The organism is Roseovarius sp. MBR-51 (genome assembly GCF_053628575.1).
Genome location: NZ_JBRJGQ010000008.1, coordinates 56322 through 284435 on the forward strand (window position 1 = coordinate 56322; position 228114 = coordinate 284435).

General features: G+C 61.3%; 218 protein-coding genes, 1 tRNA gene, 1 pseudogene and 1 riboswitch (2 of these 221 running past the window's edge). Of the genes and pseudogenes, 135 read left to right on the plus strand and 85 right to left on the minus strand.

Annotation, left to right across the window (positions count from 1 at the left end):
* The 5 genes in view from ACSSVY_RS13000 to ACSSVY_RS13020 are tightly spaced (at most 10 nt apart) and all read left to right on the plus strand, a layout consistent with a single transcriptional unit that may run on beyond the window.
* Nucleotides 1-121 carry the 3' portion of a TRAP transporter small permease gene (locus ACSSVY_RS13000; protein ID WP_454270011.1) on the plus strand. Its footprint begins 434 nt before the window's first position, so the window shows 121 of its 555 coding nt (coding positions 435-555); its start codon lies off the left edge, out of view; the stop codon is at nt 119-121.
* Entirely contained in the window at nt 121-1401 is a 1281-nt protein-coding gene (locus ACSSVY_RS13005; RefSeq protein ID WP_009816675.1) for a TRAP transporter large permease, read from the plus strand. The genes ACSSVY_RS13000 and ACSSVY_RS13005 overlap by 1 nt, the downstream gene beginning before the upstream one ends.
* 10 nt (nt 1402-1411) lie before the next feature.
* Nucleotides 1412-2185 carry an enoyl-CoA hydratase gene (locus ACSSVY_RS13010; RefSeq protein ID WP_454270012.1) on the plus strand — a complete coding sequence of 258 codons (774 nt, stop codon included), beginning with the start codon at nt 1412-1414 and terminating at the stop codon, nt 2183-2185.
* Complete coding sequence (locus tag ACSSVY_RS13015) at nt 2182-3384, plus strand: CaiB/BaiF CoA transferase family protein (RefSeq protein ID WP_454270013.1); 1203 nt, start codon at nt 2182-2184, stop codon at nt 3382-3384. Before ACSSVY_RS13010 ends, ACSSVY_RS13015 begins: the two co-directional genes overlap by 4 nt.
* The gene (locus ACSSVY_RS13020; RefSeq protein WP_454270014.1) at nt 3381-4121 is read left to right on the plus strand and encodes a 2-keto-4-pentenoate hydratase; all 741 of its coding nucleotides are present in this window, start codon (nt 3381-3383) and stop codon (nt 4119-4121) included. Before ACSSVY_RS13015 ends, ACSSVY_RS13020 begins: the two co-directional genes overlap by 4 nt.
* A 7-nt stretch (nt 4122-4128) precedes the next feature.
* Here ACSSVY_RS13020 and ACSSVY_RS13025 read toward each other — a convergent pair whose 3' ends face one another.
* On the minus strand, nt 4129-4797 hold the full coding sequence (locus ACSSVY_RS13025; RefSeq protein WP_454270015.1) for a glutathione S-transferase family protein: 669 nt from the start codon (nt 4795-4797) through the stop codon (nt 4129-4131).
* Nucleotides 4794-5519, minus strand: a complete 726-nt coding sequence (locus ACSSVY_RS13030) for a DUF1428 domain-containing protein (protein ID WP_454270016.1) — start codon at nt 5517-5519, stop codon at nt 4794-4796. The genes ACSSVY_RS13025 and ACSSVY_RS13030 overlap by 4 nt, the downstream gene beginning before the upstream one ends.
* Nucleotides 5520-5616: 97 nt before the next feature.
* On the opposite strand from ACSSVY_RS13030, the gene ACSSVY_RS13035 reads away from it, so the two are divergent.
* The 3 genes from ACSSVY_RS13035 (at nt 5617) to ACSSVY_RS13045 (ending at nt 8349) form a co-directional block, all read left to right on the plus strand.
* Nucleotides 5617-6276 (plus strand): winged helix-turn-helix transcriptional regulator, encoded by a 660-nt coding sequence (locus ACSSVY_RS13035; RefSeq protein ID WP_454270017.1) that lies wholly within the window; start codon nt 5617-5619, stop codon nt 6274-6276.
* 232 nt (nt 6277-6508) lie between these two features.
* On the plus strand, nt 6509-7765 hold the full coding sequence (locus ACSSVY_RS13040) for a PQQ-dependent sugar dehydrogenase (protein WP_454270018.1): 1257 nt from the start codon (nt 6509-6511) through the stop codon (nt 7763-7765).
* Complete coding sequence (locus tag ACSSVY_RS13045; RefSeq protein ID WP_454270019.1) at nt 7765-8349, plus strand: c-type cytochrome; 585 nt, start codon at nt 7765-7767, stop codon at nt 8347-8349. The genes ACSSVY_RS13040 and ACSSVY_RS13045 overlap by 1 nt, the downstream gene beginning before the upstream one ends.
* A 77-nt stretch (nt 8350-8426) precedes the next feature.
* On the opposite strand, the gene ACSSVY_RS13050 is transcribed toward ACSSVY_RS13045, so the two are convergent.
* The 3 genes from ACSSVY_RS13050 to ACSSVY_RS13060 all read right to left on the minus strand — a co-directional run bounded on the left by ACSSVY_RS13050 (nt 8427) and on the right by ACSSVY_RS13060 (nt 11644).
* Nucleotides 8427-9449: an aspartate-semialdehyde dehydrogenase gene (locus tag ACSSVY_RS13050; RefSeq protein WP_454270020.1), complete on the minus strand. Its 1023-nt coding sequence runs from the start codon at nt 9447-9449 to the stop codon at nt 8427-8429.
* Between the two features lie 74 nt (nt 9450-9523).
* On the minus strand, nt 9524-10690 hold the full coding sequence (locus ACSSVY_RS13055) for an MFS transporter (protein WP_454270021.1): 1167 nt from the start codon (nt 10688-10690) through the stop codon (nt 9524-9526).
* Between the two features lie 24 nt (nt 10691-10714).
* A complete protein-coding gene (locus tag ACSSVY_RS13060; protein ID WP_454270022.1) occupies nt 10715-11644 on the minus strand; it encodes a histone deacetylase family protein in 930 nt (309 codons plus the stop codon).
* A gap of 96 nt (nt 11645-11740) precedes the next feature.
* On the opposite strand from ACSSVY_RS13060, the gene ACSSVY_RS13065 reads away from it, so the two are divergent.
* The 3 genes from ACSSVY_RS13065 to rlmH all read left to right on the plus strand — a co-directional run bounded on the left by ACSSVY_RS13065 (nt 11741) and on the right by rlmH (nt 14084).
* On the plus strand, nt 11741-13066 hold the full coding sequence (locus ACSSVY_RS13065) for a mechanosensitive ion channel family protein (RefSeq protein ID WP_454270023.1): 1326 nt from the start codon (nt 11741-11743) through the stop codon (nt 13064-13066).
* 181 nt (nt 13067-13247) lie between these two features.
* On the plus strand, nt 13248-13613 hold the full coding sequence (gene rsfS, locus ACSSVY_RS13070) for a ribosome silencing factor (RefSeq protein WP_454270024.1): 366 nt from the start codon (nt 13248-13250) through the stop codon (nt 13611-13613).
* A complete protein-coding gene (gene rlmH / locus ACSSVY_RS13075) occupies nt 13614-14084 on the plus strand; it encodes a 23S rRNA (pseudouridine(1915)-N(3))-methyltransferase RlmH (RefSeq protein ID WP_454270025.1) in 471 nt (156 codons plus the stop codon).
* A gap of 37 nt (nt 14085-14121) precedes the next feature.
* On the opposite strand, the gene mscL is transcribed toward rlmH, so the two are convergent.
* The 9 genes from mscL to ACSSVY_RS13120 all read right to left on the minus strand — a co-directional run bounded on the left by mscL (nt 14122) and on the right by ACSSVY_RS13120 (nt 23460).
* Complete coding sequence (gene mscL / locus ACSSVY_RS13080; protein ID WP_454270026.1) at nt 14122-14544, minus strand: large conductance mechanosensitive channel protein MscL; 423 nt, start codon at nt 14542-14544, stop codon at nt 14122-14124.
* Between the two features lie 139 nt (nt 14545-14683).
* Nucleotides 14684-15379, minus strand: a complete 696-nt coding sequence (locus ACSSVY_RS13085) for an ABC transporter ATP-binding protein (protein WP_454270027.1) — start codon at nt 15377-15379, stop codon at nt 14684-14686.
* The gene (locus ACSSVY_RS13090; RefSeq protein WP_454270028.1) at nt 15363-16085 is read right to left on the minus strand and encodes an ABC transporter ATP-binding protein; all 723 of its coding nucleotides are present in this window, start codon (nt 16083-16085) and stop codon (nt 15363-15365) included. The genes ACSSVY_RS13085 and ACSSVY_RS13090 overlap by 17 nt, the downstream gene beginning before the upstream one ends.
* Nucleotides 16085-17017, minus strand: coding sequence for a branched-chain amino acid ABC transporter permease (locus ACSSVY_RS13095; RefSeq protein WP_454270029.1), 933 nt, complete (start codon nt 17015-17017; stop codon nt 16085-16087). The genes ACSSVY_RS13090 and ACSSVY_RS13095 overlap by 1 nt, the downstream gene beginning before the upstream one ends.
* Nucleotides 17014-17940 carry a branched-chain amino acid ABC transporter permease gene (locus ACSSVY_RS13100; protein WP_454270030.1) on the minus strand — a complete coding sequence of 309 codons (927 nt, stop codon included), beginning with the start codon at nt 17938-17940 and terminating at the stop codon, nt 17014-17016. Before ACSSVY_RS13100 ends, ACSSVY_RS13095 begins: the two co-directional genes overlap by 4 nt.
* A gap of 13 nt (nt 17941-17953) precedes the next feature.
* Complete coding sequence (locus tag ACSSVY_RS13105; protein WP_454270031.1) at nt 17954-18565, minus strand: hypothetical protein; 612 nt, start codon at nt 18563-18565, stop codon at nt 17954-17956.
* Between the two features lie 27 nt (nt 18566-18592).
* Nucleotides 18593-19888, minus strand: coding sequence for an ABC transporter substrate-binding protein (locus tag ACSSVY_RS13110; RefSeq protein WP_454270032.1), 1296 nt, complete (start codon nt 19886-19888; stop codon nt 18593-18595).
* Between the two features lie 93 nt (nt 19889-19981).
* A complete protein-coding gene (locus tag ACSSVY_RS13115; protein ID WP_454270033.1) occupies nt 19982-21349 on the minus strand; it encodes a hypothetical protein in 1368 nt (455 codons plus the stop codon).
* 146 nt (nt 21350-21495) lie between these two features.
* Nucleotides 21496-23460 carry a hypothetical protein gene (locus tag ACSSVY_RS13120; RefSeq protein ID WP_454270034.1) on the minus strand — a complete coding sequence of 655 codons (1965 nt, stop codon included), beginning with the start codon at nt 23458-23460 and terminating at the stop codon, nt 21496-21498.
* Nucleotides 23461-23692: 232 nt separating this feature from the next.
* On the opposite strand from ACSSVY_RS13120, the gene ACSSVY_RS13125 reads away from it, so the two are divergent.
* Together ACSSVY_RS13125 and ACSSVY_RS13130 are read left to right on the plus strand one after the other, a co-directional pair.
* Nucleotides 23693-24388: a thiamine diphosphokinase gene (locus ACSSVY_RS13125; protein ID WP_454270035.1), complete on the plus strand. Its 696-nt coding sequence runs from the start codon at nt 23693-23695 to the stop codon at nt 24386-24388.
* Nucleotides 24385-26019 (plus strand): hypothetical protein, encoded by a 1635-nt coding sequence (locus ACSSVY_RS13130; protein WP_454270036.1) that lies wholly within the window; start codon nt 24385-24387, stop codon nt 26017-26019. The genes ACSSVY_RS13125 and ACSSVY_RS13130 overlap by 4 nt, the downstream gene beginning before the upstream one ends.
* Nucleotides 26020-26033: 14 nt before the next feature.
* On the opposite strand, the gene ACSSVY_RS13135 is transcribed toward ACSSVY_RS13130, so the two are convergent.
* Complete coding sequence (locus ACSSVY_RS13135) at nt 26034-26615, minus strand: DUF1285 domain-containing protein (protein ID WP_454270037.1); 582 nt, start codon at nt 26613-26615, stop codon at nt 26034-26036.
* A gap of 69 nt (nt 26616-26684) precedes the next feature.
* Here ACSSVY_RS13135 and ACSSVY_RS13140 point away from each other — a divergent pair, with 69 nt between their 5' ends.
* From ACSSVY_RS13140 to ACSSVY_RS13155, 4 genes are read left to right on the plus strand one after another with little or no spacing between them, the layout of a single operon-like run.
* Nucleotides 26685-27692, plus strand: a complete 1008-nt coding sequence (locus ACSSVY_RS13140; RefSeq protein ID WP_454270038.1) for an AAA family ATPase — start codon at nt 26685-26687, stop codon at nt 27690-27692.
* Nucleotide 27693: 1 nt separating this feature from the next.
* On the plus strand, nt 27694-28578 hold the full coding sequence (locus tag ACSSVY_RS13145; RefSeq protein ID WP_454270039.1) for a DUF58 domain-containing protein: 885 nt from the start codon (nt 27694-27696) through the stop codon (nt 28576-28578).
* Complete coding sequence (locus ACSSVY_RS13150; RefSeq protein ID WP_454270040.1) at nt 28575-31331, plus strand: DUF4159 domain-containing protein; 2757 nt, start codon at nt 28575-28577, stop codon at nt 31329-31331. The genes ACSSVY_RS13145 and ACSSVY_RS13150 overlap by 4 nt, the downstream gene beginning before the upstream one ends.
* Nucleotides 31328-33376, plus strand: a complete 2049-nt coding sequence (locus ACSSVY_RS13155; RefSeq protein ID WP_454270041.1) for a hypothetical protein — start codon at nt 31328-31330, stop codon at nt 33374-33376. Before ACSSVY_RS13150 ends, ACSSVY_RS13155 begins: the two co-directional genes overlap by 4 nt.
* A gap of 21 nt (nt 33377-33397) precedes the next feature.
* On the opposite strand, the gene ACSSVY_RS13160 is transcribed toward ACSSVY_RS13155, so the two are convergent.
* Nucleotides 33398-33757 carry a hypothetical protein gene (locus ACSSVY_RS13160; RefSeq protein WP_454270042.1) on the minus strand — a complete coding sequence of 120 codons (360 nt, stop codon included), beginning with the start codon at nt 33755-33757 and terminating at the stop codon, nt 33398-33400.
* 36 nt (nt 33758-33793) lie between these two features.
* A complete protein-coding gene (locus ACSSVY_RS13165; protein WP_454270043.1) occupies nt 33794-34513 on the minus strand; it encodes a DUF599 domain-containing protein in 720 nt (239 codons plus the stop codon).
* Nucleotides 34514-34596: 83 nt separating this feature from the next.
* Between ACSSVY_RS13165 and ACSSVY_RS13170 the strand changes: the two genes are divergently transcribed.
* From ACSSVY_RS13170 to ACSSVY_RS13195, 6 genes are all read left to right on the plus strand, one after another.
* Nucleotides 34597-36030, plus strand: coding sequence for an FAD-linked oxidase C-terminal domain-containing protein (locus tag ACSSVY_RS13170; RefSeq protein WP_454270044.1), 1434 nt, complete (start codon nt 34597-34599; stop codon nt 36028-36030).
* Nucleotides 36031-36093: 63 nt separating this feature from the next.
* A complete protein-coding gene (gene glcE, locus ACSSVY_RS13175) occupies nt 36094-37239 on the plus strand; it encodes a glycolate oxidase subunit GlcE (protein ID WP_454270045.1) in 1146 nt (381 codons plus the stop codon).
* 21 nt (nt 37240-37260) lie between these two features.
* Entirely contained in the window at nt 37261-38583 is a 1323-nt protein-coding gene (glcF, locus tag ACSSVY_RS13180) for a glycolate oxidase subunit GlcF (RefSeq protein WP_454270046.1), read from the plus strand.
* A gap of 65 nt (nt 38584-38648) precedes the next feature.
* Complete coding sequence (locus tag ACSSVY_RS13185) at nt 38649-39452, plus strand: trypsin-like serine peptidase (protein ID WP_454270047.1); 804 nt, start codon at nt 38649-38651, stop codon at nt 39450-39452.
* The gene (locus ACSSVY_RS13190) at nt 39449-40270 is read left to right on the plus strand and encodes a trypsin-like serine peptidase (RefSeq protein WP_454270048.1); all 822 of its coding nucleotides are present in this window, start codon (nt 39449-39451) and stop codon (nt 40268-40270) included. The genes ACSSVY_RS13185 and ACSSVY_RS13190 overlap by 4 nt, the downstream gene beginning before the upstream one ends.
* A gap of 139 nt (nt 40271-40409) precedes the next feature.
* Nucleotides 40410-40877 carry an Hsp20 family protein gene (locus tag ACSSVY_RS13195; protein WP_009816637.1) on the plus strand — a complete coding sequence of 156 codons (468 nt, stop codon included), beginning with the start codon at nt 40410-40412 and terminating at the stop codon, nt 40875-40877.
* Between the two features lie 49 nt (nt 40878-40926).
* Here ACSSVY_RS13195 and ACSSVY_RS13200 read toward each other — a convergent pair whose 3' ends face one another.
* Entirely contained in the window at nt 40927-42162 is a 1236-nt protein-coding gene (locus tag ACSSVY_RS13200; protein WP_454270049.1) for an META domain-containing protein, read from the minus strand.
* A 73-nt stretch (nt 42163-42235) separates the two neighbouring features.
* Nucleotides 42236-43708: an NAD-dependent succinate-semialdehyde dehydrogenase gene (locus ACSSVY_RS13205; RefSeq protein ID WP_454270050.1), complete on the minus strand. Its 1473-nt coding sequence runs from the start codon at nt 43706-43708 to the stop codon at nt 42236-42238.
* A 90-nt stretch (nt 43709-43798) separates the two neighbouring features.
* On the opposite strand from ACSSVY_RS13205, the gene ACSSVY_RS13210 reads away from it, so the two are divergent.
* Nucleotides 43799-44587, plus strand: coding sequence for an alpha/beta hydrolase (locus ACSSVY_RS13210; protein ID WP_454270051.1), 789 nt, complete (start codon nt 43799-43801; stop codon nt 44585-44587).
* 87 nt (nt 44588-44674) lie between these two features.
* Complete coding sequence (locus tag ACSSVY_RS13215; RefSeq protein ID WP_454270052.1) at nt 44675-45907, plus strand: MFS transporter; 1233 nt, start codon at nt 44675-44677, stop codon at nt 45905-45907.
* Here ACSSVY_RS13215 and ACSSVY_RS13220 read toward each other — a convergent pair.
* The 5 genes from ACSSVY_RS13220 to ACSSVY_RS13240 are packed head-to-tail and all read right to left on the minus strand — an operon-like array spanning nt 45904 to nt 50298.
* On the minus strand, nt 45904-46827 hold the full coding sequence (locus tag ACSSVY_RS13220; RefSeq protein ID WP_454270053.1) for an alpha/beta fold hydrolase: 924 nt from the start codon (nt 46825-46827) through the stop codon (nt 45904-45906). The genes ACSSVY_RS13215 and ACSSVY_RS13220 overlap by 4 nt on opposite strands.
* Complete coding sequence (locus tag ACSSVY_RS13225) at nt 46824-47741, minus strand: ornithine cyclodeaminase family protein (protein WP_454270054.1); 918 nt, start codon at nt 47739-47741, stop codon at nt 46824-46826. The genes ACSSVY_RS13220 and ACSSVY_RS13225 overlap by 4 nt, the downstream gene beginning before the upstream one ends.
* 15 nt (nt 47742-47756) lie before the next feature.
* Nucleotides 47757-48728: a DMT family transporter gene (locus ACSSVY_RS13230; protein WP_454270055.1), complete on the minus strand. Its 972-nt coding sequence runs from the start codon at nt 48726-48728 to the stop codon at nt 47757-47759.
* 9 nt (nt 48729-48737) lie between these two features.
* Nucleotides 48738-49190 carry a YaiI/YqxD family protein gene (locus tag ACSSVY_RS13235; protein ID WP_454270056.1) on the minus strand — a complete coding sequence of 151 codons (453 nt, stop codon included), beginning with the start codon at nt 49188-49190 and terminating at the stop codon, nt 48738-48740.
* Between the two features lie 22 nt (nt 49191-49212).
* Nucleotides 49213-50298, minus strand: a complete 1086-nt coding sequence (locus ACSSVY_RS13240) for a CaiB/BaiF CoA transferase family protein (RefSeq protein ID WP_454270057.1) — start codon at nt 50296-50298, stop codon at nt 49213-49215.
* A 146-nt stretch (nt 50299-50444) separates the two neighbouring features.
* Here ACSSVY_RS13240 and ACSSVY_RS13245 point away from each other — a divergent pair, with 146 nt between their 5' ends.
* Nucleotides 50445-50948, plus strand: a complete 504-nt coding sequence (locus ACSSVY_RS13245) for a CoxG family protein (RefSeq protein WP_037276670.1) — start codon at nt 50445-50447, stop codon at nt 50946-50948.
* Between the two features lie 132 nt (nt 50949-51080).
* Here ACSSVY_RS13245 and ACSSVY_RS13250 read toward each other — a convergent pair whose 3' ends face one another.
* Nucleotides 51081-51797, minus strand: a complete 717-nt coding sequence (locus ACSSVY_RS13250) for an SGNH/GDSL hydrolase family protein (RefSeq protein ID WP_454270058.1) — start codon at nt 51795-51797, stop codon at nt 51081-51083.
* A 205-nt stretch (nt 51798-52002) separates the two neighbouring features.
* Here ACSSVY_RS13250 and ACSSVY_RS13255 point away from each other — a divergent pair, with 205 nt between their 5' ends.
* The 14 genes from ACSSVY_RS13255 (at nt 52003) to ACSSVY_RS13320 (ending at nt 63314) form a co-directional block, all read left to right on the plus strand.
* Nucleotides 52003-52932 (plus strand): ABC transporter ATP-binding protein, encoded by a 930-nt coding sequence (locus ACSSVY_RS13255; RefSeq protein ID WP_454270059.1) that lies wholly within the window; start codon nt 52003-52005, stop codon nt 52930-52932.
* The gene (locus tag ACSSVY_RS13260; RefSeq protein ID WP_454270060.1) at nt 52929-53690 is read left to right on the plus strand and encodes an ABC transporter permease; all 762 of its coding nucleotides are present in this window, start codon (nt 52929-52931) and stop codon (nt 53688-53690) included. Before ACSSVY_RS13255 ends, ACSSVY_RS13260 begins: the two co-directional genes overlap by 4 nt.
* Nucleotides 53691-53802: 112 nt before the next feature.
* Entirely contained in the window at nt 53803-54600 is a 798-nt protein-coding gene (locus ACSSVY_RS13265) for a S49 family peptidase (RefSeq protein ID WP_454270061.1), read from the plus strand.
* Nucleotides 54581-54772, plus strand: a complete 192-nt coding sequence (locus ACSSVY_RS13270; RefSeq protein ID WP_454270062.1) for a hypothetical protein — start codon at nt 54581-54583, stop codon at nt 54770-54772. The genes ACSSVY_RS13265 and ACSSVY_RS13270 overlap by 20 nt, the downstream gene beginning before the upstream one ends.
* On the plus strand, nt 54769-55734 hold the full coding sequence (locus tag ACSSVY_RS13275) for a calcium/sodium antiporter (RefSeq protein WP_454270063.1): 966 nt from the start codon (nt 54769-54771) through the stop codon (nt 55732-55734). Before ACSSVY_RS13270 ends, ACSSVY_RS13275 begins: the two co-directional genes overlap by 4 nt.
* A 13-nt stretch (nt 55735-55747) precedes the next feature.
* Nucleotides 55748-56527 (plus strand): SDR family oxidoreductase, encoded by a 780-nt coding sequence (locus ACSSVY_RS13280; RefSeq protein WP_454270064.1) that lies wholly within the window; start codon nt 55748-55750, stop codon nt 56525-56527.
* A 296-nt stretch (nt 56528-56823) separates the two neighbouring features.
* Nucleotides 56824-58692, plus strand: coding sequence for an excinuclease ABC subunit UvrC (uvrC, locus tag ACSSVY_RS13285; protein WP_454270065.1), 1869 nt, complete (start codon nt 56824-56826; stop codon nt 58690-58692).
* A 75-nt stretch (nt 58693-58767) separates the two neighbouring features.
* Nucleotides 58768-59424, plus strand: coding sequence for a TetR/AcrR family transcriptional regulator (locus ACSSVY_RS13290; RefSeq protein WP_454270066.1), 657 nt, complete (start codon nt 58768-58770; stop codon nt 59422-59424).
* On the plus strand, nt 59421-60725 hold the full coding sequence (locus ACSSVY_RS13295) for a phenylacetate--CoA ligase family protein (RefSeq protein ID WP_454270067.1): 1305 nt from the start codon (nt 59421-59423) through the stop codon (nt 60723-60725). The genes ACSSVY_RS13290 and ACSSVY_RS13295 overlap by 4 nt, the downstream gene beginning before the upstream one ends.
* Nucleotides 60722-61483 (plus strand): enoyl-CoA hydratase/isomerase family protein, encoded by a 762-nt coding sequence (locus ACSSVY_RS13300; RefSeq protein WP_454270068.1) that lies wholly within the window; start codon nt 60722-60724, stop codon nt 61481-61483. Before ACSSVY_RS13295 ends, ACSSVY_RS13300 begins: the two co-directional genes overlap by 4 nt.
* Nucleotides 61484-61532: 49 nt before the next feature.
* On the plus strand, nt 61533-62198 hold the full coding sequence (gene pgsA, locus ACSSVY_RS13305) for a CDP-diacylglycerol--glycerol-3-phosphate 3-phosphatidyltransferase (protein WP_454270069.1): 666 nt from the start codon (nt 61533-61535) through the stop codon (nt 62196-62198).
* Nucleotides 62198-62443: a molybdopterin converting factor subunit 1 gene (gene moaD, locus ACSSVY_RS13310; protein WP_009816614.1), complete on the plus strand. Its 246-nt coding sequence runs from the start codon at nt 62198-62200 to the stop codon at nt 62441-62443. The genes pgsA and moaD overlap by 1 nt, the downstream gene beginning before the upstream one ends.
* A gap of 3 nt (nt 62444-62446) precedes the next feature.
* A complete protein-coding gene (locus ACSSVY_RS13315) occupies nt 62447-62890 on the plus strand; it encodes a molybdenum cofactor biosynthesis protein MoaE (protein WP_454270070.1) in 444 nt (147 codons plus the stop codon).
* A gap of 127 nt (nt 62891-63017) precedes the next feature.
* Entirely contained in the window at nt 63018-63314 is a 297-nt protein-coding gene (locus tag ACSSVY_RS13320) for an SCP2 sterol-binding domain-containing protein (protein ID WP_454270071.1), read from the plus strand.
* A 78-nt stretch (nt 63315-63392) separates the two neighbouring features.
* On the opposite strand, the gene ACSSVY_RS13325 is transcribed toward ACSSVY_RS13320, so the two are convergent.
* Nucleotides 63393-63896, minus strand: coding sequence for a hypothetical protein (locus ACSSVY_RS13325; protein ID WP_454270219.1), 504 nt, complete (start codon nt 63894-63896; stop codon nt 63393-63395).
* A gap of 215 nt (nt 63897-64111) precedes the next feature.
* Between ACSSVY_RS13325 and ACSSVY_RS13330 the strand changes: the two genes are divergently transcribed.
* The gene (locus tag ACSSVY_RS13330) at nt 64112-65107 is read left to right on the plus strand and encodes an asparaginase (RefSeq protein ID WP_454270072.1); all 996 of its coding nucleotides are present in this window, start codon (nt 64112-64114) and stop codon (nt 65105-65107) included.
* Nucleotides 65108-65380: 273 nt separating this feature from the next.
* A complete protein-coding gene (locus ACSSVY_RS13335; RefSeq protein ID WP_454270073.1) occupies nt 65381-65632 on the plus strand; it encodes an EF-hand domain-containing protein in 252 nt (83 codons plus the stop codon).
* A 79-nt stretch (nt 65633-65711) separates the two neighbouring features.
* Here the strand turns inward: ACSSVY_RS13335 and serB are convergent, their stop codons facing one another.
* Entirely contained in the window at nt 65712-66578 is an 867-nt protein-coding gene (serB, locus tag ACSSVY_RS13340) for a phosphoserine phosphatase SerB (RefSeq protein ID WP_454270074.1), read from the minus strand.
* 158 nt (nt 66579-66736) lie between these two features.
* Here serB and ACSSVY_RS13345 point away from each other — a divergent pair, with 158 nt between their 5' ends.
* The 5 genes from ACSSVY_RS13345 (at nt 66737) to ACSSVY_RS13365 (ending at nt 73889) form a co-directional block, all read left to right on the plus strand.
* The gene (locus tag ACSSVY_RS13345; RefSeq protein WP_454270075.1) at nt 66737-67891 is read left to right on the plus strand and encodes a phosphoserine transaminase; all 1155 of its coding nucleotides are present in this window, start codon (nt 66737-66739) and stop codon (nt 67889-67891) included.
* Between the two features lie 87 nt (nt 67892-67978).
* Nucleotides 67979-69574 (plus strand): phosphoglycerate dehydrogenase, encoded by a 1596-nt coding sequence (serA, locus tag ACSSVY_RS13350; protein ID WP_454270076.1) that lies wholly within the window; start codon nt 67979-67981, stop codon nt 69572-69574.
* Nucleotides 69575-69654: 80 nt separating this feature from the next.
* Nucleotides 69655-70374 carry a metallophosphoesterase family protein gene (locus ACSSVY_RS13355; RefSeq protein ID WP_454270077.1) on the plus strand — a complete coding sequence of 240 codons (720 nt, stop codon included), beginning with the start codon at nt 69655-69657 and terminating at the stop codon, nt 70372-70374.
* 90 nt (nt 70375-70464) lie between these two features.
* Nucleotides 70465-71640: an acetyl-CoA C-acyltransferase family protein gene (locus ACSSVY_RS13360; protein ID WP_454270078.1), complete on the plus strand. Its 1176-nt coding sequence runs from the start codon at nt 70465-70467 to the stop codon at nt 71638-71640.
* 86 nt (nt 71641-71726) lie between these two features.
* Nucleotides 71727-73889, plus strand: coding sequence for a response regulator (locus ACSSVY_RS13365; RefSeq protein ID WP_454270079.1), 2163 nt, complete (start codon nt 71727-71729; stop codon nt 73887-73889).
* Here ACSSVY_RS13365 and yaaA read toward each other — a convergent pair.
* From yaaA to ACSSVY_RS13380, 3 genes are all read right to left on the minus strand, one after another.
* Entirely contained in the window at nt 73874-74638 is a 765-nt protein-coding gene (gene yaaA / locus ACSSVY_RS13370) for a peroxide stress protein YaaA (protein WP_454270080.1), read from the minus strand. The two genes, ACSSVY_RS13365 and yaaA, sit on opposite strands and share 16 nt — an antisense overlap.
* 32 nt (nt 74639-74670) lie before the next feature.
* Nucleotides 74671-76707 carry a DNA helicase RecQ gene (recQ, locus tag ACSSVY_RS13375; RefSeq protein ID WP_454270081.1) on the minus strand — a complete coding sequence of 679 codons (2037 nt, stop codon included), beginning with the start codon at nt 76705-76707 and terminating at the stop codon, nt 74671-74673.
* Between the two features lie 79 nt (nt 76708-76786).
* Nucleotides 76787-77074 (minus strand): YggT family protein, encoded by a 288-nt coding sequence (locus tag ACSSVY_RS13380; protein ID WP_454270082.1) that lies wholly within the window; start codon nt 77072-77074, stop codon nt 76787-76789.
* 130 nt (nt 77075-77204) lie between these two features.
* On the opposite strand from ACSSVY_RS13380, the gene ACSSVY_RS13385 reads away from it, so the two are divergent.
* Genes ACSSVY_RS13385 through mepA form a run of 3 tightly spaced genes read left to right on the plus strand, consistent with a single transcriptional unit; the run spans nt 77205 to nt 80094 of the window.
* Nucleotides 77205-77750, plus strand: coding sequence for an acyl-CoA thioesterase (locus ACSSVY_RS13385; RefSeq protein ID WP_454270083.1), 546 nt, complete (start codon nt 77205-77207; stop codon nt 77748-77750).
* A gap of 56 nt (nt 77751-77806) precedes the next feature.
* Nucleotides 77807-79186, plus strand: a complete 1380-nt coding sequence (locus ACSSVY_RS13390) for an MFS transporter (RefSeq protein ID WP_454270084.1) — start codon at nt 77807-77809, stop codon at nt 79184-79186.
* The gene (gene mepA / locus ACSSVY_RS13395; RefSeq protein WP_454270085.1) at nt 79171-80094 is read left to right on the plus strand and encodes a penicillin-insensitive murein endopeptidase; all 924 of its coding nucleotides are present in this window, start codon (nt 79171-79173) and stop codon (nt 80092-80094) included. Before ACSSVY_RS13390 ends, mepA begins: the two co-directional genes overlap by 16 nt.
* Nucleotides 80095-80424: 330 nt before the next feature.
* On the opposite strand, the gene ACSSVY_RS13400 is transcribed toward mepA, so the two are convergent.
* Together ACSSVY_RS13400 and ACSSVY_RS13405 are read right to left on the minus strand one after the other, a co-directional pair.
* A complete protein-coding gene (locus tag ACSSVY_RS13400) occupies nt 80425-80871 on the minus strand; it encodes an N-acetyltransferase family protein (protein ID WP_454270086.1) in 447 nt (148 codons plus the stop codon).
* A gap of 50 nt (nt 80872-80921) precedes the next feature.
* Nucleotides 80922-82892 (minus strand): annotated as a pseudogene (locus tag ACSSVY_RS13405) (methylmalonyl-CoA mutase family protein); the annotation flags it as partial.
* A gap of 134 nt (nt 82893-83026) precedes the next feature.
* Between ACSSVY_RS13405 and ACSSVY_RS13410 the strand changes: the two are divergent.
* Together ACSSVY_RS13410 and ccrA are read left to right on the plus strand one after the other, a co-directional pair.
* Entirely contained in the window at nt 83027-84400 is a 1374-nt protein-coding gene (locus ACSSVY_RS13410; protein WP_454270087.1) for a 1-acyl-sn-glycerol-3-phosphate acyltransferase, read from the plus strand.
* 138 nt (nt 84401-84538) lie between these two features.
* Nucleotides 84539-85825: a crotonyl-CoA carboxylase/reductase gene (gene ccrA / locus ACSSVY_RS13415; RefSeq protein ID WP_454270088.1), complete on the plus strand. Its 1287-nt coding sequence runs from the start codon at nt 84539-84541 to the stop codon at nt 85823-85825.
* Nucleotides 85826-85959: 134 nt separating this feature from the next.
* Here ccrA and yihA read toward each other — a convergent pair whose 3' ends face one another.
* The 6 genes from yihA to ACSSVY_RS13445 form a co-directional block, all read right to left on the minus strand.
* Nucleotides 85960-86610 carry a ribosome biogenesis GTP-binding protein YihA/YsxC gene (yihA, locus tag ACSSVY_RS13420; RefSeq protein WP_454270089.1) on the minus strand — a complete coding sequence of 217 codons (651 nt, stop codon included), beginning with the start codon at nt 86608-86610 and terminating at the stop codon, nt 85960-85962.
* Complete coding sequence (locus tag ACSSVY_RS13425; protein ID WP_454270090.1) at nt 86610-87353, minus strand: MOSC domain-containing protein; 744 nt, start codon at nt 87351-87353, stop codon at nt 86610-86612. The genes yihA and ACSSVY_RS13425 overlap by 1 nt, the downstream gene beginning before the upstream one ends.
* Nucleotides 87350-89185: a membrane protein insertase YidC gene (yidC, locus tag ACSSVY_RS13430; RefSeq protein WP_454270091.1), complete on the minus strand. Its 1836-nt coding sequence runs from the start codon at nt 89183-89185 to the stop codon at nt 87350-87352. Before yidC ends, ACSSVY_RS13425 begins: the two co-directional genes overlap by 4 nt.
* 118 nt (nt 89186-89303) lie before the next feature.
* On the minus strand, nt 89304-90821 hold the full coding sequence (locus ACSSVY_RS13435) for a putative bifunctional diguanylate cyclase/phosphodiesterase (protein ID WP_454270092.1): 1518 nt from the start codon (nt 90819-90821) through the stop codon (nt 89304-89306).
* 29 nt (nt 90822-90850) lie between these two features.
* A complete protein-coding gene (gene ttcA, locus ACSSVY_RS13440; protein ID WP_454270093.1) occupies nt 90851-91720 on the minus strand; it encodes a tRNA 2-thiocytidine(32) synthetase TtcA in 870 nt (289 codons plus the stop codon).
* Nucleotides 91721-92264: 544 nt separating this feature from the next.
* Nucleotides 92265-92831 (minus strand): TlpA family protein disulfide reductase, encoded by a 567-nt coding sequence (locus tag ACSSVY_RS13445; RefSeq protein WP_454270094.1) that lies wholly within the window; start codon nt 92829-92831, stop codon nt 92265-92267.
* 24 nt (nt 92832-92855) lie between these two features.
* On the opposite strand from ACSSVY_RS13445, the gene argH reads away from it, so the two are divergent.
* The 5 genes from argH to ACSSVY_RS13470 are packed head-to-tail and all read left to right on the plus strand — an operon-like array spanning nt 92856 to nt 98686.
* Entirely contained in the window at nt 92856-94247 is a 1392-nt protein-coding gene (gene argH / locus ACSSVY_RS13450; RefSeq protein ID WP_454270095.1) for an argininosuccinate lyase, read from the plus strand.
* The gene (locus ACSSVY_RS13455; protein WP_296629017.1) at nt 94244-94426 is read left to right on the plus strand and encodes an argininosuccinate lyase; all 183 of its coding nucleotides are present in this window, start codon (nt 94244-94246) and stop codon (nt 94424-94426) included. Before argH ends, ACSSVY_RS13455 begins: the two co-directional genes overlap by 4 nt.
* Nucleotides 94423-94737: a DUF2834 domain-containing protein gene (locus tag ACSSVY_RS13460; protein ID WP_454270096.1), complete on the plus strand. Its 315-nt coding sequence runs from the start codon at nt 94423-94425 to the stop codon at nt 94735-94737. Before ACSSVY_RS13455 ends, ACSSVY_RS13460 begins: the two co-directional genes overlap by 4 nt.
* A 42-nt stretch (nt 94738-94779) precedes the next feature.
* The gene (gene lysA, locus ACSSVY_RS13465) at nt 94780-96045 is read left to right on the plus strand and encodes a diaminopimelate decarboxylase (protein WP_454270097.1); all 1266 of its coding nucleotides are present in this window, start codon (nt 94780-94782) and stop codon (nt 96043-96045) included.
* A gap of 37 nt (nt 96046-96082) precedes the next feature.
* Nucleotides 96083-98686 carry a TIGR02302 family protein gene (locus ACSSVY_RS13470; RefSeq protein ID WP_454270098.1) on the plus strand — a complete coding sequence of 868 codons (2604 nt, stop codon included), beginning with the start codon at nt 96083-96085 and terminating at the stop codon, nt 98684-98686.
* Nucleotides 98687-98770: 84 nt separating this feature from the next.
* Here the strand turns inward: ACSSVY_RS13470 and ACSSVY_RS13475 are convergent, their stop codons facing one another.
* The gene (locus tag ACSSVY_RS13475; RefSeq protein ID WP_454270099.1) at nt 98771-99715 is read right to left on the minus strand and encodes an ABC transporter substrate-binding protein; all 945 of its coding nucleotides are present in this window, start codon (nt 99713-99715) and stop codon (nt 98771-98773) included.
* Between the two features lie 332 nt (nt 99716-100047).
* On the opposite strand from ACSSVY_RS13475, the gene ACSSVY_RS13480 reads away from it, so the two are divergent.
* The 7 genes from ACSSVY_RS13480 to ACSSVY_RS13510 all read left to right on the plus strand — a co-directional run bounded on the left by ACSSVY_RS13480 (nt 100048) and on the right by ACSSVY_RS13510 (nt 112539).
* Nucleotides 100048-101349, plus strand: coding sequence for a DUF2793 domain-containing protein (locus tag ACSSVY_RS13480; protein ID WP_454270100.1), 1302 nt, complete (start codon nt 100048-100050; stop codon nt 101347-101349).
* Nucleotides 101350-101359: 10 nt separating this feature from the next.
* Nucleotides 101360-101677 (plus strand): hypothetical protein, encoded by a 318-nt coding sequence (locus ACSSVY_RS13485; RefSeq protein ID WP_454270101.1) that lies wholly within the window; start codon nt 101360-101362, stop codon nt 101675-101677.
* On the plus strand, nt 101667-102029 hold the full coding sequence (locus ACSSVY_RS13490; protein WP_454270102.1) for a hypothetical protein: 363 nt from the start codon (nt 101667-101669) through the stop codon (nt 102027-102029). The genes ACSSVY_RS13485 and ACSSVY_RS13490 overlap by 11 nt, the downstream gene beginning before the upstream one ends.
* Nucleotides 102030-102291: 262 nt before the next feature.
* Nucleotides 102292-105243, plus strand: a complete 2952-nt coding sequence (locus ACSSVY_RS13495; RefSeq protein WP_454270103.1) for a choice-of-anchor L domain-containing protein — start codon at nt 102292-102294, stop codon at nt 105241-105243.
* A 161-nt stretch (nt 105244-105404) separates the two neighbouring features.
* Nucleotides 105405-107939 (plus strand): calcium-binding protein, encoded by a 2535-nt coding sequence (locus ACSSVY_RS13500; RefSeq protein ID WP_454270104.1) that lies wholly within the window; start codon nt 105405-105407, stop codon nt 107937-107939.
* Between the two features lie 222 nt (nt 107940-108161).
* Entirely contained in the window at nt 108162-109997 is a 1836-nt protein-coding gene (locus ACSSVY_RS13505; protein WP_454270105.1) for a matrixin family metalloprotease, read from the plus strand.
* A gap of 130 nt (nt 109998-110127) precedes the next feature.
* Nucleotides 110128-112539 (plus strand): calcium-binding protein, encoded by a 2412-nt coding sequence (locus ACSSVY_RS13510; protein ID WP_454270106.1) that lies wholly within the window; start codon nt 110128-110130, stop codon nt 112537-112539.
* Here ACSSVY_RS13510 and ACSSVY_RS13515 read toward each other — a convergent pair.
* Nucleotides 112526-113380: a sulfotransferase family 2 domain-containing protein gene (locus ACSSVY_RS13515; protein WP_454270107.1), complete on the minus strand. Its 855-nt coding sequence runs from the start codon at nt 113378-113380 to the stop codon at nt 112526-112528. The two genes, ACSSVY_RS13510 and ACSSVY_RS13515, sit on opposite strands and share 14 nt — an antisense overlap.
* Before the next feature lie 128 nt (nt 113381-113508).
* On the opposite strand from ACSSVY_RS13515, the gene ACSSVY_RS13520 reads away from it, so the two are divergent.
* The gene (locus ACSSVY_RS13520; RefSeq protein ID WP_454270108.1) at nt 113509-114561 is read left to right on the plus strand and encodes a hypothetical protein; all 1053 of its coding nucleotides are present in this window, start codon (nt 113509-113511) and stop codon (nt 114559-114561) included.
* Here the strand turns inward: ACSSVY_RS13520 and ACSSVY_RS13525 are convergent.
* Nucleotides 114551-115351 carry an ABC transporter permease gene (locus tag ACSSVY_RS13525; protein ID WP_454270109.1) on the minus strand — a complete coding sequence of 267 codons (801 nt, stop codon included), beginning with the start codon at nt 115349-115351 and terminating at the stop codon, nt 114551-114553. The two genes, ACSSVY_RS13520 and ACSSVY_RS13525, sit on opposite strands and share 11 nt — an antisense overlap.
* Before the next feature lie 243 nt (nt 115352-115594).
* On the opposite strand from ACSSVY_RS13525, the gene ACSSVY_RS13530 reads away from it, so the two are divergent.
* Nucleotides 115595-116677, plus strand: a complete 1083-nt coding sequence (locus ACSSVY_RS13530) for a sugar transporter (RefSeq protein ID WP_454270110.1) — start codon at nt 115595-115597, stop codon at nt 116675-116677.
* A gap of 13 nt (nt 116678-116690) precedes the next feature.
* Nucleotides 116691-117365 carry an ABC transporter ATP-binding protein gene (locus tag ACSSVY_RS13535; RefSeq protein ID WP_454270111.1) on the plus strand — a complete coding sequence of 225 codons (675 nt, stop codon included), beginning with the start codon at nt 116691-116693 and terminating at the stop codon, nt 117363-117365.
* A 63-nt stretch (nt 117366-117428) separates the two neighbouring features.
* On the opposite strand, the gene ACSSVY_RS13540 is transcribed toward ACSSVY_RS13535, so the two are convergent.
* The 4 genes from ACSSVY_RS13540 to glmU all read right to left on the minus strand — a co-directional run bounded on the left by ACSSVY_RS13540 (nt 117429) and on the right by glmU (nt 123868).
* Complete coding sequence (locus ACSSVY_RS13540) at nt 117429-118268, minus strand: hypothetical protein (protein ID WP_454270112.1); 840 nt, start codon at nt 118266-118268, stop codon at nt 117429-117431.
* 11 nt (nt 118269-118279) lie between these two features.
* Nucleotides 118280-120562, minus strand: coding sequence for a rhamnosyltransferase WsaF family glycosyltransferase (locus ACSSVY_RS13545; protein WP_454270113.1), 2283 nt, complete (start codon nt 120560-120562; stop codon nt 118280-118282).
* Between the two features lie 127 nt (nt 120563-120689).
* The gene (gene glmS, locus ACSSVY_RS13550; RefSeq protein ID WP_454270114.1) at nt 120690-122513 is read right to left on the minus strand and encodes a glutamine--fructose-6-phosphate transaminase (isomerizing); all 1824 of its coding nucleotides are present in this window, start codon (nt 122511-122513) and stop codon (nt 120690-120692) included.
* Nucleotides 122513-123868 carry a bifunctional UDP-N-acetylglucosamine diphosphorylase/glucosamine-1-phosphate N-acetyltransferase GlmU gene (gene glmU / locus ACSSVY_RS13555; protein WP_454270115.1) on the minus strand — a complete coding sequence of 452 codons (1356 nt, stop codon included), beginning with the start codon at nt 123866-123868 and terminating at the stop codon, nt 122513-122515. The genes glmS and glmU overlap by 1 nt, the downstream gene beginning before the upstream one ends.
* A gap of 21 nt (nt 123869-123889) precedes the next feature.
* Here glmU and ACSSVY_RS13560 point away from each other — a divergent pair, with 21 nt between their 5' ends.
* Nucleotides 123890-124180 carry a hypothetical protein gene (locus ACSSVY_RS13560; protein ID WP_454270116.1) on the plus strand — a complete coding sequence of 97 codons (291 nt, stop codon included), beginning with the start codon at nt 123890-123892 and terminating at the stop codon, nt 124178-124180.
* A 201-nt stretch (nt 124181-124381) separates the two neighbouring features.
* Here the strand turns inward: ACSSVY_RS13560 and rpmE are convergent, their stop codons facing one another.
* The 10 genes from rpmE to ACSSVY_RS13610 form a co-directional block, all read right to left on the minus strand.
* Nucleotides 124382-124603 (minus strand): 50S ribosomal protein L31, encoded by a 222-nt coding sequence (rpmE, locus tag ACSSVY_RS13565; RefSeq protein WP_009816550.1) that lies wholly within the window; start codon nt 124601-124603, stop codon nt 124382-124384.
* An 11-nt stretch (nt 124604-124614) separates the two neighbouring features.
* Nucleotides 124615-124998, minus strand: a complete 384-nt coding sequence (gene rplS, locus ACSSVY_RS13570) for a 50S ribosomal protein L19 (protein WP_009816549.1) — start codon at nt 124996-124998, stop codon at nt 124615-124617.
* A gap of 247 nt (nt 124999-125245) precedes the next feature.
* Complete coding sequence (gene trmD / locus ACSSVY_RS13575) at nt 125246-126049, minus strand: tRNA (guanosine(37)-N1)-methyltransferase TrmD (RefSeq protein ID WP_454270117.1); 804 nt, start codon at nt 126047-126049, stop codon at nt 125246-125248.
* Complete coding sequence (rimM, locus tag ACSSVY_RS13580) at nt 126046-126555, minus strand: ribosome maturation factor RimM (RefSeq protein ID WP_454270118.1); 510 nt, start codon at nt 126553-126555, stop codon at nt 126046-126048. Before rimM ends, trmD begins: the two co-directional genes overlap by 4 nt.
* A gap of 76 nt (nt 126556-126631) precedes the next feature.
* Nucleotides 126632-127261 carry a 5,6-dimethylbenzimidazole synthase gene (bluB, locus tag ACSSVY_RS13585; protein ID WP_454270119.1) on the minus strand — a complete coding sequence of 210 codons (630 nt, stop codon included), beginning with the start codon at nt 127259-127261 and terminating at the stop codon, nt 126632-126634.
* Nucleotides 127262-127279: 18 nt separating this feature from the next.
* Nucleotides 127280-127684, minus strand: a complete 405-nt coding sequence (rpsP, locus tag ACSSVY_RS13590; RefSeq protein ID WP_454270120.1) for a 30S ribosomal protein S16 — start codon at nt 127682-127684, stop codon at nt 127280-127282.
* Nucleotides 127685-127731: 47 nt separating this feature from the next.
* On the minus strand, nt 127732-128028 hold the full coding sequence (locus ACSSVY_RS13595; RefSeq protein ID WP_454270121.1) for a chorismate mutase: 297 nt from the start codon (nt 128026-128028) through the stop codon (nt 127732-127734).
* Nucleotides 128029-128064: 36 nt separating this feature from the next.
* Nucleotides 128065-128628, minus strand: a complete 564-nt coding sequence (locus tag ACSSVY_RS13600; protein ID WP_454270122.1) for a GNAT family N-acetyltransferase — start codon at nt 128626-128628, stop codon at nt 128065-128067.
* A 75-nt stretch (nt 128629-128703) separates the two neighbouring features.
* On the minus strand, nt 128704-130209 hold the full coding sequence (ffh, locus tag ACSSVY_RS13605; RefSeq protein WP_454270123.1) for a signal recognition particle protein: 1506 nt from the start codon (nt 130207-130209) through the stop codon (nt 128704-128706).
* Nucleotides 130210-130364: 155 nt separating this feature from the next.
* Nucleotides 130365-130913: a hypothetical protein gene (locus ACSSVY_RS13610; RefSeq protein ID WP_454270124.1), complete on the minus strand. Its 549-nt coding sequence runs from the start codon at nt 130911-130913 to the stop codon at nt 130365-130367.
* 119 nt (nt 130914-131032) lie between these two features.
* On the opposite strand from ACSSVY_RS13610, the gene ACSSVY_RS13615 reads away from it, so the two are divergent.
* The 3 genes from ACSSVY_RS13615 (at nt 131033) to ACSSVY_RS13625 (ending at nt 133547) form a co-directional block, all read left to right on the plus strand.
* Nucleotides 131033-131914 (plus strand): LysR family transcriptional regulator, encoded by an 882-nt coding sequence (locus tag ACSSVY_RS13615; RefSeq protein ID WP_454270220.1) that lies wholly within the window; start codon nt 131033-131035, stop codon nt 131912-131914.
* Nucleotides 131911-132801 (plus strand): DMT family transporter, encoded by an 891-nt coding sequence (locus tag ACSSVY_RS13620; RefSeq protein WP_454270125.1) that lies wholly within the window; start codon nt 131911-131913, stop codon nt 132799-132801. Before ACSSVY_RS13615 ends, ACSSVY_RS13620 begins: the two co-directional genes overlap by 4 nt.
* A gap of 107 nt (nt 132802-132908) precedes the next feature.
* Nucleotides 132909-133547 (plus strand): hypothetical protein, encoded by a 639-nt coding sequence (locus ACSSVY_RS13625; RefSeq protein ID WP_454270126.1) that lies wholly within the window; start codon nt 132909-132911, stop codon nt 133545-133547.
* Nucleotides 133548-133586: 39 nt separating this feature from the next.
* Here ACSSVY_RS13625 and ACSSVY_RS13630 read toward each other — a convergent pair whose 3' ends face one another.
* Nucleotides 133587-134558 carry a glycosyltransferase family 61 protein gene (locus tag ACSSVY_RS13630; protein ID WP_454270127.1) on the minus strand — a complete coding sequence of 324 codons (972 nt, stop codon included), beginning with the start codon at nt 134556-134558 and terminating at the stop codon, nt 133587-133589.
* Nucleotides 134548-134883 (minus strand): ArsR/SmtB family transcription factor, encoded by a 336-nt coding sequence (locus tag ACSSVY_RS13635; RefSeq protein WP_454270128.1) that lies wholly within the window; start codon nt 134881-134883, stop codon nt 134548-134550. Before ACSSVY_RS13635 ends, ACSSVY_RS13630 begins: the two co-directional genes overlap by 11 nt.
* 147 nt (nt 134884-135030) lie before the next feature.
* Between ACSSVY_RS13635 and ACSSVY_RS13640 the strand changes: the two genes are divergently transcribed.
* The 16 genes from ACSSVY_RS13640 (at nt 135031) to ACSSVY_RS13715 (ending at nt 145480) form a co-directional block, all read left to right on the plus strand.
* The gene (locus ACSSVY_RS13640; protein ID WP_454270129.1) at nt 135031-135444 is read left to right on the plus strand and encodes a universal stress protein; all 414 of its coding nucleotides are present in this window, start codon (nt 135031-135033) and stop codon (nt 135442-135444) included.
* A 200-nt stretch (nt 135445-135644) separates the two neighbouring features.
* A complete protein-coding gene (locus ACSSVY_RS13645; protein WP_454270130.1) occupies nt 135645-135986 on the plus strand; it encodes an AtpZ/AtpI family protein in 342 nt (113 codons plus the stop codon).
* On the plus strand, nt 135976-136734 hold the full coding sequence (locus tag ACSSVY_RS13650) for a F0F1 ATP synthase subunit A (RefSeq protein WP_045683866.1): 759 nt from the start codon (nt 135976-135978) through the stop codon (nt 136732-136734). Before ACSSVY_RS13645 ends, ACSSVY_RS13650 begins: the two co-directional genes overlap by 11 nt.
* Before the next feature lie 106 nt (nt 136735-136840).
* Nucleotides 136841-137077: a F0F1 ATP synthase subunit C gene (locus tag ACSSVY_RS13655; RefSeq protein ID WP_009816528.1), complete on the plus strand. Its 237-nt coding sequence runs from the start codon at nt 136841-136843 to the stop codon at nt 137075-137077.
* Between the two features lie 85 nt (nt 137078-137162).
* The gene (locus tag ACSSVY_RS13660; RefSeq protein ID WP_454270131.1) at nt 137163-137696 is read left to right on the plus strand and encodes a F0F1 ATP synthase subunit B'; all 534 of its coding nucleotides are present in this window, start codon (nt 137163-137165) and stop codon (nt 137694-137696) included.
* A gap of 5 nt (nt 137697-137701) precedes the next feature.
* The gene (locus tag ACSSVY_RS13665) at nt 137702-138262 is read left to right on the plus strand and encodes a F0F1 ATP synthase subunit B (protein ID WP_009816526.1); all 561 of its coding nucleotides are present in this window, start codon (nt 137702-137704) and stop codon (nt 138260-138262) included.
* Nucleotides 138263-138611: 349 nt separating this feature from the next.
* Nucleotides 138612-138995 carry a succinate dehydrogenase, cytochrome b556 subunit gene (gene sdhC / locus ACSSVY_RS13670; protein ID WP_454270132.1) on the plus strand — a complete coding sequence of 128 codons (384 nt, stop codon included), beginning with the start codon at nt 138612-138614 and terminating at the stop codon, nt 138993-138995.
* 10 nt (nt 138996-139005) lie between these two features.
* Nucleotides 139006-139377: a succinate dehydrogenase, hydrophobic membrane anchor protein gene (gene sdhD, locus ACSSVY_RS13675; protein WP_009816524.1), complete on the plus strand. Its 372-nt coding sequence runs from the start codon at nt 139006-139008 to the stop codon at nt 139375-139377.
* A gap of 11 nt (nt 139378-139388) precedes the next feature.
* Nucleotides 139389-141191 carry a succinate dehydrogenase flavoprotein subunit gene (gene sdhA / locus ACSSVY_RS13680; protein ID WP_454270133.1) on the plus strand — a complete coding sequence of 601 codons (1803 nt, stop codon included), beginning with the start codon at nt 139389-139391 and terminating at the stop codon, nt 141189-141191.
* A gap of 429 nt (nt 141192-141620) precedes the next feature.
* Complete coding sequence (locus ACSSVY_RS13685) at nt 141621-141944, plus strand: succinate dehydrogenase (RefSeq protein WP_454270134.1); 324 nt, start codon at nt 141621-141623, stop codon at nt 141942-141944.
* Between the two features lie 14 nt (nt 141945-141958).
* Complete coding sequence (locus ACSSVY_RS13690) at nt 141959-142738, plus strand: succinate dehydrogenase iron-sulfur subunit (RefSeq protein WP_454270135.1); 780 nt, start codon at nt 141959-141961, stop codon at nt 142736-142738.
* A gap of 5 nt (nt 142739-142743) precedes the next feature.
* Entirely contained in the window at nt 142744-143457 is a 714-nt protein-coding gene (locus ACSSVY_RS13695) for a ZIP family metal transporter (RefSeq protein WP_454270136.1), read from the plus strand.
* A gap of 119 nt (nt 143458-143576) precedes the next feature.
* Nucleotides 143577-143738: a hypothetical protein gene (locus tag ACSSVY_RS13700; RefSeq protein ID WP_454270137.1), complete on the plus strand. Its 162-nt coding sequence runs from the start codon at nt 143577-143579 to the stop codon at nt 143736-143738.
* A 99-nt stretch (nt 143739-143837) separates the two neighbouring features.
* Nucleotides 143838-144413, plus strand: a complete 576-nt coding sequence (locus tag ACSSVY_RS13705) for a carboxymuconolactone decarboxylase family protein (protein WP_454270138.1) — start codon at nt 143838-143840, stop codon at nt 144411-144413.
* Nucleotides 144414-144417: 4 nt separating this feature from the next.
* On the plus strand, nt 144418-144624 hold the full coding sequence (locus ACSSVY_RS13710) for a hypothetical protein (RefSeq protein ID WP_454270139.1): 207 nt from the start codon (nt 144418-144420) through the stop codon (nt 144622-144624).
* 10 nt (nt 144625-144634) lie between these two features.
* Entirely contained in the window at nt 144635-145480 is an 846-nt protein-coding gene (locus ACSSVY_RS13715) for an urea carboxylase-associated family protein (RefSeq protein ID WP_454270140.1), read from the plus strand.
* Between the two features lie 120 nt (nt 145481-145600).
* Here the strand turns inward: ACSSVY_RS13715 and clpB are convergent, their stop codons facing one another.
* A complete protein-coding gene (gene clpB, locus ACSSVY_RS13720) occupies nt 145601-148219 on the minus strand; it encodes an ATP-dependent chaperone ClpB (protein WP_454270141.1) in 2619 nt (872 codons plus the stop codon).
* Nucleotides 148220-148453: 234 nt separating this feature from the next.
* Between clpB and ACSSVY_RS13725 the strand changes: the two genes are divergently transcribed.
* The 3 genes from ACSSVY_RS13725 (at nt 148454) to pyrF (ending at nt 149876) form a co-directional block, all read left to right on the plus strand.
* On the plus strand, nt 148454-148708 hold the full coding sequence (locus tag ACSSVY_RS13725; protein WP_454270142.1) for a hypothetical protein: 255 nt from the start codon (nt 148454-148456) through the stop codon (nt 148706-148708).
* A 139-nt stretch (nt 148709-148847) separates the two neighbouring features.
* Nucleotides 148848-149102 (plus strand): hypothetical protein, encoded by a 255-nt coding sequence (locus ACSSVY_RS13730; protein WP_454270143.1) that lies wholly within the window; start codon nt 148848-148850, stop codon nt 149100-149102.
* Between the two features lie 69 nt (nt 149103-149171).
* Nucleotides 149172-149876 carry an orotidine-5'-phosphate decarboxylase gene (gene pyrF, locus ACSSVY_RS13735; RefSeq protein WP_454270144.1) on the plus strand — a complete coding sequence of 235 codons (705 nt, stop codon included), beginning with the start codon at nt 149172-149174 and terminating at the stop codon, nt 149874-149876.
* 15 nt (nt 149877-149891) lie between these two features.
* On the opposite strand, the gene ACSSVY_RS13740 is transcribed toward pyrF, so the two are convergent.
* From ACSSVY_RS13740 to ACSSVY_RS13750, 3 genes are all read right to left on the minus strand, one after another.
* A tRNA-Gly gene (locus tag ACSSVY_RS13740) sits at nt 149892-149965 on the minus strand.
* A gap of 88 nt (nt 149966-150053) precedes the next feature.
* Nucleotides 150054-150977 (minus strand): orotidine 5-phosphate decarboxylase, encoded by a 924-nt coding sequence (locus ACSSVY_RS13745; protein ID WP_454270145.1) that lies wholly within the window; start codon nt 150975-150977, stop codon nt 150054-150056.
* 74 nt (nt 150978-151051) lie between these two features.
* Nucleotides 151052-152098 carry a Glu/Leu/Phe/Val family dehydrogenase gene (locus tag ACSSVY_RS13750; RefSeq protein ID WP_454270146.1) on the minus strand — a complete coding sequence of 349 codons (1047 nt, stop codon included), beginning with the start codon at nt 152096-152098 and terminating at the stop codon, nt 151052-151054.
* Nucleotides 152099-152218: 120 nt separating this feature from the next.
* Here ACSSVY_RS13750 and ACSSVY_RS13755 point away from each other — a divergent pair, with 120 nt between their 5' ends.
* Nucleotides 152219-152674, plus strand: coding sequence for an Lrp/AsnC family transcriptional regulator (locus tag ACSSVY_RS13755; RefSeq protein ID WP_454270147.1), 456 nt, complete (start codon nt 152219-152221; stop codon nt 152672-152674).
* 3 nt (nt 152675-152677) lie between these two features.
* The gene (locus ACSSVY_RS13760; protein WP_454270148.1) at nt 152678-153838 is read left to right on the plus strand and encodes a geranylgeranyl reductase family protein; all 1161 of its coding nucleotides are present in this window, start codon (nt 152678-152680) and stop codon (nt 153836-153838) included.
* Between the two features lie 37 nt (nt 153839-153875).
* On the opposite strand, the gene ACSSVY_RS13765 is transcribed toward ACSSVY_RS13760, so the two are convergent.
* From ACSSVY_RS13765 to ACSSVY_RS13795, 7 genes are all read right to left on the minus strand, one after another.
* Nucleotides 153876-155021 carry an iron-containing alcohol dehydrogenase gene (locus ACSSVY_RS13765; protein ID WP_454270149.1) on the minus strand — a complete coding sequence of 382 codons (1146 nt, stop codon included), beginning with the start codon at nt 155019-155021 and terminating at the stop codon, nt 153876-153878.
* Nucleotides 155018-156421: an aldehyde dehydrogenase family protein gene (locus ACSSVY_RS13770; protein ID WP_454270150.1), complete on the minus strand. Its 1404-nt coding sequence runs from the start codon at nt 156419-156421 to the stop codon at nt 155018-155020. Before ACSSVY_RS13770 ends, ACSSVY_RS13765 begins: the two co-directional genes overlap by 4 nt.
* A 52-nt stretch (nt 156422-156473) precedes the next feature.
* The gene (locus tag ACSSVY_RS13775) at nt 156474-157829 is read right to left on the minus strand and encodes a glutamine synthetase family protein (protein ID WP_454270151.1); all 1356 of its coding nucleotides are present in this window, start codon (nt 157827-157829) and stop codon (nt 156474-156476) included.
* Nucleotides 157830-157948: 119 nt separating this feature from the next.
* Nucleotides 157949-158986 (minus strand): TRAP transporter substrate-binding protein, encoded by a 1038-nt coding sequence (locus ACSSVY_RS13780; RefSeq protein ID WP_454270152.1) that lies wholly within the window; start codon nt 158984-158986, stop codon nt 157949-157951.
* Between the two features lie 66 nt (nt 158987-159052).
* Nucleotides 159053-160375, minus strand: coding sequence for a TRAP transporter large permease (locus tag ACSSVY_RS13785; protein WP_454270153.1), 1323 nt, complete (start codon nt 160373-160375; stop codon nt 159053-159055).
* Nucleotides 160365-160973, minus strand: coding sequence for a TRAP transporter small permease subunit (locus ACSSVY_RS13790; protein WP_454270154.1), 609 nt, complete (start codon nt 160971-160973; stop codon nt 160365-160367). Before ACSSVY_RS13790 ends, ACSSVY_RS13785 begins: the two co-directional genes overlap by 11 nt.
* Entirely contained in the window at nt 160966-161757 is a 792-nt protein-coding gene (locus ACSSVY_RS13795; RefSeq protein ID WP_454270155.1) for an N-formylglutamate amidohydrolase, read from the minus strand. The genes ACSSVY_RS13790 and ACSSVY_RS13795 overlap by 8 nt, the downstream gene beginning before the upstream one ends.
* 128 nt (nt 161758-161885) lie before the next feature.
* Here ACSSVY_RS13795 and ACSSVY_RS13800 point away from each other — a divergent pair, with 128 nt between their 5' ends.
* On the plus strand, nt 161886-162752 hold the full coding sequence (locus ACSSVY_RS13800; RefSeq protein ID WP_454270156.1) for a MurR/RpiR family transcriptional regulator: 867 nt from the start codon (nt 161886-161888) through the stop codon (nt 162750-162752).
* Here the strand turns inward: ACSSVY_RS13800 and bhcR are convergent.
* Nucleotides 162724-163566: an HTH-type transcriptional regulator BhcR gene (bhcR, locus tag ACSSVY_RS13805; protein ID WP_454270157.1), complete on the minus strand. Its 843-nt coding sequence runs from the start codon at nt 163564-163566 to the stop codon at nt 162724-162726. The two genes, ACSSVY_RS13800 and bhcR, sit on opposite strands and share 29 nt — an antisense overlap.
* 214 nt (nt 163567-163780) lie before the next feature.
* Between bhcR and bhcA the strand changes: the two genes are divergently transcribed.
* From bhcA to ACSSVY_RS13845, 8 genes are all read left to right on the plus strand, one after another.
* On the plus strand, nt 163781-164974 hold the full coding sequence (gene bhcA / locus ACSSVY_RS13810; protein ID WP_454270158.1) for an L-aspartate--glyoxylate aminotransferase BhcA: 1194 nt from the start codon (nt 163781-163783) through the stop codon (nt 164972-164974).
* Between the two features lie 11 nt (nt 164975-164985).
* The gene (bhcB, locus tag ACSSVY_RS13815; protein WP_454270159.1) at nt 164986-165954 is read left to right on the plus strand and encodes a beta-hydroxyaspartate dehydratase BhcB; all 969 of its coding nucleotides are present in this window, start codon (nt 164986-164988) and stop codon (nt 165952-165954) included.
* 68 nt (nt 165955-166022) lie between these two features.
* Nucleotides 166023-167186 (plus strand): 3-hydroxy-D-aspartate aldolase BhcC, encoded by a 1164-nt coding sequence (bhcC, locus tag ACSSVY_RS13820; protein ID WP_454270160.1) that lies wholly within the window; start codon nt 166023-166025, stop codon nt 167184-167186.
* Between the two features lie 11 nt (nt 167187-167197).
* Complete coding sequence (bhcD, locus tag ACSSVY_RS13825; RefSeq protein WP_454270161.1) at nt 167198-168199, plus strand: iminosuccinate reductase BhcD; 1002 nt, start codon at nt 167198-167200, stop codon at nt 168197-168199.
* Between the two features lie 138 nt (nt 168200-168337).
* Nucleotides 168338-169651 (plus strand): sn-glycerol-3-phosphate ABC transporter substrate-binding protein UgpB, encoded by a 1314-nt coding sequence (gene ugpB, locus ACSSVY_RS13830; RefSeq protein ID WP_454270162.1) that lies wholly within the window; start codon nt 168338-168340, stop codon nt 169649-169651.
* Between the two features lie 38 nt (nt 169652-169689).
* Entirely contained in the window at nt 169690-170571 is an 882-nt protein-coding gene (gene ugpA, locus ACSSVY_RS13835; RefSeq protein WP_454270163.1) for a sn-glycerol-3-phosphate ABC transporter permease UgpA, read from the plus strand.
* Nucleotides 170572-170591: 20 nt separating this feature from the next.
* Entirely contained in the window at nt 170592-171428 is an 837-nt protein-coding gene (ugpE, locus tag ACSSVY_RS13840; RefSeq protein ID WP_454270221.1) for a sn-glycerol-3-phosphate ABC transporter permease UgpE, read from the plus strand.
* Nucleotides 171429-171433: 5 nt separating this feature from the next.
* Nucleotides 171434-172492, plus strand: coding sequence for an ABC transporter ATP-binding protein (locus ACSSVY_RS13845; RefSeq protein WP_454270164.1), 1059 nt, complete (start codon nt 171434-171436; stop codon nt 172490-172492).
* 39 nt (nt 172493-172531) lie between these two features.
* Here ACSSVY_RS13845 and ACSSVY_RS13850 read toward each other — a convergent pair whose 3' ends face one another.
* From ACSSVY_RS13850 to ACSSVY_RS13875, 6 genes are read right to left on the minus strand one after another with little or no spacing between them, the layout of a single operon-like run.
* On the minus strand, nt 172532-172936 hold the full coding sequence (locus ACSSVY_RS13850; protein ID WP_454270165.1) for a Na+/H+ antiporter subunit G: 405 nt from the start codon (nt 172934-172936) through the stop codon (nt 172532-172534).
* A 10-nt stretch (nt 172937-172946) separates the two neighbouring features.
* Nucleotides 172947-173216 carry a K+/H+ antiporter subunit F gene (locus ACSSVY_RS13855; RefSeq protein ID WP_045683819.1) on the minus strand — a complete coding sequence of 90 codons (270 nt, stop codon included), beginning with the start codon at nt 173214-173216 and terminating at the stop codon, nt 172947-172949.
* Nucleotides 173213-173704, minus strand: coding sequence for a Na+/H+ antiporter subunit E (locus ACSSVY_RS13860; protein ID WP_454270166.1), 492 nt, complete (start codon nt 173702-173704; stop codon nt 173213-173215). Before ACSSVY_RS13860 ends, ACSSVY_RS13855 begins: the two co-directional genes overlap by 4 nt.
* A gap of 13 nt (nt 173705-173717) precedes the next feature.
* Complete coding sequence (locus ACSSVY_RS13865; protein ID WP_454270167.1) at nt 173718-175229, minus strand: monovalent cation/H+ antiporter subunit D; 1512 nt, start codon at nt 175227-175229, stop codon at nt 173718-173720.
* A complete protein-coding gene (locus tag ACSSVY_RS13870; protein ID WP_454270168.1) occupies nt 175226-175579 on the minus strand; it encodes a Na+/H+ antiporter subunit C in 354 nt (117 codons plus the stop codon). Before ACSSVY_RS13870 ends, ACSSVY_RS13865 begins: the two co-directional genes overlap by 4 nt.
* 1 nt (nt 175580) lies before the next feature.
* Complete coding sequence (locus tag ACSSVY_RS13875) at nt 175581-178454, minus strand: monovalent cation/H+ antiporter subunit A (RefSeq protein ID WP_454270169.1); 2874 nt, start codon at nt 178452-178454, stop codon at nt 175581-175583.
* A gap of 218 nt (nt 178455-178672) precedes the next feature.
* On the opposite strand from ACSSVY_RS13875, the gene ybgC reads away from it, so the two are divergent.
* Nucleotides 178673-179059, plus strand: coding sequence for a tol-pal system-associated acyl-CoA thioesterase (gene ybgC / locus ACSSVY_RS13880; protein WP_454270170.1), 387 nt, complete (start codon nt 178673-178675; stop codon nt 179057-179059).
* On the opposite strand, the gene ACSSVY_RS13885 is transcribed toward ybgC, so the two are convergent.
* Nucleotides 179036-179785 (minus strand): redoxin domain-containing protein, encoded by a 750-nt coding sequence (locus ACSSVY_RS13885; protein ID WP_454270171.1) that lies wholly within the window; start codon nt 179783-179785, stop codon nt 179036-179038. The genes ybgC and ACSSVY_RS13885 overlap by 24 nt on opposite strands.
* 322 nt (nt 179786-180107) lie before the next feature.
* Between ACSSVY_RS13885 and ACSSVY_RS13890 the strand changes: the two genes are divergently transcribed.
* From ACSSVY_RS13890 to folD, 13 genes are all read left to right on the plus strand, one after another.
* Complete coding sequence (locus ACSSVY_RS13890; RefSeq protein ID WP_454270172.1) at nt 180108-180836, plus strand: response regulator transcription factor; 729 nt, start codon at nt 180108-180110, stop codon at nt 180834-180836.
* Nucleotides 180837-180995: 159 nt separating this feature from the next.
* The gene (tolQ, locus tag ACSSVY_RS13895; RefSeq protein ID WP_009816481.1) at nt 180996-181691 is read left to right on the plus strand and encodes a protein TolQ; all 696 of its coding nucleotides are present in this window, start codon (nt 180996-180998) and stop codon (nt 181689-181691) included.
* A 3-nt stretch (nt 181692-181694) separates the two neighbouring features.
* Nucleotides 181695-182168 carry a protein TolR gene (gene tolR / locus ACSSVY_RS13900; RefSeq protein WP_454270173.1) on the plus strand — a complete coding sequence of 158 codons (474 nt, stop codon included), beginning with the start codon at nt 181695-181697 and terminating at the stop codon, nt 182166-182168.
* An 11-nt stretch (nt 182169-182179) separates the two neighbouring features.
* On the plus strand, nt 182180-183325 hold the full coding sequence (locus ACSSVY_RS13905) for an energy transducer TonB (RefSeq protein WP_454270174.1): 1146 nt from the start codon (nt 182180-182182) through the stop codon (nt 183323-183325).
* Nucleotides 183322-184647, plus strand: a complete 1326-nt coding sequence (gene tolB, locus ACSSVY_RS13910; protein ID WP_454270175.1) for a Tol-Pal system beta propeller repeat protein TolB — start codon at nt 183322-183324, stop codon at nt 184645-184647. The genes ACSSVY_RS13905 and tolB overlap by 4 nt, the downstream gene beginning before the upstream one ends.
* Nucleotides 184648-184722: 75 nt before the next feature.
* Nucleotides 184723-185241, plus strand: coding sequence for a peptidoglycan-associated lipoprotein Pal (pal, locus tag ACSSVY_RS13915; protein WP_454270176.1), 519 nt, complete (start codon nt 184723-184725; stop codon nt 185239-185241).
* A gap of 23 nt (nt 185242-185264) precedes the next feature.
* Nucleotides 185265-186110, plus strand: a complete 846-nt coding sequence (gene ybgF, locus ACSSVY_RS13920) for a tol-pal system protein YbgF (protein ID WP_454270177.1) — start codon at nt 185265-185267, stop codon at nt 186108-186110.
* A complete protein-coding gene (gene tilS / locus ACSSVY_RS13925) occupies nt 186107-187366 on the plus strand; it encodes a tRNA lysidine(34) synthetase TilS (protein WP_454270178.1) in 1260 nt (419 codons plus the stop codon). The genes ybgF and tilS overlap by 4 nt, the downstream gene beginning before the upstream one ends.
* A gap of 79 nt (nt 187367-187445) precedes the next feature.
* Complete coding sequence (gene ftsH, locus ACSSVY_RS13930) at nt 187446-189368, plus strand: ATP-dependent zinc metalloprotease FtsH (RefSeq protein ID WP_454270179.1); 1923 nt, start codon at nt 187446-187448, stop codon at nt 189366-189368.
* A 62-nt stretch (nt 189369-189430) separates the two neighbouring features.
* A complete protein-coding gene (locus ACSSVY_RS13935) occupies nt 189431-190150 on the plus strand; it encodes a methyltransferase domain-containing protein (protein WP_454270222.1) in 720 nt (239 codons plus the stop codon).
* Nucleotides 190151-190213: 63 nt separating this feature from the next.
* Nucleotides 190214-190819, plus strand: coding sequence for an MOSC domain-containing protein (locus ACSSVY_RS13940; protein ID WP_454270180.1), 606 nt, complete (start codon nt 190214-190216; stop codon nt 190817-190819).
* A gap of 150 nt (nt 190820-190969) precedes the next feature.
* The gene (locus ACSSVY_RS13945) at nt 190970-192646 is read left to right on the plus strand and encodes a formate--tetrahydrofolate ligase (protein ID WP_454270181.1); all 1677 of its coding nucleotides are present in this window, start codon (nt 190970-190972) and stop codon (nt 192644-192646) included.
* Between the two features lie 91 nt (nt 192647-192737).
* Complete coding sequence (folD, locus tag ACSSVY_RS13950) at nt 192738-193628, plus strand: bifunctional methylenetetrahydrofolate dehydrogenase/methenyltetrahydrofolate cyclohydrolase FolD (RefSeq protein ID WP_454270182.1); 891 nt, start codon at nt 192738-192740, stop codon at nt 193626-193628.
* A 4-nt stretch (nt 193629-193632) separates the two neighbouring features.
* Here folD and ACSSVY_RS13955 read toward each other — a convergent pair whose 3' ends face one another.
* Both ACSSVY_RS13955 and ACSSVY_RS13960 read right to left on the minus strand, forming a co-directional pair.
* Nucleotides 193633-194355, minus strand: coding sequence for a vWA domain-containing protein (locus ACSSVY_RS13955; protein WP_454270183.1), 723 nt, complete (start codon nt 194353-194355; stop codon nt 193633-193635).
* A gap of 103 nt (nt 194356-194458) precedes the next feature.
* Entirely contained in the window at nt 194459-195307 is an 849-nt protein-coding gene (locus ACSSVY_RS13960; RefSeq protein ID WP_454270184.1) for a hypothetical protein, read from the minus strand.
* Between the two features lie 305 nt (nt 195308-195612).
* Between ACSSVY_RS13960 and rplO the strand changes: the two genes are divergently transcribed.
* The 14 genes from rplO (at nt 195613) to ACSSVY_RS14030 (ending at nt 210540) form a co-directional block, all read left to right on the plus strand.
* The gene (rplO, locus tag ACSSVY_RS13965) at nt 195613-196086 is read left to right on the plus strand and encodes a 50S ribosomal protein L15 (protein WP_454270185.1); all 474 of its coding nucleotides are present in this window, start codon (nt 195613-195615) and stop codon (nt 196084-196086) included.
* 111 nt (nt 196087-196197) lie between these two features.
* Nucleotides 196198-197562 carry a preprotein translocase subunit SecY gene (gene secY / locus ACSSVY_RS13970; protein WP_297776483.1) on the plus strand — a complete coding sequence of 455 codons (1365 nt, stop codon included), beginning with the start codon at nt 196198-196200 and terminating at the stop codon, nt 197560-197562.
* Nucleotides 197559-198203 (plus strand): adenylate kinase, encoded by a 645-nt coding sequence (locus tag ACSSVY_RS13975; protein ID WP_454270186.1) that lies wholly within the window; start codon nt 197559-197561, stop codon nt 198201-198203. The genes secY and ACSSVY_RS13975 overlap by 4 nt, the downstream gene beginning before the upstream one ends.
* Nucleotides 198204-198414: 211 nt before the next feature.
* A complete protein-coding gene (rpsM, locus tag ACSSVY_RS13980; protein WP_045683785.1) occupies nt 198415-198783 on the plus strand; it encodes a 30S ribosomal protein S13 in 369 nt (122 codons plus the stop codon).
* A gap of 15 nt (nt 198784-198798) precedes the next feature.
* A complete protein-coding gene (rpsK, locus tag ACSSVY_RS13985) occupies nt 198799-199188 on the plus strand; it encodes a 30S ribosomal protein S11 (RefSeq protein WP_454270187.1) in 390 nt (129 codons plus the stop codon).
* A gap of 114 nt (nt 199189-199302) precedes the next feature.
* Nucleotides 199303-200319: a DNA-directed RNA polymerase subunit alpha gene (locus tag ACSSVY_RS13990; protein ID WP_454270188.1), complete on the plus strand. Its 1017-nt coding sequence runs from the start codon at nt 199303-199305 to the stop codon at nt 200317-200319.
* A gap of 167 nt (nt 200320-200486) precedes the next feature.
* On the plus strand, nt 200487-200909 hold the full coding sequence (gene rplQ / locus ACSSVY_RS13995; protein ID WP_454270189.1) for a 50S ribosomal protein L17: 423 nt from the start codon (nt 200487-200489) through the stop codon (nt 200907-200909).
* Nucleotides 200910-201075: 166 nt separating this feature from the next.
* Nucleotides 201076-202452: a trypsin-like peptidase domain-containing protein gene (locus tag ACSSVY_RS14000; protein ID WP_454270190.1), complete on the plus strand. Its 1377-nt coding sequence runs from the start codon at nt 201076-201078 to the stop codon at nt 202450-202452.
* Nucleotides 202453-202455: 3 nt separating this feature from the next.
* Nucleotides 202456-203763, plus strand: a complete 1308-nt coding sequence (locus tag ACSSVY_RS14005; protein WP_454270191.1) for a replication-associated recombination protein A — start codon at nt 202456-202458, stop codon at nt 203761-203763.
* Between the two features lie 215 nt (nt 203764-203978).
* Nucleotides 203979-205589, plus strand: coding sequence for an ABC transporter substrate-binding protein (locus tag ACSSVY_RS14010; RefSeq protein WP_454270192.1), 1611 nt, complete (start codon nt 203979-203981; stop codon nt 205587-205589).
* Between the two features lie 203 nt (nt 205590-205792).
* Nucleotides 205793-206749, plus strand: coding sequence for an ABC transporter permease (locus ACSSVY_RS14015; RefSeq protein WP_040650354.1), 957 nt, complete (start codon nt 205793-205795; stop codon nt 206747-206749).
* Nucleotides 206750-206761: 12 nt separating this feature from the next.
* Nucleotides 206762-208000 (plus strand): ABC transporter permease, encoded by a 1239-nt coding sequence (locus ACSSVY_RS14020; protein ID WP_454270193.1) that lies wholly within the window; start codon nt 206762-206764, stop codon nt 207998-208000.
* 4 nt (nt 208001-208004) lie between these two features.
* Nucleotides 208005-209696, plus strand: a complete 1692-nt coding sequence (locus tag ACSSVY_RS14025; protein ID WP_454270194.1) for an ABC transporter ATP-binding protein — start codon at nt 208005-208007, stop codon at nt 209694-209696.
* A 532-nt stretch (nt 209697-210228) separates the two neighbouring features.
* On the plus strand, nt 210229-210540 hold the full coding sequence (locus tag ACSSVY_RS14030) for a hypothetical protein (RefSeq protein WP_454270195.1): 312 nt from the start codon (nt 210229-210231) through the stop codon (nt 210538-210540).
* Nucleotides 210541-210543: 3 nt separating this feature from the next.
* Here ACSSVY_RS14030 and ACSSVY_RS14035 read toward each other — a convergent pair whose 3' ends face one another.
* Together ACSSVY_RS14035 and cobN are read right to left on the minus strand one after the other, a co-directional pair.
* Nucleotides 210544-211026 (minus strand): GNAT family N-acetyltransferase, encoded by a 483-nt coding sequence (locus ACSSVY_RS14035; RefSeq protein WP_454270196.1) that lies wholly within the window; start codon nt 211024-211026, stop codon nt 210544-210546.
* Between the two features lie 95 nt (nt 211027-211121).
* Nucleotides 211122-214850: a cobaltochelatase subunit CobN gene (cobN, locus tag ACSSVY_RS14040; protein ID WP_454270197.1), complete on the minus strand. Its 3729-nt coding sequence runs from the start codon at nt 214848-214850 to the stop codon at nt 211122-211124.
* Nucleotides 214851-214942: 92 nt separating this feature from the next.
* Here cobN and ACSSVY_RS14045 point away from each other — a divergent pair, with 92 nt between their 5' ends.
* A complete protein-coding gene (locus ACSSVY_RS14045; RefSeq protein ID WP_009816449.1) occupies nt 214943-215104 on the plus strand; it encodes a hypothetical protein in 162 nt (53 codons plus the stop codon).
* Between the two features lie 2 nt (nt 215105-215106).
* On the opposite strand, the gene ACSSVY_RS14050 is transcribed toward ACSSVY_RS14045, so the two are convergent.
* Nucleotides 215107-215556, minus strand: coding sequence for a GNAT family N-acetyltransferase (locus tag ACSSVY_RS14050; protein WP_454270198.1), 450 nt, complete (start codon nt 215554-215556; stop codon nt 215107-215109).
* Complete coding sequence (cobW, locus tag ACSSVY_RS14055; protein ID WP_454270199.1) at nt 215553-216635, minus strand: cobalamin biosynthesis protein CobW; 1083 nt, start codon at nt 216633-216635, stop codon at nt 215553-215555. The genes ACSSVY_RS14050 and cobW overlap by 4 nt, the downstream gene beginning before the upstream one ends.
* Before the next feature lie 73 nt (nt 216636-216708).
* Between cobW and ACSSVY_RS14060 the strand changes: the two genes are divergently transcribed.
* The gene (locus ACSSVY_RS14060) at nt 216709-217038 is read left to right on the plus strand and encodes a DUF1636 family protein (RefSeq protein ID WP_454270200.1); all 330 of its coding nucleotides are present in this window, start codon (nt 216709-216711) and stop codon (nt 217036-217038) included.
* A 4-nt stretch (nt 217039-217042) separates the two neighbouring features.
* Here ACSSVY_RS14060 and ACSSVY_RS14065 read toward each other — a convergent pair whose 3' ends face one another.
* From ACSSVY_RS14065 to ACSSVY_RS14075, 3 genes are read right to left on the minus strand one after another with little or no spacing between them, the layout of a single operon-like run.
* Nucleotides 217043-217528, minus strand: coding sequence for a hypothetical protein (locus ACSSVY_RS14065; RefSeq protein ID WP_454270201.1), 486 nt, complete (start codon nt 217526-217528; stop codon nt 217043-217045).
* A 54-nt stretch (nt 217529-217582) separates the two neighbouring features.
* Nucleotides 217583-218263 carry a CbtA family protein gene (locus tag ACSSVY_RS14070; RefSeq protein ID WP_454270202.1) on the minus strand — a complete coding sequence of 227 codons (681 nt, stop codon included), beginning with the start codon at nt 218261-218263 and terminating at the stop codon, nt 217583-217585.
* Between the two features lie 3 nt (nt 218264-218266).
* A complete protein-coding gene (locus ACSSVY_RS14075) occupies nt 218267-218431 on the minus strand; it encodes a CbtB domain-containing protein (RefSeq protein ID WP_454270203.1) in 165 nt (54 codons plus the stop codon).
* Between the two features lie 33 nt (nt 218432-218464).
* Nucleotides 218465-218688: riboswitch (cobalamin riboswitch) on the minus strand.
* Between the two features lie 209 nt (nt 218689-218897).
* On the opposite strand from ACSSVY_RS14075, the gene smc reads away from it, so the two are divergent.
* From smc to ACSSVY_RS14095, 4 genes are all read left to right on the plus strand, one after another.
* Nucleotides 218898-222353, plus strand: coding sequence for a chromosome segregation protein SMC (smc, locus tag ACSSVY_RS14080; protein WP_454270204.1), 3456 nt, complete (start codon nt 218898-218900; stop codon nt 222351-222353).
* A gap of 155 nt (nt 222354-222508) precedes the next feature.
* On the plus strand, nt 222509-224266 hold the full coding sequence (locus tag ACSSVY_RS14085) for a sigma-54-dependent Fis family transcriptional regulator (protein WP_454270205.1): 1758 nt from the start codon (nt 222509-222511) through the stop codon (nt 224264-224266).
* A gap of 152 nt (nt 224267-224418) precedes the next feature.
* Nucleotides 224419-226218 (plus strand): NAD(P)-binding domain-containing protein, encoded by a 1800-nt coding sequence (locus ACSSVY_RS14090; RefSeq protein ID WP_454270206.1) that lies wholly within the window; start codon nt 224419-224421, stop codon nt 226216-226218.
* Nucleotides 226219-226506: 288 nt separating this feature from the next.
* On the plus strand, nt 226507-228114 hold the 5' portion of the coding sequence (locus ACSSVY_RS14095; RefSeq protein ID WP_454270207.1) for a mechanosensitive ion channel domain-containing protein. 744 nt of this gene lie beyond the right edge of the window; only the first 1608 of its 2352 coding nucleotides appear in the window; its start codon is at nt 226507-226509; the stop codon falls past the right edge of the window.

A 228114-nucleotide genomic window follows, 5' to 3' on the forward strand; every position in this document is an offset into this window, starting at 1 on the left:
CTGCCAATTGCTGAGCCTGCCAAATTATTGGACCCAGACCGCACGCGGCATCTCTCTGGAACATGCCGAGATCGAGGAAGAGGTCGAAACCGAACTCGACAAGAACAAGGAGCGCGTGTGATGCTGATGCTGGGAATTTTCGCGGCCCTCGTGGCGATGATCTGCATCAACGTGCCGATCGCCATTGGGCTGGCATTGGCAGGCGTTTTGGGTCTCTTTGTGACCGAAGGTGCCAACAGCCTCGTGACCATCGCGCTCGACATGTACGATGGCTCCACCAAGTTTTCCCTGATTGCCATTCCAATGTTCGTTCTTGCGGGTGCGATCATGAATGCGGGGGGAATCACTGACAGGCTGATCAATTTTGTCTCGTCGCTGATTGGCTTCATTCGCGGTGGTCTCGCGATGGTGAATATCGGGGTTTCCCTCTTCTTTGCCGAGATCTCAGGGTCTGCTGTGGCCGACGTCGCAGCCATGGGTTCCATCCTTATTCCGCAAATGAAAAAGCGCGGCTATTCCAAGGAACTTTCCGCCGCAGTCACCTCTTCGTCCGCATCGCTGGCGATCATCATTCCACCATCGATTCCCATGATCCTCTATGCGGCCTCTGCCAATACATCAGTTGAGCAACTCTTCGTTGCAGGCGTGGTCCCCGGTCTCTTGGGGGCGGCTGGCTTGATGCTTGTGGCCTATATTTTTGCCCGCCGCTACAATCTGCCAACCGAAGAAGCGTTCAATATACCGCGCGTGCGGGAAACGTTCATGGATGCCCTGCCAGCCTTTTTTCTGCCGGTCATCATTCTGGGAGGCATCTTTGGCGGCTATGTCACAGCGACCGAAGCAGCAGGGCTGGCCGTGATCGCGGCTATCGTGGTCTCGGCCTGGTATCGGCAGATTGATCTCAAGCACCTTCGCCGCGCCATGCTGGATGGTGGTATGCAGACGGCAGTCGTCATGCTTCTGGTGGCGGCTTCAGTTCTGATGGGCGGGTTTCTCACCCGCGCGCAGATCCCACAGCAACTGGCACAGGGCATTCTCAATATAACCGATCAACAATGGGCGATCCTGCTCATTCTCAACTTCTTCTTTCTGATCATCGGCTTCTTTCTGCACTCTGCTGCGGCGATCATTCTGGTGATTCCGATCGTAATGCCGCTGATTGCCGCTGCCGGCATTGACCCGGTGCACTTCGGGCTGGTCGTCACGCTCAACCTCGCCATTGGCCAACAGACGCCGCCGGTCGCCTCGGTCCTGATTACGGCCTGTGCGGTGGCGCGGGCGAATATCTGGGAAGTGTCCAAGGTCAACATCTGGTTTATTCTGGTCCTCTTGGCAGTGCTGTTGCTCTGCACCTATGTGCCGTCGGTGCCGCTCTTCCTTGTTGAATACTTTTACCGCTAAGGGGATGCAGATGACCGAGATCCTGTCCGAGGTCCGGGGCAATACCCTCTGGATTACTTTTAACCGTCCACACGCCCGCAATGCGCTGACCTTTGCGATGTATGAGGGGCTCGCAAAACTCTGCCGCGAGGTGCCGACCGATGGCAGCATCCGTGCCGTGGTTATCCACGGCGCGGGCGGCAAGGCCTTTGCCGCAGGCACTGATATGACACAGTTCCGCGCCTTTGAAAGCGCGCAGGATGCGCTGGTTTACGAGGCGAGGATCGAGACTGTGCTGGAGGCGGTCGAGCGCTGCCCACTGCCCACGGTCGCGGTGATCAACGGTGCCTGCACCGGCGGTGGGGCGGCAATTGCGGGGGCCTGCGACATTCGCATCGCCGCCGAAAACCTCAAGTTCGGTTTTCCTATCGCGCGCACGCTTGGCAATTGTCTTGCCGCCGCGAACTTGGCGCGGCTGTCCTCGTTGATGGGGGCGGGGCGGGTGCGCGAGATGATCTTTACCGCGCGGCTGATAAGTGCCCCGGAAGCCTTGAGCTATGGCCTCATCTCCGAGGTGTTAGAGGACGAGGCCGCTCTGATGGCCCGCGCCGAAGATCTTGCCGGCACCTTGGCGCAGATGGCTCCCTTGACCCTGCGCGCCACCAAAGAGGCCATGCGACGTGTGAGCGCCGCCACCCGCGTCGAAGACGCCGACCTGATCGAAATGTGCTACATGAGCAATGATTTTCACCACGGGATGGAAGCATTTCTCGCCAAGGAGAAACCCGAATGGAGCGGCACATGAGTGCGACCGGCCCGCTTGCGGGTATGAAGGTGATCGAGCTTGCGCATATCATGGCCGGGCCTGTCTGTGGCCTGATGCTGGCCGATATGGGCGCAGATGTGATCAAGGTGGAAAAGCCCGATGGCGACGATAGCCGCCGCTTTGTTCCTCCGGCGATCGAGGGCGAATCCGCCGCCTATATGATGATGAATCGCAACAAGCGCGGCGTGGCGTTGAACCTCAAGGAACCGGAGGCCGTCGAGGCATTGCACCGCCTGCTGGAAGAGGCGGATGTGGTGATCGAGAATTACCGCATGGGTACGATGGAGCGACTGGGGCTGAGCTACGAAGCCCTGCGCGCCATCAATCCCCGTCTGATCTATTGCGAAATATCGGGCTTTGGCCGTACGGGTCCGTATGCTGATCGCGGTGGTTTTGATCTGATCGCTCAGGGCATGTCGGGCCTGATGTCGATCACAGGTGAGGGTCCGGGACGACCCCCGGTCAAGACCGGCGCGCCGGTGTCGGACATCACGGCCGGAATCGTGGCAGCGATGGGGGTATCCGCCGCCTATGCGCGCATGCTGCAAACCGGGCAGGGGCAAAAGGTCGATACCTCGCTCTTTGAGGCTGCGATCACCCAGACCTATTGGCAATCGGCGATCGCCTTTGCCACGGGCGTCGCCCCCGGTCCGATGGGGTCGGCGCATCCCCTCAACGGTCCCTATCAGGCATTCCAGACCGCAGATGGCTGGATCAACGTCGGTGCCGCCAACCAGCGCAACTGGCTCCGCTTTCTCGATGTCATCGGTGCGCCCGAGTTGAACGACGACTCTCGCTTTGCCTCCAACCATGACCGCATGCAGCATCTCAAACAGCTGGAACACATCCTCAATGATCACCTGCGTCACGAAACCTCTGAGGTTTGGCTGGATCGGATGGAGCGCGCGGGGCTGCCCGCTGGCCCGGTGCTCGACATAATGCAAATGCAGGCCGATCCACAGGCGCACGCGCGCGACATGATCGTTGAGGTGGATCATCCGGTTGCGGGTCAGGTCAAGACGCTTGGCCATCCGGTCAAGTTCAGCGAGACCCCTGCCAGCATCCGCCGTGCCGCACCCACGCTTGGGCAACACAGCCGCGAGGTTTTGCATGAGGCCGGGTATGCGGCGGACCAGATCACGGCGATGATCGCCTCAGGTGCGGTGATCGCAGCATGAGTGACCCCTTGGTGACAGCGCTGATAGCAGCGCGAAACGGGGGTCCAAAACTGCCTGCATCGGCAGGCGACGGGCTGACGCGGGATCGGATCTTTAACGTACAGGCGGCGGTCGCCGCCCAACTTGGACCTGTCGGCGGCTTCAAGGTCGCGTGTCCACCCGGCGCCCCAATCATCATCGCGCCAATCTTTGCCAGTGACATTCACGCCAGCCCGGCCATAATTCAGTGTTCCGAGGGCGAAGAGGTGGGCGTCGAACTGGAATACGCCTTTCGCCTGATTGCCCCCTTGCCGGACATCGACGCTTCGGATTTCATGACACAGTTGCGCGATGCGGTCGAACTCCTACCGGTCTTTGAATTGGTCCAGACGCGTCTTGCCGATCCCAAGGGCGCTACGCCTGCGCTCAAGATGCTGGACAATCAACTCAACGGTGCGGTGGTGTTGGGTGAACCCCGTCGAGACTGGCACACCATCGACGTGACCCGCGCCGAGGCGCATCTGACTCTTGGCCAAGACTCCCTGCTTGACGGTCCCGCATCGGTCCCCGGTGGCGATGCCTTTGCCACGCTCTGCGCCCTCGTACACGCCCTGGGGGACCATTGCGGCGGCTTGCAGCCGGGGCATGTAGTGATCACCGGATCACTCAACGGGTTGCCTTGGGTGACGCCGCCGATCACAACTTCGGGCCGGATCGACGGGCTGGGCACCGTCACCATGACCTTGACGTCGTTATAAAGCCCTGTCAGGCCGTGCGGGTCATGGTGGCGTCAGCCGCCTGCCAATGTGCCATGTGATCCGCCATCGCCCTGACAAACGCCGGACGCGCCTCTGCGCGTGCAACATAGGCGCTCAAAACGGGCATATCGTTCAGCACGCCCTCGCCCGCCAGCACGCGCAGAGTGTCGACCATCGCAATATCGGCCAGACTGAAATCGCCCGCGATCCAGTCATGTCCCTGCATCACAGCTTGCAGCTCGGAAAGTTTGGTCTTCAACGCCTGCCACGCGAACGTCTTGCTCTCCTCTCCTGTCGGTGGGCCAAAGAACTCCGGCCAGCGTTCTGCAAGCACCTTGTAGAGCCAGATCGCACTTGCGATCTCGACCGTGTTCAACGCGGCAAAGAGCCACTGTATCACCTCGGCACGCCGTGCCTCGGGCAAGAGCGCAGAGCCTTCGCCGACATAGAGCAGGATCGCACCGCTTTCGAACAGTGACAGATCCCCGTCACGGAGTATGGGGACCTGCCCAAAGGGTTGTAGCGCACGGTGCGCACCGCTCTTGGGCTCCATTGCGACTGTTTCAACCTGATAGGCGCGGCCAATCTCTTCGAGCGCCCACCTCACACGCAGGTCACGCACAAAGCCACGCGGAAACTCGGGCACCCAATCCAGCGTGATCAACGTCAGTGTCATGCCGCCTCTCCTGAATCAAAGAGCGGTTCGAACCCTGCCCACATCATGCGCTTGCCATCAAAGGGCATTGCAGACATGTCCATTCCGCTCATTTCCGCTTCCATGGCCTTGGCGGCTGCATCACAGGTCGCACGGTCCGGCCAAGCGATCCAGCTAAAGACCGGAACTTCGCCAACCTCCGCCTTGGTTGCCCTGTAAAAGTCGGTTTTCTTGCCTTCGGGCACATCAACACCCCAGGTTTCGGCCATGCCGAGCGCGCCCCCTTTGCGAAACATCTCCCACCCCTCGCCTGCCATATCGACATAGGCCTGTTTTTTGTCCTCGGGGACAGCAAGAAGAAAGCCCTGATAATACCCCGCGCCGCTATGCGCGCCGGATTCAAAGACCGGATCAAACCCGCCAAAAATCATCCGACTCCCGTCGAATGGCATCGCGGGCATCTCTTTCATCGCGGGATCGCTCTGCATTCTTTTCCAAGAGGCGTCCGCCGTTGCCTTGTCCGGCCATTCGATCCAAGAGAAAACGATGGTTTCATCGGGTTCCGCCGAAACCGATCCGTAAAAGTCGGTCAGCTTGCCATAGGGTACATCGGCCCCCCAAGTTTCTATCATTCGTGTGGCACCATAAGAGTTGAACATCGTCCAAGCTGCATCGACATGGGCACGATAAGCATCCTTATTGGATGAGGGAACCGCGGCAACGGCGCCTGTGAAGTAAGACATTCTGGTCTCCTTTCCTATGAGTTCGCGCGCAGAGAATCTCTCTTGCGTTGACACTGTGCCGCGCGTAGTAGTAAAAAACAACTATAAGTATGAAAAAATGACCAAACAGGCAAAAAACCCCCTGCTTCGCTATGACGAAGGCTGTCTTGCGGCGCATGCGCTCAATCTGATCGGGGATCGTTGGGCCTTGCTTGTCGTGCGAGAATTGATGTTTGCACCAAAACGGTTTCAGATGATCCGAGCGGGCCTGCCGGGTATCACAGCAAGCGTGCTGACCGGACGTCTGTCCCAGATGGAACAGGCCGGGGTATTGGTGCACGACCAGCGACTTGGCACCTATACGCTGACCGATGCTGGCAGAGCGCTCTTGCCCGTTCTCGAAACCCTTTGCCAATGGGCGCTGACGATACCAGGCCATGATCCGTCGCGCTTTATTAGCCCCTCGGCCCTGATGATCTCGATGGGTGTGATGCTCCGGCGCGACCGGGCTTCGGGTCTTGATGCGGTAGCCGGGTTTGATTTCGGAAGTGAAGTCTTCGAGATGCACTTGACGGATGGCGCGCGCCACACCCGTTTGGTGGCCAAGCCCACCGCGCCCTTTGTGCTCGTCGGTAATGGCAACACTCTGGCGGCCGCCGTTTACGGAAAAAAATCTCTGCGCGAAATGACAGATTTGGGTGTGATCACTCTGCGGGGCGATTACGTTGCCGCGCAGGCCTTTGTCGACCTCTTCCGACTTTCAGCGCAGGCGCAGTGATCGGCCGATATTACTCCTACTTTGGTCGTAGGCAATGAGCACAGCAAGTTCTTGTTCGTTCGCAAAACTGCGATAGGGTCAGACCTGTGCGATTACAACGTAAACGGTACTCGCATGAGCCGCGCGAAGGGGAGAGCGCGTTGGGTCTGCTTTTAGAGGTCTAAGATCAGGATCCTGTTCCGACGCAAAGCGGCGGACAGGTCTGGTTGGATTTTAAAACGGGAGGAACCAAATGAAGTATCTGCTGTCATCCATCGCAACCATAGCTCTCAGCGCTGGGCTCGCCCATGCGCAAGCGGCTAATGTGCCGGACAATCTGGAAAAACTGTCGAATTTCCAGTCCACCGGCGTTACCGATTTCACCTTTATCGAACAGGGCGGCGACTATGCCGACGGGATCAAGAAAACACTGGAAGGGATCAGCCTGCCCGCCGGGTTCAAGATCGGCCTCTACGCGGTCGTCCCCGATGCGCGCCACATGGCTGTCGGCCCGCAGGGCATCGTGACCTTTGTCGGCACGCGCAAGGACAAGGTGTGGTCCGTCACCGACCGCAACAAGGACCGCGTCGCCGACGAGGTCAAGGATTTCGCGCCATCACTGCAATTCTCGATCCCGAATGGCCCGTGCTTTTCCAAGGACGGGTTCCTCTATATCGCCGAGCAGAACCGCGTCCTGCTCTTTCCCGCCGCCGAGTTCTTCTACGAAAGCCCCGACGTGGCGGCCTTCAACCTCGTGGCCAAGGGCGATCTGATCCCTGAGGAGCAAGAAAGTTTCAACCACACCGCGCGGGTCTGTGACATTGGCCCGGATGGCAAGATCTATATCTCGCTCGGCCAGCCCTTTAACGTCGCGCCAAAAGAGAACCTCGAGACCAACACCAAATGGGGTATCGGCGGCATCATTCGCATGAACACCGACGGCACCGGCCGCGAGGTCTATACCTACGGCGTCCGCAATTCAGTTGGTCAGGATTTCCACCCTGAAACCGGTGAACTGTGGTGGACCGACAATCAGGTTGACGGCATGGGCGATGATATCCCACCGGGAGAATTGAACCGCCAAACCGAGGCTGGCCAGCATTTCGGCCATCCGTGGTATGGCGGCGGCTCGGTCAGGACCAACGAGTACAAGGGTGAAGAAGTCCCGGTTGAAGTGGTGATGCCTGCGGTCGAAACCGTGGCCCATGCTGCGGACCTCGGCATGACCTTTTACACCGGCAAGATGTTCCCGGCCAAATACAAGAACGCCATCTTTTCGGCGCAGCACGGGTCGTGGAACCGCACAGAGCCGGTGGGCGCCCGCGTGATGGTCACCTTCATCGACGGAGAAGGCAACGCCACAATGGAACCCTTTGCCGAAGGCTGGATTGACGAGAACGGCGAGTATCTTGGCCGTCCTGCCGATGTGGCACAATTGCGCGACGGCTCGATCCTCGTGTCCGACGATCTGGCCGGGGCGATCTATCGCATCTGGTACGAGGGCAATTGATGCTCAAGGCATGTATTCTGGGTCTGGGCGGGGTTTTCCTCGCCCAGATTGCTGTTGCAGAGGATCTGACCGGCGACCCCGAGGCGGGACGCAAACTGGCGGGCCAGTGCCGCACCTGTCACGGGATCGAAGGCATGGCGAAAATGCCCATCGTTCCCCATATCGGCGGCGAGAACCCGGCCTATATCGAGCATCAACTGACCGCCTTTCGCGAGGGGCGGCGTGTGCACGAAATGATGAGCGTGGTGGCCGCGAACCTAACCGATCAGGCCATTGCCGATCTGGCGGCGTGGTACAGCAGCCAGACGCCTATCGCGACCCTCGCCCCAACCCAGACCGCCGAGAGCGCGCCTGAGGCCTGCACCGCCTGTCACGGCGCGGATGGGATCGCACTGATCGACGACGCGCCCAATCTTGCGGGCGAGACGGTGATGTATATCGACACGCAGCTCAAGGCATTCCGCACCGGCAAGCGTCAGCATGACATCATGAGCGGCATCGCCGCCGAAATGTCGAATGATGACATTCGCGCGGTGGCGGAATGGTATTCCTCTGTCCAGTTCAAGGTCGCGCCGGTCCAGTAGCCGGTCCAGTAACCGTCCAGAAAAATGCAAACGGGCGCGCCTCAGGGCACGCCCGTCTCAATTCTGTCTGAGGTGCCTCAGCCCTTTTTCAGCACCCGCTGTCCCAACACTTCGGCGATCTGCACGGCGTTGAGCGCAGCGCCCTTGCGCAAGTTATCCGAGACACACCAAAGGTTGATACCATTATCAATCGTCGGGTCCTGCCGGATGCGGCTGATAAAGGTGGCGTAATCGCCCACGCATTCAATCGGCGTCACATAGCCGCCGTCCTCGCGCTTGTCGATCACCATGATGCCGGGGGATTCGCGCAGGATATCGCGGGCCTCGGCCTCATCCAGATGATCCTCGAACTCGATGTTGATCGCTTCGGCATGGCCAACAAAGACCGGCACCCGCACGCAGGTGGCCGTGACCTTGATCTTAGTATCAAGGATCTTCTTTGTCTCGGCGACCATTTTCCACTCTTCCTTGGTCTGCCCATCCTCAAGGAAAACGTCGATATGCGGGATCACGTTGAACGCGATCTGTTTGGTGAATTTCCGCGGTGGCTTGCTGTCGGTCGGATTATAGATCGACTTGGTCTGATCCCAGAGTTCGTCCATGCCTTCCTTGCCCGCGCCCGACACCGACTGATAGGTCGACACGACGACCCGCTTGATGCGCGCGCGGTCATGCAGCGGCTTCAGGGCCACGACCATCTGCGCGGTCGAGCAGTTGGGGTTTGCGATGATGTTCTTCTTGGCATAGCCCAGAACCGCCTCGGCATTGACCTCAGGAACCACCAACGGCACATCAGGGTCATAGCGGTAGAGCGAGGAATTATCGATCACGACACAGCCCGCCTTGGCGGCCTTGGGGGCATAGATCTTGGTCGCGTCCGACCCGATGGCAAACAGCGCCATGTCCCAGCCGGTGAAATCGAACGTGTCTAGATCCTGGGTCTTGAGAGTGCGGTCGCCAAAGCTGACCTCGGTGCCCAGAGACCGGCGCGAAGCGAGCACCGCGATCTCATCGACCGGAAACTCGCGCTCGGCGAGAATGTTCAGCATTTCGCGGCCCACGTTGCCCGTGGCACCTGCGACGACGATTTTGTAACCCATGTGTGTCTGCCTCCATAGCGGGGGTTGCGGAGCGGGTCATACAAGGATTGCACAAGATGTGAAAGGGGCCGCGCTCAGTCCATGCTGTCGCGGCTAAAGAGGTATGTCACCAGACCCGCCAGCAGGGCAAAGCCGAACAGGGCAAAAATGGCGGTGTATCCGGCCAATGCGCTTGGGGCTGAGGCATGCAATGGCCCCGAGGCAAACTGCGCCACCCCGGCCCCGCCAATCCCAAAGAGGTTGAGCAGCGTCACGCCCCGCCCCGCCAGATGCGCCGGAAAGAACGCCCGCCCATGCGCGATGAGTACGGGAAAGGTGGACCCGGCAAGCCCGATCACCGCGAGGAGGGTAATGGACAGCATGAGGCCCCGATCCGGCCAGAGCATCAGCGCAAAGATGGCCAGGGCACAAATCACATTGCCGGTAAAGATCACCCATTTGCGTGAGTTGAAAATCCGATCAAGCGGACCATAGGCAAAGGTGCCCGCGATCATCGCCACGCCCATGACCAGCGTCGCCTGCCCCACCTGCCCGGTATCAAGACCAAAGACATCGCGCAGGTACGGGCCTGCCCAGAGCCCGCGCAACGCCGCCGCCGGCGCGTAGGCCACAAACATCAATGGCAGAATGGCCCAAACGGCAGGCATGCGCAGCAGATCAAGGAGCGAGCCGCGCGTGTCGCCGATCACCGCCTCGGGGTCACGAACCACCGCAAGGATACCTAGCGCTGCCGCAACCGAGACGGCAGCCAATCCCCAGAGCGCCGCGCGCCAGCCAATCGTTTCCGCCGCCCAGGCCATTGGATAAGAGGCCACGAGATTGCCAAACGATCCAACCCCCAGCATGACCGCCGCCAGCGTTGCAAATCGCGCAGGCGAGAATTGCCGCGCGAAAATGTAATAAGACGCCATCAGCACCGGCGAACAGCCGACACCCAGCAGTACCATCGCGAGATTGATATGCAGCGGGCTGGTGGCCATCGCAAAGAGCGCCGCTCCCCCGCCGCCGCCCAGCAACAGCAGAACCGCCGCCGTGCGCCGTGGCCCTATCCGGTCGAGCGCCCACCCCACCGGCAATTGCATCACTGCGAATGTCACGAACATGAGGCCCGAGGCGGTGGCCAGATCATCCGGTGTTGCACGTACATCCTGTGCCAACGGGCCGCTCAGAACCGCCAGAAAAGCGCGGAAAAACTGGCTGAGCACATAGGCAAGGCTCAGCAGGACAAGGCCAGCACGCATGCGGTTTCCCTTTTGAAGCTAAGATCAAGCCGCTCCGCGGGCGATCAGGACATCGACATGCACCGCCACGCTCTCGGCCAAGGCATAGAGGTTATAGCCACCTTCAAGACAGCTCACCAATTTGCCACCGCAGAGTTCATCCGCCAGATCACACAGCCGTTCCGTGACCCACCGGAAATCCTCCGTTTCCAGCATGAGATCGGCCAACGGGTCTTCGCGATGCGCGTCAAACCCGGCAGAGACAAGGATCAGCTCGGGCTTGAATGCCCGCACGCGCGGAAAGACCTTGGCCTCATACTCGCGTCGAAACACCGCGCCGCCCGAACGCGGGGCCAGCGGCACATTTAGAATGGTGTCGTGGGGCCCGGTTTCATGCGCAGCCCCCGTGCCGGGCCAGAGCGGGTATTGATGCGACGAGGCGAAAAAGGTGCGCGGCTCGTCTTCCAGCAGGTCCTGCGTGCCATTGCCATGATGCACGTCGAAATCCACCACCGCCACCCGTTTCAGCCCGTGATGATCCAGCGCATATTTCGCGGCCACCGCCACATTGCCAAAGAGACAGAACCCCATCGTCGTCTCACGCTCGGCATGATGCCCGGGCGGCCGGGTGGCCACAAAGGCGTTGCGCGCCTCTCCCGACAGCACCAGATCAACGGCACGCACGGCACCGCCCACCGCTCTATGCGCCGCCGCCAAGGTGCCCGGCGACATCCATGTATCGGCATCCAGCGGCACCACACCCTTGGCAGGGGATGCGGCACGGATGGCCTCCAAATGGGATTTCGGATGCACGCGCAACAGATCGTCTTCGGCAGCAAGCGGGGCGGTCACGCGGGTCACATCCTTGCCCACGAGCGCCTCGAGGATACGCTCCAGCCGGGCCACCTGTTCGGGATGCCCGTCGGGTGTTTCATGCCCCAGACAATCGGGATGTGTGATCAGGGCTGTGGTCATGGCGCTCCTCCATCTTTGGCGCAAAAAGAGCCTGAATTACAGGACTTGTCCAGTGCAGCCTTGTGGGCGGCTGGACCACGTGCAAGGCTGGTAGCCATGGAAGGAGATGCCGCCTCAGTGACCCAGGACATCGTGCTTGCCGTTTGGGGTCAGGCCGAATTGTTCCTGTGGAGCATGCTGCGGCCTTGGAATGCCTATCAGGTGGGCATCCTGCTTGGCGTATTCTTGGCTGCATATCTGCTCGAACGCCTCTTGGGACCGGCTTGCCGCGAATGGATGCGGCAACGCGAAGGCTGGCCGAAGTGGCGCATGCGGCTGCTTGTCATGCTGCATCGGCGCTTGCGCCTTATCTTTTTCGTGATGCTGATCTGGCCAGTGTGCTGGATCATGCGTGAAGTGACATGGCCTAGCCGCTCTTATCTGCTGGCGATCGCCGGAGAATTGGCACTTGCCTGGCTGGTGATCGCCATTGTCACCCGGTTGATTGGCAATAGCCTGCTGCGCAGCCTTGTGCGCTACGCAGGCTGGACTTGGGTCACGCTCAGTATTCTCAATCTCACCCACGAGGCACAAGCGCTGCTGGACAGCGCCGCAATAGACGTGGGCGAGACTCGTTTCTCACTCTGGCTGGTTGTGCAGGCGGTGATCGTGATCGGCGCGCTCATCGTTGTGGCACGCTTTACCGCAAGGGTGACAAGCGCACGGGTTCGCAGCAACGAAGATCTCTCCCCCTCGATGCAGGTGCTGGTGGTCAAATTCATGCAGGTGCTGCTGTATGGTGCCGCGTTCTTCATTGGCTTACGCACCGTCGGGGTGGACCTCACCGGGCTAGCCGTGCTGTCCGGCGCGATTGGCGTGGGCCTTGGATTTGGTCTGCAAAAGGTGGTTTCGAACCTGGTCTCAGGGATCATTATCCTCCTGGACAAGTCGATCAAACCCGGCGACGTCATCAGCTTGGGCGAAACCTTCGGCTGGATCAACAGCTTGGGTGCCCGCTATGTCTCCATCACAACGCGAGATGGGCGCGAATACCTCATCCCGAACGAGGATCTGATCACAGGGCAAGTGGTCAACTGGTCCCATTCCAACGATTTCGTGCGCCTCGACATCTACTTTGGCACAGCCTATGGCGATGATCCGCATAAAGTGCGCAAGATCGCAGTCGAAGCCGCCCTGAGCGTTGGCCGCGTCCTGAACGAGCGACCCCCGGTCTGTCACATCGTTGGATTTGGTGACAACAGCGTGGATTACATCCTGAGATTCTGGATCAGGGACCCCACTCAAGGCCTGACAAACATTCGCGGCAATGTCTATCTGGCGCTCTGGGATGCGTTTCAAGGGCATAGCATTTCCATCCCCTTCCCGCAACGCGAGGTGAGGATGCTGGGGGATGAACCCGGTACCGAACCGCAGATCGGGTAAATTTGCAGCACATTCCCGCGTCATGGTGCAATAGGATGCGGCGGTTTATTGAAAAGTCATGCATCTCTTGCTACTTTGATATCATACCTAGCACCGGGGCCTGCGGTGTGCAGCAAAGGAGGACGATGTCCTGTCTTTTACGACATATGCGGCAAACGCCGCTGACCAGGGGGCCATCTCGATGATGCCCACCATAACCGCAGATAGCGAAGCGCAGCTTGCGGCGATCCTGACCTCTCTTGACGATGACAAGGCGGAAGACATCGTGCAGATCGACCTGCGCGGCAAAACTGCCATGTGCGACTACATGGTGATCTGCTCGGGGCGCTCCTCGCGGCAGGTTTCTGCCATCGCTGAGAAACTGATGGATCGGCTTAAGCAGGATATGGGGATCGTTGCCCGCAGTGAGGGCAAGGAAACCGGCGACTGGGTGTTGATCGACACGGGCGATGTGGTCGTCCATGTGTTCCGCCCTGAGGTTCGCGATTTCTATCAGCTTGAGAAGATGTGGCTGCCTTCCGGGCAGACGGCGGCGTCTCAGGTCTGAATGCGGGTTCACATCTGCGCGGTTGGCCGGTTGCGGACCGGCCCGGAACGCGCATTGTTCGACGATTACCTGACCCGGTTCGACCGAACGGGGCGGGCGCACGGCCTTGGCCCCGCCACCCTGCACGAGGTCGAGGATAAGAAGGGCGGTGGCATGGCCGCCGAGGCCAGTTTGCTTGACCGGGTGATCCCCCAAGGGTCCGTGCTTGTGGTCCTCGATGAACGAGGCAAGCTGCAGTCCTCTCCAGACTTTGCAGATACGATGGCGGGCTGGCGCGATGCCGGGCGCAGCGATCTGGCTCTGGTGATTGGCGGTGCGGATGGTATCGCGCCAGAACTGCGGTCGCGGGCGGATTTCGCACTATCCTTTGGCCGGATGGTCTGGCCACATATGTTGGTGCGGGTGATGCTGTCTGAACAGCTCTATCGCGCCGCCTCGATATTGGCCGGAAGCCCCTATCACCGTGTTTGAAGGGGCGAGGGACCATGTGCCCCTCGCCATGATTTGATCACTTCTTCAGGGCGTCGCGGATTTCCATCAGGATATCCAATTCCGAGGGGCCGGGATCGGCAGCAGGGGCCTCTGCCTTGGGCTTGGATGTGGCATCTTTGGCGCGGTTGACCAGCTTGACCAAAATAAACACGACCCAGGCAATGATCAGGAAATTGATCACGGCCATGATGAAGCGACCATAGGCAAAAACGGCTGCCCCGGCTTCTTCCGCCGCTGCGATCGAGGAATATTCGCCTGATCCAAGCACGACATAGAGGCCCGAAAAATCAATGCCGCCCAGAAACAGACTGATGATCGGGTTAATGAGATCGGCCACCATCGAGCCAACAATCGCAGTAAAGGCCGCACCGATGATAATGCCAACGGCCATGTCCATGACATTGCCCTTGGCGATGAAATCCTTGAACTCTTGAATCATTTTCGTCCCTTCTCCACTGTCACACACGGGTCTTTTTGGTGCCCGCGTCGGGCCTCTAGCATATTTTTACGCAGATTTGACATAAATCTGACGGGCGGCGCGGGGAATTGACCTACAAACCTCCCCTCAGAGCATCGCACTAAACCCCGACATAGCGGTCCACCAATCCGCGATCCGCACGCAACGCCTCGGCGCTCATCACAGCACCCCCTTGGCCATTTTCCAGAAAAGCAACACGGTCCGCCACCTCCAGAACCGCATCGACCCGCTGTTCCACCAAGAGCACAGCGACGCCTTCTGCCCGCAACGCCGTGATCACCTCGCGAATGGCCGCGATCATCGAGGGTTGTAACCCTTCGGTCGGCTCATCAAGCAACAGCACCTCTGGCCGCAGACAGAGCGCCCGCGCCATCGCCAGCATCTGCTGTTCGCCCCCCGAAAGGGTCTGCGCCTTCTGTCCCAGCCGATCTCGCAGGCGTGGAAAGAGTGTCAGCACTTGCTCGCGCACCTCTGGCCCGCTCTGCCGCGCCATCAGACCAATTTCCAGATTTTGCGCCACTGTCAGGTCAGTAAACAACCTGCGCCCCTGCGGCACATAGCCGACGCCCGCGCGTGGAACCTCATGCGCGGGCAGCGCGCTCAGGCTCCGCTCACCCAGCCAGATTGTGCCCGACATGAGCGGCAAAAGCCCCATGATCGCGCGCATCGTCGTGCTCTTGCCCGCCCCGTTGCGCCCCAAGAGGCACAGGATCTCGCCCGCCTTCACCTCAAGGCTCAGATCGCGCAGCACCTGTGCGCGGCCATATCCCGCGCTGACCCTATCCAGCCGCAGCATTGGGCAGCCCCCCCAGATACGCCGCCTGTACCGCGCGGTTGGCATGGATTTCCGCAGGCGTGCCCTCGGCCAGCACCCGGCCGCCATCCAGCACGGTAATCCGGTCCGCCAGATCCATCACCACGCGCATGTTATGCTCGATGAGCAGGATCGTCGCCTCCTGAGCCACCTCGCGGATCAGGCTCAGAAAACTGTCGATCTCGCCCTCGGCCAGACCCTGCGTCGGCTCGTCCAGAATCAAAAGGCGCGGGGATTGGGCAAGGCCCATCGCAATCTCCAAGAGCCGCTGATGCCCATAGGCCAGATCGCCCGCGTCTTGGCTCGCGCGGTCGCTCAGCCCGACCCGCCCCAGCGCGCTCTCGACCGCCGCCTCGACTGCCGTGCCGCGCAGATGACGCCGTGCGGCCAGCGCCACGTTCTCCCGCACACTCAACCGGCCAAAGACCGAGGTGATCTGAAACGTATAGGCCATGCCCAGCCGCATTCGGCGGTGCGCGGGCAGGGCGGTGATGTCCTGCCCATCAAAGCTCACCCGCCCTGCACTTGGGGCGATGCGCCCCGAAATCATGCCCACCAGCGTCGTCTTGCCCGCACCATTGGGGCCGATCAGGGCGCGTATCTCGCCTTTGGGCAGGTCGAAATCCACGTCTTCGACCGCGCGCAATCCGGCGAAATTCTTGGAGAGGCCCCGCGTTGACAGCAGCATCACGGCAGCCCTCGCCAGAACCGACGCCGCAATTCCCCCATCAACCCTTGCGGCGCAAAGAGCGTCAGCACCACCAGCGCCACGCCGGCAATCAGCATATAGGCGGTGGTCACGCCGGAACTGAGGTCAATCAGGTAGAACATGAAGAGCGTGCCGATGAACGGCCCCAGCACCGTGCCCGCCCCGCCCAAGAGCACCCAGAGCAGCGGAAAGATCGAGTATTGCACCGAAGCAAAGGTGGCCCCCACATAGCCAAACAAGAGGCCATATGCCGCCCCCGCCGCCGCCGCCATCGTGCCCGAAATCACCATGACCGCGAATTTATGCGCGAAAACGTCATAGCCCAGCATGCGCACCCGCTCTTCATTTTCGCGGATAGCCACCAGCACTCGGCCAAAGGGCGACCGCACCAGCCAGAGACAGAGCATCAGGCAAACGCCAAACAGGATCAGAGCCGCCAGATAACGGTTGCCCTCAAGGCTCAGGTCGATGCCCCAGAGCATCCGATCCGCCTGCTGGATCACAAAGCCTTCGTCGCCCCGCGTCAGCGCCCCGAAATAGAGCACGCTGAGGTATCCCGCCTGCGCGAACATCAGCGTCACGATCATAAACGCGACGCCCGCCGTGCGCAGCGCCAGCGCCGCCAGAACGCCTGACACCACGGCCCCCGCCGCCAACCCCAAGAGCAGCGCCGGCGCAGGCGTTAGCCCGAGATGCTGGACACCCAAACCCATCCCATACATCCCTGCGGCAAAGAACAGGGCGTGCCCAAGGCTCAAGAGACCAGTATAGCCAAACATGAGGTTGTAGCCCATGGCATAACTCGCCAGAACCATCACCCGTGCCAGATTGCCGTGGTGATACGCAGGCAGCACGAAATGCAGCGCCAAGAGCAAGGCCAATAGCCCGGCATGCAAGGCATAGGCCCTCATGCGGCGCGTGCCCCGAATAGGCCCTGTGGCCGAAACACCAGCACCAACCCGACCAAGAGCGTTGCCAGTATCTTGGCCAGCGTCGGCGAGAAAAACACCGAGATGATCCCATCGCTGAGACCTATCAGGATCGCCGCCACAACCGTGCCGGGCAGACTACCGAGTCCGCCGATGATGACCACGATGAACGACAGCAAGAGCGGGTCCGCCCCCATCAGGTAATGCGCCTGCTGGATTGGCACGATCAACACGCCTGCCAGCGCCGCCAGCGCCGCGCCCAGACCAAAGACCCCGGCATAAACCCGTTCCACCGGGATGCCAAAGGCCAGAGCCATCTCGCGATCCGCCTGCGTTGCCCGCATCACAAGGCCGATACGTGTGCGCGTCATCAAGACCCAGACCGCGCAGAGCAGAACCACCGCCGCGCCGATCACCGCCAGCTTGTAAGAGGTCGTGCCCAGCCCCCAGGGCCAGATCATCGCCCAGCCCTCAGGCCCATGCTCGACCCACGGGATTGCAAGCCGCGTGTTGAACGGCGCCTCGACGGGACGCGCATCCGGGCCATAGCCCATCAGCGTCACTTGCTGAATGATATAGAGCAGCCCGATTGTGGCCACGATGGTGCGTTCTGGATCATACTCCAGCCGCTTGAGGATCGTCATATCGGCGGCCACCGCCAGCGCGCCCACGATCAGCGGGGCCAGGACCAGCGCCAGAGCAAAGCCGATTTCCGGATGCCCGACCACGCTCTGCGCGATCCACCATGCCAGAACCGCGCCCAGCATGAAAAACTCGCCATGCGCGATATTGACCACCCGCATCACGCCAAACACAAGACTGAGCCCCACCGCCGTCAGCGCAAGCACCGCCGCCGTCACCGCGCCTTCCAACGTGGCCAGCACCAGATATGGGCCTAGCTCCATGGGCGGAGGCAAGTCATGGCACGGCGTACTCGAGCCCGCCCATCAGGATACGGTCATCGTCGGTCAGCGTCACGATCTGCCCGTGCAAACGTTCAAGCTTGCGGGCTACCACCTCGTTGCGCTTCTCCCACTTATAGGACCGGTCGTCGACCACGGGCGTCCATGTCAATTGTCCGCCCTTGCGCCAAGGATCAAGAACGATCCCCTGATCAAACGCGTCACCCTTGGCACTTACGATCGCCGTGCTGTGCTCCAGCCGAAAGGCGTTCTCAGAATTGGCAACCGCACGGTGCAGATCAAGCGTCTGGAAATTTTCCTGCTTCAGGCGATCTTCTATGTCCCGTGCCCAATGCCAGCACAGGCCAGCCGGTTTCAACCCCATGTTGACCTTGGTGTTGTGCACAATGGGCGGATCAGTGATTTCATACTCCAGAGCAAGTTGGTGGGTATGCTCATAGGTGATGCGCGCTGCGCGCTCGGCCTCTTCGGTGTCCACCTCGGGCCCGAGACTTCGGATTGCCGCTGCCAGCCGCGTCACCTCTTGCGACTCGGGCGGCGGGGGCGGCGCACCGCAACCCGCCAGCACCACAAGGGCCAGTGTCAGAATGATATGCAAACCTCTCATCGCTTCGCCCCGCTTACCAAACCCGTTTCAGAACGGCTGTGCCGTGTAATCAATTTCGTCAGGATAGAGCGTATCCTCGATCGAGGTCCGATGCACGCGCAGCAGCTTTCCGCCCTGCACCTGCGAAATATTCTGATGGCCAAACACCTGATGCGTCTTGCCGTTAAAGATCTTGTCGCCCTGTGGATGCGCAAGGCTCTCCGGCAGGACAGTCATCGCCTCGACCGCCTCGATCAGCGCGGCGCGGTCTTGCGGCCCGGTATAACCCGCCGCTTCCATCCCCGCCTTGATCACATGCAGCGTTTCCCAGCAGCCGAACATATGCGCATAGGTGGACACGTCGCGCGGATCACTGACCGACGCGCCGCGCTCGTTGACCCCGACCGCCGCGCGGTAAGCGGTCTCATGCCCGCTCTCGTCCGGCTGCTGATCGCGGCACATGCCCTCCCAGAAATAGCTGTTCTCGAGGAATTCCAGACCGGGGCTGTCAATCGCCACCGCCTCCAGACTGTCGATAAAGCCAAAGAGCGCCGGACCCTGCCCTCCAAAGAACTCGCCCAACTCCTTGACAAAGGTCAGCACGGCGGGTCCGACCATGACGTGATAGAGCACCTCGGTATCGCGCGGGATCTTGGGGAAGTACTTGGTAAACGAGGTTTCAGACGGCGGAATCGCGATATGCGCCAGCACCTCGCCGCCCTGCGCCTCGATCGCTTGCGTAAAGAAATCGCGGTGATCGTGGCCAAAGGCGAAATCCGGAAACACCATCGTAACCTTCTTGCCAAGGTTCGCAGCCACATAGGGTGCCATCGCTTGAACTTGGCTTTTCACATCCGTGATGCCCGGTTGCAGCGTGTAGCGGTTGAGCATGCCAGAGGCCACGTGATGCCCTTCCGAGACCACGAAATACGGCAGCTTCAATTCCCCCGCACGCGGCGCAGAGCCGATGACGACATGGCTGAAAAGCGTGCCAAAGCCGATGTCACAGCCATGCTGATTTGCGAATTTCTCGACCACTTCTGCCCCGCGCTTGGGGTCGGTGCCGTCATCCTCGGCGACAATCTCGACCAAGCGGCCATTGATGCCGCCGCCGTCGTTGATCAGCTTGACCGCGGCCTGCGTGGTGCGGTCATACCAACGGCCATAGGCTGCGCCGATGCCAGTGCGATGCACCTGAAAGCCGATCTTGATCGGCGCTGCGGTCTGTGCATGGGTATATCGCGCCCAAAGCGGCAGGCTCGCCGCAGCAACGCCGCCCGCAAGTGCCGTCAACGCACCGCGTCGGGACGTGCCGGTAGTCGGGCTAATTTTTGGGCTGTTCATCGCGCATCCTCCAAAGATCAGTCGCATTCGCAGGACAAATGCCGCACCTGCACACCTTGCGCAACCCCCTCGGGGTTGTCCAGCGCTTACATCTCACGCGACGCGCGGCGTGGCCAAGAGCCAAAGACCAAGGATCGTATAGGCCACCATGAACACAGCGAGCGGGATCTGGCCCAGCACCGCCCGACGCCGTCCCTCGCCTATGCGCATCGCTAGCGCATGCGCGAGCAGGATTGCGATCACATGCCCAACGACCACCGCGCCTGCCTGTGTCATCCAGATGAGTTTGACCGGGCCGGGAGTGTTAAGGAATCCGGCGGAAATTGTAAGGTCCGTAAGGCCCAGCGACCGTGCCAAGGCCGCCAGAACATACTGTCCGTCAACCAGAAACGCCGTCAGATAATGCGCAACATGATAGGCCAGAGCTATCGGCAAGATCGTTGGAGCATAGAGGCAAAACAGATCACGAAGCCGCGCGTGCCCTCCGGCCAGCCGTTTGCCCAGCCACAGCGCGATAGCGAAGACCACAATAAGTGCGATATTGGCCAACAATAACCCCAATATAGTGGGTAGAATAACCGCAGACCGCCCGGGGAACTCCAAGGGGTTGAGGCCAAGAATACCAAGCCATAGAAAAGTCTCGTTGAGCCCGTCAAAGCTGCCAGAGCCGAGCAGGATCAAGCAAAAGGCCGCCAGTCCCAAACTGACTTTTGGCCTGCCAAGTATCTGCCAACCTGGAAGCCCAATTGACATCCATCCCTTTGAAAAACCAAAGAAAGATACTCGACGATAGGCGCGCATCAGCACCGTGATCGCCTCGCCCCGCACCAGCCACACCGGGCCGAAAAGCACCAGCCCGGCCAACATCGCATACCAGTAGAACCCGACCACAACGGCCAGCCGCTCCGGATAGCTTGGAGCGGGGTCGGCCAAGAGAAACCCGCAAAAGGCAAGCAATCCTAAAACGCTGGGCCAATGCCCCAATACGCGCGGATAGCGCAAGGGCGCGCGCAATCCGGTCAGGCAGTGTAGCAGAACCCCAACACCCACCCACGGATTGATCCAGCGCCAGACATCCCCGATCAACCCCTGAACGGACACGATCCCGATCCAGAACACCACCCAGATGGCCAGAGGCAACGGATTGACGCCCGGATCGCCCGGCCCCACAAGCCCACGCCAGACCAGCCAGCCGAGCAAGACTGCAGCACCGAGGTTTAAGCGATAACGGAGGATCGCCGGGGGTCGCAGTGGAAAAATTCCGGCAGACCGAAACAAGCCTTCTGCCATCTGTTCCGGCAGCACAGCCAAGAGCGCCAATGTTACGGCAACGGTCACACCCCCCGCCGCGATATATGCATCCGTCGGGAGAAGAAGCACGAATCCCTGCTCTCCGGCATGCGCCCAAAGGTCGCTTGCGGTCAGCGCAAGAAACGCCCCGCCAAGCAATATCGCTCGCATGCACTTTGTCCCCTCTCCAGTCTCTCAGAACAATCCTGACCGCTCTGCGAAGCGCGGGAAAGAGACAAATCGCCACGCGAACGAAAACCCCCCTCGCCTTATCGGACGAGGGGGGCATCACCGTTTGCCGCACCAAACCTTGGCACTTAGCTGGCGTGTCTGCGGCCGGTCGCGCGAAATTCTGTCTCTTCAGTGACCGCAAACCGACCGCCCGCCAACTTTTGCAGCTTGCCTTGACGCAGGAGCTGCCCAAAGGAACGCAAGCCATCTTCGCGCGAAAACCTCTCTTTCTCGACTTCCTTGAGCTTGCCCATCAGCATCGGCCGCGAGAACTGTGGACGACCCTCGACATCGGACAGATAGGCTGCCGCCGCCTCGAGCAGATCCGGAAGGCTGCTTGCGCCCATCTCTTCGGCAAAGGCGCCAAAGCTTCCGGCTTGGCTTTCGATAGAGACCTCAGCTTCGACATCGGTCGAGGAGATGCGGCGCGGACGGATCGGAGCGCGTGGCGTATCTATGCGTTGTTCCGCCACTAACTTGAGCGGCGCAGGACGGCTTTCCTCGGGGCGCGCAGAACGCTCGGTGGGGGCCGCAATCTGCGGGCGGCGGGGCCGCACAACGCTGGCCAGATCGCTACGGTAGGGGCTGTCATCCACGTTCTCGCGCAGGCTTGATCCGGCATTGTGCTCTGCCCGCGTTGCGGCAACGGCGGCGCGCAGGTGTTGGATGGCATTGCGTCGTTGACTAGAGGCGGGTGCCTCAAGGTGCGTATCGGTTTTCTCAAAGATCCGCGTCAAATCGCTTGAACCTTCCGCGCGGCCAAACCGGTTTGCGCCCGGTTCTTCCGCGACTTCCGGCGCCGCGTTGTCCTGCGGCGTTACCGCTGTCGGCGTACGCTCGGCTTCGGCAATCTCTTCTTCGGCATCGGTCTCAAGGTCCGCCTCAGACTCTGCCGCATCCTCAAAAGCCAACTCGGCCTCAACTTCGGCCAATTCGCGCTGCAACTCCGCTTCTTCTTCTGGGCTCAGTGCGGCTCCAGTCGCACCAAAGAAGTTATCGTCGTCGTCGTCGAATTCGTCTTCGTCGCTCTCGTCTTCCTCAAAAATACCATTGGCCACCGCCGCCTCAAATTCCGTGCGTTTGACCTTGATAACGTGTGCAGTTGGTTGCTCTGCGGCTTCCGTTTCTTGATCGATCGTGGCTGTGTCATCGCGGGTCAACGGCTTGGGCTGCGCGTCGGCCATCAGTGCAGCGAGAGTATCTTCGAAATCGTCAGCCGCGTCATAGATCTCTTCTGGCTGCATCGCTTCTGTCGACTTCGTTTCATTGGTGCCGGCGGCGGACAGGACCGCAGGCAGCGCAGCCTCTTCGTCCGGATCCTCCCGGTCAAAGTCATTCTCGTCCAGGGTATCCTCGATCAGATCATCTTCGATCAAATCGGCCTCGACGCGGTCATCCTCTGCGAGAACGCTGCTTAGGTCTTCTGCGACGCTGTCCAGAAAATCCTGCGCGTGTTCATCTTCGGTGTACTGATCTTCGGTGGCCTCTTCGGATTGCGCCACAACCGACCGGATGCGGCTCAGCTTTTCGGCAATGCTCTCGCTGTCAAAGACGGTCTCGGTCACCTCTGACTCAGCCTGCATCGCGCGAGGCTCGTCTTCCAACCCTTCGGGCAAGTCTTGTGCGACATCTTCCGCAACGGGCGCTTCGATCTCAGTCTCGGCTTCCGCCATGTCTGCCAGGGTTTCAAGCTCTGCCGCAGCTTCGTCAGTATCGAACGACTCTGGTGTCACCTCTGCCACAGGCTGCGGCGTGGGTATTGGCTCCGCTGCTTTGACGGAGTCAGCAGCTTCTGTCGCTTCTGTCGCGCGCTCCGGTCCCGGCGCAGGGTTTGCCGATCTCGTCTCTGCTATGTCCGTCCGGGGCATCAGCGCCTGACCGGACCCGGCCCGCAGCACGATCTTGCCGCGCTCTTCATGCGCGTCGACTCGCCGGGCGATTTCCCGTTCCGCGATTCGCGCCAGCATCTCTGCATCGGGAGTCGGCGGCTCTGCTCCAAAGTATCGGTCATCCGCCGCCAGATCGCGAAAATACTCCGCAATTGCCTTCATTGTATCAAATGAATCGTCAAAACCTTCCAACGTGCACGAAAACGTGCCGTAGGAGACTGTCAGTATCTTACTTGAACCAACCATAATATGCGCTCGCTTTGCTTGCCTGCAAAGATAAGGTTTACCATGACGCCAGAGACCAAAGCGGCCCGATTCTTAGATCTTTACCGTATCATTTCGTGGCTAGAATGTGACATCAGGTTAGTTAAGGCAACGATAACAGGCAAAAGTGATGATTGTCCGCGAATCTGAACCAGTGATCTTGATCGGCGGGGCTGCCGTTCCGGAGGGGCTTGTTAACCATGCGCTCACACTTGCCCAGATCGTGATCGCTGCCGATAGCGGTGCCGATACCGCGCTGGAACATGGCATCATGCCACGGGCGGTGATTGGCGACTTCGATAGTATATCGCACTCCGCCCGCGCGAACATTCCAGATGGGTCACAATATCCAGACCGGGATCAGAACACCACGGATTTCGAGAAGTGCCTTGCTGCGATTTCGGCACCACTCATTCTAGGTCTGGGGTTTTGTGGTGACAGGCTTGATCATCAACTGGCCGTCTGCAATGCGCTGACGCGCCATTCGTGGCAACGCTGCATTCTGCTGGGCTCGAGCGATTTGATGTTTCTTTGCCCGCCATCTTTGAGCCTGCCTTTACCTGCGGGTTGTCGGATCTCGCTCTTCCCAATGGCTGCGGTAGAGGGCGTGTCGGAGGGGCTGCACTGGCCGATCAACGGACTCAACCTCGCCCCCGACGGGCGTGTCGGGACGTCGAATACTGCCCTGGGTCCGGTGCATCTCGCCGTAACGGCCCCAAAGATGCTCGTGATCCTGCCGCTTGAGATGCTCGAAATCGCGGCCCCCGTCTTGACCGAGACCACCGCCCGCTGGCCTGACCCCATCATGTCGCGTCCCAACGCATGACCCTGACAGAGCGTCTTGTCAGATGGGTTGACGCCGTTGTCTTCGATCTTGGACGACAAATGCGTTGGACGTTTCTACCGCCCTTGATGATCTATTTCGCGGCGGGGTTTTCCGGGCTTACGATGATCGTGGGCACCTTCTTTGTGAAGGAGTACCTTGATCTCTCTGCTGCCTACCTTGCCGGTCTTGCCTTTTGGGCGGGACTGCCATGGGCACTCAAAATGCCACTGGGTCATCTCGTAGACATCATTTGGCGTTGGAAATGGCTGCTGGTCTATGTCGGAGCCGGGATGATCGGGCTGTCGGTGTTCATCATGTATCTGCTCTTGGCCCGGACCGAAGCGATGACTGCGATCATGCCGATGGGCGCGTGGTATGTGACCTCTTACATTTTGGCCCCCTGCGGATTGGTCATTCAGGACGCGGTCGCCGATGCGATGTCGGTCGAGGCGGTGCCGCGCATGGATGCAGACGGCACCCCGATCCCGCAAGACACCGCCCGCGCGCTTCATACCACCATGCAAACGCTAGGCCGGTTTGCGCTGATTTCCGGCACAGTCGCGGTGGCAGCCCTCAATATCTACATGTTCGCGGGAATCGAGGCGCTTGATCCAGCGGCCAAGCGCGCCACCTACGCGCTGATCTATCTCGCCGCTCTGACAATCCCGCTGGTCTCAGTGTCGGGCGTTCTCTTGGCGGCGTGGCAGAAACACCGCCTGCACAAGCGGCTGCGCCACACCGGGCTGAGCGAGGCGGAGGCGGACACGCTCTTTGAGCGTCCGGGCGAGAAGACGCGGGCGAACCCGTGGTATTTCATCGGCGGCGCCGGGTTTGTTGCGCTGTCGTTGACCATTGGCCTCAGCGATATCCCCTATGGGCAAGAGATCATTTTTGCGGGCTCCATGGCGATTGTGCTCTTGCTGATGCTTCAGCTTGTGGCGGTCTTGCCCGTGGCGCAGGCGCGCACGCTGGTCGGCACGGCAGTGATTATCTTCATGTTCCGCGCCACGCCGCGTCCCGGGGATGGCTACACTTGGTTTTCCATCGACCTCTTGGCGTTCGATCAACAGTTTCTGTCGGTGCTGTCGCTCATCACCTCGCTCTTGACGCTGGCGGGGATGGTCATTCTGCGTCCGCTGATGGCGCATCGCAGTATCGTCTACATCGTGGTTTTGCTCACGCTGATCGGGGGCGTTCTGTCGCTGCCCAATATCGGGCTCTATTACGGGGTGCAGGAGATCACGGCCGCCCTGACTGGTGGCATCGTCGATGCACGATTCATAGCGATTCTCGACACGGCCATAGAGTCGCCATTGGGGCAGGTTGCGATGATCCCGATGTTGGCCTGGATCGCCCGCAATGCGCCTGACAATCTCAAGGCAACCTTCTTTGCCGTGATGGCGTCTTTTACAAATTTGGCGCTCTCGGCCAGTTCCTTGCTGACCAAATACCTGAACCAGATTTTCATAGTCACGCGCGAAGTTCGCGATCCCGCTTCTGGGCAGATTACAACGCCTGCAGATTACAGTGAGCTTGGCTTGTTGCTTCTCACAGTCACGCTGGTCACGGTCGGTTTGCCGCTTCTGACCGTCTTCCTCATCCAGCGCACGGCCCTGCGGAGTCGCGACTGACCCACTCCAGGCGGCTAGGGTAGGTCATGCTCTGGGATGATCCTGAAAAACTCGCCTCCCGACCAAAGCCCAAACCAGCCATCGACCCGGTCACCAATCTCGACCAAACGATAAAAGCTTTTGCGGTCGATCAACGCTTCAAGATTGGCGCGGATCAACACATAAGGGGCGGGCTCTCCAGTCTCGGGATCACGCTCGACCCGGATGGGATGCTCGGGGCCCGCGTTCGCGTGATCGCCGACATTCGTCTCAAACCGCAAACTCTGCTCCGGTCCGGCGCCATCGACCTCGAAATCCACGGCGATGAAAGGCGCGTCATCGACGGTGATTCCGACCTTTTCGACAGGGGTGACCAAAAAGTAATCGTCCCCATCGCGGCGCAGGATGGTGGAAAACAGCCGAACCAGTTCGGGCCGCCCGATCGGGGTTCCAAGGTAGAACCATGTGCCGTCCCGTGCGATCCGCATATCCAAATCACCGCAGAATGGTGGGGTCCACAGATGGACGGGCGGCAGACCCTTGCCTTTCGCGCGAACGGCGCGCGCAGTGGCTGCAAGTCCCTCGGCTGACGGGGTTGTGACGGAATCTTTGCTCATTGCTTTTGCCATTTCTGTCTCAAGCTATACACTCTATCTATAAGATATAGTTCTGACAGGAGTTTTGCCATGACCGATGACACCGATCTCTTGGCTGGGCTAGAGACGCTCGAAGGGAAATTGGCCCAAGCACGCGATTCGATCACCCGACGGTTCATCGGGCAAGAGCGGGTCGTCGATCTCGCCCTGTCAGCTCTCCTGTGTGGTGGGCATGGGCTTCTGATCGGCTTGCCCGGTTTAGGCAAGACCCGTCTGGTCGAGACTTTGGGCACGGTTATGGGCCTTCATACCAATCGGGTGCAGTTTACGCCTGATTTGATGCCTGCGGACATTCTCGGCAGCGAAGTTCTGGAAACCGCCGAAGACGGCAGACGGGCGTTCAAATTCATTGAAGGCCCAGTTTTTTGCCAGCTTTTGATGGCCGATGAGATCAATCGCGCCAGCCCTCGGACCCAATCCGCCCTGTTGCAGGCGATGCAAGAGCGGACGGTGACGGTGGCAGGTGTAAGCCGCTCGCTCGGAACCCCGTTTCATGTGTTGGCCACCCAGAACCCGATTGAACAAGAAGGCACCTATCCGCTGCCCGAGGCACAGCTTGACCGCTTTTTGGTGCAGATCGAGGTGCCATATCCGGACCGCGACACAGAACGTGCAATCCTCCTGGCCACAACAGGCGCAACCGAAGAAACCGCTCACGGTGTATTTACCCCATCCGAATTGATCGCGGCGCAGCAGATGTTGCGGAGAATGCCGGTGGGTGAAAAAGTGATGGAGGTTATTCTCGATCTGGTGCGCGCTTGCCGTCCCGAAGATACAAGCGCCGCCGAAACGGTGCGTCAGAGTGTGGCCTGGGGTCCGGGGCCGCGTGCCGCACAGGCGCTGATGCTGACAGTGCGTGCACGGGCGATGTTGCAAGGGCGGCTTGCACCGGATGCCAGCGACGTGGCCGCCATGGCGCAGCCGGTTCTTGGGCACCGCATGGCACTTAATTTCGCGGCCCGCGCGCGTGGCGATAGCCTTGCGCCGTTGATTTCCCGGACGGTCGAGGACGTAACCCACGTGCAGGCTGCCGCCTGAGATGAACGCCCCCTCCCCAAACACCCTGCGCCCGCGCGCCGAGGCAGAGGCCGCCCGCCTGCCCCCATTATTGGCGCGCGCAGAGCTTTTGGCGCGCACGGTGCTCTTGGGGGAACATGGCCGCAGACGGGCAGGGGCGGGTGATGATTTCTGGCAATACCGCCCGGTACAGCCCGGTGACAGCCGTCGGATGATCGACTGGCGGCGTTCGGGGCGCTCAGACGTGCAATTCGTCAAGCAGAGGGAATGGCAGATCGCGCAGAGTGTGATGCTCTGGGTCGATCCCGCCGCATCAATGCGCTTTTCCAGCGATAAAAGCCTGCCCGACAAGGCAGACCGCGCGCGCCTTCTGGCTCTCGCGATGGCCTTGCTCTTGGTGCGCGGTGGCGAGCGGGTTGGTCTCACCGGGACCGCCCTGCCGCCCCGGCGTGGTCAGGCGCAAGTGACGCGGTTGGCCGAGGCGCTCTTGCACGAAAGCGACGAGGATTATGCCAGCCCTGAGATGTCCGGGCTTATCCCGCATGGTCGCGCGCTCCTGATATCGGATTTCATGGGTGATCTCTCACCACTGCGTGGCGCACTGACTGCTGCGGCGGATCGGGGTGTGCGCGGACTGCTCTATCAGGTGCTCGACCCCGCAGAAGAGGCCTTTCCGTACACAGGCCGCACGATTTTCGAAAGTGTCGGAGGCACTTTGGCGCATGAGACTCTCAAGGCGGGGGATTTGCGTGCGCGCTATCTCGAACGCCTCGCACAGCGCAAAGACGAACTCGCCGCGCTCTGCACGGCGACAGGTTGGCGCTATGGCTGTCATCACACCGGAGAGAGCGCTCAATCGGCGCTCTTGTGGCTGCATGCCGCGATGGCCGGGGGGACGGGCGCATGATCCTGGGTCCCATCGGTTTTGCGGCACCTTGGCTTCTTTGGGCACTCGTCGCCCTGCCGATCCTCTGGATCATCCTGCGCGCAGTGCCGCCCGCGCCGATCCGGCGCCGATTCCCCGGTGTTGCGCTTCTCTTGGGTCTCAAGGACGAAGATAGTGTCAGTGATCGCACGCCGTGGTGGCTCTTGCTTCTGCGGATGTTTGCGGTCGCGGCTGTGATCGTAGGGCTGGCCGGGCCTGTGCTTAATCCGCGCGACGAAGGTGAGGGGCGTGCGTCGGGGCCGCTCTTGATTCTGCTCGATAGCAGTTGGGCCAGTGCGCGGGACTGGGCGGCTCAGATGGGTGTGATTGACGCGATGCTCGCCGAGGCTGGGCGCGACGGGCGACCGACGGCGTTGATGCAACTGAGCAAGGCCGAAACGCCCGTATTTCAGGCTGCCGAAATCCTGCGCAGCCGGGTACCGGGGCTGACACCCGCTCCCTGGGCAATTGAAGACGACGTTATAGAGCGCGCCGCGGACATGTTGGGCGACGGTCAGTTCGAGACGCGCTGGTTCTCGGACGGGCTGGCGCAACCGGGACGTATTGAATTCCTGGAGGTCCTGGAGGCGCGTGGTCCGGTGACTGTGCATGAAAGCGCGCGCCCCGTACTTGCGCTCACCCCACCCGTGCTGGAGGACAGTCAGATCGTGCTGCGCGTTCTGCGTGCCGCGCCAGCACCCGAACGCGACATCACGGTGAACGCCCATGGTCTTGACCCCGCGGGGGTCTCGCGCATTCTGGCGAACCTGCCACTGCGATTTGACGAAGGGGCAGTCGAGACAACGGGTGCATTGTCCTTGCCACCGGAACTGCGCGCCCGCGTCACGCGCTTTGAGATTGCGGGCGAGGCACAGGCCGGTGCCGTGACCCTGACCGACGACGGTTTGAAACGCCGTGAGGTGGCCCTGATCGCAGGCCGCGAAGATCGTGAGGGCCTGGAACTCTTGTCGCCGCTTCACTACCTCCAGCAGGCGCTCAGCCCGACGGCCGATTTGTTGGAGGGGGGGTTGATGGATATTCTGCCTGCGAATCCGGACGTGATCGTTCTGGCGGATGTGGCAACGCTGTCGGGTGCCGAACAGGCGGCTCTGCTTGAGTGGACCAACGATGGGGGGCTTCTCCTGCGGTTTGCCGGGCAACGGGTGGCCGCGAGCGACGTGTCGCGCAGCGACGAAGATCCGCTCATGCCCGTACGTTTGCGGGCGGGTGGACGTACGGTCGGTGGCGCGATGAGCTGGGGGGAACCCAAGGCCCTTGCCCCCTTTGTCGAGGGAAGCCCGTTCCAAGGACTTGCCATTCCGTCCGATGTCACCGTGAGCGCGCAGGTCATGGCGCAACCCGATCCAACTCTGGCGGACCGGGTGATTGCGCAATTGACCGATGGCACGCCTTTGGTCACGCGCAAGCGCATCGGCGCGGGGCAGGTGGTCTTGTTTCACGTCACTGCCAACGCAGAATGGTCGAGCCTGCCGCTCTCTGGTCTCTTTGTCCAGATGTTGGAGCGGTTGGCGGTTTCTTCGGCCATGGCCCCGCCTGATGCAGCAGAACTTGAAGGCACGATTTGGCAACCGCTTGAAGTGCTCGACGGGTTTGGACGACTAAAGGATGCAGACAATCGCCCCGGCGTGCCGGGAGAGAGATTGCTTGAGGCACCGCTTGGCCCCGATCTCTTGCCGGGTCTCTATGACGGGCCAGAGCGAAGCGTCGCACGAAATGTGATTGCGCCAGACACGGTGCTGACCCCGATGGAGTGGCCCGCTCGCGTGACGGTCGAGGGGCTTGAACGTGCGCCGGAAACACCTCTGGCGGGTTGGCTCTTGGCCGCAGCGCTCCTTTTGCTGACGGCGGACATTCTGGCTTCGCTGGCCCTTTCAGGGCGACTTTGGCCTGCGCGCGCGGTCGCTCTGCTGGCACTCACGCTCAGCCTTGGTACGGTGCAAGAGGCGCGAGCGCAGGATGATGCCCGCGCAATCCTCGCGACAGAGGAACTGGCGCTCGCGCATGTCCTCACGGGTGATGCGCAGTTGGATGACACCGCCCGCGCCGGGCTGCGTGGTCTCGGACAGGTGCTGAATTTCCGGACCTCTGTAGAGCCAGCAGAGCCGATTGCCGTCGATCTTGAGCTGGACGACCTGACATTCTACCCGATCCTATACTGGCCGATCAGCGCCAATCAGCCGACTCCCTCAGCGGAGGCTTATGTCAAGTTGAACGACTATTTGCGAAATGGTGGCCTAATTCTCTTTGATACGCGGGATGCTGATATCGCTGGATTTGGTGCGGCCTCGCCAAATGGCGCGCGTTTGCAACGATTGGCGGCACCCTTGGATATTCCACCCCTCGAGCCGCTTCCCGAAGATCATGTTCTCACACGGACTTTCTATCTCTTGACCGACTTTCCCGGCCGTCACATTGGTCGCGCCGTGTGGGTAGAGGCGGCACCTCCTGATGCCGAACAGATCGAAGGCATGCCATTTCGGAACCTGAACGATGGTGTGACGCCTGTAGTGATCGGTGGCAACGATTGGGCCGCTGCCTGGGCGGTGAGCGAGCGAGGCGATCCGATGTTTCCGGTGGGCCGAGGCTATGCGGGTGAGAGGCAAAGGGAACTGGCCTACCGCTTTGGTGTCAATTTGGTGATGCATGTGCTGACAGGTAACTACAAATCCGACCAGGTTCATGTGCCTGCCCTTCTCGATAGGTTGGGCCAATGACCGCAAGTGTGATCTTTGATCCTCTTCTTCCGGTTTGGCTGATTGCAGGGCTGGCGGTCATCGTGGTCGCGGGTCTGGTTTTGGCGATTTGGAAGGGGCTTGCCGGTTGGCCGCTTCGGGCGCTCGCGGGACTGGTGATACTCGCTGCCCTTATGGGCCCCGCCTATCAACAAGAAGAGCGCAATCCGCTCAGTGATATCGTGCTGATCGTCGAGGATGAAAGCGCCAGTCAAGGACTGGCGGACAGGGCGGAGCGTACACGAGAGGCCGCAGAGACGCTTGCAGCCCGTCTTGAGGCGCGCAACAACACGGAAGTACGCCGCGTTCGGGTGCCTGACGCCCCGGACAATGGTGGCACGCAGGCCATGACCGCATTGGCACAGGCGATGGCCGAAGAACCTCTGGGTCGAATCGCCGGAGTGATCATGCTCTCGGATGGGCGCATTCACGACGCAGAGCGTGCGCCGGATATTCCCGCGCCGCTGCATCTTTTGCACACGGGTCGCGAGGGCGATTGGGATCGGCGGCTGAAGATCGACAACGCGCCCGCCTTTGCCATTCTAGGCGAAGAGGTGCAGATGACGCTGACCGTAACCGACGAGGGGGCTGCGCCGGAGGGCGTAACCAATGTTCCGCTCGATATCTCGGTGGATGGCGAGGAACCGCGCCGCTTTGAGGTACCTTTGGGTGAAGAAATCACCTTGCCGTTGATCCTCCCGCACGGGGGCCGCAACGTGCTGCAATTCTCGACACCTGCTGTGCCAGGTGAGTTGACTGAGCGCAACAACACCGTGCTGGTGCAGATCAACGGAGTACGCGACCGGCTCAGCGTGCTCTTGGTCTCGGGTCAGCCGCATCCCGGAACCCGTACCTGGCGCAATCTTCTCAAATCCGACAGTTCGGTTGATCTGGTACATTTTACCATCCTGCGGCCACCGGAAAAACAGGATGGCGTGCCGGTGCGGGAACTGTCGCTGATCGCCTTTCCGACCCGAGAGCTGTTTCTGGAAAAGGTTGACGATTTTGACCTGATCATCTTTGACCGATATCGGCGGCGCGGTATTTTGCCGAACGTCTATTTGGAGAATATCCGGCAGTATGTCGAAAATGGCGGCGCCGTCCTCTTTGCCGCCGGTCCGGATTTCGCCGGGGCCGAGAGCATCTATCGCGGTCCGTTCGAAGCCATTGTGCCCGCTCGCCCAACGGCCCGTGTAATTGAGGAAGGGTATTTGCCCAAGGTTACGGATCTGGGCGCGCGGCATCCGGTTACCGCAGGGTTGGAGCAGGAGTTTTCCGGTGAATGGGGTCGTTGGCTGCGCCAAATCGAGGTCAATCAGACCGCAGGTGATGTGGTGATGTCTGGCGCGGATGATCGGCCCTTGCTGCTGTTGGACCGCGTGGGTGAGGGGCGCGTGGCGCTCTTGGCCTCGGATCACGCTTGGCTCTGGGGGCGCGGCTTTGAAGGCGGTGGACCGCAACTCGAATTGCTACGACGTCTGGCGCATTGGATGATGAAAGAGCCGGAACTGGAGGAAGAGGCGCTCTGGGCAGAGGCGACAGGTCAGCAAATGCGGGTCATTCGCCGCTCGCTTGAGGACAGCGTTGGTCCAGTGACCATTACAACACCCTCGGGTGAAGTCATCGAACGCTCGCTTGATGAAGTGTCGCCCGGACGGTTCGAGACCGTCTACGATGGACCAGAGATTGGTCTCTATCGGTTGGCGAACGGTGATCAACGCGCAGTCATTGGCCTTGGCCCCGCGTCGCCGGTGGAGTTTGAGCGTACAATCGCCAGCGCCGAAGTGCTGCAACGCTCGGTGGATGCCACCAATGGCGGGGTGTGGGCATTGCAGGACGGCGTGCCTGCGATCCGTGAAGTACGCGAAGGGCGTCCGGCTGCCGGGCGCGGTTGGATCGGTATCACGCCACGCGGTGCCTATGAAACCCAAAGCCTGCGCCAGATGGACATCTTGCCGCCTTGGCTTGTTCTGTTGCTGGTGTCTGGGCTGATTCTAGCTGGTTGGCTAAGAGAGGGTCGGCGGTGAAGCCTAGGTGAGCAATGGCGGTCAAGGCTCCAACGCGACACGAAATATCTCGCTGTTCCATCCATCAACCGAGCAATGGGCCCGCACAAAAATTTCTTGCGAGCCGTCTGGCAATGCCAAGTCATTCAACGACCGGGTAAAGGGCTGCTCGTCGACATGCGGATGATGCAGCAGGCGATAGCCCAACCGATTTCCCGCGGCGTCCAGCACTTCCCATCCATCAACGTAATGATCCCATCCGGTGTCGGGGTGCATGATTGTGACCGCCACCTCTAGACCCGTGCCGGATTCTTCGACACGCACGCCCAGAATTTCTGGCTCATGGGCGAGTACGGGACCGGCAATTAGAACGGCGGCGAAGGTTAGGCAAACATGTCTCATGCAGGAGAGTATAACTTGCCCCGCAGCAAAACACAGTCACGTCTGAGTGTGGCGGTCCGTCACATCCGGTTGCATGAGCACCGCGCGGGACTGAGAGGCGAACTCCCGCCGCAACAACACGAGGCAAGTCACTGTCGTGGCCCCAATGAGCGCAATCGGGCCGAGCAGCCAAGCCGCCGCGGTCAATGCGAAATAGATCGCCCTAAGGCCACGATTGAAACCTCGCGCCGCCGTGATGTTGATCTCTGCGGCCTTGCGCGCACGCGGCAGAGCGGCGGGATCGGCGGGGTCATTGGGCACAGCGGCCATGATCACGGCGCAATAGCCAAAGAGGCGATTGGACCAGACAAACTTTAGAAAGGCATTGGTGAGAAAAATGAGGATCACGAGGATCTTCACCTCCCAGACAATGACCGGAACGGTTGCCGGGGTCAGATCGTCTGCAATCCCCATCACCCGATCCAGATCGCCCAGCATCGCAAGCGCCCCGCCGATGGCGATCAGTGTGGCCGAGGCAAAGAATGCAGTGCCCTGTCTCAGGCTCGCCAAAAGCTGAGCATCAAAGATGCGCGCGTCGCGGGCGACCATCTGCACCATCCACTCGCGCCGGTACTGAGCCATGAGCGTCGTGACTGACGGGCGTCTGCGGGGCGGGTTCTCGATCATCAGGCCAAGCAGAAGCCATCCCCCGACCAATACCCCGAGTGCTACGGCATCCAGACCGTTGAAATGTGTCAGTTGATCCATCCATATCATGCGCGCAAGCTATCCTTGTGAGGTTTGACTTGCCAGATGCAAAAATTGGTTATATTTTATTACCAATCAGAGAGGAACATATCATGGAAATGCCCGTCCCCCGTCCAGAGATTCTGGCGCGCAAGGCTGAACTTGTTGAACGTTTGCTCGAAGTTCTGCCCGCAGATGCGGTGATTTCCGATCCGGCCGAGACACGGGCCTATGAATGCGATGCCCTCACTGCATATAAGTGTCCACCACTGGTGGCGATTCTGCCGGGATCGACCCAAGAGGTCGCATCCGCCTTGCGCATCTGTCACGAGATGGGTGTGCCTGTGGTGCCTCGTGGTTCAGGCACATCGCTGGCAGGTGGAGCATTGCCGACCGCCGATAGTGTGATTCTAGGGGTGGCGAGACTGAACGAGGTTTTGGAAACCGATTACGAAAACCGCTTTATCCGCGTGCAGACCGGGCGCACCAATCTTAGCGTGACGGGGGCAGTCGAAGAGTATGGTTTCTTCTATGCACCTGATCCGTCTAGCCAACTGGCGTGTGCAATCGCGGGCAATATTGCGATGAATTCGGGCGGGGCGCATTGTCTGAAGTATGGGGTCACAACCAACAACCTGATGGGTGTGACCATGGTGCTGATGGATGGCACCGTGCTGGAACTGGGCGGCGCGCATCTGGACGCCGAGGGGCTGGATCTCTTGGGGATTGTCTGTGGGTCCGAGGGGCAATTGGGCGTCGTGACCGAGGCCACGCTGCGCATCCTGCGCAAGCCCGAGGGCGCGCGGCCTGTGTTGATCGGGTTCGATTCGAACGAGGTGGCGGGGGCTTGCGTGAGCGACATCATCAAGGCGGGCGTGCTGCCGGTGGCGATCGAGTTCATGGACCGTCCCTGCATCGAGGCGACCGAGGATTTCGCCAAGGCAGGCTATCCGATGTGCGAGGCGCTGCTGATCGTCGAGGTTGAAGGCTCGGCTGCCGAGATCGACGAGCAATTGGGCCTGATCGAAGAGATTGCGCGGCGGCATGATCCGGTGGAATTCCGTCAGAGCCGTTCGCCCGAGGAAAGCGCCGCGATCTGGCTGGGGCGCAAATCGGCTTTTGGGGCGATGGGACAGATCAATGATTACATGTGTCTGGATGGCACCATCCCGGTCAGTCAATTGCCGCATGTTCTCAAGCGGATTGGCGAGCTGTCAAAGCAGTTTGGCCTTGATGTCGCCAATGTGTTTCACGCGGGCGACGGCAATATGCATCCGCTGATCCTGTTTGATGCCAATAAGCCCGGCGATCTCGAACTGTGCGAAGATCTGGGTTCCGAAATCCTCAAGCTTTGTGTCGAGGTGGGTGGATGCCTCACCGGCGAGCATGGGGTGGGGATCGAAAAGCGTGATCTGATGACGCATCAATATGCGCCCGAAGATCTGGAGGCGCAGATGGCCGTCAAGGATGTGTTTGACCCCAGATGGTTGCTCAATCCGGCCAAGGTCTTTCCGCTGGCCTCTTCTGACGCACGGCGCGCGGCCTGACTGATCGACTCGGGCGCGCGCGGCTCCCGGTTCCCCAAAGTATTTTGACCAAGAAGTAGCAACATGACACCGAACACCGAGGCGGACCTCGCCGAGATTATCCGGGGTGCTGAAGGCCCCTTGCGCATCGAAGGCGGCGGAACGCGTCCTATTGGCGCGCTGTCAAACGGCGCACGGTTGAGCACTTCCGCATTGCGCGGAATCGAACTCTATGAGCCCGGCGCGCTAACATTAGTGGCACGAGCGGGAACGCCACTCTCTGAGATCGAAGCAGCATTAGAGGCTGAAGGACAGCGGTTGGCGTTCGAGCCGATGGATCATCGGGGACTGTTGGGCACGTCTGGGACACCTACAATTGGGGGTGTTGTTGCCGCCAATGTTAGTGGGCCGCGCCGGATTCAGGCAGGTGCGTGCCGCGACTTTCTGCTGGGCGTGCGATTTGTCGATGGGCGTGGGCAGATCGTAAAGAATGGCGGTCGGGTGATGAAGAATGTCACAGGCTATGATCTGGTCAAACTGATGGCGGGTAGTTTCGGCACGCTAGGGGTGCTGACCGAAGTCGCGCTCAAGGTCTTGCCGCGCCCGCGCAGCATGGGAATGCTGCGCATCGAGGGGCTGAGCGATGCCGCTGCCGTGGCGGCGCTTTGCCGCTCTCTGGCGTCGCCCTATGAAGTAACAGGGGCCGCGCATCGGCAAGAGGGGCCGGATGGCACGTCGGTGACGATGATCCGGCTGGAAGGTTTCGAGAATTCGGTCGCCTACCGCGCCGAGGCGCTGACACGCCTTTTGGCCGAGTTCGGCGCTTGCAGCTTTGAGGCGGACACCGATAGGACCGCTTCTGAGTGGGCATACATCCGCGATGTTGGAGCGTTTCAGGACCAATCCGGCGATGTCTGGCGGTTGTCGGTAAAGCCCACCGATGCGCCGGGGATCGTGGCCGATCTACCGGGGGCACATGCGTTTTATGATTGGGGTGGCGGGCTGATCTGGTTGTTGGCCGCCGAGGGATCGGGGCTGAGTGCCGCTAAGATCCGCAGCGCAGTGGCGGCGCGCGGTGGCCATGCTACGCTGATCCGCGGGGATCGCAGCCAAGGTGCATTCCCACCGCTGCCTGCGTCGGTTGCGGCGTTGCAAGAAGGGCTGCGGCTCAAATTTGATCCAAGGCAAATTCTGAACCCCGGCCTGATGGCCACGGGTGCAGCCGTTTGATTGGCGGGAAAGTAGAAACAGATGAAAACCGAATTCACCGCTGAACAGCTTGAAAATCCCAAGATTGCCCGCGCCAACGAGATCCTGCGCTCTTGTGTGCATTGCGGATTCTGCACCGCCACCTGCCCGACCTATCAGGTGCTGGGGGATGAGTTGGACAGCCCGAGGGGGCGGATTTACCTCATCAAGGACATGCTCGAGAACGACCGCGTGCCGGATGCCAAGACGGTCAAGCATATTGATCGTTGCCTGTCCTGTCTGGCCTGCATGACCACTTGCCCCTCTGGCGTGCATTACATGCATCTGGTGGATCAGGCGCGGGAATATATCGAAGAGCGCTACAAGCGGCCCTTGGGGGATCGCGCGTTGCGCTGGATTCTGGCGCGTATCCTGCCCTATCCGATGCGGTTCCGGGTGGCGCTGCTAGGTGCCAAGATCGGGCGGCCCTTTGCGCGGCTGATGCCCGATGCGCGGTTGCGCGCGATGCTGGAGATGGCGCCCAAACAGGTGCCGCCCGTGAGCCGCAATGACGATCCGCAGAGTTTTGCGCCGCGAGGTGCGCGCAAGAAACGGGTGGCGCTGATGACGGGCTGTGCGCAGCGTGCGCTCAACACCGACATCAACGATGCCACGATCCGCCTGCTCACGCGGCTGGGCTGCGAGGTGGTGGTGGCCGAAGGGGCGGGCTGTTGCGGGGCGCTGACGCATCACATGGGCAAGACCGATGAGAGCCACTCGACGGCGGCCAAGAATATCAGGGCCTGGGCGCGCGAAATGGATGGTGCCGGGCTGGATGCCATCGTGATCAACACCAGCGGCTGCGGCACCACGGTCAAGGATTACGGCCATATGTTCCGGCATGAATCGCTGGCGGCGGATGCCGCGCGCGTCAGCGCCATTGCCATGGATGTGAGCGAAATCCTGATGCAGCTCGACCTGCCGCAAGGCGAGGACAAGGAGATGCTGATCGCCTATCACGCCGCCTGTTCGCTGCAACATGGGCAAAAGATCAAGACCTATCCCAAGGACCTCTTGAAGCGGGCAGGATTCGCGGTGGTGGAACCGGCGGACAGTCATCTCTGCTGTGGGTCGGCGGGCACCTATAACCTGATGCAGCCCGAGATTTCGAAACAGCTCAAGGCGCGCAAGGTGCGCACGCTGGAGGCCAAGAACCCCGATGTGATCGCCGCGGGCAATATCGGCTGCATGATGCAGATCGGATCGGGCACGGGTATTCCGGTGGTCCACACGGTCGAGTTGCTGGATTGGGCCACGGGGGGACCGAAACCGCCCGCCATGAGTCGCGCGGCCCAAGGGATGACCGGGGTTCCGATCCTGCGCTGATCCGGTCATAATCTGGCCCAAAACGCTTGCTATCCCGCAAGTGTCTGGACCCGGTCGGAGACCTCATGCTGCGCCTTATCATCACCCTTCTGTCAACCTGCATCGCGGGTGCGTCGATGGCGCAGGACAGCCGATTGCAACGCTTGGATGTCGGCGACGAGGCCCGCCAGTGGGAGGCCGTCGGACGGCTGGAACTGGGCGGGCGCGGGTTTTGTACCGGGGCGCTGGTGGCACCCGATCTGGTGCTGACGGCGGCGCATTGCCTCTTTGACAAGGAAACCGGCGCGCGGCTCGATCCAGGTCGGATCGAGTTCATGGCCGGGTGGCGCAATGGCCGCGCGGCGGCCTACCGCTCTGTCCGCCGTGCGGTGACACATCCCGACTATGCACCGGCGACCGATGTGACCGCAGATCGCGTGCGCAACGACGTCGCGCTGCTCGAATTGTATCACCCGATCAACAACACGCGCGTGACCCCGTTCGAGACCGACGAGCGCCCGCGCAAGGGACAAAAGATTGGCGTTGTCAGCTATGCCCGCGACCGATCCGAGGCGCCTTCGCTGCAAAATATCTGCGAAGTTCTGGCGCGTCAGGATGGTGTGCTGGTGATGTCCTGCGACGTGGATTTCGGATCGAGCGGTGCTCCGATCTTCAGCTTTGAGGGGGGCGTGCCGCGGATTGTATCGGTTGTGTCGGCTATGGCTGAGGTCGAGGGGCGCAAGGTATCGCTTGGCACGCAATTGACCGATCCGTTACGGGTGCTGCGCGCGACGCTGGATGAGGGCGGCGGCGTGTTTCAGGATGCAGCGCCCAAGATGTTCACCTCTGGCGTCCGGCGCAACACCGGTGCCAAATTCTCGAAACCATGAAGGTGTGGCGCATTTCTCTGAAGGCGCTCGCGGCGCTGCTAATTCTGGCACCGGGTGCTATGGCCCAGACCAGTGGTCTCATTCGGCTCACAGATCGCGATGATCTCTTTGGTTGGGAGGCGGTTGGACGTGTTGACCTTGGGCGAGATGGATATTGCACCGGGGTCCTGATTGCCCCTGATCAGGTCCTGACTGCGGCGCATTGTGTCTATGACCCTGCGCAGCGTGGGATTAACCCCGACATCATCCGGTTTCGTGCTGGTCTGCGCGATGGCGTCGTCATCGCCGAATCCGGCGTGGCACGCTATGTGGTTGCACCCGGATATGACCCGGCGGCGGGGATGCAGGCCGAGAATGTCCAGCGCGATCTCGCCCTGATGCACCTGACCACCCCAATTCCTGCGGCCCTCGCGTCGCCGTTTCACCTTGCGGCCACCCCTGCGCCCGGACAGCGGGTCAGTGTCGTTTCTTATGGCCGGGACCGAGACAAGGCACCGTCATGGCAGCGTGATTGCGGTCTCTTGTGGCGGTCCGAGGGGGTCATGGGGTTTGATTGCGTAGTGATCAACGGCTCGTCCGGCGCGCCGGTCTTCGCGCGGGATGGTGGGCGGGCGCGTATCCTGTCGCTGGTCAGCGGTGGCAATTGGCACGGCGGCGAAAGCCGCGCCTATGGCATGGACCTGCCCGACCTCGTGGCGCGGCTGAAACAGGATCTGCGTGCGGCGGCCTCGCGCCCGCTTGCGGCAAACCCGGGGTTTCGGCGCGTGACGGTGGGCGGGGATGCGGCGACCTCCGGGGCGAAGTTCGCGCGACCCTAAGCGCGCGGCCCGGGGTCTTGACAGCCGCTCGAGCACTTCCCAAATCACACGTGTTCCGGTGCCGCAGGACGGGCCGGACGCATAGCCTGTCCCCACAGGGGAAGGCGCAACTTTGGTATCGCTCAATGGAGGATGACCCATGCGTAATTTTGACCTAGCTCCGCTTTATCGTGCCACGGTCGGTTTCGACCAGATCGCTGATCTCTTGGACCGCGTGATGGCCAGCGATGTGACACAGCCGACCTATCCGCCTTACAACATCGAGAAAACCGCCGACGATGCCTATCGTATTTCGATTGCGGTGGCTGGATTTGCCGCTGATGATTTAGGCGTCGACGTGAAGGATGGTTCGCTTGTCGTCTCGGCGCGCAAAAGCGACGAAACTGAAGGCCGAACCTATCTGCATCGCGGCATCGCCACGCGGGCTTTTGAGCGTCGCTTCCAACTCGCCGATCATGTGCGCGTGATGGGGGCCACACATGCCGATGGGATGCTGCACATCGACCTGCGCCGCGAAGTACCCGAAGCACTCAAGCCGCGTCGCATCGCGATTGCCAGCGGCGACATTGTGACCAAGGATGTGGTGGACGCCGACAAGGTGAACTAAGCGCCTCAATCCACGCTCGGTCAGACCCCTCTGGCCGAGCGTTGGCGGTTCAGGGACGCCGCGCTTCGATCAGCACGCTGTCTTCGGACCCACCGATCAAGTGCAATGCGCCATCCTCGGTGATATCGAATCGCGTCACCTGTTCCAGCGCATCGAGCATGCGGCGCTCTTGGTCCATCAGCGGTTCAGGGCAGGCCATCAGTGTGCTGCCCATGGAGCCAAATTGCAGCCCCTCACCAGTCAGTGTGTAGCCCCCGACCAAACGGTTGCAGCCTGTGCCGCCAGCCACCCGACCCGGTGAAGTGAAGTTCAGGGATAGCTGCTCTGGCTCGATCAGCTCTGCATCCCCCAAGGACATGACCTGCCAGGTTGGCCCGATCAGCAAGCCCTCAGGCGCACCACCGCAGCCTTGGAACGTTCGTCCGCCAAGGTCCAGGGCCGCCGCGTCTGGATGCGGCATGCCAGTGGCATCGTCCCTGCAAATCCCCTCGCGGATTGTCAGGCGCGCCTCGACATCGGGCATATCAAACACATAGGCGCCGGGCAGGACCTGCACATCGGGACGAGGAAGAGTGTGGGTGATCTCGCCGTAATCTGCGGTGATTATGGCGGTATCGTTTAACACGACGGACCACCCGGGCTCATTGCCTCCGGCACGATAGCTCTGCTGTTGCGGTGGCGGTGCCTCCTGACATTCAGGCAGATCCCGTCCTTCTAACCGGACCATGGCCGTGTCGCCCTTGTTCCAAAATTCCGTATCCCGGTCTTTGATGCCCTCAAATCGCGCGCCAGAGGCGGATACCGCCTGTTTCATAGGAATATCTCGTCCCTCGGCGCGCAGGACAATTTCATCCCCCAACATGCCAAAGGAAACCGTTGTATCCCCACAGATAAAATCGACGGCAAAGGCCAGTGCCGTGACCGGCTCCAGAATGAGTGTGCCGAGGTCGACCGGTTCTGTCCCAGCCGCAAAGGGCAGGTGCCGCAGAATCCACCGTGGTTGGTTATGCACCCGAATTACCGCGCTCAGCCGTCCCGACAGGTCGGCAGGCACCGTCATTTCAAACGGTAACGGTACCTGTTTGCCATCCGCGTCAATCGTCACTTCACCCAGCATGGTTCCGAAACGGCCTTCGGCCACGACGACGGCGCGAGCATTGGGAGGCAAGGCGATGCGTTGAAGATAGCCAAGCCCGCCGGACACTGTGCGCGTCTCGTCCTGTGCCTGTGCCACGACCGCGGACAAGAAGGTCAGAAAACTGGCCAAAAGGATCGAGCGGGGCATCGCCTGCCTCCTTTGCAACTAGAGTTGCGGGCATCCTAGCGATTGCCCCGCCTTTGGTCGAGTACCGCTTTGGTCAGATGCTCATGCAAATGTATTTCATTTCGAGGAAGTCCTCGATCCCGTGATGACTGCCTTCGCGGCCAAGCCCGGATTGCTTGACGCCGCCAAAGGGGGCAACTTCGGTCGAGATAATCCCGGTGTTGACGCCGACGATCCCGTATTCAAGCGCTTCGGCCACTTTGTAGACGCGGCTGAGATCCTTGGCATAGAAATACGAGGCCAGTCCAAAGATCGTGTCATTGGCCATGGCGATCACATCGTCCTCTGTCTGGAACTTGAAGAGCGGTGCCAGCGGACCGAATGTCTCGTCAGTCGCAAACTGCATATCTTGCGTGCAACCAGTGACGATGGTGGGGGGCAGGAAATACCCCGCACCCTGCGTCGGCTCTCCACCACCGAGAATGACGGTGGCACCTTTGGCCCTGGCGTCGGCCACATGTTCCTGAACCTTGGTAATGGCATCGGCGTTGATGAGCGGTCCCAGGGCTACGCCCTCGTCCATGCCGTCGCCCATCTTGAGCTTTTCGACCGCTGCCTTGAGCTTGGCGGCGAAGGCGTCGTAAACTCCCGCCTGCACATAGATGCGGTTGGCGCAAACACAGGTCTGACCATTGTTGCGGAATTTGCAGAGGATCGCACCCTCGACCGCCGCATCGAGATCGGCATCGTCGAACACGATGAAAGGCGCGTTGCCGCCCAGTTCCATCGAGCATTTCATCACTTGATCAGCGGCCTGGCGCAAGAGGATGCGCCCAACCTCGGTCGAGCCGGTAAAGGTGATCTTGCGCACGGCTGGGTTCTCGCAGAATTCCTTGCCAATCTCGGAGGCACGCGACGAGGTGACGATGTTGAACACCCCCGCCGGAATGCCTGCGCGCTCTGCCAAAAGGCCCATCGCGGTCGCAGAAAGCGGCGTTTCCGCAGCCGGGCGGCCAACGAAAGAGCATCCCGCCGCCAGCGCCGGGGCCGCTTTGCGGGTGATCATCGCGTTGGGGAAGTTCCATGGCGTGATTGATGACACGACACCGATCGGCTGTTTGATCACCGTGATCCGTTTGTCACGCTGGTGGCCGGGGATCGTCTCGCCATAGATCCGCTTGGCTTCTTCGCCAAAGAATTCAATGAACGCCGCGCCATAGGCGACCTCGCCCTTGGCCTCGGCCAGTGGCTTGCCTTGCTCTGAGGTCAGGATAACGCCCAGATCGTGCTGGTTCTCCATCATCAGGTCAAAGAAGCGACGCAGAACGGCGGCGCGTTCCTTGCCGGTCCATTTCGCCCATTCCTTTTGTGCGGTCTCTGCGGCGGCAATCGCGCGCGCTACCTGCGCGCGGCTGAGGTCGGCCACATGCGCGATGACCTCACCGCGTGCCGGGTTGGTCACCTCAAAGGTGCCATTGTCGCCATCAACCCACTCGCCATTGATATAGGCCCGTTCGCAGAGCAGGCTGGGGTCCTTGAGCATGGATTTCAGGTCGGTCTTGGTCATGGCGTTTCCTTCTTGGCATGGCTTTTGGTCTCGCAAACACAGACCAGCTTGGGCTAGGAATGTCTAGGGCCAGATAAGGGAGAATGCGCTGTGGAACTGGACGATGCCTATGCCAACGTGCCTTATATTCCGGGTGGGGCTCAGTATCCGGCGCGCTGGACTGTCGCGGCCGAGGCGTTCCGCGCCAAGCTGAGCGCCGAGCGGCGCGCGGAACTTGGCCTGCCTTACGGCGATGGGGCGCGGCAGGCGTTTGACCTCTTTCACCCCACCGGCGCGGCGCGTGGGCTATGTATATTTGTGCATGGTGGCTATTGGATACGGTTTGACCGCTCGCTCTGGTCGCATCTGGGGGCGGGGCCGCTCGCGCGCGGCTGGGCGGTGGCGATGCCGTCCTATGACCTCTGCCCGGAGGTGCGGATTGCCGATATCACGCGACAGATTGCGCGGGCGATTTGCGTTCTGGCGGCGCGCACGGATGGGCCATTGGCGCTGGTTGGTCATTCGGCGGGTGGACATCTGGTGGCGCGGATGGCGGTGCCGGGGGTCTTGCCCGGGGATGTGGCGGCGCGGCTGAACCATGTCATGCCCATCTCGCCGGTGTCGGACCTGCGCCCGCTTTTGCAAACCTCGATGAATGAACACTTCCGGCTGGACCGGGCGGCGGCAGAGGCCGAGAGCCCCGCACTCATGCGCCCCTTGCCCGTGCCGGTCACGGTCTGGGTCGGGGCGGAGGAGCGGCCGGTGTTTCTGGATCAGGCGCGCTGGCTGGCGTCGGCATGGAACGCTGGCCACGAGGTTGCCAAGGGGCGGCATCATTTCGATGTGATTGAGGCCCTGAGCGATGCGAATAGCCGCATGGTGGCGCAACTCCTTGGATGATGCAAAACGTGATGTGCCCCATCACAAAGCCTGAATTGACGCCCCTCGCCATTCCCCTAAGGTGCCGGGATAGCGCGCGAGGATAGAATGCCGAAATCCGCCCCCCTGATCACCCCCGTTCTTGTGGCGGGCTGCACCATCATCCTGATCTCTTTTGCGATCCGCGCCTCCTTTGGCGTGTTCCAGATCCCCATCGCGACCGAGTTCAACTGGCCGCGTGCCGAGTTTTCGCTGGCCATCGCCATCCAGAACCTCGCCTGGGGCATCGGCCAGCCGCTCTTCGGCGCTTTGGCCGAAAAGATCGGCGACCAGAAGGCGATTATTCTGGGGGCCCTCACCTATGCGGCGGGGCTGGTGCTGTCATCCTTTGCGGTGACGCCAGAGGCGCATCAGCTCTACGAAATCCTCGTGGGCTTTGGCATCGCGGGCACCGGGTTTGGCGTGATCCTCGCGGTGGTCGGGCGGGCAAGCTCGGACGAGAACCGCTCGATGAGCCTCGCTATTGCTACCGCTGCGGGATCGGCGGGGCAGGTGTTTGGCGCGCCGCTGGCGGAATTCCTGCTGTCCTTGATGACATGGCAGAGCGTGTTCCTGATCTTTGCCGCCGTGATCATCGCGGTGCTGGCCATGCTGCCGCTGATGCGCGCGCCCGAGCCGGTAGATCGCGCAGTGATCGAGGAATCGATGGGGACGATCCTGAACCGGGCCTTTCGCGACCCGTCCTTCACATTGATCTTTCTCGGGTTTTTTAGCTGTGGCTATCAACTGGGCTTTATTACGGCGCATTTCCCGGCCTTTGTGACCGAGATGTGTGGTCCGATCCTGCCCGGCGGGGCGCTGCACAATATCGGGATCACCACCACCTCGGCACTTGGGGCTGTCGCCATCTCGGTCATTGGCCTTGCCAATATCGCGGGCACGCTGACGGCGGGATGGCTGGGCAAACGCTATTCCAAGAAAAACCTATTGGCGGCAATCTATCTGGGCCGGACGCTGGTGGCGGCGGCGTTCATCATGACGCCAATCACACCGGCTACGGTGCTGCTCTTTTCTGTAACCATGGGGTCCTTGTGGCTGGCCACGGTGCCTCTGACCTCGGGCCTGATCGCGCATCTCTATGGGCTGCGTTACATGGGCACGCTCTATGGGATCGTGTTCTTTTCCCACCAACTCGGCAGCTTCATGGGCGTGTGGTTGGGTGGAAAGCTCTACGATTTGCACGGCGATTACAGCGTCGTGTGGTGGGTCGGCATCGGGGTTGGTGCCTTCTCGGCAATCGTTCACCTGCCGGTCAAGGAACGGCAGTTGAAACCAGCCTAATCGCGCATGAGATCACGCAGGGCGGCCAGAACCGCGTCGCTGTGGGTATAGGTCAGACCGTGCCCCGCGCCCTCGATCACCTCTTGGCGGGCGCTGCGGTTGACCTCGGCCAGCCGCGCCATGCTGCGCAGCGGGATAACGGTATCTTCGCGCCCCCAGATGGCCAGCACCGGCAGCCGCGTTTCAGCGATATCCGCATGCTCTTCAGTCAGATCCTCGGACACCATCCCGGCAATCGAGCGTGCCACCGCGGGCACAAAGCCACGATAGCGCAATTGGGCCTGTTGCAGATCGACGATGCCCGGCACGCTCGAGGGCAGATGCCGCTCTGCCTCGCAGCCTTTGCGAAAGCTGCGCGGGAAGCCCGCCAGCATCAGCCATTGCGCAAGCGGGCCACCCCGCGCGACCCGTTCCGCCAAGCGCCCCAGATCATGCCCCAGCCCGGCAGGCGCAATCAGCACCAGCGCCCGCAGGCGTTCGGGATGCAGCGCGGCAAAGGCCGTGGCAATCGCGCCGCCCATGGAATAGCCCAAAAGGGTGAAATCGCCCACGATACCCTGATCCTCGAGCAATTCCTCTAGCTGGGTGATGAAAAAGGCGCTGTCCTGCGGGCCATCGGGCCGGTCACTATAGCCGCGCCCATAAAGGTCATAGACCAGCACGCGGTAGCCAAGGGTGCCAAGCCCCGCCGCGATCCCCTGCCAGACAAAGGAGGGCGTGGTCAGCCCATGCACACAGACCGCTACCGGCCCGCGTGTGGCCCCCAGCCAGCGGTAATGCGTGATCCCGCGCGACAAGGTGACGAAATCGCCGGGGGCATCCCTGCGGAGTTGGTCGGTCATTGCGGGTTTCGTCGCCTCGCGCAGGAATGGGGCCGCGATGACCAGCCCTGCAAGCGCGAGCAGTCCGACCCAGATCATGCCGCAGCCCTCCAGGCATCGAGGATATAGCGGCTGGTCATCAGGTCGAGATGCGCACCACCGCCGTTCTTGAAGAGGGTGATGTCCTCGGGCGACTGCCGCCGAAACCTCTCAGGATCATAGAAATCGGCGATGAGGTGGTCGCGGCGGATCACGCCGGTTTCCAAGGGCGTCATGATCTCGCCGATATGGGCGACCGTGGTATCGAAACTGTCGACAAAGACCCGCGCCCGCGCGATAGCCGCATCATCCGCCTCGCGCATGTCGGGGCGATAGGCGCCGATCAGGTCGATATGCTGGCCGGGGCGCAGCCAGTCCCCCTTGATCAGCGGATCGGTGGACATGGTGGCAGAGGTCACGATATCGGCGGCGCGCACGGCGGTTTCCAGATCCTCGGCCACGGTCATGCCCTCACACTCTGCTGCCATCGCATCGGCATTGGTGCGGGTACGGTTCCACACGCTGAACCGCGCCCGAGGAAAGACCGCGCGATAGGCCTGCCAGAGCGTGCGGCCAACCGTTCCCGCCCCGACAATCAGGATGGTTTCGCTCTCAGGCCGCGCCAACCGCGTTGCGGCATAGAGGCTGTCACCGGCGGTTTTCCACTTGGTCACAAGATGGAAATCCACCAGCGCCTCCAGCGTGCCATCGCCATCGGAATAGAGATTGACCGCGCCATTGATCATCGGCACCCCCTGCTCTGGATTGCCCGGAAAGATCGTGGCGGATTTGACCGCCAATCCCATCCCGTCGATCCATGCCGCGCGGTTCAAGAGCGTGTCATTGCCACGATAGAGGAGCGTATCGGCAATCTCGGCCTTGGGCAGGCGATGCCCGGCCTCCAAGGCCGCACACAGACCCCGCCACTCCAGATGTGCCTCGCCTTGGGCAAAGGGAATGATCGTCAGGCTCATGCGCCTCTCCTTTGGTTAGCGGCGATAGGTCGGGGCTTTGGTGGCAACCGTCGCATCCTTGACCGACTCGCGCCACAAGAGATAGAGGCCAGAGCCCACAATCAGCGCAATTCCGATCCAGGCGGTCGCATCGGGCCAAGTGCCAAACACCGTCACCCCCCACATGATCGCCATCGGCATGGCGACATACTCGAACGGCGCGGCAAAGGCGGCCTCGGACAACCGATAGGCCTGTGAGATGAAGAGACCGCCCAACATGCCGGAAATGCCCAGCATGATCAGGATCGGCCAATCCCCCGGATCAGGCCAGACCCATGCGCGAAACAGGAATTCGAGCGAGGGATGCCCCATCCCGGCAAACCGCCCATCACCCAGGCTGAGGCCGATGATCGTGCTGGCGATAATGAAGGTGAGTTGAATGTAAAAAGCCATGGTCGGCGCACTCTCGGTGCCGCCGATCTTGCGCGCGAGGATGTGCATCACCGCATAGAGAAACGCCGCCGCGATGGGCAAGAGCGAGGCCAGTTGAAACGCCGCCGTGCCCGGCTTGACGATCACCAGCACGCCCAGAAACCCCACCGCAATCGCCGCCCATCGCCGCGTGCCAACGGTTTCGCGCAGGAACAGCACCGAAAACACCGTGATCACCAGCGGCGAGACAAAGAACACTGCCACCGCATCGGCAATCGGCATCGCCGCCAGACCCAGAAAGAGACAGGTATTGGCGCTGACCACGCAGAGGCCGCGCAGGAGGTGCATTTTCGGGCGGCGCGTGCGCAAGAGGGCGAGACCACCCGCAAAGGGCATCACGAAGGCTGCAAAGGCCGCCATACCCACAAGCGCGCGGATGAACACCACCTGATGCAGCGCATAGCTATCCGACAGGAATTTGATCCCCACATCGTTGAGGGAAAAACACAACACCGCCGCAAGCGCATAGGCGGCACCAATGAGGTTGGAACGCTGAACGGTGATGGCTGTGGTCATGGGGGTCCTTCAGATGTTACGGGCCGCAGCCCGCACCGCCCGTTCCAGAGCGTCCAGAAAACGCGAGCGGTCGGCCTTTGTAAACCCTTTGCCGCCGCCCTGACGGAACGGATCGGCGGCGCGCAGGTCGGCCATGAGGTCGCGCGTCGCCAGTACATTGCCGATATTGGCACCGGTCAGCGCTTCGCCATTGTGCTTGAGCACCAGCGCGCCAGCCGCCACGCATTTTGCGGCCAGCGGAATATCCCCGGTGATCACCACATCCCCCGGCCCCGCGCGCTCGGCGATCCACATATCGGCCACGTCGGGGCCATCCGGCACGATCACCGTCTCGACCAGCGGATTGCGCGAGGGGCGCAGACCGCCGTTCGAAACCACGAAAATCCGCAGCCCATGCCGCGTGCCGACGCGCTCGACCTCGTCCTTCACCGGGCAGGCATCGGCATCGACATAAATGGGCATGGTGTGGTCCTTAAATATAAAGTCAGATTGGAGCGTCAAGCCAGGCGCGGATTTCGGCGCTATGCTCTCCGCGTGTGGGCGGTGGGGCGACGCTTCGGCTTACGCCGTCAAAGCGTGGCGCGGCCGCGGGGCACAAGCTGCCTGCCTCCTCCTGCCAGATGTCCCGCGCCGCCATATGCGGATCAAGCGCCGCCGCGTCAGGTGACAGAACCGGCGCGACACAGGCATCAGACCCGGCAAAAACCTCAGCCCAATGTACCAGCGGTTTTGAGGCAAAAAGCGTGGTCAAAGCTGCGCGCTGTTCCGGCCATTGCGCGCGGTCTTGCTGCGCGGCAAAGCGGGGATCGCCCGTCAAGCCGAGACGCGCCAAAAACGCCGCGTAAAACTGTGGCTCAAGGCATTGCACCGAGAGCCATCCGCCGCAGGCGCAGGCGTAAACACCGCTCCAGTGCGGGCCATCAAGCAGACTCTGACCGCGTGTCATGCTGAGATTTCCGGTGGGCATCATCGACATCAAGAGCGCCATCATATGCGCCGAACCATCCACAATGGCCGCATCCACCACGGTGCCCAATCCGGTGCGCCCGGCGTGGATCAGTCCCGCCAGCATCCCCGCCACGAGATAGAGCGCGCCGCCGCCGACATCTCCCACCAGGGTCGGGGGCGTCTGGGGTGGCGTGCCGGGCGCACCCGCATACCAGAGCGCGCCGGAGGTGGCGATGTAATTGAGGTCATGCCCGGCCTCTTGCGCGCGCGGCCCCTCCTGCCCCCAGCCGGTCATGCGCCCGTAGACAAGGCGCGGATTGGCGGCCAGCATCGCCTCTGGCCCCAGCCCCAGACGCTCCATCACGCTGGGGCGAAACCCCTCGATCAGCGCATCCGCGCGCGAGACCAGCGCGCGGGCGGTGGCCACATCTTCGGCGCTCTTGAGGTCGAGCACGATGGAGCGTTTGCCGCGATCAAGGAGGTTGCGCGCGCCTGCCACGGGGTTGCCTACGCCGGGGCGGTGGATCACGATGACGTCGGCGCCCATCTCGGCCAGCATCATCGCGGCAAAGGGCGCGGGCCCCAGCCCTTCGAATTCCACCACGCGCAGTCCTGACAGCATCTCTGCCCCTCTCCCGTTTTGGCGCAGGGTAAGGGTAGCGGCGACCGAAGGCCAGAGACCTCGGACCGCTCCGACCTTCTGCTCCCTTGGCGCGGCAAGGGGCCTGCGCTAGGGTGCGGGCATCATGGAACGGGAGGGCATAACAGATGCAGATGAGTGACGCGCGCGACATCAAGGCGGATCGGGCGACGGTCTGGGCGGCCCTGCTCAGCCCCGAAGTGCTCAAGGAATGTGTGCCCGGTGCGCAGGAGGTGACGGGCACGCCCGAGGACGGTTTCGAGGCGACGGTCGTGCAAAAGGTCGGACCGGTCAAGGCCACGTTCAAGGGCATGGTCAAGGTCTCGAACATCGTCGAGATGCAGAGCCTGACCTTGACCGGCGAGGGCAAGGGCGGCGCCGCAGGCTATGCCAAGGGCGGTGCCAATGTGCGGCTCGAGGATAGCGAGACCGGCACCCGGCTGAGCTATGACGTCGAGGCCAGCGTGGGCGGCAAGCTCGCGCAATTGGGCAGTCGGCTGGTGGATGGCTTTGCCAAGAAGATGGCGGATCAGTTCTTTGCCCGTCTGGAAGAGGTGCTCGAAGGTCCATCCGAAGACGACCCCGAACCCGAGGCGGAAAAGAAAGGCTGGCTCAAGCGGTTGATCAGCTAAAGCACATTACGTCTGTTTGGGTTACATCGCCCCGGCCCTCGAGCCGGGGCCTCCAAGTTGCCTAGGCGAGGTCCCGGGCCAAGCCCGGGACGGCTGTGATTTCAATGTAGCCCAACATGCCCTAAGGCATTCTCATTCCGTCAGAGGCCGGTTGCGAGAGACCGTGCCCGCGTCATGCGCGACAATGATCTGCGCGATGCGCTGGCCGATCTGGCGGCTGGCCTTGAACGACGGGTGAATGAGGTCGATGGCGTGATAGGAGCGGTCGCCGTGCGGCACCATATCGGCGAGGGGCAGGAAATGCACCCCCCGGTCCAGCCCCGCGAGAAGGGCCACGCGACGATCCATCTCGGCCCCTTCATCGGTGCAATGTTCCACTGGTGATGTTATACCGGGCGTGCGCAGATAGCCCACATAGATCACCTGTGCGCCGCTCTGACGTAGACGTGAAACAAACCCTGGGATCACGCCGCGCCGCCCGTCGCTGGAAATCAGGCGATCCAGCTTGCCCGCGCAGCGCATGCAGCCACAGCCAAGCCAGAGATCATTGCCGCCGCCGTTCAGCACGGCCCAATCCCAATCGCCCTGACGAAATTGCTTGGTAATATTGAGGCCAAGTGCACCGCTGATGGGCAGACGGTATAGAAACCGTGCCCCGGCAACCGACATGTCGGTGACGCGCACGCGCAATTCCCGCTCAACCGAGGAAGAGACAGAGCGCCCCAACAGTTTGTGCATCGCCAAGAGAGAATCGCCCATCACAAGAATGCGCGGTTCTGCGCGGCTAGGGGTTGGGGTCATCATCATCCCCAATACCAGCAGGCTCAGGGCGAAAATCTGTCTGATCATTCCGTCATCCTCGTTTCCGTCAGGCGCGCCACATGTCATCTCCGATACTCTAACAGCATGCCGCGAAACTATGAACAAACTCACAAAAACAGACTGTTCTCTGATCGGCAACGCCGCGCATCGGCGCACAGATGCCTATGCGGGGATGCATGTTGCGCTCAGTCACCAGCGGTTTAGGTTCTGGGTACGAAAAGAGGGGGCGGATATGGCGGCAATCGTCAAGGTCGAAGGTCTGACCAAGACCTATAAGGGCGGATTTACGGCGCTCGACAATGTTACGCTCGCCATTGAAGAGGGTGAAATTCTCGCGCTGCTTGGTCCGAACGGCGCGGGCAAAACAACGCTGATTTCTACGCTGTGCGGAATCACCACGCCCACAGGCGGGCTCGCTTCGGTTGGCGGGCATGACATCATCACTGGATATCGCGCTGCGCGGGCGATGATCGGCCTCGTGCCGCAGGAAATCGCGTTGGAACCGTTTGAAAAGGTAATCAACACCGTCCGGTTTTCGCGCGGCCTATTTGGTAAGCCACGCGATGAAGTACTGATCGAGAAAATTTTACGGCAACTGTCCCTTTGGGACAAACGCAACAATCGGATACGGGAACTGTCAGGCGGTATGAAGCGGCGGGTGCTCATTGCCAAGGCGCTGTGCCACGAACCGCGCGTTCTCTTTCTGGACGAGCCGACGGCGGGCGTAGATGTGGAACTGCGCCGGGACATGTGGGAGGTGGTGCGCGATCTGCAAAAGAGTGGTGTGACCATCATTCTCACCACGCATTATCTGGAAGAGGCCGAGGCAATGGCAGATCGCATCGCGGTCATCAATCGAGGGGAAATCCTGCTGATTGAGGACAAGACGGCATTGATGCGCCGAATGGGCAGCAAGTCGCTGCGCATTGAGCTTGTGACCCCTCTCGACGCAATCCCTGCCAGCCTTGCGATCTATGATTTGGAACGCGCCGAGGATGGGCAGTCGCTCATCTACAACTACCAAACGCGTGCTGAGGGCACGGGGATCACCCGGCTCTTGCAGGCATTGGCCGAAGAGGGACTATCGGTGCGTGACATTGAAACGCGGCAGAGCAGCCTCGAAGAAATCTTCGTAGGCCTCGTGCGGGAGGATGCGGCATGAACCTGCATGCGATCCTCGCTATCTACATCTACGAGATGAAACGGTTTTTCCGCACCATTCTTGAGAGTCTGCTGTCACCGGTCATTTCCACCACGCTCTATTTCGTGGTCTTTGGCGCAGCCATTGGGGGCAGAATCGAAGAGGTCGAAGGTGTGAGCTATGCCGCTTTCATCGTGCCGGGTCTTATCATGCTCAGTGTGATGACGCAGGCGATCAGCAATGCGTCTTTCGGAATATATTTCCCGAAATTCATTGGCACGATTTTTGAGTTGCTTTCGGCCCCGGTCAACTTCCTCGAAATCGTTCTGGGCTATGTTGGGGCCGCTGCCACCAAAGCACTCATGATCGGCGCCGTCATCCTCATCACGGCCAGCATCTTTGTCGATCTCGACATTCAGCATCCGGTCATCATGGTTGTCTTCCTGCTGATGATCTGTGTCTCCTTTGCCCTGTTTGGGTTCATCATCGGGATTTGGGCCGAGAATTTTCAGCAATTGCAGCTTATTCCGCTATTGGTGATCACCCCCTTGGTGTTCCTCGGCGGCGCGTTTTACTCGGTCTCAATGCTGCCGCCTGCGTGGCAAGTCGTTACGCTCTTCAACCCGGTGGTTTATCTCATCTCGGGTTTCCGCTGGTCCTTTTTTGGTGTGGCGGATGTGGGCATAGGCTACAGCCTGCTGGCGGTCGGCCTGTTCTTTGGCCTTTGCCTCGCCGTGGTCTGGCTGATTTTCAAGACCGGCTACCGGATAAAATCCTGAGTGTCGCCGCGTGATCTTTTTCACGCGGCGCGGTCTGAAATGTTCATATGTAGTGGAGTCAGTTGCGCGGCCTGCCTTGTTTGTCTTGGCTCAGCACTCTACATCGGGCTGCATGAGACAATTGATCCCATTTATCAAACGCAAGCCAACCGTGGCTGTCATTCGACTCGCGGGCATGATCGGCTCCGGCTCGCGCGCGCCTCTGAGTGACGAGACCATCGGGCCGGTCATTGAAAAGGCATTCTCGCGCGGCAAGCCAGTGGCGGTGGCGCTGGTGATAAATTCCCCCGGCGGATCGCCGGTGCAATCCTCGTTGATCGCCGCCCGTATACGGCGGCTGGCCGAGGAAAAGGGCATCCCGGTTCATGCCTTTGTCGAGGATGTTGCTGCCTCTGGCGGCTATTGGCTGGCGGTGGCTGCGGACGACATCTGGGTCGATGCCTCGTCGGTGCTGGGCTCTATCGGGGTGATATCGGCGGGCTTTGGCGCGAACGAGTTTCTGACCCGGCAGGGGATCGAACGGCGCATCTACACGGCGGGCAAATCCAAGAGCACGCTTGACCCGTTCACGCCGGAAAAGCCCGAGGATGTGACCCGGCTCAAGAGTATCCTAGAGCAGATCCACGAGGCCTTTATCACCCATGTGAAGTCTCGGCGCGGAAGCAAGCTGGCGGACGATCCCGATCTCTTCACCGGCGAATTCTGGCTTGGCGCGCGCGGTATAGAATTGGGGCTCGCCGATGGAATTGGCCATCTGGTCCCCAAGATGAAAGCGCTCTACGGCGACAAGGTCCGGTTTTCCAAATACGGCCGCAAGCGCGGTCTCTTTCAAAGGTTTGGAGCGTCTCTCACACAGGATGCTCTGTCAATTGTCGAGGAACGGGCAAGCTATGCCAGGTTCGGCCTCTGACGTGTTGGTCAAGATCGTCATATTGTTTCTGGTTGCCATGGGCGTGCTGGCGATGTTTGGGCGCCTGCGATTTCCGGGGCAGAAGCGGTTGAGCGAGGCCAAATGCCCAAAATGCGGCCGCTACCGCATCGGAAAAGGCCCTTGTTCATGCGAAAAAGGTAAGTTGAAATGATGCCATGGCTCTTATCGGCGCTCGGGCTTGTGATCCTTTTGCTGGCCGGTGACGCACTGGTCAAAGGCGCGGTGAACCTTAGCCTGCGGGTGGGAATTCCTGCCCTCATCGTCAGCCTCACGGTGGTGGCCTTTGGCACCTCCGCGCCGGAACTGCTGATTTCTGTGAATGCGGTGCTGGATAACAAGCCCGGATTGGCGCTTGGCAATGTTGTGGGATCGAACACCGCCAATATCCTGCTTGTATTGGGCATACCCGCCATTCTCTCGGTTCTCCACACCAGCGGCTGCAGCTGTTCTAAATCCTATCTCCAGATGCTCGCGGCAACTTTGCTCTTCATCCTGCTGGCCTTTCGCGGCACATTTGATTGGATAGCTGCTCTGATCCTTTTGGCCGCCTTGGCGCTCATGTTGGTGGACGCGTTTCGTGATACGCTTGCCCATCGCCGGGATGCTGCCATTGCCACGCTGTCCGATGCGGACGGGATTGAAGATGTGGAAGGTGCTGATCCAAGTATGCCTTGGTGGCAGATCATTACCTTTCTGGTGCTTGGTTTGGTAGGTCTTCCGCTTGGTGCCGACATTCTCGTGGATAATGCCTCGATCATCGCTGAACGCTATGGTGTGAGCGAGGCAGTGATTGGCCTAACGCTGGTCGCGGTGGGGACATCTCTTCCAGAGCTTGCAACCACGGTTATGGCGGCCCTGCGCAAACAGGCGGATGTGGCGCTTGGCAATGTAATCGGCTCGAACATGTTCAACCTCTTGGGGATCATAGGGGTGGCCGCTTTGGTCGGAAACATTCCGGTGGACCCACAGTTCCAAAGATTTGACCTCTGGGTCATGTTGGGCACAGCTCTCCTGATCATTCCCTTTGTATTCTTCAAGGTCGACATCAATCGCTTTTGGGGCATCGTCTTGACCTTCACCTACGTGGCCTATGTCTCGTTCATCCTGATATGATTGGAGAGACTGAATGACTCGAGCTTTGGTGACGGGTGCAGGCAAACGCCTGGGCCGGGCGATGGCACTGGAACTGGCGCGACAAGGTCATGATGTTGCGGTGCATTTTGCCTCTTCGAGCGACGAGGCCGAGGGGGTGGCCCAAGAAATCCGCGCTCTGGGGCGTCTTGCAGTGACACTTCAGGCCGATTTGCTCGAAGAAGCGCAAGTGACCGCGTTGGTGGCCCGCGCCGCCGAGACGCTTGGTGGACCGATCACGACACTGATCAACAACGCCTCAATTTTTGAGTATGACAATATCCAGAGCGCCAGCCGACAGAGCTGGGATCGGCATATGGAGAGCAATCTGCGCGCGCCCTTCGTGCTGACGCAGGAAATGGCACGGCAGGTGCCTGACCCCGTTCCTGATGCGCAGGGTGAGCCGTTGGCGCAGGGTTTGGTGATCAACATGATCGACCAACGTGTGCGCAAACTGACCCCCGAGTTCATGACCTACACCATCGCCAAATTAGGCCTATGGGCCTTTACACAAACCGCCGCACAAGCCCTTGCGCCACGCATTCGAGTCAATGCGATTGGGCCGGGCCCCACTTTGCAGGGCCATCGCCAGAGCGATAGCCATTTTCAGAACCAGCGCCAAGCCACCGTTTTGAGGCGCGGCGCGAATGGATCCGACATCACCGGGGCGGTCGCCTATTTCCTCAATGCGCCGGCTGTGACCGGTCAATTGCTGTGCGTGGATGGGGGCCAGCACCTTGGCTGGCAGACCCCGGATGTCCTTGGTGTGGAATAAAGGACCCGTCCTGCCGGAAAAGTTTTGCACTGGTCATCGGCTCGTCACATGGCCGTTACAAAAACGCTAATGTTATCAGTGTTTTGTTCGCGGCCTTTATTTTTCTTTCATGAAATCAAAGACTTGAGAAACTGCTTAAAAAGTAGGCAACTCAACGAAGCCAGCCGAATTCAAGGGAAATTTCCACTTTATTGAAACTTATCTCCAGACTTATCCACAAGAATCGTGGACAGCTTCTCTCTTGCTCTCGGTTCGGTATCATTGCAGCACCCTTTGGGAATCATACTTGGACGACAATGCCTGACACTGACCCCACCACCACACCGAAAACCGGCTGTGAGGTAATCCGCGACTACCTGCGTTCTCTGGATGCCTCACCGGGGGTCTACCGGATGCTCGATGCGCAGGCGCGGGTGCTATATGTCGGCAAGGCGCGCAATCTGCGCGCCCGCGTGTCGAGCTATGCCCGCCCCACCGGCCATACCGGGCGCATCGCGCGGATGATCTCGGAAACCGCGTCGATGATGTTTCTGACCACCTCAACCGAAACCGAGGCGCTGCTCTTGGAGCAGAATTTGATCAAGCAGTTGAAGCCGCGCTACAACGTGCTTTTGCGCGACGACAAGAGCTTTCCCAATATCCTTGTGACCGGCCATGATTTCCCGATGATCAAGAAGCATCGCGGGGCTAAGCGCGAAAAAGGGTCCTATTACGGGCCCTTTGCCAGTGCGGGTGCCGTCAACCGGACGCTGGCGCAGTTGCAGCGCGTGTTTCAGTTGCGCAATTGCACCGATGCGATGTTCGAGAGCCGCACGCGCCCCTGTCTGCAACATCAGATCAAACGCTGCACTGCGCCCTGCGTGGGCAAGATCAGCCGCGCCGACTATGCGGTGCAGGTCAGCGATGCCGAGCGGTATCTGTCGGGCCGCTCAACCGAGATTCAGGAAAAGCTGGCGGCACAAATGGCCGAGGCCGCCGAGACGATGGAGTTTGAGCGTGCCGCGGCGTTGCGTGACCGCATCAAGGCGATGACGCAGGTGCAGACCGCCCAAGGCATCAATCCCCGCACCGTGGACGAGGCCGATGTGATCGCCCTGCATCTGGAAAACGGGCAGGCCTGTGTGCAGGTGTTCTTTATTCGGGGAGGCCAGAACTGGGGTAATCAGGATTTCTACCCCCGCGTCGGCGTGGATGTTGAAGAGGCAGAGGCGCTCGAGGCCTTTATTGGCCAGTTCTACGACAGCAAGGAACCGCCGCGCGCCCTGCTCTTGTCGCATCCGATCGAGAATGCCGATCTGATGCAGCAGGCGCTCAGCGACAAGCTGGGGCGCAAGGTGACGCTGACGGTGCCACTGCGCGGGGAAAAGGCCGAGTTGATCGACGCCGCGATGCGCAATGCCCGCGAAAGTCTGGCGCGCAAATTGGCCGAGACCGCCACCCAAGGCAAATTGCTGCGTGGTCTGGCCGAGGCCTTCGATCTGCCCAGCCCGCCGCAGCGGATCGAGGTCTATGACAACAGCCATATCCAAGGCACCGATGCCGTGGGTGCGATGATTGTCGCAGGCCCAGAAGGCATGATGAAGAACCATTATCGCAAATTCAACATACGCGGTGATGCCCTTACCCCCGGTGACGATTTTGGGATGATGAAAGAGGTGCTGACTCGCCGCTTCAAGCGCCTCTTGAAAGAGGACGCAGACCGCAGCCAAGGCCAATGGCCTGATCTCTTGCTGATCGACGGGGGGGCGGGGCAAGTGAGCGCCGTGGCCAGTATCATGCGCGAGATGGGGGTTGAGGATATCCCAATGGTGGGCGTCGCCAAGGGCGTGGACCGCGACCACGGCAAAGAGGAGTTTCACCGGGTGGGCAAGCATCCCATGGCGCTGCGCCATAATGATCCGGTGCTCTATTTCGTGCAGCGCCTGCGCGACGAGGCGCATCGCTTTGCCATCGGCACGCATCGCGCGAAACGCGCCAAGGCGGTGGGGGCCACGCCGCTGGATGAGGTGCCGGGCATCGGGGCCGCGCGCAAACGCGCGCTCTTGGCGCATTTCGGCAGCGCCAAGGCAGTGAGCCGCGCCAATCTGGCCGACCTGCGCGCAGTTGAGGGGGTTTCGGACGCGATGGCGCAGAAGCTCTATGATTTCTTCCACGAACGAGGTTGAGTGGGGCAGTGGCTATCCGGGTTGACAGGCTGGGTTCTAAAAATGAATATGACGTCAGTTTCATTTTGAGTCGCCATGCAATCACCCGCCGATCAAACGAGCTATCCCGCGTTCCTTGCCGTGCAGGTCGAGGGCGAGTCCAAGGGCATCCGCACCGCGCAGGCGCTCCGCATCGCGGCCTGCGCCCTTTTGGAACGTGCGGCGCTCACGGATTTGACCATCGCCGCGATCTGCAAGGAGGCGGGCGTCGCCAATGGCACCTTTTACCTCTACTTTCCCGATCAGGCGCATCTGCTCGATGATCTGCTGCAAGGGTTCGCCGCGTTTCTGCAAGCGGGGATGATCCGCGCCAGTCAGGCTAGTTCCGAGCGGAGCATGCGCCCCGCGACCGAGGCCTACGCCCGCCTCTTCGAGGCCAATCGCGGGTTGATGAAATGCCTCATCCACCATCTTGATGCGTTTCCGGCGGCCCGCGCGGCTTTTCATCGGCTTAATCGGGAATGGATCGACACCGTTGTGGCCGCTACCCGCCGCAGGCTGGCGCGCGAGGGGCGCGATACGTTGAGCGAGGCCGAACTCACCCGCCGCGCCTATGCGTTGGGGGGCATGACGGATCAATATTTCTCCAGCCTTTATCTCTCCGGCGAGGCGGGGCTGGCGGAGGTATCAACTGATCGCGCGGCGGTGATTGCTACGCTCACAACCATCTGGGAACGAGGATTGCAGCCATGAGCCTGCTGAACCAAGCCGAATTTGCCAGCCCTGACCGCCTGCACGCGCATCAGGCCGCAGCATGGGCTGTGCAGAGCGCCTATGTCGCGACAGAGTCGGAATTTTACCGCGATCTATGGCAGGGGCGCACACCCCCCGCCGATCTGCGCGACCTGCCCGAATTGCCTCTGTCGGACAAGGCGCAGCTACGAATTTCGCAGGCGGACCATTCCCCCTTTGGAAACTACATGGCTGCACTGAGGCGCGACGCAGTGCGCCTGCATCGCACCTCTGGCACGACCGGGCAGGCGATGAATCTGGCGCTCTCGGCCCGAGATTGCGCGGTGACAGAGGCGGTGGGCGGGCGCTGTCAATCCGCCGCTGGCCTTACGCCTGAGGATACCGTGGTGCATTGCCTGAACTATCAGATGTGGATGGGGGGGCTGACCGATCACATGACCTTACAGGCCACCGGCGCGATGGTGGTGCCCTTTGGTGTGGGCTCCACCGAGCTATTGGTGCGCACCATTCAGGAGGTGGGGATCACCGCGATTTCCTGTACGCCCTCTTATCCATCTGTGTTGGAGCGGGTGATTGCCGAGAAGTTTCCGGGGCTTAGGCCACGTGATCTGGGCCTTCGGCTCGGGCTGTTTGGTGGCGAGGCGGGGTTGGACGATCCGGCTTTCCGCGCACGGCTGCGCGATGTCTGGGGGATGGAGCCGCGCAATGCCAATTACGGCGTCTCAGACGTGTTCTGCAATTTTGCGGCGCAATGCGAACAGGACACGCGCCTGCATTACATGGCCGCCGATGTGCTTTACCCTGAACTGATCGACCCTGACACCGGCGCGCCTCTCCCACTTGAGGCGGGGCGGATGGGCGAGTTGGTGCTGACCCATCTCTTGCGCGATTGTCAGCCGCTGGTGCGGTTCCGCAGTGGCGATATCATCGCGGTGGATGAAACCGCGCCCTGCACCTGCGGGCGCACCGGGTTTCGGTTCCGGGTGGTAGGGCGGTCGGATGACATGGTTGTCGTGCGCGGACTCAACCTCTTTCCCACAATGGTTGCGGCGGTCATCAATGAATTCGTCGAGTTATCAGGGGATTACCGGATCACGCTCAATGCGCCGCCGCCTTATGACGCCTTGCCGGTATCTGTGGAACTGGCCAAGGGGCAAGGTGCGTCAGACGGATTGGCCGAAGCTATCGCCTCTGAGATCAAGGCCAAACTTGGCGCAACAGCGCGGGTCAAAATCCTGCCACACGGCACATTTCCCCTGACCGAAGGCAAGACTAAACGCGTGGTGAGGGCCCATAAATGACTGATTTCATATACAAAACTGTGCTGAGCGAAATCTTGGAGGATGGCGTCCGCTGTATCACGCTGAACCGTCCCGGCAGTCTGAATGCCATGAACCGTCAGTTGATCGACGATGTGGCGCGGGCGTTCGAGGATGCGAATGCTGATCCCAAAACTCGCGCGATCATTTTTACCGGGGCAGGCACGGCGTTTTGTGCCGGTGATGACCGGCGTGAACATGTGCATCCGACCTGTGAAGAAGAGGCGCGCGATCTGGTTTGCGCGATCCAGCGTGTCACCTATGCCATTGTTTTAAATAACAAACCTGTCGTCGGCGCGATCAACGGATGGGCCGTGGGAGGGGGGTTCGAGTGGGCGATCAACTGTGACTTTCCGATATGGGCCGAATCGGCGCGTGGGTTCTTTCCCGAAGTGTCGCTCAATGTCTTTGTCACCGGCGGGGTGAGCAGTCTGCTGCCCGCGCTGGTCGGTCTTAACACAGCGCGCGAAATGCTGTTCTTAGGAGGGCGCTACGATGCGACCGAGTTGCGGACGATGGGGGTGGCATGGAAAACCACTCCGGATCAAGAGCTTATGAAAGTTTCACTGGATACGGCCCGGCGTCTGGCCGCTCTGCCGCCCCTTTCGGTGCGGGCAATGAAACGTGTCTTGAACGCCACTGCATTAACCGATTTGCGCCGCGCGATGGATCTGGAAACAGAGGCGACGATCGCCGGATTCATGGACCCGGAAACCACCCGCAGGCTGAGTGATTTCTAGGTACCAAGGGCGCTTTCCCTCTGCTCTGGGACAGGATAGAACAGTGGCCATGACGTGGACCTTGCCCAATATACTGACCACGCTCCGCCTGCTCGCCGCCCCGGCAGTTGCGGTTATGTTTCTATATTTTACAAGACCTTATGCCGATTGGTTTGCCTTGATCCTGTTCGTAAGCGCCGCAATCACCGATTGGTTCGACGGCTATCTGGCGCGCAGCTGGAAGCAAGTGACCAAGCTGGGCACGATGTTGGACCCGATTGCCGACAAGGCGATGGTGGTGATCGCGTTGATGGTAATCGTGGGCTATTCGAGCATGTCGCCATGGTTGGTGCTGCCAGCCACGATGATTCTCTTTCGCGAAGTTTTTGTGTCCGGCTTGCGAGAATTTTTGGGTGATACCGCCGGAACGCTGAAAGTGACGCAATTGGCCAAGTGGAAAACCACTGCGCAAATGGTTGCAATTGCAGTCTTATTTGCCCAAGGCGTGTTCGAGCACTACTTTGGTATGACGGTCTTTGGCATGGATGATCAACTGGTGATCTCCATTCTGGATGGGCGTGAAGATGACATTCACGGACTGATGTGGAAATATACCGGTATGGTCTGGGCCGGACATGTGGGCATCTGGCTCTTGTGGTTCGCGGCGGCCCTGACCCTGCTGACTGGGTTTGATTACTTCAATAAATCAATCCCTTATCTAAAGGATGATGCATAATGGATGTGCTCTATTTTGCGTGGGTGCGGGAACGGATCGGCCTTCCGAAAGAGCGGATCGACACGCCGCCTGCGACGGTGATGGATTTGGTTAACGAGTTGCGGGCCCGCGAAGAGCGGTATGAGGCGGCCTTTGCCGATCTGGGCGCGTTGCGCGTGGCGGTGGATCAAGAGTTGAGCGATTTTGACGCCCCTCTTGCTGGAGCACGGGAAGTGGCGTTTTTCCCACCGATGACAGGGGGTTAGCCTATGGATGTCCGGGTGCAGGAGACTGCCTTTGATCTCGGTTCCGAAGCCAATGCATTTGTTGCCAAACAATCCGGTATCGGCGCGGTCGTGACGTTTACCGGGATTGTGCGCGACCTTGATGGCGCGCGGCTGAGTACGATGGAGATCGAGCATTATCCCGGCATGACTCAGAAGGCATTGGAGAATATTGCCAATGAGGCCGCAAGCCGTTGGAATCTTGGGGATATTTTGATCATCCATCGCTACGGCATGTTGCATCCCGATGAGCTGATCATGATGGTTGCCACCGCGGCACGGCATCGGGCAGACGCCTTTCAAGCGGCTGAATTTCTTATGGATTTTCTGAAATCCCGCGCGCCGTTCTGGAAGAAGGAAGTGACCGAGGCAGGCACCGATTGGGTTGCCGCGCGGGACGAGGACGAAGACGCGCTGTCACGCTGGTGAGAGGTGTACAGGGCGTACCTTTTGTACGCGGCTATTGTACACAGGGGCGACTGACGCGCGGTTCCGCTTGCGTAGGGCGGCGTTCCGGCGAAGATCACCCCCGCAAGAAACCACAAGTGAGCACCCCATGAGCGCGATCATCGACGACTATGTTACCACTCTGACCCCCAAGGCGCGTGGCCGGATCAAGGGGCTGGCCAAGCTGGTGATCACCGATCACGGCAGCGTCATGTTGAGTGAAGAGGGCGCGCGGGCCGGGGATGACGCGGCCGATGTGGTTCTGAGGGCGAGTGATGAGGTCTTTCGCAACATCCTGTCCGGGGAGCAGAATCCGATCATGGCCTATATGTCGGGCAAATTGAAGGTCGAGGGCAATGTGCAACGTGCGCTCAAGGTCAGCGCGATCCTGACGGACGAGGCATAGCGCGACATAACCGAAAAAAGAAGCGGCGGTGCCAATGTGGCCCGCCGCTCTGATCTGTGTCCAGAAATCCCGGATCGTTTACTTGCAGCGTTTCTCAGCCTCTTCGACGGCCGCTGTATAGCCCAAGAGCGAGAACGTATCCTTGGTCACTGTTCCGCGCCCGGAGCGGGCGGTCAGCACGGCGTCGGCCCCGCGCTTCATCGCGGCGAGAACCTTGGCGTCATCGTCGCTGCTGGCAGGCCATGCCCATTCACCTTCGGTGAAAAGCTCGAACTGGCTGCCGCCGATATTGAGGTTGACGGTAGACCCCCCGGCAAAGGGATAGCCGCCCGTAAAGGTGATCTGCCCCTGAACGCCGGCACCGGGGCGGAAAAAGGTCATCAACAGCACATCGCCCCGCCGAACCGCAACGACGCGCCCGTCTTTGGTGTTGACCGACTCTGTCGGCGCCGACACGGCCCAGCATTCCCGGGGATCATTATCCTCGAACACGCTCCATGCGGTGCTCGTTGCCACCTGATTGGTGCTTGTGCCCTGCGCCTGCGCAGCGGGTGTGACCAGCATAGCCAGTGCGATGGCCATGCTGCCTGCAATTCGTGATACCATATGTCCAGCCTCCAAGCTGTCCTGAGCCTCAAATTCATGGGTCGCCAGTCACCCTTTACGGGAATATTTTTATATGCGACCAGTCCCGTCTCGACATTGCAATATTAGCCTGAAACAGGCGAGAAGTGAAAGACGCAATTGGCGGATTTTCGCACATCCCGCCCAGACCCTCGTTATGCCGGAGCAAATCAATGAGCCAACCTGTCCCCTTGACCGAAATCTGGCGCGGCCCGATGGCCGAAAGCGTGCACTTGGGTCATGCGGTGATTTGTGACGCAGGCGGTTCTATAGTCGAGGCTTGGGGCAATCCCTCTGAGACCATCCTGCCGCGGTCGTCCTCCAAGATGATCCAGGCCCTGCCTTTGATCACCAGCGGTGCCGCGGACGCGCAGGCTCTGACGACCGAGCAACTGGCGCTTGCCTGCGCCTCGCATAACGGGGCGGCGATCCATACAAGCCGTGTCAATCGCTGGCTTGGCGATCTGGGTTTGACCGATGATGATTTCCGTTGTGGCGCGCATGATCCGCAGGACAAGGAGGCGCATAAGGCGCTGCTGTGTTCCGGCACGTCGCCCTGTCAGGTCCATAACAACTGTTCCGGTAAACATGCCGGGTTTCTGACTCTCAACCGACATCTGGGCGGAGGGCCGGACTATATCGCCCCTGACCATCCGGTACAAAGAGCGGTGCTGGAGGCGTTCGAGACGGTGACGGGGGAAACCTCGCCTTTTTATGGCATCGACGGCTGTTCCGCGCCCAATCATGCCAGCAGCTTGCACGGGATGGCGCGGGCGATGGCGTGGTTTGCCGGGGCCTCTGAGAGTGGCGATGCGGCCGAGCGGGCAGCGGTGCGGCTCTGGCAGGCGATGGTGGCCCATCCGGCGCTTGTGGCCGGGGAGGGGCGGGCTTGCACCGAATTGATGCGGGCCTGTTCCGAGCCTGTGGCGCTCAAGACCGGGGCGGAGGCGTTCTTTATCGCGATTCTGCCGCAGCGCAAGCTGGGCGTGGCGCTCAAGATCTCCGATGGCGGCACGCGCGGGGCGGAATGTGCGATTGCCTCGATCCTTGTGCGGTTGGGGGTTCTGGACCCGGCGCATCCAACCGCGCTCAAGTATCGCAATGCACCGATTGTCAATTGGCGCGGGGTCGAGACGGGTATGATCCGGCCTGCCGCTGCCATAGCCTGACCCGACTCGGCTCTGGTTCGGGTGGGGTCCGTCTGGTCCCCAGCGGCAACCGTTTCGGCGCTGCATCGCTCAAAGGGGGTCTGTCCATGCGCCACTTCTCGCCAGCCCTCAGGGAGCGGCGTAGGTCCGCGCATGCAACCCCCTGAGTCTGGCTGAATTTCGCGCCTTTTGGCCCGGTTTCAATCAACCCCGCGACAGCGCGGCAATGTGGTCCCATCTTATGGTCATGGCGGCGCAACCGCGCCCCCTGAACCTGAAAGAAGGAAGACCGACATGACCAAGGAATTCGTTGCAGCCAGTTTTGCGATTGCCATGAGCCTGCCCGCTGTGGCCCTCGCTGGCGAATTTTCGTCGATGGATGCGGACGGAGATGGCTATGTAACCATGTCCGAGTTCCAGCAGGCGATGCCTGAGGCGACGGCGGATACCTTTACGGCAGTGGATGCCGATGCCGATGGCGCGCTGACCGAGGACGAAATGGCCGCTGCCAAGGATGCGGGCGTATTGCCCGCCACGGAAGGGTGATCGGGGCCTGAGCGCCTCTCCTCTTCCCCTCTCGAGGCGGGGGCCATCAACCCGCCTCGGGACATCCCGATTTGTTCGATCAGGCAAATTCGTCCCGCGCATAGCCTTGGATATAGAGCAGCGCCGTAAGATCCCCGTGATTGATGCGGATGTCGCATTCGGCGGCGACGCTCGGTTTGGCATGGAGCGCCACGCCCGCGCCTGCGCGCCCCAGCATACCCAGATCATTGGCCCCATCCCCGACGGCGAGAACGTCGGCCTCTGTGATCGCGAGCCGCGCACTGATTTCTTCGAGCGCCTGCACCTTGGCCGCGCGCCCAAGGATAGGCCGGGCGACATCGCCGAGCAGACGGCCATTCTCAGCCAAAAGCGTGTTGGCCCGGTTCTCGTCAAATCCGAGATGCGCCGCGACCGATTGGGTGAACGCGGTAAACCCTCCCGAGACCAGCGCGCAATAGGCTCCGTTGGCGCGCATGGTTGAGACCAAGGCGGAGCCGCCCGGCATATAGGTGATCCGGCTTGTCAGAACGTCCTGGATCACCGTTTCGGGCAGATCCCGGAGCAGCGCCACACGCTCGATCAGCGCACCCTCGAAATCCAACTCGCCATTCATCGCGCGCGCGGTGATGGCGCGGACATGCGCGCCGACGCCTGCGACTTCGGCGAGTTCGTCAATGCATTCCTGTTGGATCATGGTGCTGTCCATGTCGGCGAGCAGCATTTTCTTGCGCCGCCCCTCGGTGGGCTGAACCACCAGATCAACGGCTTGGTTTTGCAGTTCCGCCCAGACCTCCCACCGGTTGCCCGGCACCTCTGGCATGTTGAATTCCGCCGCCTCGTCGGGGGCCAGCCATTGCACGGCGGCGCCCCCCCAGGCATTGCGCAGGGCCTCGGCAAGAGCGGGGTCAAGCGCGCCGGGTGCTGCGATCAATGTGGTGGTGAACATGGGGCAGGTTTCCGATCGTAGGCGCGCTGTGTCGCAATTTCTCACTCAAGCGGCGTTCTAGCGTCATTTCTGCACTTGCGAAAGACCCCGGTTGGCCGTAATTCAGTCGGTGGGACACCCCTCCCCAACGAGGGGCGCTTATCTGAGAGGGTAGCTAAATGGCTATTGAAGCACCGGCAACGCGGCCGAAAAATCCGCGTTTTTCCTCTGGCCCTTGTGCCAAGATCCCCACATTCACGCTCGACATGTTGTCTGACGCCCCCTTGGGTCGTAGCCATCGGGCCGCCGTGGGCAAGGCCAAGCTGAAGGCCGCCATCGAGAATACCCGCGCGATCCTCGGCGTGCCTGCCGATTACAAGATTGGCATCGTGCCTGCCTCTGATACCGGCGCCGTGGAAATGGCGATGTGGAGCCTTTTGGGCGCGCGTCCCGTCGAGATGCTGGCGTGGGAGAGTTTCGGCGCAGGCTGGGTCTCGGACGTGGTCAAGCAACTCAAGCTCGATGCCGTGGTCAAGACCGCAGATTATGGTCAGATCGTCGACCTGGCTTCGGTCGATACCGACAAGGATGTGGTCTTTACTTGGAACGGCACCACCTCTGGCGTGCGCGTGCCGAATGGCGACTGGATCAAGGCGGATCGTCAGGGTCTCACCATCTGCGATGCGACGAGCGCTGCCTTTGCGCAGGATCTGCCGTGGGACAAGCTCGATGTGACGACCTTTTCCTGGCAAAAAGTGCTGGGCGGCGAGGCGGCGCATGGCATGCTGATCCTGAGCCCGCGCGCAGTGGAACGGCTGGAGAATTATACCCCCGCCTGGCCCCTGCCCAAGATTTTCCGCCTGACCAAGGGCGGCAAGCTGATCGACGGCATATTCGTGGGTGAGACGATCAACACCCCCTCGATGCTGGCGGTCGAGGATTACCTTGTTGCGCTCGATTGGGCGTCGTCTGTGGGCGGTCTGACGGGTCTGCAAGCGCGCGCCAATGCCAATTTGGCGGCGGTCGAGGATTTCGTGGCGCAAAACGATTGGCTGGCGTTTCTGGCGACTGATCCCGCGATCCGCTCCAACACCTCGGTTTGTCTGACGTTCGAGGATGCGCGGATCAGCGATGGCGCAGCGTTCGCCAAGGCGGTTGCCAAGCGGCTGGAAACGGCAGGTGTTGCCTATGACATCGGTGCTTATCGCGATGCGCCTGCCGGTCTGCGGATTTGGTGCGGTGGCACGGTCGAGACCGCCGATGTAGCGGCGCTGATGCCGTGGATCAAATGGGCGTTCGAGACCGAGATCGCGGCGCTGTCCGTATCGGCGTGATCCCGATTTCTTGAAAAGAAATCGATCCGGACTCTTTGAAAGAGTCCGGGTCTTCCCCCTCTAGATTTTCAGTCAAGGAGCCCAGCAATGGCCCCCAAGGTTCTCGTCTCTGACAAACTCTCTGAAACCGCCGTCCAGATCTTTCGTGATCGGGGCATCGAGGTGGATTTCCGCCCCGAACTTGGCAAGGATAAGGATAAACTCGCCGAGGTGATCGGTGAGTATGATGGTCTTGCCATCCGCTCCGCGACCAAGGTCACGGAAAAGATCCTTGCCAATGCGCACAAGCTCAAGGTGATCGCGCGTGCGGGTATCGGCACCGACAATATCGACAAGGAAGCGGCGAGCAAGAAAGGCGTGATCGTGATGAACACGCCCTTTGGCAACATGATCACCACCGCAGAACATGCCATTGCGATGATGTTCGCTGTGGCACGGCAAATCCCCGAGGCGAGCGCCTCGACCCACGCGGGCAAATGGGAAAAATCTGCCTTCATGGGGGTGGAACTGACCGGCAAGACCCTTGGTGTGATCGGCGCGGGCAATATCGGCGGCATCGTCTGTGACCGGGCGCGGGGCCTCAAGATGAAGGTGATCGCCTATGATCCTTTCCTCGGTCAGGAAAAGGCCGACAAGATGGGCGTGGAAAAGGTCGAGCTCGAGGAGTTGCTGAAGCGCGCCGATTTCATCACCTTGCATGTGCCGCTGACCGATCAGACCCGCAATATCCTAAGCCGCGAGAACCTGGAAAAAACCAAGAAGGGCGTGCGCGTCATCAATTGCGCGCGTGGCGGTCTGGTGGATGAGCAGGCATTGGCGGACCTCCTGAAATCCGGCCATGTGGCAGGCGCGGGGTTTGATGTCTTTGCAGAGGAGCCGGCGGTTAACAATCCGCTCTTTGGTCTTGCCAATGTGGTCTGCACGCCGCATCTGGGGGCAGCCACCACCGAGGCGCAGGAAAACGTGGCCCTCCAAGTGGCCGAGCAGATGTCGGACTATCTCCTGACCGGGGCTGTCACCAACGCGCTCAACATGCCGTCGGTGACGGCGGAAGAGGCCAAGGTGATGGGGCCTTGGATCAAGCTGGCGGATCATTTGGGCAATTTCATCGGTCAGATGACCGACGAGCCGATCAAGGCGATCAACATTCTTTATGACGGGGTGGTCTCCGAGATGAACCTTGGCGCGCTCACCTCTGCCGCTGTGGCGGGGATCATGAAATCGGTCAACCCCGAGGTCAACATGGTCTCGGCCCCCGTTGTGGCCAAGGAACGCGGCGTCAAGATCAGCACCACCAAGCAGGACAAATCCGGCGCTTTTGAGGGTTACATCAAGATCACCGTGGTCACGGACAAGCGCGAGCGGTCGATTGGCGGCACGGTGTTCTCGGATGGCAAGCCGCGTTTCATCCAGATCAAGGGGATCAATATCGACGCCGAAATCGGCCGCCACATGCTCTATACCACCAACGAGGATGTGCCGGGTATCATCGGCACCTTGGGGATGACCATGGGCGAGAACGGCGTCAACATCGCGAATTTCACCCTTGGCCGGTCGGACGCAGGCGGCGAGGCGATCGCGCTCTTGTATGTCGATGCGCCGGTGCCCGAGGCGGCGATCAAGGCACTGCATGCCACCGGCAAGTTTCAGCAGATCCGCGAGTTGAAGTTCGACGTTGCGTGACGCGTGAGCCGGGCCGCCCTTTTGGGCGGCTCTTTGCGAATCCTTCTGGACATCCACGACACGCAGGAGTTCAACGGGCCATGACCGATCCGATCTATGCCATTCCCGATATTCACGGGCAGGACGCCTTGCTTGATGCGGCACTTGATCTTGTGGCCCGCGATGGCGGGGCAGAGGCGCGCATCGTGTTTCTGGGCGATCTGGTGGACCGGGGGCCGGATAGCCGGGCGGTGATCGACCGGCTGATGACCGCACAGGCGCAAGGCCGCCCCTGGACCGTGCTGCGCGGCAATCACGATCAGATGTTCATGGATTTCCTCGATACTGGCGTGATCCACTCGGATCATATCCGCTCTGGACTCAGTTGGCTGAATCACCGTCTGGGCGGGGCCGCGACGCTGGCCTCCTACGGGCTCGAGGTGACAGAAGCGGCCCCGCAGTGGGACGCTGCCCGCCGCATGGTCCCGCAGGCGCATCGCGACTGGCTGGCGGGTTTGCCGCTCTGGCAAGAGGTGGGCGAGGTGCTCTTTGTCCATGCCGGTATCCGGCCCGGCGTCCCGCTGGAGTCTCAGGATCCGGCGGATCTGATGTGGATCAGGGAGGGGTTTCTCGACCATGAGGATGCACATTCGTGGTTGGTGGTGCATGGGCATACCGCGCTGGAGATGCCCACCCATTTCGGCAATCGCATCGACCTCGATGGTGGCGCTGCCTATGGTCGGCCGCTCTGGCCAGCGGTGTTCGAGGGGCGCGACGGTTGGCTCTTGACGGAAAGAGGACGCATCGCGCTCTGTCCCTGAAGATTGATGCGTCTGACGACACGTCCCCGTTGCCATGAGCGTGCCCGTAACGCTAGGCTCGCCGCAATGTAACCCGGGGAGAGGATACCCATGACCGACATCGTGATTCTGGACGGCTGCCGCACGGCAATTGGCACTTTTGGCGGCGCGCTTGCGGGCACACCACCCACCACGCTTGGGGCCATCGTGGCGCGCGAGGCACTGGCGCGCTCTGGTGTCGAGGGCGGGCAGATCGGTCACGTGGTCTTTGGCCATGTCATCAACACGGAACCGCGTGACATGTATGTGAGCCGCGTGGCGGCGATGGAGGCGGGTATTCCGGATACGGCACCGGCGATGAACGTCAACCGCCTCTGCGGCTCTGGCGCGCAGGCGATTGTTTCGGTCGTGCAATCCCTGATGCTGGGCGATGCCGATTTCGGCCTTGCGGGCGGGTCCGAGAACATGAGCCGCTCGCCCTTTATCATCCCCGACCAACGCTGGGGTGCCAAGATGGGCGATGTGAAAACGCTCGACATGATGCTGGGGGCGCTCAACTGTCCCTTTGGCACCGGGCATATGGGTGTCACTGCAGAGAATGTCGCGGCGGAACACGGGATCTGCCGTGCGGATCAGGATGCCTTTGCGCTCGAGAGCCAGCGGCGTGCCGGTGCGGCGATCAGCGAGGGGCGGTTCAAATCCCAGATCGTGCCGGTCGAGGTGCGGGTGAAACGCGACATGGTGGCGTTTGACACTGACGAGCATCCCAAGGCGACCACCGCCGAGGCGCTTGCCGGTCTTAAGACCGTGTTCCAGAAGGATGGCACCGTGACGGCCGGTAATGCCAGCGGTATCAACGATGGGGCCGCCGCCCTAGTGCTTGCGCGTGCCGATGCCGCAGAGGCGGCAGGTCTCAAGCCGCGTGCGCGCATTCTTGGCTACGCTCATGCCGGGGTGCGCCCTCAGGTGATGGGCATTGGCCCGGTGCCTGCGGTGGAAATGTTGCTCAAGCGGATCGGCCTGACAGCGGCGGATTTCGATCTGGTGGAGTCCAATGAGGCCTTTGCCGCGCAGGCGCTTGCGGTCAACAAGGGGCTTGGTCTTGATCCGGCACGGGTCAATCCCAATGGGGGGGCCATCGCGCTTGGCCATCCGGTTGGGGCGACTGGCGCGATCCTCACGGTCAAGGCGCTCTATGAGTTGGAGCGGACCGGGGGTAAGCGCGCGATCATCACCATGTGCATCGGTGGCGGTCAGGGGATTGCCTTGGCGATTGAACGTCTCTGAGCCGGTATTTTCAGCGGCCTTAACCGCTTGTTCACGACGATGCCGGATTGTGGGACGATCACGATCCGGCATGTCGGAGCACGGGCATGAGCCTCGCGAATAAGTTGGCAGAAGAACGGCGCGCCAGACTGGCCGCTGAACGCCTGCTGGAACAGAAACAGGCCGAATTGCAGGCCGCCAATCGCAAGCTGGGTAAGCATGCGCTTGCCCTCTCGCATGAGATTCATGAGACGCGGGCCGAGGTACAGACCGTCCGCGACGAGAACCAGCGCGTCAAATCCGATCTGAACGACGCCTATCAAAAGGTCGAGATTGCCGAACGTCGGCTCTGGCATTCGATCGAGACGATTCAGGATGGGTTTGCGTTCTTCGATGCTGATAGCCGGATGATTGCCGCCAACAATGCCTATCTCGCGGTGTTCGACGGGCTGGAGGCGGTCAAGCCCGGCGTGAGTTACATCGAAATCCTCCAATTCATCACCGAAGAGGGGATCGTCAATATCGGGGAGCTCAAGCCGCATGAATGGCGCGAGAAGATGCTGGATCGTTGGCAGAGCGCGCAGCCCGAACCAGAGGTGATCCGGCTTTGGAACGGGCAATACATCAAGCTGATAGATCAGCGCGGGAATAGCGGTGATCTGGTCAGTCTGGCGCTCAATATCACCGACACGATCCGCCATGAGAAAGAATTAACCGAGGCGCGTCGCCGGGCCGAGGCGGCCAATCGCGCGAAATCCTCGTTCCTTGCCAATATGAGCCATGAAATCCGCACGCCGATGAACGGGGTTGTGGGCATGGCAGAACTGTTGATGGAGACCGATCTGACGGAAGAGCAGCGGCTCTTTGCGTCGACCATCAAGAATTCCGGTGAGGCGCTCTTGGTGATCATCAATGATGTGCTGGATTACTCCAAGATCGAGGCCGAAAAGCTGGTGTTGCACGTCGAGCCCTTTGATCTGGAGCGGTGTATTCACGAACTGGTAACGCTGATGCAGGTCAATGCCCGCGATAAGGGGCTAGAGTTGCTGGTGGATTACGATCTGTTTCTCCCCACGCGGTTCGTGGGTGATCCGGGACGTATCCGGCAAATCATGACAAATCTGTTGGGCAATGCGGTGAAGTTCACGGAATCGGGCCATGTTCTGGTGCGGGTGACGGGCGTTCATCCCGATGCCGAGGGGCGGGCGCGCGTGCATGTCACGGTCGAGGATACCGGCATCGGGATTCCGCCGGATAAGATCGACCATATCTTTGGCGAGTTCAATCAGGTCGATGACGAGCGCAACCGCAAGTTCGAGGGGACCGGCCTTGGCCTTGCCATCTCGCAAAAGCTGATCCGGCTGATGGGCGGCACAATCTGGGTCGACTCTGAGCCGGGTAAGGGGTCGACATTCGGCTTCTCGGTGTCTTTGCCAGTGGCGGAGATTGGCGAGGCGGATATGCCCAATCTGACCAACGGCCAGTTCAGGGCGCTGATCGTCGAGCCGCAAGCGACAAGCCGTGCCATTCTGGAGCGGCAGTTGGCGCAGTTGGGCATCGCGGGGGTCAGTTGCCAGAACGCGGCAGAGGCCTTGGCGCAGGTGGGGGCGGGTTTTGATCTGGTGGTGTGTGATCACAACATGGTCGGGATGGACGGGCTGGAGCTGGCCGAGGCGCTGCGCGAGGCAGGGCATGGCATGCCGTTTCTCCTGCTGAGCCACAACACCGGCTATGCGGAGCAAGACCCGGCTCGCGTGCATGTGCAGGCGGTGCTGCAAAAGCCGGTGGCGCGGCGGGATCTGTTTGGCGTGTTGGCCGCGTTGATGCCATCAGACCCTGTGCAAGCACGACCCATGCGGGTGTTGGCGGCTGAGGACAACAGGACGAACCGCCTTGTGTTTTCCAAGATGGTCAGGGGGTTGGATATCGAGTTGAGCTTTGCCGAGAATGGGCGTGAGGCGGTGGAGCTGTATCGCGCGCTCGTGCCGGACGTGGTTTTCATGGACATTTCCATGCCCGAAATGGATGGCAAGGAGGCCACGCGCGCCATTCGCGGGATTGAGGCGCAGAGTGGGCAGCATGTGCCCATTGTGGCGATGACCGCCCATGCGATGACCGGGGATGACGCGGAAATTCTCGCAGCCGGGTTGGATCACTATATGACCAAGCCGCTGCGCAAAGAGATGATCCTTGCTCACATCATTGCTGCTTGCCCCAAAGGCGTACGCGCGCCCGAGGGGGCGGTTGAGCCGGTTCAGGCGGTCGGTTGATCGCGCAGGAATACCGGCTGATCGGGTTTTGACAGGCTGGCGTCATGGCGATAGCCGCCGCTGTCGAAGTCAAGGATCGCGTCGGGATCCGTCAGGCGGTGCTGGATGATGAGCCGCGCCATCGCCCCGCGCGCACGTTTGGCGTAAAAGCTGACGATCTTTGGCGTGCCTGCCTTGAACTCCATGAAGACCGGCGTGACGACCCGCAGGGTCAGCGCAGCGCGATTCACCGCACCGAAGTATTCCTGACTGGCACAGTTGATGAGCGTGTCGGTGCCAAGCGTTTGGGCCTGTGTATTCAGAGCCTCGGAAATCTGCGCGCCCCAATAGTCATAGAGCGTTTTGCCACGCGCGGTCTTCAACCGGCTGCCCATTTCAAGACGATACGGCTCTATCGCGTCAAGCGGGCGCAGAACACCGTAGAGCCCGGACAGAATGCGGAAATGATCCTGCGCCCAGGCCATTTCCTCTGGATCGAGCGACCCGGCCTCGAGCCCCTGATAAGTGTCGCCTGCAAAGGCGAGGGCGGCGGGCTTCTCTTCCATCTGCCCGAAATTGGCAAAGCGGTCGACGTTGAGGCGGGCAAGGTTTTCGCTGATATGCATCAGCTTTTGCAGGTCGCCCACTTTAAGCCCCTGTGCCACCTGCGCCAGTTCTTTGGCCTCTTGGGTGAATATGGGGCGGGTGGGCGTGATCCCCTCGACCGGGGCCATATCCAGTTTTTTGGCGGGCGAGACGACGACGAGCATTCAATGATCCTTTGTGCAGCGCTTTGCGTGATCTAGGACGCGGCGTGCAGAACGTCCAGAAAGGCAGCACCAAAACGGTCGGCATATTTTTCGCCAAGCAAGCGCTGCATTTCCTGAGGGGTGCGGGGTTTCTGGCTGGCGACTTTGGCGACCAATGACGCAGAGCAACTGAGGGGGCGGTCTATGCCGGTCTCGCCTCGGCTCAGATCGGCCTGAGCCTGCATCAGCCGGTCGTAAACCTCGCCTGCGGTGCTGCCGGCGAGTTTGCGGCGCGTGGGATGCACGGGATCGGCCGCCCCGGTGATCACTTCGAGGAAGTCCGCGCCATAACGCTCTAGTTTCTTCGCGCCGACGCCGCTGATCCGGGCCATTTGATCGAGGGTTTCAGGCCGGGTTTCGGCCATCTCGATCAACGTCCGATCATTGAACACGATATAGGCGGGGACGCTGGCGGCCTCTGCCAGCGCACGGCGTTTGGCCTTGAGTGCCGAGAGGAGTGGTGCGTCTTCGTCTGACACAAGGGCGCGCACGGCGGGGCGCGGGGTGTGGTCGATTGTGTCGCGGCGCAGGGTGACGCTGTCTTCGCCGCGCAAGATCGGGCGGGCGGTTTCGGTCATCACCAGCGCGCCATGGCGTTCGCGATCCGGGCGGATCAGGTCGCGCCCCATCATCTGGCGAAACACGCCCTGCCAGCCGCGTTTGTCCATATCGCGCCCGACGCCAAAGGTGGGGAGCGCCTCATGTCCGCGTTGGCGTATTTTGTCGGTGGCGGTGCCCGTGAGAATGTCGATCAGATGGCCCGCGCCAAAGCTCTCGCCGGTGCGCAGGATCGCCGAGAGCGCCTTGCGCACGGCCTCGGTGCCGTCAAAGGTTTCGGGTGGGGTGTCGCAGAGATCGCAATTGCCGCAGGGCGTGGCACTCTCTCCGAAATAGCGCAAGAGCGTGGCGCGGCGGCATTCCAAGGCCTCGGCCAGACCCAGAAGGGCGTTGAGCCGCCCGTGATCGGCCATGCGCCGGTCTGGCGGGGCCAAGCCTTCGTCGATCTGCGAGCGGCGCAGGCGGATGTCATCGGGGCCAAACAGCGTGAGGGTCTCTGCGGGCGCGCCATCGCGCCCGGCGCGGCCGATTTCCTGATAATAGCCTTCGATGGATTTGGGCAGGTCGGCATGCGCGACCCAGCGGATATCGGGCTTGTCCACGCCCATGCCAAAGGCGACAGTGGCCACGACGATCAGCCCATCCTCGCTGCTGAAGCGGCCTTCGACGATGCGCCGGGCCTCGGGCTCCATCCCGCCGTGATAGGCGCAGGCAGAATGCCCGGCGTCCAAGAGCGCCCGCGCGAGGGTTTCGGTCTTGGCACGGGTGCCGCAATAAACGATGCCCGACTGCCCCTTGCGGGCGGCGGCAAAGGCCATGATCTGCGCGCGCGGATTGTCCTTGGCGGCAAAACCCATGTGGATGTTGGGTCGGTCAAAGCCTTGCAGGAAAATCTGCGGCGGCTGTCCGTCAAACAGTTTCTCGACGATCTCGTCGCGGGTTTCGGCATCGGCGGTGGCGGTAAAGGCGGCGAGCGGCACGTTGAGCGCGCGGCGCAACTCGCCGATGCGCAGATAATCGGGACGGAAATCATGGCCCCACTGGCTTACGCAATGGGCCTCGTCCACGGCGATGAGGCCCACACCGATGCGGCGCAACATACCGAGCGATGATCCTGCCGCCAGCCGTTCAGGGGCGATATAGAGCAGGCGCAAGCGGCCCGCCTCGAGCGCCTGCCAAACCTCGGCAGTTTCTTCCTCGGTATTGCCGGAGGTGAGGGCACCCGCCTCGACGCCTGCGGCCTTGAGAGCGCGGACCTGATCGCGCATCAGGGCGATGAGGGGGGATATGACGACCGTCACACCCTCGCGCATCAACGCAGGGATCTGAAAACAGAGGGATTTTCCGCCCCCCGTGGGCATAATGGCCAGCGTGTTGCAGCCGGTGGCGACGGTGTGAATGATCTCTTCCTGCCCTGGACGAAAGGCATCGAATCCGAACACATCGCGCAAAAGCGTCACAGCGCCTAGCATGGGGGTTTCCTGTAAGATTTATCTATCTGCTCTTACAGAAAGTTTTTCATACTAAGATTCGGTGAACAAGCCCCGGACATCAGTAAAATGCAGCGGCGTTGTTGATCAGCACGATCCGCAACGCATAGACTGCAACCAGAACAACCAGCGGGGCCAGATCAATGCCGGACATGGGCGGCAGGATGCGCCGGACACGGCTATAGATCGGTTCCAGCAACCGGTTGAGACCATACCAGATTTGCGCCACGAGCTGTTGGCGCAGGTTCAGGACCTGAAAATTGATCAGCCACGACATGATCACATGCGCGATGATGAAGAACCAAAGGATATCGAGCAGGAGCATCAGGATTTGAAAAAGCGATTGCATGGGTGGGCGTCCTCTGGGGTCTGAGCCACTATGACCTATTAAACGCCATCGCAAAGCGCAAGTCTGACGCGTGGTCGCGGTTGACGCCTGCTGGCGAGGATGCCAAGCCGCCCAGTGAAGGAGAATGCCGATGTATCCCGTTCTGCGCCTGATGTGGCAGTTGTTTCTCTATCGCAAATCCCCGCGTCTGCCGCTGACGGGAACGCATGTCTCGCAGCATTATTGCATGCCTTGGGACATTGATCTGTGGCGGGAACTGAACAACGGGCGCACGCTCACGATCTTTGATCTGGGGCGGATTCCGCTGGCAGGGCGGGTGGGCCTGATCGGGGCGCTCAAACGCAATCGCTGGGGGCTGGCGATTGCCGGGGCGAGTGTGCGCTATCGCCGCCGGATCACCATGTTCGAGCGGATCGAGATGCGCTCTCGGTTGCTGTCATGGGATGATAAATTCGTCTATGTCGAGCAATCCATGTGGAAGGCGTCGGGTGAATGCGCCAATCACATCCTGCTGCGTTCCGCCATCACGGGGCGCGACGGGATCATCGCGCCGGATCGCGTGGTGGCCGAAATAGGACAGGACATGAGCGCGCCCGCCTTGCCCGATTGGGCCGCCGCGTGGATCGCAGCGGATGCCACACGCCCCTGGCCGCCCATGCAGGATACTCAGGAATAGCTTGCGCAAACGGCGCAACGGTTGTCATATCCCTTTGAAACCAAAGGGGTTGAGGCATGACAGGCGTATCGCGGCGCAAGCGGATCTGGGGCTGGTATTTCTTTGACTGGGCAAGTCAGCCGTATCACACGCTGCTCGTGACCTTTGTCTTTGGTCCTTATTTTGCCTCGGTCGCGTCCGAGTATTTCATCGGAACGGGTCTTGCTGAAGAGGTGGCGGATGCTCGTGCTCAGGCGATGTGGTCGTGGTGTCTGACGGTGACGGGGCTGATCATCGGGCTGGGCGCGCCGATCATGGGGGCCTTTGCCGATACCTCGGGGCGGCGGTTGTCGTGGGTTGTCGTGTTTTCCATGATGTATGTCGTGGGGGCCACGGCGGTCTGGGGCACGATGCCGGACGGATCGAACCTCTGGTGGGGGCTGATGGCCTTTGGGTTCGGGTTCATCGGCGCGGAATACGCGCTCATTTTCATCAATTCGCAGCTGCCCTCCCTGGGGACGGCGGAGGAGGTCGGAGATCTGTCTGGTTCAGGCTTTGCCTTTGGCTATGTCGGCGGGGTGGTGTCGCTCTTGATTGTTCTGGCGCTGTTTGTCGAGCAATCGAACGGGAAAACTCTGATCGGGCTTGATCCGGCCTTTGGGTTGGATGCCACGCTGCGCGAAGGCACGCGGGCGGTGGGGCCGTTCACGGCGCTGTGGTATTTGATTTTCATGGTGCCCTATTTCCTCTGGGTGCGTGACACCGGCCCCAAGGGGCATGGCCGGGGCGTGTCGGATGCCCTTGCGACATTGCTCAAGACCCTCAAGAGCTTGCGGTACCGGCTGAGTCTGAGCACCTATCTTGGATCGTCGATGTTTTACCGCGACGCGCTCAACGGGCTCTATGGCTTTGGCGGGACCTATGCCATTCTGGTGCTGAACTGGTCTATCACCTCTGTCGGCGTGTTCGGGATCATCGGTGCGATTGCCGGGGCGGTGTTCAGTTGGATTGGCGGTAAGGCGGACAGGCGGTTTGGCCCCAAGCCAGTGATCAAGGTGGCGATCTGGGCGCTGATGGGGGTCTGTACTATCGTTGTCGGTATGGATCGGAGCCAGATTTTCGGGGTACCGCTGGCCGAGGGGTCCAAGCTGCCGGACATGATTTTTTTCGGTTGTGGCGTGCTGATCGGCGGCTTTGGCGGGGTGTTGCAATCGGCCAGCCGGTCGCTGATGGTGCGGCACACAGATCCAGCCTTACCCACTGAAAACTTTGGGCTTTATGGGTTGTCTGGGCGGGCGACGGCGTTCATGGCGCCGGCGTTGATCGGGATAGTGACAACGCTGAGCGGGTCGGCGCGCATCGGCGTGTCACCGGTGATTTTGCTTTTCGTGATTGGACTCGTTCTGTTACGCTGGGTCAAGGCGGAAGGGGACAAGGACACATGGGTCGGATCATAGTCATAAGCGCACTTGTGCTTGGGTTGGCAAGCTGCACGCCATCCAAACCAGCACCCGAGCCAGCCGGTATCCTGTCGAGCCAGAGTATCCCGGCGGCGATGCAAGGGGTTCAGGCCAAGCGACTGTTCGGTGCTGAGGCGCGCGGGTCTGAACACAGTCCCGCAGCCTATGGCAGCTATGCCAAGGGCTGTCTGGCAGGGGGTGTCGCCTTGCCCGAGACAGGACCGACATGGCAGGCGATGCGGCTCAGCCGAAACCGAAATTGGGGGCACCCGGAAACCATTGATCTGGTTCAAAAGCTGTCGCGCGTCGCGGCGCAGCAGCCGGGGTGGAGCGGCCTGTATGTGGGGGATATCAGCCAGCCGCGCGGCGGGCCGATGCTGACCGGGCATGCCAGTCACCAGATGGGGCTGGACGCCGATATTTGGCTGAGACCGGCGGACAATCTCAATCTGACGGCGGTTCAGCGAGAAAATATCTCTTCAATTTCAATGCAAAGGGCGAATGGCGCCTATACCAACAGCAGCTGGACCCGCGCCCATCACGAGATTGTCAAAGCCGCCGCGAAAGACCCCCGCACAGCGCGAATTTTTATCTTTGCCGGTGCCAAGGCGCAGATGTGCAGGGATGAACAAGGCGGTGACAGAGCGTGGTTGGGCAAGGTGCGACCGTGGTACGGGCATCACTATCATTTCCATGTCAGGCTGAATTGCCCAGACGGAACAAGGGGCTGCGTGCCACAGGACGCGCCACCACCGGGGGATGGCTGTGCCGAAGCGGAACAGTGGGTGCGCAATATTCTGAATCCTCCGCCGCCTGATCCCAACGCGCCCAAGCCTGTGCCCAAGCGGGAATTGACCATGGCGGATCTGCCCGGACAGTGCGTTGCGGTGTTGCAGGCTGATTAAATCAGCATGCTGCGGATTTTTTTGCATGGACCACATGATTTTGTTTTGACAACCGCAAAATCTGTGGCAACCTGTGGATAAGTTCAACAAGCGAAAGGAGGTGGTCCAGTGTCTATAGAGGGATTGGAGCGAGGTGTCGGAACAGTTTGGGAGATGATCGCCTAGGGCAGCCCCGAGGCGAAAGCCAACCGAATTGGTGCGCCTAACCGGCCCACCTCCGCGACTTCTAGAGGGCCGTTTCCGCAAGGAACGGCCCTTTTTAATGCGCAGGTTTGTGAGATCTGTAGGGTGAGGCGTCGCGCTCACCCACGTGGCAATCCCCTGACAGGGTCAGCGGGAATATTTGATGAACGGCGTCACAGTGGCGATGCGATCGTAAAGCTGGCGCGCGGTGGTGTTGAACTCTTGCGTCATCCAGTAGACCGCCGGGCGACCATCGGTGTCGGCGCGGGCATAGACCGCCTCGATCAGGGCGCGGCCCACGCCAAGGCCCCGCGCCTCGGGGGCGGCGTAGAGATCCTGAAGGTAGCAGACCTGTTCCACGCGCCAGTTATGGGCGTGATAGATGTAATGCACCAGACCCACGGCGCGGCCACCAAGGAGCGCGATCAGCCCGTTCTGATCCGGGTGATCGGGCGAGAGGAGGCGGCCAAAGGTGGTGTCATAGACCGTATCCGGCAGGGTGGTTTCGTAGAAATCGAGATAGGCGCGCCAGAGATCGCCCCAGGCGGGGCGATCGGCGGGTTCTATCGGGCGGATGGTGAGGGCATTTGTCATGCTTCACCTAGCCACGCGGCACAGGATTCGGCAAGGGATACAGAGAGCGCCTATTCCGCCGCCACGGCCTGCGGATCGACCAAGGTGACGATATCCATCATGATGGTGTTCAGCTCGAAATCCTTGGGGGTATAGACCCGTGCCACGCCCATTTCGCGCAGGCGGCGGGCGTCATCCTCGGGGATGATGCCGCCGACGATCACCGGCACGTCGCCAAGGCCAGCCGCGCGCATGCGCTCCATCAGATCCTCGACCAGCGGCATGTGGCTGCCTGAGAGGATCGAGAGGCCGACGACATGGGCGCGCTCCTCGAGGGCTGCATTGACGATCTGTTCCGGGGTGAGGCGGATGCCCTCATAGCCGATGTCCATGCCGCAGTCGCGGGCGCGGAAGGCGATCTGTTCGGCGCCGTTGGAATGGCCATCCAGCCCCGGTTTTCCGACAAGGAACTTGAGCCGGCGGCCAAGCCGGTCCGAGACCGCATTCACGGCGTCGCGGATATGATCCAGACCTTCGGTCCGGTTCGAGGGGCTGGCAGACACACCGGTGGGCCCGCGATATTCGCCAAAGACCGCGCGCATCTGTGCGGCCCATTCGCCGGTGGTGACACCGGCGCGCGCGCAGGCGATGGAGGGCTCCATCACGTTGCGCCCCTCAGAGGCGGCGGTGCGCAGGGCGGCAAGGGTGGATTTGACAGCGGCCTCATCGCGGGTGGCGCGCCAGTCCTTGAGTCGGGCGGTCTGTTCGGCCTCGACCGCGGGATCGACGGTCATGATGCCGCCATCCTCGGTTTGTAGCGGCGAGGGCTCTCCCTCTTGCCAACGATTGACGCCGACGACGATGGTCTCGTTCCTCTCGATCCGGCCAAGGCGGTCGGCGTTCGACTCGACAAGGCGGGATTTCATATAGGCGATGGCAGACACCGCGCCGCCCATGGAATCGAGATTGGCCAGTTCGTGGCGCGCGCCGTCCTTGAGCGCCTCTACCTTGGCATCGACGGCGGGGTTGCCATCGAAGAGATCATCGAATTCGAGAAGGTCGGTTTCATAGGCGAGGATCTGTTGCATGCGCATCGACCATTGCTGATCCCACGGGCGCGGCAGGCCCAACGCCTCGTTCCAAGCCGGAAGCTGCACCGCGCGGGCGCGGGCGCGTTTCGAGAGGGTCACGGCCAGCATCTCAATCAGGATACGGTAGACGTTGTTTTCCGGCTGCTGTTCGGTCAGGCCAAGGGAATTGACCTGCACGCCGTAGCGGAAGCGGCGGTATTTGGCGTCTTCGATGCCGTAGCGCTGTTCGAGGATTTCATCCCAGAGATCGACGAAGGCGCGCATCTTGCACATCTCTGTCACGAACCGGATGCCCGCGTTGACGAAGAAGGAAATCCGCGACGCGAGCGCCGGGAAATCGGCGGCGGGCACGCGGGGGCGCAGTTCGTCGAGCACGGCTATGGCAGTGGCAAGGGCAAAGGCCAGTTCCTGTTCGGGCGTGGCACCCGCCTCTTGCAAGTGGTAGGAACAGACGTTCATCGGGTTCCATTTGGGAACGTGGGTGTAGCAGTATTCGGCCACGTCACCGATCATCTTGAGGCTAGGGGCCGGTGGGCAGATATAGGTGCCGCGGCTGAGATATTCCTTGATGAGGTCATTCTGCACCGTGCCTTGCAGGGCGGTCACATCGGCGCCCTGTTCCTCGGCCACGGCGATATAGAGTGCCAAGAGCCAAGGCGCGGTGGCGTTGATCGTCATCGAGGTGTTCATCTGATCGAGCGGGATTGCGTCAAAGAGCGTGCGCATGTCGCCCAAGTGGCAGATGGGCACGCCGACCTTGCCCACTTCGCCGCGTGCTAGGATATGGTCGCTGTCATAGCCGGTCTGGGTGGGCAGATCGAACGCCACGGACAGGCCGGTTTGCCCCTTGGCGAGATTGGCGCGGTAGAGCGCGTTGGATTTCGCGGCGGTGGAATGGCCCGCATAGGTGCGGATCAACCAAGGCTTGTCTTTCTGCGGCTGCGACATACGGGGCCTCGTGAATCAGGGTGCGCAATTTTGTTACGTCTCGAGGCAGGGTATAGGCAAGAAGGTTGCGCTGTCAATTCGCTGCGTTGCGGCATGAGGGCATTTACCGCAGTGGCAAACCCTGATTTGGTGCGGTCATGGGACAGACCGTGGAAATGCCGCTCTGGGCGTTGGTGTTGTTGGTGGGGTTTGCGGCCGTCACCTTTGCCAGTCATTTTCTCTTTCCCTCTGTGCGGTGGTTTCTGCGGCGCAGGTTGGAGCGGGCGGTGGCGCGGCTGAACACGCGGTTGCAGCGCCCGATTGAGCCGTTCAAGCTGGCGCGGCGCTATGACATGATCCAGCGGTTGATCTATGATCCCGAGGTGAGCCGCGCGATTGCGGCGCATGCGCAGGCCGAGGGCATCCCAGAGAACGTGGCCTTTGAGCAGGCCAAGCGTTATGCGCGCGAGATTGTCCCGAGTTTTTCCGCCACCGCCTATTTCGGCATTGCGATCCGTCTGGCGAAATGGCTGAGCCGGTCGCTCTACCGCGTGCGCCTCGGGCATTTTGACGAGGCGGCGCTGGCGGCGGTAGACCGCGAGGCGACGGTGGTGTTCGTGATGAACCATCGCAGCAATATGGATTATGTTCTGGTGACATGGCTGGCGGCGGAGCGGTCGGCGTTGAGCTATGCGGTGGGGGAATGGGCGCGGGTCTGGCCGCTGAGCCGGTTGATCAAGGCGATGGGGGCCTATTTCATAAGGCGCAAATCGCGGGGTGATCTCTATCGGCGGGTGCTGGCGCGCTATGTGGGGATGGCCACGGATGGCGGCGTGACGCAGGCGATGTTTCCCGAGGGCGGGCTGAGCCTGAGCGGCGGGTTACAGCCGCCCAAACTGGGCCTCTTGAAATATCTGGTGGAGGAGCGCCGCCCCGGTGGGCGCGATGTGGTCTTTGTGCCTGTGGCGATCAATTACGACCGGGTGTTCGAGGACCGGCTGTTGGTGGCCGCAGGACAAGCGGGCGGGCGGCGGTTTCCGGCGCGGATTTCCGTGGTGGCGGGCTTTGTGCTCCGGCAGGTGTGGTTGCGTCTGCGGCGGCGCTATCATCGGCATGGCTATGCAGCGGTGAGTTTTGGCGCGCCGATGTCGCTGGCGGAGTTCGAGCGCGATCATCCGGCGGCGGGGGTTGAGGGGCTGGCGCAGGCGCTGATGGCGCGGATCGGGGCCGAGGTGCCGGTGTTGCCGGTGCCCTTGGTGGCGCGGGCACTGATGCGGGCCGAGGGGCCGCTTACGCGCGAGGGATTGGATGCGGCGCTGGCCGAGATGCTGGCAGAGGTGCCGCGTGCGCATGTGCATCTGCCGCGCAAGGATCTGGGCTATGCCGCGCGGTTTGGGATACAGGTGCTGCGCAAGCGCGGGATGATCGAGGAACGGCACGGCGCCTTTGTGGTGACCGAGGCGGAGCGGCCTGTGGTGGCCTATTATGCCGCCTCGATTGACCATCTCTTTCGCGAGTGCAGCGGGGGGTGAGAGGATTTTCTGCACCCGCTCGGTTATAAAATTACAAAATTGAGCCAAATGCTATTGCAATATTACCACGCGGTTTGTATTCCGGGGCAGACGCGCGCGATTCTGCATCGCGGCAATTGCTGAGACAGGAGGTTGAACATGGCTCTGGATACCAAGACGGGCATCGCGCCCTATCACGCCCCCGAGAAGGACCTCTATGAGGTCGGTGAGATGCCACCTTTGGGCTATGTCCCCAAGCAAATGTACGCCTGGGCCATTCGCCGCGAGCGGCATGGCGAGCCGGATGTATCATTTCAGAAAGAAGTGGTTGATGTCTGGGATATCGACAGCCAGGAGGTTCTGGTCCTCGTGATGGCGGCGGGCGTCAATTACAACGGTGTCTGGGCCGGTCTGGGCCAGCCGATCAGCCCCTTTGACGTGCATGGGCAGGACTATCACATTGCCGGGTCCGATGCCTCGGGGATCGTGTGGAAGGTGGGTGACAAGGTCAAGCGCTGGAAGGTTGGCGATGAGGTGGTGATCCACTGCAATCAGGACGACGGCGATGACGAGGATTGCAACGGTGGTGATCCAATGTTCTCGCCGACGCAGCGCATCTGGGGCTATGAGACCGGCGACGGATCATTCGCGCAGTTCACCCGCGTGCAGGCGCAGCAATTGATGCCGCGGCCCAAGCATCTGACATGGGAAGAGAGTGCCTGCTATACGCTGACGCTCGCCACGGCCTATCGGATGCTGTTCGGCCACGCGCCGCATGATCTCAAGCCCGGTCAGAACGTGCTGGTCTGGGGCGCGTCGGGCGGTCTGGGCTCTTATGCGATCCAGTTGGCGAATACGGCGGGGGCCAACGCGATTGGCGTCATTTCAGATGAGAGCAAGCGGCAATTCGTGCTGGATCAGGGGGCCAAGGGCGTCATCAACCGCAAGGATTTCAATTGCTGGGGGCAGCTTCCCAAGGTGAATTCGCAAGAATACAACGACTGGCTGAAAGAGGCGCGCAAGTTCGGCAAGGCGATCTGGGAGATCACCGGCAAGGGTGTGAGCGTCGACATGGTGTTCGAGCATCCGGGCGAGGCGACATTCCCGGTGTCATCGCTGGTGTGCAAAAAGGGCGGCATGGTTGTGATCTGTGCCGGGACGAGCGGGTTCAACTGCACCTTTGACGTCCGCTATATGTGGATGCATCAGAAGCGGTTGCAGGGCAGTCACTTTGCCCATCTCAAGCAGGCGGCGGCGGCCAACAAGCTGATGGTCGAGCGGCGGCTTGATCCCTGCATGTCCGAGGTGTTTCCGTGGGAGGAGATCCCGCAAGCGCATGTCAAGATGCTGCGCAACGAGCATAAGCCGGGCAATATGGCGGTGCTGGTGCAGGCACCGCGCACCGGGTTGCGCACGGTCGAGGATGTGATCGAGGCCTCACGATAAGGCGCGCCCGGTAGAGGGAGGAGGCGGCTCGCGGATCGGGAGGGGTTCGCGGGCCGATCTGTTTTGAAGGGGTTGGAGGGCGGTGGGAGAGGCCCCGGGTCAAGCCCGGGGCGCGAAGCCCTCGTGCGCGCGCCCTATTCCAGCGTGGCGATGGTGGCGCGCAGGGTGGCCAAACCCTCGGATTTCTCGCTGGAGGTGAGGATCAGTTCGGGAAAGGCCGCCGGATGGGGCGCAAGTTTGCTACGCACCTGATCCAGCACACGCTCGCGGTCGGCGGCGTTGATCTTGTCCGCTTTGGTCAGCACGCATTGAAAGGTCACGGCAGAGGCGTCGAGGAGGCTCATGATCTCTTCGTCCACCGTCTTGATCCCGTGGCGGGCATCGACCAGCACGAAAGCGCGGCGCAGGGTCTGGCGACCCGACAGGTATTGTTTCAAGAGCGCCTGCCACTTCTGGACCACGGCGAGGGGTGCGTTGGCATAGCCGTAGCCCGGAAGGTCCACGAGGTAGTGGCTTTCGCCCAGTGCGAAAAAGTTGATTTCCTGGGTGCGGCCAGGCGTGTTGGAGGCGCGCGCCAGAGCCTTGCGCCCGGTGAGGGCGTTGATCAGGCTCGATTTCCCGACGTTGGAGCGCCCGGCAAAGCAAACCTCGAGCCGGTCGGCGGGGGGCAGGCCCGACATGGCGACGACGCCCTTGACGAAGTCCACAGGCCCGGCAAAGAGCTTGCGCCCCTGTTCGGAGATGAGGTGATCGGGCTCTTCGGAAATGGGGAAGCGCAGTTGCATCACAGCACCTCGAGTTGGTCGCCAAGGGTGATGTCGCCGCCGGTGATCACCTCGGCGTAGATGCCGAAATCCTGATGGTCCCAGTTTTTATTGAGGGCCGCCAGCGTATCGAGATCGCGCAGGCCTGTCGCCGGATTGGCCGTGGTGGCCAGACAGCGGCGGATCGGTTCGCGCACGATCATCTCGGCGGTGCCGAGGCGCAGCGTCTTGCCGATGAGGTCAAACTCTGCCCAAGGGGTCAGCCCATCCAAGTGGATATTGCAGCGCCAGCGCAGCGGCGAGACATCGGCGCCCATCTTGTCAGCCAGATCGGCGTTCGAGGCGAGGTTGAGCAGACTCACCGACGGGTAATCTGTATCGGTAAAGCCGCGCCTGTCGAGCCGGTAGAGGCGAGTTGGTTGCGTGTTTTCCGCAGGAATCAGGGGGCGCACCCAATCGAGAAACGCCTGTCCGTCATGATCGGGACGAAAGGTCAGATCAGGGCGGTCGGGGTGGGTAAGTGTGACGGTCTCGGACGCCGCATCGAACCGCGCGTTGATCGCCATGATCGCGCCGGTCTTGGAGCCGCGCGAGAAGTTGACGCAGGGGCCCCATTCCCCCTCGGTCAACCGTGCGATTTCGAGGGCGACGGCCCAAAGGCGGTCGCCGGGCATGGCCTGCCCGGCGGTGAGCGTGACGGCGGTCAGCGCTTCGCGCCCGTGGCTCTTGATCGGATGCCGCCAGAGGGCGCGAACCTCTGTCATTTTTTCTTGGGCGTTGCTTTGGGTGCGGGGACAGGCGCGGGTTTCTTGCGTTTGAAGCTGGAGAGGATGTTGCCGAACACGTCCGGTTTATGGCCGTGCGAGCGCATGATCACGTATTGCTGGCTGAAGGTGATCATGTTGTTGGCGATCCAGTAGAGCACGAGACCCGAGGCAAAGCTGCCCAGCATGAACATGAAGACCCACGGCATCCAGGCAAAAATCATCTTTTGCGTGGGATCGGTGGGCGACGGGTTCAGCTTCTGTTGGAGCCACATCGAGATGCCAAGGCAGAGCGGCAGAATCCCGATGAAAATCAGCGCCAGGACCGAACCCGGCTCGGGGGCCGCCCAGGGCAGGATGCCCCAGAGATTATAGAGCGATGAAGTGTCGGGGGCCGAAAGATCCTTGATCCAGGCCACCCATGGCGCGTGGCGCAATTCGAGCGTGACGAAGATCACCTTGTAGAGCGAGAAGAAGATCGGGATTTGCAACAGGATGGGCAGACAGCCCGCCGCCGGATTGACCTTTTCCCGCTTGTAGAGCTCCATCATCTCTTTCTGGAGTTTCTGGCGGTCGTCGCCTGCGGTCTCCTTGATCTTCTCCATCTGCGGCTGGAGTTCCTTCATCTTGGCCATGGAGACATAGGATTTATAGGCCAAGGGCAGCACGAGGGCCTTGATCAGCAGGGTGAGGGCAATGATGGCCCAGCCCATGTTGCCGATCAGGGCGTTGAGCCAGTGCAGCGCTGCAAAGATCGGTTTGGTCAGGAAAAAGAACCAGCCCCAGTCGATGGAGTCGAGAAAGCGGTCGACGCCCTGCTCGTTCTGATAGGCGCGAATCGTGGCCCATTCCTTGGCCCCGGAAAAGAGGCGGGTGTCGGCGGACGCGGTTTGACCCGGCTCGACCGTCTGGGTCGGTTGCACGGTTTCGGTCTGGTAGATGCCGCGCTGCGGATCGAACTTGGCAACCGCCTTGAACGGGCTGCCCGCTGCGGGGATGAGGGTGGTCATCCAGTAGTGATCGGTAAAGCCGATCCAGCCATTCTCGGTCACTTGGGTGACTTCGGCGGGTGCCCCTTCGCGCCCGTTGAACGGATATTCCTCGACATCGTCATAGTCGATTTCCGACAGGGTGCCATCCGCCATCATGATCAGCCCCTCGTGGAGGATGAAGAAGTTCTTGAGGTCGGCGGGGCGTCCGTGGCGGGCGAGGATGCCGTAGGGCGCGAGGCTTACGGCGGTGGCGGTGGTGTTTTCGACCGACTGGCGGACGGAGAACATGAAATCCTCGTCCACGCTGAGTTCGCGGCGGAAGATGAGACCCGCGCCGTTGTCCCACGAGAGGGTAACGGGCGTGGTGGTGGTCAGCGTGTCGCCGCTCTCGATCTTCCAGAGCGTATTCGCGCCGGGGACCTGATCGGGGGTCAGGCCCGCACCGGGGGCCCAACCGTAAAGGGCGTAATACGGGGCCTCGCTTCCGACCGGGGCGAGCAGGCGCACGATGTCAGAGGCAGGATCAATCGTTTCGCGATAATTCTTGAGGAAGAGGTCATCGATTCGGCCGCCCTGCAGCGAGATCGTGCCTTGCAGGCTGGGTGTGTCGATGTTCAGGCGCGGGGCGTCCGGCTCTGTTGCGGGGGCCGCTGTCTGGGTTGTGGTCGCATCGGCCGTGCCGTCCGCAACTGGCGCGGGCACGCTCTGTGTGGCGCTCGGGACGGGAGCGTTGGGGTCAACTGCCGGGGACTCCGGGGGGGGGAACATCACGAACCAGACCAGAATCACAAGGAAACTGAGCGCAGTTGCAAAGATTAGGTTCTTGTTCTGATCATCCATCGCCGATGGCCATCCGTCTGTTACATGTCAGGGCGGTTCAACAGAGTGCGGGCCCAAACGTCAAGCGGAATCCGGGAATTTGCGCCGGTGGCGCGGGGATATATCGCAGCGATCACCCCTAGGCGCGGATAATCCGGGGCAGGTGGGGGAGTTTGGCGCGATGGGCCGCGATCCAATCCGGCGTCGCATCAAGCGGCATCGGGCGACCGATACCAAAGCCCTGAACATGGCCGCAGCCCAGCTGGGCGAGCATCGCGTGTTCGCCTGCAGTTTCGACCCCTTCGGCCAGAGTGGCGAGGTCCAGCCGTTCGGCCATGGAGAGGATGGCCGCGACCATGCGCTGTTGTTCGGGGTCGCGGTCGATTTTGGTGACAAAGGAGCGGTCGATCTTGAGCCGTCGCACGGCAAAGCGTCGGATGGTCGAGATCGAGGCATGGCCGGTGCCGAAATCGTCAAGGTCGATCAGGCAGCCCATATCCGCCAAAGTGGCGATGTTCCGAGTGATGACGTCATCGGGTGAGGTGGAAAGAACGGTTTCGAGGATTTCGACCGCCAGCCGGGTGGGCGGCAGATTGCAACGGTCCAGTTCCCACGCGATTTTGTCCGCAAGCTGTGGATTGCGCAGCTCTTCGGGCGAGAAGTTGACGCCGACATGTGGAATGTCGAGGCCAAGATTGTCCCATATCTGGAGCGCGCGGAGGGCGTTGCTCAGCATTGCATCGCCCAGCACCGCCATCCGACCAGAGGCGGCGAGCAGTGGCAAAAACTCCGCGGGGGTGATGAGGCCGGCGGTGGGATGTTGCCACCGTGCCAGCGCCTCGAATCCGCTGATTTGGCCTGTATTGGTGCAGATTTGTGGCTGAAACCAGCTGATCAACTGGCCGTTCTTGAACGCCTGTTGCAGATCGTCTGCACTGTGCTGCGGCATTTGGACCCTCGCACGCAGGTCGCGGGAAAAGGCGCGAATCGCGGAAGGCGCATGGCGGCGGGCCTCGTTTAGCGCGGTGAGCGCAGCGTCAAAGAGCGCGTCGGTTGTTTGGGTGGGCGCGTGGGTGTCAGGGCAGAACCCAAGGGAGGCCGAGATATAAACGGTCGTGGCATCCAGCGTGATCGGTTCCTCGACGGCAGATTGCAGGCGGCCGGCGAGCGTGAGGAGCGGCTCCAATCCTAAGGTGTTGACCGGAAATAGAAAAATTCCGATGCGGCCTGCGCCTAGGTCAAAGAGGTGATCGGCGGTGCGGAGCGCGCGGGCGAGGCGATCGAGGCTTTGCACTGTGAGGCGGTCTGCAGCGGATCGACCGTAACGCTCTGATAAGATGTCATAATCGTCAATCTGGAGGATGAAACACGCGGCGCGTTGACCCGTGCGGCGCGCCTCTGACAGCGTGCGGTTGAGGTGAGCGCGCATCGCAACACTGGCATCATCCCTCTGGGTAGGGGACTGTTGGCCTAAAAGAGTGACTATTATCAATAGGATAGGCAGGGAAAGCAGGAGGGCGGGGAGGCCGAGCCACTGGGTTGCGAGGCCTGCGGAGGCGAGAAAGACCAGCGATTGTGGCCCGCGACTGGCCTGAGCCAAGCCTGCCAAAACCATTCCAAGCCATTGTTTTAATTTGTAAAACATCCGAAATCCCATAGCCAGACCTTGAGCCTAGTGCAGAGGAGTTAACGGAGTTTGGGCAATCCTTCGGGATTTGCGTTGGATTTTATCGATTCGGTTGTCAGGCCCGCGAAATCGAAGAGTTTGGGATCGAGCAGATGCGAGGGCCGCGCGTTCATCAGGGCGCGGAACATGACCTGTCGGCGACCGGGGGAATTTGCCTCCCATCCGTCAAGGATCTGTTTGACCTGTTGGCGTTGCAGACCGTCCTGCGAGCCGCAGAGATCGCAGGGGATAATGGGGTAATTCATGGCGCGGGAGAAGCGCTCGCAATCCACCTCGGCGACATGCGCGAGGGGGCGGTAGAGGAAGAGATCGCCCTCTTCGTTCACCAGCTTTGGCGGCATGGTGGCGAGCCGCCCGCCGTGAAAGAGGTTCATGAAGAAGGTCTCAAGAATATCGTCGCGGTGGTGGCCAAGAACAACCGCCGTGCAGCCCTCTTCGCGGGCGATGCGATAGAGATTTCCCCTGCGCAAACGGGAACATAGCGCGCAATAGGTACGCCCGGCGGGCACCTTGTCCATGACGATGGAATAGGTGTCCTGATACTCGATCCGGTGGGGCACCTGCATGCGATTGAGGAAGTCCGGCAGGACGGTGGCCGGGAAACCGGGCTGGCCCTGATCGAGATTGCAGGCCAAGAGATCGACCGGGAGCAAGCCGCGCCATTTCAGCTCATGGAGCACGGCAAGGAGGGTATAGCTGTCCTTGCCGCCCGAGAGGCAGACAAGCCATTTGCCGCCCGGCTCGATCATGCCATATTGCTCGATCGCCTCGCGGGTGTGGCGGACAATGCGTTTGCGCAGCTTTTTGAATTCGGTGCTGCTGGGCGCCCCGTGAAACAGCGGATGGATCTCGTCGGTCTCGTCTAGCATGGGCTGGCTTTAGGGGTTTTGCGGGGGGCAGGCAAGGGTGCGTGAAGGGCTGTCAAGCGTGCGGTGCGGTAAGGATTAGGCGGGATGCGGGCGCTTTAAGAGGTTCGGTTTGTTTTCTATCCAAGAACGCGGCTGGTACGGTTGTGCGGTTGGACCGTACGTTCCGGGGCAAGGGAGGGGGGCGCTACCCCCGTCGCCGCAAGCGGCGACTCCCCCGAGGTATTTTCGGGCCAGATGAAATGGGGGGTGGTGGGTGGCTTTGAGCCCATAGCTACCTTCGTTCAGCATTCATTTTTACAGCATAGCGCAACAGTAACGCAATCAACCCGAAGACGGTTACACCTCCAACACAAAGTAACATAACCGCTTTAAAATCACCCTCTTTCCAAGGCAAATGATCAAGATACAAGAAGTCGTAAGCGTTCAATGCCGCCAAAAACAGACATATTATGGTGACTAAGATTGCAGAGTAGTAAAGCATTTTCATAGTGAAATCATAATCAAACTATCGATGGTAGAATAGTCCGCAAATCCGTGACGCCCCTCAACTCTCCCCCTTGCCCTCAACCAATGCCTGAACAATCGCCTTGGCGCTGTCGCTGTCCCAATGCGCATCTCCGAGAAGGCGGGCGATTTCATGGCCCTCGGGATCGAGGATCACGGTGATGGGCAGGCCGAAGATGCCCATGGCGCGGGCGAGGGCGCTTTTGGGGTCGGTGTGCAGCGGCAGGTTGTCGACGCCGATCTCTTCGAAGAATTTTGCCATCGCGGTGGGGGCGTTGCGGCCTGTGGCGATGGTGACGACCTCGAAGGTGTCGCCACGCATCTCGGTTTGCAGGTTGGAGAGCGTCGGCATTTCGGCCCGACAAGGCGCGCACCATGTGGCCCAGAAGTTCAGCACGACATACCGCCCCTGAAAATCGGCGAGCGTGCCCGTGGTGCCATCGGCGCGGGTGAATGCGGTCTTGGGGGCGGGTGTGGGCGCAGAGTGGAAATTCAGTTTCTTCATGTCGCCGTCGCGCAGCGCCTCAAGGGCGGCGGTATCGGCGTGGGCAGTATTTGCACCAAGGGCGAGGGCCATATAAAGGACGATCTGACGAATGATTTTCATTATTCCCTCCGAAGGGCCAAAGACATGACTGACACAACCTCGAACCAGATGTGGGGCGGCCGCTTTGCCGCCGGGCCGGATGCGATCATGGAGGCAATTAATGCCTCGATCTCATTCGACAAGCGGATGGCGGCACAGGATATCGCCGGGTCGAGGGCCCATGCCGCGATGTTGGCGGCGACAGGTATTGTCAGTGATAGTGATGCGGCGGCGATGAGGGAAGGCCTGCTCACGGTCTTGTCAGAGATCGAGGCGGGGGAATTCACCTTTTCCACGGCGCTTGAGGATATTCACATGAATGTCGAGGCGCGGCTCAAGGATCTGATCGGCGCGCCTGCCGGGCGGTTGCACACCGGGCGGTCGCGCAATGATCAGGTGGCGACGGATTTTCGGCTCTGGGTGCGGGATCAACTGGATGCGGTGGATCAGGCCTTGCAGGCGCTGATGCGGGCGCTGGTTGCGCAGGCAGAGGCGGGGGCGGAGTGGGTGATGCCGGGGTTCACCCATCTCCAGACGGCGCAGCCGGTGACCTGGGGGCATCACATGATGGCCTATGTCGAGATGTTTGGCCGCGATCTGAGCCGGGTGCGCGATGCGCGGGCGCGGATGAATGAATGTCCCTTGGGGGCGGCGGCGCTGGCGGGCACCTCCTTTCCGATTGACCGGGAGATGACGGCGAAGGCGCTGGGCTTTGATGCGCCCTGCGCCAATAGTCTGGATGCGGTGAGTGACCGGGATTTCGCGCTGGAGTTTCTGGCGGCTGCCAGCATTTGCGCCATGCATCTGAGCCGGTTCGCGGAAGAGTTGGTGATCTGGTCCTCGGCACAGTTCCGGTTCGTGGCGCTGTCAGATCGGTTTTCGACCGGATCAAGCATCATGCCGCAGAAGAAGAATCCCGATGCGGCGGAGTTGATCCGCGCCAAGGTCGGGCGGATTTTCGGGGCCAATGTGGCGCTGATGATGGTGATGAAAGGCCTGCCGCTGGCCTATTCCAAGGACATGCAAGAAGACAAGGAACAGGTTTTCGACGCTGCCGACAACCTGATGCTCGCCTTGGCCGCGATGGAAGGCATGGTGCGCGACATGGCGGCGCGCACGGATAATCTCGAGGCGGCGGCCGGGTCGGGATTCTCGACGGCCACGGATCTGGCGGATTGGCTGGTGCGGGTGCTGGATATGCCGTTTCGCGAGGCGCATCATGTGACCGGGGCCTTGGTGGCCAAGGCGGAGGCCAAGGGGTGCGATCTGCCGGACCTGAGCCTGACCGAGATGCACGAGGTGCATGGCGAAATCACTGCGTCGGTCTATGATGTGTTGGGCGTGCATAATTCGGTCGCCTCGCGGGTGAGCTATGGCGGCACGGCACCCACACAGGTGCGCGCCCAAGTGGCGCGGTGGAAGGAGCGATTGGGATGATGCGGCTGGGTTTTGCTCTGCTGAGCCTCACGGTGCTGATGGGCTGCGGCGTTGATGGCGAACCGGTGCGCCCTACGGCGGGCCTGAACGTGGGCGTGGGCACACATGGCGTCAATGTCGGCGTGGGTGGCGGGGTGCGCGTGGGCGGCGTCAATGTCGGCGTGGGGGTTGGCCTGTGAGATGGGTCTTTGCCGCGCTGGCCGTGTGGGGCGCCATTCATCCGATGTATTGGTTCCTGCAGTGGTTCGGGCAGAACGGCTATGACCTGATGGGCATGGTCGATGCCTGGCATGCCAATGCGGCAAGCTCGGGTCTGGTCTGGGATCTGACGATTGCCGCTGTGGCGCTCACGGTCTGGGTGGTGGTCGAGGCCGTGCAGAACCGGCACTGGCTGGGTCTGATTGCCATTCCGGCGACCTTCGGTATCGGGGTGAGTTGCGGTTTGCCGCTCTATCTGTTCTTGCGGGCATCGCGGAGCGGCGCGCACTGAGTTTGAGTATTTTTGGAACGATGAAGCGGGGCGGGACGGCGCGTGGATCATTTTCTCTATCATAACGGTGTGTTGCAGGCCGAAGATGTGCCGCTGTCGGAGATTGCCGAAGCGGTTGGCACGCCCTTCTATTGCTATTCAACCGCGACGCTGACCCGCCATTTCCGCCTGTTTGACGAGGCGTTGGCGGGCATGGATCATCTGGTCTGCTACGCCATGAAGGCTGCGAGCAATCAGGCGATTCTCAAGACACTGGCGGCTTTGGGCGCGGGAATGGATGTGGTTTCGGGCGGGGAATATGCGCGCGCCAAGGCTGCGGGCGTGCCGGGCGAGCGGATCGTGTTCTCTGGCGTGGGCAAGACCCGCGAAGAGATGCGCATGGCGCTCGCGGGCGGTATCCGGCAATTCAACGTCGAGAGCGAGCCGGAGATGGCGGTGCTGAGTGCCGTGGCGCTCGAATTGGGCCTGCGCGCGCCGATCACCATTCGCGTCAATCCCGATGTGGATGCCAAGACCCACGCCAAGATTGCCACTGGCAAGAGCGAAAACAAGTTTGGCATCCCAATTGCGCGCGCGCGTGAGGTCTATGCGCAGGCTGCGGCATTGCCGGGGCTAGAGGTGATCGGGATTGACGTGCATATCGGCAGTCAGCTGACCGAATTGGCACCCTTTCGCCTTGCCTATGAAAAGGTCGCGGAACTGACGCAAGTTCTGCGCGCCGATGGGCATGACATTCGCCGCCTCGATCTGGGGGGCGGTCTGGGGATTCCCTATACGCGCTCGAACGAGGCGCCGCCCTTGCCCACGGAATATGGTGCGCTGATCCGCGAGGTTCTGGGGCATCTGGGCTGTGAGATCGAGATCGAGCCGGGGCGGTTGATTGCGGGCAATGCGGGGATTCTCGTGAGCCGGGTGATCTATGTGAAATCCGGTGAGGGACGGGATTTCCTGATCCTCGATGCCGCGATGAACGATCTGATCCGCCCGGCGATGTATGACGCGCATCACGACATTGTGCCGCTGGTAGAGCCCGCGCCGGGGGTCGAACAGCAGCCCTATGACGTGGTCGGGCCGGTGTGCGAATCGGGCGATACGTTTGCCAAGGGGCGGATGCTGCCGCCGCTGGCCGAGGGCGATCTGGTGGCGTTCCGCAGTGCTGGCGCTTATGGCGCGGTGATGTCGAGCGAGTATAACACGCGGCCTCTGGTGCCTGAAGTTCTGGTGCATGGGCGTGACTTTGCCGTGATCCGGGGCAGACCGACCTTTGACGAAATGATAAATCGCGATACCATCCCTGAATGGCTCTGACGCGATGGGCGCGCGTGGCCGAGATGAGGTGCCGCGCATGGCTGCGACCGAAAACCCCCTGAAAGCTCTGACCGCGCGGTTGCGGCGGCCTCTTCTGCTGACATGGGCGGGGTTGATTGCCGAGCGTGTGGTGCGCGCGTTCTGGCCGATGTGGAGCGTGATTGCGGCAGGCGCTGCGGCGCTGATGCTTGGCCTTCAGGACATGGCAGCGGTCGAGGTGGTCTGGGGCACCGCCATGCTGGCCGCGCTGGCGGTGCTGGTTTACGGCGTGCTGGGATTTATGAAGTTCCGGTTTCCGCGTCGGGCCGAGGCCTTGGCGCGGATGGATGAGGCGATGCCGGGCAGGCCACTGGCGGCGCTGGCGGATGTGCAGGCGATTGGCGCGGGCGATGCCGGGTCGGCGGCGCTCTGGCGGGCGCATCAGGCGCGAATGGCGGCACGGGCAGCGGGCGCACGCGCGGTCGAGCCGGATTTGCGGCTGTCGCGGCAGGATCCGTTCGGGCTACGCTACATCGCCCTTTTGGGTTTGGTGGTGGCGTTGCTCTTTGGCTCGATCTGGCGGGCCGGGTCGGTGGCGGAGATGGTGCCGGGGGGCGCGCGTGGCTCGGCGCTGGCCGCTGGCCCGACATGGGAAGGCTGGATCGAGCCACCCACCTACACAGGGCTTCCGAGCCTGTATCTTGCCGATCAGGGTGAGGGGATCGAGGTGCCGGAAGGCAGCCGGATTACCCTGCGATTCTATGGTGAGGTGGGGGCGCTGAGCCTGACAGAAACGGTGTCGGGTGAGGGTGCAGAGGCCGCAAGCACCGATCCGGAGCAACAGTTTGAGGTCGCGCGCGCCGGCGAAATCCGGATTGACGGTCCGGGGGGGCGTAGCTGGGCCGTTGCGGCGCTGGCAGACACAGCCCCGGAGGTCGAGGTGGTCGAGCGCGATGCGCGCACCGCCTTTGATGGGCAGATGAGCCAGCCCTTTGCCGCGCGCGACGATTACGGGGTGGTGCGCGGCGGGGCGGTCTTTGCGCTGGATCTGGCGCAGGTGGATCGGCGGCATGGTCTGGCGGTGGAGCCGGAGCCGCGCGAGGTGATCCGGCTGGATCTGCCGATGCCTTTGGCCGGGGATCGGACCGAGTTTGCCGAGACCCTGGTCGAGAACCTCTCGGAGCATCCTTGGGCGCATTTGCCTGTGACGCTGCGGTTGCAGGTTGCGGATGCGGCGGGGCAAGAGGGGCAATCCGAACCGTTCGAGATGGCGCTGCCCGCGCGGCGGTTCTTTGATCCGATGGCGGCGGCGGTGATCGAGCAGCGGCGCGATCTGTTGTGGTCGCGGCAGAACGCCGGGCGCGTGGTGCAGGTGTTGCGGGCTGTGTCCTACAAGCCGGAGGGGCGGCTCTTTCGGTCTGAGAAAGCCTATTTGCGGTTGCGGGTGATTGTGCGGCAGTTGGAGGCGATGACGCAGAGCGAGGGCCTGAATGAGGCCGAGCGCGATGAGATCGCGCAGGCGCTCTGGGATCTCGGTGTGTTGCTGGAAGATGGGGACATGGGCGACGCGCTGGAGCGGATGCGCGCGGCGCAGGAGCGATTGAGCGAGGCGATGAAGAACGGCGCCAGCGAGGAAGAGATTGCGCGGCTGATGCAGGATCTGCGGGATGCGACACAGGATTACCTGCGTCAGAAGATGCAGCAGGCCGAGCGCGAGAACCCCGAAGGCAGCGATCAGCGCAGTGCCGAGAACATGATGCAGATGAACCAACAGGATCTGCAGGACATGATGGACCGCATTCAGGAGTTGATGGAACAGGGCCGCTATGCCGAGGCGCAGCAGGCGCTCGAAGAGTTTCAGCAGATGATGGAGAACATGCAGGTCACGCAAGGGCAGGGCCAGCAGGGTCAATCGCCCGGTGAGCAGGCGATGGAGGGGCTGGCCGAGACATTGCGTGAGCAACAAGGTTTGTCGGATCAGGCGTTCCGCGATTTACAGGAACAGTTCAACCCCGATGCTCAGTCAGGCCAGTCGCAGAACAATGAAGGTCGCAGTGGTGGCGAGGGCCGGGGCGAGAGCCATGATGGTCAGCAGGGTCAGGGCGGACAGGGCGGTGAGCAGCAGGGCCAAGGCGGCGAGGGCCGCGAACAGACCGAGGACGGTCAGACCGGCGAAGGCTCGCTGGCCGAGCGGCAGGACGCGTTGCGGCAGGAATTGGAGCGGCAACGGCAGGGTCTGCCGCAACTCGGCGGCGAGGCTGGAGAGGCCGCGCGCGAGGCGCTGGAGCGGGCGGAACGGGCGATGGAAGGTGCTGAACAGGCGCTGCGCAGTGATGATTTGGCCGGGGCGATCGACAATCAGGCCGACGCGATGGAAGCGCTGCGCGAGGGCATGCGCAACATGGGCGAGGCGATGGCCGAGCAGCAAAATCCCGGTGGCCAAGGCGATGCCGAAGGTCAGCCGGGCCAGGCGCAGGCCGATCCTCTGGGGCGCGAGGCCGGACAGGGGCGGCAAGCGGGCACGCAGGACAGTCTCTTGCAGGGCGAGGATGTTTATCGGCGGGCGCGGGAATTGCTGGACGAGATCCGCAAACGGTCCGGCGAGGGCGAGCGCCCGGATGTGGAGCTCGACTATCTGCGGCGGTTGCTGGAACGATTCTGAGGCGCAGGCCGGGAACCGAAACTCAGGGCTCGGGTGATCCGGTCGGGGCAGGATTGGCAAACCCTGCCCCGCTCCGGGTGGTGATCAGTTGACGGCACCGTTGACCATTGGCCGCCAGCTGTCTTCATTTGCGGCAGCCCATTCGGCGGCGACTTCGGCCACGGGGCGACCATCACGCTCGACTGCGACCATCAACGCGGCCTGTGTGTCATTGGTGATCTGGAAATCCTCAAGAAGAAAATAAGCGGCGGGCCAGCGGGTCTTGAATCCTTTGATCACGGATTTGACAGCGCTCAGGCTCGGGAATCCACAGTCGCCCACGGCGTTGGGGTTCGGTCCCCAGCTTGGGTCTTCGTAGCAGGCCGCCTCAGCCTCGGGCAGTTCGACAAAACGCAGGTCATGAGCGGCGCCGGCCCAATGCGGTTGCCAGAACATCGCGAGTGCCGGGGTACCGTTGGTGCTTGCGCTGACGAGGACATCGACCAGCGCCTGTTCGGACGCAGCGGGAGAGGCGGTGAAGGGCAGATCGAGGGCGGTCATCAGATCGGCCCCCGGTGACTCCCAATCGGTGGGATAGTCGATCAGCACAGGCGTGCCGCCATCGCTGGCGAAGGCTGCGGCGCAGTCACGCAACGCATCGAGTGCGGGCAGGCCGGGGCAGGTGGTCTCCATATGGGCAGGATAGGCCAGCCCCTCTGTCATGGAAAGGCCCAGGTCTCCGAGATCGACAAGGCTCCGCTCCATCATCATATCGCGATAGGACGGCGCGGCGTTGGCGGGCCAGATTTCGAGGTTGGCGTCAATATTGCCCCGCCCCATCTGAAGGAAAACGGCCATGTCATCAATCGGGACGAATTCGACATTATAGCCTGCCGCCTTGAGCAGTTCGCCAGCGACATGCGCGGTGATCTGAGCCCCGGTCTGTTGGGTGAGCGCGAGCTTGATTGGCTCATCCGACTTGCCCAGATCCGCCGCAGTCGCGGGGAGGGCAAAGGCGCAGAGCGCGAGCGCGCAGCAGGTGGATTTCATATCAAACTCCTTGGTCAAAGAGAGGGCCTGCGGCCCCCATGCGTGTCAAACGGTCAGATCGGGAAACGTCATGCTGAAATGGTGGCTGTGAGTAATGGTGGGCTGCGTCCCGTTTCCCGGCACACGATACCATGTCCGGCGTAGGCTGCATCCCTTTTCGCGCGATTTCACGAGAGGGTGTTTGATGTTTCATCGCAGGGCTGCGGGCATCGGTGGTGTCAGTGATTATGTATACCAAACATATGCTTATCTGGCTTGCGTCCGCAGTCTTAACCAACTGGCAAGGGTGTTTGACCGAGTTTGTCGCCTGCGCAACCGTTCTGGAGAGACCGATGTCGGATTTATCAGCCCGCCTTGACCTGCCGTTTATCGCCCCGTCACAGGCGCAAAAGCATGTGACGCATAATGAGGCTGTGCAGCGGTTGGATCTGTTGGTTCAAATGGCTCTGGACGGGTTCGAGGCGACGGAGCCCCCTGCCGCGCCTGAGACCGGCGCGCGATTTGCGCTGGGGACGGGGGCGACGGGCGTCTGGGCCGGGCAGGATGGCAAGATCGCCGCGTTTCTGGGCGAGGCCTGGATGTTTGTGACGCCGCAAGAGGGCTGGATCGCGGCGGAGCGCGGCGGCACCGCGGTGCGCATGTACCGCGATGGGGGGTGGCGCGGGTTCCCGGACCGGACCGATGCCCTGGGGATCGCGACGCAGGCCGATGCGGTCAACCGTTTGAGCGTTGCGGCGGCGGCCACGTTGCTGAGCCATGCCGGTGCGGGACATCAGCTCAAGATCAACAAGGCGCAGAGCGATGATACTGCGAGTTTGGTATTTCAGTCAGGGTTTGCGGGTCATGCCGAGATGGGTCTGGCGGGCGATGACGATTTTTCCATCAAGGTGAGTGCGGATGGCGCGACATGGACCGAGGCTCTGCGGGTCGATGCGCAGAGCGGGCGGATCAGCGGTGCCGCGGTTCAGTCCGCACCGACCGACAATGCCGCAGAGCGATTGCTCAAAGTCGGAGCGTTCGGGCTTGGCACCGCGATCACGCTAACCGCCTCTGACAGGCTCGATACCCTGGTCTTGTCCGGTCTGTATTATAATCCGTCGGCTGGAAATACCTCAGGCAACTCCTATCCGATGTCGTCTGCCGGGGCGCTTTTGGTGATTGCGCGCTCTGCCACGAATGTTGTGCAGGAGTTCACGTCATATGGGGGCACTTCAGCGGCTTCGGCGCTGCGCAAATTCGTCAGATCCTGGGGCACGGGCGGGTGGTCACCCTGGCTTGAACTGTATCACAGCGGGCGCGTGGTGGGCCCGGTTTCTCAATCTGGCGGAGTGCCGACCGGGGCGATCATCGAGCACCAGTTCGCGGGCGGGAACGGGGAATATACGCGGTTTGCCAATGGCACGCAGATTTGCGGAACGACAGTGGCGCTCACGACCTCTGGCGAAACGACCTGGACTTATCCGGCGCAGTTTTTCTCAGCGCCGCGCGTTGCGGCGGTCTTGACGGGAAGTCAGGCCGCCTTTGCGCGCACCCTCAGCAATTCCAACCTGAGCATTCAGGTCGGGGGGTTCAACACGTCCGGCACACGGGTGAGCGGCTTTGCCTATCTCCTTGCAATTGGCCGGTGGATCTAAGGAGATGACCATGCAGATCAGATTCTCACCCATGCGCCGGGATCTCCGGCTGACGTTGGACCGGTCGGGGGATACTCTGACCATCAACGGCGAGGCGTTCGATTTTTCACCGCTTCCAGAGGGGGCTACCTTGCCGCGAGAGGCCATGGCCTCTGAGTGGTTCGCCGGACCGGTCGAGCGGCAAGACGGTGTGTTGCACCTCAGCTTGATCCTACCCCATGGGCCAAATCCGCCGCTAGGGACCCTCATGGCCGAGCCCGTCATTCTGACCGACGACGGGCCTGTGACGCTGCCGCCCTATGATCAGGAGATCCCCGATGCAGATTGATTTCAGTCAAACGATCACCGCCGAGGCCAAAGCGGTCATCGCCGCGTCGGCACGGGCCGCTGACATCAAGGCCGAGTGCCGGGCGCGCATTCTGGCGGTCGGGTCTGAGACCACGCAGATGAATATCGCACAGGCCGGGATTGTGTTTACGGCGGCGGTGCTGGACGGCGCATCGCGTGAGGTCGCGTTGAGGGCGTCCGGGCTGCGCGAAGGGGATCTGGGACTGGCACGAGATTGGAAAGCATGGGTGGCGTCGATGCAGGTCGAATGTCGCCGCTCGATTGAGAGCGGCGATGGTGCGGTCTGGCCAAAGATTCCCGACGGTGTTGTCGGCCTTGCGGCACGGTTTTGACCTGCCCGGTCGTCCTGTCCCGGAGGCAGTCGTGCTATGGTAGTGTTTTGAGCGCCCCGATGGGGCGTTCTCTTTGTCAGGCTTGCGATAAATATCTATGAATTGCAGTGTCTTGCCGTGACTCTGACTCCGTCTGAGACGTCAATTGTTGATCTGTTGAATTTTGTGGCTACCATGTGCCGAGCGGATTCAAGTCAATTTGCGTGACCTTGAAAAGAGCCGCTTTTGAATTTTGAAATTTATACGGCTTGGGAGATCAGAAATGGCAACACTTTTCACGCTCACAGGGTTCCAGTTTACCGCGTCCGGGACGAGTATTTCCGGTCTTGGACCGGCCACGCTCGACGTTCTTGGCAGTGATGATCTGGAGTTTACCTATACGTCAACGACCGTCGATCCGACTGATCCGCAGGGTGCGCTTGATGCAACTTCGGGGGATCTGTTTGAAGTGCGATTGGACGACGTTGACCCGCTCGTCTTTGACAGTCTGTTCGAAGGCATTATGGCCGAGGTCGAATTTGACGGGCAGATGGCGCAGTTTGTTGGATTTACCAACCCGTTCACCGACGAAACATTCTTGTTTCAACTGGACAATGTGCCGATTTTTGCGGGACCGGTTCCGACCGCAGCCGAAGTGGCCGCGATCCTAGGGAGCGCGTCGCTGAGCGACATTCCGGCCGGCGGACCGTTCTCGCCTGGGGTGCCCTTTTCGCTCACATCGGTTCCGGGCGTGACGACGGCGGAGGTCGACCTGTTTTCCCCGACGGCAGGCAATGACACGCTGACCGGATTTGGGTCGAATGATGCCATCAACGGGCTAGGCGGCGATGACCAGATCAGTGGTTTGGGTGGTGCAGATACCCTTCATGGTGGCGCTGGCGATGATAGCGTGTTCGGCAATGATGGCAGCGACCTGCTGATTGGCGGGGCCGGGGCAGATTCGGTTGATGGTGGTCTTGGGCTGGACATCCTTCAAGGGACATCTGCGGAGTTGAATGGCGATACGCTTGTGATTGGACATGGCGATGAGATTCGGATCACCGGGCTGACGCCGTCGTCAAATGTCATTATTGGCGGGGATGGTCTGTCCGTCGCGATTGATGCGGATGGCAATGGATCGACAGACTCGAGCTTTACGGTGCAGACCAGCGAATCGGGTGCGACACTGGTGCAGTCTATTGTGGGTGGCACGACCATCCTGCGATTGAACGAGACACCAACAGCCGGCATCGGCGTGCCGATTTCCGGCGCGTCAGGGTTCGACGGAATCCAAGACGTGCTCGTTTCTGACCCCAATCTGGTTCTCAACGATGTGAGGTTCACAGGGGGGATTGAGGGTCTCGCGCTCTTGCCTGACGGGTTCACGATCAACCGGCTGGTGGATGCCAATGACGATGGCACCAACGATAGCGTGACCCCTGTGGTGACCCTTGACCGTGGCGTCTTTCTGACGACGGGCGGTGGTCCCGGCACGAGCAACACGCAAACGAGTTTTTCCGTCTCTCTGGGCGAGCCGGGCGATCCGGATCTGGACCGGGCCGCACGCGATGCGTTTTCCGGGGCGGGGGAAACCAATGACGCGTCGGTCATTACCTTTACCTTTGACGCAACCGATCTGGGGAGCGTTCCCTCGGTATCGTTCGATCTGTTCTTCGGATCGGATGAATTCCCGGAATTCGTTGACAGCAGCTTTGTCGACATTGCCGCTGTTTTTGTAAACGGGCGGAATTTTGCGCTCTTCAACAATGACCCCGGTCAGCCGTTGTCCATCGTGGGCGAGAGCATCAACACGCCGGGCAACTTCTTTTCAAATGACGGCAACAATAATCCGGCCAACGCCTTCACCGGCGAATTCGATACGGAATATGACGGGTTCTCGCGTGTTATCACGGTGATTGCGCCGATTCAGGCCGGGGTGAACGAGGTCAAGATCGGGATCGCCGATACGGGCGACTTCATTTTCGATTCCGGTCTCTTCATCGGCAATATGCAGGCCTCCAACTTCAATTCGAGCGGGAGCTTTGTGAATGTTGGCGGCACGTCGGGCCCGGATCAGATCAATGCGACGGGTGCGCCGGAACTGATCACCCTCGGCGAGGGTGAGGACACGGTGTCCGGAACGGCGCAACAACTCGACGGGGATATCATCGACGACTGGGGTGATGACGACCTGCTAGAGTTCCTGGATGCGGTGTTCGGTCTTGAAGACATCGTTGTTACCCTCGGATCCGCCATTCTGGATGTCGATACCGATGGCGATGGCATTGCCGACAGCACGGTCACGTTGGAAGGCAATTTCACCAATGCGACCTTCAATGTCGAGACATCCGGAGGTAATACCCAGATCACCAGCACTGGGGCGCTACCGAATATCAACATCGTGAACGGAACCGCCGCGTCAGAGTTCCTGCCCGGCACTCTGGGCGATGACAGCATAACTGGCGGGGCCGGAAACGATTCCATTCCGGCATCGGACGGCGATGATGTGGTCAATGGCGGGGCTGGCAATGACAATATCGGCGGCGGTTTTGGCAATGATACGATCAACGGCGGTGACGGCGATGACATCATGGGCGGCGGCTTTGGCGATGACAGTGTCGTGGGGGCTGCGGGCAATGACGTGGTTGCGGGTGGCGCGGGCAATGACACGCTTTCGGGCGGGTCTGGCGATGACAGCATGTCCGGCAGTTTTGGCAATGATCTGATCAACGCCGGGGGTGGGGCCGATGACATCGGTGGCGGCACCGGGCAGGATACGATCAACGCCGGGGCTGGCAATGACCGGGTCGGAGGCGGCGAAGGCGATGACGTTATCTCAGGCGACGACGGCAGTGACTTCCTTGCGGGCGGCGGGCGTAATGACGTGATCGACGGCGGCGCGGGCAATGACACGATCAACGGCGGGGCTGGCAACGATCAGATGACGGGGGGCACCGGCGCCGATCAATTCGTGTTCTCGGCATTTGTCGCAGGTGAGAGCGATGTGATCCGTGATTTCGAGGATGGCACCGACAGTTTCTTCATCCGCATCATCAATCCGGATACGGGCGTGGAGAATATCACCAACGGTGGCAACGGGATTGCGGGTTTCGTCGCGGCGCTGAACATCACCGACACGGCGGCGGGCGCGCAGCTGAACGTCAACGGCCATCAGGTTCTGGTCGAGGGCGTCGCCGCGGCGGATCTGACCGTGGAGGATTTTCAGTTCCTTTGAACCGAACCGAAGCGAAGGCAGGGGCGCCATCAAGCGCCCCTTTCTGTTACGTACAACCTTTGCGTGTTTGTTGAAAACATTACAAAAAACCTTGATCGCATGAGTTCGTGATGACAAGGTTTGATCAGAAAAATCAAGATAGATTAAGGAAGGACATAGCCATGAACCTGTTTACAGTTTCGGGGATTCGCGTGCGTTACGACGGAACGCCTGAAGGCAATGCGACCCAAGTAACCCCCGCGGAATTCGAGCTTGCGATCACAGGTGATGTGCTCAACTACAGTGTCGTGGGATTCGCTGACCCGGACTCGCTTTTGCCGGAAATCGCATTGAACAATGACGCTAATCTGACAGTCGCGCGCCTTGATGGGCTGGACCTGACCGGACCGGCGGGAGAGTCATTCGAGTTGACGCTTGGGTTTGTCTCGACGTCGGCGGGGACGCTGATCATTCTGGGGCTCTTTGATGAGACCTCCGATACGGACTATATTTTCCAGATTGGGGGCGATGCCGGCGTGACATTGCCCACGACACTGGCAGGGTTCAATGCGCTGGAAGACTCGATTACGGGCGGCGGGCCCGTTACATCTGGCGAATTTGCCCCGAACCAGAACATCCCGCTGAGCGGGTTTGACAATACGGTGGTGTCCGTGCTGCCGGATGGGGAGTTGTTGACGGGAACAAGTGGAAACGACGACCTTCTTGGCGGAATTGGCAATGACGCGCTGAACGGGCTGAGCGGTGATGACACGCTTGATGGGGCGGGCGGCAATGACACGCTGGATGGCGGTGCTGGCAATGACCAACTGACCGGCGGCGCGGGCTCTGACCTGATCCGCACGGGCGAGAACAATCCCGACTTTGGCGATTTCGTGATTGGCGGCAGCGGCAATGATACCGTTGATTTCGGCGGTCTCGTCGATGGCTTTGCCGAGGTCAGCTATGAAGGTCTGGCGACACCGATCATCGCAACCGTCGATGGCGTGGCCAATACCGGCAGCGTCACCAAGGGCGCGCAGGGCACCGATACATTCGTCGATGTCGAGAACCCGATGTTCGCTGGCTTCGTCAATGGCGGGCTGCGCATCCGGGGCACTTCGGGCGATGACATCTTCAATTTCAACACGGCCTCAAACCAGTGGATCAGCGCCCGTGGCAATGGCGGCAGCGACACCTACAACCTGACTGGCGCAGGCCTGGTGCAGCTTGATTTCCGGGGCACGGCGCTCACAGCCAATTTCGTGACTGGAACGATAACGCAGGGGGGCAATACCAGCACGGTCAATGGCGCTGTGTTCGAGTTGCGCAGTGGTAACGAGGCTGACTCGATCCTCGGCAGCACGGCAGATGAATCCTTCCGCGTGGCGGGCGGCAATGATACCGTCGATGGCGGTGCCGGGTTTGACCGGCTGCGCTATGACGATTTCGGCGTGACAACGGTTAACGGCAACCTCGCCACCGGCATCGTGACGGGCACCGCTAACGGCCAGGCCTTTACCGATACGATCTCCAACATCGAATGGCTGCGCGGCAGCACTGGCAATGACATCCTCACCGGGGACGCGGAGGCCAACCGGCTTCAGGGGCGGGCAGGCGATGACCGTCTTGTGGGCGGTCTCGGGAATGACACCATCGACGGCGAGGGGGGCACCGATACCGCCGTGCTCGCCGTGAACCGCGCCGATACGCAGGTCTCGGCCATCAACGGCGGCATCCGCATCATCTCGAGCGAGGGCACGGATTTCTTCACCTCGGTCGAACTGTTTCAGTTTGACGATGCGCTGGTCAGCGCGGCCGATCTCATCAATGGGGCGGGAATTCCTGGCGAAGAGATCGTGGGCACCGATGGCGACGACAGTCTGATTGGCACGGTCAACGACGATACACTTGCCGGGGGCGCCGGGAATGACAACATCGACTCGGGCGGCGGTGGCAACAACAACATCTCCGGTTCGGATGGCGCAGACACGCTCTTTGGCGGGCCGGGTGATGACAGCATCGGCGGCGGTCTCGGCAGTGACACGATCTTTGGCAATGACGGCAACGACGTGCTCGGTGCTGGCTTTGGCAATGATTTCGTGTCGGGCGGCAACGGCAATGACGTGGTCGCGGGCGGTGCCGGTGACGACACGCTCGAAGGCGGCGAAGGCAACGACAGCATGTCGGGCAGCTTTGGCAATGACCTGATCTTTGGCAACGGCGGCGCGGATGACATCGGTGGCGGTACGGGACGCGACACGATTGACGCCGGTGCCGGGAATGACAGCGTGGGCGGCGGTGAAGGCGATGACAGCATCGACGGCGGCGACGGCAACGATTTCCTCGCGGGGGGCGGACGTGACGATGTGATCGACGGCGGCGCGGGCAATGACACGATCAACGCGGGCGCTGGCAATGATGTGATCACCGGCGGCGCAGGTTCGGATCAATTCGTCTTCGCCTCCTTCTTTGATGGCGAGGCCGATGTGATCACCGATTTCGAGGATGGATTGGACAGCTTTTTCATCCGCCGCTTCGATCCCGACACCGGCCTTGAGAACATCAACAACGGCGGCAATGGTCTGGCCGGCTTCGTGACAGCGATGAATATCATAGACACGGACGCTGGCGCGCAAATGACCGTGAATGGCAATACCATTCTCGTCGAGGGGATCACGGCGGCGCAGATGACAGTGGACGATTTCCAGTTCCTGTGAGGCTGGTGTGGAAGGGCCCGGCCTATTGGGTCGGGTCGTTCCATCCGCCTTTGCGATGTCGACATGATGCGCGACAGGTTGCTCATCCCAAGGGGTGAGACATTTTGTTTCCTTCTCAAATCATCACCTTACCCATAAGGATAGACCTCGTAAGGATATCTGGTCCTGGGTCATGACCGCGTTGTATCCTATCCGCTCAACGCAATTATGGAGCGCGCTGCCATGCCTAACCTGAACGGCGCCAAGTGGGGTTCCCAAGGCGTGGGCACGCCCGGCGGTGTCGTGACATGGAGCATTGTCGCCAGCGGGCAGGACATATCCTGGTTTGAGAGCGAGCCGGATGGCAGCCGGCTCTCGGTCGACCCAGAGTCGGTTTATACATTCGATCTCGAAGCCGAGTTGCGTGCGGCTTTTTCGGAGTGGTCGATTTATGGAAACATCGAGTTCTTGCAGGTCAGAGACCCCGGTGGCGCGGCTGGCGATATATCAACCCCTGACATTCGGATTTTCTTTGCGCCCATTCCGGGCAACACCCTTGGGTTTGCCTTTTTCCCCCCGTTTCTGGAGGATGCAATTGCTGGGGATATTCTGCTGGATGTGGACAGTTCCCTGAATTTCGATGTTCCGCTCTTTCAGGGATTGGCCGTGCATGAGATTGGCCATGCGCTTGGGTTGGAGCATATCGAAACGGTCAGAGCGATCATGAACCCGATCCTGACCCAGCCCGATATTCTGGCGGATGACATCCAAGGTATCCGGCAAATCTATGGCGCGCAGGATAGCGACCCGGTGGTCTATACCCTGCCTTCGGGTCTGGAAACCGTGACCCTGCTGCATAATCCTGAGGTTTTGACCGTCAATGGCAACGTGTTGGGCAATGTGATCATCGGCACCGGCGCGGATGAGACAATCAACGGGTTGGGCGGAGATGACACGCTAGAGGGCGGTGCCGGAAATGATCATCTGAACGGAGGCTCCGGCACGGATTGGGCCAATCTGGACGGGGTGACACGCGCGGCGGCGACGGTCAGCATGATTGCGGGCGGGTTGCGGGTGGTCTCTGCGCTTGGGACGGATGAGTTGATCCAGATGGAATGGGTCACATTTGCAGATGAGGTCGTCGGCATTTCGGCTTTGATCGCAGAGATCAACGGGCCTCTTGGTCAATACCTGACGGGTGGCGGGTTGCCGGATCGTCTGACTGGCACCGATGACAGCGACACCTTGATGGGTCTTGGTGGGGACGACATTCTGGCGGGGGGTCTTGGCAATGACAGTCTCGACGGTGGCAGCGGCAACGATTCCATCTCGGCCTCTGACGGCAATGATGTTGTTGTCGGTGGATTCGGCCATGACCAGATCGGGGGTGGTCCGGGCGATGACGCCATCGAGGGTGGCGATGGCAATGATGTGATCGGTGCGGGCCTTGGTAGCGATCTGGTGTCGGGAGGCAATGGCAATGACGTGGTCGCGGGCGGCGCGGGCGATGACACGCTCGACGGTGGCGCGGGCAACGACAGCATGTCCGGCAGCTTTGGCGATGACCTGATGTTTGGCGGGGACGGGACGGATGATATTGGCGGTGGGGCGGGACGCGATACCATTGACGCAGGCGCAGGCAATGACCGGGTTGGCGGCGGTGAGGGCGATGACAGCATCCAAGGTGGCGATGGCCACGACTTTCTCGCAGGTGGCGGGCGGGAAGACGTCCTTGACGGCGGCGCGGGCAATGACACGATCAATGGCGGTGTTGGCAACGATCTTATGACTGGCGGTTCGGGCGCGGATCAGTTCGTGTTCAGCGCGTTCAATCCAGCGGACGCGGATGTGATCACCGATTTCGAGGATGGCATCGACCGCCTCTTCATTCGCATCGTGGACCCGGATACCGGAGCGATCAACCTTACCAACGGTGGCACTGGCCTTGCGGGTTTTGTCGATGCTTTGGGGATCGTGAACACGGTGGCGGGCGCGCAGTTTACTGTGAACGGGCATCAGGTTTTGCTCGAAAACTTTGCGGCGGCGGATCTGACGGTGGCTGATTTCATCTTTCTCTAACAGGGTTTCCCGCCTAGAGACCGGACCGATTTTCCTTTAACTTTTCGTAAATGCCGCGAGGCAGCCATATTTCGTTAAGGCCATGGCAGTCTTGCAGCGGCACTCTGTTTCTTGCGTGGGGACGCGGGAAATGGGTGGGACAGAGATGCCGGTCAGGCTGGTGCATGTCGGGACGAGTCATGCGGAGAATTTTGAGGTCGCGCGCGCAGCGGTGGCGATTACGGCCCTGCCCGAAGGGGGATTCGTGGTCGCGGATTACGGTGCGGGCCTCAGCCGGGTGGTGCGGGTTGGGGCGGGCGGGCCTGTGCTGGAGAGGCAGTGGTTTCACGAAGAAACGGCGCGCGTCGCGTTCAATGTGACGGGCACGCCGGGGGCGCTGCCACAGGCTCTGGTGGGCGATCTGCTCGAGGCTTGGGATGCGGGGGCGCGCAGTGGCAATCTGGGGTTCCTGGGTCAAGGTGCGGTGCAGACGCAGGCCGCAAGCCTTTTGGCGGCACGGGTCGAGGATCAGGATTACCTGATTATAGCCGCGGCCGACGGTCAGGGCCTGTCGGTCTTTGCACTTGGGTCAGATCAGACGGTGCAGACTGTCCGCTCGCAGGCTGATGCGGCGGATCTCTATTTGCGAAATATCTCCGATCTGGCGTTGGTCGAAATTGCCGGGGAAGTTTTCGTTTTTGCCGCCTCGGCGCGTGAGCAGGGTCTGACAGGACTGCGTCTCACTGAGGCGGCAGGCTTGGTTCCCTTCACCAGCCTTGGACGCGAAGACAGCCTGCCGGTGCAGACAATCACGGCGCTTACGCCCGCTGATGTGGCGGGGCGGTCGTTCTTGATCGTGGCATCGGCGGACAGTGCGAGCCTGACGGTGCTGCGTGTTGGTGCGGGGGGCACGTTGGGGATTGCGGATCATGTTATCGACGGGCTGTTGACGCGGTTCGCCGGGGTGTCGCATTTGGAGGTGATTGCACAGGCCGGGCATGTGTTTGTGCTGGTGGCGGGGCGGGATGCGGGGCTGAGTCTGTTCCGGCTGACCGCCGAAGGGCGGCTCTTGCATCTGGATACGCTGGCTGATGAGCGGGCCTTTGCATTGGAGGGTGTGTCCGGGTTGGCGGCACAGATCCGGGCAGGGGGCATCGACATTCTCGTGACGGCGGCGGGAGAGGCGGGGCTGAGCCTGTTTCGGGCTGATCTAGGGTCACTTGGCGTGGTGCTGCGTGGCGATACTGCGCGGATCGAGGGCGGGACCGGGAATGATCTTTTGTCGCGCGATGGGGGTGATGGCGTTCTGGAGGGCCACGCAGGAGAGGACGTGCTGAGCGACGGATCTGGCAAGGATACGCTGATTGGCGGTGCCGGGGCAGATGTCTTTGTCCTGATGGCGGATGGACAGCGCGATGTGATTGCGGATTTCACGCTGGGGGAGGATCGGCTTGACCTGTCGCTCTGGCCGATGTTGCGCAATCTCGGGCAGCTTGGTTTTGCGCCGACGAGCCAAGGGGCCGTGCTGCGGTTCGGGGCAGAAGAGCTGGAGCTGCGCAACGCCGCTGGCGTGGCCTTTGCGGCGACGGAATTGTCAGCGATGGTGTCACCCTTGCTGTCACATTTCGATGTTGTGCTTGGACCTTTGGAAATGGGGGGAATCGCCCCGCCAACGCGCGTTGAGCCGCCACCGAGCCCGGTCGTTGTATCGCCGCCTGCGCCTGTCCCGCTGGTTCTGGTTGGGGGCGAGGGCGCGGACCTGCTTGGAGGGGGCGTGGCCGCGGACAGTCTGGCCGGACATGGCGGCAATGACACGCTGCGCGGCGATGCGGGCGATGACCGGCTTGCGGGCGGAGCGGGCGATGACCTGATCGAAGGTGGCGCAGGACAGGACAATATCGGAGGAGGTCTTGGCGCGGACAGGCTCAACGGGCAGGGCGGCGATGACACGATGGGCGGCGGCGACGGGGACGATGTCCTCAGCGGGGGGGACGGTCAGGACGTGATGAGCGGCGGGCCGGGCAATGACCTGGTCGAAGGTGGCGCCGGGGATGACAGGCTGGCGGGGAGCTTTGACCGAGACACAGTGCGCGGCGGCGACGGGGATGATGTGATCGGAGGGGGGCCGGGGCGCGATCTATTGGACGGGGGGGCAGGCAAGGATCAGTTCGGTGGGGGAGAGGGGGATGATACCGTGTTGGGCGGTAGCGGCGACGATTTTCTGGCCGGGGGCGGGCGGAACGACCTGATGGATGGTGGCACGGGACGCGATACGCTCAACGGCGGCGCTGGTCACGATACGCTGCGCGGCGGAGCGGAGGCGGATCTGTTCGTGTTCAATGATCTGGTCGCCGGAGAGCGCGACGTGATCGCCGATTTCCAGATCGGTGAGGATCGGATGCGACTGAGCGGGGTTGAGGGGCCGGGGCTGATGGGTCGCTTTCTGGCGCTGGATATCTTTGACACGGTCGATGGCGCGGTTGTGCGCTACGCGGATCACGAGATTCTGTTGGAGGATGTCGCGACAAGCAGACTGTCGCTGGAGGATTTCATCTTCCTGTGAGGCGCCCCAAGGCGGGAAAGGTCCGGTTCAACGCGCCAGCCCATCCTGTGCCATGAAACCCGTCGCGCGGATCGACCGGATAGCCGAGGGTTTTGAAATCAATGTCGTAGATGCGATGGATGGCCGAGAGTGTGTCTGGGGTGATGAAATTGTCATAGTTGAAACTCATATCCACCAGATCGCGCGCCGACAGATTGCCGAGATACCCGCTGAGCGGGGTTTCGGGCAGACGGGTGCGGTTCAGCACGCGCGGTGTATACGTCATCCCAAGCTTGCGGGCGACCCGAGAGAGTTCGACATCCAGCCGCTCGACATGGACGACGAAATCGTAATGGATGCCCTCCTGCTTGTAAAAGGCGGGCACCTGCGTTTCCCAATGCCCGTTGATCAGGTTTTCGGGGCGTGGACGGGTGGCGTGCAGGTGCGCGATCGTGTCCAGAAAGGCCTCGAAGGACATGCTGTTGTCGTTGGTATCGGCACCGGTGCGCGCGCAATAGAGATCGTGGAGATCCTGTGCAAAGGGTTCCAGATCCGCGCGGCTGAGCAATTGTCGGCCGCGATAGATGCAGAACTTGTTGAAATAGGCGCTGATGATGCGGGTCGCCGGATGCCGGACCAAGATCACCGAGCGATAGTTGCGCGTCATAAGCGCCTCGGCGCAGCCACGAAAGGGCGCGCTACTGGTGTGGAAATACTGCTTTTTGGCAGGGCGCGAGGGCATGTTGTCGGCGAGAAAGTTGAACAGGGTGGTGCAGGCCGCCTTTTGCGACCAGAAGAACACGGTCCTGCTGTCATCGTGAATATATCCGCGCCAGCCCATCTGATCCTGCGATGCCTTCATTCTCTCTGACCGTTGGCTTAAAGCCCAGAGGGAGGCTTGGCAACGTGGGGTTTGCGTATTTGCGTCTTGTGTCATTTCTTGGGGAACACTAGGGTGCTGCCGACCGGTTGGTGAGGCAGTTGATCAGTATGAAGAAGCGCCTTTTCCTGCATGTCGGCATGCCGAAATGTGCGACGACGTCAATTCAGGCCTATCTGGCAGACCATGCCAACGAACTGGCGGCGCGCGGAATTCACTATGAGTTCGCACCCGGAGAGCGCATTCCCGAGCAGGGCAATGCCTTGCATCTCGCCAATGCGATGCTCGAGGGGGACACGGCCCGAGTGAAATCACTGCTCGATTTCTTTCTGCGGCGCGATGGCGATGTGATCCTGAGTTCGGAGTATCTGTTCGGTGTCTCGCGCGGCTCGATTGCTCTTGAGGTGGTCGAGCGCATGCGACAGGCCGGATTCGAAGTCGGCGTGATCTGTTATTTCCGGCGACAGGATCTGTGGATCGAGTCCGACTACAAGCAGCATGTCAAAAGTGGGGCCGACTGGCGTCGCGGCATTACCGCGCTCATGGAGATGCGGGTCGAAAAGCAGGTGCTGAACTACAATGCGATGCTGATGAACTGGGTCCGTAGCGTTGCGCGCGAGAATATCCTCGCCGTACCCCTGAGACCAGAGCAAGCCCCGGACTATGCGGTGCGCCGATTTCTGGAGGCGCTGGGCATATCGGATATGTTGCCCGATGATGCGGTGTCCCCTCTGTCGCATAATGTCAGCCCACCGACCGGGTTGATCGAGCCCGCGCGATATCTCAAGCGGGCCATGCTGGATCAAGGGGTTGCACCGCTGTTGGTGGGACAAGAGGTGGACCGCTTTTTTGCGAAGGCACCGGAGGTGGTGCGTGTGCCGTCACGACGGTTTCTGATGACGTTTCTGCGTCGGCAACGCCTGTTGCAGCAATGCGAGATGTCGAATACTGCGCTGGCTCGGAATTTTCTGAACGGCGACGCTGCCTTTGACATGACGCCCGACTATGATGAGGCCAGCGAGACCCCGCTGGGCGCAGAGGCGGCGGTCATTCTCGCGGCCTATCACGTGTGGGGACAAACCGCGCTGCATTCTCGCAGCCGGCTGCGTCGGGGACTAGGCGCACTGAAGCGGACCGTGTCGGGACCGCGCGTCAAAAATTGATGATGTCGCGGTGGTAGCGCCGCAAGAGCAGCAAGCCGAGCATCAGCGTGATCCCGGAAACCGCCAGAACATAGACTGAGGACACATATTCAGCGTCATAGGTGCTGTAGATGCCTTTGCGCACCAAACCGATGGGATGCACCAAGGGATTCCACCACAGCCAGTCCCGATAGGGCATGGGCACCGTATCATAGAGGAAAATGACGCCCGAGATCAGCAGCAGGGGACGGTTCAAAATCGCCCATGCGCGCTCCCATATCGGGAAAACGGAGAGCAGGAAGCAATTCAGAGTGCCGACGCCTATTCCCAGCGCAAATGCCAGGAGATAGCCCATCGCCAACGCCTTCATGTCGATGATCACATTCACGTCATAGAGAAACAGGATAAGGGGAAACAGCATGACGGCAATCAAGATATGCGTGAGCGCATTCAGGATGAACCTTGCAACGAGCGCGTCGATATAGGTGACGCCGGGATAGAACAGCAGTTGCTTTGAGAACCGCAACGCCAGTGACATTTTGCCGCTGATGTCCATATAGGCCATGAAGGGCAGGACACCCGAGGCGAAGAACAAGGGGAAATTGGTTCCAAGACTCGGGCTTCTGAAGGCCAATGAAAACAGGAAGGTCAGAAGCATGATGCCTGCGACCGGCTCTAGAATGGCCCAAAGATAGCCCAAGGCCGAACGACCGTAAGTCGAGGACATCTCGCGCAGGATCAGCGCCATGACGGTCTGAACAGTGCCTGTGCGCTTGCGCGGCAAGGCTGGGGGGAGGGCTATATTTGTCATCTTGATGGATGGTGTATCACCGTGTCCTTTGATAGAAAATCCCCAACCGACGCATCTGTCGGGCGGTAGCATAGTGAAGAGCTAGATTTGACTCAGACCAACTCTCCTGCGGAAAAGCTGGCTGCAACCCCGGGCAAGGGGGCTGCGCCTGAAACCAAGACGGGCCCGAACGTGGTTCAGGCTCCGGCGAATAGAACTCCTGTGCGCCCCACTGCAAAGCCTGCGCGCGTCAAGACGCGCCACGTGATCATTGGGCTTAGTTTTGTGGCCTTGGTGGTTTTACCGGTGATCGTGTCGATCTGGTATCTCTATGGGATTGCCCGCGACCAATACGCCAGCCATGTCGGATTCTCGGTGCGCACCGAAGAGATCGGATCAGCCATCGAGTTGCTGGGCGGGATCACCGAGCTGTCGGGGTCCAGTTCTTCGGACACGGATATTCTCTATGAGTTCATCCAGAGCCCGCAGATCGTGCGCGCGGTCAACGAGCAGCTTGATCTCTCGCGGATCTATCAGCGGCCCGGCGATCCGGTGTTTACCCTTGGGGACGATACGCGGATTGAGGCTCTGTCGAGCTATTGGCAGCGCATGGTAAAGATTTTCTACGATCGCAGCAGCGGTCTGGTTGAGATTCGGGTTCTGGCCTTTGATCCGCAGGATGCGCGGTCCATCGCCGAAGTGGTCTTTCGCGAGAGCAGCGATATGATCAACCAACTGTCCGCGATCGCGCGGGCGGATGCCATGCGCTATGCCGAAGAAGAGTTGGCGCGTGCCGAAGACAGGCTTTTGGTGTCCAACCAATCGCTTACCAGCTTTCGCAACCGGACCCAGATTGTTGATCCGGTGGCGGATGTTCAGGGCCAGATGGGTCTGTTGAATTCGCTCAACGCGCAGATGGCAGAAGCCCAGATCGAATTGGAACTTTTGCTCGACGGGTCTGCCGAGAGCGACCCGCGCGTGACCCAGACCAACCGCAAGATTGCGGCCATTCAGAAATTGATTGACGAAGAACGGTCGAGTTTCGGGGGCGTGAGCGGGGTCTCGGGTGTGACGCAATATGCTGAATTGCTGGAGGAATATCAGGCGCTGGAGCTTGAACGGCAGTTTGCCGAGAAAAGCTATCTGTCTGCTCTGGCGGCGCGCGATGTGGCCTTGGCCGAGGCGCAACGGCAATCGCGGTACTTGGCCACCCATATTTCACCCACTTTGGCCGAAACGGCGGAATATCCCCGTCGTCTGATGTTGTTGGGCATGATCTCGGGATTTCTGCTGATGTCCTGGTCGATCATGGTGATGGTCTATTATTCCCTGCGTGACAGGCGCTGAGCGGGCCGGGCCAATGATCGAGATACGCAACCTGTGCAAGACCTTTGTGCTCAACGGGCAGCGCAAGGTGGTTGCGGATAACATCTCGGCAGTGTTTCCAGACCGCACCGCAGTTGCCATTCTGGGCCGAAATGGCGCCGGAAAGTCGAGTTTGCTCAAGATGCTTTCAGGCTCGATGGACCCCGACAGTGGAGAGGTGACCAGCACGGGGACAATTTCCTGGCCGGTCGGCTTTGCAGGGAGTTTTCACCCCGAGATGACCGGGTTGCAGAATGTGCGATTCATTGCGCGGGTTTACGGTGTCGATACCGAGGAGCTTGCGGATTTCGTCGCGGATTTTGCTGAGCTCGGTCAACACTTCAACCTGCCGGTGCGCACCTATTCTTCGGGCATGAAATCGCGGCTGGCGTTTGGCGTGTCCATGGGCATTCATTTTGACACCTACCTCGTGGACGAGGTGACGGCGGTCGGCGATGCCGCATTCCGCGAAAAGTCAGAAGAGTTGTTTGCCGAGCGGGTCCTGAGCAGCAGTGCCATCATGGTGACGCATGGGGTTGGGCAGGTCAAACGGCTCTGTAGCCATGCAGCCGTGCTCGAGAATGGGCAGTTCAGCTTTTACTCCGATGTGGATGAGGCGATTGCGCATCATCATGCCCTGATGAAAATCGACGCGTCAAAATCTGCCTGAGCGAGGAGGTTCAGGCGATGCGGAGCGGCGGCGTCGAACGCTCCGCTGTGCCGATGCCGGGGATCAAACCTCGGTATCCTCTGGGATAATGGCGCGGTTATCAAAGCCGAACTGCGCCAATAGAGCGTCATTCTGGGGTTTGAATTGCTCTTCGAGCCACGCAATGCGCTGCGGGTTGCGGCCCATGTCGGGGTTTTGGGTGTGATGATACGCTGTGAGGAACATCTGTCGGATATCCTCGTCGGCGCATTCCGGGTCCAGCATCGCGGCGGCGATGATGTCACAATCCTGCATGCGCAGTGACGGATTGGTGTCGTGGATCGGCACGTCCCAGTTCATCCCGGTGGGATGTCCGAGCACCTCGTCGAGAACCTGCTGAATGTTGCGGTGGCTGTCGAGAATGATCGGCAGGTCCGGGAACAGCTTTCCCCAGTTGGCCAAATAGGCCGCCGGTCTCATCGTGTCGATCCGGCGTTTGGCAAAGGTCTGGAAATCGCGCCCGCCATAGGGTCTGCGCTCGGCCAGAAAGGTATCGAAATGCTGCTTCATGAACTGCGAGTAATCGCCGAAAACGAAATCGCTGAACGGACGCAAGAAAGCGAGAATCTGTACGGCGATTCCAGCCTTGGCGGTGATCTCTGCAAGAGCGATGCCGCGTTTCGAGAGCGAGTAGAGATCCTCATGGCTGAGAACAACGGTTTCCGCGCCATCCGCGAACATGGCTGTGACCTGATCCTCTGTGATCTCGGCCAGTTTGCCGGCATTGCCGGGATGTGATCCGGTCGGTGCAGGATAGCAGATGCCGTGCTGCGACAGGCAGTCTGTATTCTGGAGCATGACGCACTGTAGATAGGTCGAGCCACATTTTGGCGAGCCGATATGCAGGATGATCTTTTGTGTCATGGGGCTGTGTTTTATGTCCGTGGCAGGCGCGTGACAAGCCGATTGGCCAGACTGTCGATCATATCTTCGGGGTGGCTCCCCAGATCAAGGAGATTGATCTCGCGGTCGGATTGGCTCACCGGGGCGGCGTGCCAAGACGCGCTGAGCGCCCCCGCCAGATCCGGTGCGGTCGCTGGCACCGAGAGGATTGCCGGGCTGAGGCGGCTCAGATCCTTGGGGCCGAACGTGTTGGTGACGACCCGCACACCGGCGGCGGCCATCTCAAGAGGGGGGTGGCTGGGATGAGGCGAGTACATCAAGGAGAGACCCAGATCGACGCTGCCAAGGTAGTCGGGATAATCCTCCCATGCAAGTTTTCCGAGGCTCTTGAGGATGAGGCCGCCGGGCAGGGTGACATCGCCATGATGCTGGCCGATGGACACCAATTCGATATCCTCCGCGCCAAGCTGCTCTTGCGCGACAAAGCGGGCCAAGGCCTCGATTGCGGTGGCGTACATATTGCGCGGCACGTCCGGACGCCCGTAGAGCGCCAGACGGCGCGGTGCGCCACCCGGCGTGGCGCGTGCCACGCGGCTATAGCGCTCGATGTCGATCGAGGGATGAAAAGAGAGGGCATCATCGGTGGCAAAGCCAAAGGTCTGACCCGCAAACCAGTCGCGTAGCAGGGTGGTGTTGAACACGGGATCAAAAGCAAAATCATAGCTTGCCATGGCATCGGCGAATTCGGGGCCCCAGGCGTAGAAATGCGGTTCGTAATCCTGAATGAGATAGAGAAACCGCGCGTGGGTCATGGCATGGCGGCGGGTCAGCTTTTCTGCGACATGCGCACTCCACCATGCGGTGGCCATGAACACGTCCTGGGCATTGAGCGACAGGGTCTTGCTCTGAACGCCGCAGAGCAGGCTGATGCGGTCCGCCGCGCCTTGCAAGTCATGCGCTCTGGGCAATCGGCCCAGCACAAAGCTGCGCGAGGTGCCGGGGGACGAGAGGGGCAAGTCGGTGGCAATGAACCGGACGTGGAAGCCGCGCGCGGCAAGCCCGAGACCGATGTCGAGCGCAGTGGCGATTCCGGCAAAGATCTCGGTCGGGTTCAGCGTCGGCACAAGGATGTTCAGCGCAGGATGGGGCGCTGTGAACTCGGGGACAAAGCGCGGCTCTTTGCGCAGGTCGACGATGCTCTCGTATTTGACCGGGGGCCGGTCCTGCCGATGCGAGGACGAGGGTGGTCGGGGCGTCATGCCGGGAGAGAGCGAGTAAAGCCGGGTGTCGAACCCGTCGATCGTGGTTTTCAGGCTGGGTCCAAAGGCCTCGCGCAGGGTCCAGACCATACGCCCTGTGCTGACCACGGCAAAGCCGGCCGCGATCCGCGCCAGACCCGTGTGCCCCTGTAGGGTCAGGACGAGCGCGTCGCGCAGATGCGTGCCCATTCCGCGCATCCGCCGCAGATAGGGACGCAGCGGCGCGGCTTTGGCGTCGCCATGACTGAGTCGGCCATCGGCGATGGCATCGGTGAGCCGGTTATAGGTCGATTGTCCGAGATAGCGGGCCAGCGCATAGGCCGTGGCCTCCTTGCGCAGCCACATCGCGTCGGGGCGCTTGACGCGCAGACCTCCGCCTTGGCGGCGGTCGATTGCGCCCATCACATTGCTGTCATGCTGCCGGTAATCAACGAGGGTCTCGTCGATCATGTGGACGCCCCCGGTGGCACTCGCCAACAGTCCGAGCCAGAGGTCGTGATAGAAATGGACCCCGCTCTGTGGGGGAAAGGGAAGGGCCAGCCGCACCAGCCGGGGTCGCATGAGGGTTGTCATGCCGGTGATGTTGTTGCGATAGAGCAGCCCGCGCAGACCGGGATTGCGTTTGCGCCGCTCGGTGGCGAACATGGAGGGCTGCACGACGGTCTTGCCATCCGGCCCCACCAGCCGCGCGTCACTATGCACGAGATCGGCACCGCTGGCTGCGAGGGCGGCCACGCCTTTTTCCAGACGATCCGGATGCCAGATGTCATCTTGATCACACAGGGCGATGAGAACCGCGTCGTCGTCTAGCCCTTCGGCGGCGATCAGGCGCAGCGTCTCGCTCAATCCGGCCTCGAAGGCGCGGACGGAATCCAGCGTGACGTCGCTGGGGACAAGGCTAAAGGGAAGGTCCGCCGCTTTGGCGAGATCGGACACCAGCGTATCGGAACTGGTATCGGCAATCACGGCAATCAGGCGTCGGGATGCATGGGTCTGATCCGCGATGGATCGGATCTGTGCCTCCAGATAATCAGGCTCTGGCCGAAACACGGCCATTATGATGAAAATGCAAGGAGACATCATGTCCAGAGTGATCGAAATACCGTCAGGCGTCTAGCGGAGCGGTGGGCGCAATGCAAGCGGCGCCCCACGCGATCGGCATCATCGCGCGCGATGCCCTGTCTCACTCGACCGTGACGGATTTGGCAAGGTTGCGGGGCTGGTCGACGTCTGTGCCTTTGGCAATGGCGGTGTGATAGGCGAGGAGTTGGGCAGGCAGGGCGTAGAGGATCGGTGTGAGAATGGGGTCAGTGTCGGGCATTGTGATGGCCTGCCAGACGCCATCACCGGCCTCGGCGACACCGCGCGCGTCGGACACGAGCAGGATGCGGCCACCACGGGCCATGACCTCTTGCATATTGGACACGGTCTTGTCGAAGAGCGCATCGCAGGGGGCCATGACGATCACCGGCATTGTGTCGTCGATGAGGGCGATCGGGCCATGTTTGAGCTCTCCCGAGGCATAGGCCTCGGCATGGATATAGCTGATTTCCTTGAGCTTCAGCGCGCCTTCCAGCGCCAGCGGATACATCAGGCCACGCCCCAGAAAGAGCGCGCTGGGTGAGGTCGCAAGCTGGCGGGCGACGGTCTGGATCTCTGCGTTGCAGCCCATTGCGATGTTGAGGGTGGCGGGCAGAGCGCGCAGGGCCGACAAGAGGTCAACCAGACGTTCCGGCTCGATCTCTCCCCGGTCCTGCGCCGCCTTGAGCGCCAGCAACAAGAGCACGGTCAGTTGGCAGGTAAAGGCCTTGGTCGAGGCCACGCCGATCTCGGCCCCGGCATGGATGGACAGCGCCAAATCGCTCTCGCGGGCGATGGAACTCTCGGATACGTTGATCACCGAGATGACCTGATCTGCGCGGCCCGTCGCATAGCGCAGGGCGGCGAGCGTATCGGCGGTCTCACCCGACTGGCTGACGAAGAGCGCCACGGTGCCGGGGGTCACGGGGGGCTCGCGATAACGGAACTCCGAGGCGATATCGACCTCGACGGGCAGGCGGGCCAATTGCTCGAACCAGTATTTGGCGGTGAGGCAGGCGTAATAGGCGGTGCCGCAGGCGACCATGGTCAGCCGTTCGATGCCGGCGAAATCCGGCAGCCCCTCGGGCAGGGTGATGCGGGTGCCATCGCTGCTGAGGTAATGACCCAAGGCCGCGCCGATCACAGAGGGCTGTTCAGTGATTTCCTTGGCCATGAAATGCCGGTGGCCAGCCTTGTCGACGCGGGTGCTATCAATCTCGATGGTCTTGATGGGGCGGTTTGCCAGATGGCCATGGCGATCGGTGATGGTCAGGCTGGTCCGCGTGAGAACCGCGATGTCACCCTCTTCGAGATAGGTGATGCGGTCGGTCATCGGGGCCAGCGCAATGGCATCCGAGCCAACGAACATCTCACCCGTGCCGTGGCCTATGGCCAGCGGGCTGCCGCGTCGTGCCGCCACCAGAAGATCGGGTTCGCCCTCAAACAGAAAGCAGAGCGCATAGGCCCCTTCGAGCCGGGCGATGGTTGTGCGCGCGGCCGTGACGGGGTCCATGCCCTGTGTCATGTAGTGATGCGCCAGAAGGGCGACGGTTTCGGTGTCGGTGTCGGTCTGATGGCCGATCCCGGCGGCGGCCAGTTCGGTGCGCAGGGTGCGGAAATTCTCGATGATACCGTTATGCACCACGGAGACCGGACCAGAGCGGTGCGGATGGGCATTGGCCTCGGTCGGAGCACCATGCGTGGCCCACCGGGTATGGCCAATCCCGGCCTTGCCCGCCAGCGGGTGATGCACCAAGAGATCCGAGAGATTGACCAGCTTGCCCACCGCGCGACGACGGTCAAGACGCCCGCCATGCACGGTGGCAATCCCGGCGCTGTCATAGCCACGATATTCCAGCCGCTTGAGGGCCTCGACCAATAGGGGCGCTGCCTCGTGATTGCCAAGAACTCCAACAATTCCACACATCAGTTTGATCCTTTGTCGCGGCTTCGGGTCTTGGCGCGGAGCATTTCGAGCAGTTTGGCGGCCATTCCGGGTTTGTCCACCTGCCGCGCGCGGGCAATCGCCAGCGCATCCGGTGCGACATCGCGGGTGATCACCGATCCCGACCCGGTCATGGCCCCGTCACCAACGGTGACAGGGGCCACCAGCATGGTGTTGGAGCCGATAAAAACCCGCGCGCCGATCACAGTCTCATGCTTGGAGACACCATCGTAATTGCAGGTGATGGTGCCTGCGCCGATATTGCTCTCATCTCCGACGCGCGTATCGCCGATGTAGCTCAGGTGATTGACCTTGGCCCCCTCGCCGATCAGCGCGTTCTTGAGCTCAACGAAATTGCCGATGCGGGCGTGCTCGGACAGTTCTGTACCCGGGCGAAGCCGGGCATAGGGGCCGACCACCGCGCCGCGCGCCACATGGCAGCCTTCGAGATGCGAGAAGGCGCGGATATGCGCGCCGGTCTCGATGGTCACGCCGGGGCCGAAGACGACATAGGGTTCGATCACGCAATCACGGCCGAGCCATGTGTCATAGGCGAACTGCACCGTTTCCGGCGCGACGAGAGTCACGCCGGTTTCCAGCGCTTCGGCGCGTTTGCGGGTCTGAAATCCAGCCTCGGCGCGTGCGAGTTCGGCGCGGGAATTGATGCCCATCGTCTCGGACTCCTCGCAGGTGACGGCAGTCGCCGACAGCCCCCGCACCCGCGCCAGACCCACGATGTCGGTCAAATAATATTCGCCCGAGGCATTGGCATTGCCCACCTGTGCGATGAGGTCGAAAAGCAAAGCGGCGGGCGCCAGAACCACGCCACTGTTGCATAGGGTGACAGCGCGCTCGGCCTCGGTTGCGTCCTTGAACTCGACGATCCGCAGGAGGGTGTCGCCGTCCGTCACCAACCGCCCGTAGCGGCCCGGATCGGCCGCCTCAAAGCCCAGCACGACGATGTCACGGGTGCTGCGCGCGGCCTGCATCCGCTCCAGTGTTTCGGGCTGGATAAAGGGTGTGTCGCCATAGAGCACAAGCGCGTCGCCCGGGTAGTTCGCCAAGAGCGGCGCGGCCTGCGCTACCGCATGGGCGGTGCCCAGTTGCTCGGATTGGATCACGATCTGCGCGGTCTCGTCAAAGTCTATGGCAGCCTTTCGCACGGCCTCTGCGCCATGCCCGGCCACCACGATCACATGATCAGGCTCGAGGGTCGCGCCCGCCTGCATCGCATGCCCCAACATCGGCGCGCCGCCGATCGGGTGCAGCACCTTGGGAAGCTCGGAGTTCATCCGCGTCCCCTGACCTGCCGCCAGTATGATCAGTGCCGTCGCCATTGCGCGTCCTCTTGCTCGTCTGTGTCCGTTTTATCCGGTTGCGGCACAGGTGCAAGTGTAGGGGCTGAATGGGGAGATATTTCACCGCATTTATCAGAATTTTTAACCTTTCCTTCACGCCATCTCGGTGGTGTAGTTCTGCTGCAACCCATTGCGGCGCAAGGAGGTGAGGAAACTGAGAGAAACCGAATTTCGGAAATGGATGGTGCTGAAGCAATTTCAGGAAAAGTTGATAGACTTTTCCGGTTCGAAATTGCGACCAATCTAAAGTTGCAGCGGGGACGCTGCTCGTTGGGATCATCCGGCTCTTGATGGGGCTCTAATCCCCTGAAAGAAAAGACCCTGCGGAGTAGCCGCTCCGCAGGGTCACGTTTTCGGTGAGGACACTGAAAACCGATTTTCGGATGTCCTTTTTATACCTCAATCCCTACCAAAAAGTAAAGCTGCGCTTGCGCCCCATGCAAAACGCCGCCCCGAGGGGCGGCGTTTGTCGTATCCGTCCGGAAACAGGGTTCAGAACCCGAGACCGGCGTATTTGTTCTTGAACTTGGAGACGCGGCCACCGGCATCCATCAGACGCGAGCTGCCGCCGGTCCAGGCGGGGTGCACCGACGGGTCGATGTCGAGCGACAACGTGTCGCCTTCTTTACCGTAGGTCGAGCGCATTTGCACAACAGTGCCATCGGTCATCTTGACGTTGATGGCGTGGTAATCGGGGTGAATCTCTTTTTTCATCGTACCAATCCTTACGCGGAAGCGCCCGATTGGGCCTTGTAGGTGGAATCCTCGGCGATGCGGGCCGATTTGCCGCGACGCGAGCGCAGGTAGTAGAGCTTGGCGCGACGCACGCGACCACGGCGCACAACCTCGATATTGTCGATATTGGTCGAATAGAGCGGGAACATACGTTCCACACCTTCGCCAAAGGAAATCTTGCGGACGGTGAACGACCCTGCGATGCCCTTGCCGTTTTTGCGGCTGATGCACACGCCTTCAAAGTTCTGCACGCGCGAACGAGTGCCTTCGGTCACCTTGTAGCCGACGCGAATGGTGTCGCCGGCCTTGAAATCGGGAATGGTTTTCCCGAGCGAGGCGATCTGTTCCGCCTCAATCTGAGCGATAATATCCATCGCTTCTCTCCTGATTTACTTGCGGTTTTTCCGCAAAGATGTCTCGCGCCCTCAGAGCTCTTGGTCTTCTTCCGGGTTCGCAGTTGCGCCCGCCAGAGATCAGGTCGTCATTGTCTGTGATCCGTTTGCCGAGGCTGCCGCAGGCGACCGAAGAAGGTCTGGTGGGCCGTCGTGCCTAAAACAAACAGGCCCGGAGCCGCAAAACGATTCCAAGCAAGGCGGTGTATAGGCGCAACCGTGAGGCGGATCAAGCCTTGTCAGGATGGGTTTTGCAGTGTTTTTCCCACATATCCGGGCGGCGCTCGGCGGTCAGGCGCTCGGACATCTCGCGCCGCCATTGATCGACACGCGCGTGATCGCCCGAGGTCAGTACCTCGGGGATCGGGCGACCCATCCATTCGGCGGGGCGGGTGTATTGCGGATGCTCCAAGAGACCGGCGGAATGGCTCTCGTCTGCCGTGCTCTCGGCATTGCCCAGCACGCCGGGCAAGAGCCGCACCGTGGCGTCGATCACCGCCTGCGCCGCGATTTCACCGCCGGTCATCACGAAATCGCCCAAGGAGACCTCTTGGATGCCATAATGCTCAATCACACGCTCATCCAACCCCTCGAACCGGCCACAGATCAGGGTGACACCGGGGCGTTGCGAGAGGTCCTGCGCCATGGCCTGATCAAAGCGGCGTCCACGCGGGCTTAGGTAGATCAGCGGCCAGCCGGGCGGGGTGGCCGCCATTGCCTCGTCAATCGCGCGCGCCATGACATCGGCGCGGATCACCATGCCCGCGCCGCCCCCGGCGGGCGTGTCATCGACATTGCGATGTTTGCCCTCGCCGTACGGGCGCAGGTCGATCGCGTTGAGCGCCCAGAGGCCGTTTTGCAAGGCGCGTCCCGTCAGGCTCTCGCCCAGAATGCCCGGAAACGCTTGGGGAAGCAGGGTAATCACCCGCGCGGTCCAGACGCCCGCCAAGTCCGGCGTGGGCGTGATCAACTCGCGCGGGGTCATGGTGGCGCGGATGGATTTGCGCCCGTGCGAGCGGGGCGTGTCGCTCATATCAGACCATCGGGCGGGTCGGCGATGATGCGGCCAGAGGCCAGATCGACGGTTGGCACCGCCTCAAGCGTGAAGGGCAGCAGAACCGTGGAGCTGAGGCCGGGACCGTGGATTTCCAACAGGTCAGACGCGCCATGATTGAGCACCGCCTTGACCCGTCCCAAGAGAGTGCCGCCCGTATCGAACACCTCAAGCCCAATGAGATCGGCGTGGTAATATTCATCATCCGGCAGATTGGGCAACTGCGCGCGCAGGGCATAGAGCCGGGTGCCACGCAGGGCATCGGCGGCCTCTTTGGTGGCGATGCCGGACAGATGTGCGGTAAAGCCGTTGGTGGTCTGGCCGGTCAGGCTGATGTCAAACTGCCGCGTGCCATCCTCGGAGGTCAGAGGGCTATAGCTGGCGATATCCTCGGGCGTGGCGGTAAAGCTCTTGAGCCGCACTTCGCCGCGCACGCCAAAGGCGCCGCCGATGGCGCCCACACAAATGCGGTCACTGTCGCTCATGGCGTGGTCTCCGGTTTGACATATCGGGATATGATCCGCTGAATTCCGCGGATGTGCAATGGGGCCACACGCATGCTCAACGCACCTCGGTCGGCAGGGTGGGGCGGCGGGTTTCCCATCCGGCAAGTTCCAGTTCGGGCGTGTCATTGCTGGTCTCGGGCCAGCCGACGCAGAGATAGGCGACCAAAGCCCAGTCGGCGGGCACGCTCAGATCCCGTGAGAGTTGCTCCGGATCGAGGATCGAGACCCAGCCGACGCCAAGCCCCTGCGCACGCGCCGCGAGCCAGAAATGGGTGATCGCGCCGACAACGGAATAGCGTCGCATCTCGGGCATGGTGCCTGCGCCAAGGCCCGCGCCCTTGTCGGTGGCCTCGTCGCAATAGATCGCCAATTGCACCGGCGCCTCTTGCATGCCGGACAGTTTCAAGCCGCTGTAAATGCGTGATTTCTCACCATGATACCCCTTGAGGGCGCGGTCATTTTCAGCGGTGAAATTGGCCAGCGCCGCGGCGCGGGCCTCTGGGGATTGCACCCGGATCACGCGCCACGGTTCGCTCAGACCCACAGAGGGTGAGAGCAGGAAGGTGTCGAGGCAGTCCTGTAAGACAGCCTCATCCACCGCGTCCCGGCGGAAGCGGCGCACGTCGCGCCGCCACCGCATGAGATCGCGCAGGGCGGTCTGGAAGTCCTTGGAAAACTGTGACATTCCAGCGCCTTACCTGTCTTATTCCTCGGTCGCAGCCTCTTCCACCACGGCCTCTTCGGCGGGGGCGTTTGCGGCGGCTTCGGCCGCTTCGGCCTTGGCTGTCTTCTCTGCGGCGCGTTCCTGAGCTTTCTTGCCCGGAACGGCTTTCTTCAGGTTGGCGCGCTCTTTCTTGGCGACGATGCCGGCGGTCTCAAGCATGCGGCTGATGCGGTCTGTGGGCTGAGCGCCCTGCGCCAGCCAGTGCTGGATACGCTCGACATCCATTTTCACGCGGTCTTCGCTGTCCTTGGGCAGAAGCGGGTTATAGGTGCCCAGTTTCTCGATAAAACGACCATCGCGCGGCATGCGGCTGTCGGCGGCGACGATACGGTAGAAGGGCCGCTTTTTGCTGCCACCACGGGCGAGACGGATTTTCATAGCCATTTGATATTCTCCTTTAATGGCGGGGGGTGATGGGGTTTGATCCCACCTTACGATTGGTGTTGTTGGTGATGTCGGATCACCTCGGCGATGATGAAGTTCAGGAACTTCTTGGCGAATTCCGGGTCCAGATCGGCCGTTGTCGCCAATTCTTCGAGCCGTTCGATCTGCGCGGCTTCGCGCGCGAGATCGGACGGGGGAAGGTCGTGTTCAGCCTTGAGTTTCCCCACTGCCTGCGTGTGTTTGAACCGCTCGGCCAGCGTGAACACGAGGATTGCGTCGAGCCGATCGATGCTCTGGCGGTGCTCTTTCAAAAGCTGGGCGGCAAGGGCGGTTGCGTCAGTCATGCGAGCCTCCGACGACAGGAACAGAGTGAACATGGGTCATGCATAGGCCTCGACTGAACCGTCGTCGTCGCGGCCATCGCCGGCGCCCGGCGCGGGGTGGCGGTAGAGCAGATCGTGCCCCATGTGGATATTCTCATATTCCCGCTCGAACCATGCGCCCAAGCGTTCGGCAAGGGCGACCGAACGGCTGTTGCCCGGCACGATGTTCGAGGTCAGGGTCGCCATGCCAAGATCCTCATAGGCATAGCGGCGCGCGCGGGTCGCGGCCTCATAGGCGATGCCGCGCCCCTCGAACCCGGCATAGAGCGCCCAGCCCAATTCCGGCTCGGGCCAGCCTTCGGGGTTCCATATCCCGGCGATACCAGCGGTCTCGCCGCTGTCTTTCATCTCGATGGAGAAATAGCCGTAGCCGTGAATGTGCCAGTGGCCGACATTGAGCGCGAACCAGCGCCATGCCTCGCCCCGGTTGGGCGAGGATCCAAACCCCTCCGACCGCTCCCGGTCGAGCAGAAAGGCGATGGTGGGGGCGATATCCCGCGGCTCTGGTCCACGCAGGATGAGGCGTGGTGTTTCCAGCATGGGCGCTTGGGTCAGGGTCATGGCAAGACCCTTTCCCGCCGGGATGCCCGGCGCGCGCTGGACTCTGAGTATTTGGGGAGCGATGAAAGCACGGCGTTATTTCTTCTTGCCAAAGCCGGAGAGACCGGGGGGCAGGCCCATGCCGCCGCCAAGGCCGGGCAGACCACCACCCATGCCGCCGGGGAGTTTGCCGCCCATTGCCTTGGCCGCCTCTTCCATCGCTTTGGGATCGTTCATGTCGGGCATGCCGCCCTTGCCGAACATGCCCTTCATGGCCTGTTTCAGCATGCCGCCTTTGCCCATCTTGCCCATTTTCTTCATCATATCCGCCATCTGGCGGTGCATCTTGAGCAGCTTGTTGAGGTCTGACACTTCCATACCGGACCCGGCGGCAATCCGTTTCTTGCGGCTGGCCTGAAGCAGCGCGGGATTGGCGCGCTCTTTCTTGGTCATCGACTGGATCATGGCAATCTGGCGGGTGAGCATCTTGTCGTCGAACCCGGCCTCCTGCACCTGTTTCGCCATTTTGCCCATGCCAGGCATCATGCCCATGAGCCCTTCCATGCCGCCCATTTTCTGCATCTGCTCCAACTGGCCCTTGAGGTCGTTCATGTTGAACTGACCCTTGGCCATGCGGCGCATCATCTTTTCGGCCTCGGCGGCCTCGATGGTCTCTTGCGCCTTTTCCACAAGGGCGACGATATCGCCCATGCCCAGAATGCGGCCCGCGATCCGCTCGGGCTCGAAGGTTTCGAGCGCGTCCATCTTTTCGCCAAGGCCGACAAATCGAATGGGTTTGCCGGTCACGGCGCGCATCGAGAGTGCGGCACCGCCGCGCCCGTCGCCATCCATCCGGGTGAGGACAACGCCGGTGACGCCGATCTTGTCATCGAACTCGGTTGCGACGTTAACGGCATCCTGTCCGGTCAGACCATCGACCACGAGCAGGGTTTCGCGGGGGTTGGCGACGTCGCGCACTGCCGCTGCCTGAGCTATGAGTTCCGCGTCGATGTGCAGCCGCCCTGCGGTGTCGAGCATGTAGACGTCATAGCCGCCAAGTGCCGCTTGGGTCTTGGCGCGTTTGGCGATCTGTACAGGGTCTTCGCCCTTGACGATGGGCAGGGTATCGACGCCGATCTGTTTGCCCAGAATGGCCAACTGTTCCATCGCCGCCGGGCGGTTGGTATCAAGCGAGGCCATGAGCACGCGCTTGCCTTCCCGGTCCTTGAGCCGCTTGGCGAGTTTGGCGGTTGTGGTGGTTTTGCCCGAGCCCTGCAGACCGACCATCAGGATGGGCGCAGGCGGATTGTCGATCTTGAGCGCGCCGGGATCGCCCTCGCCGCGCAGGATCTCGACCAAGGCGTCATGCACGATCTTGACGACCTGTTGGCCGGGGGTCACGGATTTCGTTACCGCCTGACCGGTGGCGCGGCTCTCAACCGTCTTGATGAAATCGCGCGCGACCGGCAGAGAGACGTCAGCCTCAAGCAGCGCGACGCGCACCTCGCGCAGGGCGGTTTTCACATCCTCTTCGGACAGCGACCCTTGTTTGGTGAGTCGATCAAAGACACCGGAGAGGCGTTCGGATAGATTTTCAAACATCGCTTAGGCTCCTGTGCCGGTTGCTGCCATGTCACCCCCATATAGGGGCAACGGTTCAAACGATAAACGCCCCCGTGGGCGCAACGCGCTGACGGGGGGCGATCCCGACACGGGGCCGGGACCGGAAGCATTGGCCTCCGGGATTGGGAGGGCGTTTAGCTCTGCGGCGGCGCGGAGTCAAGCGTGGGGTCGGTCCTGCGCAAAGTGCCAAGCCAGTCGTTGATGGCGCGCACCACCTCGCCGGAGGAGCGGCTGCTGTCGTAGATCTCGGTGATCGGATGCAGGAGCGGGGCACCATCCGCCCCATCCCGCAACACGAGCGAGGGGCGGTGGAGTTTGCGGCGCACGCGGGCGGGGTCAATGTCGGTGGCTGAGCCTGACAAGGTGGTCTCACCCGTGGCGCGCAGCACATCGGAGAGCGCAAACACGGTCTCGCGGTGGCGAAAGATGGTGCGCAAGCGCAGCGTCGCGGTGCCCGCCCCCGCGTCGAGGATAAGTTGCAGGCGTTCGACAAAGATGCCGACACCCGCAAACCCCATGCCGCCGCCGACCAGCAGAAAGACCAGGCCGCCAACGAGGCTCTGCGGCATCACCAAAAGACCCACCCCGGCAGAGAGCATCGTAAAGAGGCTAAGCATGATCGCTATGAACCACGGCATCTCTTCGATGATCAGCAGATCCGGGCTGGTGTGTGTGACGTTCATCGGGGGGCGCTCAACGGATGGGAGCCGCTATGCTACGCGCATCGCAGGTGATTGCAACCGCCGCGCCGCCGCCGCATAGTTGCGCGGCGAACGGGACAGCGGGCAGGGTGATCGCGGTGATGGACAATTGGGACGAAGTGCGGACCGCGTATAATGTGGCGCGGATCGGCACTGTGAGCGGGGCGGCGGAGGTGTTGGGCGTGCATCATGCCACTGTTATCCGTCATATCGACGCGCTGGAGGAGCGGCTTGGCGTCAAGCTGTTTCAGCGGCACGCGCGGGGCTACACCCCGACTGAGGCGGGCGATGACCTGCTGCGGGTAGCGCAGGCGACAGATGACCAGTTCAACCAGTTGGCCGGGCGCATCAAGGGACAGGGCAATGATGTCTCGGGCGAGTTGGTCGTGACCTCGATCGGTGGGTTGAGCCATCTTCTGGTGCCGGTGCTGGCGGCGTTTCAGCAGGATTATCCCGGTCTGGTGGTGCGCTATCTGACTGGCGACCGCCTGTTTCGGCTGGAATATGGCGAGGCACATGTGGCGATCCGGGCGGGGTCCGTGCCGGATCAGCCCGACAATGTGGTGCAGCCGTTCTTTCAGCAGCAATTCACACTCTATGCCAGTGAGGGTTATGTGGCGCGCCACGGGTTGCCGAAGAGCACCGAGGATCTGGCCCAGCATCGTTTTATCGGGGCCGATGATCCCAAGACGCGCGCGCCCTTTCTGCGCTGGTTGCAGGATAATGTGCCGGGCGAGGCCATCGTGTTTCGCTCGGGCGATGTGCATGCGCAACGCAATGCGATTTTGGCTGGGGCCGGGATCGGATTCACCTCGGTGTTGCAGGCGGCAGAGATGCCGGGGCTGATACAGGTGATGCCCCCCAGACCGGAATGGGCGGCGCCGCTCTGGCTGGTCACGCATATGGACCTGCATCGCACCACCAAGGTGCAGGCCTTCCTCAGCCACCTCAAGCAGCGCGCGGCAGCGTGGCAGGCGGAATGACACCTGCCCTCAAGGGGCATTTGGCGATGCTGTGTTTCTCGGGGTTGGTGGCAGGGTCCTTTGCGCTGGGCTCGATGGCGGCGCAGCATGTGGCACCTGCGGCACTCAATGCGCCGCGTTTCCTCTTGGCGGCGGTGATCGTGGGCACGGGCGCCATGCTGAGCACGGGTATTCCGCGCGCCACTTGGGTGGCGCCCTGGCGTTACCTGTTGCTCGGGGGCGCAATGGGCCTCTATTTCGTGATGATGTTCGAGGGGCTCAAGACTGCGGCGCCGGTTTCGGCAGCGGCGGTCTTTACCCTTACCCCCATCATGGCGGGGATCGCTGGCTATGTGCTCTTGCGCCAGATCACCACGCCGCGCATGGCGCTTGCCTTGGCGGTGGGCGCGCTTGGCGCGCTCTGGGTGATCTTTCGCGCCGATGCCTCGGCGCTCATGGCGTTCGAGGTCGGGCGTGGCGAGGCGATTTATTTCTTCGGCTGTGCCGCGCATGCGATCTATACGCCGCTGGTGCGGCTGCTCAATCGCGGCGAGCGGCCGGTGGTGTTTTCCTTCGGCACCATGCTGGGCGCGGCGCTCCTGATCACGGCGGCGGGTTGGGGCGATATTCGGGCGACCGATTGGGCAAGTTTGCCCGCGATTGTCTGGATCACCATTGTTTATACGGCGGTTTTTGCCACGGCGATGACATTCGTTCTCTTGCAATATGCCAGCCTCAACCTGCCCAGCGCCAAGGTCATGGCCTATACCTATCTCACGCCCACATGGGTCACGCTCTGGCAGGCAGCGCTGGGGCATGCCTTGCCGCCGGTGGTCGTCTTGATGGGGGTGGGGCTGACAGTGGTGGCGCTGGTGTTGTTGTTAAAGGACGAGGATCGTCGGATCTGAGGTCAGTCTGCATACATGCTGGGCGACACGATCTTGCTTCACGGTCAACCAAGGGTTACGGGTGATTGCAACATGTCGCGTATGAGTGGGGTGAGGTGATGTTGAGCATGTCCAAGTCGAAATTCTGGATCAGTCTGGTGGTTGTTACGCTGCTTGCGGTGTTGCAGCCAATACATGTTGCCGCGCAGGGCGCGGACGATCCGTTCAGAAAGAAAGTCTTTCTGATGGTGGTTGCCAAATCGGGCAGCAGTGTTCGTTTCGAATCGGCTACATTCTGTCCGGTTGAGCCGAACGGCCAGCTGGATTGCGGGAAAAAATGGCGAGGCAAGCGGAATCTGAGATTCAGGGCGAATTTGAAAGATCTGTCGCTGATGGACAGTTCCGGGAAAGCGCAAAGCCTGCGTTGGAACCTGTTTTCCCATGAATTCGTTTGGCAGGGACGCTACGCGGCATCGGCCGCCACATTGAAAGGGGTGACCCCCTCGAAAAACGACTTTGGTTACTTTTTCGAGGCGCGGCCGGGTACGATCTATGTGCTTTATTCCAATGGGATGTCAAAAGAGGTCGCGATCGCCAGCGCGAAAAAGATTCTGTCCGAGGATGAACGCTTTGGGCACCGTCTGGGCGTGCTAGCGTTCGAGCCCGTACAAGCAGCGAAGATAGCGTGTGGCGCAGGTTGGGAACTTTGCCAATTGGGCCAGAAGATTGATCCTAGCGAGCTGAGCATGACCATTCGACTGCGCTGATCCGAAAGAGACGCGCGGCACAGCAACGCCGCTTGTCCCTCAGAGGAAGTCTGCGGCTTGAAGATCGGCGCGCAACTGGCGCAATTCGGTCGGTGTCGGATCATCCTCCTTGCTGGGTGCAAGCTGTGCAAGGGCGGCGGTCGTGGTCAATTCCACCTCTGAGAAGCAGGTGATCTGCCGGGCGATGGCGTCGAATGTGTCCTGACGGGTGCGGCGCTGGATGAGGCCAACCTTGGTGCCGGGGGTCATCACGAAGGCGGCCATGTGGAAGGCCGAGCCATCCGGGCCAACGATCACGCGGGCGGCGCGGTAGCGCGCAATTTGCTCGGTCACACTGTGCCGTTCCGGGTGAAAGATGTCATACCCCGCGCGGGACATCCAACGCTCGATGAGCTGTTCATGCGGCACCTGTTGCGCCGGGTTCTTGAGGCGACGGCGCGAGACATAGACCTTCTCAGGTCCAACGGGCGCGTCCCCGGCGCAGAGGTGGCGGCGCATATAGGTGCGGGCCTCGGGGGTGCCGCCGCTCCAGCGCAAATGGCCAAATCCCTGTGTCGGAAGGATCAGCTCATCGACCTGTGTCGGGATCTCGATCAGGTGCACGGGCAGGGACTGACCCAGCATCTCCAGCAGCGGGCCAAGACGGCGGCGCAGCACGGCGGCGATGTCTCGGCCCGCCATGGGCAGCAGGGCAATGCCATCCACGGTGCCTGAGACTTGATCCAAAGCCCAGAGGCGGGGTGCCGCTTCGAGCAGGAAATGACCGAAATGGTGCCGCCCCACCCCGGCAAAAAGCCAGCGCCCCGGAAGGTGCGCGGGCGCGTCGGAGGGCGGTGCGGGGTCGGTTGTGAAGCGCCCGGCAGACAGCAGCGTTCGTGCCGCAGGCAGGGGCGTGCCGTCCGGCGCGAGTGCGCCACAGGCCATGCCGGTCTCGGCGCGCAAGGGCATGAGGATGGCCCCCGGCACGATGTCGATCCGCGCCTCGGGCATATGGCGGGCGTCAGGGATCATCCGGCAATTCGCTTTGCAGGAACCGCTCGAACGCATCGAGATTGACCGCCTCGAACTGGCCAAAGCTCTGCATCCAGATTGAGGCATCGCGCAGGGCGTCCGGCTCCAGCTTGCACCAGGTCACCCGGCCGCGGCGTTCCTGGCTGATAAGACCGGCGCGGCTGAGGATGCCCAGATGTTTGGAAATAGCGGCAAGGCTCATCTCGAACGGTTCGGCCACATCCGTGACCGCCATGTCATCCTCGAGCAGCATCGACAGGATCGCGCGCCGGGTGGGATCGGCGAGGGCGGCAAAGACCATATCGAGGGCAGGGGCGTTGTGCATGGCTTCCATAAGCCCAAGCGCGCGCCTCGCGTCAACGGCAGATCCATGCCGACCGGGCTGAAATTGGTGTTGATCTGTGACAATGTCGGGCTGCGCCAGAGCCGCTAGGCTGGTTGGACGCGAAACGGAAACACGAAAGGAAAGACCATGTTCTCGACAATCCTGGTTCCGGTTGATCTGCTCCACAAGGACACATTGACCAAGGCGCTCAACGTGGCGGGGGATCTCGCCAAACGGCACGGGGCGCGGATCAAGGTGGTCAGCGTGGGCGGAGAACTGCCCAATGAGCTGGGTCACAACGCTGCCGAATTCTCGCAGACGCTCAAGCGCTTTGCCGATGACCTGCGGACCAAATACGCCGTCACGGTCGAGGCCGAGCCGATCATCAGCCACGATCCCGAGGTCGAAACAACGTCGGCGCTCATGCAGGCGATTGAACGGACTGGTGCCGATCTGGTCGTGGTGGCCAGTCATGTGCCGGGCTTTCTCGAGCACATCTTTGCCTCGCATGGCGGCTATATTGCCCAGCATGCCAAGGTGTCGGTCTTTGTCGTGCGCTGAAACTCAACCGTTCGGTTGAATATGGCAAATGGCCCTTTGGGCGGATAGGGGCGGTTGCGGCAGAATGGCCACCTCAGGCCTTTTGGCGCAAAATGCGTTCATTAACAAAGGTTTGAGCGTAGCGTTCTGATACGGTTCGGATGCTTGACTCATGCGCGCCTTGGGCCTAGCAAGTGCGCAACATCCTGAGGGGGAACTGCGTGACCGATCCCGAGCAGAGCGAGCGACTGGCAGAGCTGGAAGCAAAGATCGCCAAGCTCAAGGCCAAGGACGCGCCAAAGCCCCATCAGGACGAGCATTATTCGCAGGCTCAACTGGCATGGCGGATGGTGATTGAGTTGGTGGCCGGTCTGATGATCGGTTTTGGCATGGGGTACGGGCTGGATTCCCTCTTGGGAACGATGCCCATTTTCCTTGTCATATTTACGTTGCTGGGGATGGCTGCGGGCGTCAAGACGATGATGCGCAGCGCCGCCGAGATCCAGCAGGGCATAAACGATCCCGCACAAGGCGGGGATGAGAGGGCAAAGAATGGCGACTGAAGCGCACGGTGCCGATGAGGGTGGTCTGGTTTTCCACCCGATGGATCAGTTCATAGTCAAGCCACTGTTTGGCGAGGGCGCGGTGGGCGTGTTCACGCTGACCAACGTGACGCTGTGGATGGCGCTGACGGTTCTCGCGATTATCGCGCTCCTGGTAATGGGGACCTCTGGACGGGCGACGATCCCGACCCGGATGCAGTCGGTGGCCGAGCTTCTGTATGAATTCGTCCGCAAGATGGTCGAGGATGTGGCGGGCAAGGATGCGCTGGTGTTCTTCCCCTATATCATGACGCTGTTTCTCTTCATCCTCTTCGCCAACTTTCTTGGCCTCCTGCCGATGGCCTTTACCACCACGAGCCATATCGCGGTGACGGCGGTGATGGCTGTGATGGTGTTTTTGACGGTGACGATCCTCGGTTTCGTCAAGAACGGCCCGGCCTTTCTCAGCCTGTTCTGGGTCAGCTCCGCGCCGCTGGCGCTGCGGCCCATTCTGGCAGTGATCGAGCTGATTTCCTACTTCGTGCGTCCTGTCAGCCATTCCATTCGTCTTGCCGGCAACATGATGGCCGGTCACGCCGTGATCAAGGTGTTCGCTGGCTTCAGTCAGGTGGCGATGATCGCCCCGCTGTCGATCCTTGCGGTCTCGGCTATGTATGGGCTCGAAGTGCTGGTGTCCTTCATCCAGGCCTACGTCTTTACCATCCTCACCTGCGTGTATCTCAAGGATGCGCTGCATCCGCACCATTGAGGGTGGCGGTTGGGTTTTACCCACCCTACGAACAACCAGACTACGGTGGGTCCGCCCGCCTCACGACCAACCTCGCAATGCCAATTCCAACGTAAGGAGACATCTCATGGAAGGCGATATCGCACAATTGGGTCAATTCATCGGTGCAGGCCTCGCAGGCATCGGTTCGGGTGCTGCCGCGATCGGTGTGGGCCACGTGGCCGGCAACTTCCTCGCAGGCGCACTGCGCAATCCGTCGGCTGCCGCCGGTCAGACCGCGACGCTGTTCATCGGCATCGCATTCGCCGAAGCCTTGGGGATCTTCTCGTTCCTCATCGCGCTTCTGCTCATGTTCGCTGTCTAAGTCTCTCGGGTAGCTGATCCTTACGGCCGAGGGGTGGCGCATCGCCAGCCCTCGGTGACACGGAACTTTCCCCTAGGAGGACGACATGGCAAGCGAAACGCATGACGCCGCTGGTCAAGCCGCATCCACGCCGGGCCTGCCCCAGCTGGATTTTTCGACCTTTGGCAACCAGATTTTCTGGCTCCTCGTCACGCTGGTCGTGATTTACTTTGTCCTGTCGCGTATCGCGCTGCCGCGGATTGCGGCGGTGATCGCAGAGCGTCAGGGGGCCATTACCAACGACCTCGCTGCGGCGGAGGATCTGAAGGCCAAGGCCGAGCAGGCCGAGCAAGCCTACCTCAAGGCGCTAGCCGATGCCCGCGCCGAGGCGCAGACGATCGTTGCCAAGGCCAAGGCAGAGATCAAGGCGGATCTTGATGCCGCCACCGCCAAGGCGGACGCCGAGATTGCGGCGCGCGCCGCAGAAGGCGAACAGAAAATTGAGGAAATCCGGGCCAACGCCATGGACAGCGTCAAGGAAGTGGCCAAAGACGCCGCTGCCGAGATCGTTGCCGTCATGGGGGGCAAGGCAGACGGGAAAACGGTCAGCGCAGCCGTCAACGCCCGGATGAAAGGATAAGCGCCATGCAAAAGATGCTCTTGACCATGGTTGCCGCTCTTATCGCCAGCCCTGCGCTGGCAGCGAGTGGCCCGTTCTTTTCGCTCGCCAACACCAATTTCGTCGTGTTGCTCGCGTTTCTGCTCTTTGTCGGGTTTCTGATCTATGTGAAGGTGCCGAGCCTTGTAGGCAAAAAGCTCGATGAGCGGGCAGTCAGCATCAAGGCGGAACTCGACGAGGCGCGCGCGCTGCGTGAGGAAGCACAGACCCTGTTGGCCAGCTATGAGCGCAAACAGAAGGAAGTGCAGGCGCAGGCTGACCGGATCGTGGCGCACGCCAAGGACGAAGCCAATGCCGCCGCCGAAGAGGCCAAGGATGAGATAAAGGCGTCGATTGCACGCCGGATGCAGGCCGCTGAGGAGCAGATCGCAAGTGCCGAGGCCCGCGCCATCCGCGATGTGCGGGATCAGGCCGTGGTTGTGGCTGTCGCTGCCGCGCGCGATGTGATCGCCAAGCAGATGACCGCCGCAGACGGCAACGCGCTGATCGATGCGGCCATTGCCGATGTGGACGCCAAGCTGCATTGAACGGCTGACACAGTTGTAATTGGCCCGGGTCGGAAACGACTCGGGCTTTTTCATGTTAGATTGAGATTTGTGATCACAAATTCTTGTGTGATCAAGATTTCATCAGGGTGGCCGGCGTCCCGTCTGCCAGAGACTCAGAGGGAATGCGCCGGAAACCTTGATTCCTTTGCTTCAGTTTTGTGATCACACGATTATTTTCGTGATCACAAAAGCAAAATTTTTGCGGCCATTTGACCCTAATTGGGGGATTTGTCATGCTGGACAGGTGACAGAGCCGAGAAAAAGTATAACAAAAGGCGCAGCAAAAGACGGCTATCGCGCCGCCCGCCATCTGCAAAGGAGTTGCTCCATGGCTGAAACCAAACAGGTTGAACGCCCGCTTTCGCCGCACTTGCAAATTTACCGTCCGCAACTGACCTCGATCACCTCCATTCTGACACGGATCACCGGCAATGCGCTGGTGGTGGCGGCAGCGCTGATTGTGTGGTGGTTGTTGGCGGCTTCGACCTCTGACGATTATTTCGCAATGGCCGATGCGGTGCTGACCTCGTGGTTTGGCGACCTTGTGCTGACGCTCTCTCTCTGGGCGGTGTGGTATCACTATCTGGCTGGGCTGCGGCATCTCTATTTCGATGCGGGCAAGGGGATGGATATTCCCACGGCGGAAAAGCTGGGCTGGGCCTGTATCATCGGGTCGGTCGTGCTGACCGTCATCACGCTTTTGCTGGTTTGAGGAGAGTATCATGCGCTACCTGACCGCACGTAAACGCGCCGAGGGCAAGGGTGCCGCCGGCACCGGGACCGAACATTTCTGGTATATGAAGCTGTCCGGTGTGGGTCTTGCGCTGATCATCCCGGTGTTTCTCGTGGCCTTTGGCCGCGCTTTGGGCGGCGACCGCACCGAGGTGATGGCCGCCTTTGCCCACCCCGGCATGGCAATCCTCACCGGCCTCGTGATCTTTTTCGGGCTGCGGCACTATGCCAGCGGCGCGCAGACGATGATTGAGGACTATAGCCACGGCAGCATGCGCCGGGGCCTGATTATCGCGGTGACTGTCCTAAGTTATGGGCTGATCGCCACCGGGCTTTTTGCCCTCGCCAAGATCGCGCTGTGAGGAAGTATTAAATGGCTGCTTATGAATACGAGACGCATGATTATGACGTCGTTGTTGTGGGCGCGGGCGGGGCGGGCTTGCGCGCGACGCTGGGCATGGCCGAACAGGGGCTGCGCACCGCTTGCGTGACCAAGGTTTTCCCGACCCGCTCACATACCGTGGCGGCGCAGGGCGGCATTGCGGCAAGCCTTGGCAACATGGGCCCCGACAGCTGGCAGTGGCATATGTATGACACGATCAAAGGGTCTGATTGGCTGGGCGATACCGACGCGATGGAATATCTGGCGCGCGAGGCCCCCAAGGCGGTCTATGAGCTTGAGCATTACGGCGTGCCGTTCTCGCGCACCGAAGAGGGCAAGATCTATCAGCGCCCCTTTGGCGGCCATACCACCGAATTCGGTGAAGGCCCGCCGGTGCAGCGCACTTGTGCCGCCGCCGACCGTACCGGCCACGCCATTCTGCACACGCTCTATGGTCAGAGCCTCAAGCAGAAAGCCGAATTCTACATCGAATATTTCGCCATTGATCTGGTGATGACCGATGGCACCTGCACCGGCGTGGTCTGCTGGAAACTCGACGATGGCACCATCCACGTCTTCAACGCCAAGATGGTCGTGCTGGCGACGGGCGGCTATGGCCGTGCTTACTTTTCGGCGACCTCTGCCCACACCTGCACCGGCGACGGCGGCGGGATGGTGGCGCGCGCCGGTCTGCCGCTGCAAGACATGGAATTCGTGCAATTCCACCCCACCGGCATTTTCGGGGCGGGCTGCCTCATCACCGAGGGTGCGCGTGGCGAGGGCGGATATCTCACCAATTCCGAGGGCGAGCGGTTCATGGAACGCTATGCGCCCAACTACAAGGATCTCGCCCCCCGCGACTATGTTAGCCGCTGCATGACCATGGAAATCCGCGAAGGGCGCGGCGTGGGGGCGGATGGCGATCATATCCATCTCAACCTCAGCCACCTGCCACCCGAGGCGCTGCATCTGCGCCTGCCGGGCATTTCCGAGAGCGCGCGAATCTTTGCCGGGGTCGACGTGACCAAGGAACCGATCCCGGTTCTGCCCACCGTGCATTACAACATGGGCGGCGTGCCCACGAATTATTGGGGCGAGGTGGTCAATCCCACCAAGGACAATCCGCATGCCGTCGTCCCCGGTCTGATGGCCGTGGGCGAGGCGGGCTGTGCAAGCGTGCATGGCGCGAACCGGCTTGGCTCCAACTCACTCATCGACCTCGTGGTCTTTGGCCGCGCCGCTGCCATTCGCGCGGGCAAGGTGGTGGACGCCGAGTCCGCCGTTCCGGGCACCAACAAGGCTGAGGTCGACAAGGCGCTAACGCGCTTTGACGGGCTGCGCCATGCGACCGGGAAAATTCCGACTGCCGAGTTGCGGCTCGAGATGCAGCGCACGATGCAGGCCGACGCCGCCGTGTTCCGGACCTCGAAAACGCTGGCCGAGGGCGTCGAGAAGATGAAGGCGGTTGCCGGCAAGATGGGCGATATCAAGGTCACGGACCGCAGCCTCGTGTGGAACAGCGACCTGATGGAAACGCTGGAACTGACCAACCTGATGCCCAACGCACTCGCCACGATCTTTGGCGCAGAGGCACGGCAAGAAAGCCGCGGCGCACATGCCCATGAGGATTTCAGCACCCGCGACGATGAAAAATGGCGCGTGCACACGATTGCGCGGGTCGAAGGCAATACCGTCGATCTCAGCTATCGCCCGATCATCACCGATCCTCTGACGACCGAGGATGAGGGCGGTATCAGCCTCAAGAAGATCGCACCAAAGGAACGGACGTTCTAAGGGAGAAAAGCATGTTTCAGGTTATAAGGTTTTTCAGCCAAGGGGTTTTCGCCTCGCTTCTAGTGATACTGGTAGCTACGTCCTCCGTCGCCAATGCCGCTCCGCGCATTCCGGTGCTGGAACAACGCAAGGCTATCCTCGATTGTCGTTACGAGATGGGGTTTCGTGGCCAAGCCCGCTTTGGCGCAACATGGTCGGAACTGCCGCCCGGTGGTAGCACCATTAGTTGGATCGTCCCCGGATCTAATCTGAGTCCGGCGCAGGCGGATCGTATCAATGAATGTGCCGATCAAAGGCTGGGGCGGGCATCTACCCCGCGTTTCGCAACTCAGGCGCAGAGACAAAGCGTTCGCGTGCGTGGTTCTTGCCCTTCACACGCCCCTGTCCTGTTTGGCGGGTCAACCTATTGTCTCAGAGGTAACTGACCCGATGATGCGCGCTGTGTTTGCTTTCACCGCAGTATTGGCCCTTACCGCCTGTGACGCGACCAATCAGGTTGCCGATGGCATTGCGCGCGCGCAGGCCAAGAGCGTGGTCAACACGGTCGTCTCTCAGCGCTTTCCGGGTCTCAACGCCGCCCCGATCACCGATTGCGTGATTGATGCTGCCTCTGCGGGAGAGATCATTCAGATCGCAAGCGCGAGCGTTACCGGCGTGACGCCCGAGACCACGCAGCAGGTTATCCAGATCGCGCAGCGCCCCGAAGCGGTGCAATGTATTGCCCAAAATAGCCTGACCCTCTTGGGCGGCTGACAAGGAGTAGCAAGATGGTTCAACTCACACTCCCCAAGAATTCGCGCATGACGACGGGCAAGACATGGCCCAAGCCCGAAGGGGCCAAGACCGTGCGCAAGTTCCAGATTTACCGCTGGAACCCGGATGATGGGAAAAACCCGCGCGTGGACACCTATTTCGTGGATATGGACACCTGCGGCCCGATGGTTCTGGACGCGCTGATCAAGATCAAGAACGAGATTGATCCCACGCTCACCTTCCGCCGCTCCTGCCGCGAGGGGATTTGCGGTTCTTGTGCAATGAATATCGACGGGATCAACACGCTGGCCTGCATCTATGGCATGGACGAGATCAAGGGCGATGTGAAAATCTACCCGCTGCCGCATATGCCGGTGGTCAAGGATCTGATCCCCGACCTCACGCATTTCTACGCTCAGCATGCCAGCATCATGCCCTGGCTGGAAACCAAGACCAACGCCCCCGCCAAGGAATGGAAGCAGTCCATCGAGGACCGCGAAAAGTTGGACGGCCTCTATGAATGCGTGATGTGCGCCTGTTGTTCGACCTCTTGCCCGTCCTATTGGTGGAATGGCGACAAATACCTTGGACCGGCGGCGCTCTTGCATGCCTATCGCTGGATCATCGACAGCCGCGATGAGGCGACGGGCGAGCGTCTGGATGATCTGGAAGATCCGTTCAAGCTCTATCGGTGTCACACGATCATGAATTGCACCAAGACCTGTCCCAAGGGTTTGAACCCGGCCAAGGCGATTGCCGAGATCAAGAAACAGATGGTCGAGCGGCACGTGTAAGCGACGTGGACTTCAGCGGTTTCTGGTCCGCGATCCTACTGGCGCTCATGGCCGGATCGGCCATGCCGCTTGGGGCCGCACTCGCACTGTCGGCGACCTGTCGCAAACTGCCGCGTGTCGCCACCCATGGCATCATGGCCTTTGGCGGTGGGGCGCTGCTTGCGGCGATTGCGCTGGTTCTGGTGCCGCATGCGCGCGAAGACTTGTCGATGGGTGTTGCCCTTGCGGCCTTTGCCGGGGGCGGCGTCGTGTTCTTTGTGGTCGATCGCTGCCTTGCCGCCAGTGGCGCGCGCGGTGCCTCCCTTCTGGCGATGCTGCTCGATTTCCTCCCCGAGGCCATGGCCATCGGGGCCATGCTGACAGCGCAGACCAAGCAGGCCATTCTGCTTGCGGCTCTCATCTTCCTTCAGAACGTGCCCGAAGGCTTTGCCGCATTCCGCGACGTCGTGAAAGGCCGCCGGATTCATGGCGGGCGGATCGTTCTCTTCTTTGCCGGGCTGGCGCTGCTTGGTCCGGTCTGCGCCGCCCTTGGATTCAGCTTTTTGACCGATATGCCCGACGTTCTTGGGTTTATCATGATGTTCGCGGCGGGTGGTATCCTCTACCTGATCTTTCAGGATATCGCGCCCGCCTCGCATGACGGGCGCACCTGGTTGCCGGCCCTCGGGGCGGTTATGGGGTTCACGCTGGGTCTGGCGGGGGATCTCTGGATCGGATGACCGGGCGGACGGGCCTCTTCGGGCCATGCGCCCCCTGCATGGCGAGGATGCAGCGATGTGGGTTTATGCTGCGGTGCAGCGTCTTATGTTACCTACATAGGAAATATGGAGATAATGCCATGGCTTACCCGGCCAAGAAACCCGTGAACCCGGTCTCATCCCCGAAACCCGTAACTCCTGATTGGGTGGCGGTTTACTACAGTCCCGAGGCACCCGCCAACCAGTCCAAAGCACCGGGCGTCGACGCCTTGGAGCAGATGTACGCGTATTACGACGCCTGATCGAGCGTTCACGCAGATGTGGCCCCTGCCGGAAACGGCGGGGGTTTTCTTTTGACCCGTGCTGCGGGAATGTCCCCTGCAACCAGAGGAGATGACCTGATGCCCCTATTGCCAAGCCTGCCTGATCCCGCGCATCTGATGGATCTATACGCGCGGTTTCCCCGCAACGTTCGCCCGCTCATGGAGTATACCGACGGTCTCTTGCGCAGCGACGGGGAATTGAGCGTGGGCGAGCGTGAGTTGATCGCCACCTATGTTTCGGCCCTCAATGCCTGCACCTTTTGTGCCGGCGCGCATCGCGCCTATGCCGAGGTCTTTGGGATCGACGGCGCGCTCATCGACGCATTGATCGAGGATTTCGAGACAGCGCCGGTGGACGAAAGACTACGTCCGGTGCTGGCCTATGTGGCCAAACTCAACACCCTGCCGAGCAGGCTGATCGAGCGCGACGCGCAGGCGGTCTATGACGCGGGCTGGTCCGAGGCGGCGCTCTATGAGGCGGTGCAGGTCTGCGCGCTCTTTAACATGATGAACCGGATCATCGAGGGGACCGGCGTGAACTTTGACTACGCCGAGGCGCCAGACGGCCATCCCGCGGCAGGATCGACGCCCGAGGATCAGGCTGCAAGCTATCGCCGGTTCGGTGAAATGATAGAGACAATGGCCAAGGGATAGTCGCATGGTTGTCGTGGTCGGTCTGATCATAGCCTTTGTGCTTGTGCTGATCCTGTCCAACCGGCGCACACGCGCCTGCCGCTGGCGAGCGGACCGGCGACAGGATCGCGACGGGCAGTTCTATTACCGCTGCATGGCCTGCGGGGCAGAGGTCTTTACATCCACGGGCAAACCGCCTTTGGATTGCGTGGTGAACCCCCGCAATCCCTGAGAGGTGTGAGATGACCCAAGCCCCCGCCGATGCCGAGGCCCGCCGCGCGCTGCGCCCGGTGATCTGCTATCCCAATGACACGCTGGCGCAGCCTGATCTGGCGCTCTATGCCGCCGCGCGCGAGGGCGCAGAGAAGCTGGCAGACGTGGTGATCCCTCCGCGCGAGGCCGCCTGTTTTCGCGTCGCTGCGGGTCAGTTTTTCCGGATCACCAGCGTCGAGGGGCCACAGGTGGGCGACCTCAACCTATGGAACGCGACGGACCTGTCTGAGCGGTTTTATTCCGGCAAGACGCGGGCGCTGCATGGCACGCATATGACGCGCGGCGAGCGGCTCTGGTCATCCTTTCCGCATCTGCGGCCGATGGCCACGATTGTCGAAGACACATTGGGCTGGTACGGGATCGACGAATTCGGTGGCTCTGTGCATGACGTGATCGGCACGCGCTGCGATCCCTATACCGGCAATCTGCTGTCAGGTGTGCAGTATCATCATTGCTGCCATTCCAACCTGACGCGCGCCTTGGCGGATGAGTTGGGAGTGAGTTTGGCAGAGGCTGAGCCCCATGTGCATGACGTGCTCAATGTCTTCATGTGCACCGGGTTCACCCGCGATACGGGGCAGTATTTCATGAAGGCGTCGCCGGTCCGCCCCGGCGACTATCTGGAGTTTTTCGCCGAGATAGACCTGCTTGGCGCGCTCAGCGCCTGTCCCGGTGGCGATTGCTCGTCCGAGCATACCAGCGATACGGCGGCCTGCTATCCGATGCTGGTCGAGGTGTTCGCGCCGGCCGAGGGCGCACTGGCGGGATGGCAGAGCCCCGCGCGCAACGGGTATGATGGGAGTCACGGTCGGTAGCGGGTGGGCTCTGGGCTGAAGCGGCCGTTCGTATGCCACGCGCGCGGCACATCGCTCAGGACCAATGCCAGCAATCAGGCCAGAACCGCCCCCCTGACCAATCAGAGGGGCGGTTTTGATTTAGTGAACCACCGCATCCTTGGGCGGTTCCTGTGTCGTGCTGCCCACCCGTTCGCCGATGATCAGACCCTCTGGTCCCGCCGTCACCGGCACGACGGCACCGTCGAGGATATCCCCCGCCAAGAGCGCCTCGGCCAAAGGATCCTGCAACGCACGCTGGATCACGCGTTTGAGCGGGCGCGCGCCGTAAACCGGATCATAGCCTTCATCGGCCAGCCATTTGCGGGCGGCGTCATCCAGTTCCAGTTGGATCTTGCGGGCTGCCAGACGCTTGAGCAGGCGCGCCATCTGGATATCGACGATACCGTCCATCTGCGGCCGCGTAAGGCGGTCAAACACCACGATTTCATCCAGCCGGTTCAGGAACTCGGGCCGGAAATGCGCACGCACGGCGTCCATCACATCGCGCTTGGCGGTGGCGGCATCGGCCCCTTCGGGCAACTGGCTGAGCGCCTGAGACCCAAGGTTCGACGTGAGGATGATCAGCGTCTGCTTGAAATCGACCTTGCGCCCCTGACCATCGGTCAGCACACCATCGTCGAGCACCTGCAAGAGCACGTTGAACACCTCGGGATGCGCCTTTTCGACCTCGTCGAACAGGACCACCTGATAGGGCCTGCGGCGCACGGCCTCGGTCAGCACACCGCCCTCGTCATAGCCGACATAGCCCGGAGGTGCACCGATCAGACGCGAGACCGAGTGTTTCTCCATGAACTCGCTCATGTCGATGCGCACCATGGCGTTGTCATCGTCAAAGAGGAACTCGGCCACGGCCTTGGTCAACTCGGTCTTGCCCACGCCGGTCGGCCCCAGAAAGAGGAAGCTGCCCAAGGGGCGCCCCTCGTCGTTCAGCCCGGCGCGCGCCCGGCGCACGGCATTGGCCACGGCCTTGATGGCGGTGTTCTGACCGATCACGCGGCGGTGGAGGTTCTCCTCCATCCCCAAGAGCTTGTCACGCTCGCCTTCCAGCATCTTGGCGGTGGGAATGCCGGTCCAGCGTTCCACCACTTGCGCGATCTGCTCGGGGCGCACGGCCTCTTCGACCATGACGCCATCTTCGCCTTGGGTTTCGGCCTCGGCCAGTTGCTTTTCCAGCCCTGGAATGACGCCATAGCTCAGCTCACCGGCACGGGCGAGATTGCCTTCACGCTTGGCGATGTCCAGTTCGGCACGGGCGCGGTCAAGCTGTTCCTTGATGTCGCGCGCACCGGCCAGCTTGTCGCGCTCGGCCTGCCATTTGGCAGTCATCTCAGCAGAGCGCTGTTGCAAGTCGCCCAGTTCCCGCTCCAGCTTTTCCAGCCGGTCGCGCGAGGCGGCGTCGTCCTCTTTCTTGAGCGCCTCTGCCTCAATCTGCTTTTGCAGGATCTCGCGGTCGAGCGCGTCCAACTCTTCGGGCTTGCTGTCCACTTCCATGCGCAGACGGCTTGCGGCCTCGTCCATCAGGTCGATCGCCTTGTCGGGCAGGAAGCGGTCGGTGATATAGCGGTGCGAGAGCGTCGCCGCCGCCACCAGCGCCGAGTCAGAGATGCGCACGCCGTGGTGCAGCTCGTATTTCTCCTTGATGCCGCGCAAAATCGAAATCGTATCCTCTACTGTCGGCTCTTCGACCATCAGCGGCTGGAACCGGCGGGCGAGGGCCGCGTCCTTTTCCACATGCTTGCGGTATTCATCGAGCGTTGTGGCCCCGATACAGTGCAATTCCCCGCGCGCCAGCGCCGGTTTGATCAGGTTGGCGGCATCCATGGCCCCATCGGCCTTGCCGGCACCTACGAGCGTATGCATCTCGTCGATGAAGAGGATGATTTCACCTGCGGCAGAGGTGACTTCGTTCAGCACGCCCTTGAGGCGCTCCTCGAATTCGCCGCGATACTTGGCCCCCGCAATCAGCGCCCCCATGTCGAGCGACAAGAGACGCTTGTTGCGCAGGGACTCGGGCACATCGCCATTGACGATGCGCAGCGCCAGACCCTCGGCGATGGCGGTTTTACCCACCCCCGGCTCACCGATCAGGACCGGGTTGTTCTTGGTCCGGCGGCTGAGCACCTGCATGGCGCGGCGAATTTCGTCGTCGCGGCCAATGATGGGATCAATCTTGCCCTCACGCGCCGCCTTGGTCAGGTCGCGGGAATACTTGTCGAGCGCTTCATAGGTGTCCTCTGCCGATGCAGAGTCTGCCGTGCGTCCCTTGCGGATGTCGTTGATCGCTTCGTTGATCTTCTGGGCGGAAACCGCCCCAGCCTCCAACGCCTCCTTGGCCCCGGATTTCACCAGCGCCAGTGCGGTCAGGATGCGCTCTACTGGAACAAAGCTGTCGCCCGCCTTTTGCGCCAGTTTCTCGGCTTCGGCCAGAACCTTGCCGGTCTGCTGATCCATATAGGTCTGACCGGCATCGCCCGACACCTGCGGAATCTTGGCCATGGCGATATCATTGGCCTGCGTCACGCGCTCGGGCGCGCCACCGGCACGTTTGATCAGATTGCTCGCCAACCCCTCGGGGTCATCGAGCAGCGCCTTTAAAATATGTTCGGGGGATAGTTTCTGATGGCTTTCGCGCATTGCGATGGTCTGGGCAGCCTGAATGAAACCACGCGACCGTTCCGTGAACTTGTTGAAGTCCATGGGCTTTCTCCTTGTGACAAGCGTTACCCCTGTGGCGCACCCAGCATCAGGCATGCGTCGGTCGGGAACCTCAAATGATAAATGGGTAACGCGCCTGTGAGGTTCAAGACGGATTTCTCTTAAATCGCGCAATCCCCACAATTCCGTGACGGGGTCTTGGCAGAAGCCGTTGGACACCCAATCTATTCAAGAGTTATCCACAGGGCGTTCTCGCCCATTCTGGAGGACAGAGCCATGACAGAATCACGCGTGAGACTGGAAGTCATCGGGTATAATCCCGAATGGGCCGCGTTTGTCGCGCGGGCCGAGGTGATCGAAGGGGCCGAGCGGCTGGTCTATCCCGTGCATTTCTGCGCCCCCCTGACCGCAGAATTCGCCCGCATCGCGCGCGGATTGACAGAGTGCGCCCGGCACTTGCATCGCTCTGGCCGCGCGGACCTTAGGATGCGGCGCGCCCCGGACTGGACCCCGCCTGCCCTGGCGGCCTGAACGACAATGGCGCGTGCGATAGTCAGGGCGCAGTCATATGTCTGGCGCGATTCCGCGCGCATGTCTGTTTACAATAAATCAGGTAAAATATCGGCGTAGCGTGCCGTTGGTAGAGTAAAGAGTGAATGGGTTTTCTGGAATGCATATTACCAAAGTGCGCGCGCGCGATCTGCGCCGGGACGTCCCGACCGGCTGTGTCAGCGGAGTTCTCTTGCTCGAAACCGGAAGCGGACAAGTCAGCCTCAATGTAAGCGCCCCCGTGGCAGAAGCCCTCAACCACGGTCTCTGGTCGGACGCCTTGCGACAGTTGCAACGCCTGCCAGAGTTTCGGCGCAACGCGGCTCAGATTACCTTGGCGGCGTCCGCCTTGGAGGGGATGTGCGCAGAGGCGTGACAGAGGCTTGACGCAGCCCGCCGCCGCCGCGACAAGGGCGCGACACCTGCCGCAAGAGGAGCGCCGCCAATGACCGCCGCCGTGACCGATGATCGCCTGATCGTAGCCCTGGATGTGCCCAACGCGCTGGAGGGGCTCAAGCTCGCAGAGCGATTGGGTGACAGTGTCGGGTTCTACAAGATCGGTTTGGGGATGCTCACAGGCGGGGGTCTAGGCCTCGCCAACGAGCTCAAGACCGAGCTGGGCAAGCGGATTTTTCTGGACATGAAGCTCTTTGATATCGGCGCCACGATCGAGGCGGCGGTGCGGGGGCTGGCGCAGTTTGATCTGGATTTCCTGACCGTGCATGGCGATCCGCATGTCGTGTGCGCCGCCAAAGAGGGGGCGTCTGGCAAACCTATGAAAATCCTCGCAGTGACGATCCTGACCTCGCTCGACCGGGCCGATCTCGATGCGGGGATGATCAAACCGGGCGATCTGCCCGATCTGGTGGCCGAGCGCGCGGGCCGCGCCTTTGACGCCGGGGCCGATGGCGTGATTGCCAGCCCGCAAGAGGCCGCGATGATCCGCGCCCTGCCTGAGGCTTCGGGCCGCCTGATCGTCACCCCCGGCGTGCGCCCTGCGGGCAGCGCGCTTGGCGATCAAAAGCGGGTGGCGACGCCTGCTCAGGCGATAGCCGACGGGGCCGATCACATCGTCGTCGGACGCCCCATCTGGTCCGCCCAAGACCCACGCATAGCGGCTGAGGCGATTCTGTCGGAATTGCGCGGCTGAGAGGCTGAGAATATCTGGAGCGGGTAACGGGAATCGAACCCGTAACTGAAGCTTGGGAAGCTTTCGTGATACCTTTTCACCATACCCGCCGCGGCGCTCTGGATAGCACCGTCGCTCGGCCTGCTTCAAGCGAAAACTTGCGGGCCTGACCGGCGCTTTGTGACTGACCCGCCCGAATCAAGACCCAAACCGGATCAGGCTCTGACCCTTGGGGCTTGTGCTGCGGTACACCACCGTCACGGGCAGGTGTAGCGTCAGCGGGGCCTCTGCCAGCCCGGCCCGCCACGGCTGGCCGAGATCAAGGCAGCTCGCCTGCGCGCCGGTATAGTCGCGGCGCAGCGACACCCATCGCAGATTGCCAAGATCGCGTGCAATCTCGCGCCCCGCCTGCGTCACACTGCTGCGGCGCAACATCTCGCGCCCCAGACCTTCGGTGCGGGCGTCCTGCCCCGGCAGATCGGACCAGACCCCGCAGAGATGCGCCCGCCCGTTGATGGGCCGCAGTTCCGCCGCAAGGCGCAGGCCCCCGCCACTGCTGTAGCGCCCCTCGACCACCTGAGTTGCACCAGAGAGCGGCACGGTGCGGCTGTTGCGACTGAGGAACGGGAGCACTTCCAATGCGGCGCTCATCGCGCCGGTGCCGGTCTGGCGAAAGTCGATATGCGGATCGCTGCCGCCGCCATTTCGGCGGCTGATCTGCTTGCGCGGCACGAAAACCTCGGGCACGCGGCCCGGTTGCCATGCCAGAGTGGTGAGAATGCAGCCCGCAGGCGCACCGGCATAATCGAGCCTTGGGTCGATCTGTGGCAATTCCACGAGGTTCTGCGCGATACGCTGACCATCCACATAAACCGTCGCCAACCGCACGATTTCGCGCGCGGCACCTTTGGTATAGCTCGACTGGCTCTCGCTCTCGGACCAGACCCCACAGAGCGCGGTGCGCCCGTCCGTTGTCGGGCGCAGCTCGGTGGCGATGGTCAGGCCACCACCGCTGCTAAAGGTGCCATGTGCGAGGCTTACACGCTCACTCAACGTGGTTTGCGCCGCGGCACCCCCGGCCAGTCCGAGGATCAGAGCAAAAGACAGGGACAAACGCAGCATGAGAGCCTCCGGGGGTGTTTGGCGCAGTGTAGCAGGCCAAACACCCCAGCTCAATTGACCTCGGCGGAGCGGCGTCAACCCGCCGCTTGCAGCAACTGCTCTTCGACCAGACGGTCGGCGAGGATTGCGGGGCTCATCCCTTCGCCTGCTGCGCGCGTGAGGATATGGGCCATGCGCGCCTGCATTGCGGCCAGCCGCTCTTCGACCCAAGGGGCGCGGGGCGCGATCCGCAGGATTTCGGCGGCGACATTGATGATCCCGCCGCCATTGGCAACGTAATCGGGCAGGTAGAGAATGCCGCGCGCGCGCAGTCGCTCGCCATCCTCGGGCGTAGCCAATTGGTTGTTGGCCGCGCCACAGATCATCTTGGCCTTGATTTCGGGGATACTGCGCGCATTGAGCACGCCGCCGATGGCGCAGGGCGCAAAGATATCGGCGTCAATGGCATGGACGCTGCGCGGATCGACCACGGTTGCGCCAAACTCGCGCATTGTGCTGGCCGCGTGGGCGGGGTTCATGTCCGCCACGCTCAGCTTTGCCCCCGACTCGTGCAGCAGATGGCAGAGGTGCCAGCCGACATGGCCCAACCCCTGCACCGCCACATGCCGACCACTGAGGTCATCCGTGCCCCAAAGCTGCGCGGCACCTGCGCGCATCGCGCCCAGAACGCCGCGCGCGGTCACGGGCGAGGGATCGCCGCTGGCATGCGCGCCCGTGTCCAGCCCGGCGACAAAGCGCGTCTCGCGGGCAATCTCGTCCATATCCTCGGGCGACATACCCATATCCTCGGCGGTCCAGTAGCGCCCTTGCAGCATGTTGATCGCGCGCCCCATGGCGCGCAGCAGCGCAGGCGTCTTGTCGCGGACCGGATCGCCAAGGATCACCGCCTTGCCACCACCCAGCGGCAGACCGGCTGCGGCGTTCTTGTAGCTCATGCCCCGCGAGAGGTTTAGCACATCCTCAAGCGCGGCATCGTCGCCCTCATAGACCCGCATGCGCAGGCCGCCCGCGGCTGGGCCAAGCCGGGTGGAATGCAGCGCGATAAACCCGCGCAAGCCGCTTTCGCGATCCTCGACGCGGTAAACTTCCTCATGGGTGGGACTGGCCAGACGTGTGAGCATGATGGACTCCTCCTTGAGCGCAAGAATAAGAGCGGTCAGACGCGATAAAACAGCAAACTCCTGTGAACGGCGCGTGACATTTGGGTGAAATCCCCAATAATAGAGGAAAAAGTAGGGAAAATGGATCGTATCGACCGCCAGATCATCGCTGCCTTGCAACGCGACGGACGCCAAAAGCTCGCCGATCTGTCGGCGGTGGTGGGCCTCTCGCCTACGCCTCTGGCACGGCGCATCGCCCGGCTCGAAGCCGACGGTGTCATCACCGGCTATGCCGCGCGGGTCAATCAAGAGAAGCTCGGCCTGCCGCTCAACGCCTTCATCTTTGTCGAGTTGGAGCACCACACCCGTGACGCGATCACCGCGTTTGAAACGCGGCTCAGGCGGTTTGACGAGGTGATGGAATGCTACCTGATGACCGGCACCCGCGACGTGCTCTTGCGGGTGGTAGCCGCCGACCTCTCAGACTTTGACCGCTTTCTCGAAGAGGGGTTGATGCAGACCCCCGGCATCCGCTCCATGCGGTCAAGTTTCGCGCTGCGGACCATGATCCGGCGCGACGCGCTGCCCGAGGTCTGAGCCGTGCAGCGGTTCGACGTGATCGTGGTCGGGGCCGGGCCCGCTGGCGCTTCTGCCGCTTATGTTGCGACGCGCGCGGGGCTGCGTGTGGCGCTGATCGACCGCAAGTCATTCCCGCGCGAGAAACTCTGCGGCGGGTTGATCACCGGGCGCGCACGCAGGCAGTACGCCGAGATTTTTGGACATGCGATGCCGTTCGAACCGCAGGACTGCAAGACCACGGTGGATTTCTGGTTTCGCGGGCGGCCCATGGGCCTGATCAAAGACGCCCCCGCCCTCTACACGACGATGCGTTGGGATATGGATGCGATGCTCTGCGGGCATGCTCTCGGGACAGGGGCGCAGGATTTCACCGGGCAGACGTTGGCCGAGATCGACCACGACGCCCGGACCGTGACGCTCAAAGGCGGGGCTGTGCTGGGCTACGCCGTGCTGATTGGCGCGGATGGCGTCAATTCCCAAGTGGCGCGCGCCCTCTTTGGCCAGCCATTCGACCGGCAGCGCATCGGTTTTGGACTCGAGATCGAGGCGCGCGGCGCGCCAAGTGACCCCGCCGCGCCGATCCGAATAGATCTGGCGGCGGCGCAGTGGGGCTATGGCTGGGTCTTTCCCAAGCGCTGTTCGACCACAGTGGGGGTGGGTGGCCTCTTGTCAGAGAACCCGGATATGAAACGCGCCATGGCGGACTATTGCGCGGTGCTGGGGCTCGCGATGGAGGAGGCGAGCGTCAAGGGTCAGTTTCTGCCGTTTGGTGATTTTCGTCCCATACCGGGGCAGGGTGCCGTGCTCCTTGTGGGCGATGCGGCGGGGCTGGTCGATCCGATCACCGGCGAAGGCATCGGCTATGCGATGCAAAGCGGGCAATTGGCGGCAAAGGCCGCGATTGCGGCGCTGGGCGCGGGGCGGCCCCAGACTGCACTCAGCCATTATCGCCGGGCGCTGCGCCCGGTTCACCGCGCCCTGCACATGGCGCGGCTGATCCGTCCGGTGATCTTTCTGCCCGCGCTCGAGCCGGGCTTTGCCCGCGCCTTTCAGCGCTCCTCCACCTTGCGCCGCGATTACCTGCGCCTGATGGCCGGCGAGGTTGAGTATGAGCAGATTTTGGCGCGGCTGGTGCTGCGCTTGCCGCGCCTCGGGCTCATGGCGCTGCGCGCCCGCCTCTGACGGGGTGGAGGGATGGGGGACGCTGTCCCCCAAACCGTCAGAGTGCCGCCTTGAAGAGCGCCGTCAGATTGGCCTCGGTCAGCGTCACCGGGTTGCCGCCACAGCTTGGGTCGGTCAACGCGTCGCGCACAAGGTCGGGAATCGCGGCCTCGGTCACGCCCAGATCGCGCAAGCCGCGCGGAATGCCGAGGCTGTCGTTGAAGTCCTGCACGAAGGCGCGGAAGCCATCATAGCCGCCCTCAATCCCCAGATATCCCGTCGCCCGGTCGAACCGGTCGCGGATCACATCGGCGTTGAGGTCGAGCACAGCAGGCATGCAAACCGCATTGGTGGTGCCGTGATGGGTGTTGAAATGCGCGCCGACCGGATGGCTCATGGCATGGATGGCGCCCAGACCCTTTTGAAACGCGGTGGCGCCCATGGCGGCGGCGCTCATCATCTGGGCGCGCGCTTCGATGTCCGTTCCATCGGCATAGGCGCGCGGCAGGTAGTCAATCACAAGGCGCATGCCTTCCAGTGCAATTCCCTGGCTCATCGGATGGTAATGCGGCGAGGAAAACGCCTCGACACAATGGGCAAAGGCATCGAGCCCGGTGCCTGCGGTGATGAATTTCGGCATACCCACAGTCAGTTCGGGATCGCAGATCACGACCGTGGGCAGGAACTTCGGGTGAAAGATGATCTTTTTCGCATGGGTCACGGAATTGGTAATGACACTGGCGCGCCCCACCTCGGATCCGGTTCCGGCGGTGGTGGGCACAGCTATGATCGGCGCGATGGCGTCCGCATCGGCGCGTGTCCACCAATCGCCCACATCCTCGAAATCCCACACGGGCCGCGTCTGCCCCGCCATGAAGGCCACGCATTTACCCAGATCAAGGCCCGAGCCACCGCCAAAGGCGATCACCCCGTCATGCCCGCCCGCCTGATAGGCAGCGACACCGGCGGCAAGGTTGATCTCATTGGGGTTGGGATCGACCTCGGAAAACATCGCGCGGCCAAGGCCCGCGGCCTCGAGGATATCGAGCGCGCCCGCCGTGACAGGCAGCCCCGCCAGCCCCTTGTCAGTGACAAGAAGCGGGCGCTTGATCCCGGCCTGCGCACAGGCAGCGGGCAGTTCAGCAATCCGGCCAGCGCCGAATTTGATCGCGGTCGGATAGGACCAGTTGGCAGTCAGGGTCATTTCGTCACCTTCTTGAGATGGTAGGATTTGGGGCGTGTGAGGTTGTGATAGCCGATCACCGACAGTCCGCCGCCGCGCCCGGTGTTCTTGCAGCCGGTCCAGCAGAGGCCGGGATCAAGGTAATCGGCGCGGTTGAGAAACACCGTGCCGGTTTCGATGCGGTCGCTCACCGCCTGCGCGCGGGCGACATCGGCGGTCCAGAGGCTCGCAGTCAGGCCAAACTCGCTGTCATTCATCAGCGCAATCGCCTCCTCGTCGGAGGAGACCGGCATGATGCCCACCACGGGGCCAAAACTTTCGTCGCGCATGACGCGCATCTTGTGGGTCACATTGGTCAGGATTTGCGGCGTGAGGTACGCGGCACCGTCATCCTCGGGCATGGTGGCGATATGCGCCTTTGCTCCCATCTCCAGCGCCTCGGCCACCTGCGCGCGGACCTCTTCGGCAAAGCGCACATTGGCCATCGGCCCGATGGTGGTCTCAGCTTCCAGCGGATTGCCCAGTTTATAGGACTTTACCAGAGCCACGGATTTCTCGACAAAGGCATCGAACAGGCTCTGATGCACATAGATCCGCTCGATCCCGCAACAGCATTGACCCGAATTGAACATCGCCCCGTCGATCAGCGTCTCAACCGCCGCGTCGAGATCGGCATCCTCCATCACATAGCCGGGGTCTTTGCCACCGAGTTCAAGTCCAAGCCCGGTAAAGGTGCCCGCCGCCGCCCGCTCCATCGCGCGCCCGCCGCCGACAGAGCCGGTGAAGTTGATGAAGTTGAAGGCGCTGCCTGCGATCAATGCCGATGTTGTATCGTGATCCAGAAAGATGTTCTGGAACACATCCTCGGGCACGCCCGCCGCGTGGAATGCCCGCGCCATGCGCTCGCCCACGAGGAGTGTTTGCGTCGCATGCTTCAGCACCACGGTATTGCCCGCAATAAGGGCAGGCGCCACGGTGTTGATCGCGGTCATATAGGGGTAGTTCCACGGTGCCACGACAAAGACCACGCCATGCGGCACCCGCCGGATATAGCGCAGGAACGTGGCATCCTCACCCACCGCGATATCCGCCAGCGCGCCCTCGGCAATCGCCGCCATATGGCTCGCGCGTTCGTTGAAACCCCGGAATTCGCCGCCATAGCGCACCGGGCGGCCCATCATATGCGCCAGCTCCGGCACGATCTCATCGTTCATCGCGCCCACGGCGGCGACACCGGCCATCACCAACTCACTCCGCTCCTGCAAAGGGCGCGCCGCCCAGGCCGCCTGTGCCGTGCGCGCCCGGCCCGCTGCGGCTTGCGCCGCGTCCAGCGACAGCACAGGACGCTCGGCATAGACCGACCCGTCGATGGGAGAGATACATTTCACTGTCTGCATGATCGCATCCTTGATCACGGGCATGACGCCCGTCCTTTCATCGTTCCACAAATACTCAAATCCGACCGCGCGGCGCTCAGGCCCGCTCGAAGCCGCGCGCCACCTCGTAATCCGTGACCACGCGGTCGAAATCCTCGATCTCGACCTCGGCGGCGCGGGCATAGTGATCTATCACCGCGTCGCCAAACGTGTCGCGCAGGAATTGAGACTGCTTGAGCGTGAGATAGGCATCACGCAGCGTTTCCGGGATGCGCCCTGTCTCGCCACTATAGGCATCGCCCGTGGCGGGCGGGGCCAATTCCAGCTTGTCTTCGATCCCCTTGATCCCCGCCGCCAGCATCGCAGCCATGGCGAGATAGGGGTTGAGGTCCGATCCCCCGACGCGGCATTCCACGCGCACCGCCTTGGACCCCGCACCGCAGAGGCGAAAGCCTGCGGTGCGATTGTCCACCGACCACAGGATACGGGTGGGGGCAAACGTGCCTTTCTGGAACCGCTTGTAGCTGTTGATATAGGGGGCAAGGAAATAGGTGTAGTCAGGCGCGTATTTCAGCAATCCGGCCATGTAATGCTTCATCATCTGGGACATGCCCAGCTTGTCCGCAGGGTCAAAGAACGCCGGTTTGCCATCCTGCCACAGCGATTGATGCACATGGCTCGATGAGCCGACTCGCCGATGATCCCATTTCGGCAGAAAGCTCGCGGCATGGCCCTGTTGCCACGCAATCTCCTTGATCGCGTGCTTGGCGATGGTGTGGTAATCGGCGGTATCGAGCGCCGGAGCGTATTTGATATTGAGTTCCTCCTGCCCGGCCTCCGCCTCGCCCTTGGTGTTCTCGATGGGCAGACCGGCAGCATAGAGGTGATTGCGGATCGGCCGCATCACATGCTCTTCCTTGGTGGTCTGGAAGATGTTGTAATCCTCATTATAGCCCGAGAGCGGCGTCAGGTCGCGATAGCCGGATTTGCGGATTTCATCATAGCTTTTCTCGAACAGGAAGAACTCCAGTTCCGTCGCCATCATCGCGTCAAAGCCCATGGCATCCAGCCGCGCCATTTGCCCTTTGAGCATGGCGCGGGGGCTGTGGGGCACCTGCTCATGCGTGTGGTGATCCAGCACATCGCAGAGCACCATCACCGTGCCCTCGAGCCAAGGGATCGGGCGCAGCGTGCTCAGGTCCGGCTTCATCACATAGTCGCCATAGCCGCGCTCCCAGCTTGTGGCGGCAAAGCCCTCGGGCGTGGTCATTTCCAGGTCGGTGGCCAGCAGGTAATTGCAGCAATGGGTTTCCTCCCAACCACTGGCAAGGAAATGCGCTGCGTGAAAGCGTTTGCCCATCAGGCGGCCCTGCATGTCCACGAGACACACGAGCACGGTATCGACCGTACCGGCGGCAACCTTCGATTTGAGATCTTCGAGACTGAGTGCCATGGCGGCGTCCTTGTTTTTCTTGCGGTATCGTGTCGGTATGACTTCGGTATTCGGCGGGTGTCTTTACGTGGCCCGGCCCCGCGTCTGAACGGGGCCGGGCGGTGTGCGTCGCAGGGCGATCAGCCGTTGGTATAGGGCGGTCCGGCCTTGTTGATCACCTCGTTATACTCGCGGAAGATGCCGACGATCTTGGCCTCGATCTCGCCTTCTGCGGCGATCTCGGTCCAGAACTCCTTGGCGGCATTCTCCACCTCGGCCCATTCGTCGGCGGGCACCGTGCGCAGTTCCAGCTTGTCGCCGCGCGCGCGCAGGCGCGCTTCGCCGCCCCAATACCACTGGTTGCGATAGGTGTGGCTGGCGTCGGTTGCGGCCATTACCACCTGCTTGAGGTGATCCGGCAGATCAGCCCATTGCTTTTGGTTCACGAACCACGACCCGATCCAGGCCCCCGAGATGTTGTTGGTCAGGAAGTAATCGGTCACATTGGCCCAGCCCACCGTGTAATCCTCGGTGATCCCCGACCAAGCCATGCCGTCAAGCTCGCCGGTCTGCACCGCGACCTCGGCATCCGCATAGGGGATGTTGACCGGCACCACTCCGAACTTGGCCAGAAACCGACCTGCGGTCGGGAAAGTATAGAGCTTGAGCCCGTCAAGATCGGCGACAGACTTGATCTCTTTCTTGGTGTTGAAGTTGCAGGGATCCTGACCCGCAGAGGAAATCCATTGCACGCCGACCTTGGCATATTCGTCCCGCCAGATATCGGCGAGGCCGTATTGGTTAAAGAGCACCGGCACATCGAGGATATGCTTGGTGGCAAAGGGGAAGTAGCCGCCGAACTGCCGCAGCGGCGTGGGTGAGGCCATCGAATCATCGTCCGAGTGGACCGCATCAATGGTGCCGCGCTGAAGCGCCTGAAATAGCTCTCCGGTGGGCACGATCTGATCGGCATAGAACAGCTCGATCTCCATTTCGCCATTGGCCGCACTGTTCACATAATCGACCATCGGCTTGGTCACATGCTCGCCCAATGCGCCGCCGGCATAGGTCTGCATCCGCCACTTGATCGGAGTTTGAGCCTTGACGATGGCGGGGCTGGCCAGCGTTGCCGCAGCACCTACCCCGGCGGTGGTTAGAAACTTTCTTCTGGTGGTCATGTCTTGATACTCCTGTTGGTTGCTCTGTTAAGTTTGCTCCGTTGGCGGAGTTCTCGGGTTATTCCATCATCCGTAGACCAGCTGCGGCAGCCACAGCGCGATCTGCGGAAAGATTATCACTAGGGCCAGCGCCAGCACCATCACCAGCACGAAGGGCAGGATCGAGCGATAGATGTCACGAATCGTGATCTCGGGTGGGGCCATGGCCCGCATCAGAAACAAGTTATAGCCAAAGGGCGGCGTCATATAGGCAATTTGCGTGGTGATCGTATAAAGCACGCCATACCAGATCAGATCAAACCCAAGCGCGCCCACCAGCGGCACATAGAGTGGGGCCACGATCACCAGCATGGCCGTATCGTCGAGAAACGTGCCCATGATGATGAAGCTGAGCTGCATCAGGATGAGGATCACCCAAGGGTCAAGCCCCAGTTTTTGCGTGAACAGGCTCTCGATGGCCTTGACCGCACCCAGCCCGTCAAACACCGCGCCAAAGGCCAGGGCTGCAAGGATGATCCACATGAACATGCAGGAAATGCCGAGCGTCATCCGCACTGAGGTTTCGAACACAGTCTTCGTCATCCGCCCCTTGAGCACGGCAGCCATGAAGGCTGTCATCGCGCCGATGGCAGAGCTTTCGACTAGGCTCGTCCAGCCATTGACGAAGGGCACCATCATCGCTGCGAAGATAAAGAGTGGCAGCAGACCCGCGCGCAACAACCGAAGCTTTTCGAGCAACGGCATGGTGCGCTCGTCTGGCGGCAGCACCGGGCCAAGCTCCGGCTGCATGCGGCAGCGCACGTAGATGTAAATGATAAAGAGCGCGGCCATCAACAGCCCCGGCATGATCCCGGCGAGCCAAAGCTGCCCGACGGGCTGTCGTGCGATCATCGCATAGAGCACCAGCACCACAGAGGGCGGCACGAGGATGCCAAGGCTCGATCCCGCCTGAATGACGCCAGTCACCATGATCTTGTCATAGCCGCGCCGCAGCAGTTCCGGCAGGGCAATCGTAGCCCCAATCGCCATGCCCGCCACGCTGAGGCCGTTCATCGCCGACACCAGCACCATGAGGCCGATTGTGCCGATGGCCAAGCCGCCGCGCACCGGGCCCATCCAGACGTGGAACATCTTGTAAAGGTCGTCGGCGATGCGGCTCTCGCTCATCACGTAGCCCATGAAGATGAACATCGGCAGCGTCAGCAGCGGATACCAATTCATCAGTTTGATTGCCGAGGCAAAGGCGATGTCGAACCCGCCCCGGTCGCCCCAGAGCAGCAGCGCCGCGATGACCGCGACAAAGCCGATGGCACCAAAGACGCGCTGCCCGGTAAAGAGCAAAACCATCATGGTCGCGAACATGAAGAGCGCGATCATTTCATAGGGCACTTGGCACCTCCTCGCCGCGCAGCCGCAGGATATCGCGGCACAGTTCCGCCAGCGTCTGCAACAGCATCAGGAACACGCCGACTACGAGGATCGTTTTGATCGGCCAGATCACCGGTCGCCAGACGGTCGAGCTGCGCTCGAGCACGCCCATCTTGGCCCCCGCAGCCTCGGTGCCTTCGGTCACGAGCGTTCGCAGGAGGTCGCCGAAAAACACCAGCGGCTCTGTCCCGAAATAGCCCAGGGAATAGGCGGTCGAGCTGATCCCGCCATAGAGCAGCACGCCAAGGTAGAAGAGCAGAAAGAACACCGTGATCACGTCGACCATGGCGCGCGTGCGGTTCGACCAGTCGCCGTAAAACAGGTCCATCCGCACATTGCTTCCCATTTGGATCGAATAGGGCCCGCCCAGAACGTAATAGGCGACCATCACGAATTGCGCCGTTTCCAGCGTCCAGAGCGCGGGGGTAAAGAATGTCTTGGAAATCGAGGACCACAAGAGCACCCCGACCAACGCAAAAATCAGATACATCGCGATCCGCCCGATAAAGCGGTTCATCGCGTCGATGGTGCGGATATAGGCGCGCATGGCTCTAGGCATGTGCGCCCCCTTGTGTTGTCTCGCCCAAGACGCTGAGCGCCGGGCGCAGCAGGGTCAGCAGCTCATCCGTCATCCGCGCCTCAGCCGCCGCATCGCGCAAGAGGTCATTGCGAATCTCGATCATCACATTGGGCAACTTATGCGCCAGCCCATGCAGTTTCAGCGAATGGGTGACGCCATCCTCGGGGCCATAAGGATCATTGCGGCGGATCACCCGATGGGGCAAGCGGTGCGCCTCGGCCAGCATCGCATCCGCCAGCCCTGTGTCACTGTCATGCAGAATACCGATTTCGCAGCTGCGCGGGGTGCCGAACCAGACCGGGGTAAAGCTGTGGATGGTGATCAGCGCGGTTACCAGCCCTGCCGCCTTGCGTGCGGCGATCACTTGGCTGACAGCGGTGCAAAACGGCGCATAGACTTGCGCCACACGCTGGGCGCGGGCCGCTGCATCAAGGCTGCGATTGCCCGGCACCTCGATCACCTCGGAGCGGTCGGGCATGGCGCTTGCTGCCTCGGGCGGGCGGTTACAGTCATAGACAAGGCGCGACACCTTGGCCGCCACCATCGGTGCATTCAGCGTCTTGGCCAAGGCAAACGCCACCGCCCGTGCACCTGGGTCCCATGCCGCATGGCTCTGCCGCGCCTCCGCACTCAGCCCAAGGCCCTGATACTGCGCCGGGATGACATTCGACGCATGTTCACAGAGGATCAGCGCCGGGCCTTTGGCCTCAGCGCCGATCACCTCGACCACGTCAGAATCATCCCTGTTCAGATCGCTTGCCATGCGCCCCCCTGCGGCATTTGTAAAAATGTTTCCACATAGAAATTTTTGTGTCAATATATTTCCAGCGGGCATCACCGGATTGCGATCCGGCCTGCTTGTTTCGACAGCACCAGTTGAGGATGAGCAATGTGACCAAGCCCCCGCCAACCGTGCGCGACCTGATCCGCGCGCATTACAGCGCCCTCACCCAATCCGAACGCAAGTTTGCCCAAGCGCTGCTCGACAGCTACCCTGCGGCGGGTCTGGCTTCGATCACCATCGTCGCGGCGAATGCCGGGGTCTCTACGCCCACCATCGCCCGCATGGTGCAGAAACTGGGCTTCAAGGGCTATCCGCAATTCCATCAGGCGCTCTTGAAAGAGTTGGAGGCCAAGGTCTCCGGCCCGACCCAACGCCGCGCCAACTGGGCCTCAGAGGCCCCCGCCACCCATTCCCTCAACCGCTTTGCCAAGGCGGTGACGCAGAATATCGAACAGACCTTCGCCAATATCGACAGCGCCCGCTTTGACGAGGCCGCGCGCCTCTTGGCCGATACCGACGGACGGCTCTATCTGGTGGGCGGGCGCATCACCCGCGCACTGGCCGACTATGCATTCACCCATTTTCAGGCGGTGCGCGGGCGGGTCACGCATATGACCTCGTCCTCCGCCACATGGCCGCATTACGTGCTGGATATGGTCGAGGGTGACACGCTCTTGATGTTCGACATCCGCCGCTATGAAACCAGCCTGATGCGGCTGGCCGAAATTGCCACGGCCCGCGGCGTGCGCGTGGTGCTGATTACCGACCAGTGGATGAGCCCAATCTCGGACCTTGCCACCCATACCTTCAATTGCTGGGTCGAAATCCCCTCGGCGTGGGATTCCAACATCTCGACCATGATGCTCCTGGAGGCGCTGATTGCGGCGGTCCAAGAGGAACGCTGGCCTGCCACCCGCGAGCGCTACGAACAGCTTGACGCCTTGTTCAACGCGACCCGTTTGTTTCAGAAATAGCCACACCCTTGCCTGCGATCAGATGGGTGATCTGCGTCGCTGCCTGCGCCACCGCCGCGCCGAACTCTGCGATCTGCGCATCGCCAAACCGGCTGCTGGGTCCAGAGATTGACACACCGGCGCAGGGCTCTCCTCGATCATTGAAAATCGCGGCACCGATGCAGGACATCCCGTCATACCGCTCATTGCGGTCAAACGACCAACCACGACGACGGGTTTCGGCCAGATCGTCGAACAAGGCGCGCGGCGTGATCAATGTCTCTTCGGTAAACCCCTTGAGGCCCGCCCCCTTGAGCAGCGCCATCAGCCGATCCTCAGGCAGCGATGCCAGAATCGCCTTGCCGGTGCCAGAGGCGTGCATCGGCGTGCGTGATCCGGGCGGGAAAAACGCGCGGATCGGGTTCTGTGTCTCGACCTGCCCGATAAACACCACCTCGGCCCCGTCCGGCACCGCCAGATTGGCGGTCTCGCCGGTCTGCTCCATCAACCGCCGCATCACCGGGCGGCCCGCATCGGCCAGATTGGTGCGCTTGAGATAGGCCACCCCGGTGCGATAGGCCTCGATCCCGATCGTCCAATCCTGCCGCTCTTCGTCGAACCGCACGAAATCGCGTTTCTGCAAGGTGGTCAGAATGCGGTGCGTCGTGGCGGTGGGAATCCCAAGGCTCAGCGACAGATCCGTCAGGTTCACCCCCTCTTGCCGCGCCACGGCGGTCAGCACCGAGAGCGCCCGATCCAGCGCCTGCATGGTGCCTGCGCTGCTATCGGCGAATTGCGATTTCGGGCGGCCGCGCGCGCGCTTGGTCTGGATCATGGGGGCGATTCCCTTGCTGGCTGTCTTGGTGGGCGATTGTATGCAGAATAAAAAATATTTTCACGTTATTCTTTTAATGAGTTATGGAAAAATAAAAAGCAAACAATATCATATGTTTGGGTATTTTATTAATATAATGAAAATACCTTTCAAGAAAATTGCAAAGCGGGGAGCCCTGCGTCATAGTATGCTCATCTCAGAGGAGGATGGCGCAATGTCAGATCAGAATCCGGTTTTCATTCCCGGCCCCACCAACATTCCCGACCGGTTGCGTCGCGCCATGCAGGTGCAGACGCAGGACCACCGCTCGCCCGCTTTCGTCAACACGCTCAACCCGGTGCTCAAGGGCTGCAAGACCGTCTTCAGCACCACCAAGGGCGAGATCATCACCTTTCCCGCCTCCGGAACCGGCGGCTGGGAGGCGGCGATCACCAACACCCTGTCAGCGGGTGACAAGGTTCTTGTGGCGCGGTACGGCATGTTCAGCCACCGATGGATCGACATGTGCCAACGTCACGGCCTTGATGTGCAGATTATCGAATGCCCTTGGGGTGGCGGCGCACCGGCCGACCGCTTTGAAGAGGCGCTCAAGGCTGACAAGAGCCACGAGATCAAAGCCGTGCTTGTCACGCATAACGAGACTGCGACAGGCGTCCGCTCGGACATCGGCGCCGTGCGCGGCGCGATGAACTCTGCGAAGCATCCGGCACTTCTCATGGTCGATTGCGTCAGCTCCTTGGGCTCTATGCCCTTCGAGATGGATGACTGGGGCGTCGATATCGCGGTCTCCGGCTCGCAAAAGGGATTTATGCTCAACACCGGTATGGCGATCCTCGCCGTCAGCCCCAAGGCGCTGGCGATGATGGAAACCGCCAAATTGCCGCGCACCTTCTTTGATTTCCGTGATATGATGGGGGCCAATGCCAAAGGCGGGTTCCCGTATACCCCGCCGTTGCAATTGATCTACGGCATGGCCGAGAGCCTCAACATGCTGTTCGAGGAAGGGCTAGAGAATGTCTATGCCCGTCACACCCGGATCGCAGAGGGCGTGCGCCGCGCGGTTGACGCCTGGGGCTTGAAACTGGTCGCGCAGACGCCAGATCTCTATTCGGACACCGTCAGTGCGGTCTTTGTGCCAGAGGGCTTTGACAGCAACCGCCTGACAGAGCGTGTCTTTGGAACCTACGGCATGAGCTTTGGCGTGGGGCTGGGAGAGATGAACGGCCGCGCCTTCCGCATCGGCCATCTCGGGAGCCTGACCGAGTCGATGATGCTCTCGGGTCTGGCGACGCTCGAAATGGCCATGGTGGATTTGAATTACCCGGTTAAACTGGGGTCTGGTGTCATCGCGGCGCAGGAATACTACCGCTCGACAGCCAAACCCGTTCTGGCCGAAAAAGCCGCGTGAAAGGAAGAGACATGCTGGATCAACGCATCGCAAGCGATCTGACCATTGACGACATGCGCGCCGCGCATGAGCGCATCAAACCCTACATCCACCGCACGCCTGTGCTGACCTCTTCCTATCTGAATGACCTGACCGGGGCGGAATTGTTCTTCAAATGCGAGAACTTCCAAAAGGCGGGCGCCTTCAAGGTGCGCGGTGCCTCCAACGCAGTCTTTGGTTTGACCGACGCGATGGCGGAAAAGGGCGTGGCAACGCACAGCTCTGGCAATCATGCCTTGTCGCTCAGCTATGCCGCCGGGCGGCGGGGCATCCCCTGCTATGTGGTCATGCCCCGCACCGCCCCACAGGCGAAAAAGGACGCGGTGCGTGGCTATGGTGGCATCATTACGGAATGCGAGCCATCAACCACCAGCCGCGAAGAAATATTTGCCAAGGTTCAGGCCGAAACCGGCGCAGAATTCGTGCATCCCTACAATGACCTGCGCGTCATTGCCGGTCAGGCCACCTGCTCTGCCGAACTGCTGGAACAAGTGGACGGGCTTGACGCCGTGATCGCCCCGATTGGCGGCGGCGGCATGGTGTCGGGCACCTGCCTCACGCTCTCGAATCTGGCACCGCATGTCAAAATCTATGCCGCAGAGCCGGAACAGGCTGACGACGCCTATCGCAGCTTCAAGGCGGGGCACATCATCGCGGATGACGCGCCCGATACCGTGGCCGATGGCCTCAAGGTGCCGCTCAAGGAAAACACCTGGCATTTCGTCAGCCACAATGTGACCGACATCCTGACCGCCAGCGAAGACGAAATCATCGACGCGATGAAACTCACCTGGAAGCGGATGAAGATCGTGATCGAGGCAAGCTGCGCCGTGCCCCTTGCCACCATCCTCAAAAACCGCGAGGTTTTCGCGGGCAAGCGCGTGGGTGTGATCATTACCGGCGGCAATGTCGATCTCGACACGCTGCCGTGGATCAAGTGACCAATTTCCTTCGGTGCGCGATCCTCGCGCGCCGCAACTGAACAACCCGTAATCTGGGAGGATATCCGATGAAAGACACGATCAATCTCGACGAATTCGAAGTGGGCTATGACATTCCCGCCCTGCCGGGCATGGACGAATCCGAAATCCAGACGCCGTGCCTCGTGCTCGATCTCGACGCGCTGGAACGCAACATCAAGAAAATGGGCGACTGGGCCAAGGAACATGGCATGCGCCACCGTGTCCACGGCAAGATGCACAAGTCTGTTGATGTGGCCAAATTGCAGGAGAGCCTCGGTGGGGCCTGCGGCGTCTGCTGTCAAAAGGTCAGCGAAGCCGAAGTGTTTGCCCGTGGTGGCATCAAGGACGTCCTGGTGTCGAACCAAGTCCGCGACCCCGCCAAGATCGACCGTCTGGCACGCATGCCCAAACTCGGCGCGCGCACCATCTGCTGCGTCGATGATCTGACCAATGTCGCCGACCTCTCGGCGGCCGCGCAAAAGCATGGCACCCAGATCGAATGTCTGGTGGAAATCGACTGTGGCGCAGGGCGCTGCGGTGTGACAACAACCCCCGCCGTGGTGGAAATCGCCAAGGCCATCGACGCCGCACCCGGCCTCAAGTTCGCGGGCATTCAGGCCTATCAGGGCGCCATGCAGCACATGGACAAATACGAGGATCGCAAGGCCAAGATCGACCTTGCTGTGGCGCAGGTCAAGGATGCCGTCGATACGCTCAAGACCGAAGGGCTGGAGTGTGACATCGTCGGCGGTGGCGGCACCGGCAGCTATTACTTCGAAGGCAACTCGGGCGTTTATAACGAGCTTCAGTGCGGCTCTTATGCCTTCATGGATGCCGACTATGGCCGCATTCTCGACAAGGACGGCAAGCGTATCGACCAAGGCGAGTGGGAAAACGCGCTGTTCATTCTGACCTCTGTCATGAGCCATGCCAAGGCCGACAAGGCCATCGTTGACGCGGGCCTCAAGGCGCAGTCGGTCGACTCCGGCCTGCCGGTGATCTTCGGCCGCGATGACGTGCAATACGTCAAATGCTCGGATGAGCATGGCGTGGTTGCCGACCCCGATGGCGTGCTCAAGGTCAACGACAAGCTGCGCCTCGTTCCCGGTCACTGCGATCCGACCTGCAACGTGCATGACTGGTATGTCGGCGTGCGGAACGGCAAGGTTGAAACGGTGTGGCCCGTCTCGGCACGCGGTCGGGCCTACTAAGGGCTGGCATGATGAATACCCAGAACGAAGTGTCCGCCGACGGTTTTGTGATCGTCGGCGAGGAAATTTGCCAGAAAATCATCAGCCGCGCGGATGCCTTTGGCGCGGTCGAGGCGGTGTTTGCCGCCATGGCGCGCGGCGATGCCTATAACTTCCCGGTAGTCCGCGAGGCGATTGGCCATGCCGATGCGCTCTATGGCTTCAAGGGCGGGTTTGACCGGTCCGGCCTGTCTCTGGGCCTCAAGGCCGGGGGCTATTGGCCGGGCAACATGGACAAGGGGCTGACCAACCATCAGTCCACCGTGTTCCTGTTCGATCCCGATACCGGGCGGCTTTCGGCGCTGGTGGGCGGCAACTATCTGACCGCGCTGCGCACGGCGGCCTCGTCCTCGGTCTCCATCGCGCATCTGGCGCGCAAGGACTCAAAAGTCTTGGGTATGGTCGGCGCAGGTCATCAATCCACCTTCCAATTGCGCGCCGCAGTCGAGCAGCGTGCCTTTGAAAAGGTCGTGGCCTGGAACCCGCATCCCGACATGCTGCCGCGCCTTGGCGCTGTGGCCAAGGAGTTGGGGCTGGAGTTCGAGGCGGTCACGCAACAGGAACTGGGCGCACAGGCCGATGTGATCATCACGATCACCTCTGCCTTCGAGCCGCTGATGATGGCCGATTGGGTCAAACCCGGCACGCATATCGCCTGCATGGGCACCGACACCAAGGGCAAGCAAGAGGTCGATCCGGCGCTCTTCCAGCGTGCCACCGTTTTCGCCGATGAAATCGCGCAGTCGATCACCATTGGCGAGGCACAGCATGCAGTCGGCAAGGGGCTGATCGCCGAGGCTGACATTACCCCCATCGGCGCTGTCATCAACGGCACCCATGCGGGACGGTCCTCGGAGACGGAAATCACCCTCTTTGATGGCACTGGCGTTGGCCTTCAGGATCTCGCCGTGGCCTCTGTCGCGGCTAAACTTGCGCGCGAACAAGGGCTGGTGACACCCATCACCTTGGGCTGATCCGCTTCATAACAGTTTGGTGAAATTTGCACAGGCAGCCGTTACCACGGTTGCCTGTTCGCGTTTTACGTGTAGCTTGACCGCGCAAGACGCCGCCGGGCAGTATGATCCGGACACGCGTTTCACAGGGAGGATCAGATGTCTAAATTCGCTTTTGGTGCCATTCTTGCGGCCACCACGGCCCTCGCACCGCTCGCCGCCGCCGCACAGACCGAAATCCAGTTCTGGCACGCCTTCACCGGGCGTCTGGCGGAATTGCTCGATGAACAAGTCGCAGGCTTCAATGCCGGTCAGAGCGACTACAAGGTTACAGCATCGCCCAAAGGCAACTATTCCGAGGCGCTGAATGCCGGGATCGCCGCATTCCGCGCGGGCGAACAGCCGCATATCCTCCAGGTGTTCGAGGTTGGCACCGCAAGCATGATGGCCGCCAAGGGCGCAATCAAACCGGTGTATGAGGTGATGGCCGAGTCGGGCTTGCCCTTCGACCCGGAGGCGTATCTGTCCGCCGTGACCGGCTATTACACCACCGCCGAAGGGCAGATGCTCTCGCTGCCTTACAACTCCTCCACACAGGTTCTCTACGTGAACCGCGACGCGCTGGAAGGGGCGGGGATCGACCCCGACACTGACCTCAGCACATGGCAAAAGGTTGACACGGTGCTGGGCCAACTCAAAGAGGCGGGCCATGCCTGCCCCTATACAACCTCTTGGCAGAGCTGGGTGCATCTCGAGAGTTTCTCGGCCTATCACAATGTCCCCTTCGCCACGCAGGCCAATGGCTTTGGTGGTCTCGATACCGAACTGGTGTTCAACGGCCCGCTTCAGGTGCAGCATATTGCCAAGCTGGGCGAATGGGCCAAGGACGGCAAATTCATCTACGCCGGTCGCCGCAACGAGGCGGGTGCCAATTTCCGTGCCGGCACCTGCGCCCTCTTTACCGAAAGCTCGGCAGGCTATGCCGGCGTCAAGGCCGAGGCGCAGTTCGACTTCCAGATCCGCCCCTTGCCCTATTGGGACGGGGTCGAGGGTGCGCCGCAGAACACCATCATCGGCGGTGCCTCGCTCTGGGTGCTAGAGGGGCATGAGCCCGAGGAATACAAAGCCACCGCTGCCTTCCTCAACTACCTCTCCTCGCCCGAGGTGCAGGCGCAATGGCACCAGAACACCGGCTATCTGCCCATCACCTCTGCCGCAGCCGAGGTGACGCGCGCGGCAGGTTTCTACGAGGCCAACCCCGGCACTGACATTGCCGTGACCCAGATGACCAGCAAGGAACCAACCGAGAATTCCAAGGGTCTGCGCCTTGGCTCCTTTGACCAAATCCGCGCCATCATCGACGAAGAGCTTGAGGCGGTCTGGTCCGGTGACAAGGACGCGCAGGCGGCGCTGGATACGGCGGTGGAACGCGGCAACCAGCTCTTGCGCCGGTTTGAACAAGCCAACCGCTGAGACAAGGGCGGGGCCGGGCAACCGGCCCCTGACCGCGCATGGAAAAACGTGTCACCTTCAAGGGCTGGTTTCTACCGCTTTGCCTGATTGCTCCGCAGGTGTTCATCTCGGCGGTGTTTTTCTTCTATCCGGCAGGGCAGGCGGTCTGGCAGTCGCTCTTTATCCCCGATCCCTTCGGCCTTTCATCGCAATTCGTTGGGCTGGGGAATTTCGAATACCTGCTCGGCGATCCCTATTACCGCGCGTCTTTTGTCACCACGGCGGTGTTTTCCACGCTGGTCACGCTGGCGTCGATGATCCCGGCGCTGTTTCTGGCGGTCATGGCCGACCGGCTGGTGAAATCGGCGGGCACCTACCGCACGCTGCTCATCTGGCCTTATGCTGTGGCCCCGGCCATCGCGGGGGTGCTCTGGATGTTCATGTTCAACACCCGCGTCGGCGTCGTGTCGTGGTATCTCGGGCAGTTGGGCTATGACTGGAACCATGTGCTGAACGGGACCGAGGCGATGGGACTGGTCGTCGCCGCCTCTGCCTGGGGACGGATCAGCTATAATTTCCTGTTCTTCTTTGCCGCGCTTCAGGCCGTGCCGCGCTCAATCATCGAGGCCGCCGCCATCGACGGCGCGCGCTTTTGGCGGCGGTTCTTTACCATCATGCTGCCGCTCCTGTCGCCCACCACCTTCTTTCTCTTGGTGGTCAATATTGTCTATGCCTTCTTCGAGACTTTCGGCGTGATCCACACCATCACGGCCGGTGGGCCGCAACAATCCACGACGATCCTTGTCTACAAGGTGTTTTCCGATGGTTTCGTCAGTCAGGATCTCGGATCGAGCGCTGCGCAATCGGTGATCCTCTTGGTGGTCGTGGGCCTGCTCACGGTGCTGCAATTCAAGTATATCGAGAAACGGGTGCATTACTGATGGCCCGCGAAATCACAGGCATGGTAGAGCGGCGTGGCTTTGGCCTCTGGCTCACGCATCTGGTGATGATTGCGGGTGTTTTGGTGATCTTCTTCCCGATCTGGTTGGCCTTCGTGGCCTCGACCGTCACGCAGCCCGAAATCGTGCGCCCGCCGATGCCGCTCTGGCCCGGCGACCAACTGATCGAGAATTACACCGCAGCACTTTTCTCGGGCGTCAACGTGCCGGTGCTGACCATGCTGGGCAATTCACTGATCATGGCGGTGGGCATCGCCGTGGGCAAGATCATCATCTCGCTCACCTCGGCCTTTGCCATCGTCTATTTCCGCTTTCCGGGGCGGAATATGTTCTTCTGGCTGATCTTTCTCACGCTGATGCTGCCCGTCGAGGTGCGCATCGTGCCGACCTATGAGGTCATCGCAGGCTTTGGCATGCTCAACAGCTATCAGGGTCTGATCTTTCCGCTTGTGGCTTCGGCCACCGCAACCTTTCTCTTTCGCCAGTTCTTTCTCACCATCCCCGATGAATTGGCCGAAGCCGCGCGCGTCGATGGCGCCAGCCCGATGCAGTTCTTCTGGGATATCCTCTTGCCGATGAGCCGCACCAATATCGCCGCGCTCTTCGTGATCCTCTTCATCTATGGCTGGAACCAGTATCTCTGGCCGCTTTTGATCACCACGGACCCCTCGATGAACACCATCGTCATGGGCATCCGCCAGATGTTCCCGTCGGGCGATGACGTGGCCGATTGGCCGGTGATCATGGCCACCTCGATCCTTGCGATGATCCCGCCGGTGGTGGTGGTCATCGCGATGCAGAAACTCTTTATCCGCGGCCTCGTGGACAGCGAGAAATAGACGATATGGCAACCGTAACCCTCGACAGTATCAAGAAACGCTTTGGTCCGACCGAGGTCATCAAGGGCGTGAGCCTAGACGTGGCGGATGGCGAATTCATCGTCATCGTCGGCCCGTCGGGCTGTGGTAAATCCACCCTCCTGCGCATGGTCGCGGGGCTTGAGACGATCACCGAGGGGGAGTTGCGCATCGGTGACCGCCGCGCCAATGATCTCGAACCGATGGACCGCGACATCGCCATGGTGTTTCAGAATTACGCGCTCTACCCGCATATGAGCGTGGCGCAGAACATGGGCTATGGGCTCAAGATCGCGGGTCTGCCCAAGGCCGAGATTGCCGCCAAGGTGCAGGACGCCGCCAAGCTCTTGCAACTGACCGAACTCCTTGATCGCAAACCCCGGCAGCTTTCAGGTGGGCAACGTCAGCGTGTCGCCATGGGCCGCGCCATCGTGCGCGCGCCCTCGGTGTTTCTGTTCGACGAACCGCTCTCAAATCTCGATGCCAAGCTGCGCGTGCAGATGCGCCTCGAAATCCGCGAATTACAGGCCAAGCTGGGCATCACATCGCTCTACGTCACCCATGATCAGGTCGAGGCGATGACCATGGCCGACCGCATGATCGTGATGAATGCAGGCCGCGCCGAACAGATCGGCACGCCCTTGGATGTCTATGAACGTCCCGCCACGCTCTTTGCCGCGCAGTTCATCGGCAGCCCGTCGATGAATGTGCTCGAGGTCGAGGGGCGCGACGGTGCGCTCTGGCTCGGTGCGGCGCGCCTGCCCAATCCCACAGGCCACAGCGGCCCCGTGATGCTCGGGCTGCGCCCTGAACATCTGATGCCCGACCCAGAAGGTCCGATTGCGATGCAGGTTCAGCTTGCCGAACCTTTGGGTGCCAATACGCTCCTGCACGGCAAACTGGCCACGGGCCAAGGCATTACCGCCAGCCTGCCGGGGGTTCATGCGGTCTCGCCCGGTGGCGAGACCCTGCGACTCTCGATCGCCCCTGCCAATATGCATCTGTTTGACACGGCGACAGGCGCGCGGCTCATAGCCCGTGGGTAACGTCGCCCCAAGGCTATGCGTGCTCTGCCCGTCGCCTAGTCAGGTGTTGCGCGCCACGTCTTCCGCTTTCGCCGCGGCTTCGATCCGGGCCCGGTCATCGTCGCTTTCATAGCTGGCCCAAGGTCGATCTGTGCCAGTTGGCGGCAAATCGCCGGGCTTGTGCAACAGATGCAGATGCGTCTTGGCGATGAAATGTCCGGTGATCGGCGCGGTCAGGAGCAGGAACAGCACGATCATGAACTCGTGAAACGACAACTGCCCGACCTTGAAATAGAAAAACAACATCGACGCGATCAGCGCCCCGCCGACCCCCAGCGTCGTCGCCTTGGTCGGCGCATGCAGCCGCATCATCGGATCGGGCAGCTTGATCAGGCCGAAAGAGCCGACGAGCCCAAACACGCCGCTGATCACGAGGCAAACCGAAATGAGAATCTCTACAACCATGGTCCGCCCCCTATTCAATGATATCGCCGCGCAACAGAAAGCGCGTGTAAGAGACGGTCGAGATAAAGCCGGTCATGGCAATGATCATCGAGGCCTCGAAATACATCGTCGTGCCCTTGAGAATGCCGAACAGCGCCAGCAATGCGATCATGTTCACCACCATCGTATCCAGCGCCAGAATCCGGTCACCCACGGTGGGCGAGCTGATCACCCGGAATATGTTGAGCAGCAATCCCAACCCAAAACAGCCAAAGGCGAAAAAGAGCGCGTATTCGATCATTCGAAAATCTCCTTGAGCCTGCGTTCATAGCGCGCCTTGATGTCATCGCGCACCGCATCCGGGTCAGGCGCATCCAGACAATGCACGAGCAGGCTGCGGCCATCCGCCGACAGATCGCTCGACACCGTGCCCGGCGTCATGGTGATCGTGCCCGCCAGCACCGTGATCGCCTCCGGTGTCCGAAGCTCGAGCGGAATCGAAATCCAGGCGGGCTTGGTGTTGGCATTGGTCTTGAACAGGATGATCATCGCCACCTGCACATTGGCGACGCAAATATCCCAGAGCACGATCAGCACGAATTCCACGATTCGCGGCAGGCTCGACAGGCGCGGGCGATTGGGCCAGTAGGGCGAGGTGATCACCGGGATGATCAACCCGAGGATCGTCCCCAGCACCAGATTGCCAAAGGTCAGCTTGTTCACCAGCATCTGCCAGACCACGATCAGGGTCAGCGTCAGGAACGGATGGGGCAGGATCTTGCGCAGCATCGTCTTTCCTCTCTCAACGACCGTTCAGAACGGCGGCGATATAGCCCTCGGGCGTGTGCAACTGCACCGCCGTCGCCTCGATATACCCCATCACCGGACCTGCCAGCACCGACAGCGCCACGATCCCGCCCAGCATCACAAAACACGCGACCAACGGCAACGCGGGTTGTGGGGCAGGGGCCGGTTCCTCGCCGGTCTCGGGCGCAAGCTTCCAGAAAATCGCACTGCCCGCCTGACTGAAGCCAAGAATCGCCACGAGCGAGGTGCCAAGGATCACCGCCCAGATCAACCAGACCTCATCCATGCCGCGCACCGCATCGAGAATGAGCAGCTTGCCGACGAATCCCGACAGCGGCGGCATCCCAGCCGTGGCAATCGCCGAGCCAAAGAAGAGCGCGGCAATCATCCCGTGCTGCGCCATGCGTGGTCCGGGCTGCATCGCGCCGCCCATCGGCCCACGCCGTTCCCGCACCAGATCAACCACAAGGAACAAGAGCGCCCCGGCCAGCGTGGAATGGATCATGTAATAGAGCGCCGCCGCGGTTGTCTCGGGCCGGAACCCGGACAGCGCAATCAGCAGCGTGCCCATCGACCCGATGGCCGCAAAGGCCGCCAGCCGCCCAAGGCGTTTCGCCCCCAGAATACCGACCATCCCGGCCACCAGCGTGATCAACGCCGCATAGATCAACAACTGATCAATCAGATCGGCCGTCGCCCCCAGATCGGGGCCAAACACCAGCGTATACATCCGCAGGATCGCATAGGCCCCCACCTTGGTCATGATGGCAAAGAGCGCCGCCACCGGGGCAGGGGCCTCTGCATAGGTCTCAGGTAGCCAGAAATGCAGCGGCAAAAGCGCGGCTTTGATCGCAAAGACCAAGAGCAGGAGCACGGCACCCACACGCAACAGCGCCCCATCCTCAACCGGAATTTCCGCTGCCCGCACCGCGAGATCGGCCATGTTGAGCGTGCCCGTCACCGCATAAAGCGTGCCCAGCGCAAACAGAAACAGGGTCGAGCCGAGTAGGTTGTAGATCACATATTGCACGCCCGCCTTGAGCCTGCGCCGCCCCCCGCCGTGGATCATCAGGCCATATGACGCAATCAGCAGCACTTCGAAGAACACAAAGAGGTTGAAGGCGTCGCCGGTCAGAAACGCGCCGAAAATACCCATCAACTGAAACTGATAGAGCGCGTGAAAATTGTTGCCGCGTTGGTCCCATCCGGTGCCCACGGCATAGAGCAGCACCACCAGTGCCAGCACCGCCGTCACCAGCACCATCAGCGCCGACAGCCGGTCGAGAACCAGAACGATGCCAAAGGGCGCGGGCCAGTTGCCCAATTCATAGACCTCAATCGCCCCGCTTGACGCCTGCATGGTCAGGCCAATCGCTACCACCAGAACGGCCGCAACGCCGGCGATGGAAAACACTCGCTGCAAGGGTGGGTGATGCCGCATTGCCAGCGTGAGGATCGCGGCCAGCACAGCAGGCAGCACGACCGGGGCAATAATCCAGTGGCTCATGCCTCATTCTCCTGCTCGGGCGGCGTCTCGGGGCCGATGTTTACACTGTCGTCGCGCGACGAGAGAAACGATCCCAGCGCCAGCATCACCACGACGGCCGTCATGCCGAATGAAATCACGATGGCCGTCAGCACCAGCGCCTGCGGCAACGGATCGGTATAAACTTCCACACCCTTCTGAAGGATCGGGGGCATATCGACCACCAGCCGTCCGGTGCCAAACAAGAACAGGTTGACCGCATAGCTCAGCAGCGAAATGCCGATGATCACCGGGAAACTGCGCAACCGCAGCACCAGATAGAGCCCGCCGGCGGTCAAGAGGCCGATTGCACTTGCAAACAAAAGTTCCATATCAGGCCTCCCCCTCGGACGGCGCGTCTTCGCGGGCCGGGTTGATATCCATCGGGAAGACATTGACGGTCTCACCGGTCCGCCGCGCCATGCTCGACAGGCTGTTAAGCGCCAGCATCACAGCCCCGACCACGGTCAGAAACACGCCGGTGTCAAACGCCATGGCCGTGGCCCATTCGAATTCCTCGATGGGGGGGAAATGCAGATAGCCGTAATCCGAGGTCAGGAACGGACGCCCGGCAAGCCAGGCACCAATCCCGGTAACAGAGGCGATCAGAACCCCTACGCCGATGGTCGCATGATAGGTTACACGTTGCCGCGACTCCGCCCAGGCAAAGCCCGAGGCCATGTATTGCATCAAAAACGCAATCGCCACGATCAGACCGGCGATAAACCCGCCACCCGGCTCATTATGGCCGCGCAGGAATATATAGGCGCCCACCATCAACGCGATGGGCATCATCACGCGGGTGGCGACCACCATCATCAGCGGGTGACGGTCACCCGCCTCGGCATAACGTTGTGCCTTCCACGTCGATAGCCAGCGCCCGCCGGGCCCTTTGAGAACAGTTTCCGTCAACGCATAGATTACCAGCGCCGCGATCCCCAGAACGATGATCTCGCCATAGGTATCAAATCCACGGAAATCGACGAGGATCACATTGACCACATTGGTGCCGCCGCCGCCCTTGTAGGAATTGGCCAGATGAAAGACCGAAATACTCTCCGCCGCGAAATCGCGCACCAGAATGGCATAGGTCAGGCCGGTAACGGCAACGCCACCCACCACCGCAATCGCCGCATCGCGCATCCGTCGTGCGACGGTGCTTTCGATTGGAGTCTCGCGCGGCAGAAAATTCAGCGCCAAGAGCAGAAGAATGATCGTCACCACCTCGACCGAGATTTGCGTCAGCGCAAGGTCCGGGGCCGAGAGATAGACAAAGCCCATGGACACGATCAGGCCCACAATCCCCATCAGCACGAGCGCCAGAAAGCGGTTGCGATGGAACGCCACCAGACAGATCGTCGCCAGCACCAGCAAGAGCCAGCCAATCGCAGGCACCAACGTGATCGGCAGGGGGGCCCGCGTCGCCTCGGCCATGCTGCCGCCGGTAAAGGCCAACAGGCCCGCGCCGATCACCGTCACCGCGAAAATCGCCCCGTTGCGCGTCAACGCGCCATTGTGGATGCCATCCGTCAGCACCGTGCTGAGCGCGGTGGCCGCGCGCGTCACCGCGTCAAACATCACCTTGGCCTCGGGGCGTGGCGTGACCTCCCACAGACGCGCCAGCGGGCGATGCAACGCAAGCAGGACCGCGCCGCCGATCACCGCGATCACCGACATCCAGAAGGCGGGCACCAAGCCATGCAAATGATAGATCTTCACATGCGGATCGTCTTGCGTGACCGCATGCGCCGCCACCCGCACCAGATCCCCGGCAAAGGTCATGGGCATCAGGCCAATCAGGATCACCAGCACCGTCAGGAATGCGGGTGCCGCCCACATGCCAAATCCGGGATCATGTGGCTTGGCCGGATAATCGTCGCGCTTGGGGCCCAGAAACACATGCGCGATATAACGGAACGAATAGGCGACCGAGAACAGCGCGCCCAGCGTTGCCGCAGCCCCCATCAGCCAATACGGCCCGATCCACTGTGTCTCGGCCACCTCGGCCAGCATCATTTCCTTGGACAGGAACCCGTTGAGCGGCGGAATGCCCGCCATCGACAGTGCCGCAATCGTGGCAATGGTAAAGGTGATCGGCATCAGATGCCGCAGACCGCCAAGGCGCTTGATATCGCGGGTATGCGCCTCGTGATCCACGATGCCCGCCGTCATAAAGAGCGCCGCCTTGAACGTCGCATGGTTGATGATATGAAACACCGCCACCACTGCCGCCGCCTTGGTACCCAGCCCCAAGAGCATGGTGATCAGGCCCAGATGACTGACCGTTGAGAATGCCAAAAGCGCCTTCAGGTCATCTTTGAAGAGCGCGATCTTGGCCGCCATTACCATAGTGATGAGACCGGTCGAGGCGACGATCCAGAACCATTCCGGCGTGCCCGCCAGCACCGGCCACATGCGCGCCATCAGGAACAGCCCTGCCTTCACCATCGTCGCCGAATGCAGATAGGCCGAGACCGGCGTCGGTGCGGCCATCGCATGCGGCAGCCAGAAATGGAACGGAAACTGCGCCGATTTGGTGAAACAGCCCAAAAGGATCAGGATCAGCGCCGGCAGATACATCGGGCTTGCCTGTATCGCGTCCTTCTGTGTCAGGATCACGCTCAGGTCATAGCTTCCGGCGATATTCCCCAGGATCAGCATGCCCGCGATCATCGCAAGACCACCCAGACCCGTCACCGTCAGAGCCATCCGCGCGCCCTGCCGCCCTTCGGGCAGATGTTTCCAGTACCCGATCAACAAAAAGGACGACAGCGAGGTCAGTTCCCAGAATACCAGCAGCAACAGGATATTGTCGCTCAGGACAATCCCCACCATCGCGCCCTGAAACAGCAGCAGATAAGTGTAGAACTGCCCCATCGGATCTTCGCGCGACAGGTAGAACCGGGCATAGAGGATGATGAGCAGGCCGATGCCAAGGATCATCCCGGCAAACAGCAGCCCAAGCCCATCCAGCATGAAATTCACGTTCAGACCCAAGGACGGCAGCCAGTCGATGCCAAACGTCAGCACTTCGCCACGCATCACCGCAGGGGCCGAAAGCAACAGCAAGATGAGCGCAAGGATCGTCGGAGCGGCGGTAAAGGCAGCGCAGGTGTTTCGCCCGGCCTGAATCATCAACCCCGGAAAAAGCGCACCCAAAAAGGGCAACGCCGCAATGATCGGCAAAAATCCTCCCGCGTTCTCCATGCGTGTCCTGCCCCCCTGTCCCTGTTATCTGCCTCGGCTACAGCACCACGTGGCGGGTGCAATTTTCGCGCCGTTTCAGTTGATCTCGCGTAATATACGGCCACCTCCGCGCGCCACAACCCAGGTTGTGACGATTTTCCACCTCGTGAAACCGCGGCTCTTGCGCGCAGCCCCGGACGGTGCTTTGCTGCACCTGCATCCCAAACAGGACAGAGCCCGTGACCAGCCCTCCGCATGTCTTTCCCATCCGCGTCTATTACGAGGATACCGACATGGGCGGGATCGTCTATCACGCCAATTTCTTGAAATTCATCGAACGCGCCCGCAGCGCATGGGTGCGCGACCTTGGCATTGACCAGAACGCCATGCGCGCGGCGGGCACGATTTTTGTGGTCCGCCGGGTCGAGATGGATTTCCTCGCCCCCGCGCGCTTCGACGATGTGCTAGAGGTCGAGACCCGCACCACCACTGTCACCGCCGCACGTCTGGTGATGGAGCAGACCGTGACGCGCGGGACAGAGCGGCTCTTGCAGGCTGTGGTGACGGTGGTGTGCGTGGGACCTTCTGGTCAGCCTGTGCGCTTACCCTTGCTCTTGCGTGCTTGACACCAGCCTGAGGTGGCTTTTCGGTTCGACCACCCGCAAATACGGTGTGAGTCTTACTGAGTCAGAGGCGAAATGCCGTCTGACCTCGGTTTCAGGGAACGTGTCGGGGACGATCACGAGATCCCCTTGGTCCCAGTCCGCGGGCGTGTACGCGCCGGTTCTGTCGTGTAGCTGTATCGCCTTGGTCACGCGCAAAACCTCATCAATGTTGCGCCCGATATAGGTCGGATACTCAAAGATCAGCCGCACCTGCAGGGCCGGATCAATGAGAAAGCTTTTGCGGATTGGTCGTGACACCTCTTGCTTGTCATGAACCATCCCGAACAGCTGGGAAAGTTTCAGGTTAAGATCGCTCGCGCCGGGGAAATCGACAACACAGCCGAACAGCTTGTGGATGTCCTCGTGCCAAGCGCGTTGGTCTTCGATCGTAGCCCCAGTCAGCGCCAGATTCTTGAGATTGATCGCCTGACACTCCGTCGCACAATCGGCAAGTGCGGCAAGCTCGGTCGTACAAACCGACGTATAGGCGCCGGGATGGCTGAACAGATGGACCCAACTCCCCTCAGCCCAGTCCCAAAAACGCAACGGACCCTGGGTCGTATCAACAGTGAAATCAGGAAACGTGTCACCAATCTGTGGCAACCATTTGACAGATCGCCGCAAAGAACTCGGCAGTCTGAGAACCTCGTTCCCCGGTCCGCGCGGGGTAAAGAACTGAATTGTCATAACATGCACCCCCATAGCCTTATGATTGTATCCCGTTGCGACCTGCAACACTGAGAAGATTATGTTCGATTGTGTCCACAATCGGGCAAAGAAGTTTAAGGTTATGTTTCATGAGATTAAAAAATTTTTTCTAGTTTGGGTTGTGCGCCAAAGATCACTTCTATATGTCTCTTCACGATTTTGTGAGTATCGGGATCACTCAGTCTGATCCCAGAGCGCCGCGGCATGTTCTTTTTGTCCTCCGGCTATCCGTTTTACCCCCCCCATTTCGCCATCGGCTCGCGCGCCGGAGAGGTGCGGGCAGATTCAAAGCGAGACAAGAATGCCACTCAGGGCACTGGTTCTGGATGAGGAACGCACGACCCATTCGCTCGTGACAGACCGGCTTGTGGATGAGGGATTCGAGACCGTTTCATGCGGCCCGGATGACAGCATTCTGGCAACCGTCGAGCGGCATCAGGTGCACATCTGTCTGATTGCGACCCGTTACCGTGGTCTTGATGGCTATGAAATAGCGCGCGACCTGCGTCACAGATCCGCGGCAGGCGTGATCGTGATGGGCAACTCCAATGATGAAATCGACACGGTCATGGCCCTCGAAATGGGAGCCGACGATTACCTCGCCAAACCGATTCGCCCCAGAGAACTCTGCGCGCGAGTCCGCTCGGTGTTGCGTCGGACCGTGAACACCCCACCCGAAACGGACGGGGCGCGTCCGCTGCCTGATCGCTATCTGCGCCGGGTGGACGATATGGAAATCTGCGGCGTGGTCCGCAGTGTCAGCGTCTCGGGTCGGTTGGTTGATCTGACAACCTTGGAGTTCGACGTTCTGATGGTCCTTTCGGCGCACACGAATGCCATCCTCTCCCGCGACAAGATCATTCAATCGGTGCGCGGCACTGACTGGTCGATCAGCCACCGGTCGGTGGACGGGATCATCAGCCGCCTGCGCCGCAAGCTCTTTGAGGGCGACGAGGGCAACCGCCGCATCAAGACGGTGCACGGGCGCGGGTACATGTTGCTCGAAGCGCAATTGGTAGGCGGAGCCTGAGTCAAGCACCACGTTCTGGCAATTATCCGCCTGATCCTTGCGCGAAATTTGCCTCAAACCCGCGTGAGCCATCGGATGGTGTTGGCTTTCCCATTTCAAATAGGGTAGTTTCCTCCGCAATAAGGCCGGAAAACGGCCAGACACATAAAGAGCAGGCAAATGGAAGCAGAAACCCTGGCATTGGCACAGGAGATGGATTTCTCCATGTGGGCGCTTTTTGCGCGCGCCACCTTCATCGTCAAACTTGTGATGTTCATGTTGATCGTGGCCTCATTCTGGTCGTGGTCGATCATCATCCAAAAGATCATCGTCTACCGCAAGGCCCGGCTCGAAGCCGAAATCTTCGACCGCCGCTTCTGGTCCGGAGAGCCGCTTGATGGTCTCTTCGACGAAATCGGCCCCGATCCCGCCGGACAATCCGAAAGGATTTTCGCCGCCGGGATGATGGAATGGCGGCGCAGTCACCGCAATGACGGCAATCTGATCGCCGGGGCCACGGCGCGGATCGACCGCAGCATGGACGTGGCCATCGCCAAGGAATCCGAAGGGCTCCAGAGCGGGCTTCAGGTGCTGGCGACAGTCGGCTCCACCGCACCCTTCATCGGCCTGTTCGGCACGGTCTGGGGTATCATGCACGCCTTCATCGAGATTGCCGAGCAGCAGAACACCAACCTTGCCGTCGTCGCACCGGGCATCGCAGAGGCGCTCTTGGCCACCGGCCTTGGCCTCATCGCGGCCATTCCGGCGGTGATCTTCTACAACAAACTGAGCGCCGATGCCGACCGCATCGTGGCGGGATACGAGGCCTTTGCCGACGAATTCGCCACCATCCTCAGCCGACAGTTGGACAGCTAGACCATGGGCGCGGGTGTCGTTCAGAAATCGGGCGATTCAGGGCGTCGCAGGCGCGGGCGCGGCCGCTCGCGTCCGATGGCAGAAATCAACGTCACGCCCTTTGTGGACGTGATGTTGGTGCTTTTGATCATCTTCATGGTCGCCGCGCCGCTCATGGTGGTGGGTGTGCCGGTAGACCTGCCCAAGACCGCCGCGAATTCCCTCCCAAGCGAGGAAGAAGAGCCGCTGACCGTCACTGTCACCGCCGACGGTGTCGTGATGATCCAGACCACAGAGGTGCCGCGTGACGAGTTGATCGCGCGCCTGCGCGCCATCGCGTCCGAGCGCGACGGCACGCGGGTGTTCCTGCGCGCAGACGGGGCTGTGCCCTATCTCGAAGTGATGCAGGTCATGGGCGCGCTCAATCGCGGCGGCTTTGGCAATATCGGGCTGGTCACAGATGCTGGCGGCCCGGCGCTTGACGGGCAGGGCGGCTAGGGGCGCATCTGGTGAACACCGGACAGATCATATCGGGCGCGGGCCATCTGGCATTGATCAGCTGGGCCCTGTTCGGGGGCGTGTTCCGCTCTGATCCACCACCCTTCGAGGTGGTGGAAGCCACGACCATTTCCACCGAAGACTTTGCCGCACTCGTCGCGCGCTCGACCTCGCCCGAGGCCGTCGCCAATGTCGACACCCCAGAGCCCCCCGCGCCGGGCGATGCCGCCCCGCCGCTTGCCTCCACGCCGGATGCCGCACCCGAGAGCACGCCGCCCGAAGCACAGGAAAGCGCGCCGCCCGATCCCGCGCCGGATGTCTCCGAGATCACCCCACCCGCGCCCGCCGAGGTCGAAGACACAGCCCCTGTGATGGAAACCCCGCAAGAGGACGTGGCCGTCATGGTGCCGCAGGTCTCGCCCCGCCCCAAGCCGCGCCCGGTCCCCCGCGTCGCCCCCGAGGCCGTGGCACCGCCAGAGCCGGATGTGCGCATCGACGATGTCGCGCAACCCGACGTCACCCCCGACGAAGGGGCCGAGGTTCAGGAAGAACCGTCCGAGGCCACAGCCCCCGAAGAGGCCGCAACCGAGATCGTGACCGAGGCCGAAGAGCCGGAGCAATCCGCGCCCACCTCCTCGCTGCGCCCCAAACCACGCCCCGCGCGCCCCGTCGAGCAGGCCGAAACCCCGAAGCCCGCCGAGACCCCGAAACCCGCTGCGACAGAGACACCCAAACCCACCCCCACCGCGCCCGCCACCGATCAGAGCGCCGTCAATGACGCGCTCGCCGCCGCCCTTGGCACCAGCCAGCAGACCGATACCGCCCCCAGCGGCCCGCCCCTGACATCGGGCGAAAAGGACGCCCTCCGCGTCGCCGTGCAGCAATGCTGGAACGTGGGCTCACTCAGCACCGAGGCGCTGGGCACAACGGTTGTGGTTTCGGTCCGAATGGGCGAGGATGGCAAGCCAGACAATGGCTCGATCCGCATGGACAGTTTCTCGGGTGGCGGTGACGCTGCGGCCCGTCAGGCCTTCGAGGCCGCTCGCCGCGCCATCATTCGTTGCGGTGCCAATGGATTTAACCTACCTGCTGACAAATACGATCAGTGGCGTGACATCGAAATGACATTCAATCCGGAGAGTATGAGGATCAAATGATGCGCTTTATGATGACCCTCCTTGCGGCCCTCACGCTTTGGGCCATGCCCGCACTGGCGCAGGGCAACGGCCCGCTTCGGATCGAGATCACCGAAGGTGTGATCGAACCGATGCCCTTTGCCGTGCCCGATTTCGTGTCGGACAGCGCGGCGGGTCAGGACCTCGGCCGCAACATCGCCAGCGTGATCGCCGCCGACCTTTCGGGCACCGGCCTCTTTCGCCAGATCCCCTCCGAGGCGCATATCAGCCGGATCACCAGCTTCGAAAGCCCGGTGCAATATGCCGACTGGCGTGCAGTCAACGCGCAGGCGCTGATCACGGGCGCGGTCAGCACCGATGGGGCCGGGCGCATCGTGGCGAAATTCCGCATCTATGATGTCTATTCCGGTCAGGAACTGGGCTCCGGACAGCAATTGGTCGGCACGCAGGACGGTTGGCGGCGCATCGCCCACAAGGTTGCCGATCAGGTCTACAGCCGGATCACCGGCGAGGGCGGCTATTTCGACAGCCGCGTTGTGTTTGTCGCCGAAAGCGGCCCCAAGGACCAGCGTGCCAAACGACTGGCGATCATGGATTATGACGGGGCCAATACGCAATATCTGACGGATAGTGCCAGTATCGTACTGGCCCCCCGCTTTTCCCCCACGGGCGACCGGGTGCTCTATACCAGCTATGAGACCGGCTTTCCGCGGATCTATGTCCTTGACGTCGCCAATGTTGGCCGCCGTGAATTGCCCACCCTCGACGGCACTATGAGCTTTGCCCCCCGCTTTGCCCCCAACGGGCGCACCGTGGTCTATTCCTTGACCCAGGGCGGCAACACCGATCTCTACACAATGGACATCGGAAGCGGGGCCAGCACCCGGCTGACCACCGCCCCCTCGATCGAAACTGCGCCCAGCTATAACCCCGACGGGAGCCAGATCGTGTTCGAGAGCGACCGCTCTGGCACACCGCAGCTCTATGTCATGTCCGCAGGCGGCGGCGAGGCCCGGCGCATCAGCTTTGGCGAGGGGCGCTACGGCACGCCCGTCTGGTCGCCGCGGGGCGATCTCGTGGCCTTCACCAAGCAATCCAAGGGTCGGTTCCACATCGGCGTCATGCGCACCGATGGCAGCGAAGAACGCCTGCTCACCGCGTCTTTCCTCGACGAAGGCCCGACATGGGCGCCCAACGGCCGCGTGATCATGTTCACCCGCGAGACCCAAGGCGCGCAGGGTCAGGCCAGTCTCTATTCGGTGGACATCACCGGGCGCAACCTCAAGGCCGTGCCCACCAACACCGGGGCGAGCGATCCGTCGTGGTCGCCGCTGCAGAATTGAACAGACAAGGCCTGCGTTTCCTTGGGGCGCAGGCTGTGATATTAACGGCCAAGGCAGAAACCGAATGGGGCTAAAATGACCTATCTGAGCAAGACACTGATCTTCTGTGCAGGGCTGGCACTGGCAGCCTGTACCAATCCCGATCGCTTCGACAACGGCAATTCGGTCGATCTCAATAACGGCGCCGGCGCCGGGGCTGGCCTTGCAGGGTCGGCGCAGGACCCGACCTCGGCCGCCTATTTCCAGCAGGCCGTTGGCGACCGCGTGCTGTTCGAGGTGGACCAATCCACCCTCAATGCAACGGCACAATCCACGCTTGACGGTCAGGCCAACTGGCTGATGACCAATCGCGATTTCACCGCCGTGATCGAAGGCCACGCCGACGAGCAGGGCACCCGCGAATACAACCTCGCCTTGGGCGCGCGCCGCGCCAACGCCGTGCAGGAATATCTGATCAGCCAGGGCGTCGCCTCCAACCGTCTGCGCGTCGTCAGCTTTGGCAAGGAACGCCCGATCGAGATTTGCAGCAACGAGGCCTGCTACACCAAGAACCGCCGCGCGGTCACCGTGCTCGCCGCGGGTCTGGGCAGCTGAACGAACTGAGAGAGGGCAGAACCATGCGCCGTTTCGCGTTTCTTCTGGCCGCTGGCCTCCTTGTCGCGCCCTACGGGGCTGTCGCGCAATCGGATCAGACCTTGGCCGATATCCGACAGGAACTGTCGGTTCTTTACGTGACCTTGCAGCATCTCAAGCGCGAACTCAGCACCACCGGCGGCGCGGGGCAACTCGGCGGCGGCGGCTCGCTCGTGGACCGGGTGAATGCCATCGAAAGCGAGGTGCAGCGCCTCACGTCCAAGACCGAAGAGCTGGAATTCCGCATCGACCGCGTGGTGTCTGATGGCACCAATCGCGTGGGCGATCTGGAATTCCGCCTCTGCGAATTGGAACCGGGCTGCGACATCGCCACGCTGGAGCCGGGCAGCACTCTGGGCGGGGTTGATCCGGTGACAGCAGGCGGCGGCACCGCTGCTCTGCCTTCACCGTCCACCCCCACCGCCACCGACAATGCCCCCCAACTTGCAATCGGCGAAAAGGACGATTTCGAGCGCGCCGAGGCCGCCTTGCAGGCAGGCAACCATGGTGAGGCCGCGGCAGGGTTTGCCACCTTCCTCTCCACCTATCCGGGCAGCCCGCTGTCGGGTCGGGCCGGTCTTCTGCGCGGCGAGGCGCTCGAGGCATCGGGCCAACAGAGCGAGGCCGCGCGCGCCTATCTCGACAGCTTCAGCGCCGCCCCCGACGGCGCAGAGGCCCCGGAATCCCTCTTTCGTCTGGGCCGCGCGCTGGGCCGTTTGGGCCAGACCCAAGAGGCCTGCGTGACGCTCGCCCAAGTGGCGGCGCGCTATCCCACCGCTGCGGCCGTTGCCTCCGCGCAAACCGAGATGAGCCGCCTGGGCTGTTCGTGACACCGCCCGATGCGCGGCTCCGCGACCGTGTCGCGGCCTGTTTTGCAGGGCATCCGCCGCCCCGGCTCGGGGTGGCGGTCTCCGGCGGAAGCGATTCGCTGGCGCTCCTCCATCTCCTCCACGACTGGCAGCGCGCAGGCGGCCCGGCCCTTGCCGCTGTCACCGTCGATCACGGCCTGCGCCCCGAGGCGGGGGCCGAGGCCGCAGAGGTGGCACATATCTGCGCTCGCCTCAATGTGCCGCACCACACTCTGCATTGGCAGGGCTGCGGCGGGTCCGGCAATCTGCCCGACCGCGCCCGCCGCGCCCGCTATTCGCTCATGACGGACTGGGCCGCAGCGCAAGGCGTGACCGACATCGCCCTCGGCCATACCCAGGACGACCTTGCCGAAACCTTCCTGATGCGGCTGGCGCGCGGCGCGGGTGTCGACGGTCTCGCCGCCATGCGCCCGCGCTGGATCCAAGGGGGCGTGACCTTTCATCGCCCGCTCTTGGAGGTCGCGCGCGACACCCTGCGCGACCACTTGCGCGGGGTCGGGCAGACGTGGATGGACGATCCCACAAATTCGGACCTGTCTTATCTGCGCCCGCGTGCGCGGCAAACCCTCGCCGCTCTGGCCCCCCTCGGCCTTGACGCGGCGACCCTTGCCGATGTGGCGCGCACCCTGTCGGACGCGCGCACCGCGCTCTCTTACACCACCCACGCCGCCGCCCGCACGCTCACCCGAGTTGAGGCAGGCGACCTGCTCATTGATCACGCTGGCTTTGCCAATCTGCCCGATGAGATCGCCCGCCGCCTGCTGCATGGCGCGCTCCAGTGGCTCACCGGGGCGGATTATCCACCGCGCGGCGCGGCCCTGTCCGCTCTGCTGGCAGCGGCCCGCGCCGGCCAGACCATGACCCTGCAGGGCTGCCTGCTTTTGCCTGCCAAATCCGGTCACCTGCGCCTCACGCGCGAATATGACGCGGTCAAGGATCTGCGCACGCCCGCAACCGCCCTATGGGACACTCGCTGGCAGGCAATCGGCCCGTCAGATCCCGCCGAGATCGAGATCGCGGCCCTCGGTCCTGTGGGCCTGCGCACCTGCCCCGATTGGCGTCTCAGCGGCCTGCCGCATGCGTCTGCCTTGGCGACACCGGGTCTCTGGCAGGGCGATTCCCTGATTGCCGCACCCCTCATGGGCTGGCCAAACGGCTGGGCCTTGACCCTGCGCCGCGACCGGGACAATCTGCTCACGGCGCTATTATCTCATTGAAGATAGGCCCGTGATCTCTATTTATGATCCACGCACCCTGTGCTAGACGCACGGGGATACGAATTTTGGGAGAGAACCCTTGGGTAATGCAAGAAATATCGCCTTCTGGCTGGTGCTGTTCCTGTTGATCCTGGCGCTGTTCAACCTGTTCAGTGGCTCGGGCAACACACTCCAGAGCCGCGCGGTGCCATATTCCGATTTTGTCGAGGCAGTTGACAGTGGTGCCGTGAGCCAGGTGACACTGGATGGCGAAACCGTCCGCTATCGCGGCGCGGATGGTCAGGACTACGCCACGATCAAGCCCGAGGATGCAGAAATCACCCAACGCCTGATCGACGCGGGCATTCCGGTCAAGGCCGAGAGCCAGCAGCAATCCGGCTTTCAGACCTTCCTCGTTTCGCTTCTGCCCTTCCTCCTGCTGATCGGGGTCTGGATCTATTTCATGAACCGCATGCAGGGCGGTGGCAAAGGCGGCGCGATGGGCTTTGGCAAATCCAAGGCCAAGATGCTCACCGAAAAGCATGGCCGCGTGACCTTTGACGATGTCGCAGGCATTGACGAGGCCAAGGAAGAGCTTGAGGAGATCGTTGAATTCCTGCGCAACCCGCAGAAATTCTCACGCCTCGGCGGCAAGATCCCCAAGGGCGCGCTGCTTGTCGGCCCTCCGGGCACCGGTAAAACCCTGCTTGCCCGCGCGATTGCAGGCGAGGCGGGCGTGCCGTTCTTCACCATCTCCGGCTCTGACTTTGTGGAAATGTTCGTCGGCGTCGGTGCATCCCGTGTGCGCGACATGTTTGAGCAGGCCAAGAAGAACGCGCCCTGTATCGTCTTTATCGACGAGATTGACGCCGTCGGTCGCCACCGCGGTGCGGGCTATGGCGGCGGCAACGATGAGCGGGAACAGACGCTGAACCAACTTCTTGTCGAGATGGACGGGTTCGAGGCCAACGAAGGCGTGATCATCATCGCCGCCACCAACCGCAAGGACGTGCTTGATCCCGCGCTCCTGCGTCCCGGTCGCTTTGACCGTCAGGTCACCGTGCCCAACCCCGACATCAAGGGCCGCGAGAAAATCCTCAACGTGCATGCCCGCAAGACGCCGCTTGGCCCCGATGTGGACCTGCGCCTGATTGCACGCGGAACGCCGGGCTTCTCGGGGGCGGACCTTGCCAACCTCGTCAACGAGGCGGCGCTGACCGCCGCGCGTGTGGGACGCCGCTTTGTCACCATGATCGATTTCGAGAACGCCAAGGACAAGGTGATGATGGGGGCCGAGCGCCGCTCGATGGTCCTGACCGACGACCAAAAGGAAAAAACCGCCTATCACGAGGCCGGGCATGCCGTCGTGGGTCTCGCCCTGCCGAAATGCGATCCCGTGTATAAGGCCACGATCATCCCGCGGGGTGGCGCCCTCGGCATGGTCGTCAGCCTGCCCGAGATCGACCGCCTCAACTGGCACCGCTCGGAATGCGAAGAGAAACTCGCCATGACCATGGCGGGCAAGGCTGCCGAAATCCTCAAATACGGCGAGGATAACGTGTCCAACGGTCCCGCAGGCGACATTCAGCAGGCCAGCGGTCTGGCGCGCGCCATGGTGATGCGCTGGGGCATGTCCGACAAGGTCGGCAATATCGACTATGAACAGGCGCACGAAGGCTACATGGGCAACGGCGCGGGTGGCTTCTCGATTTCCGCTCATACCAAAGAGCTGATCGAGGAAGAGGTCAAACGCCTGATCGACGAGGCCTATATCCGCGCCAAGAAGATCCTGACCGACCGTCAGGAGGATTGGGAGCGTCTGGCACAGGGCCTTTTGGAATACGAAACCCTGACCGGCGAGGAAATCAAGCGCGTCATGCGCGGCGAGCTGCCCGCGGCGGATGATGACGATGATGGCACGGCAGAGGCCACCAAACCCTCTGTCACAGCCATCCCCAAGACCAAGCCCAAATCCACGCCTGGCACCGGTGACGGCGGGCTGGAGCCAGAGCCCTCGACGTGAGCACAACTCCCGCGAAACAAGACTGGAATCCCGGAGCCTATGCAAGGTTCCGGGATCAACGTCTGCGCCCCGCCCTCGATCTCTTAAACGCGGTCGGGCAAATGGGCGCGGGCGATGTGGTCGATCTCGGCTGTGGCAATGGCGTGATGGCCGAGGCGCTGCGCGCCCGTGCGGGCAATCGCACCATCGTCGGCGTCGACGCCAGCCCCGCCATGCTTGAAAAGGCCCGTGCGGCCGGTGCTTATGATGCGCTGCAACAGGGCGACATTGCCGATTGGCATCCGCGCCGCGCGCCGGGTCTGATCTATTCCAATGCGGCCCTGCACTGGGTCGGCAATCACGAGGCCCTGATGCCCCGGCTGGTGCGCATGCTGGGCAAGGGCGGCACGCTCGCCGTGCAGATGCCACATCAGAACAAGGCGCCGTCCCACCGCGTCTGGCTCTCGCTCGCCGAAGAGCTCTTTGACGGCCGGGTCGAGAAAATGGGCACCCCCGGCGTGATGACCCCGATCAGATACGAGGAACTGTTGGCCCCCCTCGGTCAATTCCGCCTCTGGGAAACCGACTATTACCAACGCCTCACCGCAGAACCCGGGAGCCATCCGGTGCGCCGCTACACCGAGAGCACCTATGCCCGCCCGGTACTGGCCGCGCTCGAGCCGGATGAAAAGGCCGATCTCATCCGCCGCTACGAAGAGGTAATGCACACCGCCTATCCGGTCCGCGCCGATGGCACGGTGCTCTTCCCCTTCCGCCGCCTGTTCTTTACCCTCACCGTCTGAGCCGCACGGCGAGCGACCCTGCGGGGCGAGTATTTGTCACCAAGAAAAACGGGGCGCGCACCAATGCCTGCATTGATCCCAACTGACTATGAGGGTCGACTCACATGGTTGGGCCGGGTTGCCCGCCGCGACGCCACGCTCGAATCGGAACCGCTCGACGCCGTGGACGTGACCTTCGCCGGAATCGCGGGCGAGGAACACGCGGGCTTGACGCGTCCCTCCTGTAGCCGCGTGCTGTCACAACATCCCCGCAACACCGAGATTCGCAATGTGCGGCAATTCTCGGTGCTCTCGGTCGAAGACCTCTCAGCTATCGCCGCGACCATGGGCATAGCGCGGCTCGACCCGGCATGGCTCGGGGCGTCGTTGGTAATCGAGGGTATTCCCGATCTCAGCCACCTGCCGCCCTCGTCGCGCCTGCAAGGGCCGGATGGGGTGACTTTGGTGGTGGATATGGAGAACCGCCCCTGCCAATTGCCCGCCAAGGTGATCGAGGGATACGCGCCGGGGTTCGGCGCGCGGTTCAAGCGCGCGGCCTTGGGGCGGCGCGGCGTCACCGCTTGGGTCGAGCGCGAGGGACGGCTCAACCGCGGCGATACCCTGCGCCTGCATATTCCCGATCAACCGATCTGGTCCGAGCTGCCCCGTGCCCGTGGCAGCCTGCTCTGAAAGTCCCCAAAATCGTTTCCGATCCGACACAGACTGCGACAGCCCGCCGCAACCACGGGTCCATGTGTCGGATTCGCATGCTGTGGGATGCCGGGGATTGGCTATGACCGTGGTCAGACCAGGCTCAACAGACAAGGGAAGGAAACGACTATGGGTTACAAGAGCGATATCGAGATTGCACGCGAGGCAAAGAAGCGTCCGATCCAAGAGATTGGCGCAAAGCGCGGCATCTCCAACGAAGATCTGCTGCCCTACGGACATGACAAGGCCAAGGTGAGCCAGAAGTTCATCGATTCGGTGCAGGGCAACAAGAACGGTCGCCTCATCCTCGTGACCGCCATCAACCCGACCCCCGCCGGCGAAGGCAAGACCACGACCACCGTCGGTCTCGGCGATGGCCTGAACCGAATCGGCAAAAAGGCGACTGTCTGCATCCGCGAGGCCTCGCTCGGGCCGAACTTTGGCATGAAGGGCGGGGCCGCGGGCGGTGGCTATGCGCAGGTCGTGCCGATGGAGGACATGAACCTCCATTTCACCGGCGATTTCCATGCCATCACCTCGGCGCATTCGCTGCTCAGCGCGATGATCGACAACCACATCTATTGGGGCAACGAGCTTGACATCGACACCCGCCGCGTCGTGTGGCGTCGCGTGGTGGACATGAATGACCGCTCCCTGCGCCAGATCACATCCTCGCTGGGCGGTGTGTCCAACGGCTTTGCCCGTGAAGACGGATTTGACATCACCGTGGCCTCCGAGGTCATGGCGATCCTCTGCCTCGCCAAGAACCTCAAGGATCTCGAAGACCGTCTCGGCTCGATGATCGTGGCCTACCGCCGCGACAAGACACCCGTCTTCTGCCGCGACATCAAGGCCGAGGGCGCGATGACCGTGCTCCTCAAGGACGCGATGCAGCCGAACCTCGTGCAGACGTTGGAAAACAACCCCGCCTTCGTGCATGGCGGCCCCTTCGCCAATATCGCGCATGGCTGCAACTCGGTCATCGCCACCACCACCGCGCTCAAGATCAGCGATTACGTTGTGACCGAGGCGGGCTTTGGTGCTGACCTTGGCGCTGAAAAGTTCATGAACATCAAATGCCGCAAGGCGGGTCTTGCGCCCGATTGCGTGGTGATCGTGGCCACGGTCCGCGCGATGAAGATGAACGGCGGCGTGGCCAAGGCAGATCTGGGTGCCGAGAATGTCGACGCGGTCAAGGCTGGCTGCCCCAACCTTGGGCGTCACATCGAGAACGTCAAATCCTTTGGTGTGCCGGTCGTGGTTGCGATCAACCACTTCGTCACCGACACCGACGCCGAGGTTGCAGCCGTGAAAGAGTATGTCGCGGGCCACGGTGCCGAGGCGGTTCTGTCGCGCCACTGGGAACTCGGTTCTGAAGGCTCGGAGCCTCTGGCACGCAAGGTGGTCGAACTGGCCGAGTCCGGCAAAGCCAACTTTGCACCGCTCTACCCTGACGAGATGTCGCTCTTCCACAAGATCGAGACCATCGCCAAGCGCATCTACCGCGCCGACGAAGTGCTCGCGGACCAGAAAATCCGCAATCAACTCAAGGAATGGGAAGCGCAGGGCTATGGCCATCTGCCGGTCTGCATGGCCAAGACGCAGTACAGCTTTACCACCGACCCGAACCGTCGCGGCGCGCCCACCGGCCACTCCGTGCCGGTCCGCGAAGTGCGGCTCTCGGCCGGTGCTGGCTTTGTCGTGGTGGTCTGCGGCGAGATCATGACCATGCCGGGCCTGCCCAGCAAACCTGCCGCCGAGACGATCCGTCTCAATGCGGATGGTCAGATCGAAGGTCTCTTTTAAGCCAAACCCAACAGCGCCGCCCGGGGTATAGTGCCTCGGGCGGCGCTACGCGTTGGGCGTGAATAGTTCAAGAATGAGGAAAGGGCTGCGAATGACGGCTAAAGTGATCGACGGCAAGGCCTTTGCCGCAGAGGTGCGCGCCAAGGTGGCGTCGCATGTGACGCGCCTGAAAGACGAGAACGGCATCACGCCGGGTCTCGCGGTGGTGCTTGTGGGCGAAGACCCGGCCAGTCAGGTCTATGTCCGCTCCAAGGGCAAGCAGACCGTCGAGGTGGGCATGAACTCTTATGAGCACAAACTTGACGTAGACACGTCCGAGGCGGATCTTCTGGCGCTGATCGACCAGCTCAACAAGGACGCCACCGTGCATGGCATCCTCGTGCAATTGCCGCTCCCGAAACATCTCGATTCCGATCTGGTGATCAATTCGATTGATCCGGCCAAGGATGTCGACGGCTTTCACATTTCCAACGTGGGCCTCTTGGGCACCGGCCAGAAATCCATGGTGCCATGCACGCCCCTAGGCTGCCTGATGATGCTGCGCGACCATCACGGCTCGCTTGCGGGCATGGATGCCGTGGTGCTTGGCCGCTCGAACATCGTCGGAAAACCCATGGCACAGCTTCTCTTGGGCGATAGCTGCACCGTCACGATTGCCCATAGCCGGACCAAGGACATCGCCGATGTCTGCCGCCGCGCGGATATCGTCGTGGCCGCCGTCGGTCGCCCCGAAATGGTGCCGGGCGACTGGATCAAGCCGGGGGCCACCGTGATCGACGTGGGCATCAACCGGATCGAGCGGGACGGCAAGACCGTCCTCGTCGGCGACGTCGATTACGCCTCGGTTGCCGCTGTTGCTGGGGCGATCACCCCGGTGCCGGGTGGCGTCGGTCCGATGACCATCGCCTGCCTCTTGGCCAATACCCTCACCGCCTGCTGCCGCGCAAATGGACTGACAGAGCCCGAGGGCCTCACGGCCTGAACGATCAGCCCCGCCCACGCGGCGGGGCTTCCACCCACAGCCCGCCGATCAGCGGACAGCCCAGCGTCTCGCGCAGAGCTGCCGCCAACTCGTCCACCGTTTCGGTCGAGACGAACAATCCCCCCGTCGCATCCGCCAGACATTTGGCAACCGTCTGCCCGTCATAGCCCTGCGCCTCGGGGCTGTTCCACGAAAACGGGTCATGCACCACGCGAAATCCGATCACATGCACCGTGAGGTCGCGCGCCTCGGCCGCGAGCGCCGTCCCGAGCGCACAGGGCGTGCCGCCGCAGGTCTCATTGCCATCCGTGACCAAGACCACGATGCCCGGCTGCGTGCGATAGCCCAAGACCTCCGCCGCCGCCGCGACTGAGGCGGCAATCGGGGTCAGGCCACCGGGCGTCAACGCCTCGATTCCCGCCACCACCGCAGCCCCGGCATCCGGCATCGGGCCAAAGTGGCGCGTGATCCCGGAACAGGGATGACTGCCCCCCGCGCCATAGCTCAACAGGCCGATCCGCCGATAGGGCGCAATCTCGGGCATCACCCGCCGCAGGGCTACGCGCGCCTCGATAATCCGGGTCGGAGCGGTCGGATCATGTCCCACCTCCGCCATGGACCCCGACCCGTCAAACACCAACATCGCATCGGTGGCGCATCCCGTCGCCGCCATGGGCGCAGGTCCCTGCAGAAACGTCAGGGCAAGGCAGAGCGTCAGTGCGCGCATCGCGGGCCTCCGGTCACGGCAGTACCCGCAGCCTATCGCGATCCCGCCACATGTCCAGAGAGGACGCCACGCTTTCAGGGGTCATGCCCCCTGCGGCACGTCGTCATAACACCTTCAGGCAAAAATGGAATTCGTGCAGTGGGCGATAGGTCTTGACCAAGGCATGCAGACCCAGGTTGATCCCGAGCTCCGGAAAAACCTCCGTCAGGTCGACAAATTCCTGATCCGTGAGCACGTTGCAATGCACATCGACATAGCGCGTCTGGGCCTGCTGCATCATCTCTTGCGCATGGCTGAGGGAAAATCTCCGCGGCGCACCGTGATCCGCACCCTTAGTCCAGATCTGACCCGCTTTGACCTCTCTGTTGTGATAGAAATGATCGAACACGGTTTGCGGGTCCGGCTTGGAAATATCCCGCGCATCGCGGTCCAGAAACTGCCCCAATGTCGTTCTTGGGCGGTCGATATCATAGGTGTAGCGCCGATCCGGAAAGGCGCCGATGACTGTGCCCCCGTGGCCCAGTTCCGTCGCGATGTCGCGCAGAAATCCCAAAAGGTTCGGAATATGCTCATACACATGCGACCCAAAGACGAATTTGACCCCATGCCCGGAAATCGCGCGCGGCAAGGACACGGACTTCAGCACGTAATCCACCTCGACAACCTTCTCGACATGCCGCAGCGGGCTGCGACCCGCGAGATATTTGAGGTCGTCCGTCGTATTGACGTCCGCATAGCGCACATTCCAGTCCGGGCGGGTCAAAAGTGGGCGGTCAAACGGGCCAATCTCCACCCCCAGAGCCTGAGGCTCGACGCAATTCGCCACAAACTCCAAGAGGCGCGGTCCTCTTTGCTCCAGCGCCAAGGCCGCATCCGCTGCGGTAAACCGCACCTCTTGCTTCTGTTCCGAAACCGGAACGGGCGGAGGGGACTTGCTGAAAAACCGCATCATCTAGGACCCTTTAACCATCAGACGTCAAATCTGGTTGCGAACTTTCCCTAGACTTACCGACTGGCGCAGTATTTGAAAAGTTGTGGCAGATCAATTCGTCATCGGTCACTGGCCAGTGACGCCAAGATTCGCTGAGGCCCGCCCGTGCAAACCACGACAGCCAACGCATTCTCAGCCCTTGATCCCGACGCGCCCTGCGTCTATACGCCCCCGGTGGCCCCGTCTTGGGGTCCGACTCAACCCACACACGCCGCGTTCGGCCGCTCCCGTCGCTGGGGGCCGCATCCGGCAAGGAGATAGCGACAATGAAACTGCATGAACTGCACGACAATCCCGGTGCCACCAAAAAGCGCAAGCGCATTGGTCGTGGTCCGGGTTCCGGCATGGGCAAAACCGGTGGCCGGGGTATCAAAGGTCAGAAATCCCGTTCGGGTGTTTCGATCGGTGGCTACGAGGGTGGCCAGATGCCGCTCTATCAGCGCCTGCCCAAGCGCGGCTTTACCAAGCCGAACCGCAAATCCTTTGCCGTCATCAATCTGGGTCTGATCCAGAAATTCGTCGAAGCCGGCAAGATCGACGCAACCGCCCCGATCACCGAGGATGCGCTCGTCGCCTCCGGTCTGGTGCGCCGCAAACTCGATGGCATCCGCGTCCTGAACAAGGGTGACGTGACCGTCAAGCTGACCATTCAGGTTACAGGCGCCTCGCGCTCCGCGATCGAAGCGGTCGAAAAGGCCGGCGGCTCCCTCTCGGTCACAACCGCGCAGGCGGCTGAATAAGAGGTTGTGAGCGGCACCCGTGCCGCTTACATATGGCCCAAGTTTTCCTTTGACGCCGCCTGAGCTGGAAAACAGCCCAAGGCGGCGTTGTCACATGAAAGAGACCCGCGAATGGTATCTGCAGCAGAGCAAATGGCGGCCAACACTAGCTGGTCCGCGCTTGGCAAGGCCACCGAACTGCGCAAACGCATCCTGTTCACCCTCGGCCTGCTGATTGTCTACCGGCTGGGCACCTTCATCCCCGTGCCGGGGATTGATGGGATCGCGCTGCGTGAATTCATGGAAGGCGCGCAGGCGTCCATTGGCGGCATGCTGTCGATGTTTACCGGCGGCGCACTCGGGCGCATGGGCATCTTTGCTCTGGGGATCATGCCCTATATCTCGGCGTCGATCATCGTTCAGTTGATGACGGCCATGGTGCCCGCTCTTGAGCAACTCAAGAAAGAGGGCGAGCAGGGTCGCAAGAAGATCAACCAATACACCCGCTACGGCACCGTCGTCCTCGCCACGCTGCAATCCTACGGTCTGGCGGTCAGCCTGCAATCCGGCGAAATGGTCACGAATCCGGGCATGTTCTTTATCGTCTCCTGCATGATCACGCTGGTCGGCGGCACCATGTTCCTGATGTGGCTGGGCGAACAGATCACCGCGCGCGGCGTCGGCAACGGCATCTCGCTGATCATCTTTGTCGGCATCATCGCCGAGGTGCCCGCCGCTCTGGCGCAGTTCTTCGCCTCTGGCCGCTCCGGCGCTGTCAGCCCTGCCGTGATCGTCGGCGTGATGGTGATGGTCGTCGCCGTGATCGCCTTCGTGGTCTTCATGGAGCGGTCCCTGCGCAAGATCCACATTCAATATCCCCGCCGTCAGGTGGGCATGAAGATCTATGATGGCGGCTCCTCGCACCTGCCGGTCAAGGTCAACCCGGCAGGCGTGATCCCGGCAATCTTTGCCTCCTCGCTGCTCCTGCTGCCTGCGACGATCACCACATTCTCGGGCAGTACGACCAATCCGGTCCTCTCGACCGTGATGGCCTATTTCGGCCCCGGCCAGCCGCTCTATCTGCTGTTCTTCACGATCATGATCGTGTTCTTTGCCTATTTCTACACCTTCAACGTCGCGTTCAAGACCGATGACGTGGCGGAAAACCTCAAAAACCAGAACGGCTTCATTCCCGGCATCCGTCCGGGCAAGCGGACAGCGGAATATCTCGACTATGTCGTTGTCCGCGTGCTGGTTCTTGGCTCTGCCTATCTCGCGGCGGTCTGCCTTCTGCCCGAGGTGCTGCGCAATCAATTCGCGATCCCCTTCTACTTTGGCGGCACATCCGTGCTGATCGTGGTCTCCGTCACCATGGACACGATCCAGCAGGTGCAATCGCACCTCCTCGCCCATCAATACGAAGGGCTGATCGAGAAATCCCAGCTCAGCGGCAAGGGCAAGAAACGCTCCCGCAGAAAAGCCCCGGCGCGCAGATGAATATCATTCTTCTCGGACCGCCGGGCGCGGGCAAGGGCACACAGGCGCATTACCTGGTCGAGAGCCGGGACATGATCCAGCTCTCCACCGGCGACATGCTGCGCGCCGCCAAGGACAGCGGCTCGGACATGGGGCGGATCGTCGCCGATGTCATGGCGCGCGGCGATCTTGTGACCGATGAGATCGTGATCGGCCTCATCCGCGAACAATTGCAGGGTGAACAAAAGGGTGGCTTCATTTTTGATGGCTTCCCACGCACGCTGGCACAGGCCGATGCCCTCGCCGACCTGCTCGAAGAGATGGGCGAGACGTTGGAGGCTGTGATCGAATTGCGTGTCGATGACGAAGCACTGGTTCAGCGCATCACGGCCCGTTCGACCTGCGGCAACTGCGGCGAGGTCTATAACGACATCACCAAACCCTGGCCCGCCGATGGCAAATGTGCCAAATGCGGCTCGACGGATGTCATGCGCCGCGCCGACGACAACGAAGACGCGCTGCGCAACCGCCTGATGGAATATTACAAGAAAACCTCCCCGCTCATCGGCTATTACTACGCTCATGGCCAACTGACCTCGGTCGACGGTCTGGAGGAAATCAATGCGGTTCAGGCCGAGATTGCCAAAGCACTTGACAAATAGGGCAATGCCGGGGGCCGGGGTCTTGACGCTCCGTTCATTTCCCCCTAACCAGCCCTATCTCGAACGCGAGATTGATTCTATTTCCGGGTCGCCCCCGAATTGCGAATCGCCCATCTGATATCAGCCGCGGCCCGGTGCGTGATCGCCTCGGGCTTACGTTGTGAAAAAAGGTTCTGGTGCTACGGAACCGCAACGAAAAAGGAAACTGCACTTGGCACGTATCGCCGGCGTCAATATCCCGACCAACAAACGGGTTCCAATCGCCCTCACCTATATCACAGGAATCGGCCATTCTTCGGCTAAATCCATCTGCGAAGCCCTCAACATCGACACCTCGCGTCGCGTGAACGAGCTGTCGGATGCCGAGGCTCTGGCCCTGCGCGAACACATCGACGCGAATTTCACCGTCGAAGGTGACCTGCGCCGTGAAACCCAGATGAACATCAAGCGTTTGATGGATCTGGGCTGCTACCGTGGCCTGCGTCACCGCCGCAATCTGCCGGTGCGTGGTCAGCGGACCCACACCAATGCTCGCACCCGCAAGGGCCCGGCAAAAGCCATTGCCGGCAAGAAGAAATAAGGGAGGGCATTCAATATGGCACGCGAAACCAAACGCACCAAGAAAAAGGTCTCCAAGAACATCGCCACCGGCGTTGCTCATGTGAACTCGTCTTTCAACAACACCAAGATCCTGATCTCGGATGTGCAGGGCAATGCAATCGCATGGTCCTCTGCCGGGACCTGCGGGTTCAAAGGCTCGCGTAAATCCACGCCCTACGCCGCTCAGATGGCTGCCGAAGATGCAGGCAAAAAGGCGCAGGAACATGGCATGCGGTCGCTCGACGTCGAAGTTCAGGGTCCGGGTTCGGGCCGTGAGTCGGCGCTGCGCGCTCTGGCCGCTGTTGGCTTCAACATCACCTCGATCCGTGATGTGACCCCGATGGCTCACAATGGCTGCCGCCCGCCGAAACGCCGCCGGGTCTGATCCGACAAATCTCTTGGTGGGGCCGCGCTATGGCGCGGTCCCGCTTTCGTCATTTTACATCCTCGGGCGTTCTGGACCTTTGGACATGGGAACAGAGCAAGAATGGAGGGACGCATGATCCACAAGAATTGGGCTGAACTGATCAAGCCGACACAGCTTGACGTCAAACCGGGCAATGACCCGCTGCGTCAGGCAGTGCTGATTGCCGAGCCGCTTGAGCGCGGCTTTGGTCTCACGCTGGGCAACGCGCTCCGCCGCGTGCTGCTGTCGTCCCTGCAAGGGGCGGCCATCACCGCCGTGCAAATCGACAACGTGTTGCACGAATTCTCCTCGGTTGCCGGTGTCCGCGAAGACGTCACCGACATCGTGCTCAACCTCAAGGGCGTGGCCATCCGCATGGAAGTCGAAGGGCCCAAGCGTCTTTCGGTCAATGCCAAGGGTCCGGGCGTCGTCACCGCCGGTGACATCTCCGACAGCGCCGGCATCGAGATCCTCAACAAGGATCACGTGATCTGTCACCTCGACGAAGGTGCTGACCTGTTCATGGAACTGACCGTGAATCAGGGCAAGGGCTATGTCGCTGCCGACAAGAACAAACCCGAAGATGCGCCCATCGGTCTCATTCCGATTGACGCCATCTACTCGCCGATCTCCAAGGTCAGCTACGAGGTCCAGCCGACCCGCGAAGGTCAGGTGCTGGATTACGACAAACTGACGATGAAGATCGAAACCGACGGCTCGATCACCCCAGATGACGCCGTGGCCTACGCCGCACGCATCCTTCAGGATCAGCTGTCGATCTTCGTGAACTTCGACGAACCCGAATCGGCCAGCCGTCAGGACGACGACGATGGTCTCGAATTCAACCCGCTCCTGCTCAAGAAAGTGGACGAGTTGGAATTGTCGGTCCGCTCCGCGAACTGCCTCAAGAACGACAACATCGTCTATATCGGCGATCTTATCCAAAAGACCGAAGCCGAGATGCTCCGCACCCCGAACTTTGGCCGCAAGTCGCTCAACGAGATCAAAGAGGTTCTCTCGGGCATGGGTCTGCACCTTGGCATGGATGTCGAGGATTGGCCGCCAGACAACATCGAAGACCTCGCCAAAAAGTTCGAAGACGCGTTCTAAGATTTTGGGCGGTGCGCAGCCTCTGCGCACCGTTCAACCCAGTGTACAAAACCCGCGTACACATGGTACGCCATGTACGCATCGCGACCCGGGCAATCCCGCCCCAAGGAGAGCGGCTGACACGCATCAGACCGCCGGACAAAGCACAAACGCTTAGGAGATAGAAAATGCGTCACGCAAGAGGATACCGCCGCCTCAACCGCACCCACGAGCACCGCAAGGCACTGTGGGCGAACATGGCCGGCTCGCTCATCGAACATGAGCAAATCAAGACCACATTGCCCAAGGCAAAAGAACTGCGTCCGATCATCGAAAAGCTGATAACCCTCGGAAAACGTGGGGATTTGCATGCGCGCCGTCAGGCTGCGAGCCAGCTCAAGCAGGATGCCTATGTGGCCAAACTGTTCGACATTCTCGGACCCCGCTACAAGGAACGTCAGGGCGGTTACGTCCGCGTTCTCAAGGCCGGCTTCCGCTATGGTGACATGGCACCCATGGCCATCATCGAATTCGTGGACCGTGACGTCGACGCCAAAGGTGCCGCCGACAAGGCGCGCGTCGCAGCGTTTGAAATGTCTGACGACGAATAAGATCATAACCATTTCAAGTGGTTACAGATACGCCCCCGCCCTCACCGGCGGGGGTTTTGCATGTCGGACCTCGGGGATATGCCACCGCAAGACGCCGCAAAGCCTTGCATTGCCGCGCCACTCCCAGCATATCTCAAAGGCCAAGATCACCCTTGGGGAGCCTGTCATGTTCCGCCTTCTCTGCCTTGTTTTACTGGCCCTTCCCGGCCTGCCACACGCCGAAACCCGCGTGCCGGTCTCGCCTGTCGAAATTCAGTTGGGCTTTGCCCCGGTCGTCCAACAGGCCGCTCCGGCAGTGGTGAATATCTACGCCAGCCGCGTCGTCGCCACCCGCGCCAGCCCATTCCGGGGAGATCCGTTTTTCGAGAGATTTTTCAATGACTTCGGCGCAACACGCCCGCGCGTTCAAAACTCTCTTGGGTCCGGTGTGGTCCTCTCTGAGGATGGAATCGTCGTGTCGAATTATCATGTCGTGGGTGAGGCCACAGATATCCGCGTGGTCCTCAATGACCGCCGCGAGTACGCCGCCCGCGTCCTCTTGGGCGATGAAGAGGCGGATTTGGCCGTCCTCCAGATCGAGGATGCACCGCTCCTGCCCGCCCTCGCCCTCCGCGACAGCGACACCGTGCAGGTCGGCGAATTGGTGCTGGCCATCGGTAACCCCTTTGGCGTGGGCCAAACCGTCAGCAGCGGAATCGTCTCCGGCCTTGCCCGCTCTGGCACGGCCACCGGCAATGCGCGTGGCTATTTCATCCAGACCGACGCACCGATCAATCCCGGAAATTCGGGTGGCGCTCTGGTCGATGTGAACGGCCATCTTATTGGAATCAATACAGCAATTCTTTCGCGCTCGGGGGGATCGAATGGTATCGGCTTTGCCATTCCCTCGGCCTTGGTGGCACAGTTCGTGGCACAGGCGCGGGATGGAAAAACGACATTTGAACGCCCTTGGGCGGGTTTGGGTGGTCAGCCTGTAACCTCGGATATGGCCGAGGGGCTTGGCATCGCCGGCCCCGACGGCATCGTGATTTCAGAGGTGCATCCCCTCAGCAGCTTTGTCCGCGACATCCGCCCCGGCGACGTAATCACGATGGTCGGCGGTCAGCCCGTCAACAGCCCCGCAGAGATGATCTATCGCATGTCTCTGGCCGGACTCGGGTCCAAGACCACAATCACGCGCCTGCGCGATGGCGTTGTGCAAGAGATCGAGGTGGACATGATCGCCGCCCCCGACACCCCACCGCGCAACCGACTGGAGACCAGCCCGCGTGCCGCAATCCCTCAAATGTCCTTGTCGACGATCAACCCCGCCGTGATCGAGGACTACCGCCTTCCGCTTCTGTCGGAGGGGGTGATTGTGGATGATCCCGGCCCCTACGGTGCGCGTGCCGGATTGCGCGCAGGCGATATCTTGCGGTCCGTCAATGGTCGCACCACTCCTGATAGTGCAAGTGCCGCCGCGGCGTTGGAGCGTGCCGAGACAACCTTGGCCCTTGAGGTGCAGCGTGGTGGCCGGCGCATGGCGCTGCGGTTCCGGATCTGAGCGGTGGCGGATCTCTTTGATACTGGCGACACGCCGCGTCCCGACACGGGTCCTCGCCCCTTGGCCGACAGGCTCAGACCGCGTCGCCTCACTGATGTCATCGGACAGGATCAGGTGCTTGGCCCCGAAGCCCCGCTCGGCGTGATGCTTGCCTCCGGCAGCCTCTCCTCGTTGGTCTTCTGGGGCCCGCCCGGCGTGGGCAAGACCACGATTGCCCGGCTCTTGGCCGATGAAACGGATCTGCATTTCATCCAGATCAGTGCGATCTTTACCGGCGTACCAGAACTGCGCAAAGTGTTCGAAGAGGCCAAGCATCGCCGCACTCAAGGCCGCGGCACCCTGCTCTTCGTTGACGAAATCCACAGGTTCAACAAGGCACAGCAGGATGGGTTTTTGCCACATATGGAAGATGGCACGATCCTCTTGGTCGGCGCGACCACGGAAAACCCGAGTTTCGAGTTGAACGCCGCCCTTCTCAGCCGGGCACAGGTCTTGGTCCTGACGCGCTTGGCGCTCGCTGATCTAGAACGCCTTGCACAACGTGCCGAACAAGAGTTGAGCCGCGCCTTGCCGCTCGATGGTCCGGCGCGCGAGGCCTTGCTTGAAATGGCTGACGGCGACGGCCGCGCGCTCTTGAACTTGATTGAGCAGGTGGCGGCGTGGAAGGTCGAGGGAAAACTGGATAGCAGCGCCCTTGCCACCCGCCTGATGAAACGCGCGGCAAAATACGACAAGTCGGGTGACGAGCATTACAACCTCATCTCGGCATTGCATAAATCCGTGCGCGGCTCTGATCCTGATGCCGCTCTCTATTGGCTGGCCCGGATGCTGACAGGTGGTGAAGACCCACGCTATCTCGCGCGACGCATCCTGCGCATGGCGATCGAGGATATCGGCCTCGCTGATCCACAGGCGCAATCCATCTGCCTGCATGCGTGGGAAACCTATGAGCGGATCGGCAGCCCCGAGGGCGAATTGGCGCTGGCTCAGGCTGTGGCCTATCTGGCCCTCGCACCTAAATCCAACGCTGGATATACGGCCTACAAGGCCGCGCTGCGCGAGGCAAAGAAAACCGGAAGCGAGCCTCCGCCCAAACATATCCTCAACGCTCCAACCCGTTTGATGAAGGAGCAGGGCTACGGCGAAGGCTACGCTTATGACCATGACGCAGAGGATGGATTCTCGGGACAAAACTACTTTCCGGAGACCATGAAACGCCCTGTTCTGTATCAGCCCGTCGAGAGAGGGTTCGAGCGTGAGCTCAAGAAACGGCTCGATTACTTTGCCAAGCTACGGATGCGTCGCAGTTAGAAAACTCGGCGAAATCTCGGAAAACCTCAGCATTTATGACCTTTTAAAGCTTCTCCTTTGCTGGATTAAGCGCTGGAAAGAAGCGGCGTTTCGTGTTCTGTTAGAAACATGTCGTATTTGAGCATCCTTGCAGCCCCACTGAAAAGGAAGCTTTCAGTGTGGGCTGATGCTGCGGCCTCACCAATGACAGATTCAAAACAAGACAGGGAAAACCAATGAAAAAGAAAACCGATCAGGTCCTTTTGGACCGGCTCGCACAAGCTGCGCGCACCGGCGATATCTCGCGCCGCTCCTTCATGCATTTCGCAGCAGCAGCAGGTATGACGGCCTCGGCGGCCACTGGTCTATGGGGCACGTCCGCTGCTGCGAACCCGACTCCGGGCGGCACGTTCCGTTGGGGTGTGCATGATGGCAACACTTCTGACACCCATGATCCGGGCACCTATGTGACCCGCCAGATGATCTTTCTGGCCCATACCCATCGCAGTTATCTGACCTTGATCGAGGCGGACAATTCGCTTGGGCCGGATCTCGCTACCAGCTGGGAGGCCTCACCGGACGCCATGCAGTGGACGTTCGAACTCAATCCCGATGCGTCGTTCCACAGTGGCAAGCCGGTGACGTCTCAGGACGTGATCGACAGCCTCAATCATCATCGTGGCGATAGCTCGACTTCTGCTGCCAAGGCGCTGTTGACCGATGTGACCGACATCACTGCGGATGGTGACCATACCGTTGTGGTCAGCCTTGCTCGGGGCAATGCCGACTTGCCCTGGCTGATGACAGACTATCACTTTGCCATCTGCCCCTCGAACGGCGATGGCACGATCGACTGGAAATCGGGCGACGGTACTGGCCCGTACAAGATCGACTCGGGCGAATTCGGCATCCGTTGGGAATTGACCCGCCATGATGGCTGGCACGGAGAAGGTGCCTATTTCGACAAGGTGACAATGCTCGTCCTCAACGATCCCAACGCGCGCCAGACGGCGCTGGTGACGGGCGATGTAGACTGCGTCTCGCTGATCGAACTCAAGACGCTCGCGCTGTTGCAGCGCAACCCAGACATCTCGGTCGACAATATCCCCTCAGGTGGGGCGATCACTATGCCGATGTTCTGCGACACCGAACCCTTCAGCGATGTGCGCGTGCGCACGGCGCTGAAACTTGCGATGAATCGTGACGAGATCATCGAGAAAATCGCCTTTGGCGCAGCAACCAAAGGCAATGATTTCCACCTCTCGCCGGTGCAGCCCTATTGGCCAGAAGACATCCCGCAGCGCGAGTATGATCCCGATCAGGCCAAGTCTCTGCTCAAAGAGGCGGGGCAAGAGGGCTTGTCGGTCAATCTCTCGGTTGCAGACAGCGTCTATACTGGTGCCGTCGATATGTGCGTGCTTTATGCGGAACAGGCCAAGGCCGCAGGTATCAACATCAAGGTCGTGCGCGAGCCGAGTGATGGATACTACTCGGATGTTTGGCTGAAAAAACCGTTCAGCGCCGTGTCCTGGGGGGCGCGTCCGACCCCGGACGTGATGTTCACATTGGCCTACAAAGATGACGCGGCCTGGAACGAGACTCGCTGGCAGAATGAACGCTTCAATGAGTTGTTGCTTCAGGCCAAGTCAGAACTGGATGACACGCTGCGTGCCGAAATGTATCGCGAAATGTGCCTCCTGATGCGCGATGATGGCGGCACCCTCCTGCCGTTCTTCAACAATTGGGTCTATGCCCGTGGCAAAGGTGTCAAACGTCATGAACAGGTTGCGGCAAGCTGGGGCTGTGACGGCGCGCGTGCCGCAAGCCGCTGGTGGTTTGAAGCCTGAGGCCAATCTGCGACCCGGCATCGAAAGGTGCCGGGTTTTTAGCCGCCGGGGCAGGGAAATCCCTGCTTCGGCCTATCGCGTCATTGCGACAGGCCTGAATCGAGAATTATTTTTCGTCCGGCTCATAAAAAACTGTTAGCCTAAGCCATAAAAGGCCGCGCCGAACCACAAGGCGACAGGCGAAAAAACAGCAGGAGGGAAAGATGGGGGACATCCTAGGGCTCGTTGCAAAACGGCTCGGAATGGGTTTGATCATTCTACTGGTCATTTCCATAATCATATTCTTTATGGTCGAGCTCTTGCCCGGAGACATCGCGCAAGCCGTTCTGGGGCAAGGCGCAACGCCTGAGAACCTGGCCGCATTGCGCAAGGAAATGGGGCTCGATCAGCCAGCCGTCCTGCGCTATTTGCATTGGCTATCTGGTGCAGTGACGCTCGATTTTGGCAATTCCATCGTCACCGGTGCCAGTGTCGCCCAGACGATTGGCGAGCGGTTTGCCAATACATTGTTCCTCGCAGCCTATGCCGCCGCCATCGCGGTGCCGATCTCAATTGTGCTCGGTGTGCTTGTGGCGCTTCTGCGCAACTCGATTTTTGACCGGGTCGCGAACGTGGCGACACTTACCTCGATCTCCAGCCCTGAATTCTTTTTGGGCTACATCCTGATTCTGTATCTTGCGGTCAAGACGGGCATGTTCCCGGCCATCGCCAGCCTCAGCAACGACATGAGCTTTGGAGATCTCTTGTACCGCACCTTTCTGCCTGCGCTGACTCTGGTGCTGGTGGTGACGGCTCATATGATGCGCATGACGCGCGCAGCGATCATCAACCTGCTTGCCTCGCCCTATATCGAGATGGCACGCCTCAAAGGCACGCCCCCGTGGAAGGTGATCGTCAAGCATGCACTGCCGAATGCCTGGGCTCCGATCATCAACGTGGTGGCCCTCAATCTGGCCTATCTCATTACGGGTGTGGTGCTGGTTGAAGTGGTGTTCGTCTATCCGGGCATCGGTCAGGCCTTGGTTGATGCGGTCAGCAAGCGTGATTTCCCCGTGGTTCAGGCCTGCTGCCTGATCTTTGCCGCGACTTTCATCCTGCTCAATCTCGCGGCGGATGTGGGGTCTATCCTCACCAATCCGCGCTTGCGGCATCCAAAATAAGGGGGCAGAAACATGAGTGCTTTCGTCATCATCTACTACACTCTGCTTCTCGGCGCGTCTTGCCTTGCGGCCTATTTCAACAAACGCTCTGCCTTCTTGCTTATGTTCTCGCTAACACTGGTTTCGTTCATTCTAGGGATCATTGGCGGTGTTTCCGCATTGCGAATCGTGGCCATCTTGGCGGGGCTATTGGGGCTCTCGGCGATGGTCTCCTATGCGTTCCGTGAATTCCTGATCGCCATCGCCTCGCATAATCTGGCCAAGGAGTTACGCACCGCGCCACTTACCGCAGCGTTTGGCATGTTCGTGATCTTTACCGTCGCGATTGCAGGGATATTTGCCCCCCTCATCGCGCCCTATGGTGAGGCTCAGGTTATCACCTCGGCCTTTGCCCCTGCAGATGCAAACATGCTGCTTGGTGCGGATCAACTGGGGCGGGATGTATTCAGCCGACTGGTATTCGGCGCCCGCAATACCGTTGCTCTGGCCCTTGCTGGCACGGTCATGGCGTTCTTGCTGGGGGCTCTTGCCGGGTTGCTCGCTGCGACAACCGGAGGCTGGTTCGATCAGGCTTTGGCACGTACCTCCGATGTGATCATGTCGATTCCATCGTTGATCTTTGCGCTGTTGATGCTGTCGATTTTCGGCGGGGATTTGGCCAATGACACCACCAGCTTTTGGCTGCTCACGGGCTTTGCCGGAGTCGTTGGGCTTCTGATGGTCACTGCCATTTTCGAGAACAGTATTGTCGGATGGGCCATTGGCTTGGCCGTGCTTGTCGGGGTCTCGACAGCGTTTTCCGGCTTTATGCTCGTTATCTTCAACCCGTCCGAGATCATTCTGATCCTCGTCGTTGCGGTTATCTACAGTCCACGAGTTTTCCGTCTGACGCGCGCTGTGGCTGGCAACGTCGTGGTGATGGATTATATCGAGGCGGCCAAGCTGCGGGGTGAAAAGACGTGGTATCTGATCCGGCGTGAAATCCTGCCCAACTCCACCGCTCCGTTGGTTGCCGAATTCGGACTCGAGTTCTGTTTTGTGTTCCTGCTCATCGCGGGCTTGTCGTTCCTCGGCCTCGGCATCCAGCCGCCCACGGCGGATTGGGGCTCAATGGTGCGCGAAAACGCAACGCTGATCTCGTTTGGTGACATCACCCCGCTTATTCCCGCGGCGGCTATCGCTCTGCTGACCGTCGCGGTCAACTTTGTGGTGGACTGGATGCTCTACCGCTCCTCTGGCCTGAAGGTGTGAACCGATGCCCAAGAAAAAAGACGTTCTTCTCAAAATCCGTGACCTGAAGATTCAGGGCTATTCCGACGAATCCTGGATCGACATCATCAAGGGCGTGGACCTCACCCTGCACCGGGGCGAGGTGATGGGCCTGATCGGTGAATCGGGCGCAGGCAAATCTACCATTGGGGCCGCCTGTATGGGCTATGCCCGTGACGGCACGCGCATCTCCAATGGCTCGATTGAGTTTGATGGCATGGAACTCACGACTGCGTCCGAGAGCGAGCGCCGGGCGCTACGTGGTTCGCGTATCGCCTATGTGGCGCAGTCGGCTGCGGCCTCGTTCAACCCGGCGCACAAGATCATCGACCAGCACACCGAAGCGCCCTTGCAATATCGACTCAAAAAGAGGCTGGAGGCGCAAGAGGATGCGATGGACCTCTACGAAAGGCTGCGCTTGCCCAATCCGAAGGAGATCGGTTTTCGTTATCCGCATCAAGTCTCTGGTGGGCAGTTGCAGCGTGCCATGACGGCCATGGCAATGTCCTGTCGGCCTGATCTCATCATCTTTGACGAACCGACAACTGCGCTGGATGTGACCACTCAGATCGAAGTGCTGGCCGCGATCCGAGATATCGTGGATCAGTTCAACACCGCCGCGATCTATATCACTCACGATCTGGCGGTTGTGGCGCAGATGGCGGATACCATCAAGGTGCTGCTCAAGGGTGAAGAAGTCGAAGAAGCCTCGACCAAAGAGATGCTGGACAATCCGAAAGAGGAATACACAAAGTCCCTTTGGGCGGTTCGTAGCTTTGAGAGCCCACAGCGCCACCGACCCAAGGATGGCGTGCCGCTGATCTCGATCCGTAATGTCGACGCCTCCTATACCGGCGGCGACAAGGTGCTGGATGATGTCAGTTTCGATATCTACGAGGGCATGACCGTGGCTGTTGTGGGGGAATCCGGCTCTGGAAAATCCACCACGGCGCGGGTGATAACCGGCCTTTTGCCACCGTCCAAGGGTGAAGTTCTATTCAAGGGTGAACCCTTTCCGCCGAGTTACAAGGATCGCACCAAGGACCAATTGCGCCAGTGCCAGATGATTTATCAGATGGCTGATACAGCCCTAAATCCCAAGGTTCGCATCTCGGAAATCATCGGACGGCCCGCGGCCTTCTATTCCGGTCTCAAAGGTGTGGCGCTCAAGAACCGCGTTGATGAATTGCTTGACCTGATCGAGCTTGAACCTTCGCAATATTACAACCGCTATCCGCCTGAGTTGTCCGGCGGGCAAAAGCAACGCATCGGTATTGCCCGCGCGCTTGCGGCGGAACCCACCTTTATCGTCTGCGACGAGGTGACGTCTGCGCTTGATCAGCTTGTTGCTGAGGGCATTCTGCGCCTGCTCGACCGGCTGCAAAACGAGCTGGGGCTGGCCTATATGTTTATCACCCATGATCTCGCCACCGTGCGCTCCATCGCCGATGAGGTGGTCGTGATGCAGCATGGCAAAGTGGTGGAGCAGGGGCCCAAGGACGAGATGTTCACGCCGCCGCACCATCCCTATACTGATCTCTTGCTCAGCTCCGTGCCGGAGATGGACCCGAATTGGCTGACCACGCTGCTGGAAGAGCGTGGCGTGGATAATGTGGGCGATGCGGCAGCAGCCCGCATTGATCCAAAGGATCCCAAGATATCTGGCGCAAACGCGTGATGGAATGCAAGACGGGGCGGAGAGGTTGTCCTCATCCGCCCCTCACTCGGCCTGAATTCCGTTGATCTATCAGTCTATTACAGGATAGCCATGGCGGACATTACAAATGTCCCGATGATCGCTGCATAGACGATCACAACAGCCTGCCAAGAGGCACTATGCGCGCGCAGTTCGCGGTTCAGTTCGTCGCGGGTCATCGAGTTGCCTCCATCCTATGGGTTTAGATCAGGGCCGTCTTCATGGCCACGCTGCGCACATAATGGATTTTTGTGACCGCGCAATGGCAAATACTGAGAAAATCCATGCGTTTGCAGCATGTCTCCTGCTCGATTTCCACATATCGAGAGAATCCGAAGGTTCGTGATCTAAAAACGACTTCACATAACGACATGAACCGCAAATATGACGGCACCGCCTTAACTCCTGTTTAACGCCCAAAGGACAAGACTGTCCCATGATGTTGCGCGGACTCACCTTGTTTCTTACAATCGCTTTGGTCGGATGCAATTCTCCCGGCCCGGCATTTCAGACTTTGGCGCCGCAGCGAATCACCATCGGCCATAGCGCTTTTGATGTGCGGGTCGCGGGCACGCGGGCGCAGGCGATGCGTGTCAGCCCGGAATGGGCGCCGCGCCTGGCCGCTGTTGCCCCGCGCGGGGTTGCGGCAATAGAGTCTGTCAGCGGCTGTCGCGTGGCACGGCTCTGGGGCGATGCTGCGGTAATGGAGGCACAGCTTGATTGCGGCGCCGGTGTGCCACCCCTACCGCCGCCACAGATCCTCGAGTGCGAGCAAGAACCGGTCTTTCGCGGTTACGTCGATCTCATCTGCATTCGGCGCGAGTGAGGTCTAGGGCGCATCTTCAAGAGGTATTGGCACCAACCGTTCCATCGTCACGCTGGTCGGGCGATCATAACCGGGATGAGCGGTTTGCGCCGTGATCACGAACCCGAGGTTCGCAAAAGTGGCATGGTTCTCTACCAATTCCAGTCGGGTTTGTAATCGCAGGCGCGGCAGGCCAAGTGTTATTGCCCGAGTCTCGGCGTGTGCCACCATCTTACCCGCCAATCCCTGTCCTCGATGGCCTGCATCTACCGCAAGCTTACCGAGATAGAGCGCGTCTGGCTGTGGTGTCAGGATCATGCAGGCGGTGGGGTAACTCCTCTCGGAGATGACCCAGATCTCAGAGGTCGCGGCTAAAACGCGCAACGCATCGATATCCAAATGTGCCAGCGATGAAGGTGGATCAATGCGCCCCTCCATATAGGCAAAGGTGCGGCACAGCAGTGCGTGAACCGCGTTGAGGTCACCGGCAGGCAGATAACGACGCATGGGCAAGCCTCAGGTCTGGAAAGCTGCGCAAGAGAATAGCGCTTTAGACTGAAAAAGCGGAGCGATTCTTCTATGGTTGTTCTAGCGGGGGCGGATCAGGGCGCAGGAGAAGAGTTGCGAGCGGCCTCGATCCGCGCGCGCGCGGAATTCGACCGCGGCATCCAAAGACCCCGGTCTATCGCCTCGGCGAGACGCTCGGCCAGTTCGCGCAGGGCGGACGGGTTGTGATTTGCAATGAACGCGCGTGTGTCGTCGTCCTCCAGAAACGCCGCCTCGACCAGATCGAAATGATGGCCGCGCACAGCGCCAGTTGTGGCCGCAAAGGCAAAGAGATAATCCACTGTCGCGGCGATCTCGAAGGCACCTTTATATCCATGCCGCTTGACCCCCGCGATCCATTTCGGATTGACCACGCGCGATCGCACCACCCGCCCGATCTCATCCTCCAGCGTGCGGATGAGCGGACGTTCGGGGCGCGAATGGTCGTTGTGATAGATCGGTCGATCCCGCCCCTGCAACGTGCTCACGGCCGCCGCGGCGCCACCTTCAAACTGATAATAGTCATCAGAATCAAGCAGATCATGCTCGCGATTGTCCTGGTTCTGCACAATCGCCTCGGTCTGGCGCAGCCGCGTTTCAAACCTGACTCGGTCTGGTGTGCCCTCTTCTTTGACACCGTAGGCATAGCTGCCCCAGGTCAGATATGCCTCGGCCAGATCTGCCTTGTTGGCCCAGAGGCGCTCGTCAATCATCGCCTGAAGTCCCGCGCCATAGGCCCCCGGTTTCGAGCCATAAATACGCGGCCCCACCCCCTCGCTCCGCGCTCTCGCGGCGGCCGGGTTGCTGTCCTCGGCCTCATCAAGCCCCTGAACCGCCCGCGCCGCGCTGTCGAATAGCGCGATAAGCTGCGGAAAAGCATCACGGAAAAATCCCGATATACGCAGGGTCACATCCACGCGCGGTCGTCCCAGCACGCCCTCAGGCAGGATCTCGAACCCGGTCACGCGGCGGTTGGCGGCATCCCATTTCGGCTTGACCCCCATCAGGGCCAGCGCCTGCGCGATATCATCGCCGCCAGTGCGCATATTGGCCGTGCCCCAGGCAGTAATCAGCAGGGCGCGCGGCCAATCGCCATGGGTTTGCAGATGTTTTTCAATCAGGAGGTTGGCGGATTTCCAACCCAGGGCCCAAGCGGTCGGCGTGGGCACGGCACGGCTATCCACGCTGTAGAAATTGCGCCCCGTGGGCAGGGTATCGAGCCGCCCACGCGTTGGTGCGCCCGAGGGGCCGGGGGCAATCGCCTGCCCCTCCAACGCCCGCAGCAATCCTGCGCCCTCATCCGGCCCACAGGCCGCAATGGCAGGGCGAATGCGCGCCGCAATCTCTGCGAGAACCGCCGCTGTATGCGGTCCGACCTCTTGCTCACTCTCCGCCAAGAGGCGCTGCGCCATCAGTTCCAGCCGCTCGACCGTGTCGCCATTGCTGCGCCACGGATCGGCGCTGAGGTCTGCCAAAGCCAGCGGTTTTTCAGCCGCAGGGGCCGCCATATCGCAATCGAGCGGGTCAATTTCTAGCCCATGATCTGTCGCCAAGGCCCGGATCAACGAGGCATCGCCGCCCTTTCCATCGCCGCGCGGCACCCGGGCCAAGGCTATGGCAAGATCAACTTCCAATCGACCCGTCGGCGACTGCCCGAACACATGCAGCCCGTCGCGGATCTGCGCCTCTTTCAACTCACAGAGATAGGCATCGAGCCGCGCCAGATCGCCCGCCTCGTCCGTGCCCGACATGCCGACATCCTTGTCGAGTCCCGTTGCAGAACTCAGCGTCAGGATTTCGCGGCGCAGATGGGCAATGCGGCGCGGATCGACCCCGGCGGCCTCATAGTATTCGTCCACCAGCGCCTCCAGATCGCGCAACGGACCATAGGTTTCGGCGCGGGTGAGCGGCGGGGTCAGGTGGTCGATGATCACCGCCTGCGCGCGGCGCTTGGCCTGCGTGCCCTCACCGGGATCGTTGACGATAAACGGATAGACATGTGGCATCGGCCCCAGCACCGCCTCGGGCCAACACTCGGCGCTCAGCGCCAATGCCTTGCCGGGTAACCATTCGACATTGCCATGCTTGCCCATATGCACAATCGCCTGCGCGCCAAAATAGTGGCGCAGCCAGATATAGAAGGCGAGATAATTGTGCGGCGGCACCAGATCGGGGGAATGATAGGTCTCAGTCGGGTTGATGTTATAGCCCCGCGCCGGTTGCAGCCCGACCACGACATGACCGAAATTCAGGATCGACAGGGCAAAGCCTGCGCCGGTGGTGCCGTCGGATTTGAGTATTTGTGGAACGATGAAAGGGTCATCTTCGGGGGGACCCCAACGGGCGGTCATCGCCTCGCGAAGATCCCACGGCAGGGCGTTAAAATGCTCTAGGTAGATATCAAGCGGCAGCGTCTCGCCCCCGTCGCGGCTCGCGCGATCCGTGAGCCAGTTGGTCGGCCCCGCCATCACCGCCCGCATCAGGGCGTCGCTATCCTGAGGCGGATTGGCGACAGTGTAGCCTGCCTCGGCCATCAAGCGCAGCGCGTGCACCGTGGCCGCAGGCGTATCGAGACCGACCCCATTGGCCAGCCGCCCGTCCTTGTTTGGGTAATTGGCAAGGACCAGCGCCACACGGCGCTTAGGCGCAGGTGTCTGGCGCAGCTTGGCCCAATTGGCGGCCAGGTGCGCCACGAAATCCACTCGGTCTCCGACCGCACGATAGGTGGCGATGTGGCATTCGGTGGCCGCGTCGAAAAACGCCTCACCCTTGAAACTGATGGCGCGGCTGAGGATGCGGCCGTCGACCTCGGGCAGGGCCACGTTCATGGCGATATCGCGTCCTGAGAGGCCGGTCAGCCCCTTGGCCCAGGTCTCTTCAGAAGAGCCTGCCAACACCACCTGAAACACCGGCGCGCCATTGGCGGCGGGCATGGAAAGCGGGTTCTCGGGGCTGTCGTCGCCCGCATGCGGCGAACCCACGGCAAAGGCCGTGCAATTGAGGATCACCGAAGGTTGGGCCACACCAAAGAGATGCTCCAGCGTCGCCACCGATACCGGGTCTTTCAGCGAGGCGACAAAGACCGGCAGCGGATTGAGCCCGGCGCGCAAGAGCGATTTCACCAGCCGGTTGATCGGATGGAGCCCGGCCCCCTGCACCAGCGCGCGGTAAAAGATCACCGGCGCGACCGGCTGACCTTCCCCCCACGCCTCTTGCGCGGCAGTCAGGCCCGCCACGCCCGCCCCCGGCCAATAGACCCCTGCGCGCAACAACGGGCTTGCGGCGGCAGGCTTGTCCGTACCATCCAGCAGCGCCCCCGCATAACGCAAGAAGTTGCTGGCATTCTCTGGTCCACCCTCGACCAGATAGGCCCAAAGCGCGTCGTAATCCGCGTCCGGCACGGTGGACAACCCACGCAATTCCGCGTCGGGCTTGTCATCGCCGGGGAAGAGCGCCAGAGGCACGCCCGCCTCATGCAGGCGCGCGGCATATTGCTCGGCCCCGTATTTCCAATAGCCCACACCACCTAGCACCCTTGCGATCACCAGCCGCGATTTGCTGGCGCAGTGATCGAGATGCAGATCGACGGACATCGGATGTTGCAAATGGCTCAGATTGGCAAGCCGGAGTCTCGGAGACTCTGCCATTTCGGCGCGTGCCGCACTCAGCGCTGCCAATTCAGTATCAGCGGCCGAAATGAAGATCAGATCTGCGGGCGTCTGCCCCAGATCCACCGGTTCTTTGCCATCATCAATGACCCCGGGTGTCGCTGCGAGCAGATGCATCAGACGGTTCCGGCTTGATCAAAGACAGGCTTTGCGGCAAGAGCAGCATCAGAGCCGCCCGGATTGGGGCGCAGAGCCGAAAGGGCGACAGCATGGACTACAAAGCACAGGGCACCCCCAAGAAAGGCGGCAAGATCCCGCGTCACAATGAGCATAACGCACCGGGCACGGACAAGAATCCGTTCGGCAAGCGTCCCTCCAAGGAAGAGCTGATTGCCAGGCTCAAGGCCAAGACCGAGAAAACCGCGAAATAGGCTCATAGCGACTTCTCCATGAAGATGGAGGAGACGGCCTTGGGATAGTCCCCGAATGGCCCGCGCGGAACAAACCCGTGGCGCGCATAGAGTTTGTGCGCCGCCTCAAGCAGGTTACCGGTTTCCAGCCGCAGGCAGGGCAGGGCAAGCGCGCGCGCCTCATCCTCGATCCGACGCAATAGCGCATCCGCGATTCCCCGTCCGCGCGCCGCTTCATCAACAAACATGGATTTGACTTCGCCGTAACCGTCGCGCAGCGCGAGTGCGCCGGTGCCAACCATCCGCGCCTGAATGCGCGCGGCAAAGAACCGGATATCGGGGGCGCAGAGGGCGTCGATGTCGAGAAAGAAATTGTCCTCGGGCGGAAAGAGCGATTCCATCAGCGTATGGCTCGCGCGCAAGAGCGCGCTGGCCTCTGGATGCCGCGGGTCTGCCGCCTCGACGATGATCATGCCGAGAGGGCCGCTGTGATCGCCGCCCGGTCCAGCCCCGCCTGACCGATCACCACCAGCCGCGTTTGGCGCGGACCGGCGCCATAAGGCTGATCGAAATAGCTGTCCACACGCGGGCCCACCGCCTGAATGGTCAGGCGCATCGGCTTGCCCGCTACGGCGGCAAAGCCCTTGAGGCGCAGGATATCATGGGCGCGGATCACCTCCGTGATCAGCTTGGCAAAGCTGGCTGGATCGCTGATCTCGGGCCGCGTCACTACAAAGCTCTCGAACGCATCGTGGCCATGATCGTGATGATGGTCGTGATCATCATCATCGTCGTCGTGATGATCGTCATCCTCGTCGTCGTGATGATGATGGTGCAGCTCATGCCGGGCCTCCATATCCGCCTCGGCACCGATGCCTTGACCGAGCAGCACCTCTACCGGCAGCGCCCCCATGGTCGCGGTCACGACTTGCACGCCCTCGCGCGAATCAGCGCGCAGCCGCGTGATCAGCGTTGCGCGCTCCTCCTCGGTCAGCAGGTCGGATTTGTTGATCACGATCATGTCGGCACAGGCCATCTGATCCTCGAAGAGTTCCGAGAGCGGCGTTTCGTGGTCGAGATTCTCATCGAGCTTGCGCTGTGCATCGACCGCCGCCACATCATGCGCAAAGCGCCCTTCGGTCACGGCTTTGCCATCGACCACCGTCACCACGCCATCAACCGTCACCCGTGTCGAAATCTCGGGCCAGTTGAAGGCCCGCACAAGCGGTTGCGGCAGCGCCAGACCCGAGGTCTCGATTACGATGTGATCGGGCGCGCGCTCGCGGTCCAAGAGCTTTTGCAGGGTGGGGATGAAATCCTCGGCCACGGTGCAGCAGATGCAGCCGTTGGACAGCTCCATCACATCCTCTTCCGAACAGGTCTCGATCCCGCAGCCCTTGAGGATGTCGCCATCCACGCCCAGATCGCCGAATTCGTTGATGATCAGCGCAATGCGCCTGCCGCCTGCATTCTCGAGCATGTGCCGGATCAGCGTGGTCTTGCCGGCCCCGAGAAATCCGGTGACGACGGTGGCTGGGATCTTGGCTTGCATTTTCTTGGCTCCTTCAGGGGGCTTGCATCGGGCGGGGCGGCTGGCCTAAGCCCGGTGGAAAAGGGGATCGGCGATGGTGCACCGGATTGTGGTCTGTTCTACGTGCGAGGGCACGGATGGCAAGGGCTTTGCGGCCCGGCTGCGCGTGGGGCTGGCCGACCGGAGCATGGAGTTCACGGTGCAGGACCATGACTGCATGTCCAATTGCGGTCGCCCGCTCAGCGTGGCGTTTTCCGCGCCGGGCAAGGCCACGTATCTCTTTGGCGATATCGACCCCGCGGGCGATCTTGAGGATACGCTGGCCTTCGCGGCGCTATATGCCGAATGCGCCGATGGATGGATCGAGGATGCGCGCCCCGCCGGACGGTTACGGCAGTGCCTGATTGGGCGCGTGCCGGGCTGAGCGGTCATTCGATCACCACCGCAATCGTGGCCTCGATGGGTACGCCATTCGATGCCAGTTGCGTATGGTCATTGGCATTCAACGTCACGCGGAGTTCATGCGTGCCGACCGGAAGCGCATCCAACTGCATCCACGGTCCATAGGCTCGCGCGATCTTGACACCGTTCAGATAGAGATGCGCATGACCGCGCCCCGGCACGGCTGGGCTATTCACCCCCTCGGGGTCAAAGATGAAATTCTCAACGCCGATATGCAGATTACGGCTCTGCGCCCCGTCGGGATGCAGGGTCAGCGTCATTGCTGGAGTGGGATCACTGACTTCGGTCAGGGTTGCATGCGCCGCCCCGCCGTGGTCATGGGCGTTATGGTCATGAACCGCCGCGCCATGGTCATGCCCCGCAAGTTGCACGCCGGATGTGGCGGCGACCAGAAACCCCAGCCCCGTGCCGAAAAAGAGGCCGATGCCGAGAAAGGCGAGTGGTTTGGCCATTGTGTTGTCTCCTGTCGGATGGCCCCGGCGCCTTGGCACCAGGGTGTTGACCTGTCAGGTTGCCGTGCTCTCACGCTGCCAGAAATACCCGGCAAAGAGACCAAGAAGGGCCCAAGCGGCAAAACCGACACCCAAGGCGCGTGCCGCGAAGAGCGCGGCAATCTCGGGCGGAACCGGGCCCGATAGCTCATCTGGGTGGGGCGCGCCAATGAGGTGCGGCGTCAGCATCAATACAATTGCCACCGTCCACACGACCCAGTTGCGGCCAAAGGCGATGAGCGCGAGCGCAATCGCAGTTGCTGCAACAGTGGACCACCACCAGACCTGACGCTCGGCCACGTCTGCGGCGGCAACGCCCGGCACTTCTGGCGGCAAGGAAAGGGCAGGCGCGAAATGAAACGCGACAAATCCTGCAATGCCCCAGATTAACCCGCTGCGCGCATTGATCGTGAAACCACGATCGGCGGCCACGCCCATGGCGGCAACCAGAATTAACGCATAGCCCACATAGATCAATGCCGAGAACAACAGGCTCAGCCCATCGCGCACCGGATCAAGACCGGGCAGGTCCGGATGAGCGCTAACCGCCTCCGCGCCGAAATGCACAAGGTCACCGCCCTCGTATAGCTCTGCATGCAAAAGCACAGGCTGCACGAACACCAACTGTAACAGGGCGGCAATCAGCCCCGCACAGAAACCAGCGAACAACGCGCTGGTGACGATTTTTGAGAACATGGATTAGTGGCAGGGAAAACCGGTCGCGTGGCGCACGTCATGTGCGGCGTCATGCAGAGCAGAAGCCTGCACATGGCCAGCGACGGTTACGATGCCAAGGCCCAGAAAGATCGCGGCAACGAACGGCAGGACGGTTGATTTTGCAGCGGTTTGAACCAATGCGGTCATAGCGGTATCTCCTTTACACCTCTCACCCGAGGCGGGATTAACAAACGCAGGGCTGGTCTCCTGGCTCGCGGGTCGTCGCCTGTCTGCCGCCTTCCCAAGGGTTTTACACCTCAGTGGCATCTGGCAGGGGCTCGCCGCTTACAGTCGCGGGGGCGGCTGACGCATGGACGCCCTGATTGGGTCCGCCGGCACGTCATTCCCATTTATCCTCGCGGCGCTTTGCACCGAAACGAGGAACCTTGCCACTCCCGTATGCAGGCTGCATCAGCATGCGTCAAGGTGGTTTGCGACCGCTCAAGGACGGTCTGCGGCATTGTTTCTTTGAATGCCGGCAGAGTTTTGCCCAATATCATGTGGATAACTGACCATGTCACCCTATATGCTGTGGTTGGCCGTTGACAGGTAGGCACCCCGAGCCTCAAACTCCGATGACAACGGAATCACCGGATAAGGGGCACGCGCGCAGGTGCAGTTCTCGAAACTCAGATTGACCGGCTTCAAGAGCTTTGTCGACCCGACCGATCTGATCATCGCGGGCGGTCTTACCGGCGTTGTAGGACCCAATGGCTGTGGCAAGTCCAACCTGCTCGAGGCGCTGCGTTGGGTGATGGGCGAAAACCGCCCAACCGCGATGCGCGGCGATGGCATGGAGGATGTGATCTTTGCCGGGGCCGCGACGCGACCTGCGCGAAACTTTGCCGAGGTGGTGATCCATCTCGATAATTCCGACCGGTTGGCACCGGCGGGTTTCAACGACTCAGATCATCTTGAGATCGTCCGCAGGATCACCCGCGATGTGGGCTCAGCGTACAAAGTTAACGGCAAGGACGTACGGGCGCGCGATGTTCAGATGCTGTTCGCCGATGCCTCGACCGGCGCGCATTCCCCGGCTCTCGTCCGGCAGGGGCAGATTTCGGAATTGATCAATGCGAAACCCAAATCGCGTCGGCGCATTCTAGAAGAGGCGGCCGGGATTTCGGGTCTCTATCAGCGGCGACATGAGGCCGAACTGAAACTGCGCGGCGCAGAAACCAACCTGACGCGTGTTGACGATGTTGTCGAACAATTGGCGGCGCAACTGGCGCAATTGGCGCGGCAGGCGAAACAGGCGGCGCGCTATCGGCAAATCGGCGAAGAATTGCGTCTGGCCGAGGGGCTGTTGCTCTATCGTCGCTGGAAAGAGGCAGATTTCGCGCACGCGCGCGCCGAGGATGAGCTTCGAGACCGCACCACCGCAGCAGCGCGTGCAGAAGTTGGGGCGCGCGAGGCAGCCAAAGCCCGGGCAAAGGCAGAGGAAGCACTACCCAAACTGCGCGAGGAAGAGGCCATCGCGGCTGCAATCCTGCAACGTCTGAGCGTGCAGCGAGATGCCCTTAGCGAACAAGAGGTGAATGCGCGCGACCGGATCGCCACCCTGCGTGGCCGGATCGAACAATTGGCCCGCGATATTGACCGCGAATCGGGGCTTAACCGAGATGCTGTCGACACCATTGCCCGACTTGATTGGGAGGCTGGTGAACTCGTCAAAGGTGCCGAAGGGCATGATGCCCGATTGGACGCCGCGCAGGCGGAGGCGCGCGAGGCAGCGCAGATCCTGCAACAGCGTGAGAACGATCTCAGCCAGATGACAGAGGATATTGCGCGCCTTGCAGCTCGCCATCAATCTGCGCAACGCCTGCTGGAGGATAGTCGCAAGACTTTGGCCAAGAGCGAGGCCGAGGCTGAGCGCGCGCGCTCAGCGCAGAGCCAGTCTCACGACGCCTTGGCCAAGGCGCAAGCCGATCACGCCGCAGCAATTGAGGCCGAAGCCGGTGCCGTGGCCGCAGCCGAGGCAGCAGAGGTGGCCTTGGTGGATGCTGACGAAGCCCGCGCAGAGGCTCAGGCACAAGAGGCCGAGGCGCGTGCCGCACGCTCCGAGGCCGAGGGAGAGGTCAACGCGCTGCGCGCCGAGGTCACAGCCTTGGCCAAGCTGGTGCAGCGCGACACCGCCGAGGGTGGGCAGGTGATGGACCGCCTACAGGTGCAGCAGGGGTTTGAAAAGGCATTGGGCGCGGCACTCGCCGATGATCTGCGTGCCCCCGAGGTCGAGGCCGATGGTCCTTCGGGCTGGACTATTCTGCCCGGTTACGCCGCTCCGCAAATGCTTCCCGGAGGCGTCACGGCACTTAGCAACCATGTTTCGGTGCCAGAAGTTCTGGCCCGGCGCATGTCACAGATCGGATTGATTGATCCCGAGGACGCCGCTCGCCTGCAAGCGCTTCTGAAACCCGGTCAGCGACTGGTCAGCACCGAGGGTGATCTGTGGCGCTGGGATGGGTTTCGAGCCTGGGCAGAAGATGCGCCATCGGCGGCTACCCTTCGTCTGCAACAGCTCAACCGGCTGGAGGAACTCAAGCAGCAGTTGGAACATGCCACCGCCCGCGCAGATGGGGCGATGCGCGCGCATGAGGCATTACGCGAGGCCTTGATCCGCCGCACTGACGAGGATCGTGCCGCACGTGACACACGTCGCGCGGCGGATACGGCTGTGAACGAGGCCAACAGGTTTCTGAGCCGCGCCGAGGCAGATCGTAATCTTGCCGGATCGCGGCTCGAGTCGCTCGGTCTCGCCGTGACCCGCCATGACGAAGAGGCGATGGCCGCCCGCATGAGCCTGTCTGAAGCTGAAAAAGGAATAGCCGATCTGGGGGATCTGGAGGCGGCTCGCGCCGATCTGGAAACGATCAAGATGGCGGTTGAAGCTGCTCGGATGATGATGATGACCAAGCGGTCAGGGGCGGATGAGCTGCGCCGTGAGGGCGAGCGGCGCACCCGCCGCAGTCAGGAAATCACCAAAGAGATCAGTGGTTGGCGACATCGACTGGACACAGCTGAAAAGCGTATCGCGGAATTGGCAGAGCGCAAACTGGACTCGGAGGAAGAACTGACCGATGCGAGCGCCGCGCCGGAAATTCTTGCGGCCAAACGTGCCGAACTGGGCGAAGAGATCACCCGCAGCGAGGCCCGACGCGCCGCCGCGGCCGATGCGCTCTCGACCGCCGAAGGTGAGGCACGTCAGGCCGCGCTGGACGAGCGCGAAGCCGAGCGGCTGGCCTCTGAAGCGCGCGAATTACGCGCACGCGCCGAGGCGCGGCTCGACGCTGCGCGCGAGACGCGCGACTATGCTGCCGAGCGGATCCAAGAGACGCTGGAGGTCACGCCCGACGCCCTGCTTGAGAGCCTTGGGGCTGATCCTGACGCCATGCCCGCCTCTGAGGTCATCGAAGCGGATGTGAATCGCCTGAAGCGTCAGCGCGATGCGCTGGGCGCGGTCAACCTGCGAGCTGAAGAGGACGCCGAAGAGGTCGAGGCGGAGCATGATAGTCTGATCAAGGAAAAGACTGACCTCGAAGAGGCGATCAAGACCCTGCGCAGCGGCATTGCCAGCCTCAACCGTGAAGGTCGTGAGCGGCTTTTGACGGCCTTTGAGCAGGTGAACTCCAATTTCACCCTCTTGTTCCGCCACCTTTTTGGCGGCGGTGAGGCCAATCTGGTTCTGGTCGAGAGCGATGATCCGCTTGAGGCGGGGCTGGAAATCATGTGCCAGCCTCCGGGCAAGAAGCTCTCGACGCTCAGCCTCCTGTCGGGGGGCGAGCAGACGCTGACGGCGCTGGCGCTGATCTTTGCGGTGTTTCTGGCCAATCCTGCACCAATCTGCGTGCTGGATGAGGTCGATGCGCCGCTGGATGACGCGAACGTCACCCGGTTCTGTGATTTGCTCGACGAGATGTGTCGCCGGACTGAGACCCGGTTTTTGATTATCACCCATCACGCTGTCACCATGAGCCGGATGGATCGTCTGTTTGGGGTCACCATGGCTGAGCAAGGCGTAAGCCAGCTTGTCTCCGTGGACCTCAAGAAGGCTGCGCAAATGGTCGCCTGAGGGCGATTGGAGGCGTGACGAGGCATACCAAAGGCCTAGAGCCAATGTAGCTGCGACTTGATATACTCGATCACACGCTCTCGGACGCCTCCTGAGATGCGAGAAAGCAGATGCTTATTCAGCCACTGTAGGATTTTCAGGCCGAGGAGGACGGCATGAGTGATCTGGACCATGTGCGGGAGATTGACCGCGCCTTGCGCGGCACTTCTATGGGGCCGGGCCGCGATGCAATTGTGCTGGACAGTTGGCGGCGCTGTGTCGAGACCTATGGCATGGACCCGGCGCAGGCGGACGCTGCGCATATCGTGACTGATGCCGAATTGCGACGTCACCGCGAGCAATCCGAGCGTCTGATCGCCACGGCGCGGTCCGGGCTGCAATCGCTCTTTCGGCAGGTGGCGGGGCAGAATTATGTGCTGCTCTTGGCCGACTCAGAAGGTATCTGTGTCGATTTTTTTGGTGATCCGAAGTTTGAGGACGAACTGCGTCAGGCGGGGCTATATCTCGGGTCCAATTGGTCCGAGGATCTGGCGGGCACCTGCGGGGTTGGGTCCTGTCTTGTCACCGGTGAGGCTGTGACAATCCACCAGAGTGATCACTTTGGGGTGGCGCATATTCCACTCTCCTGCACCGCAGCGCCAATCTATGACATGCAGGGACAGCTGACGGCGGTGCTCGACATCTCGCTTCTTCGCTCACCGTCGCCAAAATCCAGCCAAAACCTTGCGATCAATCTCGTCAGGGCATCGGCGCGCCGGGTCGAGATGGCCAACCTCATGGCGATGACGCGGCGCGATTGGGTGCTGCGGTTTTCCGCAAGTCCTGAGTTTCTCGAGGTTGATCCCGAGGCAGCAGTGGCACTGGATGGGTCGGGCCGGATCGTCGGCATGACGCATGGTGCGGTCAGTCTGCTGGCTCCGGGGCGGTCCGAGGGGTTGATCGGCAGTTCAATTGAGAACGTTCTGGAAATATCGGTCGATGATCTTCCCGACCTGATGCGTGGCCGTCCAACAGAAGAGCGGGTGGTACGCCTCCAGGATGGACGGGGTCTTTTCGGACATGCGATCGCGCCGCAAGTGGCGCGGGTTGTTCGAGGTCCGGCGTTCGCGCCCTTGCCGGGTGCCTTGTCGAGTTTCGCGGGGGCTGATCCGGTACTTGGCCCTCTGTTGGTGCGCGCGGCGCGGCTGGCTTCGACGCGTGTGCCGCTCTTGATCGAAGGCGAGACCGGCACTGGCAAGGAGCGGCTGGCGCGTGGGATTCATGTTTGCGGACCATCGGGACGTCCGTTTCATGTCTTGATTTGCGCCGCTGCATCTTGCCAAAGCATTGCAGGGTTGGCGGATGTGCCGTGTGGCACGCTTTTCCTCAAAGGGGTTGAGGATCTGGAGGCGCCCGGCCAGGCGGCGTTATTGAGGGTTCTGGAGGCGCGCGATGATCTGCGTCTTATCATCTCTTCTCGCTGCGATCTTGCCCGTGCGACGCAAGAGGGACGGTTTCGATCCGATCTCTTTTTCCGGCTTGCCGGTGATCGATTTCGGCTCCCGCCGCTGCGGATGAGGCATGATCTCGATTGGCTGATTGATCGGCTGATGCGGCGGTTTGCCGATACTGATTTGACCCTATCGCCCTCTGCGCGGGCGGAACTTGGCGCGCGGAATTGGCCGGGCAACATCCGAGAGTTGGAAAGCGTGATCAAGGTTGCCGTGAGCGTCACCGACGGCAAGGTTATTGATCTGCCCGATCTACCTGCGCCCAGTTTTGCTGCAGAACCGGACAATACCCCTGAACAAGATCTTGAGGCGCTTCTTGACGCCTGTGGCTGGAATATGTCCAAGGCCGCCAAGCGGCTTGGCCTCAACCGCTCGACCGTTCTGCGACGTGTGCGTAAAGCGGGGTTGGTGCCACCGCACTAGAGAGGGGACGCAGTGTTGCACGGCGTTGCGCGCGCAACATCAGGGCGGTGCAATCTCGGAATTGAACCTGTGCGGGATTCAAAACCATAGTCAGGGACGGCCTGAGCATGCCAGCCTTCCGTTGCGAAAAGCCACAACCAAGGGAGGATAACATGCTCGATTCGACAGTGGTCGATCAGACACAGGCGTTTCTCGATAAATTCGGCAAGACACTCGAGGTAGGTGACATTGCCGCCGCGCGCGAGATGTTTCAGGACGATTGCTATTGGCGTGATCTGGTTACGTTCACCTGGAACCTCAAGACGGTCGAAGGCAAAGATCAGGTTGAGGACATGCTGCGCCGGCAACTCGCTACAACAAAACCCCGCAACTGGAGAATCGCCACAGGCGAGGTGCCGGACGAAGCCGGGGACGTCACGACGGCGTGGATTGAGTTCGAGACCGAGGTGGCGCGCGGCTATGGTCTGATCCGGCTGAAGAAGGGAAAGATCTGGACGCTGCTCACGACCATGGTCGAGTTGAAGGGCTACGAGGAGCCCAAGGGCTTTGCCCGCCCGCTAGGGGCCAAACACGGCGCGGACAAAGAGCGCACCACATGGAAGGAAGAGCGCGAGAAGGAGGCGCAAACGCTGGGCTACGAGACGCAGCCACATACCGTGATCATTGGCGGTGGGCAGGGAGGCATTGCGCTGGGCGCGCGGTTGCGGCAACTGGGCGTGCCGACGATCATCATTGAGCGGAACGATCGCCCCGGCGACAGTTGGCGCAAGCGGTATAAATCGCTCTGCCTGCATGATCCGGTTTGGTACGATCATCTTCCCTATATCAAGTTTCCGGAAAACTGGCCGGTCTTTGCCCCCAAAGACAAGATTGGTGATTGGCTGGAAATGTACACCAAGGTGATGGAGTTGAATTACTGGACCCGCTCGGAGGCAAAATCCGCCCGTTATGACGACTCAACCGGTGAGTGGGTCGTCGTCGTGGATCGCGACGGTGAGGAGGTCACGCTCCGCCCAAAACAGCTTGTCATGGCAACGGGTATGTCGGGCAAGGCACGCCTGCCGAATTTTCCCGGCATGGACAAGTTCAAGGGCGATCAGCAGCATTCGTCACAGCACCCCGGCCCCGATGCCTATTCGGGCAAGAAATGCGTTGTCATCGGTTCAAACAACTCTGCGCATGACATCTGTGCCGCGCTTTGGGAGCATGACGCTGATGTGACCATGGTGCAGCGGTCGTCCACGCATATCGTGCGCTCTGACACGCTGATGGAGATCGGTCTGGGCGGGCTATATTCGGAACAGGCGGTGCGCGACGGCATGACGACGGAAAAGGCCGATCTCATATTTGCGTCGCTGCCCTACCGGATCATGCATGAATTCCAGATTCCCCTCTATGACAAGATGCGAGAGGTTGATGCCGATTTCTACGCAGGACTTGAGAACGCCGGATTTCAGCTCGACTGGGGCGATGACGGCTCCGGGCTGTTCATGAAATATCTGCGGCGGGGATCGGGCTATTATATCGACGTGGGTGCGAGTCAGTTGATCATCGACGCCAAGGTCAAGCTGACACAGGGGCAGGTTGTCGAAGTGGTGGAAGATGGCGTGATCTTGGATACGGGTGAAAAACTCGAGGCGGATCTGATCGTCTATGCGACAGGCTATAACTCCATGAACGGTTGGGTTGCGGACCTGATGGGGCAGGAGATGGCTGACCGTGTCGGCAAGGTCTGGGGGCTTGGCTCTGACACGACCAAAGACCCCGGTCCATGGGAAGGTGAACAGCGCAACATGTGGAAGCCCACCCAAGTCGAAGCGCTTTGGTTCCATGGTGGTAATCTGCATCAGTCGCGGCACTATTCACAATTCCTCGCCCTGCAACTCAAGGCGCGGATGGAAGGGATCGAAACGCCGGTTTATGGGCGGCAAGACGTCCATCACCTCGGCTGAGAAAGGTCGCGACCCGGCCGGTTGCGACGGGTCGCGATCCGCTGCGCGTAACAGGACGCAGCACTTAAAGCGATTGTGATGTTGCTGGCGTGTTGCCAATGCGGTCCGTGTCGCACAGTCATGGCAAAACTTACTAAATCCCGGCCAATCCTTGACCCCAGAGGATATTCCAATAGGTTATGAGGTCCTGACGCTGATCAGCGCGGCGCGTAGCGAGACTGTTTCCACGCGCTATCACGGGCGCTTCCATGTGCCCAAAAATCAAACGGGACATGGAGACTGTGAGTCATGGCACGATTTTTTGCGAGTTTTCTCGTTGCACTGTTTTTGATGGTTACGGCGGTCGCCGCGCAGGAAACCGCGCCGAGCTCGGAAGGCCTCAGCGCGCCGCGTTCCAGCGTTGATCTGCTTCTTGACGTTATTGAAGACGACACCGCGAGGGCCGATCTGATTGAGCGGCTCCGGGATGTGGGTGTGTCCGAAGCCGCGCCCCTTGGCGATGAGGTGGTGGACACGCTGGCCCAAGGCGAGGCCCGACCTGAGGATTTGTCCTTTGGACGCCGGGTGGCATTGATCACGCAAGCTGCTGCCGAAGATGTCGCAGGATGGGCTGCGAGCCTGTCACAACAGGTCGCGCGTGCGCCCGCTGTGCTTGATGGTTTGAGCGGCGGAGAGGCCGGTATTCTGCTCGAAGCGCTGGCCGAACTGGCGCTGGTGATCGTCGGAACCATCGTTGCGTTTTTTGTGCTGCGGGGACTTGGAAAATCGCTTTACGCCCGGATGAGCGCCTCTGCGCGCGACGGCGGTATGGTGCGGACTGTCATGTTATTCATCATTTCTGCGGTGATTGACGCCTTGATTGTCATTGTCGCTTGGGCCGCAGGATATGCCTTGGCAACCTTGGCGCTGGGCGAGTTTGGGCAAATCGGCATCCGCCAGACACTCTATCTCAACGCGTTCCTTTTGGTAGAAATGGCAAAGGTCGCGGTCAGACTTGTGCTGTCGCCCTCGGCGACATCCCTCAGGCCGCTTCCAATCAGCGACCGGGCCGCAAGCTATCTGTCGTCGCGGATCAACCTCATGGTCGGGGTCGTAGGATATGGTCAATTGCTGGTCGTGCCGATCATCAACAGCAATGTGTCCTTTGCCGCTGGTCGGGCTGTATCCGCGCTCATCGCTTTTGCCGTCCTCACCTTTGCCATCTGGCTGGTACTGCGCAACCGCAAGACAGTGACCGATTGGCTTCTTGGGGAAGGGGACATAGATCTCGCCGGCAAGCGACTTGCAGAAACCCAAACATCCGAGGCGGTCGAAGAAATCGGCGCACCACGTATGGCGACGAGCCTACACGACACGAACGACCTTGGTCTGACTGAAAGTCCGATCACTCCGCGCCGCAGGGGACATGGGGCTCTGTCCTATCTCGCGCGGCACTGGCATTGGCCTGCACTTGGATACCTATTGGCGATGTTCGTGATCGTGCTGCTCAGTCCGGGCAATGCGGTATTCCGGACGTTTCTTGCGTCTGGTCAGGTGCTCGTCGTCGGGCTTCTTGGGTTTTCGGTTGCGGGGTTTCTCAGCCGAGCGATGGTGCGCGGTGTGATGCTTCCGCCGGGGGTGTCGGCGCGCGTGCCGCTTTTGCAAGGGCGGCTCAACGCCTTTGTGCCAAAGGTGCTCTTTGTGCTGCGCGCCATGATCTTTGGTCTGGTCGTGGTGCTTGCGGTGAACGCTATCGGTCTGATCGACTTGCGCGCTTGGATGGTAAGCCAGTTCGGCCTGCGTCTCACGGGTATGATACTGTCGGTGTCGCTGGTGCTGCTTGTGTCATTTGGTCTGTGGCTGGCGCTGACCTCTTGGGTGGATTACCGGCTCAACCCTGAATTCGGCAAGGTGGCC

Coding starts and splice junctions, on each gene's coding strand:
- ACSSVY_RS13050 (WP_454270020.1), bottom strand. CDS start 9,449: ATGGGTTACAAAATCGTCGTCGCAGGTGCCACGGGCAACGTGGGCCGC.
- ACSSVY_RS14065 (WP_454270201.1), bottom strand. CDS start 217,528: ATGGCCAAACCACTCGCCTTTCTCGGCATCGGCCTCTTTTTCGGCACG.
- ACSSVY_RS13480 (WP_454270100.1), top strand. CDS start 100,048: ATGTCGGATTTATCAGCCCGCCTTGACCTGCCGTTTATCGCCCCGTCA.
- tolB (WP_454270175.1), top strand. CDS start 183,322: ATGATGCGCTTTATGATGACCCTCCTTGCGGCCCTCACGCTTTGGGCC.
- mepA (WP_454270085.1), top strand. CDS start 79,171: ATGGGTCGGATCATAGTCATAAGCGCACTTGTGCTTGGGTTGGCAAGC.
- ACSSVY_RS13380 (WP_454270082.1), bottom strand. CDS start 77,074: ATGCAATCGCTTTTTCAAATCCTGATGCTCCTGCTCGATATCCTTTGG.
- ACSSVY_RS13845 (WP_454270164.1), top strand. CDS start 171,434: ATGGCAACCGTAACCCTCGACAGTATCAAGAAACGCTTTGGTCCGACC.
- tolQ (WP_009816481.1), top strand. CDS start 180,996: ATGGAAGCAGAAACCCTGGCATTGGCACAGGAGATGGATTTCTCCATG.
- ACSSVY_RS13400 (WP_454270086.1), bottom strand. CDS start 80,871: ATGACAAATGCCCTCACCATCCGCCCGATAGAACCCGCCGATCGCCCC.
- ACSSVY_RS13165 (WP_454270043.1), bottom strand. CDS start 34,513: ATGATATGGATGGATCAACTGACACATTTCAACGGTCTGGATGCCGTA.
- yihA (WP_454270089.1), bottom strand. CDS start 86,610: ATGCAACTGCGCTTCCCCATTTCCGAAGAGCCCGATCACCTCATCTCC.
- bhcC (WP_454270160.1), top strand. CDS start 166,023: ATGAAAGACACGATCAATCTCGACGAATTCGAAGTGGGCTATGACATT.
- ACSSVY_RS13795 (WP_454270155.1), bottom strand. CDS start 161,757: ATGGCAAGCGATCTGAACAGGGATGATTCTGACGTGGTCGAGGTGATC.
- ACSSVY_RS13260 (WP_454270060.1), top strand. CDS start 52,929: ATGAACCTGCATGCGATCCTCGCTATCTACATCTACGAGATGAAACGG.
- recQ (WP_454270081.1), bottom strand. CDS start 76,707: ATGCTAGGCGCTGTGACGCTTTTGCGCGATGTGTTCGGATTCGATGCC.
- yaaA (WP_454270080.1), bottom strand. CDS start 74,638: ATGCTCGTCGTCGTCTCGCCCGCCAAAAAACTGGATATGGCCCCGGTC.
- ACSSVY_RS13265 (WP_454270061.1), top strand. CDS start 53,803: ATGAGACAATTGATCCCATTTATCAAACGCAAGCCAACCGTGGCTGTC.
- folD (WP_454270182.1), top strand. CDS start 192,738: ATGACGGCTAAAGTGATCGACGGCAAGGCCTTTGCCGCAGAGGTGCGC.
- ACSSVY_RS13485 (WP_454270101.1), top strand. CDS start 101,360: ATGCAGATCAGATTCTCACCCATGCGCCGGGATCTCCGGCTGACGTTG.
- ACSSVY_RS13885 (WP_454270171.1), bottom strand. CDS start 179,785: ATGACAATTCAGTTCTTTACCCCGCGCGGACCGGGGAACGAGGTTCTC.
- ACSSVY_RS13215 (WP_454270052.1), top strand. CDS start 44,675: ATGCCGAAATCCGCCCCCCTGATCACCCCCGTTCTTGTGGCGGGCTGC.
- ACSSVY_RS13355 (WP_454270077.1), top strand. CDS start 69,655: ATGACCGATCCGATCTATGCCATTCCCGATATTCACGGGCAGGACGCC.
- sdhC (WP_454270132.1), top strand. CDS start 138,612: ATGGCTGAAACCAAACAGGTTGAACGCCCGCTTTCGCCGCACTTGCAA.
- ACSSVY_RS13035 (WP_454270017.1), top strand. CDS start 5,617: ATGACCAAACAGGCAAAAAACCCCCTGCTTCGCTATGACGAAGGCTGT.
- ACSSVY_RS13090 (WP_454270028.1), bottom strand. CDS start 16,085: ATGCTGCTGTCAACGCGGGGCCTCTCCAAGAATTTCGCCGGATTGCGC.
- ACSSVY_RS13955 (WP_454270183.1), bottom strand. CDS start 194,355: ATGCGCGCACTGACGCTCTGCCTTGCCCTGACGTTTCTGCAGGGACCT.
- ACSSVY_RS13250 (WP_454270058.1), bottom strand. CDS start 51,797: ATGATCAGACAGATTTTCGCCCTGAGCCTGCTGGTATTGGGGATGATG.
- ACSSVY_RS13300 (WP_454270068.1), top strand. CDS start 60,722: ATGACTGATTTCATATACAAAACTGTGCTGAGCGAAATCTTGGAGGAT.
- ACSSVY_RS14035 (WP_454270196.1), bottom strand. CDS start 211,026: ATGCGTCGTTATCTGCCTGCCGGTGACCTCAACGCGGTTCACGCACTG.
- ACSSVY_RS13025 (WP_454270015.1), bottom strand. CDS start 4,797: ATGACACTGACGTTGATCACGCTGGATTGGGTGCCCGAGTTTCCGCGT.
- ACSSVY_RS13105 (WP_454270031.1), bottom strand. CDS start 18,565: ATGAGAGGTTTGCATATCATTCTGACACTGGCCCTTGTGGTGCTGGCG.
- ACSSVY_RS13160 (WP_454270042.1), bottom strand. CDS start 33,757: ATGAGACATGTTTGCCTAACCTTCGCCGCCGTTCTAATTGCCGGTCCC.
- glmU (WP_454270115.1), bottom strand. CDS start 123,868: ATGGCGACGGCACTGATCATACTGGCGGCAGGTCAGGGGACGCGGATG.
- ACSSVY_RS13700 (WP_454270137.1), top strand. CDS start 143,577: ATGGCTTACCCGGCCAAGAAACCCGTGAACCCGGTCTCATCCCCGAAA.
- ACSSVY_RS13065 (WP_454270023.1), top strand. CDS start 11,741: ATGGAAGGAGATGCCGCCTCAGTGACCCAGGACATCGTGCTTGCCGTT.
- ACSSVY_RS13045 (WP_454270019.1), top strand. CDS start 7,765: ATGCTCAAGGCATGTATTCTGGGTCTGGGCGGGGTTTTCCTCGCCCAG.
- rplS (WP_009816549.1), bottom strand. CDS start 124,998: ATGGATATTATCGCTCAGATTGAGGCGGAACAGATCGCCTCGCTCGGG.
- ACSSVY_RS13635 (WP_454270128.1), bottom strand. CDS start 134,883: ATGCACAACGCCCCTGCCCTCGATATGGTCTTTGCCGCCCTCGCCGAT.
- ACSSVY_RS14090 (WP_454270206.1), top strand. CDS start 224,419: ATGCTCGATTCGACAGTGGTCGATCAGACACAGGCGTTTCTCGATAAA.
- rsfS (WP_454270024.1), top strand. CDS start 13,248: ATGATGCCCACCATAACCGCAGATAGCGAAGCGCAGCTTGCGGCGATC.
- ACSSVY_RS13010 (WP_454270012.1), top strand. CDS start 1,412: ATGACCGAGATCCTGTCCGAGGTCCGGGGCAATACCCTCTGGATTACT.
- bhcB (WP_454270159.1), top strand. CDS start 164,986: ATGCTGGATCAACGCATCGCAAGCGATCTGACCATTGACGACATGCGC.
- ACSSVY_RS13135 (WP_454270037.1), bottom strand. CDS start 26,615: ATGAGCAAAGATTCCGTCACAACCCCGTCAGCCGAGGGACTTGCAGCC.
- ACSSVY_RS13100 (WP_454270030.1), bottom strand. CDS start 17,940: ATGGAGCTAGGCCCATATCTGGTGCTGGCCACGTTGGAAGGCGCGGTG.
- ACSSVY_RS13495 (WP_454270103.1), top strand. CDS start 102,292: ATGGCAACACTTTTCACGCTCACAGGGTTCCAGTTTACCGCGTCCGGG.
- ACSSVY_RS13445 (WP_454270094.1), bottom strand. CDS start 92,831: ATGAAAATCATTCGTCAGATCGTCCTTTATATGGCCCTCGCCCTTGGT.
- pal (WP_454270176.1), top strand. CDS start 184,723: ATGACCTATCTGAGCAAGACACTGATCTTCTGTGCAGGGCTGGCACTG.
- ACSSVY_RS14015 (WP_040650354.1), top strand. CDS start 205,793: ATGGGGGACATCCTAGGGCTCGTTGCAAAACGGCTCGGAATGGGTTTG.
- ACSSVY_RS14025 (WP_454270194.1), top strand. CDS start 208,005: ATGCCCAAGAAAAAAGACGTTCTTCTCAAAATCCGTGACCTGAAGATT.
- ACSSVY_RS13020 (WP_454270014.1), top strand. CDS start 3,381: ATGAGTGACCCCTTGGTGACAGCGCTGATAGCAGCGCGAAACGGGGGT.
- ACSSVY_RS13005 (WP_009816675.1), top strand. CDS start 121: ATGCTGATGCTGGGAATTTTCGCGGCCCTCGTGGCGATGATCTGCATC.
- ACSSVY_RS13685 (WP_454270134.1), top strand. CDS start 141,621: ATGATGCGCGCTGTGTTTGCTTTCACCGCAGTATTGGCCCTTACCGCC.
- ffh (WP_454270123.1), bottom strand. CDS start 130,209: ATGTTTGAAAATCTATCCGAACGCCTCTCCGGTGTCTTTGATCGACTC.
- ACSSVY_RS13710 (WP_454270139.1), top strand. CDS start 144,418: ATGGTTGTCGTGGTCGGTCTGATCATAGCCTTTGTGCTTGTGCTGATC.
- ACSSVY_RS13990 (WP_454270188.1), top strand. CDS start 199,303: ATGATCCACAAGAATTGGGCTGAACTGATCAAGCCGACACAGCTTGAC.
- ACSSVY_RS13205 (WP_454270050.1), bottom strand. CDS start 43,708: ATGACCAAGACCGACCTGAAATCCATGCTCAAGGACCCCAGCCTGCTC.
- ACSSVY_RS13940 (WP_454270180.1), top strand. CDS start 190,214: ATGCCTGCATTGATCCCAACTGACTATGAGGGTCGACTCACATGGTTG.
- yidC (WP_454270091.1), bottom strand. CDS start 89,185: ATGGATGATCAGAACAAGAACCTAATCTTTGCAACTGCGCTCAGTTTC.
- ACSSVY_RS13745 (WP_454270145.1), bottom strand. CDS start 150,977: ATGCTGCGTTTGTCCCTGTCTTTTGCTCTGATCCTCGGACTGGCCGGG.
- ccrA (WP_454270088.1), top strand. CDS start 84,539: ATGGCTCTGGATACCAAGACGGGCATCGCGCCCTATCACGCCCCCGAG.
- sdhA (WP_454270133.1), top strand. CDS start 139,389: ATGGCTGCTTATGAATACGAGACGCATGATTATGACGTCGTTGTTGTG.
- ACSSVY_RS13435 (WP_454270092.1), bottom strand. CDS start 90,821: ATGGGATTTCGGATGTTTTACAAATTAAAACAATGGCTTGGAATGGTT.
- rlmH (WP_454270025.1), top strand. CDS start 13,614: ATGCGGGTTCACATCTGCGCGGTTGGCCGGTTGCGGACCGGCCCGGAA.
- ACSSVY_RS13515 (WP_454270107.1), bottom strand. CDS start 113,380: ATGAAGGCATCGCAGGATCAGATGGGCTGGCGCGGATATATTCACGAT.
- ACSSVY_RS13650 (WP_045683866.1), top strand. CDS start 135,976: ATGGCGACTGAAGCGCACGGTGCCGATGAGGGTGGTCTGGTTTTCCAC.
- ACSSVY_RS13755 (WP_454270147.1), top strand. CDS start 152,219: ATGGATCGTATCGACCGCCAGATCATCGCTGCCTTGCAACGCGACGGA.
- ACSSVY_RS13780 (WP_454270152.1), bottom strand. CDS start 158,986: ATGACCACCAGAAGAAAGTTTCTAACCACCGCCGGGGTAGGTGCTGCG.
- ACSSVY_RS13115 (WP_454270033.1), bottom strand. CDS start 21,349: ATGCGAGCGATATTGCTTGGCGGGGCGTTTCTTGCGCTGACCGCAAGC.
- ACSSVY_RS13770 (WP_454270150.1), bottom strand. CDS start 156,421: ATGCCCGTGATCAAGGATGCGATCATGCAGACAGTGAAATGTATCTCT.
- ACSSVY_RS13270 (WP_454270062.1), top strand. CDS start 54,581: ATGCCAGGTTCGGCCTCTGACGTGTTGGTCAAGATCGTCATATTGTTT.
- ACSSVY_RS13390 (WP_454270084.1), top strand. CDS start 77,807: ATGACAGGCGTATCGCGGCGCAAGCGGATCTGGGGCTGGTATTTCTTT.
- rimM (WP_454270118.1), bottom strand. CDS start 126,555: ATGAGCGACAGTGACCGCATTTGTGTGGGCGCCATCGGCGGCGCCTTT.
- rplQ (WP_454270189.1), top strand. CDS start 200,487: ATGCGTCACGCAAGAGGATACCGCCGCCTCAACCGCACCCACGAGCAC.
- ACSSVY_RS13490 (WP_454270102.1), top strand. CDS start 101,667: ATGCAGATTGATTTCAGTCAAACGATCACCGCCGAGGCCAAAGCGGTC.
- ACSSVY_RS13280 (WP_454270064.1), top strand. CDS start 55,748: ATGACTCGAGCTTTGGTGACGGGTGCAGGCAAACGCCTGGGCCGGGCG.
- bhcD (WP_454270161.1), top strand. CDS start 167,198: ATGAATACCCAGAACGAAGTGTCCGCCGACGGTTTTGTGATCGTCGGC.
- ACSSVY_RS13890 (WP_454270172.1), top strand. CDS start 180,108: ATGCCACTCAGGGCACTGGTTCTGGATGAGGAACGCACGACCCATTCG.
- ACSSVY_RS13240 (WP_454270057.1), bottom strand. CDS start 50,298: ATGCTGTCAGGACTGCGCGTGGTGGAATTCGAAGGGCTGGGGCCCGCG.
- ACSSVY_RS13475 (WP_454270099.1), bottom strand. CDS start 99,715: ATGAAATCCACCTGCTGCGCGCTCGCGCTCTGCGCCTTTGCCCTCCCC.
- rpsP (WP_454270120.1), bottom strand. CDS start 127,684: ATGGCTATGAAAATCCGTCTCGCCCGTGGTGGCAGCAAAAAGCGGCCC.
- ugpB (WP_454270162.1), top strand. CDS start 168,338: ATGTCTAAATTCGCTTTTGGTGCCATTCTTGCGGCCACCACGGCCCTC.
- ybgF (WP_454270177.1), top strand. CDS start 185,265: ATGCGCCGTTTCGCGTTTCTTCTGGCCGCTGGCCTCCTTGTCGCGCCC.
- argH (WP_454270095.1), top strand. CDS start 92,856: ATGACTGACACAACCTCGAACCAGATGTGGGGCGGCCGCTTTGCCGCC.
- ACSSVY_RS13325 (WP_454270219.1), bottom strand. CDS start 63,896: ATGGCCATCGCACTGGCTATGCTGGTCACACCCGCTGCGCAGGCGCAG.
- ACSSVY_RS13095 (WP_454270029.1), bottom strand. CDS start 17,017: ATGAGGGCCTATGCCTTGCATGCCGGGCTATTGGCCTTGCTCTTGGCG.
- ACSSVY_RS13315 (WP_454270070.1), top strand. CDS start 62,447: ATGGATGTCCGGGTGCAGGAGACTGCCTTTGATCTCGGTTCCGAAGCC.
- bhcA (WP_454270158.1), top strand. CDS start 163,781: ATGTCAGATCAGAATCCGGTTTTCATTCCCGGCCCCACCAACATTCCC.
- ACSSVY_RS13975 (WP_454270186.1), top strand. CDS start 197,559: ATGAATATCATTCTTCTCGGACCGCCGGGCGCGGGCAAGGGCACACAG.
- ACSSVY_RS13155 (WP_454270041.1), top strand. CDS start 31,328: ATGACCGCAAGTGTGATCTTTGATCCTCTTCTTCCGGTTTGGCTGATT.
- ACSSVY_RS13255 (WP_454270059.1), top strand. CDS start 52,003: ATGGCGGCAATCGTCAAGGTCGAAGGTCTGACCAAGACCTATAAGGGC.
- ACSSVY_RS13185 (WP_454270047.1), top strand. CDS start 38,649: ATGCTGCGCCTTATCATCACCCTTCTGTCAACCTGCATCGCGGGTGCG.
- ACSSVY_RS13330 (WP_454270072.1), top strand. CDS start 64,112: ATGAGCCAACCTGTCCCCTTGACCGAAATCTGGCGCGGCCCGATGGCC.
- ACSSVY_RS13170 (WP_454270044.1), top strand. CDS start 34,597: ATGGAAATGCCCGTCCCCCGTCCAGAGATTCTGGCGCGCAAGGCTGAA.
- ACSSVY_RS13525 (WP_454270109.1), bottom strand. CDS start 115,351: ATGACAAATATAGCCCTCCCCCCAGCCTTGCCGCGCAAGCGCACAGGC.
- ACSSVY_RS13145 (WP_454270039.1), top strand. CDS start 27,694: ATGAACGCCCCCTCCCCAAACACCCTGCGCCCGCGCGCCGAGGCAGAG.
- moaD (WP_009816614.1), top strand. CDS start 62,198: ATGGATGTGCTCTATTTTGCGTGGGTGCGGGAACGGATCGGCCTTCCG.
- bhcR (WP_454270157.1), bottom strand. CDS start 163,566: ATGATCCAGACCAAGCGCGCGCGCGGCCGCCCGAAATCGCAATTCGCC.
- ACSSVY_RS13520 (WP_454270108.1), top strand. CDS start 113,509: ATGAAGAAGCGCCTTTTCCTGCATGTCGGCATGCCGAAATGTGCGACG.
- ACSSVY_RS13425 (WP_454270090.1), bottom strand. CDS start 87,353: ATGACAGAGGTTCGCGCCCTCTGGCGGCATCCGATCAAGAGCCACGGG.
- ACSSVY_RS13365 (WP_454270079.1), top strand. CDS start 71,727: ATGAGCCTCGCGAATAAGTTGGCAGAAGAACGGCGCGCCAGACTGGCC.
- ACSSVY_RS13540 (WP_454270112.1), bottom strand. CDS start 118,268: ATGACACAAAAGATCATCCTGCATATCGGCTCGCCAAAATGTGGCTCG.
- glcF (WP_454270046.1), top strand. CDS start 37,261: ATGAAAACCGAATTCACCGCTGAACAGCTTGAAAATCCCAAGATTGCC.
- ACSSVY_RS13730 (WP_454270143.1), top strand. CDS start 148,848: ATGCATATTACCAAAGTGCGCGCGCGCGATCTGCGCCGGGACGTCCCG.
- ACSSVY_RS13125 (WP_454270035.1), top strand. CDS start 23,693: ATGATTGTCCGCGAATCTGAACCAGTGATCTTGATCGGCGGGGCTGCC.
- ACSSVY_RS13345 (WP_454270075.1), top strand. CDS start 66,737: ATGGCTATTGAAGCACCGGCAACGCGGCCGAAAAATCCGCGTTTTTCC.
- trmD (WP_454270117.1), bottom strand. CDS start 126,049: ATGAGCGACACGCCCCGCTCGCACGGGCGCAAATCCATCCGCGCCACC.
- tolR (WP_454270173.1), top strand. CDS start 181,695: ATGGGCGCGGGTGTCGTTCAGAAATCGGGCGATTCAGGGCGTCGCAGG.
- ACSSVY_RS13630 (WP_454270127.1), bottom strand. CDS start 134,558: ATGATCCCTGACGCCCGCCATATGCCCGAGGCGCGGATCGACATCGTG.
- ACSSVY_RS13595 (WP_454270121.1), bottom strand. CDS start 128,028: ATGACTGACGCAACCGCCCTTGCCGCCCAGCTTTTGAAAGAGCACCGC.
- ACSSVY_RS13765 (WP_454270149.1), bottom strand. CDS start 155,021: ATGACCCTGACTGCCAACTGGTCCTATCCGACCGCGATCAAATTCGGC.
- clpB (WP_454270141.1), bottom strand. CDS start 148,219: ATGGACTTCAACAAGTTCACGGAACGGTCGCGTGGTTTCATTCAGGCT.
- mscL (WP_454270026.1), bottom strand. CDS start 14,544: ATGATTCAAGAGTTCAAGGATTTCATCGCCAAGGGCAATGTCATGGAC.
- ACSSVY_RS13085 (WP_454270027.1), bottom strand. CDS start 15,379: ATGCTGCGGCTGGATAGGGTCAGCGCGGGATATGGCCGCGCACAGGTG.
- ACSSVY_RS13505 (WP_454270105.1), top strand. CDS start 108,162: ATGCCTAACCTGAACGGCGCCAAGTGGGGTTCCCAAGGCGTGGGCACG.
- rpmE (WP_009816550.1), bottom strand. CDS start 124,603: ATGAAAAAAGAGATTCACCCCGATTACCACGCCATCAACGTCAAGATG.
- ACSSVY_RS13860 (WP_454270166.1), bottom strand. CDS start 173,704: ATGCTGCGCAAGATCCTGCCCCATCCGTTCCTGACGCTGACCCTGATC.
- ACSSVY_RS13410 (WP_454270087.1), top strand. CDS start 83,027: ATGGGACAGACCGTGGAAATGCCGCTCTGGGCGTTGGTGTTGTTGGTG.
- ACSSVY_RS14045 (WP_009816449.1), top strand. CDS start 214,943: ATGGACTACAAAGCACAGGGCACCCCCAAGAAAGGCGGCAAGATCCCG.
- ACSSVY_RS13230 (WP_454270055.1), bottom strand. CDS start 48,728: ATGACCACAGCCATCACCGTTCAGCGTTCCAACCTCATTGGTGCCGCC.
- ACSSVY_RS13660 (WP_454270131.1), top strand. CDS start 137,163: ATGGCAAGCGAAACGCATGACGCCGCTGGTCAAGCCGCATCCACGCCG.
- ACSSVY_RS13140 (WP_454270038.1), top strand. CDS start 26,685: ATGACCGATGACACCGATCTCTTGGCTGGGCTAGAGACGCTCGAAGGG.
- cobN (WP_454270197.1), bottom strand. CDS start 214,850: ATGCATCTGCTCGCAGCGACACCCGGGGTCATTGATGATGGCAAAGAA.
- ACSSVY_RS13790 (WP_454270154.1), bottom strand. CDS start 160,973: ATGCCTAGAGCCATGCGCGCCTATATCCGCACCATCGACGCGATGAAC.
- ACSSVY_RS13055 (WP_454270021.1), bottom strand. CDS start 10,690: ATGCGTGCTGGCCTTGTCCTGCTGAGCCTTGCCTATGTGCTCAGCCAG.
- ACSSVY_RS13715 (WP_454270140.1), top strand. CDS start 144,635: ATGACCCAAGCCCCCGCCGATGCCGAGGCCCGCCGCGCGCTGCGCCCG.
- ACSSVY_RS13500 (WP_454270104.1), top strand. CDS start 105,405: ATGAACCTGTTTACAGTTTCGGGGATTCGCGTGCGTTACGACGGAACG.
- pyrF (WP_454270144.1), top strand. CDS start 149,172: ATGACCGCCGCCGTGACCGATGATCGCCTGATCGTAGCCCTGGATGTG.
- ACSSVY_RS13875 (WP_454270169.1), bottom strand. CDS start 178,454: ATGGAGAACGCGGGAGGATTTTTGCCGATCATTGCGGCGTTGCCCTTT.
- ACSSVY_RS13130 (WP_454270036.1), top strand. CDS start 24,385: ATGACCCTGACAGAGCGTCTTGTCAGATGGGTTGACGCCGTTGTCTTC.
- ACSSVY_RS13040 (WP_454270018.1), top strand. CDS start 6,509: ATGAAGTATCTGCTGTCATCCATCGCAACCATAGCTCTCAGCGCTGGG.
- ACSSVY_RS13245 (WP_037276670.1), top strand. CDS start 50,445: ATGCAGATGAGTGACGCGCGCGACATCAAGGCGGATCGGGCGACGGTC.
- ACSSVY_RS13220 (WP_454270053.1), bottom strand. CDS start 46,827: ATGATCTGGGTCGGACTGCTCGCGCTTGCAGGGCTGGTCATCGCGGCC.
- ACSSVY_RS13015 (WP_454270013.1), top strand. CDS start 2,182: ATGAGTGCGACCGGCCCGCTTGCGGGTATGAAGGTGATCGAGCTTGCG.
- ACSSVY_RS13855 (WP_045683819.1), bottom strand. CDS start 173,216: ATGATCGAATACGCGCTCTTTTTCGCCTTTGGCTGTTTTGGGTTGGGA.
- ACSSVY_RS13225 (WP_454270054.1), bottom strand. CDS start 47,741: ATGAGCCTGACGATCATTCCCTTTGCCCAAGGCGAGGCACATCTGGAG.
- ACSSVY_RS13535 (WP_454270111.1), top strand. CDS start 116,691: ATGATCGAGATACGCAACCTGTGCAAGACCTTTGTGCTCAACGGGCAG.
- cobW (WP_454270199.1), bottom strand. CDS start 216,635: ATGCAAGCCAAGATCCCAGCCACCGTCGTCACCGGATTTCTCGGGGCC.
- ACSSVY_RS13620 (WP_454270125.1), top strand. CDS start 131,911: ATGACACCTGCCCTCAAGGGGCATTTGGCGATGCTGTGTTTCTCGGGG.
- ACSSVY_RS13150 (WP_454270040.1), top strand. CDS start 28,575: ATGATCCTGGGTCCCATCGGTTTTGCGGCACCTTGGCTTCTTTGGGCA.
- ACSSVY_RS13725 (WP_454270142.1), top strand. CDS start 148,454: ATGACAGAATCACGCGTGAGACTGGAAGTCATCGGGTATAATCCCGAA.
- ACSSVY_RS13360 (WP_454270078.1), top strand. CDS start 70,465: ATGACCGACATCGTGATTCTGGACGGCTGCCGCACGGCAATTGGCACT.
- serB (WP_454270074.1), bottom strand. CDS start 66,578: ATGTTCACCACCACATTGATCGCAGCACCCGGCGCGCTTGACCCCGCT.
- ACSSVY_RS14070 (WP_454270202.1), bottom strand. CDS start 218,263: ATGTTCTCAAAAATCGTCACCAGCGCGTTGTTCGCTGGTTTCTGTGCG.
- ACSSVY_RS14000 (WP_454270190.1), top strand. CDS start 201,076: ATGTTCCGCCTTCTCTGCCTTGTTTTACTGGCCCTTCCCGGCCTGCCA.
- ugpE (WP_454270221.1), top strand. CDS start 170,592: ATGGTAGAGCGGCGTGGCTTTGGCCTCTGGCTCACGCATCTGGTGATG.
- pgsA (WP_454270069.1), top strand. CDS start 61,533: ATGACGTGGACCTTGCCCAATATACTGACCACGCTCCGCCTGCTCGCC.
- ACSSVY_RS14075 (WP_454270203.1), bottom strand. CDS start 218,431: ATGACCGCATTGGTTCAAACCGCTGCAAAATCAACCGTCCTGCCGTTC.
- rplO (WP_454270185.1), top strand. CDS start 195,613: ATGAAACTGCATGAACTGCACGACAATCCCGGTGCCACCAAAAAGCGC.
- ACSSVY_RS13235 (WP_454270056.1), bottom strand. CDS start 49,190: ATGCCCATTTATGTCGATGCCGATGCCTGCCCGGTGAAGGACGAGGTC.
- ACSSVY_RS13455 (WP_296629017.1), top strand. CDS start 94,244: ATGATGCGGCTGGGTTTTGCTCTGCTGAGCCTCACGGTGCTGATGGGC.
- ACSSVY_RS13335 (WP_454270073.1), top strand. CDS start 65,381: ATGACCAAGGAATTCGTTGCAGCCAGTTTTGCGATTGCCATGAGCCTG.
- ACSSVY_RS13655 (WP_009816528.1), top strand. CDS start 136,841: ATGGAAGGCGATATCGCACAATTGGGTCAATTCATCGGTGCAGGCCTC.
- ugpA (WP_454270163.1), top strand. CDS start 169,690: ATGGAAAAACGTGTCACCTTCAAGGGCTGGTTTCTACCGCTTTGCCTG.
- secY (WP_297776483.1), top strand. CDS start 196,198: ATGGTATCTGCAGCAGAGCAAATGGCGGCCAACACTAGCTGGTCCGCG.
- ACSSVY_RS13385 (WP_454270083.1), top strand. CDS start 77,205: ATGTATCCCGTTCTGCGCCTGATGTGGCAGTTGTTTCTCTATCGCAAA.
- ACSSVY_RS13275 (WP_454270063.1), top strand. CDS start 54,769: ATGATGCCATGGCTCTTATCGGCGCTCGGGCTTGTGATCCTTTTGCTG.
- ACSSVY_RS13870 (WP_454270168.1), bottom strand. CDS start 175,579: ATGGAACTTTTGTTTGCAAGTGCAATCGGCCTCTTGACCGCCGGCGGG.
- ACSSVY_RS13110 (WP_454270032.1), bottom strand. CDS start 19,888: ATGAACAGCCCAAAAATTAGCCCGACTACCGGCACGTCCCGACGCGGT.
- ACSSVY_RS13960 (WP_454270184.1), bottom strand. CDS start 195,307: ATGATGCGGTTTTTCAGCAAGTCCCCTCCGCCCGTTCCGGTTTCGGAA.
- bluB (WP_454270119.1), bottom strand. CDS start 127,261: ATGTCACAGTTTTCCAAGGACTTCCAGACCGCCCTGCGCGATCTCATG.
- ACSSVY_RS13705 (WP_454270138.1), top strand. CDS start 143,838: ATGCCCCTATTGCCAAGCCTGCCTGATCCCGCGCATCTGATGGATCTA.
- ACSSVY_RS13625 (WP_454270126.1), top strand. CDS start 132,909: ATGTCCAAGTCGAAATTCTGGATCAGTCTGGTGGTTGTTACGCTGCTT.
- ACSSVY_RS13320 (WP_454270071.1), top strand. CDS start 63,018: ATGAGCGCGATCATCGACGACTATGTTACCACTCTGACCCCCAAGGCG.
- ttcA (WP_454270093.1), bottom strand. CDS start 91,720: ATGCTAGACGAGACCGACGAGATCCATCCGCTGTTTCACGGGGCGCCC.
- ACSSVY_RS14060 (WP_454270200.1), top strand. CDS start 216,709: ATGGTGCACCGGATTGTGGTCTGTTCTACGTGCGAGGGCACGGATGGC.
- ACSSVY_RS13120 (WP_454270034.1), bottom strand. CDS start 23,460: ATGAAGGCAATTGCGGAGTATTTTCGCGATCTGGCGGCGGATGACCGA.
- ACSSVY_RS13200 (WP_454270049.1), bottom strand. CDS start 42,162: ATGCCCCGCTCGATCCTTTTGGCCAGTTTTCTGACCTTCTTGTCCGCG.
- ACSSVY_RS13195 (WP_009816637.1), top strand. CDS start 40,410: ATGCGTAATTTTGACCTAGCTCCGCTTTATCGTGCCACGGTCGGTTTC.
- ACSSVY_RS13600 (WP_454270122.1), bottom strand. CDS start 128,628: ATGACCCTGACCCAAGCGCCCATGCTGGAAACACCACGCCTCATCCTG.
- ACSSVY_RS13470 (WP_454270098.1), top strand. CDS start 96,083: ATGGCTGCGACCGAAAACCCCCTGAAAGCTCTGACCGCGCGGTTGCGG.
- ACSSVY_RS13610 (WP_454270124.1), bottom strand. CDS start 130,913: ATGAACGTCACACACACCAGCCCGGATCTGCTGATCATCGAAGAGATG.
- ACSSVY_RS13665 (WP_009816526.1), top strand. CDS start 137,702: ATGCAAAAGATGCTCTTGACCATGGTTGCCGCTCTTATCGCCAGCCCT.
- uvrC (WP_454270065.1), top strand. CDS start 56,824: ATGCCTGACACTGACCCCACCACCACACCGAAAACCGGCTGTGAGGTA.
- serA (WP_454270076.1), top strand. CDS start 67,979: ATGGCCCCCAAGGTTCTCGTCTCTGACAAACTCTCTGAAACCGCCGTC.
- glmS (WP_454270114.1), bottom strand. CDS start 122,513: ATGTGTGGAATTGTTGGAGTTCTTGGCAATCACGAGGCAGCGCCCCTA.
- ACSSVY_RS14050 (WP_454270198.1), bottom strand. CDS start 215,556: ATGATCATCGTCGAGGCGGCAGACCCGCGGCATCCAGAGGCCAGCGCG.
- ACSSVY_RS13775 (WP_454270151.1), bottom strand. CDS start 157,829: ATGGCACTCAGTCTCGAAGATCTCAAATCGAAGGTTGCCGCCGGTACG.
- ACSSVY_RS13850 (WP_454270165.1), bottom strand. CDS start 172,936: ATGGTTGTAGAGATTCTCATTTCGGTTTGCCTCGTGATCAGCGGCGTG.
- ACSSVY_RS13945 (WP_454270181.1), top strand. CDS start 190,970: ATGGGTTACAAGAGCGATATCGAGATTGCACGCGAGGCAAAGAAGCGT.
- ACSSVY_RS14020 (WP_454270193.1), top strand. CDS start 206,762: ATGAGTGCTTTCGTCATCATCTACTACACTCTGCTTCTCGGCGCGTCT.
- glcE (WP_454270045.1), top strand. CDS start 36,094: ATGACACCGAACACCGAGGCGGACCTCGCCGAGATTATCCGGGGTGCT.
- ACSSVY_RS13640 (WP_454270129.1), top strand. CDS start 135,031: ATGTTCTCGACAATCCTGGTTCCGGTTGATCTGCTCCACAAGGACACA.
- ACSSVY_RS13190 (WP_454270048.1), top strand. CDS start 39,449: ATGAAGGTGTGGCGCATTTCTCTGAAGGCGCTCGCGGCGCTGCTAATT.
- ACSSVY_RS13615 (WP_454270220.1), top strand. CDS start 131,033: ATGGACAATTGGGACGAAGTGCGGACCGCGTATAATGTGGCGCGGATC.
- ACSSVY_RS13865 (WP_454270167.1), bottom strand. CDS start 175,229: ATGAGCCACTGGATTATTGCCCCGGTCGTGCTGCCTGCTGTGCTGGCC.
- ACSSVY_RS14085 (WP_454270205.1), top strand. CDS start 222,509: ATGAGTGATCTGGACCATGTGCGGGAGATTGACCGCGCCTTGCGCGGC.
- ACSSVY_RS13750 (WP_454270146.1), bottom strand. CDS start 152,098: ATGCTCACACGTCTGGCCAGTCCCACCCATGAGGAAGTTTACCGCGTC.
- ACSSVY_RS14010 (WP_454270192.1), top strand. CDS start 203,979: ATGAAAAAGAAAACCGATCAGGTCCTTTTGGACCGGCTCGCACAAGCT.
- ACSSVY_RS13545 (WP_454270113.1), bottom strand. CDS start 120,562: ATGGCCGTGTTTCGGCCAGAGCCTGATTATCTGGAGGCACAGATCCGA.
- ACSSVY_RS13295 (WP_454270067.1), top strand. CDS start 59,421: ATGAGCCTGCTGAACCAAGCCGAATTTGCCAGCCCTGACCGCCTGCAC.
- ACSSVY_RS13290 (WP_454270066.1), top strand. CDS start 58,768: ATGCAATCACCCGCCGATCAAACGAGCTATCCCGCGTTCCTTGCCGTG.
- ACSSVY_RS13510 (WP_454270106.1), top strand. CDS start 110,128: ATGGGTGGGACAGAGATGCCGGTCAGGCTGGTGCATGTCGGGACGAGT.
- ACSSVY_RS13030 (WP_454270016.1), bottom strand. CDS start 5,519: ATGTCTTACTTCACAGGCGCCGTTGCCGCGGTTCCCTCATCCAATAAG.
- ACSSVY_RS13060 (WP_454270022.1), bottom strand. CDS start 11,644: ATGACCACAGCCCTGATCACACATCCCGATTGTCTGGGGCATGAAACA.
- rpsK (WP_454270187.1), top strand. CDS start 198,799: ATGGCACGCGAAACCAAACGCACCAAGAAAAAGGTCTCCAAGAACATC.
- ACSSVY_RS13690 (WP_454270135.1), top strand. CDS start 141,959: ATGGTTCAACTCACACTCCCCAAGAATTCGCGCATGACGACGGGCAAG.
- sdhD (WP_009816524.1), top strand. CDS start 139,006: ATGCGCTACCTGACCGCACGTAAACGCGCCGAGGGCAAGGGTGCCGCC.